We start from the raw sequence: 224,452 nt of genomic DNA on the forward strand, positions 1-224,452 counted from the left end.
TGCGCTGGCGAGCCGGGCACCAAGGTTGATTCGACAATTTCTGACTCGCTTTGGCAGCCGGCGACGTCTTCCCGGATCAAGGCGTTAATTACCCGCTCTGTCAGATAACGCTCAGGCTTGGCCGGAGACTGGGGGGTATCATGAGTCATCAGGCAATCTCCCATTCGGCTTCCAGATCGGCTGTCCACCGGGCAAGCGTGTCGCTGACTTCCGCCTCATCGCTGGCAAATAGCCGTAGCACACCTAAGTAATCCCTATTCGAATGGGTAAGCTGGACGTTTTCGCCTACCGTCTTGAGAGGAGCGAACTCCGCAAAACCGTCCCCGCACGGTTCTGTTCGTCCGGTCGCGGAGCGCAGGATCGTTCCGTCCCTGGGGGCACCCAGATATCGGATGCATGCGGCATAATGTGGGGCCGAAATGTCGGCAGGTTGACCCATGTGAATCTGGAGGATTGCCTTGAAGAGCTGCTGATCCATCATCTGGTTGAGTAGGAAGTCGCGGCCGTCCCCCACGGTGCGGTAATTCACTTCAATAAGTTGCGGGCCGCGCGCGGTAATTACGAATTCGGAATGGCATGAGCCAAATCCCACACCGAGGCGTCGGATTTGCTCAAGCATTTCCGGTAGATAGGGAGTATCCGGCTCATAGGGGATCCAGGTTGCCTCCAGTTCGACGAAATACGGCGGTTCTGACAGCGTGACTTCAAAGCCTCCCAGGGGAACGAGCGCCTGGCCGTCTCCGAGGGTTTCCAGCGTGTGGACGGGGCCGGACAGAAATTCTTCCAGTAACAGAGGCTGCCCTGGCTGCTCCTGCCAGAACTGAGCGCTGAATGTCTGTAGTTGTTCTGCGGATTCCAGGCGGCGGACATTCAGGCTACCGACACCCTCCCGGGGTTTCGCGATACAGGGGTAGGAAATCTCATCAGCGACATTCGCCAATGACTCGGGATCGCATACTGTCTGAAACCAACACGCATCTTTGTCCATGTCCTGAAGGAATTGGCGCATGGCGGCCTTGTTTTTGGTGCGGTAGCAGGTCCGCCAGTCTTTGCCGGGTAGCTTCAGATAGGCTGCGGTCAAAGCCGTCACGGTTTGCAGGTGATCACTGTTGGAAAAGATGCCAGCGGGGGCAGGAAGTCCCGACACTGTGTCGAGGATGGAGACCGGGTTAAATACATCGCATTGAATAATCTGCTCCGGGTAGGCGGACAGGCCGGGCTGACTGAAATAGTGATGATGGGCCGAGGCTTGATCGGTCAGCAGAATTACCTTCAACCCCATTGACTGGGCCGCAGGCAGGAAGCCCCGATTCAAGGCTTCGGTTGGAACATGGGCAAGGAACAGTAGCGTGTCTTTCATAATGAGAACTCTTGTCTGACGGCAAAAGGGATATTCCAGGGTGATCAGCGAGCGGAGCCAGAGCGACTCGAGGCGAGATGGGATTTAAGGTGTCGGAAAAGGAGGCTGCGGTCTTCTCCCAGGAGAAAGACTCGTGTTCCCCGCTCATGCCATTCGTTCAATTGGTCTGGAGTTCGGGGCAATGCGCAGAACTCCACCGGGAGACCGCGGCAGCTGCGCGCAAGCGCATCAATTGCCTCGGTGACTTTCGGATGAAGCGGCTCGCCGGGACAACCCAGGGACTGCGATAGATCCACAGCGCCGGGCAATACCCAATCCACGCCGGGAACGCTCATAATCGCGTCCCGGTTTTCCAGGCCCTCCAGATCCTCGATCATGAGCACAACGAGGACCTCCTGGTTGGCCTGGTGGAGGTAGTCTTTCAGTGGAAGTGTGCCGAAACCTGTGGTTCGCCCGCCTGTGATGCCGCGCTGTCCCATCGGCGCGTAACGGGCCATCTGGACTACGTCGCGAGCTTCTTGAGCCGTGCGAACCCGGGGAACAACAATGCCTTGGGCGCCGGAGTCCAGCGCCCGAGTAATCGACGCGTAGTCAACCCCGGGTACCCGAACCAGTGGCGTAATGGCAGCACACTCTGCGGCGCGGATCATGTGCTCTAGAGACTCAGGGTTGGTCGACATGTGCTCGGTATCTAATATGACAAAGTCATAGCCGGCATAGCCGATCATTTCGACCATCCATGGTGTAGGTACGGCGTTTAGCAGGCCGTAGGCAGCCCGGCCCTCGGAGATCGTTCGGCGCGCGTGATTGGGTGTAAGCAAAACCAAATTCCCTTTAATGCGAATCTAAATGAGAAATGTTCGCAAATAAGAGTAGTCGATTTTTGACTTGTTAATCAAGGCTTATGTGGTTGGAGGCTTTCTAATGGGTGTCATCAAACAGATATCCCTGGCCGCGTCGTGTTGCTATAGCGTCAGCGCCAACCAGCTTTCTGAGGCGGCGAATATAGGCCTCGATAACATTGTCACTCGGGCTGTCATTCAGGTTGTAGAGCTGCTCCATGAGCTGTTCCTTCGAAAACACATGGCCTGGGCGGCTCATCAGGCAACGAAGTAAACGGAACTCGGTGCCGGTCAGGCTGCGCTCGGTACCATCATGCATTTTCAGGGTTTGGCGATTTTCGTCCAGTTCGTAGGAGCCCGCTTTTACAGAGGACTGCACTCGTCCTTCACTTCGCCGCACAATGGCATTCAGCCTGGCGATCAGTTCTTCTGTTTGAAAGGGTTTGGCGAGGTAATCGTCGGCACCCGCTTTCAGGCCGTTTACCTTGTCTTGCCAGTCACCACGCGCAGTGAGGATCAGGACAGGGAAGTTGGTATTGTTTATCCGCCACTGTCGAAGCACGTTCAAGCCGTTTCCGTCTGGCAAGCCCAGGTCCAGAATGCCAATCCGGTAGTCTTCTTGCTGGCCCAGGGCAATCGCTTCTCTGGCTGTTCGCGTGGTGTCCACGCTGAAGCCCGCTTTTTCGAGCTGGCCGGATAGACCCTCAGCCAGCAAACGATCATCTTCGACCAGCAATAATCTCATCGCTTACTTCCTTCACAGTGCTGTTTGTATCCGCGTGAGTGCCGCCAATTAAGCTGAATCGAGTCTGAATCGTTAATTGTTTGTCATTTTCAGAAAGGATTCAGTTTGATAGGCGATGGTGCCTATCGTACCCGCTAAGCGCTCATCTACCGAGCAAGTAGCCATCTTTTTATAAGTCAAATGCCAGGAGACGTATTGATGAGCGCACCAAGAATCGTAATTGCCACATTGGCTATGTCCGTTGCAACGATCGCCATGGGAGCCGGGTCTCACCAGGGCGGCCATGGTCACGGCGTGTCAGGCGGTAAGCCGGGTGAAGCTTCTGAGGCCACCCGAACTATTAACATTAATATGCATGATAATTATTACGAGCCCGAGTCTATTGACGTTAAAGCCGGTGAAACGGTGCGTTTGGTGGTTTCGAACAAAGGCAGTCTGGTGCATGAGTTTAATATCGGTACGCCTGACATGCACGAGGCCAGGCAGGCGGAAATGACGATGTTGGTTCAACACGGGGTCATCCAGGGCGGCACACTGAATCGAGGCATGATGGAAATGGGTAATGGCCACTCCATGAAGCAGGACGATCCGAACAGCATGTTGCTGGAGCCTGGCGGGAGCAGGGAAGTCGTCTGGAAATTCACGGGTTCCGGCGACATTGAGTTCGCCTGTAATGTTCCAGGGCACTACCAGGCTGGCATGTACGGCGACGTAAACTTTAACTGATCGTCCTTTACAGCTTTATAGGGTGTGGAATGCCAGTCGCTGATTGGCATCCTGTGCGGTCACAACGATAACTGAGTAGTTGGGAGTAGAGATTCATGAAAACGGCCTTTCTGGCAGGTGCCTTAAGCCTGCTGCTGCCCGTCATCGGGTTGGCGGGAGAGTACAACCTGACGGTTGACCGAGTCGAAATTGATACCGGGGATTTTGTTAAAACAGGAATTGGCTATAACGGAAAATCCCCCGGCCCGGTGCTTCGCTTCAAGGAAGGCGAGAAGGTTTCAATCAATGTAACCAATAACCTGGAGGAGATGACCTCCATCCATTGGCATGGATTAATCCTCCCGTTTGAACAGGACGGTGTGCCGGGTATCAGCTTCCCGGGAATCAAGCCGGGGCAAACCTTCACCTATAACTTCCCCATCACTCAATCCGGTACCTACTGGTTCCACAGTCATTCGGGTTTCCAGGAGCCCGATGGCGCCTACGGTGCCATTGTTATCGAGCCTGAAGGGCGTGAACCCTTCCGGTACGACCGTGAGTACGTGGTCCAGCTAACAGATAAACACCCGCACTCGGGTGATCGCATCATGCGGAATCTGAAAATGATGCCGGACTATTACAACCGTGAGCAGCAAACAGTTGGCGAATTCTTTTCGGACGTTTCCGCTCAGGGCTTCATGAATACCGTTAAGGATCGCCTGGCTTGGGGCGGCATGCGCATGATGAAAGCCGACGTTGAGGACCTGCAGGGTTTTACCGGCCTCATTAATGGCAAGGGGCCAGACCAGAACTGGACGGGACTTTTTCAGCCGGGTGAACGGATTCGCCTGCGTTTTATTAACTCGTCAGCCATGACCTATTTTGATGTTCGGATACCCGGCCTGGATATGACCGTTGTGCAGGCAGACGGCAACAATGTCCAGCCCGTTAGTGTGGATGAGTTCCGTATCGGTGTGGCCGAAACCTACGATGTGATTGTGAGACCAAGAGACGAGAAGGCCTATACGATTTTTGCGGAGTCCATGGGGCGCTCCGGCTACGCGAGGGCAACGTTGGCGCCGAGGGACGGCATGGAGGCTCCTGTGCCTGAACTGAGCAAGCCTGCAAGGTTGACGATGGCAGACATGGGCGGAATGCACGGTATGGATCATAGCGGTATGGAAGGCATGGAAAGCATGGACCATTCCACAATGGGCGAAATGGACCATTCCGAGATGAAGGGCATGGACCATGCTGGCATGCAAGACATGGATCGTTCTGGAATGAAGGGCATGGATCACTCAGCCATGGGTCACGGCTCAGAAATGTCGGCAGGTGGCGCCAGCGATCCGTTCTACGCCGAGGGTAGTGGCCTGGTTCCAACAGCAGCCAATGGCGGAAAATTCCTGTCTTATGCCGATCTGAAAGCGCAAAAGCCTTTGTACGATGAACGCGAAGCCACTCGGGAAATCGAGCTGCGTCTGACGGGCAATATGGAGCGCTACACCTGGAGCATCAATGGGGTCAAATACGAGGATGCGGATCCTATTCGGCTGCAATACGGTGAGCGGGTTCGGTTCAAATTCGTCAATGAGACGATGATGACGCATCCCATGCATCTGCACGGCATGTGGTCGATGCTGGACGTTGGTGCGGGTCAGTTTAACCCCGTCAAGCACACCATCAGTGTTCAGCCAGGCACTACGGTATATATGGAAACCGAGGTGGATGAGCCTGGTCAATGGGCATTCCATTGCCATCTGTCTTACCACGCTGCAGCCGGTATGTTCCGTAAGGTTATCGTTGAGGGCGGCCCGGAGAGCGCCCAGGCTGCTGAAGCGGACACCGAAAAAGCAGGAGGTGAGGCATGAGTCGTGGTATCTCACTGATAGCGTTCGTTGTGTTGGGCCTGGGCCTTATGCCAGCCATGAGTTTTGCCCAAGAGCGGATGGACGACACCACCGCACGAAAAATGCCACTCAAGATTTGGGGGGTTCAGTTTGAAGAGTTTGAATACCGCTACAGCGATGATGACGAAGAATTGGGATCCTGGGACGGGGATATCTTCTACGGCACCGACGATCTGAAAGTCCGCTGGCTTACAAAAGGTGAATATGCCGTTGACGAGCAGGCCTATGAAAAGCTGGAGAATCAGTTGGTTGGCCAAATGCCTGTATCTGACTTTTTCGATGCCAAGGCCGGGGTACGGTTCGATACGCCGGAAGGTCCCGACCGCACATACGGGGTTGTCGGGATCACCGGACTTGCCCCGCAATGGTTTGAAATTGACGCGAATCTCTACGTCAGTGAGGAGGGGGACACCTCGGCAGAGCTGGATGCTGAGTACGAGCTCTTGCTGACCAATCGGTTGATTCTTGCGGCCGCGCTTGATGCGACGGTGGCCTTTAGTGAGGATCGCGAAATTGGCGTTGGCAAGGGTCTGGTGTCCACTGAAACAGGGCTAAGGTTAAGCTATGACCTGATCGACCGCTCGTTCTCTCCCTATATCGGAGTGGTTCATGAGCGTAAATATGGGGATTCAGAGGACTTTGTGCGAGCAGAGGGCGGCGATGCCGAAAGCTGGTTCGCGGTGCTTGGTGCCAGACTTTCCTTTTAATGAAGTGCATTCAAGATAATGCAGATACAACCAAACGGGAGTGAGAAATGCGCATCTTGTACAGTATTTTTGTCTTGGGTGTGGTGCTGGCGTTGAGCGGCTTCGCTTTCATTCACAGTGGCGTCTACAACGTGACTGCGATGGATGAGCACAGCTCTTTGGGTAAGTGGGCGCTTCACACGACGATGAAAAACTCGGTGGAAGCGCGGGGCTCAGAGGTCGATGTGCCGAGCAATCTGGCCAGCGAAGAGATGATCCGCCAGGGAGCCCGGGGATATGACCAGCTTTGCGTTGCCTGTCACCTGAAACCAGGCCTGGAAGATACGCTACTCAGACAGGGGCTTAATCCAACGCCACCGTCGCTGACGGAAGCGGGACCCTTCGGCCCGGGAGAGCAGTTCTGGATCATCAAAAACGGTATAAAGATGACGGGTATGCCCGCGTGGGGTGTCACTCATGATGATAAGGACCTCTGGGAAATCACGGCATTTATCCAGCGCTTACCCAGTCTCTCAGAGGCGGAATACACACGATTGGTTCAGCCTGAACCCGGTGTCCAGGCAAAGGCGGACGACGGCCATGATCATGACCACGGCAACATGGATGGCATGATGATGATGGGCGAGTCATCGCAGGGCGAATCCTCACACGGTGCGCCAGGCCACCACGCCATGTCTGGGCAGGATAGTGCCAGCCAGTCTGAGGCCTCGGGCCATCACAGTGAAAAAGAGCCAAAAGCGGCGAGTGAGCCCAAGGCCGATGATCATTACGCGGATGGCCACAGTCATTAAGAGGGGCCGCTACCCGAGGTCGCGGTGTATCCCGCGACCGTCTACCGCTCCAGTTTTGCTGTCAGTTCGTCCAGCTTATGCTGGACGTTATGGAGCTGCTTAACGATCTCGTCCCGCTCAGCGTGTGCCTTCTGGGCCTCTTGGGCATTCTGTTCCTCGCTCATCACCTCCAGAATCGCACCGATCATCATGTTCAGGAACACGAAGGCCGTCAGGAAGATGAACGTCAGATAGTACAGCCAACTGAGCGGGTAGGGCTCCATGGTGGCATACATGATGTCGGTCCAGTCCTCAAAGGTGGCAACCCGGAACAGTGTCAGCATGGCGATGGCAACATCGCCCCAGAGATCAGGGTCGACGCTGGCGAAGAAGATGGCGCCCATGGCCGCGTAGATGTAGAAGATGATGAACATCAGCAGGGCGATGTAGCCCATGCGCGGAATTGCCTTCAGCAGCGAATTGATCAGGAAACGCAGCTCCGGCACCACCGACACCAGGCGCAGCACCCGGAATACCCGCAGCAATCGGCCCAGCAGAACCGCGTCGGAATTGTCTAACGGGATCAGGCTGCCGATAACCACGATGGTGTCGAACAGGTTCCAGCCGTCCATTAGGAAACGGCGCTTGGTCGGACAGGCGGCAAAGCGGAACAGAATTTCGATCAGGAAGAACGCGGTGATGGCGTTGTCCATCCCGGTCAGCCCTTGTTCCACCAGCGGCGGCAGGTCGTAGGTCTTGGCCCCGATGGTCAGCGCCGACAGGATGATGATGGCAATGACAATGCCCTGAAATAGCTTGCTGGACTCAATCCGGCGCAGTTGCTCGGACGCTGAGGACGGGCTTAATTCGGATGACATGGCAGGCATCAACTCCAGATAATTCACGAAAGGGCGAAATTTTAAAGGGCGGCGGCGGGATTGGATAGCCTGAATTCCCGTCAGGTCCGGCGGAAATCAATTTCTCAAAGGCAATAAACCTCGCTTATTCAGCAGGATCAGGAATATTGATTCGCGGAATATGGAAACGCTTTCCATACTCAAAGCACAAACAAAAAAACCATAAGCGAGTTAATTCCCATGTCAGAGAGACCTGAGTTGCCCGGCTGGCGCTGGGGGCCGTTCACCTTTCGCCTGCCTTTTTATCACACGCGCCTGTGCTGGCCTGAATTCTTGCAGGGGCTGTTTGTCTCTGCCGCCACCGGTATGGCGCTGATCCCGGTCATGACTGCATTCTTCGGCCTGAGCTTTGAGGAAGCGGTGGCGCTGTCGATGATTCATGCCTCATTGATTGCATCAGCGGTGATTGTCTTTGGCGAACCCTACGCCGGCGGCTGGATAACACCTGCGTTACCGTTGATTCTTGCTTTCGTCATTGGCGGCTACGAAGACCCGGTCAGCCGGTTCCAGGCGATGACTGCGCTGAGCCTTGTGTTCGCAGGGCTGGTTTTGTTTCTGGGGATCACTGGATTGGGCCGGCGATTTGTGGTCTGGCTACCGGACACCCTCAAGGCAGGTATTATCCTTGGCGCCGCCATTGCGGCGCTCAAGCGGGTATTTGTCGACGATGCCGAGCGCTTTCTACTGGAACAGCCGATTGCCACCGGGCTCGCCTGCGCCATTTGCCTGATCTTCACCTTCTCGGTGCCGATGCAGAAACTGAAAGAACGCAACCGCTTCTTCTTCATGCTTGGGGCGCTGGGTTTGCTGCCCGGCTTTCTGGTGGCAGCGGTGGTTGGTCCGCTGGCAGGTGAAGTCAGCTTCGATATCCAGTGGGGAATCCTGGTGCCGCCTCTGGGCGACGCCCTGGCCAAGGTATCACCGCTAATGATTGGCTGGCCGTCTCAGGAGATGATTATCCAGAGTGTCCCGCTGGCGCTGATTGCTTACATTATCCTGTTTGGTGACCTGGTTACCGGCAATGAGGTATTGCGGGACGGCCTGCATGCGCGCAAGGACGAACACGTTGATATCAACCTGAACCGTTCGCATTTTTCGCTGGCAATCCGCAACGCCATTATGGCTATAGTGGCGCCGTTCTTTCCCACTCAGGGCGCAGTCTGGACCGGTGTGCACGTGATTGTGGTGCAGCGCTGGAAACAGGGGCCGAAGGCGATGGGTAGCTTGCACAGTGGGCTGGCTTCTTACTACCTGATGGGCTTGCCCTTTATTTTCTTCCTGCTGCCGCTGCTAACCGGGCTCAAGCCCTTGCTGGGCGTGGCTTTATCACTGACGCTGGTGTTAACCGGCTTTGCCTGCGCGTACATCGCCATGGCGATTCCACGAGACAATGCCTCACGGGGCACGGTGGTGCTGATTGGGGCGGCGCTGGCGTTCTTCGAGCCCTGGATCGGCCTGTTGATTGGCGTGCTGGCAACCATTGCGCTGGTAGGTTGGGATAGAAGCCCGGATCCGATTCCTCATGATGAGCGGGATGAGGAACCGGTGGCGGTTAGCCAGAATTAGCCGGCATGGCCCCGGATAATCTGCCACTCTTCCTCGCTCACTGGCATCACCGAGAGGCGGCTGCCCTTGCGTAGCAGGGGCAGCTCCTCCAGCCCGGGTAAGGTCTTGATTTCCTGTAGGGGGATCAGGCGCGGCAGTTTGCGCACCAGGGCCAGGTTCACGGCTTGCCAGCGGGGTTTCTCGAGTGTGCTCTTGGGGTCGTAATAGGGGGAATCCGGCTGAAACTGAGTGGGGTCGGGGTAGGCGCCGCGCACCACGGTGACAACGCCTGCAATGCCAATCTGAGCACAGCTGGAGTGGTACAGAAAGACGTCGTCACCCTCACTCATCTGGGCCAGGAAGTTCCTGGCCTGGTAGTTACGCACCCCGTCCCACGGGATCGACTGACCGGCAGACAGTACAAAATCTTCGATGCCGCATTCAGAGGGTTCCGATTTTACCAACCACTTCGCCATCTTGTATTCATCACCCATCAGGTCACGTGAGGTAGAACGCCAAAGTATATCGCGCTGAAATGGCAGGCGCTGCCACCGATCACGAACAGGTGCCAAATGGCATGCATGTAGGGGATGCGGTCGGCCAGATAAAACACCACGCCGACAGTGTAGGCCAGGCCACCGGCAATGGTGAGATTCAGTGCGGTTTCGCTCAGATTGGCGACCAGATCTGACGAGGCGAACGTGATCAGCCAGCCCATGGCGATATAGATCCCGACGCGAGCCAGTTTGAAGCGATTCTTGAAAATCACCTTGAGAACCACGCCGGTCAGCGCCAGTGACCAAATCACCGCAAACAGCGTCCAGCCGACGGTGCCCCGCATGTTCACCAGCAAAAACGGCGTGTAGGTGCCGGCAATCAGCAGGAAAATGGCGCAATGATCCAGGGTTTTGAAGGCGCTTTTCAGTTTCGGATGGCGGGCGCCGTGGTACAGCGCCGATGCCACGTAAAGGAGTATGAGGGAGGCGCCAAATATAGCGAAACTGACCAGTTTCCAGACGTCGCCGAGCTGGCTAGCGCCGACAATCAGGGCAACGGTGCCGATCACGCTCAGGATCGCGCCCAGGCCATGGGTGGCACTGTTCAGCCATTCTTCAACGCGCTGGTGCACGGTGGCTTCGGGGGCCTCGGTGGCAAAGTCTGTGGTGCGTTTTTTCGAGGATTCCTCGGAGGTCATGGTAAAAAATCCGTTGGTCGACATGGCGTTAAAATACTTGAGCGTACAGGTGTACGCAAACTTCCCAGGTGAACATTTTGTGATCATTGCAACGGAAATTGAATGGCACAACTAAAAAATCTGCATCCAGGCTGATCCGATAGTTTCAGGACTTTCGTAGATATAGACACTTCGAAGGCGCCGGCAGTTTCTCGGCCCGCTTCGAAATCACTGAAAGTGTTGAGCGTTAAGCATTGTTGGGCAGCAGGGTTCTCCTTGTTGCCCTTTTTATTGCTGATGCATTTCTGGTTACACTTGCCGGCTTGGCCCTACAACTTGGCCCTATAACCTGGTCCTATAAATAGTTCCTGTCCGGAGCGTTCATGGCTGCTGCGCTGGCGTTGTTTTTCAAGCTTATTCCCCTTTATGTGACGGTCGCACTCGGCTGGTTGGCGGGGCGCTACCTGGAGGCCAGCGGCAAACACATAGCCGGCATCATGCTGTACATCGTCACGCCATCGGTGGTGTTTTCCGGGGTGATGGCGGCACCGCTGTCCCCAGAAGTCATTTTCCTGCCGTTCCTGATCTTCACCATGTCCTGTGTGCTCGGTGTTTTGCAGTTGAAACTGGCGAAGCGGGTGATCACCGATGGCAGCGCCAGCCTCATACCTTTATGCGTTGGATCGGGCAACACCGGCTATTTCGGGGTGCCGGTGGCATTGCTGCTGTTTGGCGAGGAGGGCCTCGGGCTCTACATCGTGTGCATGCTAGGCACCACCCTGTTTGAAAACTCCGTGGGCTTTTACCTGGCGGCCCGTGGCCGGCATGACTTGAAATCGGCCTTATGGCGGGTGGTGAAGTTGCCGTCGGTGTACGCCTTCCTGGCGGCTGTGCTGCTGAACCTGTCCGGTATCCGTATCCCGGACCTGTTCCAGCCGCTGTTCGATAATCTACGGGGCGCCTACAGCATTCTGGGGATGATGATTATCGGCATGAGCATCACCAGTTTCCGGGGCCTGGCGGGCAATATCCGTTTCACCGGGCTGGCGTTCTTCGGCAAGTTTGTCGTCTGGCCCGCGGTGGCGGTGCTGTTCTGGTGGTTGGATGCCAACCTGCTGGGCATCTATCAGCCGGCAGTGCACCAGGCGATATTCCTGATTTCCGTTACCCCGATTGCGGCCAACACCGTGGTCATTGCCACCATGCTTGAAACCTCGCCCAGGCAGGCGGCGGGCACCGTGTTGCTCACCACCCTGTTCGCGCTCGCCTTTATCCCGGTGATGATTTCGCTGGCGTTTTAATGGCTGCCGGTGCCCGCGGGTGCCGGTTGAGGGCTGGCGCTGCGAGCGTTGGCGATGTCGCTGCGAGCGTGACGCACCACGCTGATGCCCGACGTCATCGCCAGGGTGCCCATGATGCCGGCCACCGCCAGGTCCGGCCATGCGGTGCCCGTGCCGAACACACCCAGGGCGGCGACCATCACCGCGACATTACCGATGGCGTCGTTGCGGCTGCACAGCCAGACCGAACGCATATCTGAATCACCGCTCCGAAACCGGAACAACATCAGAGCTACGGCCACGTTGGCGATCAGGGCAAGAAAACCGACTGCGCCCATGGTCAGGGGTTCCGGCGTCAGTCCGCTCTGGGCGACCCAAATGGCGCGCAGCCAAACCACCAAGCCGAACGCCGCCATGGTCAGGCCCTTGATCATGGCCGCCCGCCCGCGCCAGGCCAGCCCCATGGACAATACGCTTAGCGACAGCACGTAGTTGGCGCTGTCGCCAAAGAAGTCGATGGCGTCGGCCATCAGCGATACCGAGCCGGATTGGAAACTGGCCCAGCCCTCAACCAAAAACATGGCCAGGTTAATCCAGAGCGCAATCCACAGGGCCCGGCGGAAGCCGGGTGCGGGGGAGCTGGATTCGGGCGCAGGGCAGCTACACGCCATGGTGAAAACCTCCTGATGAAATTTTGATCCAGTTAAAACCCTGTAGTTGCTACAGAGTCAATGGAAATTGCTGAGGAACCCGTACTCAGCTATGGCCCTGACCGTGGGTGCCAGGCACATGGTTAGGTTTGTTGGAGGTTTCGAGGGCGTCAAACTCTGTCGAAAGGCCGTCAAGAATGCCGCATTCCTGGACTGTCCGGCCTTCCGTGCAGGCTTGTTGGAGCTTTTCCAGGGTTTGTTCCAGGCTGGCAAGCTCCCGCCGACGTTCGCGGACATGGTGGAGGTGTCGTGCCAGCAAGGCATCCACGCCACTGCAGTCCGCCTCTGGGTTTTCGGCCAGAAGGATCAATTCGCGAATTTCGTTCTGCGCCATATCCAGGTTTCGGCAGCGCTTGATGAACAGAAGACGATCGAGGTGGGCTTGGCGATAGGACCGGTAGCCGCTGGTGGTGCGGTCGGGTTCCGGAAGCAGGCCAATCTTTTCATAGTATCGAACGGTTTCAACTGGGATGTTGGCACGTTTGGAAATGTCGCCGATTTTCATAGCACGTCCGGTCGAGGTTTCGTGGTTTGAAAGCGTGATTCTCCTTTTTCAGGAGCGCTGCACGTTCACCATAGCTTTCCCGGGTGGACAGGACAATAACGGCATAGGGAAGTGCTTGCTCGGGCAACTCGCCGCCGCCCGAACCGGCCGCAATTGATACAGATCAAACCTGCTTCAGTCTGGGGTAAAACTTCAGCTCCAATTCAGTATTTTGGCGTCTAATGGTTAAAGACTACAACAGCGATACTGGAGGAGTTTCTGATGATATTCATTAAAAGGTTTTTGGCTTTTGGTCTCCTGGCGGTGGCTCCGGTTTGGGCCTTTGCCCATGGCAGTGAAGGGCCATCATCGGGGCACGGTCCCGGCATGATGATGAGCCCGCAGCAGATGGAGCAGATGCATCGGAACTGGACGAGAATGGACAACATGATGCGACAAGTCCCCGAGGTTGGCTCACAGGAAGAGCGAGCCCGTTTAATGGAGGAGCATCGGGAGGCTATGAGAGAGCAAATGGACTTGATGCATCAGGGCATGATGGGGCCTGGGGGGATGGGGCCCGGAATGATGGGCGGCGGCCGCGGCATGATGAACGATGACCAGAGACAGGGCATGATGAACAGCCAGCCTGGTGCCGGTAATCGTTCCAACAGTTCCGAGAGCCCGAACGTCGAGCAGCGTATGCGGGGGATGGAAGACCGCATGAACCAGATGCAACTCATGATGGAACAGATGCTCCGGCACGAGCGGCAAAGGTATGAGGAATAAACGTGCTTTATGCGCGTGGGCGTTAGTCGAACAGGGAGAGCTGGTCGGCCTCGGCTTCAGGTTTTTGGGGTGCCAGTGGTCGTTTCTGAACCGGGCCCTTGCGGCTGCCAGCGGATCATGATCGCGGGTGCGAAGGTCGCGCTTGAACCACACTACGGTGGTCATTGGCCATGACTCCAGCTGCGCCGGCAGCGGCTGGAGATCTGTCCTGCGATTGTCAGGACGGCGCAGGCTCGGCGGCAAGCGCCGTCAGGTCTTCAGTGATCTGCTCGGTTGTCAGACCGGGCCTGAGTAACAGGCGGGCATCGCCGTCACCATCGAACACATACACCGCCGCGCTGTGGGAGACCTGGTAGTTGCCCTCGGCATCCGGTTGGTCATAGCCGAAAGTGGTGCGGTAGCGCTTGGTGAATGCCCGCAGGGTGGCTTCCTCACCGGTCAGCCCTACCACGCCCTGGCCGAAGAAGTTGACGTAACTGGCGATGCGTTCCGGGGTGTCCCGGTTTGGGTCAACACTGACAAACAGGGTGGTGACTTCTCCCTGCAGATCGTCAGGCATTTGCTTTATCGCGGCGCGCAAACCACTCAGGGTGGCTGGGCAAACGTCCGGACAGGAGGTGAAACCAAAATAAACCAGGCGGATCTGGCCCGCCGAGTCGGTTTCGGTCACCGGGTTGCCGGAGGTGCCGGTCAGGGTGAACTCCAGCTCCGGCATCAGCCCGCTGATGTCCTTGCCGTGCCAATTCTCCTCGTCGCCCAGGCAGCCGGTCAGAATCAGCGAGAGCGACCACACCAGCACGAACAGGGCGGCAGGGCGGAGCCGGGCCAGGGGTAGACGCAGTGGCATCATGGGGCTGATCCTTCTGTTATCGGTTGGCGAGATTGGCGACTGGAGTGGCCTCCGTCCTCATGCATGGCCCGGCGCAGAATGATCAGGATACCGACGATGCTCATCATCGCTGGCGGAATCCAGGTCAGCAGTCCGCCCAGCAGTTGGTCGGTTTCCGGCGGCATGGGCCAGGCCCGGCCACAGACCTCGTACACGTCGTACACCATACCCCGGGAGAACACGATCCACGCCCCTAAAATCATCTGCGGTATCGCCACCAGCGCCAGCAACAGAATGCGTTTGCCATAGCCAAGCGCATTACTGAACGCCGGTGAACGCGAATCCAGAATCAGCCACCAGAACAGCAGGCCATCGAGCAGCATGCTCCAGTTCATCAGCCAGTACAGTTGCCGGCTGAGCATGGCGTCGAAATGGATCGGCGGCCAGAGCCAGAAAAAAATCAGGCCGACAAACAGAAACGCAGCAATGGCCGGTTGTTGCAGCAGCCGGTACAGCCAGCCCAGTGGTGCAAGCAGGCGGCGGCTGCCGGGACCGGCGAAGCCATACCAGTAGCGGGCAATGGGCAGGGGATTGGACAAGGCAATCAGGATGGGCCCCAGGTGGTGAAGAATGAGGTGCTGGCCCCGGTGCACGAAGAACATGTACTGGGAATAGTAATCGAACCGGGTCTGCATCACCGCGTAACAGAGCATCACTCCGAGCACGAAGGTGACAATGCGAATCGGGCCGGGACGATCCGCTGCCGGCATCCGGAGCAGGGCTATACCATACAGGCCCAGCACGGCCGCGAAGCTGAACACGGTCAGTGGCGAAAAATCGTAGGGCAGTAAATAGCCGGCGGCAGACATAGATCGCACTCTTAGTGAGCGAGTAGTGTGCAAGTTTCCCTGGCACGGGTTATCTTTTTTGTCAGAGCCCTCCGAGTCTTACCGTCATGGGGACGGATTTCAAGGTCGGTTCAGACAGTTCTTGACGGAGAGAGTGTATGGCCCGATTCAGCGATTCCATCGCGGCACCTTCGGTATTGATCTTTGACTGGCACGGCACGTTGGTAGACACCCACGATGCCATGTTCAGCGCCATGGAGGACATGCTGCCGCAACTGGAAGACCTGAACCTGGTGGAGCGGCTGCTGCCCGAGGCGAAATGCCGGACCCCGGACGATGCCCGGTTGGTTCGCTATATCCGCATCTTCCGCCGCCTGCACCCACGGATTCTGGCCGAACGCCGGGTCTCCCGAACCGATATTTTCAACGCTATCTTCGGCGAAGACCGCGACGCCAAGCTGATTGCCCACAAAGCCTACAACGAGGCCTATCGTCGTTATTTCGGCAAGGTGAAACCGTTCCAGCCGGGGGCATACGAGTACTTGTCGGCGCTCAGGGCCATGGGCATCAAACTGGCGGTTTCCACCAACCGGAATCGGGAGTTTCTCGACAAGGAACTGGTTACCGTGGACGAGGGCCGCTGGCAGCATCTGTTCGATGCCACCGTGTGCGCCGACGACGTCACCGAGTACAAGCCCGACCCGGAAGTGATTCTCAAGACCCTGGAAAAGCTGGGGCTGCCGGCAGACGGACGCGCCTGGTATGTTGGTGACAGCTACGTCGACATGCTGACCGCCAACCGTGCCGGAGTCGCCGGGGTGTTTTACAACGGCGCCTGTTGGGAGCCACAGCGCATCGACAGCTGGTTCTCCTTCCGCGATGCACCGTCAGCCATTCTCGACAGTTTCGAGGATCTGCTGGACTTGCTTGCCCTGCTGGAACGCAGTCATCCCGAGGCCTTCCGCCAGTCGCCGGCAGAGGTGCGACCAAGGCCATTTCCACCACCTGCGCGGCCGGAGCCCCGGGTGGAGGCCGACTGGCATCCGGCGGTGGTCAAACTCATCCGGCCGTCGGTGGTGCTGTTCGACTGGCATGCCACCCTGGTGGATACCCTGGATGCCATGTACCACGCCGTCGATGACATGCTGCCGGATTTCCACAAGCTGGACCTGATGGATCGTATGGTCTCCCCGGAGGACAGTAAAACTCCGGAAGACGCTCGGTTGGTGGCCTACGTGCGTGAGTTCGCGCGCCTGCATCCGAAGGTAAAGGCGGACCGGAAGATCTCCCGAACGGATATTTTCGAGGTGCTGTTTGGTGACGATCAGGAAGCCAAGCAGGTTGCCCACCAGGCGTTCAACTTTCACTACCGCACTCATTTCGGAACGGTGAAGGCGTTTGAGCCCAAGGTACGGGACGTGCTGGAAGGATTGCGTCGACTGCACAGGCAGGTCGGCGTCATTACCAATCGCGATCGGGAGTTTTTTGAGCACGAGCTGGCGGCCGTGGAGGAGACCGGGTGGACTCACCTGTTTGATGTCGATGTTTGTGGTGACGACACCCCGCTGCGCAAACCGCATCCTGACCAGCTGCTGCTGGCGGTGCAGAAGCTGGATTATCCGCCCGATCCCAGCGTCTGGTACGTGGGTGACAGCACCACCGATGTGATCGCGGCGAAACGGGCCGGCATGACCTCGGTGTTTTTCAACGGGGCCCAGTGGGATCAGCCTTGGCTTAACCGCATCTTTCCCGGTACTCATAAACACCCCGATAAGCCCGATGTGGTGGTGAATGACTTTTCGGAATTCTGGGCGCTGGTGCTGGCCTGCGAGATCGGACCTCCCTAAACCGGGCTCCTAAGAACGGCAGAGCCCTTATCCGGCGGCACTCTCGGGCCGAAAGTCAGACCAACCGAAGTGCAGATCTGCTAAGGTAGCGCACACCCCAACGACAACAACAAACGACCAGACCATGACCGACACCAAAGCATCGATTCTCGTGGTTGATGATGACGCCTCCATTCGGGAACTCCTGCACGAGCACCTGTCCCGGGTTGGCTACGACATCCACACCGCGGAAGACGGTGATCAGATGCGGGCGCATCTCAAAACCTACGTGATTGACCTGATCGTCCTGGACGTGATGATGCCCGGAGACGATGGTTTCACTTTGTGCCGGGAGGTTCGTGAACATTCCCAGGTGCCTATCATCATGCTCACTGCCAGTTCCGATGAGACCGACCGGGTGGTCGGGCTCGAGATCGGCGCCGATGATTACCTGGCCAAACCGTTTAGTGCCCGGGAACTGCAGGCCCGGATCAAGGCACTGTTGCGCCGGGCTCAGTTTGCCCGGGTCGATAATCCGAGATACGTGGTGTTCGACCGCTGGCGCCTGGACACCCTCACTCACGAGCTGATTGACGATCAGGGCGGCAAGGTGAGTGTTTCCGGTGCTGATTATGCCCTGCTGCAGCTGTTTCTCAGCCATCCGAACGAGATTCTGGACCGGGACACCATTTCCGGCGTTACCCGTGGCCGCGAATCCACGCCCCTGGACCGGGTGGTCGACGTTGCCGTCAGCCGGTTGCGGCAGAAGTTGGGCGACCAGGGCAAGGATCCGAAACTGATCAAGACGGTGCGTGGTGCCGGGTATCTGCTGGCGGCCACGGTAAGTCATGCCGCCGAGTGAGTCTGCAATCTGGCACACCCCGCGGCGCTGGATACCCTCTTCGCTGTTGGGGCGGGTGCTGCTGCTGACTCTGCTGGCCATGGGGGCAGCCCAGGTTATCTCCAGCATGGCCTGGGTGGGCGCCTTCAAGGCCCAGCGGGTTGAGGGGCTGGTGGTCACCACCCGGAATCTGGCGCAGTCTGCCGCAGCTACTGCTCAGTTCTTCAACTCCCTGCCTCTGGACTATCGCCACATCGTGCTGGACCAGTTGCGTAACATGGGCGGAACCCGGTTTTTCGTGTCGCTGAATGACAAGCGCATCGACATGGCGCCTCTGCCGGACACCGAACAGAAAGAGCTGGCCACCGAGGAAGTACGGTCGGTACTGCGCCGTCGTTTGGGCAACGACATCAACCTGCACGTGGATTTTGTGCACCCGGAAGACCTTCGCATCCTCAACACCGAGTTGCCGTTGGACGCCTTGCCGCCGTCTTGGGCACACTATTCACTGATGCTTGAGCCGCTGAATCCGCCGGTGCTTGTGATGCAGATCGAAGTGGCCGAGGACGATTGGCTGTATCTGGCATCGCCCCTGCCAGCGCCCTATGTATCGTTGGAAGACGAGGGTGTTCCGGGGCAACAGGTGTTTTTCCTGGTGGTGATGATCGGGTTGCTGTTTCCGGTGCTGGCCTGGCTGATCCGTCAACAAACGCGACCACTGCGGAAACTGGCGAAGGCCACTCGTGATCTGCCCCTGGATGATGACCAGCCGTCGCTAAAAGAGCAGGGCAGCGCTGAGATCGTCGCCGTCACTCGCAGCTTCAATACCATGCGCCGGCGCCTGCAAAATTATCTCAGTGACCGGGAGCAGTTGTTTCGCGCCATCTCCCACGATCTGAAAACACCGATTACCCGCCTGCGTCTGCGCATTGATCTGATTGATGATGAGCCTATGCGGGAGAGGCTGGAAGCGGACTTGTTGGAGCTGGAATTATTGGTGAAAGGTGCCTTGCAGTCCCTCAAGGACACTGACATTCACGAAAACGTGGAGCCGGTGGATATCCGGCGCATGTTGGAGCGGATGGCGGAGGCATACCGCGCCGATGGTGACGAGCGGTTGAAAGTCCAGGGCAGTTGCCAGCTGTATCGGGGCAAACCACTGGCCCTGAGTCGGTGCCTTGGAAACCTGGTGGATAATGCCATCAAGTACGGTGAGCGGGCCCTGGTCCAGCTTGAGGATTCGGCAGAGCAACTGGTTGTCCGGGTGGACGACCATGGTCCGGGTATTCCGGAAGCAGAGCTGCAGCGCATTTTCGAACCCTACTACCGGCTTGATCAGGCCAGTCGCCAGGGCCACGGTCTTGGCCTCGGAATCGCCCGCAATATTGCCCAGAATCACGGCGGTGATCTGACCATCAGCAATCGTATGGAAGGTGGTTTGCGCGTGGTTCTGGCCCTGCCGCGGCATTGACCCTCCGTCCCCAGAGCCCATGTAACAGCCTTGTTACATGGGTTTTTCAGTTTGATACGTTCTCTGTGATCTCCTTGTCATAGACTTCTGGTCTGACCATTGGCTTTTGAACCGGTGGTTGACTGGTTCGATTTCTCTGACAAAAACAACAAGGAGTCATTATGACCGCCTTCAAGCGTACCCTTTCCGCCCTTGCCGTATCTGCCTGCCTGATGCCTGCCGCTGCTACCCATGCCGGCGAGGTTGAGGTTCTGCACTGGTGGACCGCCGGTGGCGAAGCCCGTGCCGCCGCTGCCCTGAAAGAGATGATGGAAGAGCAGGGTCACACCTGGAAAGACTTTGCAGTTGCCGGTGGCGGCGGTGAAGCAGCCATGACCGTGCTGAAAACCCGTGCCGTATCCGGCAATCCTCCGGCTGCCGCCCAGATCAAAGGGCTTGATATCCGCGAGTGGGCCAAGCTCGGTTTCCTGACCAGCCTGGACGACGTGGCCGCCGCCGAGAACTGGGACCAGTTGGTGCCGCCGATGATCTCGGACGTGATGCAGTACGAAGGTGAGTACGTGGCGGTGCCGGTGAACGTACACCGGGTCAACTGGCTCTGGGTTAACCCGCAGGTGATGGAAAAAGTCGGCGTTGAAATTCCCAACACCCTGGACGAATTCTTTACCGTAGCCGACAAGCTCAAGGCCGCCGGTTACATTCCGCTGGCCCACGGTGGTCAGCCCTGGCAGGACGCCACCGTATTCGAAGCCGTCGCCCTGGCAGTGATGGACAGCGACACCTACCGCAAGGCCTTTGTTGAGCACGATATGGATGTGATCAACAGCGCGGTAATGGAAGAGGTGTTTGCCAAGTTTGCCAAGGTCATGAGCTACGTTGACGATAACGCCGCCGGCCGCGACTGGAACACCGCCACCGGCATGGTTATCCGTGGTGAAGCCGCCATGCAGATCATGGGTGACTGGGCCAAGGGCGAATTCACCGCCGCCGGCCTGACACCGGGTGAAGACTACCTGTGCGCCGCCGCACCGGGCACCGCCGGTGAGTTCACCTTCAACGTTGATTCCTTTGCTATGTTCAGCCTCAGTGAAGAGGAAGACGTTGCCGCCCAGAAAGACCTCGCCCGTACCATTCTCGAGCCGAAATTCCAGACCGTGTTTAACCAGAACAAGGGTTCTATCCCGGTTCGTACCGACATGGACATGTCCGAGTTTGATGCCTGTGCCCAGGCTTCAATGGAAACCTTCAAGAGCAGCGCCGACACCGGCGAGCTGGTGCCAAGCCTGGCCCATGGCCTGGCGACGACCAGTTATGTTCAAGGTCAGGTTTTTGATGTGGTCACCAACTTCGTGAACTCCAGCGATAAGGATCCGGTGAAAGCCACGGATCAGTTGGCCGCCGCCATCCAGGCCGCTAAGTAAAGTAGCCAAGAGTCACCCGCCCGGGTGGCTCTCCGATTCTTTCGGGAGAACTCTCATGGAACACACTCAGCGGCGCCCCGCCGGGGTAGTCAGTGCACCGTCACGACTGCTGGACGGCCTGCAGCGTTGGTTGCCGAAGCTGGTGATCGCCCCAACCTTCGTGTTGATCGGCATCGGTATCTACGGCTACATGCTGTGGACCGGCGTCTTGTCGTTCACCAGCTCCAGCTTCCTGCCCACCTATGACTTTGTCGGCTTCGATCAGTACGCCAAATTGATGGCTAACGACCGCTGGCTGACCGCCTCGAAAAACCTCGCCATATTTGGGGGGCTGTTCATCTTCGCCTGTCTGTTTATTGGCGTGGTGCTGGCTATTTTTCTGGACCAACGAATCCGTCAGGAAGGCGCGATCCGTACGATCTATCTGTACCCAATGGCGCTGTCGATGATCGTCACCGGTACCGTCTGGAAGTGGATTCTTAACCCGAGTCTGGGCCTTGAAAAACTGATGCACGATTGGGGCTGGACCTCGTTCAGCTTTGACTGGCTGGTGAATTCCGACCTGGCCATCTACACCATCGTGATGGCCGCGGTCTGGCAAGCCTCTGGCTTTGTCATGGCGCTGTTCCTGGCCGGCCTGCGCGGTGTCGATTCCTCCATTATCCGGGCCGCCCGGGTCGACGGTGCCAGCCTGCCGTTGATCTACTGGAAGATTATCCTGCCGTCACTGCGGCCGGTGTTCTTCAGCGCGGTCATGGTGCTGGCTCACATCGCCATCAAGAGCTTTGATCTGGTCATGGCCATGACGGCAGGTGGCCCCGGTTACTCCACCGACCTGCCAGCGGTGTTCATGTACGCCCACACCTTTACCCGCGGTCAGATGGGCCTGGGCTCTGCCAGTGCCATGCTGATGCTGGGTGCCATCCTGGCTTTGATCGTGCCTTACCTGTACTCGGAACTGAGGGAGAAGCGCCATGACTGATGTGACTCGTCCCGGCCTCCGCCCCAGCCGTATTGCCATCTACGGCCTACTGATCCTGGCGTGCCTGGTGTACCTGGTGCCGCTGTTCATCATGCTGGTGACCAGCTTCAAGACACCCATGGACATCCGCACCGGTAACCTGGTGGCGCTGCCCACTGAATGGACCACCATTGGCTGGACCAAAGCCTGGTCTCAAGCTTGCACCGGCGTTCAGTGCGACGGCATCAGCGGTTACTTCTGGAACTCGTTCAAGATGACCGTACCGGCGGTGATGATCTCCACGCTGCTGGGCGCCTTCAACGGTTACGTGCTGGCGAAGTGGAAGTTCCGTGGTTCGGACCTGCTGTTCGGCCTGCTGCTGTTTGGCTGCTTCGTGCCGTTTCAGGTGGTGCTGCTGCCCATGGCCGCGACCCTGGGCCAACTCGGGCTGGCGAACACCACGCCGGGTCTGGTGCTGGTGCACGTTATCTATGGGGTGGCGTTCACCACGCTGTTTTTCCGCAACTACTACGTGGCCATTCCTGATGCGCTGATTAAGGCGGCCCGTCTGGACGGCGCCGGCTTCTTCACCATCTTTTTCCGCATTCTGCTGCCCATGTCGACGCCCATTTTCATGGTGTCGCTGATCTGGCAGTTCACCCAGATCTGGAACGACTTCCTGTTCGGGGTGGTGTTCGCCAGTGGCGACAGCCAGCCCATCACCGTTGCGCTGAACAACCTGGTGAACACCAGCACCGGCGTCAAGGAATACAACGTGGATATGGCAGCGGCCATGATTGCGGCACTACCGACACTGGTGGTGTACATCGTGGCGGGTAAATACTTCATCCGGGGCCTGACCGCCGGCTCTGTTAAAGGCTGACCTGAGAGGAAAACAACAATGTCTCAACTGGAACTGCGTAAAATTCGCAAAACCTATCCCGGAGCCGCCGAGGAGACCCTCAAAGGTATCGATATCGATATTGCCTCGGGCGAATTCCTGATTTTGGTCGGTCCCTCCGGGTGCGGTAAATCCACCCTGATGAATACCATCGCCGGGCTGGAATCCATCTCCGAGGGCGAAATCGTGCTCGACGGCAAGGACGTTTCCGGCGTGGAACCCAAAGACCGGGACATCGCCATGGTGTTTCAGTCCTACGCCCTGTATCCGACCATGTCGGTGCGCGAGAACATCGCTTTTGGCCTGAAGATCCGCGGTATGCCGAAAGATCAGATCGAGCAGGAAGTGGAGCGGGTCGCCGATCTGCTGCAGATCTCGCACCTGCTGGACAAGAAGCCATCACGGCTATCCGGTGGCCAGCAGCAGCGGGTCGCCATGGGCCGCGCCCTGGCGCGTCGTCCGCGCATCTATCTGTTCGATGAGCCGCTGTCGAATCTGGACGCCAAGCTGCGCGTGGAAATGCGCACCGAGATCAAGAAGCTGCACCAACGCCTGCAGACCACCATCGTCTACGTCACCCACGATCAGATCGAGGCCATGACCCTGGCCGACCGCATCGCGGTGTTGAAGGACGGTGAGCTGCAGCAGCTGGGCACGCCCAAGCAGGTCTATGATTCGCCGCAGAATATGTTCGTGGCAGGTTTCATGGGGTCACCGGCGATGAGCTTCGTGCATGTGAATGTCGAGCAGGGCGAGCAAGGCCTGCAGGCCGAAGTGCAGGGTGGCGACGGCCACTCGCTGAAGCTGCCGCTGCCAGAGTATCTGGCCGATCGCGTTGGTAAAAAAGTGGTGCTTGGCATTCGTCCGGAGCACATCACTCAGCCCCAGGATCAGAAAAGCGATCAGGCCCTGGTCACCACCGGTGAGTTTACCATTGAGGTGACCGAGCCGACCGGCCCGGACGTGATTGCCCTGATTCGCCTGAACGACACCAACGTACACTGCCGGATCGATCCGGAGCACCCGGTGACCTGGGGCGAGACCGCGGAGCTGATGTTTGACATGAAAAAAGTGGTGTTCTTCGACCCGGACACCGAGCAACGCATCGCCAGCTGAGCCGGCTCAAAGCTGCTCAATCTGGTCCAGCAGTTTGTTGGCCCGATTGAGCAGTGCCTCTTTCTTTTCCGGTTTCTGCTTGTCCCAGTTGCGATACATCATACCCATGCGCGGGTTCTTGGCGAAGTCGTCCCGGTGACGGTCGATGAAGTGCCAGTACAGCGCGTTGAACGGGCAGGCATCCTCTTCCGTGCTCTTGTTGACGTTGTAGTGGCAATTGGCGCAGTGGTCCGACTGACGCTGTATGTATTTGCCACTGGCGGCGTAGGGTTTGGATCCCAGGTAGCCGCCATCGGCGTGCATCACCATGCCCAGCACATTGGGTAGCTCCACCCAGTCGTAGGCGTCGGCGTAGACCCCAAGATACCAGTCACAGATTTCTTCCGGCTTAATTCCGGCCAGCAGCGCAAAATTGCCGGTGACCATCAGGCGCTGGATGTGGTGGGCGTAGGCGTTGCGACGGGTGCTGTCGATGGCCTTGTGCATACAGCGCATCTTGGTGTCGCCGGTCCAGTAAAACCAGGGTAGGGAGCGGGTATTGCCCAGCCGGTTTTCCTCGGCGTAGCCCGGCATGTTCATCCAGTAGATACCGCGCACAAACTCCCGCCAGCCCAGAATCTGCCGTACGAAGCCTTCCACCGCATTGATCGGTGCCCGGCCGGCGTACCAGGCCTGGGTGGCGGCCTCGCACACGGCGAGCGGGTCCAGCAGGCCGCTGTTGATGTACGGCGACAGGATGGCGTGGAACAGCCAGTCCTCGTGATCGGACATGGCATCCTGGAAATCGCCGAAGCAGGGCAGGGCGTAGTCGATGAAGTGCGCCAGTGCCTGATTCGCGTCCTCGGCGGTGACGGCAAAATGGAAGTCGTCGGTGGTGCCAAAATGATCCGTGAAATGCTCGTTGACCAGATCGATCACTTCCTGGGTGGTGTCATCCGGTTCGACCCGGAAAGTGGCAGGGGCGGCGGGTTTGCCGGTCCATTTGCGCCGGTTGTCGGCGTCGTAATTCCACTCACCGCCTTCGGGCTTGCCATCCGGGTCCATCAGTAAGCCGGTCTTGCGGCGCATCTCCCGGTAGAAATACTCCATGCGCAGCTGCTTGCGGCCTTCGGCCCAGTCCTGGAAATCCTGTTTGGTGGCGATAAACCGGGTATCCGGCCGGATTTCCACGGGGAGGTCCAGTTCCTTGTGCCACTCGCTTATCTGCGCATGCAGGCGCCATTCACCGCATTCAGTGGTGATGATCCGTTCCGGCTTCAGGTCTTTGGCTTGGGCGGCAACTACCGCTTCCAGACTCCGGTGCTCATTGTCCGGATGGTAGCGCTGGTAGTGAACCTGCCAGCCATCCTCTTCCAACTGCTTGGCGAAGTGGCGCATGGCGCTGAACAGCAGCACCAGCTTTTTCTTGTGGTGGTTGGTGTAGCTGGCTTCGTCGTGGACTTCCGCCATCACAATTCGGTCGTGCTGCTTGTCGGCGTCGTCCAGCGCGCTGATGTCCGGTGTGAGCTGGTCGCCGAGTATAAGGATCAGGTTTGCCATGGCCGGGGTGCCGCTCCGTCAAAGTGGTATCGCCATGAGTGGCTGTGGTAGTACGAAGGGGCCCAAGAGTTGGTTCATCATGAAAGTAGGCGCTAGGCCTATAGCGGGCGTATCGGATTAATCGCCTACACCCGTGACAATTTGATAGGGCGTTCTGATTGTTGATAGGACGTTCTGATTGACGATGGCAGCACCCAGCGGGGTGCTGCCGGCGGGAGCGATATTAGCCGTTTGCGGTTACCCGGAACTCATTGGCCAAGTCCTGTAGCTGGCGAGCGAGTTTTGCCTGTTCCTGGGTTACTTGTGAAATTTCCTGTGACCCAGAAAGGGTTAAAATGGCCACTTCACTGACCGATTCCATGCCGCTTGCCAGCTCTTGAGTCACGGCAACCTGTTCTTCAGAGGCTGTCGCGATCTGGCCGGCCATATCGGCAATGCTGTTTACATCCGTCAGGATATCCGCAAAGGTCCGCTCCAGTTCGGCCGCCTGGTCACTGGTAGCACTGGCAAGTTCGTGACTTTCGGTGATAGAGCGGCTCGCGTTTTCGGTAATATCCCGAAAACCGTAAATGATCTCTTCAATCTGGGTGGTTGACTGGTGCGTCTGTTGAGCCAGAGTGCGAACTTCGTCAGCAACCACGGCGAATCCCCGTCCATGTTCGCCTGCCCTTGCCGCCTCAATGGCCGCATTCAGGGCCAGCAAGTTGGTTTGGTCAGCCACTTTTCGAATGACGTCAACCACATCGCTGATCGTTGAGCTGCGCTCTTCCAACTCCCCAATCACCGCATTAACCTTTTGCACCGACTCGGCCAGTGAACGAATGCTGTTCAAGTTACTGTTCAGGACCTGCTCGCCGGCACGGCTTTTATCCGTGGCATTTTTGGCAGCATCGGCTACCTGCAATGTGTTGCGGGATATTTCTTCGGAAGTGGTCGACATTTCTTCAGTGGCCGCCGCTGCCTGTTCAATCTGCTGCTGTTGCCTTTTGACCTGAGTCGAATTCTGCTCTGCGGTTGAGTTCGTCTCCTCAGTAGCCGTGGCGAGTTGGATGCTGGATTTGTCGATTTGCATCAGGGCAGCCCCGAACCGCTTCAGCAGGTCGTTGATCGCTGTACTGATGGTGCCAATTTCGTCCTGACTGGAGACTACTATTTCGCGGGACAGATCCTTGTGCTGAGCGGCATGCTGGACTCCATCAAGGAGGTGTTTAACCTGTGAATTGATGGTCCTGATGATCAGGGTCACGATAACAATAACCATCAGGATAGCCCCGCCCGCGATGCTGGAGGCAGTGGCCAGTTCGCTCTGCGCCTGGGTAGCGCCCTCTGATTCAAGGCGCATGATCCTAGCGAGTATTTCCTGTCTGGCCTGATTGAGGCCATCAATACGTTGGGTGGCGATTATGAACCAATCGGCAGCCTTCAACGAGTCCAGCCCCGAAGCTCCGCTGAACAATGTTTTGCGCCGCGATTCAAGTGATTGACTGGCAGGTGTGCGTGTCTGCGCCTCGAGCGTCTGGCGAAGGTCGGAACCCGCGGGGAGCATTGCCAATGCTCCGTTGAGGTAGGCATCTTGTTGGCCTCCGAGCCGGGCAATACGACGCAAGGTGGGCAGGTCGTAATTTCGGGTGCGAATGAATGAGGCTCCGACCGCGCGCTCCCGACCGGCCCGCTCCGCCATCTCGGCGAGGCCGTAATAGGCCGTGAGGTCTCGGGTAAGCTCCGGAGTAGTGGAGCGACCAATTAAAAGTGGAATACGATTGATCAGCCCCATAATCAAGTCGGTATATCGGCTGGCTGATTCCCCGGCTGCTATGCTCCGATTGTCGATTGAACGTCGCAGGGCATTAAGGCTTTCAAGGTTTTTGCGAACATACTCGATGGTGGCGCTGATTTTCTGGTCAAAGCTGGCTTCTGAGGTGAGTGCCTCAATGCCCGCCCGGTAGTCGGAGATCAGGGCGTCGGTTTCCTTTCGTTGCCGTGCCAGGTTGCTACTGGCTTGGCGGGCGGTATCTCCACCGGATTCGCTGGCAAAGAAGACTGCGGATCGGCCACGTTCCTGTTGCAGGGCTTCTGTTAAAGGGTCGCTTATTTCCGCGAGTCGAGCCAACGAATGCAACTTTTGCATGCTGACGAGCTTGCTATAACTTTGCGTGATGTTCGTAACAGCAAAATAGAGAATAACGAGCAGAGCCGGAACCGCAAGCGTGAGCAGCTTGCCACGCATGGAAAGGTTGCTAATCAGTTTCATGGTTTTGCCTTTTTGCCAAGTGCGGAGGGGGTGCAGCGCGTAGCTTATGAAACTTTTATAGACACGTCTATTTAGATGATAGTCTCATTCAAATTGGCCTGAGATGACTGGCTTATGGGTTGTCATCCGCCGCCGGATCAGCCCCCGGTCATGTTCATAAAGCGCAGGATCTGGACATCGCCTTTGCTGGAAAAGTGGTGACGCTCGGGTTTCAGATCCATGGCATTGATGATGGTTTCGCGTAGTGTCTCATCGCTTTCAGGGTGCTCGCGCAGGACCTGGCGCAGGTCTACCGAATGCTCGTTGCCCAGGCAAAGCAGCAGCCGGCCTTCCACAGTGACCCGAACGCGGTTGCAGGTGGAGCAGAAGTTGTGGGAATGGGGTGAAATGAAGCCGACCTTGGTGTCGCTGTCCGGCATCCGGAAGTAGCGCGCCGGGCCACCGGAATCCTCCGTAGTGGGCATCAGTTCGTGGTGCTGGCGGATGATGTCGCGTACTTCATCGCTGGTGCACAGGGCTTCACCGCGATCGTGCTCTGAGATTTCCCCGAGTGGCATTTCCTCAATGAAGGTAATGTCGATGTTCTTCCGGCGGGCAAACTCCACCAGTGCTGGTACTTCCTCATCGTTGCCGCCTTTCATCACCACGGTGTTCAGTTTGATGCCTTCAAACCGAGCTTCCCGGGCCGCGTCGATGCCGTCGAGCACCTGGTTCAGTTGGCCGGTGCGGGTAATGCGATGAAACTTGTCCGGGTCAAGGGAGTCGAGACTGATGTTCAGGCGCTTCAAGCCAGCTTTGCGCAGAGGCTCGGCCATGGTGGTGAGCTTGCTGCCGTTGGTGGTCATGGCGAAATCCCGCAGGCCCAGGGTGCCAATGTCTTTGACCAGTTCGAGGATGTCCTTGCGGACGAGGGGCTCGCCGCCGGTCAGCCTAATCTTCTCGGTGCCCAGATCCACAAACGTTCGCGCCACCTGCGCCAACTCTTCGAGTGACAGTATCTGCTGGCGGGGCAGAAAGGTCATTTCCTCCGCCATGCAGTAGACACAGCGGAAGTCACAGCGGTCGGTCACGGACAGGCGTACGTAGTCCACGGTGCGACCAAAACGGTCTGTCAGCTTGCTCCGGGCCATTGGCGTTATTTCCTGCCGGCTGGGTGAGAATCCAATTACACTAATATGAGTATCGCAGATTAAATCCCGAAATCCGATCCCCTATGTGAGTGCGATGACTTTCAAGGCGAGGCAGGGCAAACCCGGTAAATGGGATATTTGTCTGGGTGGGCATGTATGGTGCGGCCTGTCTGTGTTGGTGGACAAAACCGGTTATTGGCTTTCTCCGTATATACCTGTCCAAACCAATGCAAAGCAAACCTGGAGTACCGAATGCACATCACCCGTTACACTGACTACTCACTGCGAGTGCTGATCTATCTTGCGGTTCAGGGTGATCGCCTGGCTACCATCCAGGAAATTGCCGACAGCTATGAAATCTCCAAGAACCACCTGATGAAGGTGGTGCACCAGCTCAACAAGAAGGGCTACATCGAGACCGTTCGCGGAAAGAAAGGTGGTATGCGTCTGCTGATGGCGCCGACTGAAATCAGAGTGGGAGTGCTGGTCCGGGAAACCGAGCAGGACCTCAGCATCGTTGAGTGCTTCACTTCGAAAAACGCCTGTAAGATCGCGCCGGTGTGCGGTATGAAAGGGATGTTTGGTGAGGCGCTGGGGGCCTTTCTGACGGTATTGGATAGGTACACCCTGGCCGATGTGATTCAGGATCAGCATCGGCCCCAGTTGTTGCGACTGCTTCAGGTCGCCTGACCCACCTCTGATGCGGGCAACCGCGCCCGCAGCCGGTCCGGCAGTGAAAAGGCAGCGATGCGTTTCAGCACGGTGCCGTACTGCCGGGCAAAACTGCCCGTATTGTAGTGAATGCCATGCTTGTCGCACACCGCTTTTACCCGCTCGGAAATCTCCGGGTAACGGTGCGCTGGCAGGTCCGGAAACACATGATGCTCCACCTGAAAGCTCAGATGTCCGCTCAGCAGATGCACCCATCGGCTGCCGGTGAAGTTGGAGGAACCGGAGAGCTGGCGCAGGTACCAATGGCCTTTGCTCTCACTTTTTCCATCACCCCAGCACTCCTCTTCGGTGAAGGTCTCGGCATCCTGGGTGAAATGACCGCAGAAGATCACCGTGGACGACCACAGGTTGCGGATCAGGTTGGCGCCGATGTTGCCAGCCAGCACGATGGGCGCAACCGGGAAGGTCAGCAGCGGGAAAAACACATAATCCTTGAAGGCCTGGCGTCCGCCCTTTCTGAAAAATTCCTTCAAGAAGGGCAACTTCGATTTCAAGGAGATTTCGCGGCGATGAAGTCGCTCGGTTTCCAGTTCGTGCAGGCCCACCCCCCATTGAAAGAACGTGCTCAGCAGCACGTAGTTAATAAACTGCAGGCTGTGCCTGGGCCGCCACGGGTCGTCGTCGCTCAGGCGCAGCACGGCGTAGCCGTAGTCCCGGTCCTTGCCGATGATGTTGGTGTAGGTGTGGTGCTCATAATTATGGGTGCGGCGCCAGGATTCGCTGGAGCAGGCGGTGTCCCACTCGTAGGTCTGTGAGTGCAGGCTGGGATCATTCATCCAGTCGTACTGGCCATGCATCACGTTGTGGCCGATCTCCATGTTCTCAATGATCTTGGACAGACCCAGGGCCACGGTGGCCGCTACAAATACCGGTGGAATAAAGCCGAAGGGCATCAAGACCCGGCCGCCTACCTCCAGGGTGCGGTGCAGGCGCACCACGCGGTGGATGTAGCGGGCGTCGCGCTCGCCAAGGTCGGCCAGCACGTCGTTCCGAATGGCGTTGAGATCCTGTTCCAGCTCGGTGAGTTGGGCTTCGGTCATCTGTTTCATGGTGTGCTCCTTGCCGTGCCCTGAGGCACGGCCGTTCTGTTCGAAAACAAGATTAAATATTGAGAGACACCGGACCCTGAGGGACGGATATGCACAGTTGGATGGTGTCCTCTCCCGGGCCGGATGCTTGTCCGGTCAGGCGGTTGACGACAGTGCCGCTGGTTTTCCGGCAGCTGCACTGGTGGCAGATGCCCATACGACATCCGTGCTGAGGCGTCAGGCCCGCGGCTTCGGCGATCTCCAGCAGCGGGGCGTCACCGGTGGAGTCGACCTCCAGGTTACTGCGGGCAAACCGCACCTTGCCGCCCAGGTTCTGGCTGCTGAGATCCGTTTGTGGGGCAGAGAAATAGGTGCTGTGAATCTTGTCCCGGCTCACGCCCCGGGCATCGAGCAGCTCGCCCGCCAGTGCCATCAGGCCCTGGGGGCCGCACAGGAAAATTTCGCGGCTGCTGAGGTCGGTAATCGTGCTGAGATCCGCATCGGTCAGATAGCGCGGTTCGCTGGAGCCCTGGGTAGTGACGATCTTCACCGTGAGCAGGTCGTGGCGCGCTGCCAGGTCCATCAGGTGTTCACGGGCGATGGCATGACTATGGTCCTGGACGAAATAGAGAAGCGTCATCGGCGCCCGGAAACCCTGGGCAGCCATGGTTTTGAGCTGGCTCAGGATCGGGGTGATGCCACTGCCACCGGCAATGAACAGGATGGGTGGGACCGGTTCGGGAATCAGGAAGTCGCCAAACGCTTCGCTGATGCCCACCACGGCACCGGTATTTAGCTGGTCTTGCAGCCAATTGGTGACCCGGCCGCCAGGCAGCCGTTTGATCGTCAACGTAACCAGCCCTTGTTCGTGCCAGAGCGTGGTTGAGCTGGAGAGGCTGAAAGTGCGCTGGTGGCGAACACCGTCAATCTCGACACATATGTTCACATGTTGCCCGGCAGCAAAACCCTGCCAGCGCCGCGCTGGTTTTAGCACAAAGGTTTGGGTGTCCGCTGTGTCCCTGATAATCCGTTGGACTCGGGCCGGTGTGTACTCTTGTACCCACATGGGGTTAATGCGCTCGAGTAGCGGGTCAAAGAACGCGACCGCGTCATCCCGGTTAAAGAGCTGTCTGCCAAGCCATTGAAGTGGTGATGTGTGGTTCTGTCGTGCCAGCATGATCTGTTCTCCGCAATGCAGTCTGTACTCATGTGTACAGTTGTTCACTAATGTGTACGACTGTACACCTGAGCTGAGGGGCTCACAACGGGGAGGTCATTTCTGGCGCAAAATGACTTGCTTTGGGTACCTTAAATTTTTCGGGTGTGTACACTTGTCACCAACGCTTTAATCGCAATGGCTACGGGTAGACGATGGCGGAAAGACAACGCAGAAAGCCGGGTGAAACCCGTGAAAAACTGATGAGTGCGGCGCTCACCCTGGTGGGCAAGGGCCGGCATTTTGCCAGTCTCGGCATCCGGGAAGTTACCCGGCAGGCGGGGGTGGTGCCCACCTCGTTCTATCGCCACTTCCGCAACATGGACGATCTGGGGCTGCAATTGGTGGACGAGTTGGGGGTGGTGCTCCGGCGCATGATGCGTGAAGCCCGTGAGCATGTGTCCCAGGCGGATAAGTTGATTGAAGAGTCAGTGGACATATTTATCAGCCACGCCCAGGCCAACCGCAGTTTCTTTCTGTTTATGGCGCAAGGACTGGCGGGCGAGAGCAGGGCAGTTCAAGAGGGGATTCGCAGTGAAATGCGTTTCTTTGCCAGCGAGCTGGCCAATGATTTACGCCGGTTACGCCTGGTGGACCATCTGAGCGACAGTGATCTGGATCTGACCTGTGATCTGGTGGTGCGCAGTGTCGCCTTCAGCCTGACCGACTTGCTGGGGGTTTCAGCCGGTGACGATTATCAGATCGATCAGATCCGGAAGCGGACCATCCGCTTCCTTCAACTGATTTTTGTCGGTGCCGCCAACTGGAACAGCGTTAGCCGGTAACCTTCTTGCTGGCTGGGCGCCGCGTTTTTTTCGGTTTCGGCGGAATCACCAGGCTCTCCAGTTCATCCAGCGCTTCCCCAGTGTACACCGCCAGCTTCTGCATGCTTGGCAGGGTATCCCGGCAGCCGGTATAACCGAAGTTGAGAGAGCCGTCGTAGCTCAGGCAGGTGATGTTGAGTGCACCGCCGTGGGCAATCAGCGACACCGGGTACATGGCCTCAAGTTTTGCGCCTTCATAGTAGAGCGTGCGCTGGGGGCCTGGCACATTGGAAATAGTGACGTTGAACACCGGACGCATACGACCACCCAACCCGGACATCAACTGCAGTATATAAGGCGACATCAGCAGCATGGTGTATTGGGTCAGGGCACTTTTGGGCAGCTTCTGGAGATGCTCTTTGGCGCGGCGGGTGGAGGACTTGATTTCCTTTAGTCGGTTCAGCGGATCGGCTTCGTTGGTTGCCAAGGAGGCGATCATGAAGCTGATCTGGGTGCCGGTGCCTTCATCAGTCGCAGAGCGAATGTTAACGGGGATGCCCGCCGTCATGGCAGTTTCCGGCAGGTCGTCCTGCTCCAGCAAGAATCGGCGCAGTGCAGTGCCGCACAGGTACAGCACGATGTCATTCAGCGAGCCGCCGGTTTCCTGGGACAGGGTCTTGATGCGGTCCAGCTGGTAGTGCTGGGTGGCGAATCGCCGCTGCCCGGTAACCCGGTGGTTGATCTTCGAAACCGGTCCCATGAAGGGTGCCGCCAGTCCATCCTCAGGGTGGCGCACGGAGTGCAGCAGGCGGTTGCCCGCTTGCCACAGCCTTGGCGCCATATCGGCCTGCAGCTTTAGGGCGTCTTTGGCCTGGGAAATGGCTGCGGGGATACTGGCTTCCGCGTCGGTTTTGCTGCCGCGCCGACGTTCAGGCCGCACCGACCAAGGTGGTGGCATGTCGCGCTTGTCAGGATCCGTGGTCAGCACCCGCTGCAACAGGCGCACGCCGCTGATGCCATCAATCAGGGAATGATGCATCTTGGTGTAGAGCGCAAAGCGGTTGTTTTCCAGGCCCTCAATGACGTGGCATTCCCACAGCGGCCGGGCAAAATCCAGCGGGTTGGAATGCAGGCGGGACACCAGAATACCCAATTCACGCTCACCGCCGGGACGGGGCAGCGCCGAATGGCGCACGTGGTAATCCAGATCGATGTCTTTGTCGATCTTCCAGCCGGGAGCGAGCAGTCTTCCCAACAATCCGGATCCGGCCAGCTTGTAGCTCCAGGGCGGAGCAACCTCACCGGTTTCTTTCATGCGGGTGACCAGGTCCCGCAAAAAGGTTTCGGGAGCGCCTTCTGGCAGTGAAAAGATTTGCAGGTTTCCCACATGCATCGGGGTGTCCTCAGACTCCACCGCCAGCCAGGAGGCATCCAATGTTCCCAGGCGTTTCATTCCTTGTTGTACTCCACGAGTTAAAAAATTACTTGCTAGCTGCAAGTATACTGATAACGGACTAAGTTCACGATCTTCGCGCCGGTAAAGTTCCGTTTTTCGCGATATTTCTCGTTCGACTTCCGTTGAGTGTTCAGTGCAGCTTTAAGTGGCTATGCTCTCAAAAGAATCTTATTTGCCGGCCAGGAGCCCTCGCCATGCAGTTTCTCAATGGAATAACGCTGTTGCTGGTGTACCAGTTGGTTGGCGAGATTACCGTACGCTTGGCGGGCGTTCCCATACCGGGGCCGGTCCTGGGTATGGTGATGCTGTTTATCACCCTGTGGCTACGGGGCCGGACACCGGATTCTGTTGAGCAGGCGTCATCTGCATTACTGGCCCATTTGTCGCTGTTGTTTGTGCCGGCGGGCGTTGGCATGATGGCGCACTTTGATCGCATCGCGGACGAGTGGCTGCCTATCGCTCTCGCTCTCCTGTTGAGCACTGTGATTACCATGATTGCGACGGCATTGATCATGCAGTTGACCACGCGCTGGCTGGTCAGGTCGGGTGACTCGGCACCGGGAGGGCCGGAGCAATGACCGATCCCGGCCTGAAAGACATCTGGGTTTATCTGTCGGCGTCGCCCCTGCTGGGATTGACCATCACACTGGTGGCCTATGGTCTGGCTTACCGGCTTTATCTGCGCAGTAATTCCAACCCGCTGGCCAATCCGGTGGTCACCTCGGTGGCCATGCTGATCGCTCTGTTGCTGGTCACCAACACTTCCTACAACGACTATTTCGAAGGCGGTCAGTTTGTTCACTTCCTGCTGGGGCCGGCCACCGTGGCCCTGGCGGTGCCGCTGTACCAGCAGTTTTCCCGGCTGCGCCAGCTCTGGCTGCCGGTGACCATTTCCCTGATCTGCGGCGTGCTGATTGCGGCCGGCAGTTCCATCGGCCTGGCCTGGCTGCTGGGCGGTTCGCTGGAAATCCAGATGTCGCTGGCACCAAAATCGGCGACGGCACCGGTGGCCATGGGCATTTCGGAGAAGATTGGCGGACTGCCTTCCTTGACTGCAGTACTGACGGTCGCGACCGGTATCACCGGCGCCGTGCTGGGCACCAAACTGTTCGAGTGGTTCCGGGTGAAAGACGATGCCGCGAAGGGCATCGCCATGGGCGTAGCTGCCCACGGCATCGGCACCGCGCGGGCGTTTCAGGTCAGCAGCCAGATGGGCGCCTTTTCGGGGCTGGCGATGGCACTATCGGCATTCGCCACAGCACTGATTGTGCCCTGGCTGGTGGATTGGATGCAGATGTTGTTCTAACCGTTGATCGTGCCTCGCTGGTGGCTTCAATCGTCGTCTTCGTCGTCGAGTGCATGTCGGGGGCAATGGTACTCCTCCACCACGGTGCCCTCATCAACACTTTCCAGATGCACATCAAAGCCCCAGAGCCGGTGCACATGGCGCAACACTTCCTCGGTTTCATCCCCCAGTGGCACTCGGTCGACCGGTACATGACGCAGGGTCAGTGAGCGATCGCCGCGTACATCCACGTTCCAGACCTGGATGTTGGGTTCGCGGTAACTGAGGTTGTACTGGCGTGCCAGTTTTTCCCGGAGAATGCGGTATCCGGGCTCATCATGGATGGCGGTCACCCGGTACACGTCTTCCTGGTCGTCATTCTGGATAGAGAACAGCTTGAGGTCGCGCATTACCTTGGGCGACAGGAATTGTTGGATGAAACTCTCATCCTTGAAATTGGCCATGGCGAAATGCAGGGTTTCGACCCAGTCGGTACCGGCGATGTCGGGGAACCACTGCCGGTCTTCGTCGGTGGGGTGCTCGCAGATGCGCCGCAGATCCGTGTAGATCGAAAAGCCCAGGGTGTAGGGGTTCAGGCCCGAATACCAGGGGCTGTTGAAGGGCGGTTGGTACACCACGGCTGTGTGGCTCTGCAGGAACTCCAGCATGAAACCGTCGTTGACCAGGCCTTTCTCGTACATGGCGTGCAGCAGGGTGTAGTGCCAGAACGACGCCCAGCCTTCGTTCATCACCTGGGTCTGGCGTTGCGGGTAGAAGTACTGGCCCAGTTTGCGCACGATGCGCACAATCTCCCGCTGCCAGGTTTCCAGCAGGGGCGCGTTCTTCTCGATGAAGTAGAGAATGTTTTCCTGGGGCTCCTCGGGGAAGCGGGTCTTATTCTTGACGGTATCGTCGTCATCGTTGAGCCGAGGAATGGTGCGCCACAAATCGTTGATGCGCCGCTGCTGGTATTCCTCCCGTTCCTGTTGCCGGCGCTGCTCCTCGGAGGCGGAAATCGGGGCAGGGCGCTTATACCGGTCGACGCCGTAATTCATCAGCGCGTGGCAGGAGTCGAGAATCTGCTCCACCGCATCCACACCATGACGCTCCTCGCACTCGGCCACATAATTACGGGCAAACACCAGGTAATCGATGATCGCGCTGGCGTCGGTCCAGGTGCGGAACAGGTAATTGCCCTTGAAGAACGAGTTGTGGCCATAGCAGGCGTGGGCAACAACCAGGGCCTGCATGGGCAGGGTGTTCTCCTCCATCAGATAAGCAATGCAGGGATTGGAGTTGATGACGATCTCGTAGGCCAGCCCCATCTGGCCACGCTGATAGCCCTTGGAGGTGCTCAGGAACTGTTTCCCGAACGACCAGTGGTGATACCCCACCGGCATCCCCACCGAGCTGTAGGCGTCCATCATCTGCTCGGCGCTGATCACTTCGATCTGGTTGGGATAGGTGTCTAATCCAAACTCCGCCGCGCACTTGGCGATTTCTTCGTCGTACTTGCGGATCAGGTCGAAGGTCCATTCCGAACTGGTGGAAATGGGCTGCCGGTCCCCTGCCTGCCCGTTTTCCGGTGGGTTGGGACGGTCCATGGTGTCGGTCATGCGGCTTTCCTCTCAAACAGCTGGCGGAATACCGGATAGATCTCGCCCGGATCGGCGATCTGTTGCATGGCGAAACTATTAGGGAAGCGTTCCATGATTTTTTCGTACTCGTACCACAGCATCTGGTGATCCTGGGGCGTGATCTCGGTGTAGGCGTAATACTGCACCAATGGCAATATGCTCTCCGCCAGAATCTTGCTGCACACCGGTGAATCGTCATTCCAATTGTCGCCATCCGAGGCCTGGGCAGCATAGATGTTCCACTCCGACGGCGGGTACCGGGATTCAACGATTTTCTTCATCAGTTTCAGCGCGCTGGAGACAATCGTGCCGCCAGTTTCCCGGGAGTAGAAAAACTCCTCCTCGTCCACCTCTTTGGCGCTGGTGTGGTGCCGGATGAACACTACCTCGATCTTCTTGTAGTTCTTCTTCAGGAACAGGTACAGCAGGATGAAGAAGCGTTTGGCGATGTCCTTGTGCATCTGGGTCATCGAGCCCGACACGTCCATCAAACAGAACATCACGGCACTGGTGGCCGGCTGCGGCTGTTTCTGATGCTGGCGATAGCGCAAGTCAATTTCGTCGATGAAGGGAATGCGCCGGATGTTGGCTCTCAGGCGGGCGATCTCGTCCTCCAGGACCTGGATCTGGTCTTCATGGCTGAAGGCCGGGTCCAGATCCTCGGGCGCCGTTTTCAGCGCCTCGAGCTGCTCCTCCAGATCGCGGATCTTTTTCTTGCGGGCACCACCCAGCCCCAGCCGGCGGGCGTGAGCACCCCGGAGCGAGCGCACCACATCGAGCTTGGCCGGCACACCCACAGTGGTGAAGCCGGAGCGGACGTACTTGAAGGACTCGGTGTCTTTCAGTTTCTTACGGGCGAGGTTGGGCAGTTCGAGGTCGTCGAACAGAAAATCGAGAAACTCCTCCTGGGTGATCTGGAAGGCGAACTCATCCATGCCCTCGCCATCCGGGCTGGCTTTACCGTGGCCCTGACCCCCGCCACCGCCGCCGGGCGGCTTCGGGATGGTGTCGCCGGCGACAAACTCCTGGTTGCCCGGGTGCACCATCTCGCGTTTGCCACCCTGGCCATGATGGAAAATCGGCTCCTCGATATCTTGGCTCGGAATGCTGACGCTCTCTCCCCGCTCAATGTCGGTAATCGAGCGCCTTTGCACCGCATCGGCCACGGCTTTCTTGATGTGGTGGCGGTACCGGCGCAGGAACCGTTCCCGGTTCACCGCGCTTTTGTTCTTGCCGTTCAGTCGCCGGTCGACGACGTGGGTCATACCCATAGCGCTACTCCAGTTCAGCGGTTGGCCGCTGACTTAGTGAGACTTACGAACCCGCAGGTACCACTCTGCAAGCAGGCGTACCTGTTTCTCCGTGTAGCCTCGATCGACCATTCGCTCGACGAACTGCTTGTGCTTCTTCTGATCTTCCTGACTGGCTTTCGGGTTGAAGGAAATAACCGGCAGCAGGTCCTCGGTGTTCGAGAACATTTTCTTCTCGATCACACTGCGCAGCTTCTCGTAACTGAGCCAGGACGGGTTGCGGCCCTGGTTGTTGGCCCGCGCCCGCAGGACAAAGTTGACCACCTCGTTGCGGAAGTCTTTCGGGTTGCTGATGCCGGCCGGCTTTTCGATTTTCTCCAGTTCGTCGTTGATGGACGAGCGGTCGAGAATCTCTCCGGTTTCGGGATCCCGGTATTCCTGGTCCTGAATCCAGAAGTCGGCGTAGGTGACGTAGCGATCAAACAGGTTCTGGCCGTATTCGCTGTAGCTTTCCAGGTACGCGGTCTGGATTTCCTTGCCGATGAACTGGACGTAGTGCGGTGCCAGGAATTCCTTGATGAAACGAAGGTAACGCTCCTGAACCTCTGGGGTGTATTGCTCCTGTTCGATCTGTTTTTCAATCACATACAGCAGGTGCACGGGGTTGGCTGCCACTTCTGCGGTATCGAAGTTGAACACTTTCGACAGGATCTTGAACGCGAAGCGGGTGGACAGGCCGTCCATGCCTTCGTTCACGCCCGCGGCATCCCGATATTCCTGAATCGACTTGGCCTTGGGGTCGGTGTCCTTGATGTTCTGGCCGTCGTACACGCGCATTTTCGAGAAGATGCTGGAGTTTTCCGGTTCCTTGATCCGGGAAAGCACCGAGAACTGGGCCAGCATGTCGAGAGTGTCGGGGGCGCAGGGGGCACCGGACAGGGAGCTGTTTTTAAGCAGCTTCTTGTAGATCTCGATCTCTTCGGTAACCCGGACACAGTAAGGCACTTTCACGATGTAGACCCGGTCCAGAAACGCCTCGTTGTGCTTGTTGTTGCGGAAGGTCTGCCATTCCGATTCGTTGGAGTGGGCCAGGATCACGCCGTCAAAGGGCACCGAGCCCATGCCTTCGGTGGTGTTGTAGTTGCCTTCCTGGGTCGCGGTCAGCAACGGATGCAGCACTTTGATCGGTGCCTTGAACATCTCGACGAATTCCAGCAGGCCCTGGTTGGCCTTGCACAGGCCGCCGCTGAAGCTGTACGCATCGGCGTCGTCCTGGGAGAAATCCTCCAGCATCCGGATGTTGACCTTACCCACCAGGGCGGAGATGTCCTGGTTGTTGTCGTCGCCGGGCTCGGTCTTGGAGACCCCGATCTGGTCCAGTACCGAGGGGTATTTCTTCACCACCTTGAACTGGCTGATATCGCCGCCGTATTCATGCAGTCGCTTGACTGCCCAGGGCGAAATGATGGTTTGCAGATAGCGGGAGGGAATGCCGTATTCCTCTTCCAGGATCTGGCTGTCCTCCGCAGGATCAAATAGCCCGAGGGGCGATTCGTTCACCGGCGAGCCCTTGATGGCGTAGAAGGGCACCTTCTGCATCAGGGCCTTGAGTTTTTCCGCCAGGGACGACTTACCGCCGCCAACCGGGCCGAGCAGGTACAGGATCTGTTTCTTTTCTTCCAGGCCCTGAGCGGCATGGCGGAAGAAAGACACAATGTTTTCCACGGCTTCTTCCATGCCGTAGAACTCGGAGAATTCAGGGTATCGCTTGATAACCTTGTTGGAGAAGATGCGTGACAGGCGATGGTCACGGGAGGTGTCGACAAGTTCTGGCTCGCCAATGGCAATTAACATTCGCTCAGCGGCCGTGGCATAGGCCGTTGGGTCCTTTTTGCAGATCTCCAGGTATTCCTCCAGGGTGAATTCTTCTTCCTGGGTACTTTCATACCTGTTTTTAAAGTGCTGCATGATGGTCATAGATGGCCCCTCGCTTGCTCTCTTATAATCGACTCTCAGTTCACGCAATATCCCCGTTGCATCGGTTCCGCCTGTGAGGCGGTCTATATAGTTATGGGTGGAAGATATGGATACATACAAGCCGCCCGGCAAATACTGAGCTGCGGCCGCCTGCTTAATTTGAGCTTAGTTCACGCTCGAAAAATAGGACAGTGGGGAAGTGGTTAAGGTTCATTAAATTGTGTTACCGGGGGGGGTGGCTGGAGCGAAAGGGGTGTCTTTGTGTGACCGCTTGTTGAAACTCGCTTTGCTCAGACAAACAAGCGGTCACACAAAGACACCCCTTACACTCCGATCACGTGTTGGGCGTGGGTCGGGGTGTTGGGCCGGGGTGTAAGGGGGCGGAATAGAGGGTTATTTCTTGGTTAGGCGAAACACGCTTTCGGTGGCGCCGGCCAGGCCTTTGCGTTTGGTGAAGGGGTGGTCTTTGGCCAGGGTGTTGGTGACGATGTGTTCGATGGTGTAGTCCGCCGAGTAGAGTTCCTGCACTTCCTCGTCGCTGACGTTGAACGGCGGGCCTTTGATTTCGGTGTCGTAGTCGAGGGTGATCAGCAGGATCTTGGTGTCATCCGGGATGATCGCAGTGAGGTGTTCCACGTAGCTCCTGCGCATGTGAGGGGGCAGGGCGATCAGGGCAGCCCGGTCGTACACCAGGCGAATGTGTTTCAGGTCAGCCGGGACCAATTGGAAGAAGTCGCCGCACCAGAGTTCCAGATTGTCGTGCTTGAAGGTGGTGAAGGGTTCACCCGGGTGTACTTTGGCTTTCTCGCCGCCTTCTTCGAAGAAGTCCTTGCAGGCGACTTCGCTCAGCTCGACGCCGATCACCGGATGACCGCGGTCGTGCAGCCACCACATGTCGTGGGCTTTACCACACAGTGGGACAAAAACGGCGCTGGCGGCCTTGCCGGCCAGTTCTGGCCAGTGATCATAGAGGTACTGGTTAACGGTGCCCTCGTGAAAGCCGATTTCCTCTTTCGCCCAGCGTTCATGCCAGAACTCGTGATCCATGGTTTTCTACTCCCTCTGGTTTGGACGTTTGCTCCAGTCTACCCTAATCTTTGCCTGTCTTGATTCAGGAGAAAAGTATGAAAGCAGTATTCCTTGATGCCGATACACTGGGCAACGATATCGATCTCGCTCCGATAGAGCGTATCACCGGAGATCTGGTTAAACACGGTAAAACGGCGCCGAATGAGGTGGTTGGCCGTATACAGGGCTTCGATACGGTGATCGTCAACAAGGTAGTGCTCAGCCGGGAGCATTTCGAGGCCTGCCCCGAGCTAACCACCATTGCGGTGGTAGCCACCGGGACCAACAACATTGATAAGGAAGCTGCCCACGACCACGGCATTCGGGTACTGAACGTGACCAATTACGGCCGCTCCACGGTCGCCCAGCACACCCTGGCGTTGATTCTCGCGCTGGCCACCCGGTTGCTGGATTACGATCGGGATGTGCGGGCTGGTCGCTGGGGCAAGAGCGATATGTTCTGCCTGATGGATCATCCAATCATGGAACTCGAAGGTCGCACACTGGGCATTCTGGGCTATGGCGATCTTGGCAAAGGGGTGGTCGAACGGGCCAAGGCTTTCGGTATGAACATTCTGGTGGGGGCGAGGCCCGGTCAGCCTGCTTCGGAGGTGGACGGCTACCCGCGCCTGCCCCTGGATGAGCTTCTGCCACAGGTGGATGTGCTGTCACTGCACTGCCTGCTTACCGAAGACACCCGTAACCTGATCGGTGCTCGTGAGTTGAAAATGATGAAAAACGACGCCTTGCTGATCAACACCAGCCGCGGCGGACTGGTGGACGAACAGGCGCTGGCGGATGCCCTGAGATCGGGCGAGATCGGTGGTGCCGGATTTGATGTGTTGACGGAAGAGCCGCCCCGGAACGGCAACCCGTTGCTGGCGGACGATATCCCTAACCTGATCTTGACCCCTCATTCGGCCTGGGCAAGCCGTGAAGCGCGACAGAGGATTGTCGATATTACGGCGCGTAATTTGTCAGCCCCGGTATAACCGGGGCTTTTGCATTCCAGGGAGCGGGCTCAGTATTTCCAGCCGATGCTGGCGGAGGCACCAACCTGGTACATCTCCAGAGTGATTGTCTGATCGGCCGCCAGTGGGTTGGGGCCAGAGACTTCTTTCGTCGGCGAGAAGAACGCCATTCCGGAAAGCTCCAGATTCTCGCTGAAGTTGTGGGTGAGGCCACCGGTGAAGTGCCATTCCTGCAGTCCCGGAGCGAGGATGTTGAACAGTACGTCCTCATCGGAAATCGGGCTTTCGCCGTAGCTTACGCCTGCTCGCCAGGCGTTCTTCTGGTTCTGTTGCCACTGCCAGCCCAGCTTGACGATGGTCATGTCATCCCAGCCAAAACCAGCGCCCTGGTCGGCACCCAGCGGTGCTGTCATCAGGTTAGGCAACAGTGGGTTACCGACGCTGTTCACTTCGCTGTATTTAATATGCTGCACGTCCAGAAGGATCCAGTGATCCTGAATGCCGGACCAGGCGATGCCGGCGTTGAACATCTGCGGAATGTCGAAGTCACCCTGTTCGGCGAACAGGCCCTGGTATTGGTCGAATTCTTCCATTTCCAGGATGTTGCGCCAGCTTACGCCGCCTCTGAGGGTGTCGGTGATTTCGCCCTGCCAGCCAATCTGAAAGCCGTAGCCCCAGGCGTCATCGTCGCCGTTGTTCGATACGGCACTGGGATCAGACGAGAAGTCGCCGAAACCCTGCAGGCCTCTCGCCTCGAAGCGCTGGTAAGCAATGACCGGGGAAATGCCGAAGGCCTGGTTTTCGGAGAATTCCCAGGACCAGGTTGGCGCGATGAACAGCTGTTCCAGGTTCACGCCGGTGCGGCCGCCATAGAACGGGCCACCTTCTTCGCCGGGGTATTCGGTGTTCATACCACCGTTAGCAAACACCGAAACGCCAAACGCGGTGGTGTCGGACAGCTTGCGGTTAAAGCCGAGGTGCGGGATGACAAAGCCATCGCGGCTGCTCTGGTAGTTGCCCGGGGCCAGGGGAAACATGTCGTCTTCTTGCGGGTTGCCTTCTACCGAGTATTCCCGCCGGGGCGAGAACGCCTCAAGGCCACCGTCAACTCGGTTGCCGATGAAGGCCATGCCAGCCGGGTTAGTGGCTGCTGCAATGCTATCCTGAGACAGGGCGCTTCCGGCGCCGGCCATACCTTTATTGATGGTGCCGTATCCATGGCTGAAATAACCGTTGGTCGCCAGGGCGGAAGCTGGAACGAAAGCCGTGATTGCGACTACTGCTAGGCTAAAGCGCATAGATGAACACCTGATGGTTAATGTCAGTCAAATAGGTGGCGCTGTTTTACACAAGAATCCTTATAAGAGAAAGTGATTAAAGGTAATATTCTTATAATTCTGGAGCTCGAGCCTCGCAAATGCCCGGTAATCGGCCATACTCTGTTACGGCGGGTATCTGCCTGATAATCTGTACAAAACTTTTCATTGCAGGACATTGAGTGGCTTCTTTCCAATTTAGAGAACGGCTTCAGGCGGCAGAAGACTGGATTCTTGCTAACCCCAACCCACCGCGTAGCTGGCCCTGGACCTGGCTGTATAAGGCAGGCCGTTCGGTCTATGCGCTGGCCCGGGATGTCATCAGTGGCCAACTGACCCTGCATGCCATGAGTTTGGTGTACACCACGCTGCTCAGTATCGTGCCGCTGCTGGCGCTGAGTTTCTCGGTGTTGAAGGCACTGGGTGTTCACCAACGCATGGAGCCCTTCCTGTTCCAGTTTTTCCAGCCCATGGGGCCGCAGGGAATCGAATTGGCGGAGAAAATTCTGGGCTTTGTGGACAACATGAAAGTTGGAGTCCTTGGTTCCGTGGGTCTGGCGTTGCTGGTCTACACAGTGGTCTCGCTGCTGCAGAAGATCGAGCGTTCGTTCAACATGATCTGGCGGGTGCCCGACATGCGCTCGATGGCGCAGAGGTTCAGTAACTACCTCAGTGTCATCATGGTGGGGCCTTTGCTGATGGTGTCCGCCATCGGTGTCAGTGCCACCATTTTCTCCTCTACCTTTGTTCAGACTCTGATCGAGATTGAACCTTTCGGCTCACTGATCCTGGTCGTCAGCCGGTTTACCCCGTTCTTCCTGGTGGTCGGTGCCTTCACCTTTGTCTACATCTTCATGCCGAACACCCGCGTGAAGCTTCGCTACGCTTTTGTTGGCGGCCTGGTTGCAGGGGTATCATGGCAGGCGGCGGGTATGCTGTTCGCGTCATTTGTGGCCGGTTCTGCCAAGTACGCGGCCATCTACTCCAGCTTCGCCATCGGCATCATCCTGCTGATCTGGACTTACCTTAACTGGATGATCCTGTTGTTGGGCGCCAGTCTGGCGTTTTATCTGCAGAACCCAGGCTCGGTCGCCAAGCGTCGGCAGGTTCAATTGGCGCCGGAATTACAGGAGAAGGTGGCGTTGGCGTTGATGTGGATGGTGGCGAAGCCCTTCGCTGATGGCGAACCTGCGCCCCAGCAGGAAGTGTTGGAGCATCGCTTGAGTGTGCCTGGTGAAGTGACACGGGGCGTGAGTGACAAGCTGATTCGCGCTGGGTTGTTGTCATTAGCGGGGCGCCAGGGTGATCAGCTGGTTCCTGGCCGGTCGCTGGATGGCATTTCCATTGCCGACGTGCTCAGGGTGGTCCGTCGCGACGAGGATCGGGTGGTGGACAGGTTGCCGCTTGATCTTCCTTTTGACCTGCTGCATGGCGAGGAAGAGCGATTGACCACGCCCTTCTCCGATCTGCTGAAAACTGGCAAGACGATTCAGCAAACCATGACAGATGTGGAGCAGGATCCGGTGTCACAGTCGGGCGGGTGAGCGTCCCTCATCACGCAGCATCGCCAGCAGCGATTCCCGTACCAGTTTGATTTGCTGCGGGCTCAGTTGTACTACGTTGGGCAGGTCGTCCTCAGCCAGATTGCGCTGGTTGGCGTGGCGAAGTACCTCTCGGGTGCCGATGATGATGCCATCATTTAACGGCGTGTGGTCCTGTCTTGGGGCTGGCCGTTCAGCCGCCAGCAACAGCGCGCTGAACCGTGGCGGAAGGTTCCAGGCCTTGGCCAGTAGCTGGCTGGTGGACCACTGGTAGCGCGTCATGGCCTGCCGGATCAGCGCGGGGGGCGGGGCGGTGTTTTGTTGCGCACGGCAGATTCGCTGCAGCTCCCGGAACAGGGTGATGTAGGCGAGCGCCGGCAGAAGCCCCGCCATGAAGTGGGCACTGGTGTCGGCGTTATGGAACTTGGCGATCTGCTCGGAGGCGCGTGCACAGGAAAGGCCCCAGCGCCAGACTCGCTTGGCAAACAGTGCTTCAACACTGTTGCGCGCTGCCATCATGGGTCGCATCACAGCCGCAGACACCACATTTCGAATACCGTCGATACCGAGCAGGAAGACCGCCTGGTCGATCGACTCGATGATCTTGTCGCCGTGGCGGAAAAAGGGACTGTTGGCCACCTGCAGTAACTGATCGGTCAGGCCCGGATCCCTGAGGATGATCTCGGTCACATGCTGACGGGCGGTGGACTCATCGGCCAGGGCTCTTAGCAGCATCGGGAGGCTTAGCGGTTGCCGGGGCAGCTCATCTAACTGGTCTTCACTCAGGCGATGCTCCAGTTCACCCAGAATCTCCGAGGCATGCCAAGACTCTCCGATCAGTGCAGAGGGCTTGGCATCCAGCAGCCAGCAAAACAGATGCTCCTCCAACTTGCGGGTCAGTTCTAACCCGTTCTCAAGATTGTCGTCGTTGCTTTGCTCTTTGGCTGGGTTGATCAGTCGCGCTTCCGGTAACACCGGTGTTAGCGGTTGTGGCGATGAGAATAAACTCGAAATCCAGGAAAGAAAGCCTGGCATCCATTGCCTCCGAGCCAATCGGTCTTAAAAGTTACGTACCCTTTCACAGGCAGTATAGTCGGCGATCAGAGGGTTGCCACAGTAGATCGCCAGTATGAACCGGGCGCCGTCCTAAAAAGCGGTCTGGCCGAATACGAAAACCAGCTGGCAAAAGCCCGCAGCCATACCGAGAAAGGCGCCGACAAGGATCAGTTTGATTTCGTCTTCCTGGAAGCAGGGCCTGAGCAGGTCCTGGAACTCTTCTGAGGACAGGGCGATCATCCGCTCGACCATGATCGATTCGACCGCCCGGGCCCGGTCCTGCTCGAATACCGGGTTGTCGAAAGAGGTCTGGGAGATCTCAATGGCCTTTTCCCCAACCTGTTTCTTCAGGGTGGCGAAGCCGGTGGGTCCAAAGGCCACCTGGGTCAGCGCCTTGCCCATGCCGGCAGTTTCATCCACCAGTGGCTTGATGTGTTTTTTTACCATGTTGCGGGCGCGGTCACCCTTGGGGCCGTTCAGTATGGCGTTAATAATGTTACCGACGGTCAGGATTTCGTGGGTGACGATATGACAGAAGGATTCAGCTACCGCCGGCTGGCGTTTGAGGAAGAGTCCCTGTAGCCGGAATGGGCCCACTTTCTTTGGCTGCAGTGGGCGGAAAATGACGTTCAGGGCAATCCAGTTGGTGGCCCAGCCTACCAAAAGGCCGAAGAACGGCAGTACCCACCAGCTCTGGTAGAAGTACCAGACGGTCATTTGGATCAGGCCGAACAGGAAACCGAAGTAGAGGCCGGAGTTGATGATGAAGCGGAACTCGACTTCACCACATTCCAGGAAGATCCGGTTCAATAGCTTTTTGTCGCTGGCCAGTCGCTCAATGACCATGCCTTTGATGTCGAGCAGGTCTTCGATGTTCGCCGAGATATCCTCAACGAGATTGTCGACCAGTTGGGGTGTCGATTTCCGCACTCGGTCGTACACCATGTTGCGGGCCGAGGCCGGCAGGTTTTCCCAGAAGGTTGGGTATTCCCGCAACATCATCTCGTCCACATATTCTTCGATGCGGCTGTCTACCGAATGAACGATGTGGGTGGCGAGGACTTTCGGGTCAATCTGCTGAAAAATTTCGTTAACGGTGCCGATCTTGGAGATGGTGGCATCGACACTGATGGCGGCCATTTTTCGGGCTTTTGAGGGGATTATGCCTTGCCAGCCCAGTAGTGGCGGCTTGCCGATGAATTCCAGCGGGAAGAAGGTCATCTTGATGGCGAGCCAGTTGGTAGTCCAGCCAATTAGCGCCGCGATGATGGGAATGCTGAGGTATTGCCAGAATTCAGGGGTGGTGAACAAGCTTGTCATCCGCTACTCGCTGTTGTTCGTGGTTGTTGCCATTGAGCAAACAACCCTCTGCAGAGCTATTTCCAAAACCCGCTCAAGCACGTCCATGTGGCGCTTGAGCTCCGCCATCCATGGCTCCGCACAGTTTTGGAAATAGCTCTGCAGAGGGTCGTCCAGGCGTGAGTGCTACCCTCGCCAGTCAGCGATAATGTTGTTCGCAGTGAGTACTGTCAATGACTTGGCTGCCGAAAGGTGGCGGGCAGTGGGGTTGTGAAGAGTCGTCAGACTTTGCTTCCGACATCGCCCCACAACCACTGGCACAGGGCCATGGCCGCAACGGGGGCGGTTTCGGTGCGTAAAACCCGGGGGCCGAGAGCGACGGGCAGGAAACCGTCTTGCTCGGCGAGGGTGATTTCATCTGCTGACAGGCCGCCTTCCGGGCCGATCATCAGGGCAACTCGGCCGGGCTTGGTCATGGCGCTCAGGGATTGTTCGGTGCGGTGGTGCAAAACCAGCCGGGCGTCGCAGTCGCGGCTGTGTTCCAGCCACTGCTGAATCGTCATTACCGGCAGGATGTCGGGAACCCGGGCCCGGCCGCATTGCTCCGCCGCGCTGACGGCCACCGATTGCCAGTGGCGCAGGCGTTTGTCTTCCCGGTCGCCTTTGAGTTTTACCTCACAGCGTTCGGTGGTCAGGGGCACGATGCGGGTGACCCCCATTTCCACGGCTTTCTGCACCGCGTAATCCATGCGGTCGCCCTTGGAGAGGGTCTGGCCCAGTACGATTTCCAGGGGAGATTCGGTGGCGTTGGGTTCCGGGGTGCCCACCCGTACTTCCACCTGTTTTTTGCCAGCGGTTGTAATGGTGGCCGGGTAGTCTTGGCCGTCGCCGTTGAACAGGCGCAATTCCTGGCCTGGCTGCATGCGCAGCACCCGTCCGACGTGCTGGGCGGCGTTGTCGTCCAGCTCGGTTGTCCCGCCTTCACTGAGTGGCGAGTCGGTAAAGATTCTGGGGATGCGCATGCCTGTCTTTCCTGGTCAGTCCCTAACGGCGATATCGATGCCTTCGGTCGCGACCTGGGCCAGATGGCGAATCTGGTCTTCGGTGATGACGTAAGGCGGCATGAAGTAAACCACATTACCCAGGGGGCGAAGCAAGGCTTCGCGTGTCAGTGAATGCTGGTATACCCGCACGCCGCGTCGTTCCTGCCAGGGGAAAGGGGTTTTCGAGGCTTTGTCCTTGACCATTTCCACAGCCAGGGTCATGCCGTGCTGGCGGATGTCGCCCACGTTAGGGTGGTCGGCCAGGTGCGCCACCGACTCGGCCATGCAGGCGGAGAGTCGGCGGTTTTGTTCAATCACGTTGTCATCGCGGAAGATATCCAGGGTGGCCAGTGCCACGGCACAGCCGATCGGGTTGCCGGTGTAACTGTGCGAATGCAGGAAGGCTTTCAGGGTTTCGTAGTCGTCGTAGAAGGCGTTGTAGACGTCATCGGTGGTCAGTACCACGGACAGCGGCAGGTAGCCCGCGGTCAGGCCTTTCGACAGGCACATGAAATCCGGGGTGATGCCGGATTGCTCGCAGGCGAACAGGGTGCCGGTGCGGCCAAAGCCTACCGCGATTTCATCAGCAATTAGGTGCACACCGTAGCGGTCACAGGCTTCACGCAGTTTGGTGTGGTAGATCGGGTGGTGCATGCGCATGCCGCCGGCGCACTGGATCAGCGGCTCGACGACCACGGCGCAGATTTCGTTGTGTTTTTCGGCCAGCAGCTTGTCCATGGCTTCAAACTGGCGCAGGGCATAGGCTTCGTCGGTCTCGCCGGCTTCCTTGTTGAAGGCATCCGGTGAGGGTGCGGTCAGCACTTCCATCAGCAGCGGCTGGTAGGTGTCCTTGTACAGGGCTACGTCGCCCAGCGCCAAGGCGCCCAGGGTTTCGCCATGGTAGCTATTGCTCAGGTTGACGAAGTTTTTCTTGCCCGGTTTGCCCTGATTCTTCCAGTAATGAAAACTCATTTTCAGGGCTGCTTCAATGGCAGACGAGCCGTTGTCGGCGTAGAAGCACTTGTTCAGGCCTTCCGGGGTCACTTCAATGAGTCGCTCCGAAAGATTCACCACCGGCTCGTGGGTGAAGCCTGCCAGGATCACGTGCTCCAGTTGGCCGATCTGTTCCTGAATGGCAGCGTTGATTCGCGGGTTGGCGTGGCCGAACAGGTTGACCCACCAGGAGCTGACCGCGTCGATGTAGCGGTTGTTCTCAAAATCTTCCAGCCAGACGCCTTCGCCCCGTTTGATGGGGACCAACGGCAGGGTTTCATGGTCTTTCATCTGGGTGCAGGGGTGCCACACGGATTTGAGGCCGCGGGCGACGAGATCGGCGTTGCGCATGGTGTATCTCCGGTCAGACTGTCGGGTTCGGGTAGATCGGCTGTTAACCTTGGCGAATATTACAGTTAACGGCGCCGCCTGACCACCTTGCCAGAGGCCTCCGACCTGCCGGCCAATGCGGGCGTTCCGGTGGCACTGGACAATCCGGTAAATCTTAATAGGAGGTCGTGATGGAGATTGAGCTGACACACCCATACGAGTCGGGAGTGAATGACGTGCTGGGCACGTTTTTCAGCCGAGACCGGGTACTCGAGAAAAACACTCGGGAAGGGTCCCGCAACGTCAATGTCCGGGAGCTGGTTTTGGATGAGGCCTCGGCCAGGATTGTCATCGAACGGGAGGTCACCAGTTCCACCGACGTACCGGCGATACTGGCCAGTTTTCATCGGGAATGGAACCAGGTTAGCCAGGACGAGCACTGGTTCCGCAAGAACGAAGACGAGTGGCACTGCGAGTTCCGGGTGCGTATCGACGGTGTGCCGGCGAAGATCCGAGGCATGATGAGGCTGAAGGGTGACAGCAAGACCTGCACTAATCAGGTCAGCCTGAAGGTGCGAAGTGATCTGCCGCTGGTCGGTAAGAAAATTGCCAAATTCCTGGCCGAGGATTCCCGCATCAAGATTGAGGAAGAGTACCAGGCCACGCGCCGGCTGCTGCAACAGGATTGAACGGTGCCCATAAAAAAGCCCCACCAATGAGGCGGGGCTTTTCTGCGAGCGTTGAACGCTGGCGTCAGTGCGCCAGTACCCGCGACAGGAATGCCTGGGTGCGTTCGTTCTGGGGGGTGTCGAACACATCGTCCGGCTTGCCCTGTTCCACGATCTGGCCTTCGTGAATGTAGATCACGCGGTCGGCCACTTCCCGGGCAAAACCCATTTCGTGGGTAACCACCATCATGGTCATGCCCTCTTTGGCCAGTTCACGCATAACGTCCAGCACTTCACCGATCATTTCCGGGTCCAGTGCCGAGGTGGGCTCATCGAACAGCATCAGCCGCGGTTCCATGGCCAGGGCGCGGGCGATGGCCACGCGCTGTTGCTGGCCACCTGATAGCTGGCTCGGATACTTGTCGGCCTGGTTGCCAATGCCGACGCGGTTCAGCAGTCGCTCGGCGGTGGCGGCCGCCACAGTCTCGGAGGTGTCCTTGACCTTTTTCGGGGCCAGCATGATGTTCCTTTTCACCGTCAGGTGCGGGAACAGGTTGAACTGCTGGAACACCATGCCGACTTCCTTGCGGATTTCGGCCAGGGATTTCGGGTTGCCGCTCTTGGGTGCAAGCGGATGCCCGTCCACCGTCAGGTGACCGGATTCAAACTCTTCCAGCCCATTAACGCAGCGGATCAGGGTGGACTTACCCGAGCCGCTGGCCCCGATGATCACCACCACTTCACCTTTGGCAACGGTCAGGTCGATGTCTTTCAGGACATGCAGACTGCCGAAGTACTTGTTCATGCCCTTCATTTGTACGATATCAGTCATGATCAGCGTTCCTTCAGACAGAGGCCAGTCCACGCCGCTCAACAAGGCGCAGGATCAGGGATAGCGACAGGGTAATGGCGAGATACATGATCGCGACCACGAAATACACCTCAAACGCCGTGAAGGTATTGGCAATGTAGATCTGGCCCTGGCGTACTAGCTCGCCGACACCAATGACTGAGAACAGTGAGGTGTCCTTGATGCTGACGATGGCCTGGTTGCCCAGTGGCGGAATCATGCGGCGGAAGGCCTGGGGCCAAACGATAGACCAGAAGGTCTGGGTACGGGACAGGCCCAGTGACAGGCCGGCTTCGGTCTGGCCCTTATCGATGGACTGCACGCCACCGCGAACCACTTCCGAAATGTAGGCGCCGGAGTTCAGGGCAATTGCTGCGATACCGGCAGTCAGGGGGTCGATCGGGCCGCCGATCAGATCGGGCAGGCCGTAGAAGATGAACAGCACCTGCACCAGAATCGGCGTGCCACGGAAAATTTCGATGTAGGCCGTGGCCGGCCAGCGCAGGAACCATTTTTTGTTGATGCTCAGCAGGCCAAAAAAGATGCCCAGGGCAAAACCAATCAGCAGGCCGCCAAACGAGATCAACAGGGTGTAGGGTATACCCTCAAGAAGAAAAGGGATGGAGTCGATGGCAGCTTGCCAGTCGAACTGAAACTGAAATTCCACAGTGAGAATCTCCGCAGGGGGTGACAGTCAGGAACAGCCGGGGTGGGGGCACCCCGGCTCAGGGAATCGAACCGTGTAGGTCCGGTTGCCCTTACATGCCTTCCGGCATCGGGCCGAACCATTTTTCGTAAATGGTCTTGTAGGTGCCGTCTTCCTTCATGGAAGCCAGAGCGGCGTTCACTTCGTCCACCCACTCGCTACCGTCTTTGAGCGCGATACCGTATTGCTGGCCTTCGTACAGCTGGCCAACCGTTTTCACTTTGCCTTCACCCTTGGTGCGAGCAAAGTAACCGACGTTCGGCGCGTCGTAGAACACGACGTCAATGGCACGGGACATCAGCGCCATGTACATGTCGGAGCTGCCGGGATAGGGCGTTACGCCGTCGTCCTGCTCAATGTTTTTCATCAGGTAGTCATAGCTGGTGGAGCCGATCTTGGTACCGATCTTCTTGCCTTCCAGGTCTTCCAGGGCCTTGATGCCTTCTTCACCTTCGCGGACCAGGATGCGCAGACCGGAGTCGTAGTACGGGTCAGAGAAATCGACGATCTGCTCGCGCTCTTCGGTGATGGTGATGCCGGCGATGGCAATATCAACGTTGCCGGTTTGCAGTGCGGGGATGATGCCGTTGAAATCCATGGTGTTCAGATCGATTTCAAAGCCGGCACGCTTGCCCACCTCGCGGATAATTTCCATATCGAAACCGATCATCTCGCCGGTTTTCTGATCCATCATCTCGAACGGGACGAAGCTGGGGTCGGTCACTACGCGCAGGGTCTCTGCGCTGGCGGTCCCAGCGGCAACGGTGAGTGCCAGGCTAGCGCTAATCGTTTTCAGCCATTTAGTGCTCATGCTTTCTCCTTTCGCTTTTATTAGTGCTCCTTTCGCCTGGTGGGCGAGCCGGACGCCACGGCTGATGGCCGTGGTTGACGGGGAGCAATTTGGGAACTGCATCCTGTACACCTTAGCTTATCGCCAAAGGAATTTCAGGAAATCAAATGCTTGGAGGATAGGGGGTGAGTTGGCAATAGTCTGTAGATAGTTTGTAGGGTAGTAAGAAGCGGTCAGGGCAGGTACCCCGACCGCTAACTGGAATTCAGAAGGAGATTTTTTCCCGCTCGCTGACCCCGAGGTTTTTCCAGATGCTGAGGCTGGGCTCGGCCTGGTTCAGGGTGTAAAAATGCAGCCCCGGCGCGCCGGCCTTGAGCAGCTTCTCACACATGTCAGTGACCACTTCTTCGCCAAACTTGCGGATGCTGTCGCTGTCATCGCCGTAAGCTTCGAGCTGCTTGCGGATCCAGCGCGGGATTTCAGCACCGCACATGTCTGAGAACCGTACCAGGTTGGAGAAGTTGATGATGGGCATGATGCCCGGCACCACCGGAATGGTGACGTCCATCTTCTCCAGACGGTCGATAAAGTAGAAGTAACTGTCCGCATTGAAGAAATACTGCGTGATGGCGCTGTTGGCGCCGGCCTTCACCTTGCGGGCAAAGTTCTGCAGGTCATCTTCGGCACTGCGGGCCTGAGGATGAAACTCCGGGTAGGCGGCCACCTCCAGGTTGAAGGTGTCGCCGCTGTGCTCGCGGATAAACTCCACCAGTTCATTGGCGTAGCGCATCTCACCGGCCGCACCCATGCCCGAGGGCATGTCACCCCGGAGGGCAACAATGCGGTTGATGCCGTTTTCCTTGTACACATCCAGCAGCTCGCCGATTTCCTGGCGAGTGCCCCCAACGCAGGAAAGGTGGGGGGCGGTGGATATGCCCTGCCTGTGCAGGTTAAGCACGGTCTCAATGGTGCGGTCCCGGGTGGAACCGCCGGCACCGAAGGTGACCGAGAAGAAATCCGGGTCTACCTCGGCCAGCTTGTTACGCACAGTCTGGAGTTTTTCCTTGCCCTGGTCAGTCTTGGGCGGGAAGAACTCGAAACTGAAGCGACGCTTGAACTGTTTCTGACTTTCCATGCTGCCGTCCGATCAGTACTTGTAGCTTTCTGGCTTGTACGGGCCTTCGACCGGTACACCGATGTATTTGGCCTGCTCCGGGGTCATCTTGGTGATCACGCCACCAAAACCTTCGACCATGGCACGGGCCACTTCTTCGTCCAGGTGCTTGGGCAGAACCTGCACATACACGCCCTTTTCACGGGCATCTTCCGGCAAGTCAGCAAACTTGCGCTCGAACAGGTGCATCTGCGCCAGGACCTGGTTGGCGAAGGAGCCGTCCATGATCCGTGACGGATGGCCGGTGGCGTTACCCAGGTTCACCAGACGACCTTCAGACAGCAGAATCAGGTGATCGTTGGCGGCTTTATCGCGATACACCACGTGCACCTGCGGCTTCACTTCGTCCCATTCCCAGTTCTTGCGCATAAAGGCGGTATCGATCTCGTTATCGAAGTGACCGATGTTGCACACCACAGCGCCAGACTTCAGAGCCTTGAGCATGTGCGAATCGCACACGTTCATGTTGCCGGTGGTGGTGACCAGTAGGTCGGTGTTCTGCAGCAGATCGCGGTTAACGCCGGCTTCGGTGCCGGTGTTTACGCCGTTGATGTACGGCGAGACCAGCTCGAAGCCGTCCATGCAAGCCTGCATGGCACAGATCGGATCCGCTTCGGTGACCTTCACGATCATGCCTTCCTGACGCAGGGAAGCGGCGGAGCCCTTGCCCACGTCACCGTAGCCAATCACCAGCGCTTTCTTGCCGGCCATCAGGTGGTCGGTGCCGCGCTTGATGGCGTCGTTCAGGCTGTGACGACAACCGTACTTGTTGTCGTTCTTGGCCTTGGTAACGGCATCGTTCACGTTGATGGCCGGTACTTTCAGGGTGCCGTCGCGCAGCATTTCCTGCAGACGGTGCACACCGGTGGTGGTTTCTTCGGTAACGCCGTGGCAGTTGGCCAGGATTTCCGGGTACTTCTCGTGCAGCAGGGCCGTCAGGTCGCCGCCGTCATCCAGGATCATGTTCGGCTGCCAGCCATCCACGTCGGCACCAACAGTGCGCTCAAGGCACCAGTCGTATTCTTCATCGGTTTCGCCTTTCCAGGCAAAGACCGGAATACCCTGCGCGGCGATGGCTGCGGCGGCCTGGTCCTGGGTGGAGAAGATGTTGCAGGAGGACCAGCGGACATCCGCGCCCAGCTCAATCAGTGTTTCGATCAGCACGGCAGTCTGGATGGTCATGTGGATGCAGCCCATGATGTTGGCGCCTTTAAGCGGCTGCTCGGTCTTGTACTTCTCGCGCAGGGCGATCAGGGCCGGCATTTCGCCTTCGGCGATCTTGATTTCCTTGCGACCCCAGTCGGCCAGGGAAATATCACGGACTTTGTAATCGTCAAAATTCTTAAGCTGTTCTGCGGGAGTGCTCATGGTGTTCTCCTGTCAGTCATGTCTTAACTTGGGCGTATGCCGTCTGACATACGCCCGAAATTGGTTTAGATACCAGCGGCGTCTTTCAGTGCAGCCGCGCGGTCGGTTTTCTCCCACGGGAACGCGGTAAAGGTCTTGCCGCCCACGGTCATCTCGTACGGCTCGCGACCAAAGTGGCCATAGGCCGCGGTGGCGCGGTACATCGGGTGCAGCAGATCAAGCATGTTGGTGATCGCGTAAGGGCGAAGATCGAAGAGCTCGCGCACCAGCTGGATGATCTTGTCGTCGCTGATCTTGCCGGTGCCAAAGGTGTTCAGAGAGATAGAGGTAGGCTGCGCCACGCCGATGGCGTAGGACACCTGGATCTCACACTTGTCGGCCAGGCCGGCGGCCACAATGTTCTTGGCGACGTAGCGGCCAGCGTAGGCCGCGGAACGGTCAACTTTGGACGGATCCTTGCCCGAGAATGCGCCGCCACCGTGACGAGCCATGCCGCCGTAGGTGTCGACAATAATCTTGCGTCCAGTCAGGCCGCAGTCGCCTACCGGGCCACCAATCACGAACTTGCCGGTCGGGTTAATGTGGAACTGGGTATCCTTGTGCAGCAGTTCGGCGGGCAGGGTGTGCTTGACCACCAGCTCCATCACCGCTTCTTTCAGGTCCGCCTGGCTGACGTCTTCGTCGTGCTGGGTGGACAGAACCACGGCATCAATACCGGCTACCCGGCCATTTTCATAGCGGCAGGTAACCTGGCTCTTGGCGTCCGGGCGCAGCCACGGCAGCAGGCCGCTCTTACGGGCCTCGGCCTGGCGTTCCACCAGACGGTGGGCAAAGGTAATCGGTGCCGGCATCAGCACGCTGGTTTCGTTGCTGGCGTAGCCGAACATCAGGCCCTGGTCACCCGCGCCCTGATCTTCAGGCTTCTGGCGGTCAACGCCCTGGGCGATGTCCACGGACTGCTTGCCGATGATGTTGATGACGCCACAGGTGTCGCCGTCGTAGCCCACGTCGGAGGAGGTGTAACCAATGTCCTTGATGACGCCACGCACCAGGTCTTCCAGGTCGACCCACGCGCTGGTGCTGATTTCACCCCCCACGATGGCCACGCCCGTTTTGACCATGGTTTCGCAGGCGACGCGGGCGTGGGGATCTTCGGTCAGGATGGCATCCAGTACCGCATCGGAGATCTGGTCGGCCAGTTTGTCCGGATGGCCTTCGGAGACCGACTCGGAAGTGAAGATGCTGTAATCAGACATAAGGTTGCTCCTTTGTGAGCGATTCATAATCGTGCCGGTGTCTGTCGCGGGACCGATACCGGCGGTCGTGTTGTTGATTTTGCTTGGTGTACGTACTACTACGTACGCCAATATCAAAGTTTTTTGATATTCGCTGATGCGGGCTCGGATTACGGCTAATCCGTGGTCTTCCAGAATTCCCGGACCTGCACCTGAAATCCGTTCCGCAGGCCGATGAACAGTTGCTCGCCCGCTTTTAGTCCTGCCTCTGCAGCCCAGGCGGTCAGCTCTTCCGGCTCAAAACCGAGCCAGAGATCACCGCAGTTTTCCTTGGCCCAGTCCTGATCGTGGCTGCACAGTTCGCTGATCACGAAGCAGCCGCTGTTATTCATCAGTGCGGCCGCGTCCAGGAAGATGTCGGCCGGGCTGGGCACGTGGTGCAGCACCATGTTGGCAACCACCAGATCAAAGGCATCGCCCCGGGCCAGCAGGGTGTCGGTGACGCCCTCAATCAGGTCAACATTGTTCAGCCGCTGATCGATGCAGGTGCGGGTGGCCTTGGCCAGCATGTCCCGGCTGTTGTCCAGGGCGACGACATGACCGGACAGCTCCGACAGCACTTTCAGGAACGCACCTTCACCCGGGCCAATCTCCAGGGTGGTCTGCCACGGTTGCCGAACCGCACGCTTACGCAGCAGCTCCGTCACCGGATTGGCGTAAAGGTCGAAGGCCGCAATCAGTTCCTGCTGCTCGCGGAACTGGTCGGAATGTCGGGCAAAAAATACCTGGGACTGGTCAGCCCGCTGGGTCCGGATGGCATCAATCTTCGCCTGAAGGTGTGACGGCAAAGGCACCTTGTCGACGGTTTCAAAGATCTGGCGGATGGTCTGATCCGTCAGTTTGTCGCTATCCAGGTGCAAGGGGCGGCGGTAAAAGATGGCGTTGCCCTCGCGCTGGGGCTCTAGCAGGCCGGCCTTGTGCATCACCTTTAAATGGTGGCTCATGCCGGACTGGCGCATGTCGAACAGTTGGCTCAGCTCCAGTACGCCAAAGGTGTCCCGGCGCAGCACGCGCAGAATCTCCAGGCGCAAAGGATCCCCGCTTGCTTTGAAGATCGGGGCCAGGGCGTCCACAGAGGACTTTTCATTCGCGTGCGTGGTCAGGGATGTCATGGTTGGGAAGTGTAGGCGGCTTCGAGTGGTCATTCAATAGCCATATCAAAAAATTTTGATATAGATTTATCATTCTTGAAAATCAGCCCGTTTCGGGAATCCACAGCGGTAGTTTTCAACAATAGGGGTATGCCGATTTGCCCCGGCACACAGTAATCGGCGAAAATACGCGCCTCTTTTTTGAGCAGTTCGAATTCTTTCCCGAAAAACACTGGAGAAACGTCAATGCCGTCTCGTAAAGATCTCGCCAACGCCATTCGCGCGCTGAGCATGGATGCGGTTCAGAAAGCCAAGTCCGGCCACCCGGGTGCGCCCATGGGTATGGCGGATATCGCCGAGGTGCTGTGGAACGATTACCTGAGCCACAACCCGGCCAACCCTCAGTGGGCCAACCGAGACCGCTTCGTGCTGTCCAACGGTCACGGCTCCATGCTGCAGTACTCTCTGCTGCACCTGAGCGGTTATGACGTTTCCATCGAAGACCTGAAGAACTTCCGTCAACTGCACTCCAAGACCCCGGGTCACCCGGAGTACGGTTATACGCCAGGTGTTGAGACCACCACCGGTCCGCTGGGCCAGGGCATTGCCAACGCCGTTGGTTTTGCGATTGCTGAAAAGGCGATGGCCGCGCAGTTTAACCGTCAGGGCCACGACATCGTCGATCATTACACCTATGCGTTCCTGGGCGATGGCTGCCTGATGGAAGGCATCTCCCACGAAGTCTCCTCGCTGGCGGGCACCCTGGGGCTTGGCAAGTTGATCATGTTCTACGATGACAACGGCATCTCCATCGACGGTGAAGTGGACGGCTGGTTCACTGACAACACCCCGCAGCGTTTTGAGTCTTATGGCTGGCAGGTCATCCCGGCTGTTGATGGCCACGATTCCGATGCCATCCGCGCCGCCATCGAAGCTGGCCGCGCTAACACCGAGCAGCCGACACTGATCTGCTGCAAGACCGTGATCGGTTTCGGTTCTCCGAACAAGCAGGGTAAAGAAAGCTGCCACGGCGCTCCGCTGGGCGAAGACGAAATTGCCCTGACCCGCGAGCAATTGGGTTGGGAACACGGCGCTTTCGAAATCCCGTCTGAAATCGCAGCGGCCTGGGACGGACGCGAGAAGGGCGCAGCTGCCCAGTCCGAGTGGGAGCAGAAGTTTGCTGCTTACGAGCAGGCTGAGCCAGAGCTGGCGGCTGAATTCAAGCGCCGCATGGCCGGCGAACTGCCCGCTGATTTCTCAGAAAAAGCACAGGCGTACATCCAGGAGTGCCAAGACAAGGGCGAGACCATCGCCAGCCGCAAGGCCTCCCAGAACACCCTGAACGCCTACGGCCCGCTGCTGCCGGAACTGCTGGGCGGTTCCGCCGACCTGGCCGGTTCCAACCTGACCATCTGGAGTGGCGTTGAAGGTCTGACCAAAGAAGACGCCAGCGGCAACTACATCTATTACGGTGTACGTGAATTTGGCATGGCCGCCATCATGAACGGTATCGCCCTGCACGGTGGCTTTGTGCCCTACGGCGCCACTTTCCTGATCTTCATGGAATACTGCCGCAATGCCGTGCGCATGGCGGCCCTGATGAAGCAGCGTTCGATCTTTGTCTTCACCCACGATTCCATCGGTCTGGGCGAAGATGGCCCCACGCACCAGCCGGTTGAGCAGCTGGCCAGCCTGCGCACCACTCCGAACATGAGCACCTGGCGCCCGGCCGACACCGTTGAATCTGCGGTAGCCTGGAAAGCGGCACTCGAGCGCAACGATGGCCCGACCGCCATGGTGTTCTCGCGCCAGGGTCTGCCGGCCCAGGCACGTGATGCCCAGCAGCTGGCCGACGTGGCCAAGGGCGGTTACATCCTGTCTGACAGCGAAGGCACCCCCGAGCTGATCCTGATCGCCACCGGCTCTGAAGTAGGCCTGGCGCAGGACGCCGCCGCCAAGCTGCGGGAGCAGGGCAAGAACATCCGTGTGGTTTCCATGCCGTCTACCGATGTATTCGATGCCCAGAGCGCCGAGTACAAGCAGAAGGTTCTGCCGCTGGATGTCACCAACCGCGTTGCCATCGAAGCATCCATTGCCGACTACTGGTACAAGTACGTGGGTCTGGACGGACGCGTTGTGGGCATGACCACCTTCGGCGAATCTGCGCCGGCCGGTGAGCTGTTCAAAGAGTTTGGCTTCACCGTCGACAACGTGCTGGAAGTGGCCTCAGAACTGCTGGAAGCCTGATGACCAAGTCTGCGCCGTTTCGAATTGCCATCAACGGGTACGGCCGTATCGGTCAGTGCGTGTTGCGTGCGCTTTATGAAAACGGTTTTCGCGATCACCTGCGGGTGGTCGCGATCAACGAACTCTCGGACATCGACACCATCGCCCACCTGACCCGCTATGATTCCACCCATGGCCGGTTTCGGGGCGAGATCGAGGTGCAGGGCCAGGACCTGATCGTGAACGGCGATCCCATCCGGGTGCTCAGTCACGCGGAACCGGCCGAGCTGCCGTGGGATCTGCTCGATGTCGATCTGGTGCTTGAGTGCTCCGGTGCCTATTCCGACCGGGCCACGGCCGAGCGTCACCTGGATGCCGGCGCCAAGCGCCTGCTGTTTTCGCAGCCGGCGGAATCAGACGTCGATCGCACCGTGGTCTTCGGCATCAATGAAGACCAGATTGCCGCAACCGACCGGATTGTGGCTGCCGGCTCCTGCACCACCAACTGCCTGGTGCCTGTTATCCAGGTGCTGGATGCGGCCCTTGGTGTCGAACATGGCACCACCACAACCATCCATGCTGCGATGAACGACCAGCCAGTCATCGATGCTTACCATCACCAGGACCTGCGCCGAACCCGTAGCGCCCTGCACAACATTGTGCCAGTCGATACCGGACTTGCCCGGGGCATAGAACGATTGCTGCCGCACATGCACGGTCGGTTCAGTTCTGTAGCCATGCGAGTCCCTACCCTGAATGTATCCGCCATTGATATGGTGGTGAACGTTGCCCAGGACACCGACGTGACAGCCGTCAATCAGCTGCTGAAAAAGGCAGCTGCCGGCTCGCTGAAGGGCATTCTGGGGTACACCGACGAACTGCTGGCCAGCTCCGACTTTAACCACGATGCCCATTCTGGTGTGGTGGATGGCGGCCAGACCCGGGTCACGGGCGGAACCATGGTGAAAGTATTGTGCTGGTTCGATAACGAGTGGGGTTTTGCGAACCGGATGCTCGACGTCAGCAAGAGCTGGTTAACCCATCATTCTTAATCTGAAATTTTGTTGAAGGGACGAACACTATGGCTATTAAGAAAATGACCGACCTGAACCTTGCCGGCAAACGGGTTCTGATTCGCGAAGACCTGAACGTGCCGGTAAAGAACGGCCAGGTGGCGAGCGACGCCCGTATCCGAGCGTCACTGCCCACCATTAAGGCCGCCATGGAGACGGGTGCCAAGGTCATGCTGATGTCCCACCTGGGTCGTCCGGAAGAAGGCGTGTATGACGAAGCCTCCTCCATGAAACCAGTTGCTGCTCACCTATCCGGTGTTCTCGGTCAGGAGGTTCGCCTGATCAAGGATTACCTGAGCGGTGTTGAAGTCGCCGATGGCGAAGTGGTGCTGTTTGAGAACGTCCGCTTTAACAAGGGCGAAAAGAAAGACGACGAAGCACTGGCCAAGCAATACGCTGCACTGTGCGACGTGTACGTGATGGATGCCTTCGGCACCGCCCACCGTGCCCAGGCGTCTACTCACGGTGTTGCACGATTCGCACCGGAAGCCTGCGCCGGCCCGCTGCTGGCGGCCGAGCTCGAAGCCCTGGAGAAGGCTCTGGATAAACCGGCCAAGCCGGTTGTCGCCATTGTTGGCGGCTCCAAGGTGTCCACCAAGCTGGACGTGCTGAACGCCCTTGAGAAAGTGTGCGACCAGATCATTGTCGGTGGCGGTATCGCCAACACCTTCCTGGCTGCGGCCGGCCATCCAGTTGGCAAGTCCCTGTGCGAGCATGACCTGATCGACACCGCCAAAGACATCGCCGCCCGGGTCGACATCCCGCTGCCGGTTGATGTTGTGGTTGCCAGCGAGTTCGCCGAAACCGCGACCGCAACCACCAAGAACATCGAAGATGTCACTGAGGATGACATGATTCTCGACGTTGGCCCGGTCACTGCCGGTCGCTTCGCCAAGGTTCTGAAAGATGCCAAGACCATCCTCTGGAATGGCCCGGTTGGCGTCTTCGAATTCGATCAGTTCGGTAACGGCACCAAGGCCCTGGCCAATGCCATTGCCCACAGCGATGCCTTCTCACTGGCGGGCGGTGGCGACACCGTGGCGGCCGTTGACAAATACGGCATAGCTGACAAGATTTCCTACATTTCCACCGGCGGCGGTGCCTTTCTGGAGTTCGTGGAAGGCAAGACTCTGCCGGCAGTCGCTGTACTGGAAGAGCGCGGCGCCGAGTAATTATCGGTTAAACCGAAAGGCAAGAATCGCAAGGAGGGTGGGGTAAGTTTCTCGCGGAATCTCGAAGGCCAAGGATGGCCGAAGAGAAGCGCACATGGACGTGCTCGTAGCGGTTCCGCGAGAAACTTACCCCACCCTCCGCAGCAGACTCCCAAGTCTGCCAAGAATTCAACTGATTCATAAACGTCTAAACCAAGGAGACAACCCATGGCCCTGATTTCGATGCGGCAACTTCTGGACCACGCCGCCGAGCATGGTTACGGTGTGCCAGCCTTTAACGTCAACAACCTTGAGCAGATGCGCGCCATCATGGAAGCGGCTGACAAGACCGATTCCCCGGTCATAGTTCAGGCGTCTGCCGGTGCCCGCAAATACGCCGGTGCGCCGTTCCTGCGCCACCTGATCCTCGCGGCCATTGAAGAATTTCCCCATATCCCGGTGGTTATGCACCAGGATCACGGCACCAGCCCGTCAGTGTGCCAGCGCTCCATCCAGTTGGGCTTCAGCTCCGTAATGATGGACGGCTCCCTGGGTGAAGATGGCAAGACCCCGACCGACTATGAATACAACGTCGACGTTACCCGCCGCACCGTAGAAATGGCCCACGCTTGTGGCGTTTCTGTAGAAGGCGAGCTGGGTTGCCTGGGCTCACTGGAAACCGGTCAGGCCGGTGAAGAAGACGGCATCGGTGCCGAGGGCACCCTGGATCACAGCCAGATGCTGACCGATCCCGAAGAAGCCGCCGACTTCGTCAAGAAAACCCACGTTGATGCCCTGGCCATCGCCATCGGCACCAGCCACGGCGCCTACAAGTTCACCCGTCCGCCGACAGGTGACATCCTGGCCATCGACCAGATCAAGGCCATTCACGCCCGCATTCCGGACACCCACCTGGTCATGCACGGCTCAAGCTCCGTACCCCAGGAGTGGCTGAAGATCATCAACGAATACGGTGGTCAGATTCCGGAAACCTACGGTGTGCCGGTTGAGGAAATCGTGGAAGGTATCAAACATGGCGTTCGCAAGGTCAACATCGACACCGACCTGCGTCTGGCCAGCACTGGCGCGACTCGCCGCTTCCTGGCCGAAAACCCGGCCGAGTTTGATCCGCGCAAATTCCTGAAAGCCACCATGAAGGCGATGACGGACGTGTGCATCGATCGTTACGAAGCGTTTGGCACTGCCGGTAACGCCAGCAAGATCAAGGCGCTTAACCTGGAGCAGATGTTCGAGCGTTACGCAGCCGGTGAGCTAGACCCGAAGGTCAGATAAGCTCAAGAAACCGACGCTTGATAGGCCTCCGCATCGCGGAGGCCTTTTTCGTTGTGCCGCCAGGCCGCCAGGAAGATAACCAGGCCGATGACTGCAGTGGTTGCCCCGACGTAGCCTGTGGATGACCAGCCATACCCTGCGGTGATCGCGATCCCGGCCAGCCAGGGCCCCAGGGCATTGGCCACATTGAACGCCGCGTGGTGTGAAGCTGCAGCCAGAGTCTGCGCCCCGTGTGCAACATCCATCAGGTGTGTCTGCAGCGCAGGCCCCAAAGCGCCCATCATCGCCACCAGGAAGCAGGCAGCCATCAGCACGGGCAATGAACCGGTGGTGGAAGGAAATACCAGCAAAATACAGGCGCTCAGCAGCAGAATCATACCCACCGCACGGAACCCCATACGGTCGAACAGCCATCCCCCTAGCAGATTGCCAATGAAGCCGCCCAGGCCAAACACGGCGAGGCCAATCGGAATCCAGTATGGAGCGACCTCGGTGACCTCAAGCAGCGTCGGCGCAAGGTAGCTCAACACCGCGAACATGCCGGAAAAGCCGATGGCGCCGATGGCCAGTGCGAACCAGATTCCGGTCTTATTGAACGAACGGATCTCGCTAAATGAGCCCTGGCGTTTCTCGTCCGGATCCGGGGGGAGCACCGATATCACCATGGTGAGGGTGACCACCGCAATCAGCCCGACGAAAGCGTACACGTAGCGCCAGTCCAGCGATTGCCCCAACCACGCAGCTAAAGGGTTGCCCAGCAGCAGTGCCAGGGTCAGGCCCATCATCACCCTCGCCACTGCCTTGGCCCGCTGATGGACAGGAACTAGTGAGGCCGCCACCAGGGATGCAATACCAAAATAGGCCCCGTGGGGCAGGCCAGCGACAAACCGGGCGATCATCACCCCGGTGTAATCGTCGGCCATGGCGGTGGCCAGGTTGCCTACTGCGTAGAAGGCCATCAGCCAGATCAGCAGCTGTCGCCGGAAAAAGCGGGCACCGATGATCGCCAGCACTGGTGCACCGACCACCACGCCCAGTGCATAGGTGCTGATGAGATGGCCTACCTGGGGTTCTGTCACGCCCAGATCCTGGGACACGTTGGGCATCAGGCCCATGATGGCAAACTCGCCGGTGCCAATCGCAAAGCCGCCAAGGGCCAGGGCAAATTCGATCAGCAAAACCTGAAGCCGGGTCAACGATGCGCTAGTCAAAAGAACTCCCTGTCATAGGTAAATCGGGCGAAGCCGGTTATTGTCGCCCCAAAAGGGCGAACCTGCCATAAGGGCTACCACAGTGATGCCCCGATTGACCTACCGCAAGTAGCACAGAGCTCCTGCTTGTATTTCTGGAATCAGCGACAACTATAGGTATCAGGGGTTGAGAGATATCAGGAGTAGAGAGATAACTTATAATCGATTGTTGATCGTATTTGGGGAACAACATGGACTTCAAGGACTATTACGCCGCGCTCGGTGTGAGTGAGTCTGCCTCCCCCGAGGAGATTAAAAAGGCCTACCGGAAACTGGCCAGGAAATATCATCCGGATGTCAGCAAAGAGACAAAAGCCGACGAAAAATTCAAGGATGTGGGCGAAGCCTACGAAGTGCTGAAAGATCCGGAAAAACGGGCCGAGTACGATCAGCTGCGCAAGTACGGTGCCCGGGCTGACGGATCGTTTGAGCCACCTCCAGGCTGGCAGAGTGCCTCAGGGTTTGGTAGCGGTGGCTACACCGAGGCCGACGCCAGGGGCTTCAGTGACTTCTTTGAGGAAATCTTCGGGGGCGGTGGCCATGGTGATGCCTTTTCAGGTCGCGGCTTCGGTGGCGCAGGCGGCGGTTATCGTCAGCAAATGCGGGGCGAAGATGTGCACGCCCGGCTCGCGCTGTTTCTGGAAGAGGTCTTCCACGGGTGCGAGAAGAAGGTGTCGTTCACCGTACACGAGGCCGATCAGCAGGGACGTTTCAGGCCCCGCCAGAAGACCCTGAATGTGAAAATCCCCGCCGGAATGCGAGATGGTCAGCACCTGCGGCTGAAAGGTCAGGGCTCACCGGGCTTTGGCGGTGGCGAGGCCGGCGATCTGCTGCTGGAAATAGAGTTGGCCCCGCACCCAACCTTTACCGTAGAGGGCCGGGATATCCTGGTCACTGTCCCCGTTGCTCCATGGGAAGCGGCACTTGGGGCCAGTATCACGGTGCCAACCGTCGGCTCCAAGGTCAGTGTGAAAGTTCCCAAAAACTCATCCAGTGGTCGCAAGCTGAGGCTCAAGGGCAAGGGACTTCCGGGTAAGCATCCGGGTGATCAGATTGTGGTCCTGCAGATCGTGATGCCGGAGCAGCACAGCAAGGACGCTGAGCAGCTGTACCAGAAGCTGGCCGAAGCGGAAAGGCAGTTCAACCCACGCAGCAAAATGCACCTGTAACCAGGGAGAGGCGGCATGGCCAGGAAAGATTCAGTGCTTACCGTTGATGTGGCCGATTCAGGAGTGACCTTCTCGCTCCGGGAAATGTGTGAGCGGGGTGAGTGCCACGCCGAGATGGTCCTGAAGATGGTGAGCTACGGCATCATTGAGCCGATCGAGCCCGCAGCGTCTGACGCCGAACAGACCTGGGAATTCGATCTGGCCGCTCTGATGCGACTGCACAAAGCCATAAGACTACAGCGGGATCTGAAGCTGAACCTGCCCGGGCTGGCCATGTCGCTGGATCTCCTGGACGAAGTGGAGTCCATGCGGCGGGATATTGCCCGACTGCGACAGCAGCTGCGTCATCTCTCCCGGGATCAGGGCGGTGACTGAGTCCCAAATATGCGCTCAATGGTTCCGTCCTCTGTCATGTCGGTGAGCACTTCGTTGAACAAAGGCAGATACGCCGTAATCGGAGATGCCTTGGACAGACCAATGAAAAACGGAACAGATTCGAAGGGCCCCCGGTAAACCGTCAGTGCATTCCGGAGATCTGGTCGATTTTCCAGCGCTGATTCTCCGGCAACTCCATTCACCAGGAAGATATCGATACGGCCGAGGGACAGGCGCAGCATATTACTGAGAATTGATGGGGCCGAGTCGAGGGTCAGATTGTGCTCTACGACCGCCTGATTGAATGCCTCGCCATACGTGAAACCGTCTGTGACACCAATCTTGAGTCCCTGAAAGTCCTTGAACGAGCGAAATTCCCGATCAAAGCTGCGGTCGCTCCTAGCCCAGACGAGGTTGGCATCGCGATGGACTGGAGTCAGGAAGTGAAGATACGTGGCTCGGTCGTCGTTGTGGGTGAGCAGCATAACGCCGTCGTACTGTCCCTGCTTTGCCCAGAGCAGGCAGCGTTTCCAGGGCAGCAATCGGAGTTCAAAGGCCATCCCCAGCCGATGTTCGAGTTCTTCGAACAGTTCCACGGCGATACCTGATTCAGGTTGCCTGCCGATCTCGCCTATTGTGTAAGGAGGCCAGGGGTCCTCGCAGAAACGGTAGGTGGCTCGGGTTTGGTCGGCAGAGCCGGTCGCACTCAGAACCAGCGCCAGAAGCCCCGGCGCCAAAAAGTACTTTACGAACTTCCAAGTTGTTCGTGTCATCTTGTATGCCTTTGACTACATCCCAGGCCGTCAGTATAGCGTCAGATTTTCGTGGGAAGGCATCTGGACTTACTTTTTGGCCGGCAGCTTTTCGATCTCGGCGTAAATTTTCTCAGCCTCTTCCATCAGCGTGCCGTGGGTGCGCAAGTCGCCATTGCGTTGCGCGTGTAGGGCTTTTCCCAGTTTGTCTTCATAGGCTTTCTGGAGTTTCTTTTTCGGATCGCCTTTCAAAAATCCCAGCATGATGGGGTTCCTCTCAGTGCATGTTTGAAGGAGTACGGCCCGCCTGATCAAAAGTTCACTCGCGTGCACGAGCGTCGACGTGCTCACTGTTGTTACCTGCAACAAAAGCCTACATTAAAAAGCCTCCGTCTTGGTTCACGTTTTGCTACAACTAGCCGTTATGCATCGCATGGGACGCACAAGAAGAGAATGAGGGATGCTACAGCAACGGACGTCGACGGAGTCATTATGACCTCAGGTTTTTTCAAGCAGCTGGTCACAAGCCGGCTATTGAGACCGGTATTTTTGATCCTGATCATCGCAGGGTTGGTGCAGGTACTGGTCAGTCAGTGGTTGATTTCGAACCAGGTCGAGCGCCTGGTAGAGACTGCAGGTTCAGCGCTCGAGGCCAGCAGTAATCAGGTTAGCGACTCCTTCGGGGAAACCCGTGAAGACGTGCGCGGTCGTCTGCAGACCATGCGGGAGAAGAGCATTGATGAACTGGCCAGTGCCCTGACCCAACAGCAAACCGAGCAACAGCAGCGGGTTTCAGACAACGTTCGTACGGCGGTCATGGCTGAGGCCCAGGGCCTGGCCAATGTGTTGGCGGCGGTTGCCGCGCCGTTAATATGGGACCGTGACATTCCCCGCCTGACCGACCTGGTTGAGCTGGCAGACGCGCGGGAGTCGGTGTTGTTTGCCATTTACTACGATCAGTACGGCAAGCGTATGACCCGTTATGTGGATCGCACTGACGACCGCGTACGCACGCTTATGGAGCAGGGCGAAGGTCGTGGTGCGGCAAATAAGGTCCTGGATGCGGCAAGCCGTGACCCCAACGTGGTGATCATCACTGCCGACATCAAGCCGCAGGGCTCGGCCATCGGCCAACTGAAGCTGGGTTTGTCCCTTGAAGGGATCAACCAGGATCTGGCGCAGCTGGAACAGGAATTCAGCGCCACCATCAACGGCAGTATCGACGCCTCCCGCCAGACCCTGGAAGCCGAGACGGAACTGGTAAACCAGCGGTTGCAACAACAGTTGGCCGCCATGGGCGCTGATACCCAGGCGCGGATCCAGAGTACCGTAGAGTCCCTGAACGATGAGGCTTCCAGCCTGGCGGCTAACCTTTCGATTTTGTCCATCGGCTCTATTGTCGTGCTGATCATCCTGGTTGCTGCCGTGCTCGGTGGTGGGCTCTTGCCTCGGGTACTACGGCTGAGTGCGGCAATCTGGAGTATCGCCGATGGCGAGGCCGATCTGACCCGCCGGGTCACGCTCAAAGGTAAGGACGAGCTGACTGAAATGGCGCGCGGTATGAACCAGTTCATCGCCCGGATTCAGGAATTGGTGTCCGATGTGAAAGCCTCCGCTGAATCTGCGGCCGGCCAGGCTCGGGAGCAGGGGGAGATCAGCCAGGACGCGGTTGCTGCAGTGAATCATCAGCAGCGGGAAGTGGCAGAGGTGTCCGAAACCATGGCCGCCATGTCCCAGAGTATTTCGGAAGTGGCGGACAGCATCCAGGAAGTGGCCGGCTCAGTGCAGACCATTGGTGCAGAGAGCGAGGCGACCGCCAGCATATCCCGGGATGTGCGTGAGCGCCTGGATGCCGTGGTGCGACAGGTTGAAAAGGCCGTTGAAGCCGTGAACGCTCTGAACAATCAGAGCACGGAGATTACCTCGGTACTGTCGGTGATTGGCGCAATTGCCGAACAGACCAACCTGCTGGCGCTGAATGCCGCGATTGAAGCGGCACGGGCCGGGGAATCCGGCCGCGGATTTGCGGTGGTGGCGGACGAGGTGAGAACGCTGGCCAGCCGGACCCAGGAGTCCACTACGGAAATCGAGGGCATCATCGCGCGCCTGCAACGTGGCAGCAACGACGCAGTGTCGGTGATTGATCAGGTATCGGGACAGGTGGCCGATTCCTCAACCGAGTTCCGTAAGGCCGACGAGCACTTTGAAGAGATCAATCAGCTGCTGGGCAGCCTGCAGGAGCGGGCACTGACTATCTCCTCGGTTGCTGAGCAGGAAGGGCGTCACGCAGGCAAGGTCAGTGTCAGTGTCGACGACATTGCCCGGTCGTCCGAGACAACCGTGGAGGCCATCCACCGGTCCGACAACGCCAGTCAGAAGATTGGTGAGTTGCTGGCGGCGCTTCAGGCCAAGGCTTCCCAGTTCCGGGTTTAACTCGGGCAGGGTGAATAAGATCGGGCACCTTCGGGTGCCCGTTTCTGTTATTGGCTCAGTCGCAAATGGGCTTTGGCATATTCCGCTTCCAGGCGATTAACCAGGGTTTGCACACTGACCACATCGTGAATCTGGCTCACGCCCTGGCCGGCAGACCACACTGTTTTCCAGGCCTTGGCTTCGTCGCTCACCGGTTTCAGCTTTTCGCCATAATCGATCTCACCGGCCTGGTTCAGTTTATCCATCGGGTAACCGGCGGCTTCCAGGCTCTGGCGCATAAAGTTGGCGGGAATGCCCGAGACCACCGGGGTGTGGATGATGTCAGCGGACACCGCCTCAATGATCATGTTGCGGTACGCCTCCTCGGCCCGGGACTCGTCAGTATTGATGAATCGGGTGCCCAGGTACGCCAGATCGGCACCCATGGCTTGCGCCGCCAGCAGATCCTCACCGTGAGACAGGCCGCCGGCTAACAGAATGATGCCCTCGAACACCTCGCGAATTTCATGCACCAGCACAAACGGGTTGATGGTTCCGGCATGGCCACCGGCCCCGGCGGCCACCGCAATAATGCCGTCGACGCCGGCCTCGGCCGCCTTGCGGGCATGGTGTTGGTTGGTAACATCGTGGAACACCAGCCCACCGTAACTGTGGACCGCATCCACCACCTGGCTGGCGGCCCCCAGGGAAGTGATCACGATGGGCACCTGGTGCTTCACGCACAATTCCAGGTCTGCCTGCCAGCGTGGGTTGGTGCGATGCACAATCAGGTTGACGGCATACGGGGCTACCTGTGCCGACGGGTTTTGCTGGCGGAAACTGTCGAGCTCACTGTTCATCTGCTCCAGCCAGCTTTCGAAACCTTCACTGGTGCGCTGATTCAGGGCCGGGAAACTGCCGACCACGCCTTCTTTGCAGCAGGCCAGCGCCAGCTCGGGGCCAGAGATCAGAAACATGGGCGCCGCCACCAGCGGCAGAGAGAGCTGGTTGGCAAGGGATGCAGGTAAGGCCATGAGTTTTCCTTAATTTTTGTTGGAACTTTTTTAAGTTATAAAGGATCTTAGCTTGCCTCGGTGGCCGTGAAAACGGTAGCCAACGATCGATATTCTGGGAATTTCTTTCTCACAATACGTAACGAACAAGAAGGAGCCCGCAATGGGTGAAGCCAAACGTCGAAAGGAAACCGGCGCGCCAGCGCCCCATAAAACAAGCAATAAGCCCCTGTATATCGGGGTGGCCTTGCTGATCCTGGCGGCTGTTGTATTGGGAGTGTTCTTTCTCACTGCACAGCCGGAGCCTACGTCCAACGAGCTGCCGGTAGCCGGCGCTAACGCCGATCCGTTTCCGGCTGAGCTGGACCAATTCGGTGTCTCCGTGGGGCCGGACGACGCACCGGTGGTGGTGCGCGAGTTTGCCGATTACCAGTGCCCTGCCTGTGGCCGTTTCTCGGACGCCAGCCAGAAGCTGAAACAGCAGTACGTGGACTCGGGTAAGGTGCGGTTCGTGTTTTTTGACCTGCCCCTGCAGCAGCACCAGAACGCCATGCCGGCGGCGATGGCGGCCCGCTGTGCGGGCGATCAGAACGGTTACTGGGACATGCACGATCAGCTGTTCGATGCCCAGACCGAGTGGAGCAGCTCCGGCGATCCGGTGGCAACCTTCAGCCGATATGCCGGCGACCTGGGTCTGGACGAGCGTCGCTTCCGTCGGTGCATGACCACCGAACTACACCGTGAAGACGTTGAGCAGAGCCGTCGCGTGGCCATGCAGCTTCGGGTCAGCAGCACGCCGACAGTGCTCGTGGACAACATCCGCCTGACGCGTCCCGGTTGGGGCCAGCTGTCGGCCGTAGTTGAGCGCGAGCTGAACAGCGCGGCGCAATAAGTGGATGATAGAGGTCGTTAAAATGGGTGCTGCGGTCAGCCCGCACTTGATTGCAGGTCAGAGTTGGTTAAAATTTGCGCCCTCTCTGGTTTGCACCGTTGAGCAAATCACCCAACCCATGCTCCGGATTTACGATCCGGCCCGCAGGAGATATTGATGAGCAATGATGTTGTTGTCTGCGCCCTTTATAAGTTCGCAGTCCTGAACGATTACAAGTCCCTTCGCCAGCCGCTGCTGGATCAGATGCTTGAAAAAGACGTGCACGGCACCCTGTTGCTGGCACGGGAAGGTATTAACGGCACCATTGCCGGAAGCCGCGAAGGCGTTGATACCATCAAGGCCTGGCTGGCCAGCGACGAGCGTTTCGACGGCATCGATTACAAAGAATCCTTTGTCGACATTCAGCCGTTCAAGCGCACCAAGGTGAAGCTCAAGAAAGAGATTGTCACCATGGGCGTGGAGGGTATCGACCCGAAGCGCACCGTTGGCACCTATGTTGATCCCAAAGAGTGGAATAGCCTGATTTCCGATCCGGATGTGGTGCTGGTGGATACCCGAAACCAGTACGAAGTGGAAATTGGCACTTTCCAGAATGCCGTTAATCCGGCCACCGATACCTTCCGGGAGTTCCCGGAGTACGTGAAGCAAAATCTGGATCCCGCAAGGCACAAGAAGGTTGCCATGTTCTGCACCGGCGGCATTCGCTGTGAAAAATCCACTGCGTACCTGAAAGAGCAGGGCTTTGATGAGGTGTACCACCTGAAAGGTGGCATCCTGAAGTACCTGGAAGAGGTTCCGCAAGAGCAGAGCCTGTGGCAGGGCGAGTGTTTTGTGTTCGACGACCGGGTGACTGTAAATCATTCGCTTGAGCGTGGTGATTACGATCAGTGCCACGCTTGTCGCCGACCGATTACCGAAGAAGACAAGCAACGTCCGGAGTTCGAGCAGGGTGTCAGCTGTCACCAGTGCATCGACACACTGACGGAAGATCAGAAGGCCCGTTTCGCCGAGCGTGAGCGTCAGATGCGTCTGGCCGAACAGCGTGGTGAACCCCACGTGGGTGGCGAGGCGGCGCGCATCATCGCCGAGCGCAAGGCCCGGAAAAAGGCCGAGCGCCAGCAACACGCCCAGAAAAGTCTAGCCGGTGAATCTACCCTGAATACCTGAGGTATCCGATTCTGGGCAGCTCCGCCGGCTAATAGGGAGAGGTTATGGAGCTCAGAAAAGCAGTCGCGGTTGTCTTAATCGGGGCTGCGCCGCTGGCCCAGGCAAGTGGCGACGACAAAGTGGGGGCGGAGTTCGAGTTGGGCGTGCTGATGACGTCTGGCAACACCGAGGAAACCAACTTTAACAGCCGGTTCGCGATTACCCAGGAGTCCAGGCGCTGGCGAAATGGGGCGGAGCTGAGTGCCCGGCACACCGAGGCCGAGGACGAAACCACGGCCGAGCAATATAAAGCCGAAGGCGAGACCAACTACAAGTTCGACGAGCGCCAGTACTGGTTTCTGCGCGGCTCCTGGGAAGACGATCGTTTTTCCGGTTACGCCTTCGAGTCGTCGATCACCGCCGGTTACGGTAACCGGCTTTGGGAATCTGGCGAGCGCTCGTTCTGGAGTGTGTCTACTGGTATGGGTTACCGGTACAACCGGTTGGACCAGCCTGACGACGACGGCAATGAAAAGGAAGATTCCGTCATCGCCCGTTTCGCCACTCAGCTCGACTATGCGATTTCCGACAGGGCGCTGTTTCGACAGAAACTCAGCACGGAAGTAGGTCTGGAGGAAAACAACACCATCAGCGAGTCGGAGACCGCCTTGCAGGCGAACGTGGTTGGCAACCTGTCTATGAAAACCGCGTTCCGGGTGAAGCACGTTTCCGATCCGCCCGAGGGCAAGGAACGGACCGACACGGAAACGGCGATCACCCTGCTTTACACATTCTGAGCATGTTGGATCAGACGTTGTTGCGCAGCCCCAACTCATCCGGATAGGGGGTAAGGTAGTGCTGGGCGCTCAGGTAATCCACCGGTTCCCGGCGCTGGGCCATGCGCAGCAGTGTCATCGGCACTACCAATGGCACCTCGCCACGGCGATAGGCTTCCATCTGCTCCAGCATGACTTTCCGATCTTCATCGCCCATGGAGTCTCTCAGGTAGCCCATCAGATGCTGCATGGCGTTCATATGTGAGCCACGACTCACCTTCTTGTTCATGGCTTCCATGAACAGGTGTATGTACCGGTCGGCAATGTCTTCCAGTGGTTCGGATTTCAGGTCACCCAGCATCGGGCCAAGCTCACGGTAGATTTTTTCGGAGTGAGCCAGCAACTGGAACTTGTGACGGGTGTGAAAGTTAATCAGAGACTTTGCGGTCAGTTGGTCCCCGGAGACATTCTGCATCCAGTCGTCGTAGGCGAACACGCGTTCGATGAAGTTCTCGCGGATCATGTTGTCATTCAGGCGACCTTCTTCCTCCACCGGCATCAGCGGGTAGGCCTGCAGCAGCGCCTCGGCAAACATGCCCCGGCCATCCCGGCGGGTGACCTGGCCGTTCTCGTTATGGACCTTGATTCTTTCCATGCCACAGCTGGGGGATTTTGCCATCAGGATGTAGCCGCGCAGGTTGGCGAGCGTCGGTATGACCGCATCGATAAACCCGTCCATGGCCTCGGTGTGGTCCGCTTGCCCCCTGGTCTCAATGATGCGCATGCCTTCGGGATATTCCCGCAGGTGGATGGCAGGGCGAGGCACACCCAGTCCGGCTTCCAGCTCCGGACAGATCGAGCGAAATTCGAAGTGCTTGGACAGAACCTGGGTGCAGTAGCGGGAATGCTTGTGGCCGCCATCATGGCGGACTTCCTTGCCCAGCAGGCAGGTGCTGATACCAACGGGAATCTGGGACACGTATTCTCTCCGAGTAAAAAAAGCGTCTTTGTAATACGTGATTTGAGTCTAGACCGATCAGCCCCAGAGAGTGAACAGGCTTAACGATCCCAGTGTCGATTTTTCCTCTTGTCGGCCAGCGCCAGGGTACTGGCATAGATGGTGCGAACGTCAGTGGCAAACTGCTCCACCGAAAACTCTTCCGCAAACTCCAGTGCCTGTTTTGCCAGTTTCTCGCGCAAGCTATCGTCTTCGAGCAACTGTTTAACGGCCTGAACCCATTTGTCCTGCCTCTCCGGTGTCTTGAAGCCGTTATGGCCGTGCCGAACCACGTCCTCTATGCCACTGGACCGAACCGCCACGACCGGCAGCCCGGCTGCCATGGCTTCCAGGATTACCATGCCCTGGGTTTCTGATTTTGAAGCAAACAGGAAGGCGTCACCCAGTCGGTACCACGTTGCCATCTCATCGGGCGGCACAGCACCCACCAGGGTGAAGTGTTCCTGCAGGCCCAGATCGTCGATTTTCTGTTGCAGCCGGTCGCGCTGGTGGCCGTCGCCAATCATCAGGAACCGGAACGGCACATCGGTGCTTGCTCGCAGGGTATCGATGGCCTCAATCATGAAATCAATGTTTTTCTCGTTCGAGAGTCGGGACACGCTGACGAACACCTTCTCGTTGCTTAGTCCCAGTTTGTCCCGCAACTGCTGAATGTCTTCCTTCCGCACCTCTTGAAACCGCTGGTACTCAATGCCCGTGGGCTGAACATAGGTGGGGGTCTTCACGCCGATCATGCGCAGATATTCTTCCGTGGAGTAGGTCGGCACGATTACACCGTCGCACTTGTTGGCGAAGCGCTTGATCAGGGCATGGGAGATCAGGTTGCGGAACAGCATGCCGGGCAGGGGCACGAAATGGGCGTAATGCTCCAGCCGGGTGTGGTAGGTGTAAATGGCGGGCACTTTCAATGTGCGGGCCAGGAACAAACCCAGGGAGCCGAGCCAGAACGGATGGTGCAAATGAATAATGTCCGGCCGGAAGGCTTTCACGGTCTTGCGGATGCGAGCCAGGAAAATATTGGCCAGGCGAAACTCCCGTTTTTCGCCCATGGCCAGCAGCGAGGGCACGCGCACCACCTGGTCCTCGTTTTCCGGCTGGTCCTTGTACCGGGGGGCGACAATCAGAAGCTTGTCGCCCAGCTCAACCAGGCCCCGGCGCAGGCGCTCAATGGAGATGGGAACACCGCCAATGAACGGCAGGTAGTTGTTGGTAAACATCGCCACTCTCAATGACTTCTGGAGCCAGGGTGAGGGGTCGAGATCATAGTCGGGATAGTAGTCCTTGCCGATAAAGATGGCAGTGTAGAGCTTGATGGTAATGGCTACGAATACAGCCAGCAGAAGAATGAAATTCAGGTAGCCGGAGTAGATCAGCGAGTAGATGAAAAACCAGAAGCTTTCCAACTGCTTCAGGACGGGATGCTGGCCCACCTGCAGCCGTTCCAGGGAATGGCTGGCGTTGCCGTCCGCATCCACGTTTACCTTCACGAAGTGGTAAAAGCTGGTTTCGTTGTTCAGCACCAGGCCGCCGGCGCCGCCGGTGGTGATGAAGGTGGTGTCATCGCTTACGGCCTCGGAATAGAGCGACAAATTGGCCGAGAACACCAGATCAATGCCGTGGCGCTTGATCTCCCGCATCAGGGCGCTGCGAAATTCACGAGGCTGCAGGTAGTCACTGCGTTGATCGAAGGGCGCGTCCGCCTCCGGTTCCATCGGTGGGTGGCCAATGAACAGAATCCGGGCCTTGGAGCTGTCCTTGGCCAGCAGGTCATTGAGCCAGCGGATCTGCCATTGCCACGGGGTCTTGCCGGTGCTGTCCAGGAATATCAACCGGCTGTTGCCCGCCAGGATGCTGAAAAAGTGGGGACCGAAATGATCGTAGAACCGGAAACTGCCAAAGTCTTCGTACTCGTGCGCTCCGAAAGTCAGCAGGTAGGGGATATCCAGATGCCCCAGGCTGCCGTAGAGCGCGCGATACTTGTCCTCGCCACCGCCACTGACCGCGTTACCCGCAGACACCATGAAATCGATGCCGGAGGCATTCAGTTCGGGAACAATCCGCTCCTCAAAGATCCCGATGGAGTTGTTGATGTTGCCCAACACCGCGAAACTGATCGGTGACTCGGGATCGATGTTGCGTTGAATGCGCTCCACCTGTTCCGTGTGCAGGCCCTTAAAGTCCTTCATGAACAGATTGAGGTAGACCTTGTAGCCGACCAGGAAAATAACGATCAGCAAGCACAGGTAGAACAGAAGTTTTAGAGGGTTTCGGAGGATCATTCCAGTTTCCTGCGGTCTTTAATGAGTTCCCTCTGCAACACAATCAATCCGATGATCATGCCCAGGTAAATAGTCAGCAGGCGCCAGCTGACGGTCACCAGCACCAGGTGATTGCCCGACAGAATATCCCGAAAGAAGCTTCCAAATATACCTTCAGAAATGCCTGAAGCCCCGGGTGTGGGGGAAAAATACATGACAAATGTGGTTACGACCAGCAACCCCAAAGAGACCATGTAATCAACGGTATAACCCAAGCAGTACATCAGCAAAGCGGGGAAGCTGAACAGGCTGAGCAGGAACAGCGCGGTGAACAGGATCGACAGGCACACATACACCGGCTGCCCTTTCATGTAATCGCCAAAGCTGTCGGAGAACCGGAGCATCTCCCGGCGCGCCTTGAACTGCCAGCGCCGGTGCCGGGCGTCGCTGATCAGGTGGAAGCGGTGCAGTGCCACCAGGATCTGGGTCAGGGGCGCGATCAGCCAGTGAGTGCGGAACAGCAGCACCGCGAAGAAGGCGAGGTAAAGAAAGATAAAGATCGCCAGTGCAACTCCAATGGAGCCGGTGATCGTGTGGTCTTTCAGGGCCCGGAGCGTCAGCAGGAAGATGGGCGTGAGCGTGAATATGAACACCACAGCCAGCACCGTGCGAATGGTCGTAGCTGCAGTAGCCCGGCCCATGGGCACGCCATGCCGGTGCAGGTACCAGATCTGGGCAAAGCCGCCGCCGGTGGCCATGGGGGTCACGTTGGAGAAGAACAGGTTAATGAACACCAGCCGGAACATCACCTTGAGCGGCAGCCGATGCCCCAACGCCCGCAGGGTGAAGTACAGCCGCAGGCCGTCGGAGAGGAAGTAAACCAGCAGCAGGAGCCCGACCATCAGCAGGGTGGTGGGCGCAATCAGCCGTGGGTCAAAAGTCAGACTGCGTTCGGCGAATTGGTCGTACACCGCATACAGCCCGGCTGCGGTCATGGCAATAAAGATCACGCTGAAGACTGCGAGTCGTCGCCAGGACGTCTGTTTCGAGTAATCGCTTTCGGAAGGGTCGGTCATGGTTTGCCCGTCAGCGCCTGCTGGATCAGCGCCTGCTGATGTTCGGCAAACTCACGAATCAGGGCCTGGGCTGCGTGGCTATCCCGAGAGAGCACGGCGGCTGGCAGTTGGGTAAAGAACTGGCCGGTGTGTTTCAGACCCTGACGGTATCGGTCGGCACTTAAATAATACGCCCGGCTCACCGCCGGTTTGAAGTTGGACAGCGCCTCGGTGAGGTAGGGATTGCCGACCACCTCGCAACAGGCATCCATCACGCCAAAACTTGCCTCCACGACGGCGGTGATGTTGGCGGACGGCTGTTTGGCCAACTCCACCACGTGGGCCACGGCGGCCAGCATGGGCTCCCGATGTTTCTCCTGCCAGCGTTCGCACAACCTTGCCACCAGCATCATCAGCAGGTGCATGTAAACGTCGTACAGCTCCGAAGCGTGTTCCGCATCCAATTGCGTTGCTGCGGCGCCTTTACGGGGCGTGATGTCCACCAGGTGCCAGCGTTCCAAGGTATACAGGGCTTCCTTGACCGAGGCCCGGCTGACGTTCAGCTCACCGGCCAGCTTGGCCTCCTGGATGCGCTCGCCCGGTCGGATTTGCCCGGTCATGATCCGTTCGGCCATGAAATTGGCAATCTGCTCGGCCAGGGTGTTGGGCGCCTGAAAATCCATAAAGGCTCTCTAGCAAGGTGCGTTCAATAACGGGCATCGGTGAGCGTGAGTCTATCACAGCCTCCTGCAGCAAAAGCCACAAGCCTCTGATCCGGCACGCCTTTCGTGGGCATGATCAAAAATGGACTAAAAATTATTGACGACTGCTATATTGTAGGACAATAATGCAGAAAATAAGAGGCGGATGACCAGCCGCCACGAACGCAGTCGAAGGAGAGAGCCCAATGAATACCAGCCACCTGTCGATCAACCGAGAGGCCACGCGCCGAAGAATTTTGCTAACCCTGAAGAAGTACAGCTACCTGATCGCCATGCTACCGCTGGCGCTGCCGCCGCTGCTGCTGGCGGCCGGGCAGGCCGTCAGCCTGGAAAATCTGTTTGCCTGGGGCGTGCCGGTGGTGGTATTCGGGATCATTCCCGTGCTGGACCTGCTCTTGGGCAAAGACGCCCTGAACCCCGATGAAGAAGTAGACGTGCCGAAGATGAACAGCGAAGCCTTCTACCGGGTGATCACGCTCGGATGGGTGGCCGGCTATGCGGTTCTGTTGGTGTGGAGCATGCTGGAGCTGGCCTCTGGCCAATTCAGTACCATCGGCGGCATCGGCTGGGTGATTTCCATCGGCATTGTCGGTGGCCTCGGCATTAACGTCGCCCACGAGCTGATCCACAAGGACGGCAAGCTGGAAACCCGGGCTGGCGGCTTCCTGCTGTCACTGGTCTGCTACGCCGGCTTCAAGGTAGAGCACCTGCGCGGCCACCATGTGCATGTGTCCACGCCGGGAGATGCCTCTTCGTCCCGCTACAACCAGTCCCTGTACAGCTTCCTTCCCCAGGCCTATCTGCGCAATTTCGTGAACGCCTGGAAACTGGAAGCCCAGCGCCTGGAGCGCAAAGGCGAGAAAGCCTTCAGCTGGCGCAACGAGTTGATCTGGTGGTACAGCATCAGTGCCCTGGTATTCGTCGGCTTCACTGTCGCCTTCGGCTGGCTCGGCGCCGCCTTCTTCCTGGTCCAGAGCTTCATCGCCTTCACCTTGCTGGAAATCGTCAACTACCTGGAACACTACGGCCTGCACCGCCGCAAACTCGATAACGGTCGCTACGAGCGCACCGGGCCGGAGCATAGCTGGAACAGCAATTACTTCCTCACCAACGTGTTCCTGTTCCACCTCCAGCGCCACAGCGACCACCACGCCTACGCCAAACGCCGCTATCAGGTACTGCGCCACCACGACATCGCCCCGCAGTTGCCTGCTGGATATGCGGCCATGATCGTCCTGGCCACCATCCCGCCTTTGTGGAAGCGCGTCATGAATCCTCGTGTTGAGGCTTATTATCAGGGGGAGGAGCATCAGTTGGCTTCTTGATTCGTTTGATTCGTTTGATTCGTTTGATTCGGGGGCGGGGCGGCGACCGGGGGTATTTTTCTCCAGAAGAATCGCAAACTCGCTGCGCTCAGACAGCGATTTTCTTCCGAAAAACACCCCCGGCCCCCGCCCACGGACTGAGCCAACAGATGCTCAAAAAAACAGAGAAGAAATAAAAAAGTGTTTTCTTTAGGCCAACAATGGAGTTATGTCAGCGGGGGTGTGGGGGTAGTTTCTGCAGGGAAAACCGGGTGTCTGAGCGCAGCGAGTTCCGGTTTCCCGGAAGAAACTACCCCCATACCCCTGCCAGCCCCCCAAGTAAGCCCAACCCTCAGCCAGACCAACCCCAGATTTAGACCACCCTTGAAATCCCTTTGAAACGCACGCAGGTATATTGTTTGAATCCTGCGAATAACGAAGGGAAATAACATGCCCAAGCATTTCGAACAGGCCGCCGGCCTATACGAATATCCGGTACCGGAAACCGAAGGTTACGTCTTTAACCAGACCATGATGCGCATCAAAGACCCCGAGCGCTCCATGGATTTCTACACTCGAGTGATGGGTATGCGCCTGGTTCGCAAGCTGGATTTTCCGGAGATGAAATTCACGCTCTATTTTCTGGGTTATCTGGATGACCGCCAGGCCCATCAGGTGCCGACCGACGATGCGTATCGCACCACCTTTACCTTCGGCCGCGAAGCCATGCTTGAGCTGACCCATAACTGGGGTACCGAGGACGATAACGATTTTGCTTACCACAATGGCAACGATCAGCCCCAGGGCTTTGGCCACATTGGTATCGCGGTGCCAGACGTGTACTCCGCCTGTGAGCGGTTCGAACACCTCGGCGTAGAGTTTGTGAAGAAGCCGGACGACGGCAAAATGAAGGGGCTGGCCTTTATCAAAGACCCGGACGGCTACTGGATTGAAATCCTGCAGCCGAACATGATGCAGAAGCAAAACAAGAGCTGATACCCGTCAGTTTGCGGTATCGGCACTATCTCTGGTGTCGGTGCCGGCTTTCCCTCCGTAGCGGGAAGCCACAATCACCGCTGCCGTCAGAATAAACGCCCCGGCAATGCCGATGGGGCCGAGAATCTCGCCTAGAAACACCCACGCCAACAACGCCACGAATAACGGTTCCAACGTCACGATGATGCTGGACAGTGTTGCCGGGGTAGTTTGCATGCCTGAGAAGAAACTCACGTAGCCGATGCAGGTGGGTACCACGCCCACGTACACCACCATTAACCACTGATGAAACGCCAGGGTGTCCAGGCCTTCAAAGCTGCCGGACAGCCACACCACCGGGAACAGGATTGCAGCCGCCGTGAAAAAGCAGATAAAGGCGGTGGTGAACACCGGTGTGCCCGCCGAGCTGTAGCGGCTGGTCAGGGTAAAGCCGGTGTAGACCAGGGCGGCGAGCAGGGCGATCAGAATGCCGGCCAGGCGCAGGGTGCCGGCAGTGTCCATGTCGCTCAGCACCAACATGGCGGTGCCGAAGATGGCGGCGACCAGGGACAGCACAGTGAGCAGGCCAGGTTTTTCTCCCAGCAGCGGAGCGGCCAGCAAGGCAACGAACACCGGCGGCAGGCACAGGGCAATCAGGGTGGCGATGCCGGCGCCGGTTAGGTCAACGGCCAGTAAATAGCTGCCCTGGTAGAACGCCTGGAACAGGCCAAGTGCAGCCAGTGGGATCAGCGCTTTCTTGCCCAAATGGCGTAGGGAGCTGCCGGGTACTCGGGCGCCAGGATTAGCACGTTCCAGTTGCCGCTGTTCCCGGCGCATCAGCAGCCAGAAAAAAGGCAGGGCCACCACCAGGCGCAGAAAGCCCAGGGTGATGGCTTCCAGCTCGGTACCGGTGAACAGGAATTTCGCGACAATGCCCGTGGTCGCCCAGAGCAGGGCGGCCAGGGCGATCAGCAGGGCGCCTCGAATCATTCAATAATCAACACAATCAGTTCCTTAGGACCGTGGACACCGTAGGCAAGGGTTTGCTCAATGTCCGCCGTTTTCGATGGTCCGGAGACTAACAGGGCATTGGTGGGCATGCCAGCTTTCCAGTTCTGGGCCTGCATGGCCTCGTGGAACGTGGTGTACAGCTCGCTGGCAAAAAGTACCGCCACGTGAATGGGCGGCACCAGGCTCATCAGCCTGGGTTCGTCGGTGTTTGGCCACATGATCAGCGAGCCAGTTTCAGCAATGCCGCCCCGGGTGGAGGTGATGCTGGCGTCTACGTCGTTGAACAGTACCGACTTCCAGCTTTCAATGGCCTCATCGTAAATCAGCAGGTGGGGTAAATCTTCCCGCTCCAGAGTGGAGGAACGAAGTTTTACGCCAATTTCGTGTTCCTTGGGTATCAGAAGATTGCGGGCGCAACGGCTGCCGAGTATTTCCGCCAGGCGGTCTACCCAGCTGTCCTCGGTGCAGTGGTGAACTTCACCGTGCACCGATTCGATCATTCGCTCGAACAGGGCAATCCGTTCGGATGTCGACCAGTCTGGTCGCTTCAGTACGGAAAAATCACACTCAGGGGCGGTGAGCTCGCCACCGGCCCGGTTGCGCAGGCGCTGCAGTATGGCTTCGCGAGAACTCACTGGCCGCGCTCCTTTAACGTTTCGTGAAACGTTTTCGGTGCCAGCTTGGGTGAGGTCCGGAACTGGGTCCAGCCGCCCATCTGGCCGGGCTGCAGTTTGCGCAAGCGCGCCGCCATGTTGGTGCCAAACCGGTAGGCGCCCGGGCGCGCGTGCATCCAGCTCCAGCCTTTCCAGATCATCGCTTCCAGGGCATTTCGTTTGGCCCCATGGCCACGAACTTTAGCCGGGTGCAGCTTGTCGCCATCCACCGATTCCTGACGCAGACGCACCAGCAGATCCGGGATGGGAATCTTCACCGGACAGACCTCGCCGCAGGCGCCGCACAGGCTGGACGCACTGGGCAGATGCCGGCCTTCGTCCAGGCCAATCAGGTGCGGCATCAGAATCTTGCCGATCGGGCCCGGGTAGGTGGTGCCGTAGGTGTGGCCGCCAACGCGGGTATACACCGGGCAGTGGTTCATGCAGGCACCGCAGCGGATACAGCGCAGAGTGTCGAGCAGTTCGTCGTCCTGATAGATTGATGACCGGCCGTTATCCACCAACACCACGTGCACTTCGTCCGGGCCGTCCAATTCCTCTGCCTTGCGGGGCCCGGAAATCATGTTGAAGTAGGTGGTGATGTGCTGTCCGGTTGCAGAACGAGTCAGCAGGGCCAAAAGGGCAGTGACGTCTTCAAGATTCGGCACCACTTTTTCGATGCCCGTAACCGCAATGTGACACTTCGGCACGGTGGTGGTCATGCGGCCATTGCCTTCGTTTTCCACCAGACACAATGTGCCGGTTTCGGCCACAGCAAAGTTCACTCCGGACACACCCACATCCGCATTCATGAACTTCTCGCGAAGCTGCAGGCGGGCTTCGGCAGTCAGGTATTCGACATCGTTGGACAGATCGGTGCCGGTTTTGTCATGCAGAAGTTGGGAGATCTCGCCGGTGTTCTTGTGGATCGCCGGCATGATGATGTGCGAGGGTGTTTCCCCAGCCAGCTGCACAATGTACTCGCCCAGGTCGGATTCCAAAGCCTCGATACCGTGTTCCTCGAGGTACTTGTTTAGCTCCATCTCCTCGGACACCATGGACTTGCCCTTGATCACGGTCTTGGCATCGCGCGCCTTGCAGATGTCGCGCACGATGCGGCAGGCTTCGTCGCCGTCCACCGCCCAGTGCACCTTGATGCCGTTTTCGGTCAGCTTCTTCTCCAACTGCTCAAGCAGGTCGGGCAGGTTGGCAAGGGCGCGCAGGCGCACATTGGCACCGAGATCCCGCAGGCTTTCCAGATCCCAGCCTTCAAAGGCGCTTTTGCGCTTGGTCATCAGCCCGTCCATCGCCTTGCGGAAGTTATGGCGAATCTGCGGGTTGTGCAGCGCTTCATGGGCCCTTGGGTGGAATTCTTTTACATCAATGTGATGAGGTGAGTGTTGGGCGGTCTCGCTCATGACTGCTCTCCCTTGCCGCCGCCGGTACGGTTCCACAGGAAACTGAGAATGTGCTGGCCAGACATCGCCTTGCGGTTTTTCTCGGCGTAACCGTGAATGTTCATCAGGCAGCCGCAATCAGTGGTGACAAAATCCCTGGCGCCGGTGTCCACCAGGGCGTCTACCTTCTCGCTGACCATGGCACCGGAAATCTCCGGGTGCCGGATGGCAAAGGTGCCGCCAAAGCCGCAGCATTCTTCCGCCCGAACCTGCTCCACCAGATTGACGTTATCCAGCTGGCCCAGCAGTTTCGGGCCCACTTCGGCCACGCCCATCTCCCGCCGTGCAGAACAGGACGTGTGCATGGCGACGGTGGTGGGCTCGCCTTTATCCGTCAGTTTGATGTGGCAGACATTCAGCAGGAAATCGGTGAGCTCCCAGACCCGACCAGCCACTTCGGCGGCCAGAATCTCATCTTCGGTGTCTTTGAACAGACCCGGGTAGTGCTTGCGCATCATGCCACCGCAGGAACCTGAGGGCACCACGATGGGATAATCTTCGGGAAATAGCCCCAACTGGGCCTTGGCGACAGCGCGGGCTTCGTCGTGATAGCCCGAGGTAAAGGCCGGTTGCCCGCAACAGGTCTGATCCTGCGGGAAAATCACCTCAATGCCTTCGCGTTCGAGGAGCTGAATGCCCGCCATGCCCGCGTCCGGGTAGAACATGTCTACCAGGCAGGTGCCGAAGAAATAAACCTTGGAGGGTTTTGGGGGGTAAAGCTTAATGGGATCCGCCATCGTGCCGCCACTCTAACGCGCCATTGTTGTTATCCCTTCAATGATAGGTACACGGGGCCGGCGTTGCCAGACGACTTTAGGGGCACGGCGTTCTGTCATCTGTTCCCTGCCAAAGCACGGTGCAGTCGCCACTCAGGGGGTGTGGTAGTGCCTCGCTCAGAGACTTGCCCGAGTGACCGGTGGCGAGCAGGAAATGGCATTTCGCGAACGCAGCTTCAGGCGTCAGGTCTGAACCAGGAATGACTCCGATTCGGTCCAGTGCCGCGCCAGAGGCGTAGGCTTTTTGAGCCACGAGGCCGTGCTGGCACTGACTGACATTCAGCACGGCAATGCCCCGCCTGATTCCTTGAGCCAAAGCCCCGATCAGGGCCGGGTCTCCGTCAGGCGCATTACCTGCGCCGTAAGTATGGATGATCAGCCCCTTCAGTTCGGGCAACGCCAGGGCCGACTCCAGAAGGGCGGCCGGCATGCCGGGAAACAGCGCGAGAGCGACGACAGACCGTGGGTTGAACGTGGGCACCTGAAAATCAGGCCGGGACGGCGGAAGCAACAGGTCATGGCGTAGCTCCAGATCGATGCCTACGTGACCCAGCACGGGTGCATTGGGGGAATCGAAAGCATCCAGTTCGCTGGTTTTAAGCTTTCTTGCCCGCGTGCCCCGGAGTAGTTTGCCGCAGAAGTACAGGCAAACCTCCGAAATGCCCGGAACAGACGCCAAACACAGTGAGGCGATTACGTTGTCCAGAGCGTCGGTGCGCGAACGCTCTAGCGGGATCTGGGACCCAGTCAGAATCACGGGTTTGTCGCATCCCCTCAGCATGTAAGACAATGCCGCCGCGGTGTAGGACATGGTGTCTGTGCCGTGAAGCACGACAAAACCATCGTAGCGGTCCCAATGATCGACGAGAACTCGGGCCATCGTCGTCCAATTCGACGGCGTCAGATTGGCGCTGTCGATGAGTTGGTTCAGTTCGATCACGTCAAACGGCGGCAGCTCGGCGGTTCTTTCGGACAGGTGTCGGGCCAGCCGTGTGCCGAAATCGGCGGCTGGCACATAGGTGCCGTTCGAGGAGACCATGCCGATGGTCCCGCCGGTGTATACCACCAGTACCCGGCGACTCATCGCTCGTCTCCAGTCGGTGACAGCATGGCTCGAGGGCTGAGCAGGCGGTCCAATTCGTTAGCGTCCAACAGGCCCTCGTCCAGCACCAGTTCCCGTACGGTGGCGCCGGAGTTCAACGCCAGGGCTGCGATCCGAGTGGCGTTGGTGTAGCCGATCCTGGGTACGAGAGCGGTGATGATGCCGATGCTGTTATCCAGGTGCCGGGCGCATTGCTCGATGTTGGCGCGGATATCTCTGATGCAGCGTTCGTCGAGCATGGTACAGGCAGCACCTAACATCTTCATGGAGTTAAGCAAGTTGTAGACGATCAGCGGTTCCATGGCATTGAGCTGCAGCTGTCCGGCCTCCGCCGCAAGAGTGACCGCCAGGTCGCTGGCAATGACTTGATACGCGGTCTGATTGACGGCTTCAGGGATCACCGGATTGACCTTGCCAGGCATGATCGAGGAGCCGGGTTGCATGGGCGGCAGCAGGATTTCGCCCAGGCCCGTTCGGGGGCCGGAGGAGAGCAGGCGAAGATCGTTGCACATCTTGCCCAGTTTCACCGCAAAGCGCTTCAGAATGCCGGAAAACAGGACAAAGGCGCCCATGTCGGATGACGCTTCAACCAGGTTGCTTGCAGAGACAAGCGGTTTCCCGGAAACCTCCGCCAGATACCGGACCGACAGAGCTTGATAGCGAGGGTGGGTATTGATGCCGGTGCCGATAGCCGTACCACCAAGATTTACTTCGCAGAGCAGGTGGCTGGCTTCGTGCAGTCGATCAATATCCTCTCCAAGATTCACCGCGAAAGCCTCGAACTCCTGACCCAGCGTCATGGGGACCGCGTCCTGCAGTTGGGTGCGTCCCATTTTAACCACGTCCGCGAATTGCCGGCCTTTTTTCTCGAGCCCCTCCTTGAGCTGGATGATGGCCTGTTCCAGGGGCGCCGCCGCAAACTGGATGGCGAGGCATACCGCAGTTGGATAGGCGTCATTGGTGGACTGGGACCGATTGACGTCGTCGTTCGGATGAAGATGGTGATACTCGCCTTTACCGTGCCCGAGTTTTTCCAAGGCCAGATTGGCGATGACTTCGTTCGCGTTCATGTTGGTGGAGGTGCCGGCACCGCCCTGGATCAGGTCCACCACGAACTGGTCGTGCAGTTGTCCGGCGATGATGTCATCACACGCAGCGACAATGGCCTCGGCTTTGTGTGGGGCGAGTGTTCCGAGATCTCGGTTGGCCATCGCCGCCGCCTTTTTCACCATAACCAACGCCCGGACAAAATCCGGGAAGTGGCTGATGGGAACCCCGGTGATGGAGAAGTTGTCCAGGGCTCGCTGAGTCTGGACGCCGTACCAGGCCTCAGCGGGTACAGCGAGATCTCCGAGAAGGTCGTGTTCAACGCGAGTGTTCATGTCAGGACCGCTCGATTGCGGGTTGATCTTCCCCGCGGCTGCGGGCCCGGATACGTTCGATATCCTCAGGCTCAATTTCCCAGGCTCCGGCGTCGATGTTCATATCCTGAAAGCGCTTGGCGTCGAAAACCGGCTGCTCGATACCCTGGGCAATCTGATCGTCAAAATCCTTGAGGATGCGGAGACCTGGCTTGAATAGGGCAATCAGCGCAATTAGGTTGACGAGCGCCAGTAAGCCCATGGTGACGTCCGCAAACCCGAATACCGTGCCCAGGTCGGTGGTTGCGCCCCAGCAGACTAACCCGATGATGGCCACCCGGAAGGTGTTGAAGAAGTTCTGGTTCTCGGTGGAGAAGAAATTGATGCTGTTCTCGCCGAGGTAATAGTTGTAAAGGATGGTGCTGAACCCAAAGAGCATCAGGGCAACGCTCACAAAGCTGCGTCCCCAGTCCCCGACGTGATCCGCCAGTGCGGATTGCGTCAAGGCAACGCCGCCGATATCGCTGACAACGGTTGGGTCGTAGATGCCGCTCAACAGAATGATAAAGGCGGTCGACGAGCAGATGATCAAGGTGTCGATGAACACGGAGAACGCCTGGACCACGCCCTGATTCGCAGGATGGGGAACATAGGCGACCGCGGCCACGTTGGGGGCACTGCCCAGACCGGCTTCGTTGGAAAACAGTCCGCGTTTGACGCCCATCATAATGGCTGCACCAATGCCACCACCCACCAGGGGTTCGAGACCGAAGGCGCTGTTGACGATGAGCATAAAGGCATCGGGAATATGCTCAACATTCAGGATAAGAACGATTGCTGTGATCAGCAGATAGCTGCCTGCCATGATCGGGACCAGGAATTCCGCGACTCGTGCAATACGGCGAACACCGCCGAAGATGATCAAGCCAACAACCATCGCCAGTGCGATACCGGTGTAGAACACGGGAATGCCAAACGCATCGTCGACAGAGGTTGCAACCGCATAGGATTGCAGGGCGGTAAATCCGAAACCGAAGGTCAGCAGCAACAGGACCGAATACAGGCCGGCCATCCATTTCCAGTGGGCACCAAGACCGCGGGCAATGTAGTGGGCAGGACCGCCTCGATAGGTGCCGTCGGGTTCAGCCACTTTGTAGGTTTGAGCAAGAGAGCATTCGAGGAAACTGGTCGCCATGCCCATCAGACCAACTATCCACATCCAGAACACGGCACCGGGGCCGCCAAGAGTAATCGCAACTGCTACCCCTGCGATATTGCCACCACCGACGCGACCGGCTACGGAGAGCAAGAGCGCCTGGAAGGAGCTGAGATGGCCGTGTTTGTCTTTTTGGAACGCTTGGCTGGCACTCAGGATCCGAAACATGCGCCCAAAATAGCGGAACTGGACGAAACGGGAGGCGACGGTAAATCCGATGCCGACAGTGAGCAGCAGGGCAATCAGAATCTTGCCCCACAATAAATCGTTCAGAATCTCCAACATAAGCAACTCCGGTAATGATTGTTTTTGTGCGAAGTCCTTATTTAACCAACAGGGCACCCTTGCTAGAATTTGCCCATCGTTGCTGATGTGGCGCGAAGTGTTGCAGGTTGAGCGTCAGATCGCGCTATCGCAACTTGGCGCACCAGGCTTCCCGACAACACAATGGGCAAGACACCCAATGCATCAGGATCTGCATCAAAACCTAAGGCTGCTCTGCAGCTACTACAAATCCATTGCGGAGGTTTGCCGTCGCCTCGGTATCAATCGCCCGCAATTCAATCGATACCTGAGTGGCCAACACAAGCCATCCCCGAATACACTGCGCAGGATTTGCGAATTCTTTGGCGTGGACGAGCAGGACATTCTTCTCCCGCACGGCCAGTTTCAGCGCGTTGTGGACGTTCGGCCGAAACCCGGTGATCAACCGAACCAGGAAGACAGCTCCCTTCAGGAACATCTGGATTGGCTCGATCAAGGCGCCCGGGGAGACGTTGATATCTATTTGGGGTATTACTACGAGTATTACCAGTCAATGTCGGCGCCGGGAAAGGTGCTTCAGAATCTGGTGTGTCTGGAGCGAAGGGGCCAGCGCGTGGTTTTCCAACGGACGGAGAGAATGAGGGCAACCACCAATGAGCCGCCATGCCACAATCGGTATCAGGGCATCGCCTATTTACTGACGGACCGGCTGTTCCTGGTGGACTACGAAACGCTCAATCGCCATGAGATTACGCAGACCATTCTCTTTCCCAGTTTCCGTAATCGGGTTACCCGGCTGACGGGCTTGAAAATTGGGGTGTCGGACAACAGTGAGCGGATGCCTTGTTGCGCCAGAGTGCTATACGAGTACCTGGGGCAGAGTGTGGTTGTCCGGAAGGCTCTCGCGAATTGCGGCTTACATGATTTGGACAGCGGCCAGATCGACGCATCCATTCGCGACGCGGTGCGCAACGACATGGCGCCGGACGAGTATCTTTTTCGGGCGCGTCACTAAGTGTAGGAGCAGGGCAGCGGCAGATCGCCACTGCCCGGCAGGCTTACTCCACAGTCAGGCGTTCGGCGTTCTTCTCAACCGTGCGCTCGCCAATACCTTTCACGTTGGCCAGATCCAACGGCGTTTCGAAGGGGCCGTTAGCTTCGCGATAGGCCACAATAGCTTGCGCTTTGCTCTGGCCAACACCGGTTAATTCGGCCAGCGTAGCGACATCGGCGGTGTTGATGTTGATGGCGGCCGGTTCAGCGTGAGCAAAGCCGGTAACCAGGCTGAACAGCAGTACGAGGGTGGCAAAAAAGGGAGTGCGTTTCATGGAAGTGTGTTCCTGATGCTGAGTTGTCGTCTTTTTAGTGTTGTCGGGACACAAAACAGCCGGAACGAATGCACGGACAGGACCACACTCCTTGTGGTCCCGTTTTCCGTGGCTGACCCTTGCCTGTTCCTTCAGGCCATGCGCTCATCCTGAGCGCGTCATCCTTGCGATCTTCCCTGCAAGCCCTGATCCGTAGGGCAACTCCAAATCCCTGGAGCTATCGTCCTTGAGCCAACGATCCTTGCTGGCTTGTCATCCCTGACCCTTCCCATTGTAGCCATGCCGCGTTTTGGCAAAACCGGACAATCGCGTTGGCGCGTGTGAGATATCTCCTACGCAGGTGTAAGGAGGGGAGGGCTCTGAGAGTTGGGAGTGATCCTCAGTACGGTTGCACCAGTAAGGGGCAGGGCGCCAGATGGGTGTCCAATAAGAAGCATGCCATTTATGTCTAACTGAGCTAGTTTGAGCCGCGGAAAAAGTTTTAACAATCTGATTTTTAGGAATATTTAAGGGGTCCGGAAAGTGGGCCCGCACCAGTAAGGTGCGAAGGTGCACCACAGGTGCGGGTTTTGGTGCGTTCTGATGGGGCGTTATCACTATGACAAGTGCCTTATGAGCCACTAAGTCGCTGAACATAAGGGGATTATTTTGGTGCTGGAACAACTAATGCAGAGCAGGAGGTGTTTAAGACGAATTGCACAACCTCACCAAAAATGAAAAGGATGACGAAATGAGCATCAAAAAACACGTGAAACTGGGCCTCTCTGCACTGGCGCTTTCCATCTCTTTTAACTCCGTTGCCGCCGAAGACCCGATCAAGGTCGGCATCCTGCACTCCCTGTCCGGCACCATGGCGATCAGTGAATCCACCCTGAAAGACACCATGCTGATGCTGATCGAAAAACAGAACGAAGCCGGCGGTGTCCTGGGCCGTCAGCTTGAGCCGGTGGTGGTCGACCCCGCCTCCAACTGGCCGCTGTTCGCCGAAAAAGCCCGCGAGCTGCTGGCGAAAGAAGAAGTGGACGTGATCTTCGGCAACTGGACCTCGGTTTCCCGTAAATCCGTATTGCCGGTGGTGGAAGAACTGAACGGCCTGCTGTTCTACCCGGTTCAGTACGAAGGTGAAGAATCCTCCGAGAACGTGTTCTACACCGGTGCCGCGCCCAACCAGCAGGCGATTCCGGCCGTGGACTACCTGATGAACGACATCGGCGTTGAGCGCTGGGTTCTGGCAGGCACCGACTACGTATACCCGCGCACCACTAACAAGATCCTCGAGACCTACCTCAAGGACAAGGGCGTGGCCGCTGACGACATCATGATCAACTACACGCCGTTTGGTCACTCCAACTGGCAGGCCATTGTTTCCGACATCAAGACGTTCGGTAACGCCGGCAAGAAGACCGCTGTGGTCTCCACCATCAACGGCGACGCCAACGTACCGTTCTACCGCGAACTGGGTAACCAGGGCATCGACGCGGCCGACATCCCGGTAGTTGCCTTCTCCGTGGGTGAGCAGGAGCTGTCCGGTATCGACACCGGCCCATTGGTCGGCCACCTGGCGGCCTGGAACTACTTCATGAGCGTGGACAACGACGCCAACTACGACTTCATCGACGCCTGGGTTGAGTACACCGGCAACGAAGAGGCCGTCACCAACGACCCGATGGAAGCGCACTACATCGGCTTCAACATGTACATCGAAGCGGTCAAGAAAGCCGGTACTGCCGACGTGGACGCGGTGAAAGACGCCATCATCGGCGTAAGCGTGCCCAACCTCACCGGTGGCTACGCCACCATGATGCCGAACCACCACATCACCAAGCCGGTGCTGATTGGCGAAATCCAGGACAACGGCCAGTTCTCTGTGGTCTGGGAAACGCCGTCGACCGTGGCGGGCGATGCCTGGTCTGACTTCCTGCCGGGTTCCAAAGACCTCATCAGTGACTGGCGCAAGCCGCTGTTCTGCGGAAACTTTAACGTGGTTTCCGGAACCTGTGGCGGCAAGTCTGAGGTCGCTGCCGAGTAAGCTGTAAAACGGTTTTTACTGCTTGCGGGCGGGGCTTGATCCTCGCCCGCGTTTTACCACCGTTTATTCCCTCAACCCTCTATTCTCAGGAACAGGACGCAACCATGGGCATCTACCGACTGCTCAGCCATCTGCTGCTCGCCTGCTGTCTGCTCTGGCCCGGCCTTGCCCTGGCCCAGGTAGAAGACACCGAAGCACAACAATTACTCACCGCGCTGGCCGATTCTTCCTTCTCCGAAAAGAAAACGGTGATCAACCGCATCGCCGGCAGTGGCGACGACCGTGCCCGGTACTGGCTGGAATCTTTCGGCGCCAATAAACTCGGACGCATTGAAGACAGCGGCCAGTTCATCATCGTGTTGTCCAATCGTGGCCGTAACTGGACCGTGGAAGACGCACTGACCAAAGAAAACCTGGGCGAGATTTCCCGCCGGGACATCGACACCATTCGCGTCAACAACGCCCTGCGTAATGAACTCGAAGGCATCCTGTCGGTGATTGATCTCAAGAGTCCCAACGAGGACCAACGTTTATCGGCCGCCCGCGCCCTCAAAGGCAGCGTGAGTGGCACCCTGGCCGAGCGCCTGCCAACGCTGATTGACGAAGAGCAAAGCGCCGACGTACAAGCTGCGCTCACCGAAGCCCTGGCCATCTACCAGGTGGAAGAGCAGGGCGACATTACCGCCGTGGCGACACTCTCCGGCAGCCTCAACTCCGAAGCCCGAGCGGCCCTGCAACAGGCCATGCGCAGCGACGATCCTGCGCTTGCCGCAGCCGCGACCAAGGCCATGGAAAGCATCGAACAGAAACTGAAACTGAACCGCGCCGCCGAAACCCTGTATTTCGGCCTGTCCCTCGGTTCGGTGCTGGTGCTGGCGGCCATTGGCCTGGCCATCACCTTCGGCGTGATGGGCGTGATCAACATGGCCCACGGCGAGCTGATCATGCTCGGCGCCTACACTACCTGGGGTATGCAGCAACTGCTGCCGGGCCAGCCGGGCCTGGCGCTGATGCTGTCCATCCCCGCCGGCTTCCTGGTGTCGGCGCTGGCGGGCATTGCCATTGAACGCACCGTGATCCAGCACCTGAAAGGCCGCCCGCTGGAAACTCTCTTAGCCACCTTCGGTGTCAGCCTGATCCTGCAGCAACTGGTGCGCACGGTGATCTCTCCCCTGAACCGCACCGTGATCACCCCGGACTGGATGAGCGGCTCGGTGATGATCAACGAAGCCCTGTCGCTGACCCTGAACCGCCTGTATGTCATCGGTTTCGCCCTGGTGGTGTTCGCCGGCCTGATGCTGATCATGCGCAAGACCCGGCTCGGCCTGGACGTGCGCGCCGTCACCCAGAACCGGGCCATGGCCCGCTCCATGGGCATCAAGGCCACCAAGGTAGACATCCTCACCTTCGGCCTGGGCTCCGGCGTGGCTGGCCTGGCCGGTGTGGCCTTGTCCCAGATCACCAACGTCGGCCCCAACCTGGGCCAGAGCTACATCATCGATTCCTTCATGGTGGTGGTGTTCGGCGGCGTCGGAAACCTCTGGGGCACCCTGCTGGCGGGCCTGTCGCTGGGCACCATCAACCAGCTGCTGGAACCCTGGGCCGGTGCGGTGCTCGCCAAGATCCTGGTACTGGTACTGATCATCCTGTTCATTCAAAAACGCCCCCGGGGACTCTTTCCCCAAAAGGGCCGTGCGGCGGAGGGTTAAAGTATGTGGCTAACGCGACCTCTGCGTGAACGCTCCACGCAACTGTTCCTGGGCGTGCTGTTCGCTGCCCTGATTGTCGTCACCGCGCTGCACCTGCTGATGCCGCAGGACAGCGCCCTGTATGTGAGTTCCTACACCGTCACCCTGCTGGGTAAATACCTGTGCTATGCACTGCTGGCGGTGGCGGTGGACCTGGTCTGGGGTTACCTGGGTATCCTCAGCCTGGGCCACGGCGCCTTCTTCGCCCTCGGTGGCTACGCCATGGGCATGTACCTGATGCGTCAGATCGGTGATCGCGGCGTCTACGGCGACCCGCTCCTGCCGGACTTCATGGTGTTCCTGAACTGGCAGGAACTGCCCTGGTACTGGCTCGGCTTCGACATGGCCTGGTTCGCCTTCATCATGGTGCTGCTGGCACCGGGCCTGCTGGCCCTGGTGTTCGGCTTCCTGGCCTTCCGCTCACGGGTGACCGGGGTGTACCTCTCCATCATCACCCAGGCGCTCACCTTTGCGCTAATGCTGGCGTTTTTCCGCAACGAAATGGGCTTTGGCGGCAACAACGGCCTGACCGATTTTAAAGACTTGCTCGGCTTTGACCTGCGCACCGACGCCACCCGCCTCGGCCTGTTCCTGGCCACCGGCATCGCCCTGGCCATTGGCTATGTGGTGTGCCGGGGCATTGTCACCAGCAAGCTCGGCCGGGTGAGTGTGGCCTGTCGCGACGCCGAAGCCCGCACCCGCTTCCTGGGTTACCGGGTGGAGCGGGTACAGCTGTTCGTGTTCGTGGTGTCCGCCATGCTGGCGGGCGTCGCCGGCGCGCTCTATGTGCCGCAAGTCGGCATTATCAACCCGAGCGAATTCTCGCCGCTGTTCTCCATTGAAGTGGTGGTGTGGGTCGCCCTGGGTGGCCGGGCTACGCTCTACGGGGCCGTAATTGGCGCCATTCTGGTGAACTACGGCAAAACCGTGTTCACCGGCATCATGCCCGACGCCTGGCTATTCGCCCTCGGCGGCCTGTTCGTGCTGGTAACCGTGTTCCTGCCCAAGGGCATTGCCGGCCTGCTGTTTACCCGTAAGAAAACCAAGGATGAACCGACCACCCCGGCGCAGGAGGCAACCGCATGAGCATCTTGCAGGAACTGACCAACCGCGACCAGGTGTTCGAATTCCTGACCCCGGAAGTGTCACCGGTGGACGTACGCCACGGCCCCATCCTGTACCTGGAGGACGTGAGCGTGAGCTTCGATGGCTTCAAGGCCATCAACAACCTGAACCTCACTATCGACGACGGCGAACTGCGTTGCATCATCGGCCCCAACGGTGCGGGTAAAACCACCATGATGGACATCATCACCGGCAAAACCCGCCCGGACACTGGCTCGGTGTGGTTCGGCAGCCGCCACAACCTGCTCACCAAGAGCGAGCCGGACATCGCCTCCCTCGGTATCGGCCGAAAGTTCCAGAAACCCACGGTGTTTGAAGCCCTCACCGTGTTCGAAAACCTGGAACTGGCCATGGCCGCCGACAAGCGCGTGTTCCCCACGCTGACCGCGGTCATGAAACCTGAATACCGGGGCCGCATCGACGAAGTACTGGAAATGATCGGCCTCAAGGACCTGCGCAGCGCCCCCGCCGGCATCCTGTCCCACGGCCAGAAACAATGGCTGGAAATCGGCATGCTGCTGATGCAACGGCCACGGTTGCTGCTGGTGGATGAGCCAGTAGCAGGCATGACCGAACAGGAAATGGAACGCACCGCCGAGTTGCTCACCAGCCTGGCCGGCAAACAGTCGGTGGTAGTGGTGGAGCACGACATGGGCTTTGTGCGCTCCATCGCCCGCCAGGTCACCGTGCTGCACCAGGGCAGTGTGCTGGCGGAAGGCACCATGGACCAGGTCTCCAACGACCCGGAAGTGATCAAGGTCTATCTCGGGGAGGAAGCCTGATGTCCAGTGACAACCTGATGCTGAAAGTCGACAAGCTCAACCAGTACTACGGCGAAAGCCACACCCTCTGGGACCTGGAACTGGACGTACCCCAGGGCCAGTGCACCTGCGTGATGGGCCGCAACGGCGTAGGCAAGACCACGCTGATGAAATGCATCATGGGCGAGGAAAGCGTGAAAAGCGGTTCCCTGGAATTCGCCCAGGACGTGGAACTCACCCAAAAGAAAATCGAAGACCGCTCCCGCCTCGGCATCGGCTACGTACCCCAGGGCCGGCAGATCTTCCCGCTGCTGACCGTGGAAGAAAACCTGCGCACCGGCCTGGCCGTGCGCAAAGACGGCAGCAAGAAAATCCCCGAGCGTATTTACGAGCTGTTCCCGGTATTAAAGGAAATGAAGCACCGCCGCGGCGGCGACCTCTCCGGCGGCCAGCAACAGCAACTGGCCATTGGCCGGGCGCTGGTGATCGAACCGCGCCTGCTGATCCTGGACGAGCCGGGGGAGGGCATCCAGCCCAACATCGTCGCCCAGATTGGCGAAGTCATCCGCAAGCTGATCAAAGAAGACGGCCTGACCGTGCTGTTGGTGGAACAGAAACTGCCCTTCGCCCGCAAATACGCCGACCGCTTCGCCATCCTCGATCGCGGCCGCCGGGTGGCCGAAGGTGAAATCGCCGGGCTCACCGATGAACTCATCAAGAAGCACCTGACGGTATGACGGTCTTCCAGCGCATAGAGCCCAACGATGGCACCGCCCCTGATTCCGGCCACCGCTTCGACGCCGGCCGGCGCTGGGCCGCGTCTATCGAACTGGGCTTCCAGCTGCGCCCGGACGGCGACAACACCGCCACCCGCATGACAGGCATTAGCCACCAGGGGCCGTTGCGCGTGCAGCGGCCGTTCTACCCGGAAGGCCGCAACGGCTGCTGCCACGTGTACCTGCTGCACCCGCCGGGCGGGCTGGTCAGCGGCGATGCCCTGAGCATTGAGGCCCAGGTAGGCGAGGGCGCCCACACCCTGCTCACCACACCGGCCGCCGCCAAACTCTACAAAGCCGACAGCCACGGCGTGGCCTGGGCCCAGCACACAAAACTCACCGTCGCCAAGGGCGGCGTTCTCGAATACCTGCCCCAGGAAACCCTGGCCTTCGACGGTTCCCGGGGCGAACAGACCACCACCATCGAACTGCAAACCGGCGCCAAATGCCTGGGCTGGGAAATCCTCGCCCTCGGCCGCCCGGCCAGCGACCTGCCGTTCGTCACGGGGCATTTGGAACAGAAGTTCCGCCTACTCATGGACGGCAGCCCTCTATGGCTGGAACGCCAACCCATGGACCCGGCCCATCCAAGATTTAAAGGCCACTGGGGCCAGGGCGGCGCCACCGTGCAGACCACCTTGTGGGTAGTGGGCCTGGACGACGAAGCCGGCGCCATCGAAGCCCTAAGAGAAACCCTGCCCGAGAACCACCGCTGGGCCGTCACCCGCCGCCGCGGCGTTGTGCTGCTGCGCTACCTGGGGCAGGAACGCAACGAAGCCTGGGCCCTGTGCCAACAAGCCTGGGAACTGCTACGGCCACGACTCACCGGGCTGCCGGCCAGCGTGCCCAGAATCTGGCTGACCTGAACAAGACTCACATACAGAACAAGAGCCTAAGAGAGAAATAACTGATGGAACTGACCCCCAGAGACAAAGACAAGCTGCTGCTGTTCACCGCCGCGCTGTTGGCCGAACGCCGCAAGGCCAAGGGCCTGAAACTGAACTACCCGGAAGCCGTCGCCCTGATCAGCGCCGAAATCATGGAAGGCGCCAGAGAAGGCCGCAGCGTGGCTGAAATGATGACCGCTGGCACCAAAGTGCTCACTCGTGAAGACGTCATGGACGGCATCGCCGAAATGGTCGACGAAGTGCAGGTGGAAGCCACCTTTCCGGACGGCACCAAGCTGGTCACCGTCCACAACCCGATAGTGTAAGGAGCCCGCCATGATCCCCGGTGAATACCAGCTCAAAGGCGGCGACATCGAACTCTGCGCCGGCCTCGAGAGAATTCAGATTGAAGTCGCCAACACCGGCGACCGCCCGGTCCAGATCGGCTCTCACTATCACTTCGCCGAAGCCAACCCGGCCCTGACGTTTGATCGCAAAAAAGCCCGCGGCTACCGCCTCGACGTCGCCGCCGGCACCGCCATCCGCTTCGAACCCGGCCAAAGCCGAGAAGTGACATTGATTCCGTTCAGCGGTAGTCGTGAGATCTATGGTTTCAGAGCTGAAGTCATGGGCCCTCTGGACTCCACGAAATGATATCGGGGAGCGAGTGGGAACTACTTTCCGAAACTGTGCGGAGCCATGGATGGCGGAGCTCAAGCGCCACAGGGATGTGCTTGAGCGGGTTTCGGAAAGTAGTTCCCACTTGCTCTCGCACCAAGATTAAGGAAAGAGGCACAGCATGAAAATCACCAGACAAGCCTACGCCGACATGTACGGCCCCACCGTAGGCGACCGCGTAAGGCTCGGCGACACTGACCTATGGATCGAAGTGGAAAGCGACAGCACCCACTACGGCGACGAAGTAAAATTCGGCGGCGGCAAAGTCATCCGCGATGGCATGGGCCAAAGCCAACTGGCAGACGACACCGTGATGGACACCGTCATCACCAACGCCCTGATCCTCGACTGGTGGGGCATCGTGAAAGCCGACGTCGGCCTCCAGAACGGCCGCATCGCCGCCATCGGTAAAGCCGGCAACCCGGACACCCAGCCAGACGTCACCATCGTTATCGGCCCCGGCACCGAAATCATCGCCGGTGAAGGCAAAATCCTCACCGCCGGCGGCATCGACGCCCACATCCACTTCATCTGCCCCCAGCAGGTCGAAGAGGCTTTGATGAGTGGCATCACCACCATGCTCGGCGGCGGCACCGGCCCGGCCACCGGCAGCAACGCCACCACCTGCACCCCCGGTGCCTGGCACATGGGTAAAATGCTGCAGGCCGTAGACTCCCTGCCCATGAACATCGGCTTCCTCGGCAAAGGCAACGCCTCCCTGCCGGAAGCCCTCGAACTGCAAATCCAGGCTGGCGCCATTGGCCTGAAACTGCACGAAGACTGGGGCACCACGCCAGCGAGCATCGACAACTGCCTCACCGTGGCGGACAAATACGACGTACAGGTGGCCATCCACACCGACACCCTGAACGAATCCGGCTTCGTGGAAGACACCCTGGCCGCATTCAAAGAACGCTGCATCCACACCTACCACACCGAAGGCGCCGGCGGCGGCCACGCACCCGACATCATCACCGCCTGCTCCAAGGAATACGTACTGCCGTCGTCCACCAACCCGACCCGGCCCTACACCGTGAACACCATCGATGAACACCTCGACATGCTGATGGTGTGCCACCACCTGGACCCGAACATCCCGGAAGACGTCGCCTTCGCCGACTCCCGCATCCGCCGGGAGACCATCGCCGCAGAAGACATCCTCCACGACCTGGGCGTGATCTCCATGATCGCCTCCGATTCCCAGGCCATGGGCCGGGTGGGCGAAGTGGTGTGCCGCACCTGGCAGACCGCCCACAAGATGAAACAGCAACGCGGCCTGCTGCCGGAAGACGAAGCCCTGGGCGCCGACAACCTGCGCGCCAAGCGTTACATCGCCAAGTACACCATCAACCCCGCCATCACCCACGGCATCGGCCACGAAGTGGGCTCGGTGGAAGTGGGCAAACTGGCGGACCTGGTGCTGTGGAGCCCGGCCTTCTTCGGCGTGAAACCCGCCGTGATCCTGAAGGGCGGCATGATCGCCGCCGCGCCCATGGGCGACCCGAATGCCTCCATACCCACGCCTCAGCCGGTGCACTACCGCCCGATGTTCGGCGCCTTCGGCAAAGCCGCCAGTGCCACCCGCCTGAGCTTTGTCAGCCAGGCCGCCATCGATGCCGGTATCAAGGAAAAGTTGGGGCTGGATAGCCGCCTGTCCGCCTGTAAAGGCGTGCGCACCGTGCGCAAGGGCGATATGAAACTGAACGCCGAATGCCCGCACATCACCGTAGACCCGCAAACCTACGAAGTGCACGCCGACGGCGAACTGCTTACCTGCGAGCCGGCGACCGAACTGCCGCTGGCCCAGCGTTATCACCTTTTTTGAATAGACAGCTCATGGCTGCTTCAGGAGCCCACATGCTTGAACTTACCCAACGGGTCGGCCCGGTAGAAACCGCCGAAATCCACGACCACCTCACGCTGCCCTTCGAGCTGCGAATGCGCGGCCGCCTGCGGGCGAAAACCGACACCGGTTACGACGTCGGCCTGTTCCTCGATCGCGGCCAGGTATTGCGCGAAGGCGCCTTCCTGCAGGCCGAAACCGGTGAGATCGTTCGCATCCGCGCCGCCGATGAGCCTGTCGTCACCGCTCGCATCGAACCGGGCCTGGGCCTGGCGCGGTTGTGCTACCACTTGGGTAACCGCCATGTGTCTCTCGCAATAGGCAGCGACGATGCCGCCAACGACGGTACTCTCGATGGCAAGACCGGCTGGGTCCGTTTCCCACCCGATCATGTGTTGGAAGAATTGGCCGAGCGGCTCGGCGCCACCCTGGAACACCACCGCGCGCCGTTCGATCCGGAACCCGGTGCCTATGCCCAATCCGGGCAGGGCGAGCATTCCCATTCACACGGACACAGCCACTCGCATAGCCACGGCCATAACCATGACGACACTCACTCTCACTGACAGCAGCCAAACGGCCGTGGGCGACCTGGCCCTGCTGGGCCTGCTGCAGCTGGTCAGCCCTGCGCTGCCCATCGGCGCCTTTGCCTGGTCTCAGGGCTTGGAGAGCGCCTTCGAGCTGGGTTGGGTGACCAATGAGAACGAACTGGGCGACTGGCTGGAAGGCGTGCTGGAAGACGGCCTGACCCAATGCGAACTGCCGCTATTGGTACGCCTGCAGCAAGCCTGGGCCAACCACGATGGCAGCACCGTGGCCGAGTGGAACGACTGGCTGCACGCCACCCGGGAAACCGCCGAACTGGTGGACGAAGACCTGCGCCTGGGCGCGGCCCTGGTGCGCCTGCTCGGCAGCCTGGAACTGCTGCCGAAAGAAGGCCTTCTACCCAAAGACCCCGGCTACGTCACCCTGTTTGCCTGGGCCGCCCACGTGCGAACCGTACCCGCCCGGCAGACCCTGCTCGGCTTCGCCTGGGCCTGGCTGGAAAACCAGCTGGCGGTGGCGTGCAAAGCCATGCCCCTGGGCCACACCGCCGCACAGCGCCTGACCGAACGGCTGCGCCCGAAACTGGTGATGGCGGTGGACCACGCCCTACAGAAAGAAGACCACGAACTCGGCCCGGTATTGCCCGGCCTGGCGCTCGGCAGCGCCCTACACGAAACCCAGTATTCACGGCTTTTCAGAAGCTGAACAACAAAGAACAGAAACAGGAGAACACGCCATGAAACATTGTCTGAGAGTTGGAGTCGGCGGCCCGGTAGGCTCCGGTAAAACCGCCCTGTTGCGCCAGCTGTGCAAGGCCCTGAAAGACCACTACGACATCGCCGTGGTCACCAATGACATCTACACCCGGGAAGACGCCGACTTCCTGCTGAAACACGATGCCCTGCCAGCGGACCGCATTCTCGGCGTCGAAACCGGCGGCTGCCCGCACACCGCCATCCGCGAAGACGCCTCGATGAACCTGGCGGCCATCGACGATCTGCAAAGCCGCCACCCGAACCTGGAGCTGGTGCTGGTGGAATCCGGCGGCGACAACCTCTCCGCCACCTTCAGCCCGGAACTGTCCGACCTCACCCTCTACGTGATCGACGTGTCCGCCGGCGACAAGATTCCCCGAAAAGGCGGCCCCGGCATCACCAAATCCGACCTGCTGATCATCAACAAGATCGACATCGCCGAACAGGTACACGCCTCCCTGGATGTAATGGAGCGGGACAGCAAGAAAATGCGCGGCGAACGGCCTTTCGTGTTCACCAACCTGTACGACGGGGTAGGGCTGGAGGCGATTATCAGCTTCATTCTGGAGCGGGGGATGTTGCCAGAGCGCCGGCCTGAGAAGCTTGCTGAAACCGCTTAACGAAACCGAATATTGAGTTTTAAACGAACGACGGAGAGACAACCATGAAACTGACTAACCGACTGACTCTGACTGCTGGCCTGCTTCTGATCTCTGGCGCTGCCTTTGGTCACGCCGGCCACGAAGCCCTTGGCGATGGGGTGCATATCGAATATTTCCTGGCGGCTGGCGCGGTTGCCGCTGTTGGCATCTATGTACTGACGCGGCATAAACGAGATGGACAGGATTGAGCAAAGTTCTTAACCGATCCGCTCCTTGATGTTATTTAAAGCCGCTCCGAACACGAGCGGCTTTTTCGTATTGGCGTTACCAAATTTTACGTCCCACGGGTAGGAAGTCGCCTTACGATTAGGCTAGTGTGTAGTTATAAGAAACGGACTGACGCCGCTGTTAAGGATAACGGATGGATCACACACAGATACTAATCGCTTCCCAAAACGACGCCCCAAGCACCATCCGGTATCTGATTTCGCAGATCATACTGGCGGCGCTCACCAAACTTCCCCAGCTCAAACGCGAAGCTGAATACGCTGCTCTTAGCTCATCTTCCAGAACGATCCTGGCCGAAAAACCATTTGCCTTTATCATGAAAATCATAACTATATGAAAAGTGTTCCGAAGTATGGCAAGAAATATCCCGATATAGACTGGGGTTGTGATTACTTTCAAGTCGATGGGTTTTCATCGATTGAAAAGATAAAAATATGTCATGTGAAAGTAAATGATATAAAGAAGATATCAGAAGCTTTAGCTAGAAGAGTGCTTGATACTTCGTGGATGACGACATTAGATGCTGGAAGCCAAAGGGGCTTTGAGAAAACCGTAAAGGAAACCGCTTCCGCTTTAGTAGAAATTTTCGAGCAAACACAAGATCTTTCAACTATAGGAAGTGAATTCGGCGAAGTTATGGTTTCGATTGGATCAACAAAAGCGCTTGAAACAATATTTAATCATCAGGTTTTGCCCATAGCAGAGCTTTGGAAGCCAAAGCTAAAGCAAAACGAAGGTTTTGATTTTCATACGGTTTGCAAAAATGAGCTGATTAATTTCGGCGAGGCGAAATATTCAGGAAGTGTTAACCCTCATGGTGATGCAATAGATCAGTCAAAAGGATTCATTGATGACGAAAAGCATCTACGAGATTATTTTTATTTAAAAGATCTAGCTCCAAATTCTTCGGTCGAAAATCTAAATAATGATAACTTTGGGATTGTTGCTTCGTTCTCTATAAATTCTTCTAATCCCATCCATATTTTGGAGAATGCTGTCAAGACAGCCGAGCTAAAGCTTGGTTCCGATTGTATAAAGTCAGTATACCTGGTTGGGGTAAGTAAATGAGCATACTTGATATTTCGCATAGCGAAGATCCAGCCCAAGGTATAACAGAATTGTTAGGAATCCTTCATAAAGAGGGGCCTATAAATCCTGAAATTCTGGAGAAGATATCATATTACAAAAAGTTCCACGATAAAATATTCCGAGAGGAAGAAGAAAATATCATAGTGTCTCTGGGGCTTTTTTATAAGATGCCAGAGCCAAGCAATTTATATGCATTTTTGTTATCTGGAATAGGAAGGGAAAATAAAAGAGAGTATGGCGAATATTTAACACCTGTGCAGGCAAGTGTTAGAAGAGCTGTAGATGAGTATAGAGTAACATCTATATCGGCGCCTACAAGTGCCGGTAAATCCTATTCCATAAGAGATTTTATCGCAGAGGATGATGGTGATGCTGTAGTAATTGTACCTTCGAGAGCTTTGATTGCAGAGTACGTTAGCACTATGAGGCGTAAATTCAATGGCGACAAGAGAGTGATGATCTCATCTTTTGTAGATGATGTTTTTAAATCAAGGAATCCCCGAAGAATATTTATTCTCACTCCTGAGCGTGCTAGAGATATTTTTTCCCTTAGTTTAGATCTGAATATCAAGGTGTTTTTCTTTGATGAGGCACAAGTTTCAGAAGAAATTGAAAGAGGAGTAATATTCGATGTACTCGTTCGACGAGTTAAAAAACACTTCAAGCAAGCGAAGTTGATTTTTGCTCATCCATTTGTCGATAATCCAGATGCGCAACTAAAAAAACACGGGTTTTCTGAGAAGGAGGGATACGCGAAATCGTATACGCATGGGACTGTAGGTAAGATATTTATTTACGAGCATAAGAATAATAATTATTACCATTTTTCTCCCTTTCTGGAAAAGGGTCATCAAATTAGAAATTGCGTAGAGTTTGAACAAGATTTTTCTGAGTTTGCTTTTGATGGTTCTCACTCTGTATTGGTTTATGTGTCAAAGTCATCGATATACAATGGAAAATATATCCGGCCGTTCAGGAAGTTTATAGACAGATATGAGCGAATAGATTATGGAGAGTCGGAAAGGATAATAAGCACGATCGAACATTTGCTGGGTGCTGATAAAGATGAGCATAAATCTGATTTGGTAGAATTATTAAGAAAAGGGATTGTAATTCATCACGGTTCAGTGCCGTTAGAAGTCCGTTTTCTTGTCGAAGACTTGATAAGAAAAGGATATGCTAAAATCTGTTTTGCCACTAGTACGTTAGCGCAAGGCGTTAACATGCCCTTTGATATCGTTTGGCTTGATAACATGAGAATTCTTGGCGATAACGACCAAGGTAGATCTTTGTCATTTAAGAATCTCATTGGCAGAGCTGGTCGGCTTTCTAATGAACCAAAGTTCGATTATGGCTACGTTTTTACAAAAAATCCTAAACTTTTGTCGCAACGAGTTAAGGACAAATTTTTCCTGGATGAGATGTCGGTTATTGATAACACGGAAACTGTTCAAGACCCAGATAGCTCAGAGCTTCTTGAATCGATTAGAGATGGAAGTTATGACGATGAAAAACAGGCTCCTATCACTAAAATAGAGCGGTTAGGAAGATTAGAAATAATAGAATGCTGTGAGTCGATTCTAAATATTGTTTATTCTGGCAATTCAATAAAAAGTGCTCTCTATGGCTCGGATAATCACTCTAATAGGGAGTCGTTAAAAATATATTTCCGATTAGTATATGAGGCATCAATTGATAGGCCCTTATATGATGGTGAATTAGCTGTGTTCAGACAGGCCATATCAATTTTTATTCTTTTTATACAGGGTCGGTCTTTTAGAGAAATTGTTGGTATTCGCTACAGCTATATTTCGAGGAAGGATGAGGGCCGTCGTGGTTATGCTGCTTTTTCTCAGCCTGCTGCGAGGTTGCCAAAAAGCACTCTTGTCAAGTCATATTCAATTTTTGATGAAAAGACGCTTGCCAAAAACGTGAGCTATGATGCAATCGTTTTTGATACCTATGACTATTTGGATCAGGTTATTTCTTTTTCCTTGACAGAATCATTTATTGCGGCATTTAAGGTGTATAAAGATCACGTATCGGATAAAAGAGCAGATAAAATTATAGAGTTGCTTAAGTTTGGTACAAATGATGTGGTGCAGACCCTATTGATGCGGTATGGTTTTCCACCTGAAGAGGTCTCTGAACTTTCCAATTACATTGCATTTATTAACGAGGATATTATTTCTTTTAGTTCTGATATTGCTAATGCTCCAAAGTATTTGCAGGAGTTGGTTGAATGGTATTTGCCAGGTTAAAAAAATGATGAAAGGCGTCAGGTCGATTTAAAGTTGATCAGCTCAGCCTGAGAGAGTTGTTCAGTTAGAATGCCGGTTGGAGCCAATGGATAGGCTCACCAAAATAGGAAAACCCGGATAGATTTATTTTCTCGGTTCCTCCCTTGGCTAAGAGCTAATGTAAGTCACTACCAACCGTCGCCGTGCTTCAGTTAATATCGGCTGCCAGCACAGAAAGGATTCTGTGATTCAAAAGCAAGGAAAAGCTGATGCCAAGACAGGCCAAGGTGATTGTGTCCGGTTTTCCCCGCAATATTGTTCAACGCGGACATAACCGCCACTCGGTGTTCGTCGAACGCCCTGATTTTGAGTACTACCTGGCGAACCTCCAGGAATGGAAACAGGTTTATGAGTTGCAGGTGTTCAGTTACTGCCTGATGACGAATCATGTTCATCTGGTCGTTCAAGCAAACGACAACGTGACCGCAATTCCTCAATTGATAAAGCGTCTGGCTGGTCGGTAGACTCGTTTCGTAAATTCCCTAGAAAACCGCAGTGGGTCGTTGTGGTAAGGACGCTACAAGATTAGCCCAATAGATACAGGCGCCTATCTGTTGGCTTGTTGTCGCTATGTGCAACTCAATCCTGTTAAAGCAGGAACGGTGGATAACCCCGAGTCGTATGAGTGGCCAAGCTATTCTACGCGGGTAGGGGCGTCACATTGCCAATGGTTGGGTGAGCTCGACACCTTTCGCGCACTGGCAGGCAGTCACCAGATGAGGGTTAAAGTTTATCGGCAGTTTGTTGAGTAGGAAGGTGCTTCTCCGTCAGATGAATTGATTCGGGTGCCGATCGATAGCAATAGGCTGTCCGGTGGCAGCAAGTTCGTCGATGAAATTGAAAGCCGTATCGGTATCAGGGTTGAAACTCGTGAGCCGGGGGAGGCCAGCGTTCGAAAAATAGATCTGTCCTAATTTTCGATCGTCCCGGTTTTCTCTAGCATCAAGCGCGGATTTTTCACGCGCTCAGATTAGGCGAATTACCGCTATACCGGTTCACGTCTGCGTTGGAGGCCCTCACCTAAAGAGTATTTTTATGATTTTGAATCCGGCATGTTCTAATCTACTTCGGGACTACCTTTCGAAACGCCTGTCCCCTCTGACTTTTCGTTCCTCAAAAACTTGTCGAGATCACCTCGGGAAGATATGAATATGAGCATCGCCAAATTGGAGAAGGTCTCAACGGATTTGTTTGGGTCAACGTCTGCTGGGAATAGAAGTTTCGGAAGTTCGCTGATCAGTCGGATATCCGGGGCTTGCTTAAAGTTTCGGTAATCGTCAAACATTCCAGAAAACATCGGTGGTAGGTTCTCGTGAAGATGCACCATCCCCCCGATTTTGTCAGAACTGAGGTATTGGACATCCTTCACCCTTGAATTTAGGAGGCGACTGAAACACATTGGGCATGGTTCCAATGATGTGGTGACGCGGCAGGAAGGCAGGTCCTCATAGGTAACTCGCCGCTCAAGCTTGTTCATAACGACCATCTCGGCGTGTGCCTGGCTGTCAAAGCGAGGATCAAACATGCTATTGCCACCGATTGCGAGCGGGAAATTGTCGATATTGTAGGCGACGGCACCTACCCCATAGTTTCCCTTGGAAGCTGCGTCTGCGGCTATAATACAAACCAGAAGCGCCTCAGCTGCTTGCAGATCGACTACGCCGTCGGTCTGTTCATGAATCGGAGCGGGACGTATTGGCTCTTTTCCTCGCGGAAGGATTTCGTTCCTGGGGCTTACGCCAAAAACTTCGTAGAACTCTGCGCACAAACGTTCCTGCAGCTCAGGCCACCATCGACCGTCCATTTCGATAAGCAGCTTACTGGCGTGACTGGCGATGGCCTGCGAAGGAGAATGGAACCGTGGAGCGTTGGCGCGAGTGGTCAATTTTGAGAGAAGAATAATGAGATTGTTTGCATGCACCAACCCTGAGTCAAGAATGCTCCAGTCGATTGTCGAATCCTTAGGATCTGCTCGTTCCGGCTCAGCAATGAATCCGTATGCCCCAATGACCGCATCGAAGAATTCCTTGTCAGTCTTCGTCCCTGCTCCAAAGTTCTTGTACTTTGCGTAAGAACGGTATCTATAATTTTTGCTATCAACGTTGTGCCCGAGGTGTGCCGCAATATCTCGCTCGATAATTCGGTAGAGCGCGGAAATGAATTTGTGCTCATCACGACCGAATGAATATAGGCTGTTCACCACCTCCTCAAGTGCACGGCGAAGCACATAATGCCGAAGAGCCGAAGCAATGGCAGGTCCATAGAATTCGTTCCACAGTGAAACATCCGAGGCGTTCGCAAACTTGTTGGTGGCGAACCACTCGTTGAAGGAGATGATCCAGTATTCTTTTGCAAGCAGCTTTTCCTCTGCAGTGTATAAGCCCCAACTTTTTGGCAGATTTACCTCGTCGAAGTAATGGAGTTCGGGAATCGCATCATGAAGCCGCGTATAGAAAGTGGTGTATTGAGACCGTAGTTGGAGAAAGAGGGAGGCGCCACCGCTTTGTTCGGAGAATTTCTTGGAGCGCCACCAGCTATAGCGGGAGAACCCTAACGCTAAAATGCTAACGCCAAGTGCGATTGCAGCTATGACTACCTCCGAGCTCTCTGGCATGAAACTTTCCCTGGGTTCAGGATCTATACAGAAGGTGAAACAGATTTTTTTTGCGCTAACTTTTCACCACTACGAAAGCATTGGGAATGAATCCTACTTAATTGCTATGACACGAGGGCGCGGACCAATCCTTTCGCTTTAGGTGTGGCGCGAACTCCCGGGTAGCCAATACACACTCCACCTGCATTCTTTCACCGGAAAAGGTTTCTCCCCGCAGCACTACCTTGACAGTGGCCTCTCCTTTCAGGCTGTCCACGAAGTCCGCGAATTCAACGTAGTGATCGGCATCCCGGGTCGTTTGATCCGGAAACGGGGCAAATACGGTTTCATGTGCTGCATGACGGCCTGCCTCGATGGTGACTGGCAGGGCATCGGTCAGCTTTTTGACCACCAATTGCTGCGTCCTCTGTTCTACTTGGGTGTTGACGTATTCGACGCCCGTTAGCCGGACCACCCGACTGCCGACAAAGACCTCCGCCTGCTCCTTCAGCATGGTGTCGTGGTAACCCGGGCTGCCTTGATTGAAGTACACCATCTGGGCGCTGACCAGGAGATAGTTCTTGCCGCTCGGGTAGGTCTTCTCGAAGAACATAACCTGCCGTGGAGTTTGCATTGTGACCTCCGGCCCCTGCATAAGATTTATGCCCTGGGTCACGAGGGTACCTATGGAAATGACGAAAGCGGCGAGGGCGAGGATATCCGTTTTGCGCTCTATCTGGATGCCGAGAAACCGGATCATGGGGATTCATCTCCCGTGACTGTCGGCCCCAGAAAATGTAGGTCACGGCCCATTTGCTCCTTTATGAAGCGGGATAGCTCTGCTTTTTCAGCGTCTGTCAGCTCGCCGTCGTCGAACACGATCACTACGGGCGAATCGAGATCCCAGGTTGCCGAGGCCGACGGGGATGCCATTTTGATAGGCTCATCCGGAAATTCCGGCTCGTCCGGCGGCGGCATTTCTGTTGAGGGTATTTGACCGAGCAACGGGGGCTCCAGTTCATCAGGTGATGGCATCATTGTTTCTCTGGGATTAGCCACGAGATTTGTTGCCGTCCCAAGAACAGCAAGGGTCAAAGACGTAGCTTTTAAATGTTTCACAATCGCCTCCACTGACGGCAGAGAGAGCTTCAGATACTGCCAGTCGTGTATGTGTTTCGGTTAATATCGCCTAACTTTTTTTAAACTGCGGACTTGTTTCTCGTATTCATCTTTCCAGAGCTTCATCAAGTTGAAGCCCAACATGATTCCAAACTCGCTCTCTCCGTAGTAATTAATACCAACCTCAAAGGTGTTATCGAAGGTCAGTAGCGGGCCAACTCCTGCTGTGCTAATGCCTGGCCTGTCGGTCACGGTAATGGCAAGTGAAGTTCCGGAGAGGTTGGAAAGCCACGTATCCTTGAACCAGCGGTTGCTCTCATCCCAGTAATTAATCCCGATTACTTCTACATAGATCGTGGGTGCGAATCGATCACCGTCAGTCGCTTTATCGATCCACTCTGCACCAATCGAGGGGTGCATTAAAATTATCTGCTTCGGCGGTGGGCGGCGAAATCCTTGGGTGTAAGTGTCATCGTAGCGGTCGTGCCACCAATCTGTGAATGCGAGCTCCCAGGGCCAGAGCGGTTTTGACTCGAAAAGGTAGCGGTCCCACGCGTCGTCTTTCTTAGTGATTTGTTGCTGAAGGATTGATAGAAAATTCCGACTGTTTGTTCGAGCTTGGGCACGACTATTCCGCAGTGCTTTGGCCAATGGTTGAACGGCTTTTAACCCCTGATTGCATGATTCGGCGGATTCGCAGGCCTTCTGCACCTGATCGACTAGCGAAATAGCAGGAATTTCCGGTGTGCTGGCGCAGCCTGCCTGAGCCAAGTCTTGGGAATCCTGCCGGGCATTGATTCGGTTCAGCCGCAGCCCCGGGCCCCAGAACCAGCTATTGTCCTTATAGGCAGCCAAGTCACACACGTTACCTTTCTGCTCAAGCTTCCCGATATCGGCGGCAGCCAACTCGGCGCGCGCTTTCAAATTATTGCTTAGCAGCTGCAAACTGTTCTGGCCGGAAGATTCGAAAGTGCCGGCCAATTCTTCATAGCCTGCGGCCTGCAACTGCCAGAAGATCAATTGATCGGTCTCTGTGGTTGCCATGTCGATAGTCGTTTTGTCGAGCGTGCATACAAGAAAGGTTCGAACGTCTGCCGGTGTTGCATTCTCCGGCGAGCAGTTGCCATTGGCGATGGAGGCATATGCAAGTAAGAGTGCGGAGGCGAGTATGTGTTGTGCGGTCATCACGACAGATCCCCCAGTAGGCCGTGAATTTCCCTCTTGTAGTTTCTGGCAATTTCCAGTACCGCGGTTATGCTCTGGACAAACTCCTTCATGGTTGATGCCTCGTTAACCCGCAGCTTTTCGAGTGCCGTGGTCATGGATTTAAATTGGGCCAGCGGTGTCTGCGCATCGAACTGCTGTTTGGCGTTATTGAAGGCTTCTTTGTCTATCGCTGTGTATCCCTTAATGCTGTTAAAAAAGGGAATGTGGGCCCTTGGGTCTCGCAGGTAATGATTTATGGAGTGTATTTGGGTTGATGACAGACGCGAGAGTTCAACGGGGACGTAACAGTGTCCATCATCGGGGTGAAGCCATTGGGTTGGGGGGTGAAACGGCCGGAACTGACCTACCGGGTCGAACTTATGGTTGAGGTTGAGGAGAGTTTGGCAGATTGCCCCTGAATCCCCCCCAGGCTTGAAGTTGGAGTTGATGTAAAAACTTTCTTCATCGTCCGCCCGTGCAAGAGTGAAGCTGGCATTGGCGATCAGTGACACTGATTGGAATTTGAAATCGCCTTTCAACGTATCGATCGAGCCATGTTGCTGTTCAATGCCCTCATTGAACATTGCCTTCAGAGTTTTCTCAACAACGGAAGTGCCCAGTGAATGGCCTAGAACCGAAAACGTTGCGTCCCCATTCTGGTCGAGTTCTTGGTTGATGATGTCTAAACACTGTCGACCCACATAAGTTATCACTGCGTCAGTCACGCTCGGGATTGTATAGAAGAACAGCAAATCCATTACGTGGGTTCGTAAAAACTGCTTGCGGCTATCTTCTCCCTTTGTTGTCAATGCCTTCTCGTGTAGTTCGTTGAAGAAGTCGGCGCCTGACTTCATCAACGGTGTCCTGGGAGCAAGCATTGAAAACTGCCCAAGCATGTTCTCCCAATTATTCAGGATTCGAACGATTGCGTCGTCGTAGTGAATAGAATGAAACACAAGGTCGTCTGTGTTGCCCAGGACAGAATATTGCTTCCAACAGGCCTCGAAGCCGTCCTTGAGCGTTAGCCCGTCGTCCTGTTCTTCAGTGGTGACCCAGTCATTCGCGTGTTGACCCACACCGTGGACACAAAGGAGGTGGTGTTTAGCCATGCCGTTCAATCCTTGTGTTGTTATTAAGGAAATCGATTGGATGTAGCGCTCAAAGCCAATCATCCACAGTCACTTCCAGATACCCCTGAAAACCCGGCCGTGCATTCACTGCGGTTCCCACCGCTACCTTAATCTTTCGCTCGCCGTCTTCTTTATGCTCATCTGCCAGATGCGTCGGGTTCCCGATACCATGCCGCTGAGAAAATCCATAACGGATGCTCTCGGAACGAATAGCCAGGGTAATTTGCTCCTCATACATGAATCCCTCGAAATGCTCGTCGAACCAGAACGCTTTATTAATTTCGAAGAGGGGTACACGTACGCCGAGTGTGATTTGGAACATGAGCGCGCGATCCGAAGCCATTCGCGCTAATTTTGTTAAATAACCAGTGAACAAATAAGTGGGTTTCTTTTTTGCTATGAGCGAGTCAAAGCTTCGTAAGATGGCTGATTCTTGGGGATATCGACGCTCATTCATTATGTAATTGGGGCCCGCCCGAACGCTCATGGAGGTATCAAAGTGATAAGAGCCTCGCACTTCAGCACCGTCGTCGAACTTGTCCTGAACTCGTGGTGGAAGGTCCACGCGATCAACATACAGGACGGCCTTGATTCGAAGGGAGCCGAACAGAAAACGACGTAGATTCTGGTAACCAGACTCGGAATTCACGAGGCCGAAGTGTCCAGAGTGACTGCGGTGCGACACCGCGCGAGGCGAGGCTTTGGTATAGGCGTTGGCAATCATTACCAGCCCATCGCTTGCAGGCCCTGTCGCACGTTTAGAAAGGCTGAGAAATGCTTCGTAATCTTTGTAGTTGGAACCTATAAAGCAAAAGCAACGATCTGGATCGAAGCTACCGTCAAGCTCGTTGACTCCTACTGACTCATCGCTAATCTTCAGGTATTCCCGCATCCGATCGCGGTGAAAGTTAGATACCTGAAAACGGTCAAGAGGTCCCAGGTCTGGCACATTGATTCCCAGGAAATCGATGCCGTTGTGTGGAGTGCCGTATGTGAAAAGCTTGTCCACGTAGTGGGGGCTGGGCTTGCCTTCCTCCAATTCCAGGCCGGAATCATCCAGCCCTTTGGGGGCACCATGCCGGCAGATATTTTGTAAGTAGCAGCGGCTCACAAGGCCGCCCATGGAGTGGGCTACCAGGTGTACCTTGAAGTTCGCTTTGAGGTCCGGGTTGTCACCGCATGTTGCATCGCGGACTCTGAGAATAAAGCGCCTTAAGTCGAGAGCGAATTCTTCCATGCTGACTCGCTGGCCGTTTCCAAGGAGTTCCGAGGCCCGCTCGTAGTAACGGAATACCCAGACCGATTTGGCCGGAGCAATTATCGATCCGATCTTGGTGTCATCCTGTAGTGGGTCGTCGAGGTATCCCCCGTCTTTGAACGAATCAACATAGCCGTGATCTTTCATAAGTCTGATCAGAGGGGATTCGAAATAGAAAGGAATTGCATCGCCCTGATGGTTCTGGCGCAAAACACTGGAACCGATGTTGAAGCCCATATACGGATCGGCCGTGGTTTGGTCGATTTCCGACATCGTCGCCGCAAAACCACGGACATAAATAATTGGATAAAATGGCGCCTGCATATTGTCATCTCCGGTGGAAGGCTCCGTTATTCTAAGGCACCTTAAACCCGACACATTTCAGTAGGCCGGCCGAAAAGGCGGCCTGATGCAATATTTGCGGGGAGGCGGAGGGTCAGATGTGCGATCCATGCGTATGCCTTATTCCGAAGCGTGGTAAATGTGCATGCACTACGACTAAACGTATGGAGCACAACATCGCACCTTGTAGCGCATATCCGTGACTGCGCTACATTCGGAGGGGCAATTTATATACCGAAGTAGATAAAAAATAACTAATTTAAATGCTTACCTAATGACTTGATCATGATAAGCGCAATATTTCTTTGCTGTCTGAAAAATTGAATCGCCCGCTGTTAAATAAGTCGACATATTCCCAACCTCATAATAATGGAAATCTCTGTTGCATAATTTCTTATGCTGATGAAAGCTTTAGGGCGGATGTGTCTATTTTTTGGGGCTCAAAGTCACCTGGGAAAGTCAAAAGTAATCATGACGCGTGTAATAAATTTTGACTTCCAAGGAATAAACCTAGGCCATAGCGGAAGTGAAACTGCTTACGAGTGAGGGGCAGGGCTGGAGATGACAGGGCCGAGCATAATTTGCGAAAAAGTGGCGAAAATAGGTGCAGTTCGATTTTCTGAGGACGTTTGATATAGAAACTCTTTGTAGTTCGAACGAGTCACCGGTCAGGATCAAATTAGTCGGCTCTTTTGCGGAAATCCGGGACAGATTTATTTTCGCGGGCCGTCTCTAGATAATCACACCCGATCAATAATCCCACACAACGCATCCAACCCTTCCGTCAGCGCAGCCGGCCCCGGCTGAAGAATCAGCGGTGACTTGATCTCATACAGATGGTTGTTCACCACGGCTGGAATATCACTCCAACCCGGCCTTTCAGCCACTTGCTCTGGCCGGAACTTCCGACCGCACCAGGAGCCGATGATGATGTCCGGCTGGCGCTGGATGACGTCTTCGGGGTTCTCGATGATTCGTTCCTTGGCGCCGGGCTCGGCGGCCCGTTCCGGGAAGATATCCTCACCACCGGCAATACCGATCAGCTCGGACACCCAGCCTATGCCGGTAATCATCGGGTCGCCCCATTCCTCGAAGTAGACCCGCGGGCGGTTTGCTCTCGCTCTTTCCGCTCTGATCCGCTCAACTCGGTCGGACAGTTCCTGCGCGTAGGCGTCGGTTTTCTCGGAGAGGCCCAGCATACCGCCGAGGGTTCGGATCATGGACAGGATTCCGGCCACGGTGCGCTGGTTAAAGATGTGCACAGCCACGCCGCTGCGCACCAGTTCGGCGGCGATGTCGGCCTGCATGTCTGAGAATCCCACCACCAGGTCCGGCTTCAGCTCCAGAATTTTCCCGATCTTGGCGGAGGTGAAGGCAGAGACTTTGGGTTTTTCCTTCCTGGCTCGCTCGGGCCTAACGGTGAACCCGGAGATGCCGACGATACGGTCCTCGGCGTCGATGGCGTAGAGGGTCTCGGTGGTTTCTTCGGTAAGGCAGACAATGCGTTGGGGATAATTCATAGGGGTGCGGGCTCTAAATAATTGACGACACGGGACGCGAAGGATTTTACTAGGCTATGCGGCATCATTTCTTTCATGATGGGAGAACGCTATGGCAGGTGGATGGTCACGGGATGGAGCGGTTCAGGATCAAATTGACGCGAGCGTCGACGACGAAGTGCAACGCGCACGGAGCCAGCTGGGTAACGGTGAGAGCGCGGTCTATTGTGACGAGTGTGACCAGGCGATTCCCGAAGCTCGCCGCCAGGCAATTCCGGGCGTTCGGCTGTGTATTGCCTGCCAGTCCGCTCTTGAAAAGCAGGAAGGGGCATCACGTGGCATTAATCGACGTGGCAGCAAAGACAGCCAGCTGAGGTGAATGCATTTCCGCGCCAGCCATGTTTTATCGAATTAACGAACGCAGCGACAGGCTCTTATTATGCAGTTAGAGAAAGCAAAGAAGCGTATTGCAAAGCAGGTTAAGAAGGGCTTTCACGGCTATCCGTTAGTGTCGCTTGAGTATTTTGGTAAAGGGGGCGTGGGTAAAGCGCCGGATACAGCTACTGAAGTTGTTATTTCATTCACCGAGGAAGAGGGCGCAGATCCGCAGAAACAAGCGTTTGTGAGTAGCGGCGATGCCCGGGAAGATGAAACGATTCAATCCACCCTCCTGAAGATCATTGAGCGGGCGGATGCTAAAACGGTGACGGAGATCGACGGCGTTTCTCATCTCCCTTCTTGAACTTCGCTATTGCCTCGATCTTGACGCTATTTTCCGCCTGTATGTCGGAAAAGCCTAAAAGTAGGCTGGTTCGCCAACGCCGGCGAAACCAGCCAATTCACACTTAAGGTCATTGAGCGCTGAAGGGAACACAGGTCAATGGCTGGTAGACAGCTTTGGCAGCGTCACGTGGAAGAAGGATTTGATGTTGGCTTTCAGTGACGCCGCCATCTGCGCGATGTGCTCACTACGCTGTTGCTTTGCAAGCTGGGTGTAGTAATTCATGTCGATAGTGCCGTCTTCGTTCAGTTTCGGAGCTTGGTAACTCATGATGCTGTGTCCTCGTTTGATAAGTGAGTCATTTCGATAGGGAGCATACTAATGAGTATGAGGCTGTTGAAAAAGCGATCGTTTCTCAGCAGAATGATGAATTAATCTCATCAGTCGAGAAATGTTATGCGCCACCTGCCACCCCTCAATGCGCTTCGGGCATTTGAATCAGCCGCAAGGAACCTCAGCTTTGCCGCAGCTGGCAAGGAACTTTTCGTGACGGCATCTGCGGTCAGTCATCAAGTGAAGACACTTGAAGAATACTTGGGTCTTTCACTCTTTAGCCGAAGCAAGCGAAAGGTGGCGTTGACCCCGGCAGGCGAGCAATACCTCACATCTGTCAGGCACGCGTTCGACGAGATTGAGATGGCCACCCAGCGACTGACTGAGAACCAGGAATCCAACGTGGTCAAGATCAGCGTTGCCCCCAACTTCCTCACCCGCTGGCTGATGCCACGCATGGCGCGATTCCAGGCCTTGTACCCGGATATTGAACTGGAAATTAACGCGTCCATGGGGCTGCTGGATTTCGATCGCACCAGTACCGACATGGCGGTCTATTTCGGGAGTGGTGAATGGGACGACATCGAAGTGCATTTTCTGCGCAGAGTAATGCTGGTGCCGGTGTGTAGCCCGCAGCTATTGGAGGGTGAGTTACCGCTGGAAAAGCCTGAGGACTTGGCTAAACACACGTTGATCTATGTCAGCAAGCGGAAGTGGGAGTGGGAGAATTGGTTGCAACAGTCGGGCGTTGATTTTATATCCGCCCGGGGCAGCCTACAGATGTCCAGTGGGCAACTGGCCACGGCGGCGGCCCAGGAGGGCTTGGGAGTTGCGCTGGCTGATAGCACCCTGACGTCCCGTGAGATTAAATCGGGTCAGTTGGTGGTGCCATTCGACATCCAGCTCGATACGAATCGGGCCTTCTATCTGGTCTACCGCAAACAACGTCCGCTGACCGTCGGGATGAAAGCCTTCAAGGAGTGGCTGATGAGCGAGATGTAGGACAACCGAAAACTGGGGTTCAAAAACGTTCACGCCCGATCAATAATCCCACACAACGCATCCAAGCCATTCGTTAGCGCCGCCGGCGTAGAAGGTCTCAGTGATTTGGCTCGCCGGTTGATTTCCGGCCGTGTGCCCTGATTGTTTCAACCATTCGACAACAAAAGACCGATCAACCATGACCGACATCAAACACCTGGTGTGCCCCCATTGCCACAAAGCGAACCGCGTACCGGCCGATAAGCTGTCCGCCGGTGGCAACTGCGGTGCCTGCAAGCAACCGCTCTGGCCGGATCAGGTGCTGGAGCTGACAGGGCAGAACTTCGCGGCCCATACCGGGCGCAGCGATGTGCCGGTGCTGGTGGACTTCTGGGCCAGCTGGTGTGGCCCCTGCAAGGCGATGGCGCCTCAGTTTGAGCAGGCTTCAAAGCAATGGCGGGGCAAGGTGCGCTTTGCCAAGCTCAACACCGAACAGGCGCCCGGGCCATCCGGCCAGTTTGGTATCCGCAGCATACCCACCATGATCCTGTTCCAGAATGGTCGGGAAATAGCCCGCCAGAGCGGCGCCATGAATCAGGCCCAGATCAGCCAGTGGCTGCAGTCACAGGGCATTCGTTGAGGGCGCCGCTCGCCGGTTGGTCGGCGTTTTACCAGTCGTCGTTACCTTTGCCGCGGTTTTCTTTGCCCCGCTCGTTGCGTTTATCGCTGTTGTAGCGTCCGTATTCGCTGTTGCCACGGCCACGTTCGTCGCGATAGACCAGATCGCTGCGGCGATCATCGTATTTTCGGTTGGCTGCGTTCACTTTCTTCTGGAAGCGGGCGTAGGCTTTGTCGACTTTGCGCTCCAGCTTCCGGCGTTTTTCCAGGACTTTATCCCGGCGCTCTTCCCGTTCCGCTTCGCGTGCGAACTCGCTGCGCGCCTTGGCCAGTTCCCGCTCCAGTTCCCGCTCGTATCCGGCGATTTTCCGGTCGTATTCGGCGCTCAGTTGCTGCAGCTCCGACCGCCGCTCGTCGCCAATGTCCCTTGAAACCGGTGGGTAGTAGTAGTCTTCCCGTTCCCAATCGAACCCACGCCGCAGCGGGTCAATGCCGGTGTGCTCTCGTACTTTCTCGCGGGCCCGCTCAAGTTGGACGTCCACAACATCCTGCACAATCCGCTCAATCAGTTGGTCGGTACTGACGTTGTGTTGATTGGCTGTTGCTGTGATGGGCAGTAGCAGGGCGAGTCCGAAGAGTGTGGTTTGAACAATTGCTCGGTATCGAGTTGCCATCTTAGGGCCTTTTTTAGATTGCGTTGAATCAGAGTTTACGTTCACGGGGCGCGAACTTCATCGCTGAATACCTTACGATTGTGCAATCCGAATGTTCTTGCTGCTCAGAGGTAACCTTGGTGAATAGGCATCTTTTGAACGGATTTGCGGCACGGTTGCAGATCGCGTTGCTGGTTTTATTAGTTGCTTTGCCCGGTGTCTCGCAAGGCAGCACCAAGCTGACCTTTGCGTTCAGCGAAAAATCAGCGCCATACAGTGCGTTGCTTGACGAGAAAGCAGACGGGCTGTTCCCGGATTTGGTGCAACTGGCATTCAGTTTTATTCCCGACTACACCACGGCAAGTTTGGTGATGCCTTGGGCGAGGGCGCAATACAACGTCAGACGCGGCCTCAACGATGGCTTTCTGACCTACCCGTCGGAGAAGCGACAGGATTACGCAGTCTTTTCAGCGGATCCGCTCTTCACCCAGGATTTTGGCCATTTGGTTTACTCGGCCGACAACCCGAATAGAGACGTGATCGAATCTGCGACTAGCTTTGCTGACTTGTCCAGTCTGACGGTGATCGTCGAAAATGGGTCCAAGTGGGAAGAGAACAATATCCCCGGCTATCTGGAGCGTGTGCCGGGCCAGCACATGAATGCGATGATGCATCTTCTAATGCTGCGCAAGGTTGGTGATTTCTTGGTGCAGCCCGCGGAAGACGCTCGACTCATTGCGCGACAACTTGGCTACTCGCAGAAGCTGAAAATTCGCAAGGTCGATTTCATTCCAAACTCCCTGATCCCTTTTCACATAGGCGTCTCGCGAAAGCTTCCCTATGCCGGGGACGTGATCAAGCAGATTGATGCGGTCATGCAGAGTCCCGAATACCAGTCACAATCGAACGCCCTGATTGAAGGTTATCGATAACACAGCGTTTCTTCCTCCCTGCAGTCAGCACCACAGCTGGCTATAATGGCGCACTTTGAACCAGCACAGAGAATCCTATGCCAATCGAAAAGAACCAGGTGGTCTTGTTCCACTACAGCGTCCGTGATGAACAGGGCACCGAAGTTGAAAACTCCCGTGGCGGCGAGCCGAACGCCTACCTGCATGGCCATGGCGGCATTATCCAGGGCCTGGAGGAAGCTCTGGAAGGTCGCGAGGCCGGCGATACCTTCAGCGTCACCGTCGGCCCGGAAAAAGCCTATGGTCCGCGCAAGCCCGATGCCATTCAGCGCGTGCCGATCAAGCATTTGATGGGTGCCAAGCGTTGGAAGGCGGGCATGATCGCCCAGGTGAAAACCGAGCAGGGCCCGCGCCACGTGCTCGTGGCCAAGGTCGGCCACAAGTTCGCCGATGTCGACACCAACCACCCGATGGCCGGTAAAACCCTGACCTTCGATCTCGAAGTCATCGACGTCCGCGCCGCCGATGCGGAAGAGCTGGCGCATGGCCACGTGCATGGGCCGGGTGGGCATCATCATTGACGGATTAGAGCGAGCCTAGGGAGGGCGATCGTGCCGATTGTGGATCCGGACAGCTGGACGCTGTTACAGAGCATCGTGGTTTTCGGTATCTGTGCGTTGGTGATTGCTATCGCGGGGACACGCATCACACGCGTGGTCGACCAGCTAGCCGACCGGACCGGGCTGGGTGAGGCGACAGCGGGAGCCGTGCTTCTGGGGGCAGCGACCTCCCTGAGTGGTTCGGTGCTCTCAGTAACAGCGGCCTACCGGGGGCACCCTGAGTTGGCTGTCAGTAATGCCCTTGGGGGCATCGCGGTGCAGACTTTTTTCCTGGCCATTGCCGACGTCGTCTATCGTCGTGCGAACCTGGAACACGCGGCTGCCTCAGCCCCGAACATGATGCAGAACGGATTGCTGATCGCGCTCCTGGCGTTGATCCTTTTGGCTCCGAGCTTGCCGGAGGTGACCGTTTGGAGCATCCACCCGATTACCCCGATACTGCTTGGCTTCTATTTCTACGGCACCCGGCTCGTCCAGAGTGCTGGTAAGAAACCCATGTGGCGCCCCTCCATTACTGGTGAGACCCGGCAGGACGAGCCGGAGAGCACGAGCCAACTGCCATCATTGAGCCGTCTCTGGACAGAATTCGCGCTGCTCATGGCAACGCTTGGAGTGGCTGGCCTGGTACTGGAGCCCGCCGCCACCACAATCAGCTCGGAAGCCGGGTTGAGCCAGACAATCGTCGGTGTTCTTCTGACAGCGGTCAGTACGTCCATTCCGGAGCTGGTCACCTCAGTTGCCGCGGTAAGGCGGGGTGCGCTCACACTCGCGGTGGCTGGTATCATCGGCGGGAATGCCTTTGATACGCTTTTCATGGCCGCCTCGGACATCGCCTACCGGGATGGCTCGCTCTACCACACGATGACCGCCGACTCGGAACGTTGGGTCGCACTGACCCTGTTGATGGCTGCCATCCTGATCATGGGGCTGATACGTCGTGAACGCTATGGCGTCGGACGAATCGGTGCAGAGAGTCTGGCAATCATGGTGCTCTACGGGCTTGGTGTGGTGTTGATGTTCACTGGCTGAGTTGGGCGTTCAGCTGCAATTCTTTAAGGAGTAAAACTGCGATGAGCTGGGAAGGCAAAACTGCACCCGATTTCACACTGCAAGATCAGGAAAGCAAAGAGCATACTCTGTCGGATTATCAGGGACAGAAGGTGTTGCTCTACTTTTACCCGCGTGATGCCACGCCGGGCTGTACCACCGAAGCCCAGCAGTTTCGAGACCGTTTGGACGAACTCAAGAGTCACGGCGTGCAGGTGCTGGGTGTAAGCCGGGACACGGTCAAGTCACACGAAAAATTCGCCCTGAAAGAGTCGCTGAATTTCCCGATTCTGGCGGACCCGGAAGAAGTGGTGGTGAACCAGTACGAAGTGCTCAAGCAAAAGAATATGTACGGTAAACAGGTGATGTCTGTTAACCGGGAGTCTTTCCTGATTGATGAAAAGGGTGTGATTGTGCGCCATTACGGCAAGGTCAAGCCGGCGGAGCATGTGCAGGAAATTCTGGATGACCTGACGTAGCGTAAGCATGCACATCGGCGTCATCGCAGACACCCACAGCAAAATGCGCCCCGAAGCCCTCGAAGTATTGCAAGGCTCGGACCTGATCCTGCACGCCGGTGACGTCGGGAGGGATGAGGTTCTGGAGGCGCTGGAGGCGATCGCGCCGGTGATTGCGATTCGCGGCAATATCGACAAAACCGGCCGTGCCGGGAGTCTTCCCGATGTTCAGGAGCTGAACTTCCTCGGCCACGCCTTCTACATGCTCCACGACGTCAAAACCCTCGATACCGATCCCCAAGGCCGTTACCGGGTGGTGATCGCCGGCCATTCCCACAAACCCCGTAACGAGTGGATTAGAGATGTGCTTTACTTCAACCCTGGTGGCGCCGGGCCGCGGCGCTTTACGCTGCCGATCACAGTGGGGCGGCTGGAGGTGAGCGAAGAAGGTGTGGCGGGTGAGATTATTGAGTTGCCGGTTTGATCTGGCTGGCCAATGTCAGATCATTTAATAGGCGGTGGATGGAGTGCTTCGGGACGTTCGATTAGCGTGACGCATTCGGTAGCCATTGAAAGCAACCTGCTGCAAGATTGCGAACTCCTCTTCAAGGATTGAAGGAGCCAAGGAGCAAAGGAATGACTAAAAGCATCGTATTATTGGGCGACCTGGGCACAGATCACGCCGGTTTCCCGCCAACGCCGGTGATTGCCGGTTCCCCTGATGTATTGATTGACGGCAAACCCGTTGCCCGGGTTGGCGATCCTCTCGCGCCACACGCCAAGCCAAAGCATCCGACGCACCCTCGTACCATCGCTGCCGGCTCGTCCACCGTTCTGATCAACGGGATTCCCGCTGCCGTGACTGGCGGCGCGATTTCATGCGGCGGTGTCACCATCGGCAGTGGCAGCGTGGTCATCGGTGATACTCACTCGCCAGCCAGGTCCACCGGTAATTCTCCAAGTCCGGCAAAGCCAGCTACACGGGCGGAAGCCTCCTTTGCGCGTGCTTCTGCTAACCAAGTGTCGGAGCAAGTGTGGGCCGGGCAGCCCAGCGGGCTGGTCGGAAACGGCAGCAGCAGTGTCGTTGCAGCAAGCTCGGCTGTGGCAGGCATGTCCGGTGGGAATTCCAGTAAACAAACGCAGAACGCCAGTGTGGAGCCAGGTTTCCACGTAGTTCAACGCCCGATGAGCCGAAATGCCTTGTTGGCCTCGCTCTACGGCGACGCCTCGGCAAAGCCTGACAGCTTTGATCGATTGAACCCTGGCTTAGGCGACTCGGTGCTGCCAGGTGAGATGATTGTTTTGGGTGACCCTGAAGCAACGGAATGCAGCATTGAAGAAGCAGACCTGATGGCCGTGGCCGAGCAGGTGAATGCCCAAGTGCGGTCGCTCGATGAAGACGAGGCGCTGTTTCTTATCAAGCATTACGATCTGCTGGAAGTCATCACCTCGACAAGCTCAGCAGGGCTTGGCGCCGGAGCGGTAATGGTTTCCAAGCAGCTCGATCACATCAAAACGACGTTGATGGAGGTGGAGCGTCTCCACCAGGACAGCTACCGCAAGCATGGTCATCTGAATCATCAGGATTTCTTCGAAAAACGCCGGGCGCTTTTTAAGAAGCTGGATTTCGCATTGGGCAGTTTGGCGAAACGGGGGATGTCTCTTGATGATGATCCGAAACTGAAGCGGGGATTGGGATTGTCGTCAAAAAGTATTGTTAATCACTGGAAGAAGGCTGGAGTCGGTGAGATACCGGGGTACGGATCTCATTACGAAAGGCTTGCTGCTGGAACCAAGTATGTTAAAGGCGTCGGTTACCTCGCAATTGGGCTAGATATTGCCGCCTCAGGAGTAAAAATTCATGCGGTTTGTACCAAAGACAATGCGACGGAGTGCAGAAAAGTGAAATATGCAGAAGGTGGTCGCTTATCTGGTTCGGTAGCTGGTGGAGGTGCCGGTGCGTTCTTTACTCCGATGCTGTGCGGGCTCATAGGCGTTGGTAGCGGGGGATTGGGTGGAGTTGCCTGCGCAATAATAATGGCAGGTGCTGGAGGCTACGCCGGAGCATCAGGAGGAGGAGTCGCAGGTGAAGGCTTGGGTGAGCTCCTATATGAGGTAAGGAATGACGGATGAAACATTTCGGCTGATAGCCGCGTATACCGGTGTTGGTGCCATTGGTGGAGCGCTTTTGTCGTTGTTGGTGATCCTCACAGTCGCATTCTCAAGAGTCGCCCAGATTGAAGAGCTCATTTCTGCTGCCGGGACTTCGGCACAGAGGCACCAAAAGGTTTGGGGTAACGCCCCTTTTGGACGGCTCATGAGAAGCAGCTCCGTCTTCACCTTTCTGGTTTTCCGTGCAGCGCCTTTTGATCATCTGAAACGATCGGCAGCGCAGATTGGAGACGTATCCGCGAATCTGCCCCTTCGTCTGTGGCTGTGGGGGCTGGTGCCGCCCTTGAGCCTGTTTGGGTGTTGCTCCATTTTCGTACTGATTGGACTTTTTTTTAGCTAGGTGTCTTGTCCGCCACAGACTTCACCCCAGATCCGCTGCCGCGAAGTTTGGCCAATGCCGAAGTTGAAGCTATTGGTTTGGTCCTGCAATTACTTCGGCTGGCGCAGGTGTGTGGCCTGAGCGGTTGTTGTCGGTGGGCTGGAAGCAGCAACAGGCGGCCACCTTGGGGTTAAGCCTTGTTCTGTTGGCCCTTGTCCTCACTTTATTTTTTAAAAAAAACAATTGAGGTAGAGGAACGTATTGCTGCCCCTGGTACGCAATTGGATGGCATAAGGAATACTTGGGGCAATGGGCCAATAGGGCGCTGGATGAGGGTGGTTCATGTCTATTTTTTCTTCGTCTTCCGGAACCTTCCTCGTATTGGTGCTCGTATTGAGTCCAGAATGGGTGATGAGAATGAAACACTTCCGGTTGGTCTTAAACTCTGGGTGATGCTGCCAGTCTCTGTTTTCTTTACCTCCATAGCGCTGTCGATTTTTGCAGCTTGGTATCTTGAGGCCTTTAACTAGCGAGTTTCACTGTTAACCCAAAACTTCTCGAATGTCATGCCTAAAGCGGATTGTTCAACTTGGAACGTTGCTAGGAAAGGTCGATCAGGCAGTCGGTACCAGAGCTCTCTGGATACGCAGACCTCAAAAAGAACAGGGTCCAGTTGGTCACTCTCCAACTGGTAGTTGCATGAATAACGGCCACCGCCCCGATAGGTGGTAACTAGATACTTCACTGTTCTGGTTTCGCTATCAAGCATTGTCCAGATGCGCGGACCTGCGTATCCGATGGACGTGTGGTAGATCATCCATAACATTAGGGGGCATCCAACTACGGTGATGCATTTTTTTCCGAAACTGTGTGAGTGCCATAGTGGGTCTTTATTGATCTTTCCGGTGCGCAGAAGCCAGGCAATCCAGACCGACACTATGCTGGCCAGAGCTGCCGATACGTAAAAGGAGGCCCTTGCAATCTCAAGATGGGGAAGAAAGTTTTTGGGACCAAAAATCTGGGACAGAGCAAGGAGGAAAGGTAGCAGCAGAATGACGCACAGAATTTTCTGCTGTCGATTCATGCCAGATGCTGATGCGTCTGTGTTCATGAGTAATCCATTACGGTCGGGCAGCGAGATCCATTCGCTGCGGGGCTAAGCAACAAATGTTAATGGCCCAACTGCGACAGAACAATATCAAACGGAGCGAATCCATGTCCCTGGCTGAGAAGATCTGCCTTTCTGCGGCTTTTTTGTTTTTTATGACAGGGCTGATCACCGGTATCTGGAAGTACCGTCACATGGCCCGCAGCGAGGATGCGACCTCGCCAGTCTATGTGGATATCGCTCACCGCAGTTCCCTGATTTATAGCTTTGCGGCGTTGCTGCTGGCGGCGTTCAGCGCCCACAGCGTGTTCGCGGGTTGGGTGAATACTATCGCAGCGCTGGCTGCACTGGTGTTTTTCGCCTTCGCGATTGCCACCTACGTTATCCACGGCCTGCTGCAGGACACCGACAACCAGTTGCGCCGTCCCCATCGGCTGGGCAAACGGCTGCTGCCTGCCTGGGTGACCGGGTTGTTCATGACGTTGCTGATCGTTGGGGAAGTTGGCGGGGCACTCGTGCTGGGCACGGGTGCGATGCTCGGGATCTGGAGCAGTTAGGGCGGAGCAAGGCTTGGGCAGGCTTTCTGGTATCATGCGCGTTTAAACATCCTCACAGGAAAGCCTCATGTCTCAACTTCCGCCGTGCCCCCAATGCGGTTCCGAATACACCTACGAAGATGGCGAACAGATGGTGTGCCCCGAGTGCGCCCACGAGTGGAATAAAACTGAGACGGCTGCCGCAGAAGCCTCGAGCGTGATTCGCGATGCTAACGGCAACGAGCTGCAGGACGGCGACACAGTTACCGTAATCAAGGATCTGAAGGTCAAAGGGTCCAGTTCCGTGGTCAAGGTCGGCACCAAGGTAAAGAACATTCGCCTGGTAGACGGCGACCATGACATTGATTGCAAGATCGAAGGTATCGGCGCCATGAAGTTGAAGTCGGAGTTTGTGAAAAAGGTTTGACGAGTTGATGAAAACGGTCAGTCGGGCGAGTGTGGTTGCGTTTCTTTTGGCCGCAGCCAGCCCGAGCGTTGCCGAGATCTACAAGTGGGTGGATGACAGCGGCAAGGTTCATTTCAGCGACCGGAAAAATCACAACGTTAAGCAGGAAGTGGTCAAGGTAAAGCCAAGCGCCTCCGACTGGTCAGGCTTTGATTTCCGGGGCATGCGGCCCCGCCTTGCCATTATGATTCGCGCACGAGCAGGTCGGTGTTGATCTCGCTGATGGACTTGGCGCCGGTTAGCACCATGGCGACGCGCATTTCCTTTTCGATCAACTCCAACAGGTTGCTGACACCGGCTTGGCCGTCGGCCGCCAGTGCGTAGATGAAGGCGCGGCCGAGCATGGTGCAGTCGGCGCCCAGCGCCAGCATGCGCACTACATCCAGACCGGTGCGGATGCCGGAATCCACCAGGATTTTCAGATCGCCCTTGACCGCATCGGCAATGGCCGGCAGCGCGCGGGCGCTGGACGGTACGCCGTCGAGTTGTCGACCGCCGTGGTTGGATACCACGATGCCGTCGGCGCCGAAGCGCACGGCGTCGCGGGCATCTTCCGGATCCAGAATGCCCTTGATGATCATCGGGCCATCCCAGAACTCGCGAATCCACTCCAGATCCTTCCAGGAGATGGACCGATCAAAGTTGTCGCCCAGCCAGCCGATGTAGTCCTCCAGCCCGGTCGGGTTGCCACGATAGGTGGAAATGTTGCCCAGATCGTGCGGCCTGCCGCGCAAGCCTACGTCGTAGGACCAGCGCGGGTGTGTCATCGCCTGCAGGTAACGGCGCATGGCTGCGTTAGGGCCGCTCATGCCCGAGTGCGCGTCCCGGTAGCGGGCGCCCGGCACCGGCATGTCGACGGTAAATACCAGGGTGGTGACACCGGCGGCTTTGGCGCGCTCAAGCGCATTCTTCATAAAGCCGCGGTCCTTCAGCACATAGAGCTGGAACCACATGGGGCGGTTGATCGCCGGGGCAACCTCTTCAATCGGGCAGACGGAAACGGTGGACAGGGTAAAGGGAATGCCTTTGTCCGCCGCCGCGCGCGCCGCCTGAACCTCGCCCCGGCGGGCGCACATGCCGGCCAGGCCTATTGGAGAAAGGGCGACCGGCATGCTCAGGGTTTCGTCGAACAGCCGGGTTTCCAGGCTCAGATCTTCCATGTTTTTCAGCACCCGCTGGCGCAAACCGATGTCGGCCAGATCCGCGACGTTGCGCTTGAGCGTGTGCTCGGCGTAGGCGCCCCCATCGACGTAATGGTACAGGAAGGGCGGCAGACGGCGTTGGGCGGCAGCGCGGTAGTCGGTCGAGGCGGAAATGATCATCGCGGATTCCTCATGAGTTCTTGAACGTGCCACGGTCGGCAAGAGTAAATTGGTAATACCAATTAAAAGGTTTTAAGCGGATAGGTTAGAAAAGCATCAATACCATGTCAATCCAGCAACTGTATACTTTAGTGCAGAGCCTGACATTTTGGTTGATCAAAGGAAGGTCAGTGGTTAGTCTTTTTGTAAATTGGTAAGACCAAAAGGATCGGCAATGGAAATGGGGCGGATTCGCCAGCACCGACTCTCCGACAACATCGTCGAGCAGTTGGAAACCATGATTCTGGAAGGCACGCTGCAGCCGGGGCAGCGTCTGCCGGCCGAGCGTGCGTTGGCGGAGCGGTTTGGCGTCTCGCGGCCGTCGGTGCGCGAGGCGGTTCAAAAGATGGTGGCGAGGGGGCTGCTGATCAGCCGCCAGGGCGGCGGTAACTATGTCAGTGACTCGCTGGGCTCGAGCTTCAGTGATCCGTTGCTGAGCCTGATTGAGGGCCGCCCGGAAGCCCAGCGCGACCTGCTGGAGTTTCGTCATACACTGGAAGCCGACTGCGCCTATTACGCCGCCCGGCGCGCCACCGACCTCGACCGTCAGCAGCTTCAGGAAGCCTATGACGCGCTGCAGGCCTGCTATGCCCGGGAGGGCAAGGCAACCCGTGCCGAAGAAGGCGCCGCCGATGCACGCTTTCATCTGGCGATTGCCGAGGCCAGCCACAATCTGGTGCTGCTGCACACCATTCGCGGTCTTTTCGATTTGCTCAAGCGCAGTACGGTGACCAATATTGGTGGCATGTACTCGCTGCGCAGCGAGACCCGTCACTCGCTGGTCGCGCAGCATCAGGCCTTGTTCGACGCCATTATGGAGCGCCGCGCCGATGATGCCCGGCGCATCGCCGGCGAGCACATCAGCTATGTGCAGGGCATGCTGGAAGAGCGCGAGGAAGAAATCCGCCGGCTGGCCCGCGCCCAGCGGCGCGAACGGCCGGATAGTCGCTGAGCGCCGGCCAGCCAACGGCAGCGCTATTTGCTAGTATGGCCTCCCCCTTCACCCTGAGAGCGATTGATCACCGCACCATGAATGCTCCGTTTACATTGCGGCCGTACCAGCAGGAAGCGGTAGATGCCACGCTGACGCACTTTCGCAAATCCGATGAGTCTGCCGTGATTGTGCTGCCGACCGGTGCGGGGAAGAGTCTGGTTATTGCCGAGTTGGCCCGTCTCGCCAAGCGCAAGATCCTGGTGCTGACCCACGTCAAAGAGCTGGTGGAGCAGAATCACGCCAAGTACCAGAGCTATGGGTTAGAAGGCGGCGTCTATTCCGCCGGGTTGAAGCGCAAGAAAAACCGGCATCAGGTGACCTTCGCCAGTGTGCAGTCGGTGTCGGCCAATCTGGACCAGTTCCGGGACGAATACTCACTGATCATCATCGATGAGTGCCATCGGGTCAGTGGCGAGGAGACCAGCCAATATCAGAGGATCATCGAGTTGCTGCGGCAACAGAATGACTCCCTGAAGGTGCTGGGACTAACCGCCACACCCTATCGTTTGGCCATGGGCTGGATCTATCGCTTTCACTACCGGGGCTTTGTCCGAAGCGACGAAGATAAACCTTTTCAGCACTGCATTTTCGAATTGCCGCTGAGCTACATGATCAATCGGGGCTTTCTCACCAAGCCTGAGTTGGTGAATGCGGCGGTGGCGCAATACGATTTCTCCGCGCTGGCTCAGGACCGCTTTGGCGAATACGCCGAGAAGGACGTTAACCAGCTGCTGAGCAAACATCAGCGTGTGACCCGGGCCATTATTGAGCAGGTGATGGACCTGGCCGCTCAGCGCAAGGGCGTGATGATCTTTGCGGCAACGGTGGACCATGCGCGGGAGATCACCGGCTATCTGCCGGAGCACCACACGGCCCTGATTACCGGTGCGACCGATCTGAATGAACGGGCGTTACTGATTCAGCGCTTCAAACAACGGCAGTTGAAGTACCTGGTGAACGTATCCGTGCTGACCACCGGCTTTGATGCGCCCCACGTGGACTTCATCGCCATTCTTCGCCCCACCCAGTCGGTCAGCCTGTATCAGCAGATTGTGGGCCGCGGTCTTCGTCTGGATGAGGGTAAACAGGATTGCCTGGTGATCGATTACGCCGGCAACAGCGTGAACCTGCATCACCCGGAGGTGGGGGAGCGGAAACCGAATCCTGACAGTGAGCCGGTGCAGGTATTCTGCCCAGGCTGTGGTTTTGCCAATATCTTCTGGGGCAAAACCGACGGTGACGGTCGGGTGATTGAGCATTATGGGCGCCGTTGCCAGGGGTTGATAGAGGGCCTGCTGGAGCCTGCCGACGAGGGCGGCCCAGCGGCAGAAGGCCAGCGCCCTGAGCAGTGCGATTACCGTTTCCGATTCAAGGAGTGCCCCCACTGCGGTGGCGAGAACGATATCGCGGCCCGCAAGTGTCACCAGTGTCAGAAAGCCATTATCGACCCGGATGATCAGTTGAAAGATGCCCTCAAGCTCAAGGATGCCATGGTGATCCGCTGTGCCGGGATCACGTTGAGTGCAAGCGGCAGTAAACTGAGGCTCACCTACCACGGCGAAGATGGGGAAGAACTCAACGAGTCGTTCGATTTTAGCAAGCCGGCTCAGCGCCACGTCTTTAACAAACTGTTCGGGCGTCGATTAGCGAATAGCCAGGCCCCGAAAGAGTTCAGCAGGGCTGATGAGGTGCTTGAGATGCAGTCCCTGTTGCCGGCACCGGACTTTGTCATTGCCCGAAATCAAAAACGCTATTGGCAGGTTCAGGAACGGATCTTTGATTATCAGGGTAATTTTCGTAAGGCCTATTAAGTATTAGGCCTGGACGCCGTTACGAACGCTTGCGTGGCTGGCGGGGAGCGCTCAGCCACGCGCTATCAGGTGGGAGAAAGGCGCATCATCTGAACGCAGGCTGGTGCGGCTTGTTGTCAGCAACCCGTTTCATCCACGCCATGTCCAGCGGCACCAGTACGTTCAGGGCAAACAGCACCCAGCCGAGCGGCTGCAGGCTTGCTGCGAACCACACCATCAGAGCCAGGGACAGCAGGGCCCAGGTGACATCCACAGCAATCATCAGGTTGAAAAAGCGCTCCTGCCACCGCTGGTTGAGGGCTATGGCGGTCATATCCACGCACCAGAGCAGCATTACGATGCCAACCACCAGGTAGAAGGTTGCGCCGGGGCCTCCCGCCCACTGGGCGATCGGTTCGGCGGCCAGAATGAGAGCCAAGGCCAGGGGCGTGGAGAGGAAAACATCGCTCAGGACGATTTGCTTTACACTGAATTGGCGAACAAAGTTTTTCATGGGATCACCTCAATCGGGTTTCGCAATGTGTTTGACTACATTTCAAGCTTCCTCTCGGGTGGTGATCGTCTCAATTACCTGTGAGGTAATGGTGCAGCCTACCCTCGACTAGGATAATGGCTGAACACTCGGAATTTCACAGGAAACACAATGAGCGCCTTCGGTACGCTGTTCAGAGAAATGCGGCAGGGAAAACGCCTGAGCCAGATGGATTTTGCTCTGGAGTGCGAGGTATCGGCAAAACACATCAGCTTCCTGGAAACCGGCCGCAGCAAGCCCAGCAAAGGCATGGTTCTGCATTTAGCACAGATGCTGCAAACGGATCTGGCGGGGACCAACCGTCTGTTGTCGGCGGCGGGTTTCAGTCAGGTTTACTCCGACCAGGATCTGAGCGCGCCGGGCATGGCTATGATCAAGGACGCGGTTGAACACCTCTTGCAGGCACATCTGCCTTACCCGGCGGTGGTATTCGATCACGAATATTACTTGGTGATGGCCAACCAGGCCATGCAGGATATGATCCTAAGAATGGTGGAGCTGGGCGCTCAGGTTCCGGCCAGGCCAAACTTTCTGTTGTCGCTGCTGGATGACCACGGCATGAAACCCTTCGTGGGCGATTGGGAGAATATCGCCTGCCACATGCTGCAGCGGGTCTATCATGAGCATTTAGCAGGCCCCTTCAGGGACCAGCCTAATCGATTGCTGGAGCAGGCGTTGATGGTGCCTGGCGTTCCTCAAAACTGGAAAAGCCACGTTGTGGAACATCTGGACTACCCGGCGATTCCTTTCACCCTGAACTTGGGGGACCAACAACTCAGAATCTTTTCCACCATTGCAACCATCGGCACGCCCCTGGATGTCACCGCCCAGAGTTTGCGGATTGAGCATTTTTTTCCGATGGATGAGAGTAGCAAGGCCTATTGGCGAGCCTGAGGGCCAATACGAAACCACCTGCTTCGAGCCTCAATGTCTCAGGGCGACAGCAGGGCGACACTAGTTTTGATGCGTGCAGGGCGGCACACCGGCGCCAAGCTGGCTATGCTGTATGGGTGGCGTGTGAACAAGGAGGAACAAACATGCGTTATCTTGCGATTCTATTAGTTACGATGTTTTTTGCGGGCAATGCCCTCAGTGGCCAGTGCCCATCTCTGGTTAATGAAATTGACCAAAAACTGCAGTCAGCACAACTGGATGGTGATACAGCGAGCAAAATCAAAGAGCTCCGGGATCAGGGCGAATCACTGCATAATCAAGGTAAACATGCAGAGTCTGTGAAGGTGCTCAAAAGAGCGATCAACGAACTGAACGCTGCGTCGTAACCGGCCACCGCCTGGTGGCAATTGCTGCCACCAGGCGCGTGAACGTGACGAGAAAACCGGAGCGGAGATAGTCGCAAACTGAAATAGTCGCAAACTGAAATAGCCGATGTCCCAGGTCCTGAGAATAAGCCCCACATCAGGATCGCCGATGCCGCAGGGTGACTGTTTCGGTTCTACTTCAAACAATTTTATGCAATCTGAGATATTATGGGTGTTTGAGGTTGGTGAATAAGCCACCAAATTACGTGGAGTACACAATGAGCAAGAAACCCGAAAAAGCCACATTAACGTCTGCCACAATTGAAGAGCAGACTGCTGCTTTCCTTAAAGCCGGCGGTACCGTTGAACAGATAGGCAAAGGTGAGAGTGGGCAGCTTTCCTACTCTGCTTCAAAGCAGGCAAACCAGAAGAAGTAACACCTGTTGGCACATCCGGCGATACCCTGAAAACAGCGCAACGGAACAGCACCATTCCTATGGCATGACGCCAACCGTAGGGCGTTCTCGATGCGCTGTAGCTTCGCCGGTTGGCGCCATCATTGGATTCTCAGTCTTTGGGATATACCCCTTTTTCCAGCAACACCCTCCCCCCTGAAAAATAGATAGAAGTTGATGGTGGTCAGGACGCTTTTTTAGAACTCTCTCTAGAATAGTGCCTACAGACCTTACCCGAGTGTTGTCGTTCGCATGAGTGTAACCGCAATCAGCTTCGTGGGCATTCTCGCTCTATTTCTGCTTATCGGCATTTCGTCGATCCGGAAAAAGCACGAGGACGTTAACGACTATCTGACGGCAGGGTGTAATACGCCGGCCTGGATCATCGGGTTGTCGTCGGTGGCCACTAACAACTCCGGTTACATGTTCATCGGGTTGGTGGGGTATACTTGGGTAGCGGGCGTATCGGCCTTCTGGGTGGCATTTGGCTGGCTGGTGGGCGACTGGTTTGTATGGCGTGGTTTTCATCGGCGACTGCGGGAGTATTCGGAGAAGCATCCGGTGAATACCATTCCCGCGCTCACCTCCCAGAACCCTGCACTGGAATCGAGCCCTCTGCGTATTGTGTCGGCGGTGCTGACGCTGCTGTTCCTGTCGGTGTATGCAGCCGCCCAACTCAAGGCAGGTAGCAAGGCCCTGCATGTGATGTTCGAATGGCCGGTTTGGCTGGGTGCCGTGCTGGGCGCCGTGGTGGTGGTGCTGTACTCGTTTGCCGGTGGTTTACGGGCGTCTATCTGGACCGATGTGGCGCAGTCTTTTGTGATGCTGTTGGGCATGCTACTGCTGTGTATTGCGGCAATGATCAACGTCGGTTTTCCCTGGACCCTTGCCGATCGGCTCTACGACATCAATCCGGCCTTGCTGGACTGGACGCCGGACAATCTGGCCTTCGGTACACTGGCATTTGTTCTGGGTTGGGTCGCTGCCGGCCTTGGTGTGATCGGCCAGCCGCATATTCTGGTGCGGACGATCGCGCTGCGCCGCCCGGAAGACGTGCCGGCGGCCCGGAAGGTGTACTTTGGCTGGTACATTCCCTTTGCACTGATGACGGTGACCATTGGGCTGTATGCACGGGTACTGTTAGCAGGTGATCTGACCGATCCGGAACTGACGCTGCCCACCATGGCGCAGGCGTATCTCCCGGAGGTATTGGCTGGTATGGTGCTGGCCGCCATTTTTGCGGCGACCCTGTCCACCGCCGATTCCATGCTGCTGTCGTGTTCCGCCGCGATCAGTCAGGATCTGATTCCACGGTTCGGGCAATCCTATGTGCGAACCAAGTTTGGCACCCTGGGCATTACCCTTGTGGTGCTGGGGGTGGCGCTGAGCGCCCCTGCCAACGTGTTTGCCCTGGTTGTATTTGCCTGGTCTGCGCTTGGTGGCACGCTCGGGCCGGTGATATTGCTGCGGGTTTTGAAAGTGCGCCTGACCCGGCCTACCGCTGTGGTCATGATGCTGGCGGGCTTTGTCACGCTGATTACCTGGCAGGCCCTTGGCTATTCCGATTCCCTCTATGAGCTGTTGCCAGCGCTGATTGTGTCGTTCGGGGTCTATTTCTTGATGCGGCTTTTCTACCGGAAGGAGGCATAAATGCCATCGGCGAGTCCCGAGAAATCGAAGCTCAAGGCCTTGTACGCAGTCGATGCCTTGCGGCCCCTGGACCAGTTGGATCCTGCTGGCGGTTTGATTGACCCAGAGAATGTATCACTGTTGGTCCTGTTGGTTTGTGAGGTGCCTGAGGAAAGCCTGGCGTTGTTCCGCAAGCAACTGATGCTGCCTGATCAGCTTCGGCGACAGGTGGCCGCTCGCGAGGTGGAATTAAAGCACCACCTGGCGGAAATCATCCGCCGGCTGGAATCGATGGGTTATGAGGCTGATGGATGTGTCGAGCGTGGCAAGAAAACAGGGCTTGTCATTACAGAGGTGGCTGAGCGGGAAAACGTCGATCTGATCATCTTGCAGCGACGCCGCCAGAGAACCTGGCAGCGCGTGCTGGTTGGCAGCGTGGCCGACTATGTTACCCGCCACACTAAGCGGCCTCTGGTGATCATGCCGAGCAAATGAACTTGGGGTTAAACCCGATCCTGCAGTCCCGTCAGCATCTCGTCCACCACCGCAAACTGGGCACTGATGGCTTTGGTTGCCTGTTCAAAATAGGCGGTTGCCGCAAGCTTCGGTGCAGCGGCAGACAGGAACTCGGTTTCAATCACAGACAGCAGCATGCTAACCGTCTGGCCGGCTTCCTGTAGTGACCGTAAACCGCTCTGGTTGTGCCCCTTCAGATCGGTGTGAGCGATGGACGACAGTGCCTGGATTCGCTCACACAGAAAGCCCAGCCTGATTCGCTCCACGCCTGTGCTTTGTCCTGCCGCAGCAATACCTGTGCCCAGGGCCCGCGCCTGTCCCAGCCATTCGGTGGTATAGAGGAGTTCGCGCCACAGGGTGCTCACGCCATCACCTGGGTGTGTCACAAACAGCAGGTTGTATTGGGCCGCTATGTCTTCAATCAGTTGCAACATGTTGGCGATTAACTGGTTGTGCTGTTTTATGTTGTCGTTGACCGGAAGCGACAGCGCCGAACGTTCAAGCCGGGACCAGTGGTCTGTAAACGCCTCCCAGCGGTCATGGCAGGCCAAACTGGATGCATCAAGGTTGCTCAGGTCTGCCCGAATTGCCGCCTGAGTCTGATCGACTTTGAGTTTCAGGGAATGGTCGCCGCCGAGATAACCGGTGCTCAGGCCGCGGTGTTGTTGCAGGTGTTCGAGCAGCTGTCGCAGCCCTTTGAGCAGGAGTAATCCCTCTGCGCGCCGGGCCGGGTTGTGCCAGGGTTTCTTGATCGCCAGCAGGATGACGGTGAGTAGTAGGAGAGAGCCTGCAATGACTAGTTCCATCAGTGAGCACCTCGTGCAGTGGCAGGTTCTGTGAGCGCTGCTGTCAGGCTCTGGATATGCTGAACAATCCGGTCTGTTTCTTCGGTCGCCCGACCATTGGCGTCAATCCGCTGGTGCGTGGTGTCCACTTGGGTGGCGATTTCGCTGACGGCTAGATCCTGCTCGCGGGCGTTCTGGGCTACTGACGCGACCTGCTCGTTCATCTGCAGGGAGTGGGTCTGAATCTGTTCCAGGCACTCCTGAACCGCCTGGGTGTGCGCGACGCTGTCTTGAGCCTGCGCTAACAGCTTATCCATCTGGCCATGGGTGGCTTCGATGTTTTCCCTGACACTGGCAATGTTGCTGCCAATGTCGGCGGCGGATTTATGGCTGCTGTTGGCCAAATCGCGGACTTCACTGGCAACCACCGCAAAACCCCGCCCGCTGTCGCCGGCCCGTGCCGCCTCAATGGCCGCGTTCAGGGCAAGCAGGTTGGTCTGTTCTGCAATGTGGCTGATGGTAGTGGTCATTTTGGTTACCAACTGAAACTGTTCGAGAAGCTGAGTCATCAGTTGGGTGGTCTGTTCTGCGTCGGCCGCCATGCCGACGATGGTGTCGCTGGCAGTCGCCAGGCGACTGCCACCCTCCCTGACCAGATCTCGAACCTGTTCGCTGGCCTGTTCCGAAAATTGGGCATTACGCGCCACTTCGGCAATGCTCTGGCTCATCTCCTCGACTGCTGCAGAGGTGGCGGCGGATGCCTGTCGCTGCTCACCGGCGCTGGTGGCGATGTCTTGGCTGCTCTGGGACAGCTCGCCGGTGGCATGGGCAATTTCAGCCAGGCGATCGGTAAGCCGTTGCTCCCGGCGCTCGCTGTCGCGCAGCGTATCCGCAAAGGCTTGGGCGAGAGGGGCCAGTAGCGTGAGGCGTGTGTCGAGCAGGCGGTAATCCCGGTTTCGGGTCTGGTTTTGGCAGTCTTCAATCAGGGCCTGGGTTTCATGTTGAGAGAGCACCAGTAGGCTGGTGGTGAGGTAGCCTGCCAATGCCACCAGGACCAGCCCGACAGTGGGGTGCCCCAAAACAGTCAGCGCCACACCGGTGATCAGGGCTAAACTGGTGCTCACAATAGCGGTCCCGGGCTTGAGCCGACGAGCAAAAACGGCCGCAGGGTATAGCAATGGGTTCATTATCCTTCCTCATAAAATACAAGGGTACTCCGGGACATACAGCAAGATACGTACCGTAGCCGGGGCGGCCGTTCTGCGTGGATATGGAGCGGGTCATGCGCTCGCGTCTGCTCTGTTTTGGGGCGCTGTGTTTGTGGCTGGACAGGCCATTGGCCTCAAAAGGGGGCAGACTCGATTCGCGCTGGTTTTGGGGGCTGGAAAAGCGATCGGATAAAGTAGAACGTAGATGTCAGAATGGCACCGGAAACTTCATGCTGAGTGTGCAGGGGTGGACATACCTTTTTTATCTCCAGGACGATATTTATATGGTAGGCGCTTTTAGCTTGGTAACCCCGACGGAGATCGTGTTCGGGCGGGGCAACGTAGCCCAACTGAATGATCGAGCGACAACAATGGGTACACGAGTACTGATTGTTCACGGCAGCAATCCCGGCCGGCTCGCTGAGGTGCTTACATCGCTGACCACCGTCGAAATCGTGCAAACCCTGTCCGTTGAGAAAGAGCCCGACCTGAATGCGCTCACGGCTGCGGTCGATCAGGGTAAAAAGCTCGGTGTCGATCTGGTGATCGGCATCGGCGGCGGCTCGGTCATGGATTCAGCCAAGGTGCTGGCGGCCATGCTACCCAGTGAGACTGATTTGATGCGCCATTTGGAGGTTGTTGGAGAAGGGCTGCCCTTAACCGCCAAGCGCCTGCCGCTGATTTTGGTGCCGACAACTTCCGGTACCGGGGCCGAAGTAACCCGCAACGCGGTGATCGATATTCCCGACGCCCAGCGCAAGGTGAGCCTCCGGGATAACCAGTTGCTCCCGGACCTTGCCCTGATTGACCCCGCACTGACCGACAATTGCCCCCGGCACGTCAGTCTGCACTCGGGGCTGGACGCCATTACCCAGGTTATCGAGCCTTACCTCTCGTCCCGGGCCAATCTGTTCACCGACATGTTGTGCAAGGAAGCGATTCCCAAAGGCCTCGCGGCATTAAAGCAGCTGATGAACGGGGAATCCAAAGAGGCCCGCGACGCCCTGGCACAGGTCAGCCTGTTTGGTGGCCTGGCGCTCGCCAATTCCGGGCTCGGAGTTGTCCACGGCTTGGCAGGCCCGCTGGGCGGCTTGTGCGGTGCGCCCCACGGCGCCATCTGCGGCGCGCTGTTACCGGCGGGCATTGCGGCCAATCGTGACGCTGTGACGGAAGCGGAACACAAGGCCCGTATCGATCAGGTGATCGGTTGGATCGCCGAGGTTTTTGAGACCAACTCGGACCAGGCGTTACCGCGTTTCCATGAATGGATTATCCAAAGTGGCCTGCCCGGGCTTGAGTCGATTGGGGTCACCGAAGAGCACATCATTGCAGCCTCGAAAGCGGCGGCCAGTTCTTCCTCCATGAAGGCGAATCCCGTGGAGTTGCCAACGGCAACCATTGAACACATCATGCGCCAGTCGTTTTGATCAACCATCGTTTTGTCTGGAACAAAAGATGATTAAGCCTAGCTGCTACAGCTGTCGGAAAAGGTTTGAGCCTACGGAGCTCAGGCTCTCGTACTCCAAAAACTACTGTGAGCAGTGCGGTGTGGGGCTGTTTGGTGAGGAGTACTTCAGTTTCCCTCAAAAGCCTGCTCCAACTGCCCGGAAAAACCTGGCGGTACACGCTACAGTCCTTATTTTGGGGGTTGGTGGCTTGTGGTTGCTCGCTCACTGGTTCGGATTTGATTGGCCGCCATTTTAAGGTTTAGAGCTAAGCGTTTCGGCGCCTCCTGAAGTTCTTGCATACTCTGCCGATAACCAAAGAACAAGAATTCTGCAGAGGACACTAACAACAATGAATGCAACGAATTCAGAGCGTGGTTGGCAGCCGCCGCTGATCAGCCGCATCAGCAGTCTTTTGGTACTGGCTTTGTTCGCGTTGGCGGTAATACTGCCGGGGTTTGCCGTGGCCGGGCTTGTGGTGGCGGCGGTTGTTACTTTGGCGGGTTGGTGGTTTAGCCGCAGCCGAGCGGTTGGCGACGAAGCGCCGAGTAACTCCGCAGTGGTCCAGGGTAACGAGGTGCTGGACATATCGGAGGATCAGCCGGTCGGCTCGGGCCAGGCAGGGCGGATTGCCACGGAGCATAATGAACTGCTGGCCAGCATGCGAGGTGCCTTGTCGGACCTGCGCCATCATGCAGTGCAGGTGGCGGTGCAATCGGCACGTTTACGCAAACTCACCAGCGAAGCCCAGCAGAGCGCTACCAAACAGGAAGAAGTCTCCCAACTGATTGCCCAGTCTAGCGGTGAGGGTGCCACGGCACTGGAGGACATTACCCAGCGCACCGGATCGGTGTCGGAGCTGAATTCCCGCAATCTTGATGGGGTGCGCGAATCCAATCAGGCCTTGTCCCAGGTGGCGGAGCGTATTCGCCAGGTTAACGACCAGCTTCAGAACTTCCGCGAGACCGTCGCCGGGCTGAGTGAGAGTGCCGGTAAAATTGGTAAGATTTTGGAGTTGGTGCAGGGTTTCTCGGATCAGACTAACCTGCTGGCGCTGAATGCGGCCATTGAGGCAGCACGGGCCGGGGAGGCTGGTCGTGGCTTCGCGGTAGTGGCAGATGAAGTCCGGCAACTGGCTCAGAAAATTGCATCGGCGACCGGCGACGTGCATCAGATCATCAGCGACATGGACACCCGGGTCGGTCGCACCGAGAAGGACACAGAGCAGTTGCTTGAGCAAACCGATCAGGCTCGGGAAGAGGTGACCTCGACCGCCTCCCAGTTCGACGACATGCTGCAGTACATCGAGCAGGCCCACGCGGAGCTTCTATCCATCACCTCGTCGGTGGAGGAAGTCAGTATTACCAACCGGCAGGTGCACGAACACGGCAACGAGATCCATCAGCTTGGCCGCGAGTTGGCAAAGGAGATTGCCGAATCAGACACCTACTCCGAGCAACTGCGCAAAGCCACAGAGGCCTCCATGGAGTTGCTGGCCCGCTACCGGATCGGCCAGGGCGCCTTTGAGGAAATCCTGGAGGCACGCCAGACTTTGGCTGCTGAATTCGAGCAGCGGCTTACTGAGTTGGCCCGACAGGGCGTGGACATATTTGATCACCGATATGAACCGGTGCCGAATACCTCACCACAAAAATACCGGACCGGGTTTGTTGATCGTTTTAAGAAAGAGTTCCAGGATCTGACAGATCAGGGTAAGGAACGCTTTGCTGGCACGGTATACAGTCTGTTGGTGGACGTTAAAGGCTATATCCCTGTGCACCACAGGGCCACGTCGCAACCGGTCACCGGTGACCCGGAAAAAGACCTCCTCTACAGCCGTGATCAGCGGCTCTACAACAGCAACGAGACTGAAATACGAAGGTCCAGCCACACGGAGCGGTTTCTCTTGCAAACTTACATTCGGGATACCGGGGAGATTCTTAACGACCTGTCGATCCCTGTGTATGTGAACGGCAAGCACTGGGGTGCAGTGATCATGGGCTTTAATCCGGACCTGTTGCTGGCGGGTGAGAGCAGAAGTTGACGGACAAGTGCAGGTATTGCTCCTGGGCCACGCCTTGTGAGAGTGTGGCCCCTTTGTTTTTATACAGCCGGGGAGAGAAGAATGAATGCCAAGCTTAAGAAGTCTGTAGTCATTTCTGTAGTCGCTGGGTTTTCAATGCAGCTTGTCGCCTGTGGCACGATCCTTTACCCGGAGAGAAAGGGGCAGTCCGCTGGCCACCTGGACCCGGCCGTTGTTGTTTTGGATGGCATCGGCTTGCTGTTCTTCCTGGTGCCCGGGGTTATCGCTTTCGCGGTTGATTTCAGCAATGGCACCATCTATCTGCCAGGCGGGGTGGCATCGGTTGATTCTAAAGAAGTGAATGCCATACAGATCTCGGGTGAGGTAACCAACGAGAAGATCGAGCAGGCTATCTTCGAGCAAACAGGGGAGAAGGTCAGTCTGGACGACGAAGGCGTTCAATCGCGCGAAGGGACGACAACCCTGAGTGCGCTGAATAGGGAAGTCAGGTTTCTTTAACTTGCTTTGGTCATCTGTCGCGGCGCTTGGTTTGCAACCGCAACGGAACGCGAGTTTCGGCCTAGTCCGGCGTGGAAAGGTCTGAGAGATCTGGCTCGCTGAGCGCCTGGATCATTTCATCGGGGTAGGTGCCTCTGTAATGCTGTGCAAGCGTGCCATCCCGTTTCATGTTATCGAGGGTGTCTTGCCAGAGCTCAACCCTGGCATCCTCGGTATCCAGTGACATGGCAATGTACAGGTATCTGACAGAGGTGATGTAGGCCAGTTCGACATCGTCTGCCGAAAATGCCGAGTCGGCAAACAACGGCAGGCGGCCTATGTCACTGGTTATCCAGGCATCAACGCGACCGTGCATGAGCATATCCAGGCATTGCGCAGGCCGGGTGGGTTGTTCCAGGTTGGTGAATCCCAGAGCCAACAGCGATTCCCCGCCAGAGCCTCCCCGATACGCACAGATGCCCTTTAGCTTGCGGGCATCGTCTAGTGTCTCTATTGCAATGCCGTCTTCACGACGTACAAAAAAACCGCTGGTGATGCGCTTGATCGGACCGACCCATTTAAACTGGTCTTCCCGAAGTTCTGATCGGGCGGTTTCAAACAGTGCAACGTTGGACTCTTTTTGAGCCACTCTGTATCCCCGAGCCCAGGGCAGTATGATAATCTCCCCAGGCTCACCAGCCCGTCTCATCAATTCACGGACAAGCTCAGCAGTAGCACCGGTTACACGGCCGTTTTCATCAAGGTATTCACCGGGGGGCGAGTGCTCCGTTATTACCTTCATCGGTTCACCCCAGAGTTGGGAACTGGTCATTCCGATGAGAAGAAGCACTCCCGCCCGTACTATTTTTCCTGCACGATAATCCCAAGCCATTCCTAATTCCTATGTCCCGAAAACGAGCGAGCGATCAACAATAACCCGCACCTGAGCTGCTTGAAAATAGCGAGCCGGAAAAAACTTGTCTGCAAAAAAGAAGTAAAACCTTTACGGATTAATCCCTTGGACTTCGGCGATCGGGCGGTGTCGTTAATGCCTGATGTCGTCCAGCTTCAGCAGTTCTTGCAACATGCTATAGCTCAGCCCCCAGATGCAGTAATCCTGAAATCGGCAGCAGGGCATATTCAAGGTGCCTAGGGGCGTTCGCCAAGGCAGTCTGCTCTGGTTCTCTTCTGCGGCAAGGTGGGTCAGGGGAACCCACACCACTCGCTGGACTTCGTGGTTTAGCGAGACGCTCTGCGGGCCCAGCCACTCGTACACATAGGGCGTGACCACCATCGGGCGCCAGCGGCTGTGGTGGCGGGTAATCAGGTCAGACAGTCGAGCCTGGAAGCGGCCATGGTGAATCAGGTCGACGCCGGTTTCCTCGAGGGTTTCCCGTTCGGCAGCCGCCCGGGTTGTGGCATCCTCGGGCTGCAGTCGGCCTCCCGGGAACGCCATGTCCCCGGACCAGGGATCGCCTTCGCGGTGAGCCCGTTGGATAAACAGCAACTCCGTTTCACCGGCCCCAGCTTGTCGGTAGATCAACGCCACGGAGGCGCGGCTCAGGCGCCGCCGGAGCGGTAGCTTCTTGGGCCGCAAGGTGCTGGCCCAGTGTTCGGTTGCCACGGTGAGCTGTCCTTTGGGGGCTGGTGGTTACCAGACTATCCAATCACTTGGCAGGCGTCCAATGACTCTGCAACTGCCCGAGCAAGGGCGAGCCCACGCCCTGTTCACCGAGGAAGCTCAGCGCGATCGACAGGAACTGCTGGATCATGGCGGGGCCAACGCTACCGAGCGGGCTAGTGCTACCCTGAGGGCGCCGCGGCGGTTGCTATGTACTAAGATTTGGCTTCAATAAGTTACAAAGTCATCAAGGACATCGGTAGCTAGGTAAACTAAAGTTCATCAGTTGGGGCTTTTTCCTGCGGTGCGTTTGCAATCATTTAGATCTTTTGGTGAATCTGATGTATCGATTGCTTGTAATCATTATAGGCGGATTGCTCATTGCTGGTTGCGGCAGTTTAAAAACCAGTGACGTTCTGAGTCGTACCGGTGACGCGCTGAGCAAAATCGGGCAAAAAAGCCCTACCGATGATGGTGACCAGGAAATTAAACCGCTTTTTGATCAACCCTATATTGATCCGTTAACGGAGTATCTCCAGCGTTACGCAGAAGATCCGTCCCGCTCGGCTCAGCTCGGGCAGGTGAGACAGGAGCGTGAACGCCGCTGCGCTGCCGTCGCCCGGCGGTATGATATGGATGAGATTACCGAAGCCAGCTTGGTATTGTACCGTCGTGGCTATAGCTTTTCCTGTCCGCAGGATGTGGCCGCCTACGAAGTGCGGCTCGAAGCGATGCAGCAGGCGTCAATACCCGCACCGCCGCCAAATAGTGAATCCTTATCCCGTCAACTGAATAACTGCTACTTGCTCACTCAGATTCGCAACTTCAGTGGGGCCCTGGATACCTGTCGCGGTCCCGCCGAAGCTGGGGCGGTTGGTGCGCAGGTAAGGATGGCGCAGATCCAGAATGCCCTGGGGAATCACGAATCAGCCTATCGCTGGGCCCAGCAGGCAGCGCCTGAATCCGGTGAGGCAGCCAATCTGCTAGGTGAAATGTACGCCCAAGGGCTTGGTGTGGCTCAGGATAAGGCGGCGGCTGCGAAGTGGTTCAGAACCGCTGCCGGGCTAGGTCATGTCGGGGCGAAAAACACTCTCGACAATCTGGTTTCAGCCTCTGCGGGTGACAATGCCGATTAAGCCGCTGCAGTGGCCAGTCTTGTCCAGGTGGACACGGCCACCTCTGAGCTTCTGGAAAAGCAACAAAGCCATGCACACTATCATGGGGCTGCTACTCCTGCTGATTGTGCTTTTTGCGATTGGAATGTTCCTGTTGTCTCACCTGAACCTGGGCTACTCCCAGCAGGCGATGTATGAGTTACGCCGTGATCAGATCCGGGATGTGTTTTTCACGGGGCTGGCCCGTATTGATGCCCATCAAATTGCTCTGGAGCGCCAAGTGGCGACGCTCGCGACGATCGGCGAAACATTCTACCGGTTATCGCGGGAACAGCGGGGTTCGCCCAAAGCCCAGCGTCAGTTTCAGGACCAGCTCGAAAAAACACTGCGAAGCCGTCTTGAAAGCGAGGTCGGGGTCTCCGGTGCGGGTCTCTGGTATCAGCCGGGCATTGTAGCGCCAACCGGTGAACGCTACGCTCCCTACCTGGTTAAGGACGGGGTTGGTGGCGCCAGAATGCAATCGCAATCAACCGATTTTAGGCAAACCCGATGGTTTGAGCTGACCTTGGGAATGGACGACGCCCGCAATTCCTCGTCGGGCGTGTCTGTCTACTGGTCACCGGTTTACTTTGACATGGCAACGGAGCGCGCTGTTCTCACTCTTTCCCAGCCGATGGTCAGCACTGGGGGTGAGCTGATTGGCGTGGCGACCATCGACTGGGCTTCGGATCAGGTTGTTGACCTGGTCAGCCGTATGGAAGTCACTCAAAACAGCTTTGCTTTTCTCAATGACCGCAACAACCGAAACCTGTCCAGTCTCAATCAAAGCGAAGATCCGGTGCTGGAGCAGAAGCTTATCGATGCGATTCTGGCAGCAAACCTTTCCGGAAATGAGCCGGACGTGCGATCAGCATCCGGAGAGAGCCAAGCCTCTGAATCGCGCCTGCAGACTCGGAAGCTTGAAGTTGATGGTCGGCTCTATGAGCTGTATTACGCGACGACCCCAGCGGGGATGGTCTATGGTGCTGGCGTTCCAAAGGATGAGATCGACCGGGTGCTTGAGCCCATGCGCAATACTAATTACCGGATACTGCTGGTTACTGGCTCGATTTTTTTGATATTGAGCCTTTACCTGTTTTATCGGATCACGCAGCTCATGCGCGAATTGCAGGCCTCCTACACAGACGACCTGACGGGCTTGCCCAATCGTGTGCGTCTTTTGCGAGACCTAAAGGACCGCCAGCACGCCTGCCTAATCTTACTGAATCTGGATCGTTTCAAGGAAATCAACAGCCTGTTTGGAAATGACTGCGGCGATGCGGTCCTTTTGGCGATGCGCAAGCAGGTGCGCTCGTTTATCCGCACCCATTCTCACCCCTTTGGGCTCGCTCCAGGACTTTATCGTTTGTCAGGTGATGAATTTGCACTTCTTGGGCCCGCTGTTGCCGAGTCCCGGGTGCGTGCTTTTACCAGTGAATTGATCGAATTTCTCTGTGCGCAAGTGGTGACCTGGCAGCAGCAGGCGTTAACTCTGGATTCGAGTGCAGGTATTGCTTTTCAGAAGGAGAGTGCGGGGGACGCCGGACCCGACCGTTTGCTCAACCAGGCAACCATTGCTGTTTTGCAGGCCCGGAACCAGATGCGCCGGTACCTGTTTTACGATCAAAGCCAGGAAGTTGAAAAAGGCTATGAGAAAAATCTCTATTGGGCGCGGCGCTTGAAAAAGGCGATTGAGACTGACGCATTGCGTCCGCACTTCCAGCCGATTCATGACAACCGCCAGGGCACGCATACCAAGTACGAGTGTCTGGTGAGGATGGAGGATGCCGAGCATGGCGTAATCGCCGCCGGGCAGTTCATTGGTGTGGCCAATAAACTCCGGCTGAATCGGCAGATCACCCGGATCATGGTGGAAAAGTCTTTCGCCGTTTTTGCCACGCAGCCCCACGAGTTTTCCATCAATTTGTCCTATATGGACATTATTGACGCGGAAACTCTAGCTCTGATTCTTGAGCATCTTCAGGCGAGTAATGTCGGCGAGCGGGTCATCTTCGAGATTCTCGAATCCGATGGCATCGGAAATTACGTCGACGTCCTGAATTTTATTGAGAAAGTGAAATCCTTCGGGTGCCGGATCGCCATTGATGACTTTGGCACCGGGTATTCCAATTTTTCTCATCTGCTCAAGCTGAACGTGGATTTCATCAAGATAGACGGTAGCCTGATTCGTTACTTGGCGCAGGACCACACGGCGTTTCTTGTGACAAAGGGGATTGTGCAATTCGCCCGGAGCATGGGCATCAAAACAGTGGCAGAGTTCGTGCACAGTGAAGCGGTGCAGGAACGTGTATTGGAGCTGGGCATTGATTTCTCGCAGGGAGAGTATTTCGGTATGCCTGCACCGGAGTTGTTAAGTCAAAAGGGGCAAAGGGTGCTAGCCAAATAAACGAGGCGGATTTTCCCGCCCCGGCTTTCTGGCTATCTGAGTGGTGTTGTTTCCCGTGCTCGTCCAATTCGGATTATTCAGGCGAAGTCGTACTCGCCGCCTTTCTCAAGGGCCGTCTGGTAAGCAGGCCGGGCATGTACTCGCTCCACCCAGGCGGTGATGTTTGGTCGATTCTTACCAACGATCCCCCGCGCCACTGAGGCTTCCAGCGGAAAGCTCATCTGAATATCCGCCGCACTCAGGTTATCGCCGAGGAACCAGGTGTTCTTCGCCAGATGGGCTTCAACAAAATCCAGGTGGGTATTGATCATCGGGCCGATGAAGATCTCGTTGGTTTTGTCGGAAATGCCTTTGGCCACGGGCTTGATGAAGAACGGCATCGGGCTGGTTTTGACCTTTTCGAACACCAGGCGCATCACCAGCGGCGGCATCAGTGAGCCTTCGGCGTAGTGCAGCCAGTAGGTGTAATCCAGCCACGCTTGGCCGCCGGCCTCCGGCAGCATGGTGTCTTTGCCGTAGGTGTGGGCCAGGTATTCGATGATGGCGCCTGATTCCGCCACCACCAGATCGCCGTCGGTGATCACCGGGGACTTGCCCAGCGGGTGAACCTTCTTGAGGCTAGCCGGCGCCAGCATGGTCTTGGGATCACGCTCGTAACGCTTGATCTCGTAGGGCACGCCCAGCTCTTCCAGCATCCAGATGATGCGCTGTGAGCGGGAATTGTTCAGGTGGTGCACTGTAATCATGTAGAAACTCCGTTCGTTAGATTAAACCCGATCTGATCATGTCAAAGGTGTCCAGAATCCGTGCCACATACTGGTCTTTCGGGCGAAAACTGCTCTGGGTGCTCAGTGAGACATCCCGCTCAAGGTGGTCCAGCAGCTTGTGCAGGCGCCGGCGATGTAGGCCGATTGCCGCTTGAACTGGGTCGGAAATCACGCCAGACAACGCCGCAAACGCCGCAAGGGCCGCCATGACTGCCACCATCACGCTGACGGTGGTGGCCAGCGAGGGCTCCGGTGGAAATACGCTGTAGTACCAGCTACCGATCGTTTCGCCCAGGATAAAGTCCCGGGCGGCCATGGTCTTGGCCAGCATGGACGCAAGAACCACCCCGAGTCCAATGCCGCCCGGCGTAAATTTCTGGAACGCGAATGCACCCAGCACGGTGCAGGAAATGCTGTTGGTGATATCGGCAGACGCCGTTCGGGTAACCCGGTACTGGCTGAGTGCGTCGGCGACCAGTGGCTCGACGAGTTTGATAAAGCGCTGGTGATCGACCGGCTCCGAGCTATGGCGGGCGTAAACCTCCTCCAGAGCCTCAATCAGGTAGCTCTCCAGCAGGTTACCCTCAGGCAGGTTCTTCCCATGGCCGTTATTGAGCAGCTCGTCCTGAATCAGATTGGAGATGTGCTCCTGCACCCGGGTGGTAAAACCGGCGGGCACACGATCGGACAAACTATGCAGCCACCCCAGGCCGGCGCGATTGCGAACCAGAATTTTCACCAGGCAGGCCAGGGCGTATACCGGTGCCCATAGCAGATTGATCGGCGCTCGCAACATGTCCCAACCCAGCGCCATCCGGTTAGTGGCGATGGCGCCTGGGTAGTGAAAATGACGGTCGATAAACGACGGTACCCGCGCCCGGCAGTCGGCGAAATAGCGTTCGATGCCTGAGCGGATGGCCTGCTCTATCTCAGCTTCGGAGATGGAATGTTCGGTCGATGTGTCATCGGACATAGTGGCAGGGTGTCTACAGATAAATAAATGGTCCGTGCATGTCGCTGTATGGGCGCAAACCGGGACAGATGTATTCAGGGTGGTCACTGTATCAGGAATTTTCTGCGGTCAGGCAGCTCAGTGACAAGTCCTTCTCCAGCCGATAGGTGTCGAAATCCCGTGCCAGAAAAAGCTGGCCCTGGTAGTGCTGTCGGGCTTCGGCGGCCAGTTGATTGATGTTGGGTGTGCCATGGGGCCCGGACTGGTAACGGGAGCTGAAATGAGTCAGCACCAGATTGGGCAGCTGGGCCTGTTGGGCGAAGCGGGCCACCTGTTCGGCAGAGCTGTGCTGTGGCCATGGGCCAACCCGCTCGGATACTTCCTGGGTGTAGGTGGCCTCGTGAATCAGCAGGTGGCTGCCAATACTGGCGTCGGCCAACAGGGTAGGGTCGTCGTTGTCGCCGGCGACGATCACCCGGCGAGCCACCCGGGGAATCTGGGTGTAATCGTCACTCCTTAGCAGGCGGCCATCGGGCAATGTTACATCGTGGCCTTTCTGCAGCTCACCCCAACTGGGCCCGGGCCCAACATCATAATCCTGAAGCTTGTCCTGCAGCAGTTGTCGCTCCAGATTCCGCTCCGTAAACACATAGGCCCGGCATGGCACCCGATGGGACAGCGCTACGCTGGTTACCCCAGCGTGGTCATCCTGCCAGTAGAAATCCGGCGCTTCGGAATCGATGAAGTTCAGGGGGTAGCTCAGGCTGGAGTCGCTGTTGTCGAGCGTGGTGGTGATGAAGCGATGAGTCTGAACCGGTGCGATGATGTCCATCGGTTCGGTGCGGCCCAGCATGGAGGCACTGGAAAGTAGCCCCGGCAGGCCAAAGGTGTGGTCGCCGTGGATGTGCGTAATGAAGATCGCCCGCAGTTGCATTACCGAGTGGTGAGCGCGCAGCAGTTGGTGCTGGGTGCCTTCGCCACAGTCCACCAGGTACCAGGGTTTATGCCCGGAAGGCGACAGCGCCAGGGCGGTGACGTTGCGTGCTCGGGTTGGTGTGCCGGCGGAGGTGCCGAGAAAAGTAAACTCCATTGCTCCTTCCAGTTCCTGCTGTTGTTCGTCGTCAACCGTTGGTGATTGAACCTGCCCCGATTTTCCGTTAAATCTGGTGCTTAGTATACTTTGATTACCTTCACCTCTAGCCATAACTCAAACCCATAGTACAGGAGCCCGACAATGGCGGAAGCATCACTCAAGGAACAACTGGGCAGTGCGGTAAAAGACGCGATGCGCAGCAAGGACAAGATCCGGCTTACCACTCTGCGTATGGCTCAAGCTGCGATTAAACAGATCGAAATTGATGAGCGTCGGGAATTGAGTGACGACGACGTTCTGAAGGTGCTGGACAAGATGCTCAAGCAGCGCCGCGATGCCGCCAGCCAGTACGATGACGCTGGCCGCCCGGAGTTGGCGGACAAAGAGCGGGCAGAAATGGTGATCATCGAGGAATTCATGCCCGCTGCGCTGTCCGAGGACGACCTGGACAGCCTGATCCGTTCAGCCATCAGTGCTACTGACGCCCAGGGTATGCAGGACATGGGCAAAGTCATGAATGAGCTGCGCCCGCAGGTACTGGGGCGGGTTGAGATGGGCCATCTGAGCAAGAAAGTGCGAGCAGCGCTGGCGGGCTGATGAGTGCCCCGGGCTGCGGTGCCTTGAATTGTGTGTGCAGTGCACTCAGCTATCAAAGACAGTCATGACAAATAGCGAGTCAGGAGAGCCGTTATGCATGTGTTCATAGCAGGAGCCAACGGGCAAATCGGACAACACCTGTTGCAGGAAATGGCCAACAGCAATCATGAAGCACGTGCGCTGATCCGGCACCCGGACCAGGGGCCGGATTTGCAGCAGCTGGGCGCCACGGAAACCGTGGTGGGCGATCTTGAACACGACTGCAGCGAGGCCATGAGAGGCTGCGACGCGGTTATTTTTACTGCAGGCTCCGGCCCTCACACCGGGCCGGATAAAACCATTGATGTGGATCAGGACGGCGCTATCCGGCTGGTGGATACCGCCAGGGCCATGGGCATCAAACGGTTCATCATGGTGAGCAGTATGCGTGCGGAGGAGCCGGAAAAAGGGCCGGAAAAACTCAAGCACTACCTTTGGGCCAAGCACAACGCCGATGAACACCTGAAGAACAGCGGCCTGAATTACACCATTGTGCGGCCGGGCCGGCTCATCGATAACGACGGCTCCGGCAATGTTGCGCTAAGTGCCAGGCTGGAGGAGTTTGGTGAGATCCCGCGCCAGGATGTTGCCCGCGTGCTGCTGGCGGTGCTGGACTCAGACAACACCGCCGACACTGTGTTCGATGTGGTATCGGGCGATACGCCGGTGGCCGAGGCAGTGGCCAAACTGTAATAGCGCCCCCACGTTACCTGGCCCAGCTCCAACTTCGGGCAGGGCCAGGGGACAATCATTCGTTCGGTACTACCAACTGAGCCTTATACTTCCGAAGAGGGCATCGCCCAAGCGCGTATCCAGGGTACCTTCCTCGAAATCCCGATACCGGACACGGGTGTCGATACTCGCACCAATTCCCAGGGTCACCGCTGGCCAGCGTTCATCACCTGGACGGATTCGGTAGGTCAGCTCGGTTCGCCACTCGCGCAGGTAGAGCGTGCTTTTGGTTGCCTGCGCTTTATCCAGGGTGGCCCAGCGATCCCCCATGCGCTCCACTCGAAATTCCCACCGATTACCGGGGCCTTGCCATCGCAACCGTACCGGTAGATTCATCAGCCAGTGGCCCCTGGTGTTCTTGTGCTCCCAGCGAATTCGGGGAAGCCAGCGGAACGAGCCAAAACGATGATCGCCCCCGACGCCCAGGCTTAGGCGAGAGCCCTCGTTCAAGGCCCGGAATGCCGCCACGCGGCCATTCAGCACTTCTCTATGAAAGGCTTGGTCCTTGAACATATTGGAGGTGCCGGCGAGGCCAGCCCGTGCCTCTACACGGTAAGACCCATGATGCCAGTCACCTCCGAAGGTCGCCCGATGCAGGTGGCCATTGTGCGCAGGGTCACCGGTGCGGATGCGCAGGGCCTGGTAATCGTAATCAAGGCCAAACGAGCCGGCGGGGGCTCGGCGACGCCAGCCCAATCCCCGCTGAACGCGAGACACGTCGTCTGCCGCCGGCGTATCGCCTTGCCAGTCGTAGGATTGCCACTGGCGATAAAGCAGGTAGGCGTGATCTGAGGCGTAGCTGGCGCGAGGCAGGACCAGGGCGGCTGTCAGAAGAACCACCAGAGGAAGAAAGCACGGTGTCGGCGGACCTGTGAATTGCATGGTATTTGCCCTACGCTTGTAGCCATAATGTTGTCAGCCCAAGCGGTGTTCAGACGCCTATGTCCGATAAAGAGCTTCGCACTAAATCCGATAAACAGTCTATCGAACAGTTTATTCATCAGGTCCAGAAACTGCCCAAGGATGGCGGTGTTAAGGGGCGACTGATCTTCGCATTGGACGCCACTGCCAGCCGGGAGGCAACCTGGGATGAGGCCTGTCACCTGCAGAGCGAGCTGTTTCTTGCAGCTCAGGATTTGGGCGGCCTGGCCATTCAGCTGTGTTACTACCGCGGTTTTCGTGAGTTCAAGGCGACCGGGTTTGTCACTGAAACCGGCCAGCTGCTGGGCCTGATGAACGGCGTGTCCTGCCTGGGTGGCCGCACCCAGATCAGCCGAGTACTGGCTCACGCCGTGAACGAAACCCGCACCCAGCCTGTGAAAGCCGTGGTGTTTATCGGCGATTGCTGCGAGGAACCGGTGGACGAGCTCTGCCATACCGCCGGTGAACTGGGCATGCTGCGCACCCCAGTGTTCATGTTCCATGAGGGCGACGATGCCCATGCCCGGGTGGTGTTCCAGCAGGTGAGCAAGCTCTCTGGCGGCGCTTACGCCCCCTTTGATCGCAACAGCCCGCAGATGTTGAAGGATCTTATGGCCGCTGTGGCGGTCTATGCGTCCGGGGGAGCCAAGGCGTTAGAGGATTTTTCCAGCCGCAGTTCTCCAGAAGTGAAGCGCCTGACTAAGCAAATCAGATAAGGTAGATAGCAGACAATGGTGGGCCAATTAGCCCGGAGTTCCGAGTGCAGATAACGCTACTTTTTCTCGTGATGTCGTTGTTTGCGGCTTTGTGGTTGCGCAGCCTGCCGCGGAAACAACGTGGGCCGGCTGCCATCAGATTGTCGTTAATCGTGGGTGTCGCGATTGTCGTGCTGCTGGCTGTGACTGGCCGTTTGCATGCCCTTTTTGTCTTGGCGGCTTTTCTGTATCCGTTGTTGCGCCGGGTGCTTCCAGCACTATTGATGGGTCGCATGGCGGGAGCGGGCATGGGCGGCGCCAAGGCTAGGCCCGGCAACCAGTCCCATGTTTCCAGTGAAGTCCTCGAAATGAGTCTGGACCACGATTCCGGAACCATGGACGGCACCATCCTGAAGGGCCCCATGGCCGGTCGGGCTCTGTCGGACCTGGGCGAGACTGAGTTCCTTGAGCTGTTACGCTATTGCCGGACGCAGGATGAGGATTCGGCCAGGCTCTTGGAAACCTACCTTGATCGCCGGTTTGGGGACTCCTGGCGTGCGGATGATCAGGCTGATTCTGAAAGCGGAGAATCTGCTGAAGGCGGCAATGGTGGCAATGCCAGCGGCCCGCTGACCGAGAGTGAAGCACTGGATATCCTGGGCCTGGAACCTGGTGCCAGCCGGGAAGAGATCATCCAGGCGCACCGCCGGATGATGCAAAAAGTGCATCCGGATCACGGTGGCAGCAACTATCTGGCCGCGCGAATCAATGAAGCAAAAGAGTGTTTGCTGGGTTGATTACTTTAGGTTGCCCCCAGCTTCCACCCGGCTCAAAAACGCGCCGATGTTTTCGAACGCCTCTTCCGCTTCTGGCAACAGCGGGGTAAACAGGTGCCAGACATGCACCATGTCCGGCCAGGTTTTCAGTTCCACCGGCGAAGCAGCAGCCCGCGCTTTCTCAACATAGCGCTGGGCGTTTTCCAGCAGCAGTTCCGATTCGCTGGCGTGGATCAGCGTAGGCGGCAGCCCGTGTAGCCTTCCCCGCAGGGGCGATGCCATCGGGCTTGTGGGCAGTAACCGCATGCCCAGCACGGTTCCCCACCACAGCAGAGGCATGGGTATCCGGGCCATTTTTTTCACGGTCGGCCCCAGCATGACATCGGATTCCAGGTTGGCGCGGCTGCCCAGAGAGGTCAGCATCAGTTCGGTGGACGGTGACAGGGCAATCGCGGCGGTCGGTGCTTGCAGGCCCTGATCCCGTATCCAGGCGATCAGGCCCAGGGTGTGGCTGCCACCGGCAGAGTCGCCGGCAATCACCAGGAAATCGGCTGCAGTTGTTCCGTCCGGGCCGTTGTCCAGTAGCCAGCGATAGGCCCGCTGGCAATCGATGATGCCGTCCAGGTAGCGGTTTTCCGGCATCAGCCGGTAATCGATCGCGAATACGCAGGCCTGAGTGAGCCGCGACAACCGGTCGGTAATGGCGCGATGGCTTTTGGGGCTGCCAGCGATCCAGGAGCCACCGTGAATGTAGAGAATGCGGCGCTCGGGTTTTGCCCCGGGCGCGATAACCCACTCACCTCTGGGTGAACCACTGGCCGGTGATCGGATGTCCGAGGCCAGTTCCAGGTCATCGCTCATGCTGTCCATGTACGTCCGCAATGCTTTGACTCGGGCAAACCCATGCAGACCGTCAGCGGCTGCGTGCATGCCCTGAACTATTTCCAGAACCTTTTGGCGAGCGGCATCGTGTTGCTGGGGAGAAGGTGGCTCAGCTTGATCCCTTGTGCTTCGCTTCCGGCGAACGAAAAACACCACGGCAGTGATCAGCGCGACCATGAACAGGCCAAACCACATCATTGCGAACCAGGCCATTCCGAATATCATAGTCAGTCCTTAAGCGGCACCATCCCGAAAATGGGTTACTTTGCCATACTAATTCAGTTGCTCAGTATCTCAACAATGCAATATTCAGGACTGTCTGGATTTCGATGCGTGGCATCTGCAAAATACGCTTTTTTGTTAACAGTTTTGCCAGAATCGCTGAGTGGCGGGACCGATTTTATCAGTAGGGATTTAGGACATTGGATCATAGAGGATTGCTTGCCGCCTGGAGCGACGATAAGGGCTTCGGCTTCATAACCCCAGCCATAGGCGGCGAGCGCGTATTCGCCCACATCAGCGCCTATGCCGGGCGTGGCCGGCCATCGGCAAACCGGGAAGTGAAGTACTCGCTCACGGAAGATCCACAAGGCCGAATACGGGCTGGGCAGTTTAAGTACACAGGTATTGGGCAACTCGGTGCGAGAGTCGCGCCTGGATTCTGGTTGGCGCTAATAGTTGCGGTTGGAGTGATTGGCGGGTTGGGTAGTGCTCATGCGTTCGGTTACATGCCGATGATTGTGCCGGCGGCTTACGCGGCAATGAGTCTGCTCGCATTGATCATGTACGCGATCGACAAAGCGGCTGCGGTGAAAGGCAGACGGCGGGTGCCGGAGAGTCGTCTGCACTTGTTTGAATTGCTCTGTGGTTGGCCCGGGGCCTTGATCGGCCAGCAGCTTTTTCACCACAAAACCCGTAAGAGGTCGCTTCAGCTCGGCTTCTGGCTATGTGTCATTCTGAACGTTGGTGTGCTCGGCTGGCTACTGCTTTGCCCACAGGCGACGCTTGTTCGGGGAGTGCTCGGAATCGAGCCTCTGGAATTGGGTTGGTGGTGACTTCCCTGTTCACCAACCCGCCTATGAGCCCTAGTCTTTTGCAAACAGCTGACCCATGTCTTTGAAGGCTTTGAACTCAAGCGCATTGCCGCAGGGGTCGAACAGGAACATGGTCGCCTGTTCGCCCACCTGTCCCTGAAACCGCACATAGGGCTCGATCACGAACTCCGTGCCCCTGGCCTTCAATCGCTCGGCCAGTGCCTCCCACTTGTCCCAGTCCAGCACCACGCCAAAATGCGGCACCGGTACGTCGTGCCCGTCCACGGAATTGCTGTGGGCGTTCTCCTGGGACGCGGTTTTCGGGTGTTCGTGGATGACCAGCTGGTGGCCGTAGAAGTTGAAGTCTACCCAATGGTCGCTGGAGCGCCCTTCTTCAAGGCCAAACACCTCGCCGTAAAAGGTCCGGGCGGCCGCCAGGTCGTACACGGGAATTGCCAGATGGAACGGTGACAGGCTCATGGATAACTCCTTCAGACCTAGTTGTTTAGACCCAGTTACCTGGCGCTGGTAACGTATTTCAGCACTTCAACCACTTGCTCAGGTGTTTGCGCCCAGGCCATGGCCGCAGCGTCGACTTCCTTGAGCGGGTGGATGATGTCGTCGTTGTGCAGGGTGACATAGGGCGTGCCCATGGCCGCGCAGTAGCCTGCATCAAAGGCGGCATTCCATTGCTTGTACTTGTCGCCAAAACGAATGATGGCCAGGTCGCATTGCTCCAGCATGGTCTTGGTGCGAATGCTGTTCACCTTTGAGGACTGGTGGTCGCGCCAGAAGGGCACGTCTGGCTTGCCCAGGACATCACCGGCGGCATCGCTGGCCTCGTGATTGGTAACCGGGGCGGTGAATTCCACCGGCAGTCCAGCGGCTTCTGCGCCGGCCTGAATCTGCTCGCGCCAGTCGGTGTGGATTTCGCCGGAAAGATAAACGGTCCAGATCATGGAGGTTTCCTCAGTTGGTGTCGGAACGGGTCGGTCTACGACCATGGAAAAGCGGAGCCCTATCATACGTGAGCCGAAGACCGGATGCCCATTTCTGGCTTTAACCTCCACCTAACGCCTATCAGAAGGTGCTAGCGGCCGTGAGTAGGCTGTCGTTGCTCCTGATCGGCGACAAAAAGGGCAAGCTGATGGTGATGTTCTGAGCGGATGTGGGCTTCTGTTGGGATAAAACTGAGCTCGCGGTTGGCGTTCCGCGAGCTCAGCTCTGGTTGGGGTCCTGAGCTCTAACGCGCATCGATGCCAGCCTGAGTGCGGATTGACTGGTTGAAATCGGGCTGCGATGTCCGACTTTGGCCTTTAACCTGGACAGGCAGCTGAAACACATGGTGGGCTCTTGATCCGAAGGGATCGACGGCCGAATCGATGTATTCATAGCTTTCTGGAACCGCCCTGCCGGGCAGCGCGACCCGAAAATTCCGGGTAATAGCTTTGCGCGACGTATAGGGCGATTGCTCTACCCATAAATAAACACCTTTTGCACCGACAAGGTATTCACAGAATACGGCGCGGAAATCGGGCATCAACTTGATCGCAGTGGGCTCCTGGCCGTAGTGGATAAGGTACTTGTCGATGGTTTTCATTGGCATTGCCTCCTGTCAGTGTCCTAGACATGGTTACTTCATGGCGAGGCAAAGAAAACCGGTTTTTTTGGGGTTTATGCTCCATTTTTTTCGATGATCTCGGGCCCGTGCCTTTAGCGAGCCCGAGATCATCAGTCGCGAATGCTGTATCAATTGCTTTGCTTCAGCCCCATCTCCCAGAAGTCGATCTCAAGCCGGGTGGCGTCACTGAAGATACGGGTGAGTTGTTGGAACCGGGTGTCGGAGACATCGGCCAGCCGCTCATCCAACCAGTGAATCTCCGCCTGCATGGCGTCTTGGAATTCCTCGCTCTCGTACATGGCAATCCAGGCGTCATAGGGATTGCTGTCGCCCCGGACGGTGTTGGCGCGGCTGTTTAACCAGTTGGCAATTTCGCCATAGCCCACCATGCAAGGTGACAGTGCCACATGCAGATCCAGCAGATCCCCCCGGTTGCCGGTGTCGAGCACATACCGTGTGTAGGCGAGGGTGGCCCGAGCTTCTGGCAGGTTGGCCAGCTCTTCCTCAGAAATGCCCCATTCCTGGCAGTAGCTGATGTGCAGGTCCAGCTCTACGTCCACGATGGCCTGCAGTCCGTCTTTGGCCTGTTTCAGATCCGACAGAGTCGGGCTTTTGTAGGCGGCCAGGGCATAGGCCCGAGCGAACTGGATCAGGAAAAGGTAATCCTGTTTCAGATAATGCTGAAACGCCTCCGGGGCCAGCGCGGCATCACCAAGCTGCTGAACGAAGTCGTGTTCGATGTAGTCACGCCACTCGGCCTGGCAACTCTTTTTAAGATCTTCAAACTGGTACGGCATTGGGTCTCCAAAATATGGGACTGGGGCGTGTCAGTAGCACGAATTGGGTGATGAGTCCGGGTTGATGTCGCCGGCCACTTCTTCCGGATCGATGCCGTGGCTGATCAGAACTTCCCGCACAAAGTTAACCTGGGCCAGGATTCTTTCGGCATCGTCGCCGTACTCAAACCGGTTGATCTCTACCGGTTGCGGCATGAAGGTGAAGGCGGTTTTCAGTGCAGTGAGGGTGTCTTTGTCGGCCATTGGGGATACTCCTTGCCATGCTGTTTATGTGGCTGCATGGAAGGAGTATACCCAAGCCTGTGGTCTGGTTCAGGGCTTCAGTGAGCGACCTTGCTCTCAGCCGTTGCCCGTTTGCGTGGTGCCGCGGATTTGCGTGGGGTGGCGCGGCGCTTTTGTCTGACCGGGGTCGGGGGAGCTGGCTCGTTCCGCACGTAGGCCCCGGGTGCTGGCTCGATAACCGGTAGTGCGCCGTCCTCGACCGTCCGGGCTGGCACTTCGCCACCACCAAACTGTTCAGCCCAGGCGACCCAGTCCGGCCACCAGGAGCCTTCGCACTGTTTGGCGCCCCGCAACCAGACTTCTGGATCCGGATCATTGTCTTCGTTAAGGCGGTAGCCGTACTTTTTCCGCTCAGGCGGGTTGATGATGCCCGCAATGTGTCCGGAGCCGCCGAGCACAAACCGCACCGGGCCGCCCAGATTGAGTGAACCCTTGTAACAAGACGTCCAGGGGGCGATGTGGTCCTCAACGGCCGAGGCAAAGTAGGTTGGGATTTTCACCTTGCCCAGATCAACCGGGGTACCGGCCAATTCAATCGCACCGGGCTCCCGCATACGGTTGTGCAGGTACATGTTGCGCAGGTAGAAACTGTGCATGGCTGCCGGCATTCGGGTGGCATCTGCATTCCAGTACAACAGGTCAAACGGCGCACTATCACGGCCCATGAGGTAGTTGTTGACGAAGAATGACCAGATCAGGCTGTTGGCCCGCAGCATGTTGAAGGCGGTCGCCATCGAAGCGCCATCAAGATAGCCCTGCTTGTCCATGACCTTCTCGAGTTTGTTGATAGCGTCTTCATCAATGAACACTTCCAGGTCGCCCACGTCTGAGAAGTCCATCAGGCAGTTCAGGAAGGTGGCGCTCTTGACCCGGTCGTCGCCACGGGCGGCCATCCAGGCCAGGGTGCAGCCGAGCAGGGTGCCGCCGATGCAATAGCCGACCGCATTCAGCTCACGCTCGCCAGTGGTTTCTTCAATGGCGTTCATGGCGGCGATGGGACCTTCGAGCATGTAGTCTTCGAAGCTCTTGTGGGCCAGTTCCGGGCCGGGATTCACCCAGGACACCACAAACACCGTGTGGCCCTGTTCTACCCAGTAGCGGATGAAGGATTTTTTCTCGCCCAAATCGAGGATGTAGTACTTGTTGATCCACGGCGGAATCACCAGCAGCGGCCGGCGGTGCACGGTGTTGGTGGTTGGCTTGTATTGAATCAGCTGCATCAGCTCGTTCTGGAAAATCACATCGCCCGGCGTGTTGGCCAGGTTCTCTCCCACAGTGAAGGCGTCTGGGTCCGACATCCGGAACGGCATGGGGCCTGAGCCCTCATCCAGATCCCGCAGCAGGTTGGCCAGGCCTCGTAACAGGTTCCTGCCCCGGGTGCGGATGGTTGCCCGTAGCACCTCCGGGTTGCTCAGGATGAAGTTGGTTGGGGCCAGGGCGTCGGTCATCTGACCGGTAAAAAATCGCAGCTTGCGCCGGGTGTGGTCGTCGAGGCCTCGCACGTCATCAAGAGTATCCATAATCCAGCGAGTGGACAGCAGGTACGCCTGTTTGATGACGCTGTACGCCAAGACCTCATCCCAGGCCTGGTCGCGGAAACGTCCGTCGTCCGGATCCGGCTCCATCACGCTCAGCGGCTTGTTGCCAATTTGGCTGGCCAGCAGGCCGGACCAGAACTCGGTGGAGTCCTTGAGCAGCCGCATCTGGGCAAAGAGTAGCGTGTCGGGCTGGGTGGCCAGCCGGCCAGTGAGGGATAAAAAGGGTTTGGCCATGCTCTTGATGCTGGCCGGATTGGGCTTGCCGCCACGCAATCGCTGCAGGATCGAGCGTGTCAGCAGGCGACTGCCGTGCTTGCCGGCCCTGACCAGTGACCGGCGCACAACGTTGGGTTCGAATTCTGACGGCGATGGTGACTTGATCGGTTTATCTGCCATGGTTCCGCTCTTAACCTCGCTCTGTTACATGTACACGCCGCCGTTCACATTGATCTGCTGGCCGGTGATGTAGTCTCCTTCCGCTGCCAGGAAAACCACCGCGCGGGCGATTTCCTCGGGTTTGCCAAAGCGGCCCATGGGCACTCGCGAAATGATATGTTGGCGAATGTTCTCGGGCACCTGGGCCAGCATTTCGGTTTCAGTGAAGCCCGGAGCAATGGCGTTAACGGTGATGTTGTACTTGGCCATTTCCAGCGCCAGGGTCTTGGTGAACGCGATGATGCCGCCCTTGCTGGCAGCGTAGTTGGCCTGGCCGAAGTTGCCGGCCTGGCCGACGAAGGAAGTGATGTTGATGATGCGACCATACTCCTGGTCCATCATGATTTTTAGAACTTCAGAGCAGGTGGCGTAGACACTCCCCAGGTTGGTGTCCAGGACGTCGTTCCAATCCTCGTCGGTGAGTTTCTTCATGGACTTGTCTTTGGTGATGCCGGCGTTGTTCACCAGGATATCGATGCGCCCCCATTTCTCATGGACTTGGCGTATCAGGTTCCGTGCCTCAGGCATCTGGGAAAGGTCGGCTTGGAAGGCCAGAGCCTGCACGCCGGTCGCCTCAATTTCCTTGACGACTTCATCGGCGTCGGACTGACGTGAACGGTAGTTGATGGCGACGTCGGCGCCGCGCTGGGCTAGCTGAAGTGCAATGTGCCGACCAATGCCACGAGAGGCACCGGTGACGATGGCAACCTTGCCTTTGAGGTCTTGCATGAGGCGCTCCTTGCGATCTTCTTGTTGGCTGGCTTGAGGGTTTTTGAATATTCAAAATCCCTCATTTCAAGCTAGCAGAGCGCCCATAAAGCGACAAGAAAACAGCGCAAGGAGAATGCTATGGAGAGTGTTATGGAGAGCTCCAAAGCGAGTGCCAACGAGAGCACTCAGGCGCTGCGGATGAAGCCCTTTAACTTTGGCGCAATTTCCTCGCGCCAGCGGCTGCCATTGAATACCCCATAATGGCCGGCATCCGGCTGCAGGTGATGCAGACGCCGGGAGTCCGGCACGTTGACGCACAGATCATGGGCGGCCCGGGTTTGGCCGGGGCTGGAAATGTCGTCCTTCTCACCTTCGATGGTCATCAGCGCGGTATCATGGATGGCAGCCGGATTTACCAGACGACCTCGGTGTCTGAAGCAACCGCGGGCCAGGTGAAATTCCTGGAAGACACGCTGGATAGTGTCCAGGTAGTAGGTCGCCGGCAGATCCATTACCGCCAGGTATTCGTCGTAGAATTCGCGGTGGCGATCGACCTTTTCTGCTTGGTCGTCGCGAATCGATCGGTACAGGCCGCGGTAGGCATCCACGTGGCGATCGAAATTCATGTTCACAAACCCGGTCAGTTGCAGGAACCCCGGATAAACCTGACGCATGACGCCAGGGTAGGGTGCGGGTACCGGGTGTACCAGGTTGCGTTTAAACCAGGCCAGGTTGTGCTCGGTGGCCAGTTTGCAGGGGGCAGTGGGATCAATACGTCCGTCGATCGGGCCACTCATCAGGGCCAGCGAGCGGGGTGTCGACGGGTGGTTGTCCTCGGCCATGATGGCGGTGGCGGCGAGTACCGGTACGACTGGCTGGCAAACCGCCAGTACGTGAGTATCCGGCCCCAGGTGGTCAATGAAATCAATGACGTAGTCGATGTAATCGTCGAGGCCAAAATCGCCTGCGGACAACGGTACCTTACAGGCATCGCGCCAGTCGGTGATGTACACGTCGTGATCGGGCAGCATGGCTTCTACGGTGCCGCGCAGTAATGAGGCAAAGTGCCCGGACAGCGGTGCAACAATCAGTAGTTTCGGGTCATCGGGCCGGTCCACGTTACGCTCAAAATGCTTCAGCTGCGCGAACGATTTGCGTTTGACGATGGCCTCACTGACTTCAACCTGTTGACCATCGCAGATAGTGGATGGCAAATCGAACGCTGGCTTGGGGTAGCGGCGGGTAAGGTCGTTGAACACCTCGTAGGCCGAGGCAATACTCCGAGCGCCTGGCAGCCGGGAAAAGGGGCTGAGCCGGTGTTGCAGCAAGGTACTCTGGGTGGCGCTCATCATGCGCATCGGCATTAACGCTGCGCGGCTCATTTCGTGGGCAAAGTACATCATGGTCTTGTCCTGCTTGAGTTCTGGATTGCGGTATCTTCGAGCCGATCCCTTGCCTCATGCACCACCTGACGATCTATTCCGGGTGTTACCGGCAAACACCAGACTATCATACTTTGGTCGCTGTCCCTTTGGTAAGCTCTTGGCATCATCCAAGAGGTCTCTCCATGTTTCAAATTCACGTTGAACGCACGCTCGCCAAGGATGTCGATGCTGTCTTCGAGTCTATTTCCGACCATGCGCGCTACGAGCGGTTTCCCGGTGTTGATAGGTCAGTACTGGTGGAAGAGGGGGCTCAGGAGAAAAACGGCGTCGGCGCGCTGCGGGTTATCGGCGCGGGGCCGCTGGAGCTGACTGAGCGCATAACCCGGTTCGAACGGCCAACGCTGATGCACTACCGCATTGAGAAATCGAGCCCGTTTTCCGTTGAGCACACCCGGGGGGAGATCCAGTTGACACAGGAAGACGAGCGCACTCGTGTCACCTGGATTTCTGAAGGGCGGGTAAGAGTGCCTATAGTGGGTAAGATGTTCGATCGAATGGCCGCGCGCAGTTTTACCAGGGCATTCAACTCAGTGTTGAAGGCGGTAGAACGGCTTTGACGAGAGTAGCACAGGGCAATTTCACAGTTGTTTTAGTTTCGTTGTCTTGCGAGCGAATGCAGACCGATATAATGCCGCTAATGGTTTCAGTTCCTGTTTTGGAAACTTGACGAGATTCATGATCTGAACTTCCAAAAGGCGATAACATCTCGTTTCCTAAAAATGTGTTAAAGGATTAACTTCCAGTGACGATGTATCGAAAGTTTGCCGCAGTTGGCCTGAGTGCCGCTTTGTTTTCTGGCTGTGCTGGTCACCAGACTATCAGTTCGAATGACCTGAATGGCATCAAAAAAGTATATTTGATTACCGACTCTGCGCAGGTGAAGCTGGACTACCAGGGACCTTCCGTAAGCTGGGGAATGGTGATTGGTGGTGCTATTGGCGGGCTGATAGCGAGTCAGGACACTGTGAAGGAAACGGATGCCATTGGAGCTTTTCTGGAACAGGAAAATATCCAACTGGTGGCGCATGTACGTGCCAAGCTGATAGAGGATCTGCAGGACGGTACTACCCGACTGCAGCTCGTCGACAACTACGAAGACAGCGACGCTAGATTATTTCTCGACGTAGTCACCGTCACGTTCCATACCTCCAATCCGCTGACTACCAGTGTCGAGCCTTTAATCGTCGTAGAGGGATCTCTGGTGCCGAACGGGGGTAGGGCAATCTGGGAGGGTGAGAATAAGACCACGCTCTATAGCATCGACACAGATAAAGGGCGTAGCCTGCCCGAATGGTTTGTGGAGCCGGACGTGGCGCGCAAAGCCCTTCTGCAAACTGCCGATATTGCGGTAGAAGGGCTAATGGCCGACTACGCGAGCGCATTGGGAAATTAAGTTCTGCCAGTAAGGAGTAAAGGCTGGAGCAGTGAGGCGCCCAGCCTTCGGTTCCTTTGGAATTAATCCTCAATCACTTCGCGCTCGAAGCGGCCGAGCACCATCACAATGATGAGTGCCAGCAAGGTCACCATGCCCGCCAGGGCCAATGTGCCAATACCGCAGGCCACGCCGATGGCACCTGCGATCCAAATGGAAGCGCCCGTGGTGATGCCCTGAACATTGCCGCGGCTCTGGATAATGCAGCCAGCGCCAAGAAAGCCGATACCGCCAATGATGCCCTGTACGATGCGAGTGGGGTCGATACGGGCGGATGGGTCGCCTTCAGCTGTGGCAAGCAGGATGTGCATGCCCATGATGATGAACGTGGCAGCGCCCAACGACACCAGCATGTGAGAGCGCAGCCCCGCCGGTTTGCCCCGCAGTTCCCGCTCAAGTCCCAGCAACAGGGCTAAACCGGCCGCCGCCAGAAGCCGGATGGCCATTTCCATAAAAGGAATTTCGCTCTCAAACACTGGCTGCCTCCTGTTTCCTTGCGATGGTGTCCAGGTGCGCGCGTCGCCCGCCGTCCTGGGATCATGAACCAGTGGAGGAGAGTAGCACCTCAAAGACGCGAAGGCTCTGCCCGGTGCCCCCTTGATACCCGGTGCTCAAGAGGCAGCACTATGAAATTGCGCGCTATAATTAAGGGGTAACAACCCGGTCAGGTGGCAACCCCATGCGCGAGAATGACGCCCTCGACTATTGGCACGATCAGGGCCCCGACTATTTCCGTGAACTCTCTACTTTCGGTGCATTACCGGACGAAGCAGTATTGCGCATGCTCCAGAAGGGCCGCGTGATCAGCCTTGAGGCCGGCGAACGCTTGTATTTCAAGGGTGAGAGTAGCGAAGAGTTCTACATCGTTCTCAGTGGCAGGATGAATTCCTGGATGCCAAGGCGCGACGGCGGCTGGACGCTGGCCCGCTGCCACGAGCCTGGCGACGATATGGGCTTTGTGCCGATGATTGCGCTGGTCGATAGGCCGGCCACAACCGAGGCCGAAGTGGATTCGGTCGTCCTCGAAATCAGCTGCGGCCAGTTCCTGGATTTGCAGCAGCAAGATCCGGACGTTTTCGGCCTGATGCTGCTGAACCTGGTTCGGGGCATGGCAAGAACCGTCATTACTATGGTTTCGATAATGGCTGAGCGGGACTCCCAATTGCACAAGGTGTATGCCAAGGCGCCCAAGTCCATAAAAGGTGACGCAAGAGTATGATATGTGGACGTTTGTCATTGTGCGGAGCTTTTGTGTTAGGGTTCTCGGGCAAAGGCCTCTTTGCTCACTAATCGCAACCCGAATACAGTGTTGTTTCCGCTGGCAAGACTGTCGGAGAGGGCGTTTTGAAGTCCATTTCGAGCACAAAATTTGCTCTGTTCGGCGCAGCCCTCATTGCGATCAGTTATGGTCTCGCGCGCTTTGCTTTTGGCCTGTTTGTGCCCCCGATCCGGGCTGACTTAGCCTTGTCGCCCGATCTGATCGGTGTTATTGGTGCCCTGCCGCTGATCAGCTTTGTTTTGGCAACATTGGTTGCCCCTTTGGCAGCAGTGCGCCTGGGTGCCCGCAATACTGCGGTGCTGTCTGGCGTTTTTGGTGCCGTCGGGCTGGCTTTGATCAGTCAGGCTGCCGGTGCTTTATCGTTAGGGGTCGGCGTTTTTGCGTGTGGTATCTGTACCGGTCTGATGATGCCAGCACTTACTGCGGCCATGCAGGTACTGGTGGACCGATCTGTGCACGGGCGGGTCAGTTCAGTGATGAACGCGGGCACCAGTATTGGTGTTGCTCTTGCAGTGCCTGCGGTCCTGTTTATGGCAGGAATCTGGCGTTACGCGTATATGGCGTTTGCTATCCTGGCGGTCATCGGAATGGTTGCGGCCTGGTATGTGATTCCCTCGGTGTCTCGAGTTACACCATCGGATGCGTCGCCGCCCGCTCCCATTACCACCACGCAGTGGTGGCGGCTGTTCAGGCTCTCGCTATTTGCGTTCGCAATGGGCTTCGTTTCTGCCGCGTATTGGATTTTTGCTCCAGATCTGGTGGTTACCCTCGGTGAGTTGCCCTCGAGCACGACTGGGTGGTTATGGCTGGCGGTGGGTATAGCTGGACTTGGCGGCGCCGTGGTAGCCGACCTTGCAGATCGTAACAACCCGCCCATTACCCAAGCACTGATGTTGATGATGCTGGCTACCAGCCTCGCGTTGCTGGCCGCCAGTCCCGACCAACTGATCCTGTCCGCTTTTTCCGCGATGGTTTTTGGTTTGGCCTATATGAGTCTGACGGGGCTTTACCTGATGACCGGCATCCGGCTGTTGCCGGGCCGGTTGTCGATGGGACCTGTATTACCTTTCTTGGCCGTCTCCCTGGGTCAGGCCGCCGGTTCGCCCATTGTGGGCGTGTTGGTGAATAATCTCGGCTATAGTGACGCTTTCGCGATCTTCTGTGTTATCGGCATTTTGGTGGCGCTGCTGTCACCCCTGTATCCGCGCTACATTGAAGACGAGTCCAGAGAGACCGCGGAAGAAGAAACCGGTCTGCAAGCGGCGTACGACTATCAGCTTCAGGACGAAGAGGGCGAACCCTACAGCTACGACAAATCGGCCGACTGACTCCAAAAGGAAACACGATGACGAAGCCAACTGAAGCCAGGCAGAGGGCGATTCTTGAGCGATTGGACAAATTCAGCCGCTTCACCGACAGCAGCATTCGCATTCCCTTCACCAGATTCCAGATTGGGGCCGAAGCCGTGATCGGCCTGTTGCCGGTGGTGGGTGACATGGCTGGCCTGGTGTTGTCTGGTTACGTACTGGTGGAAGCGCAACGAGCGGGAGCCAGCAAGGACGTGAAGCTGCGGATGCTGCGTAACATGGGCATCGATTTTCTCGGCGGCCTGCTGCCCGTGGTGGGCGACGCCTTTGACGCCATCTACAAGGCCAACACTCGCAACACCCGATTGCTGCGAAACTATCTGGAAGAACAATTGGCGGTGGAGCCGCCTCCGCCGCCATTCCCCTGGATGACCCTGATCTGGCTCTCGGTTCTGTTTGCGATCGTTACCGGCGGGCTGTCGCTGGTCCTATAATCTCTTCCATCAGGTTATTCAACGACTTCAAATAGTTTGCCCAGCCCGGTTTCGGGCTTCAATTTGCCGCATAAACGCAAGGCCTCCCAGAAGCTGACCTGATTGGCGGTCAGCACCGGTTTGCCAGTGGCTTGCTCCAGCGCCGTCAGCCAAGCGGCGGAATGCAGCGCGGTGTCGGGAATGAGCAAGGCATCTGAATCCTCTCGGGTGTTCGCGACGGCGAAATCAATCACTTCTTCTTTGCCTAAGGTGCCCACTTCAGCGGCAGTAACGATGCCCCGGCTGGACAGGTGCACCACGTCGATGTCGAAGTGATTCAGAAACGAGCGAAACCGCTGTGCAACCTCTTCGGGGTAGGTCGCCGCGATGGCTACGGTTTTCGCGTCAATGGCTTTCACCGCCCGTGCAAACGCCATGGCGGTGGTCGAGGCTGGCACACCGAGGAGTTTCTCCAGGGTGTCGATTTGCTGGCGAATGCCGTCCAGGCCAAGCACGAAGCTGGCGCTGGTGGAGGTCCACAGCACAGACTCGATCCCGGAGTCGGTAAGGGCCTCCGCCCCCACCGTCAGTCGCCCGATACTGCCCATTTCACTGAGCGCCTCCACGGTGTGGGCATCTTCCAGAAACTCTGTGTGAACAAGATGAACCTCGGCGTGCGGCTCTATCATGGAGCCCATCCGTGGGTAGTCATCCTCGGCGGCGTGGCCGGGGTAGAGGAAACCGAGTCTGGCTGGCGGTGATGTGTGGGTCATGTTCAGCTATGCCCTCGTTTTTTCTCTGCTAAGTGACTGGACTGAGCCTAGCTCAGTCCAGTCACTCACGCCTGTGATCGTCTTAGCTATTTCTCAGTTTGACGGAGGTGACTCGGTTTCGCGAACTCTCAGGCCGACGTTCACGGTTACTCATACGAAGACCCGCAATGACCGTCAGTGCGCCCAGCCAGATAGCCATGGCGTAGCGTTCGTCAAACCAGACCACGCCGATGACCAGCCCAAACATAGCCGCGACGGCACCAAGCTGGCTATAGAACACAGGGTTGGAACGTTTTTGTAGCTCGAACGCGCAGTAGTAAGTCAAAGCGGTAAGCAGGCCTTGAGGAATAATGATGGTAAGAAACGGCGTCCCGTACGCTGTTGAGACCAAAGGCGTTCTGAGTGCCACAGCCAGCGCACCCAGCGTCATGGCAGAGGCGAGCAGAGTGCCGGCGGCCAGCGTCATGGGTTTGGTATCGGTTGGCCAGGCTACTGAACGATAGACATTACCGATGGAGAGTGAGACTGGAATGAGAAGACCAAGGGCGAACCAAAGGCCATTGGGATGGTGCATCTCTGTGTGTCGTTGGAGAACAATCCAGGCGCAGGCAGAGACTGCAATTGCCAAGCCGGTGAGTTTTGTCCAGTTGCGGGATTCCAGGCCCATCGTAGTGGCAATCAGGAACGTGAATATTGGCGGCAGGGCGTACATGATGCCGGTGAAGCCAGCACCCAGTTTGGTAACCAGGTAAAACGCGATGGCGTTGGGAATGGCAATGCCTGTTAAGCCGCTAATCAAGAAATACCGGGTCAGCCGCCGTTTGAATATAGCGGAAGGCCGCGCGGTGCACAGAAGCAGAACCAAGCCCGCTATGAGCGTCTGCCAGAACGCATAGGTGATGGCTGGTACCCCCTGAGCGGTAGCGGTTTTCGCCAGGGCCAGCATCAGTGCAATGAGGAAACCGTTGGCCAGCAACAAACCCCATACAATGGCCTTGGGTGACAGTGGTCGGTGCGCGATCAGGGCAGTCATGGTCAGCCTACTCCAGTGTGCGGGGATGAAAGATTTGATGCTCAGTCTGCCTGAGGTTATTCAATTGATAACTGGAGATATTCGAATAATACTTGTTCCACTTTGGAAACTATCCGGGAGCAACTATGGCCACTGACAAACTGGTTGCCATGAAGATTTTTCGACGTGTCGCGGAAGTGGGCAGTTTTACCCGAGCGGCAGACGATCTGGGTGTAACCGCTGCGACGGTCAGCAAGCACATCGCTTTCCTGGAACAAGACGTTGGTACTCGACTAATCAGCCGGACGACACGGCGCATGCATCTGACTGATGCGGGGCTGGCCTTTCTCAGGCGAACCCAGGCGATTCTGGACGATCTTGAGGAAGCGGAGTTGGAGGCCAGAGGATTTCAGGCCGAACCCAAGGGGACCATCCGGATCAATGTACCTATGTCCTTTGGCCTGACCCACATCACCGAGGCCATCGATAGTTTCCTGAACCGTTATCCCGAAATAGAAGTGGACCTGCAGCTCAGCGATCAAATGGTTGATCTTGTCGAGCAGGGTGTTGATATCGCGATTCGGGTTCGTAGTGCGCTCCCCGATTCGAGCATGCTCGCCAAGCCGCTGCGGCAGTCTCGAAATATGGTCTGCGCATCACCCGGATATCTTGCGAATGCCGCGGAGATAAATCGCCCTGCTGATCTTGTCCAGCATAATTGCCTGGCGTTTACTCATCATGATCGGCCCCGAGTCTGGGAGCTGGGTGAGGAACAAGTGACGGTTAATGGCAATTTCACAACTGATAGCAGCCTGGCCATTCGTCAGAGCCTGTTGCGAGGTCTGGGGGTGGGCTTTCTTCCCCGCTTTCTGGTGCAGACGGATATAGAAAACGGGGCGCTGGTTCCGTTGCTCGAGGAATTCCCTCCCCGGCCTTACACCGTGTTTGCCATCTTCCCTCCCGGGCGGAAACAGCCAACGAAAGTCCGACTTCTTCTGGAACATGTGGATCAGCATTTGGGTGAAAAGCCCTATTGGGAGTAGCGTCTTGATGGCAAGGCGTTAATCGGTTTCTGCCCAATTGTTTCGAAAATGGAAAATATAAAGTTCCATACTGACCGTTGATCGCTACACCACGCAGTACCAGAGGGGCAGGAACGTTGCTTATTCAGATGTTGCGGGTTACGCCGATCATATAAAAAAGGCTTTAGCCGCAAAATCGGAAGCAGAACAGATAAGTTGGGCGCATCACCAAGCCTACATTGCGCTCGGGACGCTGCTTGCTGCAGCGGCTTCTATGAGAATTGACAGTTGTCCCATGACAGGGATTGACGCCCGTGCCTATGACCAGATTCTGGGGCTCAAAGATCTTGGGCTGGAAACCAGCGCCATTGTCGCGCTGGGTCTCAGGAGCTCGAGAGACCATAGCTCGGATTTACCCAAGGTCCGCTTCGATTTTGACGACTTCGTGATTCGACGCTAGGAATTGTAAACCGTAACCCCTACAGCGGAAACCGGGGTTCAGTAATCGCTTCGACGAGCAGCAGCACTATATCAGGGGGGCAAGAGTTGTTGGGGAGGTTTGTCCTTTCAGGCCTTGATCAACGATCGACGGAACAATTCTGAAGCCCCCTACGTTGGCCTTTGTGAAGTTTTGTAAATAACAACAAGGACAACAAAAATGCCTGACACTAATCTCTCTCCAATTCGTTATATCCGATTAATACCCGTTCTTCTCGCCTTGGCTGTTGCCGGCTGTGGTGACCAGTCCTCAGATTCGGAAGACGATAAGTCTGAGCAAGCTGGCAGTTCCTCGGAACGAGCCTGTGAGAATCCAGGGAACGGATCGCCTCCCCAATGTAAAGTTAGTTCGCCCGTATCTTGTAACGACGAGACCCCCATTGAGGGTGGCACCAGCTATCCAGTGATGCTCACCTCGGCCAGTGGTGAAACCATTGCCTTTCAGGTGTTGGAGCCGAACGGTGCGATTGACTGTGCAGAAGGCCACCCGCTGGTTTTGCATGGGCATGGATTTGGAGGCTCCCGGACCACTGAAGGCTTTGATCAGTATCGTGACGCCGGCTTTGCCGTGATCTCCATTGATCAAAGGGGCTTTGGTGAGAGCACCGGTACGGTTCGGGTAATGGATCCGGAATTTGAGGGGCAGGACCTGATTCAGATTCTCGATTGGGCTGAGGCTAATCTGGATTACCTGCGTTACCGGGAGGAGCCAGATCTGCCGGAGGAACTGAATCCCAATCTGGTGGCGGGCGCGATCGGTGGCAGTTACGGGGGTGGCTATCAAATCTTGTTGCATGGCCAGGATCCGGGCCAACGGCTTGACGCTTTGGTACCGGACATTACCTGGTACGATCTGCGTTACAGCCTCAATCCCGGTAATGTTATCAAAACCGGCTGGGACCTGGTGCTGGTGGCAGGCGGTGAAGCCGGCTCGACGGGCAAGGGTAACGGTGGTTTGGACCCAATCATCCGGGAAATTCTTGCCCAGGGCGCGACATTGAATCGCTTCCCTGAGGCCGGCCTCGATTTCTTCTACTACCACAGCCCGGCGTATCGTTGTTCCGGCAAGCCGGTTACGGTGTCCGAGGATTCTGGTCTGCTGACCTACCAGATGAATCCGCCCGCATTCGATGTTCCACCCACGCCTTATGCGGAAGTGGATGTGCTGCTGACTCAGGGTATGAAAGACACCTTGTTCAACTTCAACGATGCCTGGCGCAACTTCGAGTGCCTGAAAGCCAGTGGCGGTGACGTACGACTACTCACTCACCAAACCGGCCATATCCTGCCCGTTGAGGCACCTGACGAGCTGCAACCGGGAGAGTATGTCGATCCCACAGCAGACTTGCTGGAATTGCCTGGTTTCCAGGGCGCGGCGGGGAAGTTTGCCTGCGGCGATATCTCGATATCAGACGCCACCCTGAACTGGCTGGAGCATCATTTACTAGGCAAAGACTTGGCTGGATATTTTGATGGCACAGATTCCAACATCTGTCTGTCGCTGGATGATGGTGAGTCAATCAGCGTTCCCGTGGATTCGTTTCCGGCACCGGAATTGAACGCAGGTGTCCTTTCGGGCGCTAACGTGGTCGAGCGGTCGGTAGCGACTGAAACACCTATCGCCTCCGGTTATGAGGCGTCTGCAACCGCAACCCAGCCCCCAGTAGCATTGGTTCTGGGGCAAGCTGGTGCAGACGGGGTCACCTTGGGAGGTATTCCAACGGCCAGGCTCACGGTGTCTGACTTGACCGGGCGCTCAACCTGTGACGTAGAGCTGGACCCCTACGCCGCCGGCTGTGATCCCATTGTATTTGTTGGTCTTGGCAAGCGTGCAGAGGGGGAGGGTCGCTGGCAGCTGATCGACGATCAGATCAAGCCGGTGCGCGGCCTCAAGGATCAGGCGGTCATTGAACTGGTCGGTGTGGCGGAGGCTCTGGCGCCCGGCGACGAACTCGCGCTGCTGGTTTACGGATTTCACCCTCAGTTTCCTGCGAGCTGGTCACGGGATGCCCTGGTGCCTTTTGTGAACCTGGCGGGCACGGTGCAACTGCCAATTTTGGAGGGATTGCTGGAAAACCCTCGTTAAAGAAGATTGGGTGGGGCGCTGTCTTAGCGAATTCTTCACCGCGCTGAGGCAGCGCGCCAGCGCTTTCGTGACCTGCATCCGCCTGCAGCTTTTGGCAATAATGTGTCGAGACTGTTTATTACTTTATTGTATTTGGTAAGAACTTTTTTCCTAAAATAAAGTCGTAGAAGGAAATCAGGAGGACTCGAAATGGCCGACTCAAAAAACCGCCCTCAATCTGAAGACCAGACACCCACGCGTGGTGATCGAAGATTTGCTGTGTCCGCAAACAGGGACAAGGCCAGTCACAGGCTTCGTTACGTTGAAGCCGGAGGCGCTGCAGTGGACACGGAGGAATGCACGTTTTGCCAGTCCGTTCCGGAGCTTTTCAAAGGCGAGGAAAATTGAACGCAGGGCAAGGATTTCTTTCTATCGAACTCTGAGCGGGAGGTACATCAACATGAAAAATGCACATCAGATGGTCGAAGCCGCCAAGGCCCATATCAAGGAAGTTTCGCTGGATCAGGCGAGCGACGCCATCAAACAGGCGGACTTTTTGATCGACGTACGCGAACCTGATGAATTTCGCGAAGGCCATATTGCCGGCGCAATCAATATTCCCCGTGGTCTATTGGAATTCAAGCTGAGCGCTGATCCCGCACTTGACGACCGTGGACTCAACCTGGTGATTTATTGCAAGAACAGCGGGCGCGCTGCGCTCTCGGCCCAGGCCATGAAAGAAATGGGCTATGCACATGTTCTGTCGATTTCCGGGGGGATAGATGCATGGCAGGCTGCGGACAAACCGGTCGTAAAACCCTCATTGCCAGAGTTCGATTAGTTATAGGTGTCCCGAGCGTTTTTTCGCTATTGATCGAGAGCGGCATACCTTTTCAGGCCTCGTTCGGCGCCACAGGGAACATAATTGATTGATCATGCGTTGCCCTTTGTTAGGCTCTTGTTGAAACAACAAGGACAACAAAAAATGTCGCACTTTAATTTTCGCCCAATGGTCGGGGCGGCAGCATGAGCGATTACAACATCAACGGTCTCGCTATACCGTTATTCCTCATCCTGATGCTGGTGGAATATGGCGTGTTGCGGCTGCAGGGTCGCAGTTTGCACCGCTTTAACGACAGTGTGAACAGCCTGTCCATGGGCTTGCTGTTGCTTATTTCCGATGCCTTGCTGAAGGCCTATACCTTCGCAGTGTTTATCTGGTTGTGGCAGAACCATCGGCTGATTGATTTTCAGGTGGAGAACCCCGTTACCTGGCTGGTGTTCTTCCTGGGCGTCGACTTCTGTTACTACTGGTTCCATCGCATTGCACATCAGGTCAACGTCCTGTGGGGTGCGCACGTTGGTCATCACCAGGGTGAGGAATACAACTTCACCACGGCATTGCGCCAGAGCGCGTTCCAGTATGCCTTTTCCTGGGTGTTCTACCTGCCGCTGGCGGTGCTGGGCTGTCCGCCGGTGGTTTTTGTGGTCCAGTTTGTGGTGCTGAAGATGTACCAGTTCTGGTTGCACACTCAGTCCATTAATCGCATTCCGCTGATGGAAGGGGTGATGTCGACGCCCTCTAGCCACCGTGTTCACCACGCCAAGAACCCGATCTACATTGATCGCAATTACGGTGGCACCCTGGTGATCTGGGATCGACTGTTTGGCACCTGGCAGCCGGAGTTGGAAAACGAGCCGTGCCACTATGGTACTACCCGCCCGCTGGATACCCTGAACCCGGTTCGCGCCAACCTTCAGCACTGGTCGATGCTGGCCCGGGATACCATTAATACCGCGCGCTGGCAGGATAAGGCGTCGCTCTGGTTTCGGCCCACCGGCTGGCGGCCGGCAGATTGCCTGGCCATGGACGCCACCGACCCGGGCATGCAGAAAACCGGTTGCAGCGACCGACCAAAGTACGATCCGCAAACCAGCTCTGGCAAAAAACTGTACGTTGGCTGCTCCATGATGCTGACGTTTGTTGTCTGCACGGTTTTTATCTTTCTCTCGCCGCAACTGCCTGGGTGGCAGGTAGCCACGGGCACGGTGTTGGTGATCGGCGGGCTGGTCATTGCCGGAGATCTGTTGGAAAACCGTACCCGCTTTCAGTGGCTCGAGTGGGTGCGAGTGCCACTTCTGGTTTGGTTCGCCGCAAGTCTCTGGAGCACAATGGTTCTGGGCTGAAAGCCGATTCATGCGTTGATCTGGGTCAAACCCCCAGAACTGGCGGGGGTGATAATTAGAGTGGCATATTGTAACGATGAAGAGGTGTCATTATGGACAAGGACTCCCCCTGCATTGTTGTGGCCTGTGATGGTTCGGAGCAGTCGCTGAGCGCCGCCAAGCTGGCCTCTGATTTGGCCGAAGCCATGGGCCACCCGCTCAAGTTGCTAACCGTATATCCGTATGCCAAATCCTCAGTGCTGGTGGTGGCTGGAGTAGAGCGTGGCAAGATTGACGAGGAGCGGGAAAAGCACGGCCAGGAAGTATTCGGTGCGGCCAGAGGGGTGCTGGGCGGACAGGTGGAAATCCGGGAGGAGATCCTGCTGAATGGTGACCCCGCTCACGAAATCCTGGAGTACATGCACAACCATCCGGGTGCGCATCTGGTGCTCGGGCGCCGTGGTTTTTCCGCAGTGCGCAGCCTGCTGCTGGGTAGTGTCAGTGAAAAAGTGGTCCGGCACGCCACAGGGCCGGTGACCGTGGTCGGGCAATAAGGCCTTCTTCACTCAAAGACGCTTGAGACCTTTACGGATTCAGAATCCGTATTTCTCGCCGCCACCGATTCATGAACACATCGCGACGCATGGGGTCCACGAATGCCAGCAGTGAGGCATCAATGGGAATTGGGTAGAGGCGCTCGCCAACCTGATCCCGCAGCCGCTGCGAGGTGTAAGGGCCGACCACATCCGGCAGCACACTGAACAATGGCGTTTCGCCGGCAAGAATCTGTTGGCCGTCGGCGCTCAGCAAGAAATTCATGAATGTACGGGCCGCCTCGGGGTTGGGTGCGTAACGATGGATAAACGCCATGCGCATCATCACCAGTGAGTAGTCCTGGGGAATCTGCACAATAAGCTCAGGATGGCTGCGGGCCCACTGGATAGCGTAGGAGCCGAGCAGGTTGTAGCCAACCCAGTAGCGTCCATCGGTAAGTCCTTCAAGCATCTTCTGGGTGGAATTTTCCAGTTGCACGTCGGCCGCGCCCAGAGCGGCAACAAGATCCCAGAACCGGGGTGAATAGCGGGCATCCTGTTGAAACAGGGTGTAGCCGATGCCGCTACCGGAGGGTGAATAAGTGGTGACCCGGCCACGCAGCATCTCTTGATGAGTATTCAAGATGGTGTGGAGGTCGGCATGAGTCTGGGGTGGCAGCATGTGCCGCGCCAGGTTGAGACGGTATACGGTCACGATGGGTTCGAAGGTAAAGCCAAATACTTCGTTGCGCCATTTCGCCCAGCTTGGCCACTCGCTGGCGGCGTCGCTGTTGAGCGGTTGGGCGAGGCCGTCATTTACCCGGGCCATCTGCCAGGGCATGGCCGAGCTGATGACCACATCGGGAGCTGGTGAGGCGCTTCGGGCTCGTTCATCCACCTCAAGGGTGGACCGGTCCTGAAATGACACCTCAATTTCCGGATGGGCCCGTTCAAATGCTGCGAGCAGTGGCGCCACCACGGGCAGATCCAGGGCGGCATCAACTTCGAGCGTGGTTTTATTCTGTGCCTTTGCCGCAGATGGCGGCAGGCTCACCGCTAAAAACAGTGTCACAACAAAAGCCGAAAAGTGCGGCCACAGCCAACGTGCCATGTCAGGTCTCCTCGGCCAGGGTTGGAAATAGGATGCGCACGCACAGGCCGTGGCCTGGCTCGCTGTGAATTTCAAGTGTCGCCTGATGCCGTTGCACGATGGAGTTGACGATGGCAAGGCCGAGCCCGGAGCCCTCGGTGTCCTGGCGCCCGCCGCGCTCGAAAGGCTGGTGCAGACGGTCCAGCAACTCGGGGTTTACCCCAGGGCCGTTGTCCTGGATCCGCAGTTCCACCGTGTTTTCCTGCTTGGTCAGGCCCAGGGTAATCTCGCTGCCAGCCGGGGTATAGCGCAGTGCGTTGTCGATAAGGTTGCCGATCAATTCGTGCAGAGACCAGGGTTCGCCCTGAATATAAATTGGGGCGTCGGGCAGGGCAGCCATGCCTAAATCGTGATGTTTTGCGATGTCGCGATCGGCCCACTCGGTGATCGTTTTGCGCAACAAGTCTGACAGATCGATCTGCGTCTTTGATCCGGCCTCGGCGTGGCGCAGGCGTGACAGGCTGAGCAGTTGCCCGGCAAGGCGGCTGGTGCGTTCACTGCTGTCATGAACGGTTTGCAGCGCTTGTCGCCAGTCCTCTGGCTGGTTGCTTTGCAGCGCCAGTTCGCTGGTGCTTTGCAAACCCGCAAGAGGTGTTTTTAGCTGGTGGCTGGCATCGGCGCTGAAGCGTAGTAGCGCATTGCGGCCTTCCCTCTGTCGTTCGAAAAGAGCGTTCAGGGTTTCCGCCATGTCGTACAGCTCGCCCGGCACTTCCGCGTTCAGGGGGCTGACGTCATCAGCTTTGCGCTGGCGGATGAGCTGTCGCAGACGCCGGACCGGACCCAATGCCGTTCGAATGGCCACCAGCATCAGCAGCCCGGTCAGCATAACCATGACAACAAACCGGATCAGAGCCTTGGTGAATAGGTCTTGGGTCAGGGATTCCCGGCCGGAAAGGGTGTGGCCGACCCAGATCTGCAAAGGCTCCACGGATTCCCAGCCAGCGGATTTCAATTGGCGGCCGTGAACCCTGATGGATGCGCCGGCATACTGAAGGAAACTCCAAACCGGCTCGGACTGACGTGACGACTGGTGATGCAGTGTCTCCAAAATCGCCGCATCCAGATTGCCCGTCACCGACTGGCCGTCGCTGTCCACAACCGTATAAAACACCCGCTCCTGCTGCTCGGTTGCGAGCATCTGAAAAGCTGCGGCGGGTATTTCCACCACTGGCTGGCCACCCTGCCACTGGACCGCTTCGCCAATGGTCAGGCTGGCCGCTTGTAGCAAACTATCATATGCACGATCTGCTGCCCGCTCCGCGCTGGTGTATGCCTCAATCAGCAGAAATGTGCCAAGAACGCCAAACGCTGCGAGCAGCCAGGCACCTAACCGCTGTTTCAGTGTGCCCTTGACAACGATCACTCCGGATCATCCTCCAGGCGATATCCCAGGCCGCGCAGAGTGCGGATGCGCAAGCCGCTGCCTTGCAAGCGTTTGCGCAGTCGGCTGACGTAGACCTCCAAGGCATTGGGGCCGGCCTCACCAAAGCCAAACAACCGGTTAATCAGGTGCTCACGCGGGGCAATACGCCCTGCGTACAGTAGCAAACCCTCAATCAATCCCAGCTCCCGGGGCGGTAGATCCAGGTGCTCACCGAACAAGGTGGCGTTGCCAGAGGCGGGATCAAAGCACAGGGGGCCAAAGCGGAGATGGTTGTCGATGCGCTGTTGGCTCCGGCGTAGCAAGGCTCGCACCCGAGCCTGGAGTTCCGGTAGGGAAAAGGGTTTGGTCAGGTAATCGTCGGCACCCAGGTCCAGTCCTTTAACCCGCTCCGCCACGCCGTCGCGGGCCGTCAGGATCATGATCGGTGTGGTATCGCGTCGCTCGCGAATTTCCGCCAGTAACGAAAGCCCACTGCCATCCGGCAGGCCCAGATCCAGCACCACCAAGTCGAACTGGCTGTGCGCCAGCGCCGCGCGCGTCTCTTTCAGGCTGGTGAAAACCTCAACGGTGTTGCCCAGCGGTGCCAGTCCCTGATGCAGGGAGTCGGCAATCAACGGGTCATCTTCGACGATCAGCAGACGCATGGGGGGCTTCTTTAAAATAATGGACAGCGATTATAGATGGCTGAAAGGTTAATGAAAGGTTGTGTCCATAGGATAGCTCTTGCCATCGATACGATGGCTTGCGGAGGCGCATCGCTGCGCTCCGCTCAAAACAAATACAACAGGAGTTCCACATGAAATTCAACACCGCATTCCTTCGTCGGTCTGCAGCTGCGGTTATCGGCGCTGCCTTAATGACCGGATCTGTCCACGCCTTTGCCAAGCCCACCGAATGCATCGCACCTGCCAAACCTGGCGGTGGCTATGACCTCACTTGCCGTCTAGCCGCCAACTCCCTGCAGGAGACCGGACTGATTGATCAGCCCATGATGGTAAGTTACATGCCCGGTGGTATCGGGGCCGTTGCTTACAACCACGTCAACGGCGTGCGCAAAGACGACCCCAACCTCATCGTTGCCGCCAGTACCGGCGCTGCAGTTAACCTGGCGCTGGGCAAATTTGGCCAGTACGACGCCGACGAAGTGCGCTGGTTGGGTGCTCTGGGTGTGGATTATGGCGCCATCGTGGTGAAAGCTGATGCCCCGTGGCAGAACCTGAAAGAGCTGGCCCAGGATCTGAAGACACAGCCTGGCAAGATCGTCTTTGGTGCCGGCGGTACCGTTGGCAGTCAGGACTGGATGAAGGCAGCGCTTACCGCCAAGGCAGCCGATGTTTCACCCCGGGATTTGCGCTATGTGGCCTTTGAAGGTGGCGGTGAATCTCTGGCGGCGCTTCTGGGCGAGCACATCCACGTGTTCACCGGCGATCTTTCCGAACTTCGCCCACACCTGGATTCCGGCAAGGTACGTGTGCTGGCAGCGTTGGCGGAAGAACGTGTAGGCGGCCCCTATGCTGATATCCCCACTGCGGCCGAGCAGGGCTATGACGTGCAGTGGCCAATCTGGCGCGGGTACTACATGGGCCCGGATGTGAGTGATGAAGCCTACAACACCTGGGTTGAGCGTCTGAAGGAACTGGCCGGCACGGAACAATTCGCCGAGATGCGTGACGCACGCGGCCTGTTTCCGATGGAGCGCTATGGCGACAACTTCGACACTTACGTGAAAGAGATGGTTGTCCAGTTCAAAGAACTTGCTAAAGAAGTTGGGCTGACACAATGAGAATTGCCGCCGACCGTATTCTGGGGCTTGCCTTGATCGGTTTGGCGGCATTCGCCGCCTTCAATGCCTCACAGTTTCATGTCAACTTCAGCTACGAGCCCGTTGGGCCGAAAGCATTCCCCATCCTGCTTTCGGCCATTCTGGCGACCTTGTCACTGGTGCTGGTGTTCCGGCCCGGCGAGAACGGTGACTGGCCCGACAAGCGCGTGACCCTGAAGTTGTTGGCCGTTCTGGGTGTGCTCCTGGTTTATGCCCTGCTGTTTGCCCGCCTGGGGTTTGTCGTCATGACCTTCCTGACCGTGCTGTCTCTGGCCCGCCTGTTTGAGGCCTCCTGGAAAAAAGCCGCGATTGCTGGATTGTTGATGACCCTGGGGAGCTATTACCTGTTTACCCTCGGCCTGGGTATCGCTTTGCCAGGCGGCCATTGGCTGCCCGACTTCAACTGAGGTGCCTGGTATGTTTGATTTTCTGATTCAAGGTTTTGATGTTGCCCTCAGCCCCATGAACCTGGGGTTGGCCTTTCTCGGGGCACTACTCGGCACGTTGTTTGGCGCCCTGCCAGGCATCGGGCCTATCAATGGCATTGCCATTCTGATGCCGCTGGCTTACACCCTTGGGCTGCCTGCGGAGTCCGCACTGATCCTGCTGGCGGGTGTTTACACCGGGGCAGAATATGGCGGACGTATGTCCAGCATCCTGCTGAATGTTCCGGGCGATGCCGGCGCGGTGATGACCACTCTGGATGGACATCCCCTGGCCAAGAAGGGACTGGCTGGACCCGCCCTGGGGCTGTCTGCGGTCAGCTCGTTCGTGGGCGCAACCATCGCTATCATCGGTCTGACGTTGTTCGCACCGTTGCTGGCGGAAGTGGCTGTGATGTTTGGTCCGGCCGAATTCTTCGCACTCATGGTGTTCGCCTTTGCGTCCATGTCGGTGATGATGGGTAACGATCCGATCAAAACCGGTATTGGTGCCGTGCTTGGTGTGCTGATTGCCATGGTAGGCGTCGACTCCGGTACGGGTGTAATGCGATATACCTTCGGCATGGCCGAGCTGTACGACGGTATCGATTTTGTGGTGATGATTATCGGCCTGTTCGCCATCAGCGAGATCCTGCTGATGCTGGAGCATGCCCACGGCAAGAACGCCAACCAGGAAATGCCTCCACTGGGCCGTGTCATGGTCAGCGCCAAAGAGCTGCTTTACTGCAAGTGGGCGATGCTGCGCAGTGGTGTGATTGGTTTCATTGTGGGTGTGTTGCCCGGCACCGGAGCCTCAGTGGCTGGCGCGGTAACCTATACCACCGAGAAGCGTCTGTCTGACAAGCACAACACTTTCGGTACCGGTGATATGCGCGGTCTGGCCGCTCCCGAGGCGGGCAATAACGCGTCCGCGGCTGGCTCTTTTGTGCCGATGCTGACGCTCGGCATTCCAGGCTCAGGAACCACCGCGGTTCTGCTGGGCGCGCTCATGCTCTACAACATCACGCCCGGCCCCATGCTGTTTACGGAACGCCCGGAAGTGGCTGGCGGTCTGATTGCATCCCTCTATATCGGCAACCTGGTGCTGTTGGCGCTCAACCTTCCTCTTGCGGGCCTGTTTGCCAAGACCCTGACAATGCCCCGCTGGGTACTGGTGCCGGGAATTGCAATCCTGGCTTTTGTTGGTGTCTACCAGCTGCATTCCGATTTGATGGCCATCTACCTGATGCTGATCGTTGGAGTGTTTGGCTATGCGTTGCGTAAACTTGGCTTCTCGCTGGCGCCGGTGATCCTCGGGTACGTGCTGGGTGGATTGATGGAAGATAATCTGCGCCGGGCGCTTTCCATCAGCGGCGGGGAAGTCGGGATTCTCTGGGATTCGGCGATCTCTATCTGCCTGTGGATTGCTGCCGCCATGCTGCTGGTATTGCCATGGCTGTTGTCCCGAGCGTTCTCGCGCAAGTCGCCGGTGACGGCGTGATGATCTGGGTGACTCAGCGTTGATTACTCTGATCAAAGAGCGTTGCATCGCGGGTGGCAAGCTGCTGCCCGCGCTTGCGATTGGCGCCGGAGGCGGCGGCCTTGCCTACGCCGTTCACACCCCTTTGCCCTGGTTGCTGGGTGCCTTGATTGCCACCACGGTGCTCAGCCTCGCTGGCGTCCGGCTGCAGGCGCCAACTTCATCGCGCAAAGCGGTGTTGGTGGTGATTGGTGTGATGCTGGGCGGTGCGTTCACACCGGATCTGGCGGCGAACCTCTCGCTCTGGGGGATCAGCCTGGCTATCATGTTTATCGCTACTGCGGTGATGATCGTGGTCTCGGTCTGGCTGAGCCGGCGAGTTGCCGGTAACTCGGTTGAAACCGCCATTTATTCAGGCGTTCCTGGTGGTATCTCCTCCGTTTCCCTGATGGCCGCCGACACCAGTGCTGATATGCGGATCGTTGGCCTGACTCACGGAGTTCGTATTCTGGTGGTGTTGTTGGTGATTCCACCGTTACTGCAGTGGGCTGAACACGTTAGCCTCCAGCAGCCCAGCATGACGTTGGCCCAGTGGCTGGCTTTCCCGGGGTTCGACGAGTCGTTGATGTTGGTGATTGCCGGTATTGCCGGTGCCTGGCTGGGCCAGTGCCTGCGCTTGCCGAATCCGCTGCTGTTTGGGCCGATTCTGTTGTCCGGCGCCTTGCACGTCAGTGGACTGAGCGAAGCGACGATTCCGCCCGTGATCATTGCTTTGGCCCAGGTTGTGATTGGTGTTTCAGTTGGCGTCAGGTTCGTGGGGGTGTCGCTGGCGTCGGTGGGATCCACTATCTTTATCGCTCTGGTTCAGGCCTTGGTGCTGCTGGTTATTGCTATAGGTGCCGCCTGGATTGCACACGTGACCACCGGGTTCTCACTGGCTGCGGTACTGTTGGCGTATATGCCGGGCGGCGCCCCCGAGCTCAGTCTGGTCGCGCTCTCCCTGGGCATTGAGCCGGCGTTCGTTACGTCACATCACCTGGCACGCATTACCATCTTGATTCTGTTGATGCCTGCGCTGGTGGCGTTTTTGAAACGTATTGGCAGTTGAATGAGTTGGGGAGCCCGCTGACCCCTCTCGGCGGGCTCCTTCACATCCCTGAATTGTCGCAGCTCAGTTACACTGACCCGCCTCGTAGAATCCTTCGCTGGTTTCCTTCACCCAGGTGTAAACCCCGGATACGGAACCGAGGAAGTCATCCCCGCCAGTCGAGTAATAGCCACCGGTATAGTAAGCGCGGCCTGCGTTGTCGTGGTTGAGGTTGGTGTCGTTCCAGTCCTGGCACACTGGTGGCTCACCGCCGCCTCCGTTACCGCCACCACCACCACCACCGCTGCAGGCAGTCGGTACGCTGGCGTACCAGAGTCCCGGATCCCCTTCGTACAGGGTGACACTGTTCCAGGTGTCATAGGACGCGCCGATGTCGACGTTGTCGCCATTGGCGAAGGTGCGGTAGTTGTAGGCTCCGCCGGCATAGGCGCGGCCCGCGGAGATGTGTGCGTTGGGCGAGGCCGTGGCTTGCTCACAGGTTTCGGTCGGGGCATTGGGGTCGTAAACCACTACCTCGCGGTCTTTCACGGTGGTATTGCTGTCACTATCCGTGGCTGAGTAGGTGCAGGTGTAGGATCCGACGGTGGAGGTATCCACCGCACTGCAATCGGCTGTGACAGTGACCGAGCCGTCTTCCGCGTCGTCGGCGGTGGCGCCCGGGTCGGTGAAGGTGGTGTTAATGGCCACCGTCATAGGATTGTCGCCAATCAATGTGATGACAGGGAATCCTTCAGGCTGGGAGCCGTCACGGCTATGACGATCAAAGAAATCCCAGATGATGTCTGGGTAGCTGGGGCCGACTTTCACAGACCATTTGCCGTTGTTGCCATTGGCCCCACCAACCCAGTAATGCCCGTGATTCGTGTCCTGGGTATTGGGGGTGGATAGAGGGCCATCGAGGTAAATGGTCTCCACTACAGAACGGGTGCCGACAGTACCGTCTTCGGTGTAGCGAATATGTTGGCAGCTGTAGTTGTTCTGGTAGTAAGGCGCACACGCGGTGGAAGACGCCTGAGCCGCAGTGGTGTGGTCGAAGGATGGAGTGCCGAAGACCTTGAGGTGGGCATCTCGGGTGTTATCCGCAGCAGTTTTCAGAACGGTGCAGTCATTCTCGTTTTGCAGCACCATCAGCGGAATGGGATAGCTGTCGTCCAGTTCGCTCTGCATATCCGAAATCACACGGGACACGCTGTGAAAGTTGGCGCTGCCCGGGCATTGGCCTGACAATGATACCGAGCCGGCATCTTCGCCGTAGGGCAAGCCAGCAGCGGGTGCGGCGGCGGCCCAGTATTCATTATGAGTCACGGCGGCAACGATGGTCATGGCGCCGCCGGAAGACAAGCCGGTGATGAAGCGGCGGTTGGGGTCGATGGCGTAGTTGGCCTCAACGGCAAGACCGATCTGGTGCAGGTCTTCCGTCTCGCCTGCACCTTCGTGGCGATGATGATCGAACCAGAATCCCCAGCAGTTCTCGTTTCGTAGACCGTCGTAACTGGTGATAAAAGGAGCCACAAGAATGAACCCATAGGTGTCGGCAGCGGCAGTCAGACCCCAGTCGTTGAGTACATCGTTGTTGGTCTGTTTGCAGCCATGCAGCGCCATCACCATGGGGGCAGGTGTGGTGATGTTATCTGGCACATACACTTTGTAATCCCGGGTGCGGGACTGGCTGTAGGGTTGTTGCGGCAGGGAATAAGAGTAGGTTTGGCCCGCAGAAGAGGGCGCGGCTGGCGCCATCAGCAGGGCTGACAGCATAAATGTCGACAGCGCGGTGCCAACGCGCAGTGATATGAATGAACCTGTGATCATCGAATGCTCCTTTTATTGGATTTATTGTTCGGCGGGTAATACCAAGGAAGTTTCGTGCCAGTCCGGTAACTGGTTGATCTTAATGGTTTTGGCCTATCGTGAGCGGGAAGGAGTGGCCGGGAATCCGGACGGGGTGTCTGGATTTCCTGACGAAAAGCATTACCAGAAATCCCCGGAAGCGTGCTAAAACTCGCGGCCTCGACAGCGGCCTGCGCATATCTTCGTGAGCCCTTTGTCTTTCTCAACCAATCGGGATGACGATATGTCAGACAAATTTTTCTACAAAGGCCGTCAGGATGCGCGTCAGCATCACACCACTTACGGCGGTTTTCAGACCAACGCAAGCCAGAGGAGCGGCACCCGGAAGTTCCCGTTGTCGCTGGTGGTTACCAATGAAGCCCGCAAACAGGAGATTGAAGCGCAGGTGGCCGAGGCTGGGCTGTACGCTGAGGTTGCTCTGGATACCTGCGAAGGCGCTACGGAATCTATCAGCGAGCTGACGGTGATTCTGAACAAGGGCAGTACAGTGACCGCGGAGAAACTGCCGTCCCGTAACGACCCGTGCACCTGCGGCAGCGGCCTTAAATTCAAGAAGTGCTGTGGCTGACGGCCATTGAGGTGATTTGATGATTATTTGCGGTGTTGAACTGAGCGGCAGCGATGCCGTGGTGTGTTTGCTGAACCTGGACTACGGACAGTTCAGTCTTCCCGAGTGCAAGGTGCGCAAGCTGACACTCAAGAAGAACCACACCCGAGCAGACCTGCAGGAATTCCAGGCCTCGTTCGCGAAGTTACTGTCTGACGATAGTGTGCAGAAAGTCGCGATCAAGGAGCGGATGCCGAAGGGAAAATTTGCGGGTGGCGCCATCAGTTTCAAACTGGAAGCGACTATTCAACTGATTGCAGAGGTGGACGTTGACGTGACGCTGTTGTCGCCAGCTCAGATCAAATCCACGCTGGCGGCAAATCCGCTGCCGATCACCTTTGCGGAGACCGGCTTGAAGGTGTTTCAGGAGACCGCATTCGTCGTTGCGTTTGTGGCGCATATGGCGAAGTAGCAGGTTGTAAGAACCTGGGAAAATGCTCAGAGCTCGGTTTAGGTTTTATCTGTTAGTATTCGGACAAGTTTAAATCGCCCATCTAATCGTGGAGTCTGTTGCCTGTGAAGCGTTCTTTCCTGTTTGCCACCGCCGCCACTGCGCTGTTGTCTGGCTGCCAAACCTCTACCTACATGTCGTCCGCGGCGACTGACGGCGATGGCGTAACCTGCAGTGAAATCTACCAGGCATTCAATGCCTACGATCGTGATCGCCAGTCCGCTGAGGCCCTGGCGCAGCTGAGCGCGCTTGTCAGTCCGAAAGCCGGTAGCTACGCCGAGATGGGTGTTAATTCTGCCTCGAAGTACTATGAGCAGATCGAAGCCAGCGCCAATATTGCACTGGCTATTCGAGGCTGTCAGCCGGTTGGATGAAGTGTCGCTCGAGCTCATTCCAGTCGCGCAAATTGGGGCTAGGATCGAGTGCCCCCTCATACAGTCAGCGCAAAGCTCAGCAGCCAGCGGTTGCCACGTTGGATTTTCTCGACGCGATGCTGGTAGAGGTCCGGGCGAAACAGGATGACTCGCCCTGCCAGATTCACTAGATTCCGTTCACAGACGAACTCCCCGCCCACTTTTGGTTTAACCAGAACACAGTTGAGTTTGTAAAGACGCCCCTCGGCAATCATATCCAGGTGGGGCCCCACCTTATGGCCTTCCGGGTAGCGCACCAGATAAATATTCAGTCGTTTAGACCGAAGGAGGATTCGGGTTTTTACATTCGCTGTCATAATGACAATAGTCTCACATTGAATTTTAAGGAACCAAACGCCGTATGCGATCTGTTGCCCTTCTTGATGGTGGTCTTGGCCAGGAAATTTACCGGCGCGCACGCGAGGTAAGCTCTCCTCTGTGGTCGGTCGCTGTCATGCTGGAACAGCCGGAGGTGGTGTCGAGTGTGCATGAAGACTTCATCCGGGCCGGGGCCAGAACTCTGTCGCTCAATACCTACGCGGCCACGCCGACCCGGTTGCTTGAGCAGGGCATGCTCGATCAGCTGGAAGCGATTCATCACCAGGCCTTCACTGTGCTGGAGAAGGCGATTGAGGCCGCCGGCGTTGACGTGGATATTGCTGGCTGTTTGGGGCCGTTGGTAGGAAGTTACCAAATCCAGCCAGATCGCTCTTTCGAGGATCTGAAGAAGGAATATGACACCCTCGCTCGTCTTCAGTCCCGTGCTGATGTTCTCCTTATCGAAACCATGACCAACACTCTTGAAGCCAGAGCTGCCTGTGCTGCCGCTCAAGCTTCAGGCAAGCCCTTTGGCGTGGCCTTTCGCCTGGAAAAGGATGGCAAGCTGAAATCTGGAGAAAGCCTCGAGGAGGCTGTAGCGGCTGTCGAGAGTTACGAGCCCACGGCGGTGATGCTGAACTGCTGTGATCCTGAGGTGCTTACTTCAGCAATGCCCCGGTTAGCTGGCTTATACCCCGTCGTTGGTGGTTACGCCAATGCCTTTAAAACCGTTGAGCCTATGGCGCGAGGTAGATCCGTTGACGTTTTGGAGGCACGGATTGATATCTCTCCGAGCGCCCATACTGAGCATGTCCGTCACTGGCTGGCGGATGGTGCCAGGGTGGTCGGTGGCTGTTGCGAAATCACGCCCACACACATTCGCCATCTCGCTGACTCTCTGGCCGACGAGTTCACCTTTATTCGGTTTTCTCAGCTGCCAGGGCAGGACTGACAGTCAGTCGGCCCGGTTCTGCTGCTTCCGCTTTGATCGCCGGGCCTCAATGTACTGCATAGCGTCGTTGTGAAGAGGCAGGTGTAGAGCGTCGAGCAGGTCGTAACGGTCGTAACCCAGATCGGACAGTATCTCGTCCCTTTCCGCCAGAAGTGACCGAGCCATGCGCCGGAACTTCTGGCGCCGCGAATAACTCTCCATCCAGACGGTAAACGGCTGTTGAGGGGCAAATTGATGATGCTTCTTGAATGCCAGCATGTTCGTCACCTGCTTGTTAGTGATGGACTCGTTAAGCGCACATGTTGTCTCGTACCTACCGTCCCACTCGTATTCTGTGACAATAGGATGGCGGTCATTATGGGTTCAATCAAACGAAAAGAATTTAAGTTTGCCTTCAGTTATGCTTAAGTGAAATTGCACTGTTAATCACGGGAGGCGAGACACGTGAACATGCCCCTGCTCGATAACGACGTACTCCGAACCTTTGTAGCGATCTCGGAATGCGGCACCTTTACCGAGGCCGCCAAGGTGGTTCACCGGACCCCTTCTGCACTGAGCATGCAGATCAAGCAGCTTGAACAGAACCTTGGGAAAAGCCTGTTTATCCGTGAGCCCCGGCAGGTCACCCTTACCACGGAAGGTGAGGTTCTGCTGGACTACAGTCGCCGATTGCTTCGCCTGAACCAGGAGGCGGTGCAACATTTCGTTGCTCCCTCACTTGAGGGCAAAGTGGGGATCGGTACCTCCGACGATGTGGGGACCCGAATTTTGCCGGAGGTTCTTGCTCAGTTCGCCCGGTCCTATCCGGCGGTTTTAGTGGATGTGGTGGTCGGCTCCAGCAAGCAGAACCTGGCCCGCCTGGATTCCGGGGATCTGGACATGGTTCTGGTTACCGTCGCGAATGAAGGTCGGAACATCCGTGGCGAGGTTGTTCACGATGAGCCATTGGTCTGGGCCGGTCGGGAAGGCAGTTCTGCATTTCTGCGGACGCCGCTGCCTATCGCGCTGGCCCACGAAGGCTGCGCCTGGCGTCAGATGACGCTCCGGGCTCTGGACCGCGTCGGGAAACCTTACCGCATTGCCTATACCTGTGAACATTGCTCAGGGCAGGAGGCCGCAATGGTGGCTGACCTGGCGGTGGCGCCGTTCCCCAAGAGCCTGGTTCGGCCTCCCTTGAAGCAGATAGTTAGCGATGACTTACCGGAAATTGGTTCCTACCAGCTGGCTCTGGTTCGTCGTGGCTCCAATCCTCTGAATGACGCCCTTGCCAGTCATGTAAAAGGCGCGTTTCAGAGCCTCAGGTAAGTCGGCCTAGTTTGTTGTGGCTAACGAATGGGTTGGGCGAAGAGTGCGCCCAGGCGTTGGTCGTCGTCGGATCGAAAATTTTCCAGACCAAAGCGAGCCGGGCAGGGCACCTGATCCGGTGAGAGGTAGGTTTTGAACAGGCGGTCCCAAAGGGTAAGGATCTGCCCGTAATTGCTGTCGGTTTCTGGTTGCCAGGCGGAATGGTGGATCTGGTGCACCCTTGGGGTGACAAATACTATGGCGAGCTGTCGTTCCAGGCCCTCAGGCAGACGGACGTTCGAATGCGACCAGAGCGCAAAACACCTGTGCAAGAGCACATACGTCAGCAGGTGGGCGGGTGTGAAGCCAAGCAGACCAATAAACCCGGACATCAGGATCAGTGTAAGGCCAACTTCGCCGGGGTGGTGCCGGAAAGTGGTGGTAACGTCCATATCCAGGTCGCTATGGTGAGTGCGATGCAGGCGCCACAACCAGCGCAGTTCGTGACTGAAGCGGTGAACCCAGTACAGACTGAGGTCCATGACGATAAATGCCAGAAGTGTGCCCCAAAGCAGTCCAAGGGAGCTGGCATTAAAGGCCCGCCATGGCCCGTCGAACGCGACCAGCGCCAAAGCCAGCGGTAAAAAGAAGCGTATTAGCTCGTTGGTGAAGGCGAGCCCGATGTTATTGCTCCAGCGGGCCAAGCGGGAATAATGCAGCGGATTCCTGGCGAGGATGGGCTCAAGCGCCAGCAGCAAAACGACTCCGACCAGTGTTACCAGCCCATAGATTCCCATGAGGCCCCTCGCCGAACAGGCTCAATGACCCGCGGACTACGATACAGCCAAAGCTCGCACCCCGCAGCACTGATCTACTTGCGAAACTTCCTTGCAAGAAACAGCATGACACCGGCGGTGGCGAACAGGCCGAGAATGCCGGGTTCAGGTACGGATGCAGGCGGCTGAAACTCTCCACCAACACCACCTGCCATTGCTGCGGCAGAGATTAGAGATAAAAGTACGAAGGCAATTGTTGTCTTCACGGAAAGAACTCCTTTTCGTGGGTTCTCGGATACCTAAGCAACATTCGCACCTTATTCATAAGGCTTATAAAATCAGCATATTAAGATTATTGGAAAGCCATGGTGTAAAAAAAACTGACTATTTGGCAGGACGTTTTTTCTTGGCGCGTATTGGAAGCGGGGGAGCCCATGCAGGCGAGCTCCCTCATACATCGGGCATGGGCCTTACTTCCTGAAAAAGGTCAGGAACGCACCGGCTGCAGCGGCGGCGGCACCGCCGATCAGGAACCACATGGTTTCGTCTGTATATTGGCCTGTGAAGGTTTCGGTAATTTGACCGCCCACCGACTGGGTAGACTGATAGCCGAAGAAGAGCAGAGCAATACCTACCACGAGCAATACCACACCTACGAGTTTCGAGCTTCCCATTTCGTGTTCCTTTTCAGGTGCTTGTTGGATGTATCTTCTGGAAACCCTCGGAGCTTGGCATCTCAACGATTGTCCGGCAAGAACATTGTCTGTGAGTTCTTTCGATCAATTTGCCACCAGATTTTGGTAGTGCCCGGTATCAGGGGCTCCAAGCCACCTATCCTTCATGTGCTAACAAAGTTATCCACAGATGTTGTGGGTAATTTGGCGCGCCGAAGGGGAGTTAAGGGCAAAGGCGAGAAAGGCCTACGAAGCTTGTTTGGCCTGATAAAACTGACGGATGGCAGTCAGTAATCGGTCCACATCCTGGCGGTTAACATCACGATGGGTGACAAAGCGAAGCGGATTGCCGGCGGTGATCAGGATGCCTTGTTCAGCCAGGTGATCGCGCAAGTCCGTCGCCTGGCCAACCCGGCAGCGGGCATAGACGATGTTGGTTTGTGTGCTAGCGAGATCAACTTCCAGCTGGCGAATTTCGGCAAGACCGGCGGTCAGCGCCTGGGCGTTGTCGTGGTCCTCTTGCAGCCGTCGCGGCCCCTGGCCGAGTGCGATCTTGCCGGCTGCGGCAAGGATGCCGGCCTGGCGCATGCCGCCACCCACCATCTTGCGCAGCCGTCTGGCGCGTTTAATGAAGTCCTCTGAACCCAACAGCAGTGAGCCCACTGGAGCGCCGAGACCTTTCGATAAACAAACACTGACCGAGTGATAGTGCCGGGTGATCTCCGTGATGTCGCAATGGCAAGCGACCGCTGCGTTGAATACCCGGGCACCGTCCAGGTGCAGTTGCAGCCCATGCTCATCACAGAAGGCACGCGCCTGGCGTTGGTAGTCCAGGGAAAGCACCTTGCCGCCGATGGTATTTTCCAGTGACAGCAGGCGGGTCATGGCGAAATGGAAATCGTCGGCCTTTATCGCGGCGCGGGCCTTGTCCAGATTGATGCTGCCGTCCGGCTCATTCTCGATGGGCTGGGGTTGAACGCTCCCCAGCACGGCAGCGCCGCCGCCCTCGTAGCGATAGTTGTGGGCGGCCTGACCGCACAGGTACTCATCGCCCCGGCCACAGTGGCTCATGATTGCCAGCAGGTTGGCCTGGGTACCGCTGGCGGTGAATAGAGCCGCCTCAAAGCCGAGCCGGTCGGCGGCGTAAGCCTCGAGGCTGTTGACGGTGGGATCATCTCCGTAGACATCGTCGCCTACCTCCGCGCGCGCCATTGCCTCGCGCATCTCCGGGGTCGGTTTGGTAACGGTATCACTACGGAAATCGATCAAGGTGGCAGCTCCTAGCCTCTAAATTAAATCGTGGCCAGTTAGGCCGCTTAGTTAGATAGTGGCCAGATAGCCCCTCCAGCCTCCGAGCGATGTTATCTCCTTCGCGCCTTCCAGGCCAATTGGTTCGCAGATAAAGCCGCTGACCCAGCGGCCGTCAGCCAACTCGACTTTGCCAATGCCCAGAGGAGCGGGGATGCCGGCGACGAAGCTACCGAACTGGTCGGCGGGCAGGCGCCAGATTTCCACCGGGAGCGGGCTGCCCGCCTCGGTGTCGCGGATCAGACCTGGGCGGAATGGCGGGCCACCGTCAAGCAAGTACATGCGATAGGCGGGTGAGGTTTCGGTTGTTTGAACCAGGGTGCCTTTGCGCTCAGTCAGCTGATGATTCAGGGGCAGCCCCGAAAGGTGCGCGCCACAAACCAGCACGTCGATCGTGCCTTCTGTTGCTTCAAATTCCGGGCTATCGAGCAGATCGGTCAGGGCGCCCACCTGATCGACCGCTTGCGGATGCAGGCGCGCTGCCAGAGACAGCAGGGCTTCGTCCTGGAATGCATCGGCAAACAGGGTGCAACCGAGGGGCAGGCCGTTGGCGAGGTACCCGCCCGGCACGGCGACTGCACTGTAATCCAGAAGATTCATGAAGTTGGTGTAGATGCCCAGGCGACTGTTCCGGCTGATGGGTTCGGCCTCCAGTTCGGCAAGGGTGTAAATGCCGGGAGTGGTGGGCGTTACCATCACATCAATCTGGTCCATCATCGTGTCAGCGGACCGCTTGAGAGCCTGCAGCCGGTACTGGGCTGCAAACGCATCGGCAGCACTGGGTGCGGAGCCCTGGCTGATGATGTCGTACGTGACTGGCAGTAGCGCCTCCGGCTGTTTGTCGATCAGCGGCTGGGTGGCGAGGTAGCGCTCAGTCACCCAGGGGCCTTCATAAAGCAGCCGGGCGGCCTCCAGGAAGGGGGCAAAGTCGACCTCGATGCGTTCGCCACCGAGGGCTTCCAGAGCCACAAGACTGCGTTCGAACAGTTTCTTAACGTCGTCGTTATCGAAAACGAGTTGATGATCGGCAGGCACCCCGAATCGGAAGTTTTCCGGTAATGGCGTGCGTCCAGTGGGTGGCGTTTTCTGCCAGGAGTCTTCGGCATCGGGCGCTGAGGCGACCGCCAGGACATCACGGGCCTGATCGGCCGAGCGGGCAAAGATAGACACGCAATCCAGGCTCTGGCACGCAGGCACCACACCACGAACGCTAATACGGCCGAGTGTGGGTTTGAGACCGATCAGGTTGTTAAACGCTGCCGGCACCCGCCCGGAACCTGCGGTATCGGTGCCCAGCGAGAAACTTGCAAGGCCTAGAGCGACCGCGACCGCTGAGCCTGCGGACGATCCGCCAGAAACATAGTCAGGGTTGATGCTGTTGCGACAGGCGCCCCATGGCTCCGGCGATCGGGTGCCCACCAGACCGGTGGCAAACTGGTCCAGGTTGGTTTTTCCCAGTGGTATGGCTCCGGCCTCAACAAGAGCTTCAACGACGGCGGCGTGGCTCTCAGGCTGATAGCGGAAGGCTTCACAGGCGGCAGTGGTGGGCATGCCAGCGACGTCGATGTTGTCTTTCACTGCGAACGGGATACCGTAAAGCGGCAGGTCCTCTGGTTCGCACTGCTGCAGGCGCTCCAGATACGGCGCCAACTCGGCCTCCGTGGCGCGATGAATCCAGATGTTGTGGTGATCGAACTCGCTGGCGCGTTGCAGCAGGTGCGCCACCACGCTGGCGGGCGTTTGTTCGCCGCTCAGGTAGGCGTTGCGCAGTGAGGTTAGGTCGAGATTGATGGTCGTGGTTTTCACATTGGCCTCACGCTGACAGTTGTCGGGATGTTTCTGAAACGGATGATTCGATGCTCTGGTAAAGCTGTGGGTCGGATTGGCCGATGGGCAAGTCGTAGGAGATAGTCGCGCCATAGGCTTCCGGGTTCTGGGGGTCGTTGCGGATTTTGTCGAAGACCAACAGCCGGGTACCGAGATAAAAACCTTCATGGAGATCGTGGGTGACCATAAAGATTGTCGTGCCCGATTCGCGCCAGAGCTTAAGAATCAGGTCGTGCATGTCACCGCGAATGCCGGGATCCAGTGCGCCGAAGGGTTCATCGAGCAACAGAATGCGCGGCTTCATGATGAACGACTGGGCGATGGCCAGCCGCTGCTGCATGCCGCCCGATAACTCATGGGGCCATTTGTTGAGAGCGTGGCCCAACCCGACGGCCTCCAGCATGGCATCGACCTGGGCGAGGGCATCTTTTCGAGCCTTGCCAAAGAGCTTGCCGAGCAGGGGTTTTTGCTCAAGTTCCAGTCCCAGCAACACGTTCTCGCGCACGGTCAGGTGAGGGAACACGGAATAGCGCTGGAACACGATGCCGCGATTTCGATCAGGCTGGCCCGGGAACTGCTCGCCCTGCAGGCTGAGCTCACCGCGCGAGGCTGTCTCCTGCCCCAGCAGCATTTTCAGAAAGGTGGACTTGCCGCAGCCAGAGGCACCGACAAGCGTACAAAATTCCCCTTCTTTTACTTCGAGATTCAGGTTTTCCAACACAACCTGATCGCCGTATTCCTTCCACAGTTTTTTAACCGAAATAAAGCTCATTAGTGGCCTCCTGCGTTGTACCAGGGGAACAGCCGGCGGTTGGTAAAACGCAGGCATTGGTCGATGACTATGGCGAGGATGGTAATCCAGATGACGTAAGGCAGGATCACGTCCATGGCGAGATAACGCCGCACCAGGAAGATCCGGTAACCCAGCCCCTCGGTTGAGGCAATGGCTTCTGCAGCGATCAGGAACAGCCAGGCGGGGCCCAGGCTCAGGCGAACGGCGTCGATCAATCGAGGCAGCACTTGGGGCAGAGCCATGCGAGTGATCACCTGCCAGGAGTTGGCACCCAGTGTCTGGATCTTGATCAGTTGCTCACCGGGCAGTTCACGCACTCGCTGGGCAACATCGCGCATCATGATGGGAGCAGTGCCGATTACGATCAGCATCACTTTGGAGAGTTCGCCCAGACCAAACACGATAAACAGGATGGGCAGTATCGCCAGTGGAGGCACCATGGAAAGGGCAGACACTAACGGCGCAAGGTTAGCGCGTACCAGTGGCAAAACCCCGTTCAGGATGCCGACAAACAGCGCCAGTAATGCGGCGACACCAACGCCAATGCCCAATCGTGCCAGGCTGGCGGTGGTGTCCTGCCACATCAGGAAGTCGCCGCTGCGTCGATCCTCCTGAAACGCCATGCGGTCGACAGCGGCGGTCATCTGTTCAAGGCCGGGAAGCAGTTTGTCGTTGGGATTGTCTGCAAGACGTTCTTGGGAGGCGATGCTGTAGATGAGGGCTATCAGCAGGAAAGGGAGCAAGCCTAGCAGGGTGGCGGAAACCCTTCCGGGATGTCGGTTGATCTGTCGCATAAGGCGTTTCCTCTGGTCGCACAACACGGCATGGACATCGCAGACAAGGCAGTCGCTTGCGATTCAGTCTCCCGGGCTTTTATCCCGCCGTGTAACCTCCCAGAGGTCGGTAACTCTCGGACCAGCCACCCGGGCCGATGGTTGATGTCAGCCCGGGCCGGAACCCTAGTCACCCATTGTGTCCGTTGTGTCTGTCGCATGGTATGCGGTGTTGCTGTGAACGGATGATGGTTGTAGTAACCGTCTGCTGAATTCGTTGCAGGGGGCGTGCCACCTTTAAAAAACCACCAGTGTCGCCCTTTTATGGGTGGTAGCGCCGGGAAGGGAAGCACCAAATTAGGGCGCGCGCTTTTCATGTGCACCGTTATTGGCCTCTTTGACTAAGGAGTGATGCTGCGGCATTCAGAATCTGCGCATGGCTCATGGTGTCCCTGCCGGCACCACCGGCAATGTGCCCCCAGTGCGACTCCAGTACCTGCAGCTCAGCACCTGGCATTCGTGCGGCGTCAAAAGTGGCATCCTCCGCGGTGAAGTACAGATCGGTGGCGGAGGGCATCACTCTTGTGGGCATGGTGATCGCGGACAGGGCAGCAGCGTAATCGCCATTAAAGACAGGATTGTCTGAGATATTCCCGCCTTGCCAGGTGGCCAGGACTGAAAGAAGGTCATTGGCGTCCTGGCCCAGGTGATCCTGCTCCCAGAATGCCAGCAACTCCTCGATTGAGCGGAAGCCCAGCTCGCGCCAGAGGTTTTCACGAAAGAACGCCTGCGAGTAAGCCCAGCCGGCGTATACCCGGGCAAAGGCTTTGAGCCCACGTGCCGGTAGGGTCTGATAGCGGCCATCCTGAAAAGCGGGATCGCAGGTCAATGCCGCCTTAACGCCCTCCAGAAACATCCGGTTGTGGGGGTAGCAGCGTGCGGTGCAGCAAGTGGCCAGGACGGCGCCAACCCGCTCCGGGAACAGGCTGCCCCACTGCAGGGCCTGCATGCCTCCCATAGACCAGCCCATCACCAGAGCCAGACGGGCTTCGCCGAACACCTCGTCCACCAATCGTTTTTGCAAGAGCACGTTGTCGTAAAGACTGATCGCCGGGAAATCTGCCCCGGCCTGGGGGCCGTGGGTGTTGGACGGGGAAGAAGATTCCCCCGCGCCCAATAGCGCTGGGATGACGATGCAATACCGATCCGGGTCCAGCAGGTTGGCATTGGCGCTCTTTTTGCCCACCCACGGATGATTCCCCACCGCTGCACCACCGTAGTACGTGGGCAGCAGAATCAGGTTGTCTTTTGGTGCATTCAGCTGGCCAATCTGGTGGTAGTGAAGGCGGGCATTTACCAGTACATCGCCGTTGGCCAGTGGTAGGTCGCCGGCCTGAAAATCACGTTTAACCCATTGTTCTATAGCCATTTAAATCCCTGGTCCGGTGTCTTTTTCTGATTAATCAAGGCGTCCGAAAATGCTTTTACATACATGCTGGCATGTAAGTTGAATGATTAAAACAAAGGAAGAAACGTGCCAGAACTCAGACTGACTGCCCGGGCTACGGGCCAAGAGGAGAACGAGAATGACTGAATTAACCAACACCCAGGCTTTGAAACAGCGACTTGCGGACGCTGGCGTGAAATACGCCATTGCCAGCTACGTGGATATCCACGGGGTAACCAAAGGCAAGTTTGTGCCTGTGGCTCACCTGGGACAAATGATGGAAGGATCCGAGCTTTATACCGGCGCCGCCCTGGATGGCGTTCCCCAGGACATCTCGGACAACGAAGTAGCGGCCATGCCCGATGCCGGTGGCCTTGCGGTATGCCCCTGGAATCGACAGCTGGCCTGGTTCCCTGGCAACCTCTATCTCGACGGCAAGCCGTTCGAGGCTTGTTCACGCAACATTTTCCGCCGTCAGCTCAGCGCCGCAGCCGACATGGGCTACCGCTTTAATCTCGGCATAGAAACCGAATTCTTCCTGTTCCGGGACACCGAAGACGGCGGCTTTCAGCCATTGAGTGATCGCGACACGTTAGGCAAACCCTGCTACGACCCGCGCGCGCTGATGGATAACCTGCATATCGTGGACGAGTTGGTTGATGCCATGAACGAGCTGGGCTGGGACGTGTATTCCTTCGACCACGAGGACGCCAACGGCCAGTTCGAGACCGACTTCAAATACGCCGATGGCCTGACCATGGCGGATCGTCTGGTGTTTTTCCGCATGATGGCCAATGAGATTGCCCGCAAGCACGGTGCGTTCGCCAGCTTCATGCCCAAACCCTTTGCCGACCGCACCGGCAGCGGCGCCCACTACAATATGTCACTGGCGGACATCAAAACCGGGGAGAACCTGTTCGAACCCAAGGGTGACGATGAGCACGGCTGTGGTATCAGCAAGATTGCCTACCACTTCATTGCCGGTGTGTTGAAACACGGTGCCGCCATCAGTGCGGTGATTGCGCCGACGGTCAACAGCTACAAGCGCCTGGTGCGCCAGGGCAGCATGTCGGGCTCAACCTGGGCGCCGGTGTTTATGTGCTACGGCTCCAACAACCGCACCAACATGATCCGGATTCCGGGCATGGGCGGTCGCATTGAGTGCAGGGCGGCGGATATTGCCTGCAACCCATACCTGGGCAGCGCCCTGATTCTCGCCGCTGGGCTTGAAGGTATCCGCGAAGGCCTGGATGCCGGCGCGCCACACCATGAGAATATGTACAACTACAGCGACGCTGAAATCGCTGAGCAGGGTATCGAGTATCTGCCGCGAAACCTGGGTGAAGCTGTGGACGCGTTTGAAGCGGATCCTCTCGCGAAAGAAGTGTTCGGTGAGGCGATGTTCAACAGCTTTATCGAGACCAAGCGGGAAGAGTGGGAGAGCTACCAGAACCACGTCTCGGCCTGGGAAGTGGACCGCTATCTGAAGATGTTCTGAACTTCCGGCACAGATTATTGTGCAAACAGGAACCGGCCCCAGGGCCGGTTTTTTGCGTGTTAGGCTTTAAGGCCCAGCAGTGCCCAGAACTGCCGTTGGAAAAAGGGCGCTTCCTGCTTCAGTGAGAACAGCTTGGGCGCGAACAGCCAGGTCTGGGTGATGCCCATCAGGTAGGTGTAGCTCAGCAGTCCCAGTTCCTTGGCGCTTTCCTCCGTGGTGATCAGGCCCTCGGCTTTGGACCGTTCAACCAGGTTCTGAAACAGGGTGATGATGGATTGGGTCAGTTGTCGTTCCCGCTTCAGGGTGCGGCTCATGGCATCAGTGAGTTCGGTTTTGTTCAGCAGAATCTCGAATGACTGCCGATAACGGCGGTTGGTGGCGAGTAGTCCTAACCAGCGTTCGATGAAATGGTCCATGGCGTCCAGTGGCGTATCCGCCATGGCCTCGCATTCGCTGACCAGTCGTTCCAGCGGGTCCTGGGAGTAAGCAAGTACCGCCTCGTAAAGATCATCCTTGTTCTGAAAGTGCCAGTAGATCGGGCCTCGGCTGCAGCCGGCTTCGTCGGCGATGCGGCTTAGTGTGGTCAATGAGTAGCCGTCCCGGCTGAACAGTTTCAGGGCGGCCTCGAGCACGGTTTGGCGGGTTTTTTCTGCTTCTTCTTTGGTGCGGCGCATGAACCTGATAACTCTCGGAAAACGAAAAAGGGCACGAGTATCGTGCCCTTGGCGTAGGAAGTAGGCAAGCAGTGGTTTACAGCTCGCCGTTGGCGCCCATCTCCATGTAATCATCATTGAAGCGCAGCTTCACATTACCCGTATCACCCATGATGGAGCCGTCCGGGAACTCAATCCCGACGAAGTCTGGGCTCATGGCCCCCTGGCCCAGCAGACCCTTGTCGAAGGAGAACTGGCGGACGCTGTCCATGGCCGCATGCGCTTCTTTGCTGTTGATGAAATCTACAGACATCTGTGGTTCCCAGAACATCTTCATGCCGGCGAGTTGGGCTTCGTAACCGGCCTGATCCGTGCCAGACAGTTCTCCCAGGAAGGCACGGGCTTCGGCACCTTCTTCGGTGTCCGCTTTCAGGATGCTCATGGTTTCGTACCAGGCGCCTACCAATGCTTTGCCGAGTTTCGGGTTGTCGGCCAGTGTGTCGGTGTTGACCAGCGTCAGGTCCTTGATGTGTCCTGGAATCTGGCTGGAATCGAACAGCTTGGTAGCCTCGGGGTAGGCTTCAACCTCTGACAGCAGTGGGTTCCAGGTGGCTACATGACGTACATCGTCGGTCTGGAATGCCGATACCAGGTCGGCATCGGAAATGTTCACGACACTGATGTCCCGCTCTTCCAGGCCGACCTCATTCAATGCTCGGACCAGCAGGTAATGGGATACCGACAGCTCCACCAGGTGCACAGTTTCACCTTCCAGGTCCGCGATGGCCTTGGCATCCTTGGATACCAGTCCGTCGTTGGCGTTGGAGTAATCACCCACGATCAGTGCCGTGGTGTCGACGCCGGAGGCGGCCGGAATGGACAGGCCATCCATGCTGGTGGCGACCACGCCATCGAACTGGCCGGCGGTGAACTGGTTAATGGATTCGATGTAGTCGTTGACCTGGACGATATCCACGTCGATGTCGTACTTGTCCGCCCACTTCTTCATGATGCCGCTGTCTTCGGCGTACTGCCAGGGTACCCAGCCGGCGTAGATGGTCCAGGCGATGCTGAAGGAATCCCGTTCCTGGGCCAGGGCGCCCAGAGACAGGGAGGCCGTCACCAGACCGGCCGCCAGACGCTTGCTGAAATTGCCTTTTTTCATGGAGTCTCTCCTCGGGCGTGGCCCGCTATTAGAAGGTTGATGTTCTTTGTTTCGCTTTTCCATTGTTGGCATCCGTCAGAGCTCTCCAATACGAGCTCGCTAGTCCGTGCTCTCTAGTCCGTGTTCTCTTCAATAATGACCACCGGTGCGCCGGGGGCGACGGCCTGGCCGGCCTCGCGACGAATTTCGACGATCCGTCCGCTGACTGGGCTCAGAAGTTCAATCTCCATCTTCATGGACTCAATCACGGCCACGGGCCGCTGGGCCTCAATGGTGTCGCCTACCTGCACCAGACATTCCCAGAGGTTGCCGGCGACGTGGCTTTCCACCGCGTGCTGGCCTTCAGGCAAGTTGGCGATGTCGTCTTCGCCGGTGTCCTCGATCGGTGCTTCAGAGCTGAAGTTGATCTGGCCTGATTCGATCCAGCGCTGCAGTTCTTCATCGAACGCCTGCTGGCGTTTGCCGGTGAAGTCCTGGATCTCATGATTGTTGTCGGCCAGAAACTGTTCATAGTCCTTCAGGTTGAAACGGGTGTGCTCGACCTTGATTGGATAGTCACCGTTGGGGAAATCGCGCCGGATCCGTTGCAGTTCCTCGGCGCTGACCTCGTAGAAGCGCACTTGGTCAAAGAACCGCAGCAACCAGGGTTTGCCGTCCTCGAAGAATTCGGTGGTGCGATAGCGGTTCCACATCTGCAGCGTGCGGCCCACAAACTGGTAGCCACCAGGGCCTTCCATGCCGTAGATGCACAGGTAGGCGCCGCCGATACCCACGGAGTTTTCCGCAGTCCAGGTGCGGGCCGGGTTGTACTTGGTCGTCACCAGACGGTGACGTGGATCCAGCGGGGTCGCCACCGGCGCACCTAGGTAGACGTCACCCAGGCCCATGACCAGATAGCTGGCCTCAAACAGGGTCTTCTTGACCTCATCGATGCTGTCGAGCCCGTTAATGCGGCGAATGAACTCCAGGTTGCTCGGACACCAGGGTGCGTCCTTGCGGACCGACTGCATGTATTTCTGGATGGCGGTATGACAGGCCTCGTCATCCCAGGACAAGGGAAGGTGAACAATCCGGGCCGGAACGTCCCATTCGGGCTGCTTCTCCAGTTCCTTCTCAGCACCGATCAACAGATCAAGCAGACTGCGCTGACTCAGGGCCCGGCTGTCGTAGTGCACCTGCAGTGACCGGATGCCGGGGGTAAGTTCCAGAATAGCTTCGTGATCACGTTCCCGCAGCCAGAGCATCAGCGCGTGAGCGCGGAAGCGCAGGCGAATATCCAGCTCCATCGGGCCGTATTCCACCAGCACGTAATTGTCGCCGGCAGCCCGGTAGACCACGCCGGTCTCGTGTTCGTCGGTGCTCAGGGAGGCAAGAATGGGCGTTTGAGGTTTAATGGGCGTGACCGTTGTCGCCGCCGCCGTTAACAGCGACACCGACTCGTCCAGCGCTTCGCGGAGGGCCACGGCCTGATCCTGGCTCACCGGTACAAACTGCACCTTGTCGCCGGCTTTGAGCTGGCCCAGCTTCCACAGGTCGGCGCTGATGACGGTCACTGGGCACACAAAGCCACCCAGACTGGGGCCGTCCGGGCCGAGAATCACCGGCATGTCGCCGGTGAAATCTACGGTGCCGACGGCGTAGGCGTTGTCATGAATGTTCGATGGGTGCATACCGGCTTCGCCGCCGTCGCTGCGGGCCCATTCCGGTTTCGGGCCGATCAGGCGAACGCCGGTGCGGCTGGAGTTGTAATGAATCTCCCAGTCGCTGGCGAAAAAGGTCTCGATGTCTTGCTCGGTGAAATAGTCCGGAGCGCCGTGGGGGCCATAAGTCACGTGCAGCTTCCAGGTTTTGCCAATGGTCGGCTTCAGATCTGCTGGCATGACTGCCGCCTGTGCCGGCTTAGCATCCGGTAACGAGAGCACATCACCGGCTCTGAGGGCACGGCCGCAGTGACCACCGAACTGGCCGAGGGTAAAGGTGCTGCAGGACGTCAGGTATTCGGGGCAGTCCAGACCACCCCGGAACAGCACGTAGGCACGGGCACCGCCTTCGGTGGTGGCGCCCAGTTGCAGCATGGCGCCGGCGGGAATGTCGAGCACCTGCCAGAAGGGTACGGGTTCGCCATCCAGGCTGGCGCTGAGTTCGGCGCCGGTCAGGACAATCTGAGTCGCCCGGTTAAATACCAGGGTCGGTCCTTTCAGAGTGATTTCAAGACCCGGTGCCCCTTCGTCGTTCCTGAGCAGGCGGTTGCCCAAACGGAAGGAATAACTGTCGAACGGGCCGGACGGGGGCACGCCGATTTCCCAGTAGCCGATCCGGCCAGGGTAATCCTGGATGGTGGTTAGGGTACCGCCACTGATCACGTCGACCGTGGCGGGCTGGTAGTCGAACTCGTTGAGGGTGCGGGTGAATAGCCGGCCCTCGATAAAACGGTCGTCCTCCAGCACCTGACGCACATACTTGAGGTTGGTCTCAATGCCATAGAGCTGGCTGTAATCCAGCGCGCTCATCAGCCGTTGGCGCGCGGCCTCGCGATCAGGTTCGTGCACGATGACCTTGGCCAGCATCGGGTCGAACAGCGGCGACACTTCGGTGCCGGGCTGGATCCAGTGGTCGATGCGCAACCGTGGGTCTTCTGGCCAGACAACGTTGATCAGTAGCCCGGCACTGGGCTGGAAGTCCTTGTTCGGGTCTTCGGCGTAGATCCGGGCCTGAATGGCATGCCCGGAAGCCGTCAGCCCACTGGCCAGAGCCGGAAGGTCGGGCAGGGTGCCGGCACCCAGTTCCACCATCCAGCGGACAATATCAACACCGTACACCTGCTCGGTAACACCGTGCTCCACCTGCAGGCGGGTATTGACCTCCAGGAAGTAAAACTCAGTGGTGTCGGGGTCGTAGATGAACTCCACGGTACCGGCACTGCGGTAGGCAATACTCTCGCCCAACTGGCGGGCCGTGTCGTGCATGCGCGTGCGCACGTCGTCGGTCAGACCCGGTGCCGGCGCTTCTTCGATGACCTTCTGGTTGCGGCGCTGAGCGGAGCAGTCCCGTTCACCCAGGGCGGCGACCTGTCCTTGCCCATCGCCGAACAGCTGCACTTCAATATGGCGGGCGTGCTCGACAAACTTCTCCAGGAACACACCGCTGTTGCTGAAGTTGTTCTGGCTCAGACGCTGGACCGATTCAAAGCTCTTGCTCAGATCCTCGGCGCTGTGGCAGCGGGACATGCCGATGCCGCCACCACCGGCGGTGCTTTTCAGCATCACCGGGTAGCCAATGCTATCAGCCGCTTCCAGGGCGTCGTTCAGATCAGTCAGTAGTTCTGTGCCCGGCAGCAGCGGCACTCCCGCCTCTTCGGCCAGGGCACGGGCCGTGTGCTTCAGGCCAAACTCTTCCATCTGCTCCGGCGTTGGTCCGAGAAAGACCACGTTTTCGGCGTCACAGCGGCGTGCGAAGTCAGCGTTTTCGCTGAGGAAACCGTAGCCGGGGTGAATGGCGCCAGCGCCACTTTTGCGAACGATGTCAAACAGCTTGTCCTGGTCCAGGTAGGTTGCTGCAGCAGGGCCGTCACCCAGGGAATACGCCTCGTCGGCCTGGCGCACGTGCAGGGAATCGGCATCGGCTTCGGCGTATACCACCACCGAGGTGATGCCCATGGCTCGCAGGGTGCGAATGACCCGGCACGCAATGGCGCCGCGGTTGGCAATCAGGACCTTGTCGAATTTTCCCTTCAGCTCCATACCAGCACCTCAATCGGTGTCGGGTTGTAAGCGTTGCAGGGGTTATTGAGCTGGGGGCAGTTGGAGATCATCACGAGCACGTCCATGGCGGCTTTCAGCTCCACGTATTTGCCGGCGTCGGAAATGCCGTCGGCGAAGGTCAGGCCGCCGTCTGCGGTGACCGGAACGTTCATGAAGAAGTTGATGTTATGGGTGATGTCCCGCTTGCTCATGCCCAGCTCTTCGTGCTCGGTCACCGCCACCAGCCAGCTGTCCCGGCACGCGTGCATGCACTTCTTTTCCAGGGCGTAGCGGGTGGTGTTGCTCTCAGCCGCGCAGGCGCCGCCGAGGGTATCGTGACGCCCGCAAGTGTCGGCCGTGATCTCCAGCATCAGATTGTTTTCTGACGACATCAGTTTGGAACCGGCGGTCAGGTAAACGTTGCCCTGTTCGCGAATGGTATCGACGGCACTGTAGCGCTCGGTTGGATTGTGGGCGTTGTAGAACAGGGTGTCGGCGGCCTGGTTGCCTTCCAGGTCGAGGATGCGAACGGTCTCGCCAGCCTTTACGACTTTCAGGAAGTATTCGCCGGCCGGTACGGTTTCACGGAAGGCCGCTGTTTCGGGGTGCAGTGTGCTTTCTTTAATCATCGTGAGCCTCCTCCTTATCAGGCCTGCATCAGGTGGTACAGGGCGGTATTGGCGAAGGCGCGGGTGGCCTCCGGCGATGACGTCTTGCAAGGATCTGCGTCGTTAACCGGCGCGGCCTTGAAGAGCTGATACCGCAGAGGGTGGCTCGGATACTCCGAGGCCGGATGCATCGGGTGCGGGCAGGTGTGCAGGACCACAATGGTGTCCATCTCGAATCGCAGATCGACAGTGGCGCCGGCGTGGGAATGGCCATTGGCGAAGGCCATATTGCCGTCGTCGTCGGTTTTGGCCTTGCTGAACCAGTTCAGATTGGCGGTCAGGTCTTTCTTGCCCAGACCGTACTTGGCCAGTTCGTTCAGGAAGCTGGAGAAGCCATCGCGGTGATAGTGGTTGTGGGCGTCCTGATAGGTCTTCCGGCCCCAGCGTTGTTGCACCAGGTCGGCGTTGCAGGTGCCGCTGACCGTGTCGTGCCAACCCAGATCGTCGCGGATAATGGAGGCAAACACCCGGCCCATATCGGAGAGCAGCACGTGGCCTTTGGTCAGCAGAAAAGTGTGCTGGTTTTTCAGGGTGTCCGGCATGTTGTAACGCTCGAGGGGGTTCTCGGGGTTGTACATCAACATGCCAACGTTGGCCCCGCCGGTTTCATCGATCAGGCGCAGCACGTGGCCGCGGCGCATGACAAAGGACCAGTGGGACCCGCCGGGAATCAGATCGTCGTAGAGGGGGGCTGCGGTTTGCAACATAACCTTTTCCACCTTTTCCAGTTGGCTGGGAGTGTTTAAAAAACACGAGAGACGTCAGTAACTGATCGATCCTCCCGGGCTTTTGTCCCGCCGTGTAGCCTTGGAAAAGGCCGTCAACTCTCGGACCAGTCACCCGCATTTCCTTATTCTGGAAACACCGGCCGGAACCCTAGTTGACCATTTGTCAGATTGTGGCGCTTTGATTGTGGTTTCAGATACCAACGTCTCGCTGCGTACCAGACACTCAACAACATCCATGCCAATTGACTTAATGCTTTGATTTTATAGTAATATTGTATTTTTTACCCGGAGTTAGACGGTTTTTGGAGGGAGGTGGTGCTCCAATTCGGTGCGATAAGCGTGCCCGAATGCATCGTTTTGGTGAGTGACTGGTTGGGCGGCTCGCCCGACCAGATTGGAATGGAAAGTTCAGTGTTTAGCCCAGTTGCCTGTCGCGAATAATTTCGGACAACGACACCGCGCCATCCCGGACATCATGGAACGCACTGGATGCCTGTTCCACCTGGCCGGCACCCGACTCGGCGTGCTGTTGCACCTGATCCATCTGGTTAGTCATCTGGCCGGTGAGGTCGAAAACCGGGGATAGCATCATAATTCGATTAACGGGTCTGTGGTTTTCTGTCCGTCCCCAGTCCATTTCGCGCCACGGAATACGGCCGGGTTGGCAGGGTGCGGCAGAGTCTTTAACATCCAGAGCTCATTTTCCTGATACGGACGCGCTCATGAAGTTTCCTGTGGTTACTGTCACGCTGGTCACAGCGGCACTGATTTACGTGGTCTGGGACCAGTCACAGGAAAAGCCGGGGCCGGTTGACCCAAGCCGGTTTACCAATCTGGCGGCCAATCCAGCAGAGCGTGGCACGGTGGTGGACTGGGCTGTCGATCAGGTTCCGCAGCTGTGCGAAGACGCCTTCGACGCTGCCGTTGGCTCCGACGCCCACACCGACTGCGTGAAACGCAGTGAGAAGCGAGAGCCCGCCTGCCGCCGAGCCATGGCGGACAGGTTCCCCGGTATGGTCACCTCTGAGCCGGTGTTTCGAGACCTCGCCATCTCGGCGATGAATTGCCTCGTACCGCAGTCTGCTAGACTTCAATGACCGTCTTACTCACTCCATTCAGCCGATTCCAGGCCAGCCCCAATGTCTGAAGATCCCCTGAAAGCATTATCCGATATGGCCAGCGACGCCCATGCGCGCATCCAGGCGGTCCACGAACACATCAATCCGGTGGTAGAAGTGCGCCGCGGCATGCGTGATGCCGGCATACCGGCCGATGTCATGACCATTGACTGCCTGCGCACCCGCCGGCGGATCACCCTGATTCTCCATGACGAGCAGCCGGGTGCCTTGCTGTACCAGTTCGTGACCATTGAGGATGAGGTGGGAGACAGTTTCCAAAGTATGGCCCTGGCCGATGTAACGGTTCAGACACTGGTTGACTGGATTCAGGACTACTTCGACTGACAGCGGCTCGGCCGTAAAGGATGCAATGCCATGGCGACAGTGGACGTTTCCATTCTGTGGGGTTTGGCGTTAGCTACGATCGTTGTGGCATTGGCTACTCTGTTACCGATGCTGCGCCACCCGCACTGGGTCTTTCGGGGCCTGGATTTTCCACGCCTGCAATTGGCTGTGGTTGCGTTGGTGCTTCTCCTGCTCCAGCTTGCCTTGCTGGATATGAACCACCCCTTTAGTTGGTTTTTAGTTACCGCAACAGGGCTCAGTCTGGGGGTTCAGTTGTGGTGGATTCTGCCCTATACCGTGCTCTGGCCCCGAGAGGTGAAAGCGGCCCGCCATGGCGATCCGGAGCGCACGCTCACAATTTTGACCTCCAACGTGCTGACACCAAATCGCAATGTCGGCGCACTGATCAGCCTTGTGGAGAAGCACCAGCCGGATGTCCTGGTAACCCTGGAGTCGGATCGGTGGTGGGGGGATCAGCTGGCGGTGCTGAAATCTCGAATGCCTTATGTCATCGAGTGCCCGCTGGATAACCTCTACGGCATGCACGTGTTCTCACGTCTGCCGCTGGTCGAGGCGGAATGCCGCTTCCTGATCGAAGACGATGTGCCATCCATGCACGCTCTGGTGGAGCTGCGTTCCGGCGAGCGGGTCCGGATTCATTTCCTGCATCCGGCACCGCCAAGTCCCACCGAAAATCCGGAATCGGCAGAGCGGGACGCGGAACTGGTGATTGTCGGTCGCAGTGTTGCCGACACTGACGAGCCGGTCATTGTCACCGGTGATCTCAACGACGTCGCCTGGTCGCCAACCACACGCCTGTTTCGCAAGGTCAGTGGTCTGCTGGATCCGCGCGTGGGGCGCGGACTCCATAGCACCTTTCATGCGGACTATCCGCTGCTGCGCTGGCCCCTGGATCATCTGTTCCACAGCGAGCACTTCACCCTGGTGTCGATCCAGCGCCTGCCGTCCATCGGGTCTGATCATTTCCCATTACTCACCAGCCTGCGCTATGCGCCAGTGCGGGGCCAGGACCAGGAGCCGCTGCAAGGCAACCAGGAGGATGACCAATGGGCGAAGGAGCTGGCCCGGGAGCAAGGTGCCAGCAAACATGACGTGCCGGAACCCGGGCAAGGAACCGAAGAGACCAATCGCGAATAAGGAGCACCGGATATGGACTGGCTATCGCAGCATCACGACAGCCTGACTGCACTCACCTCCATTGGAACCCTGCTGATCTGGCTGGTCTATGCTCAGCTTCTGTACAAGGGATACAGGCGTCAGCGCCGGCCCAGGCTGATCATTAATCGCGGAAAACGGAAGGACATCAACGCGCTCTGCATCATCAGCAACATGAGCGCGGAGCCTGTGTTCATTGAATACATCGTCGCCGAGCTGGAAACCTCTCTTGGCAGTATTGTCATGGATGTCACGGATTTCGAGCGGGGCTATGATGACCGAGGCGAAGGCGATGAACAGGGCGAGCCAGACAAGATACCTGAGCGGGTGCGCGACAATACCCGGCAGGGCCCCTTGCAGCCGGGTGATTTCCTGCACATCGGGACATTTCAGAATATTGTTCGGCGGATGGCGAGGCAAGCCAAGATCGAAATGCAGGGTTTTCGTCCCGCCGGTGACCTTGAATTCGAGCGGCTGACCGTTCAACTGATCGGGATCTATGGCCCGGAAGATCTGCCCATCGGGGCAGAGCGCAGCTTCACTCTGCACGCCAACGGCGAGCAGTGCGACCTGGCACCACAGACCTGGGACACCAGACACAAGAACTCCCGCAGACAAAGGCACAGGCTGCGCGCGAAGCTGGAGCAACTCAACCGGTCGCCGTTCACGGTATCCCCAACGTTACAGGAATCTAATTGAGCACAGCCGAAATGGCAATTTTAGCCCCCAGCTTGTGTGCTACGCTTATTTTTCAGCGCCAGCGGAATGACAGGCACTGAAGTGACTGTCGTGCTGTTAGGTGTGTACGATGATCGCAAGAACCAATGGTTAAGGAGGCCTCACAATGGAAGCGAAATCCAGTCAGGACGAATACAACCAGGTTAAGAAAGATCTGCAGCAGCTGCGTGAAGATTTGGCGACTCTCACCAAGACAGTATCCGACAGCCAGAAGAGCAACATCAGCAGTCTCCGGGACGAGATCCGGCGGGAAAGTCGAGAGGCGTTTGATCAGGTCCGGCAAAAAGGCAACGACGCCTTCAATCGGGCCCGGGATGCCGGAGATAAAGCGGTACACGACGTTGAGCACAAGATTGAAGAACGTCCGTTCCTGAGCGTTGTCCTCATGTTTCTGGCCGGGGTTCTGGTTGGCAAGTTGCTTGATCGCTAACCATGCTTGACTCCGCCCAAGCCAAATTGCAGGGCGCCGTACGCAAGGCGATTGCCGCGCTGACAGCATTCCTGCTGTCGATGGTATTGCTGACGGCCCTGCTCATCACCGGGTTTTACCTGTTGATTCAGGCCGCCATCCTGGCGCTGTCGCCAGTCATTGGCGAAGCGGCCGCTATGGCCTCGGTCGGAGTCTTGTGCATGTTGTTGCTGGGGGTGTTCTTCTGGCGTATGACCAGCACCCCCGGTGCCTCCGGGAAAAAGGAAGGCACGGGCTCGCGCGGCGAATCCTCAGTTGAGGCCTTGCGGGGGTTGATCCGCAATAACCCTCTGGAGGCGGCACTGACGGCCTTTGCCGTTGGTGTTGCCCAGCAAGGCGACCCACGGCTCCGGTCCCTTTTAATGAAGGGCGGCATGGAGCTGATGAAAGAAGCGGAAGCCGATGCACACTCTCAGCCCGACCCAGAATCCCAGCCCGAGTCAGCAACCGAAGATGCGGCGGCCACTGCACCCGGCAAGGCCGATCAGGAATCTGGTTCTACCCTCCGATAAATAGCCTCCAGCAAGCTGTAAGTGCCGAAGGCCACTAGCCCACGTACCGCCAGGCCGAATCGGCAGATCGGATAGGCCCAAGCCTGCACCAGCGATGGCATTTCCGGTCGCTTTAGTCATAGAGCTCCTCTGGGCCGAGTTATTTACCCAGCAATTCGCCAATTGCGCGTAGATTGACAACGTGATCACACAGGGACTTGGTGATCATCAGAATCGGGGTGGCCACAATCAGACCAATGGGGCCCCAAAGCCAGCCCCAGAACAGCAAGCCGATAAAGATGGCGACCGCGTTAAGACTGGAAATGTAACTGGTCAGCCAGGGGGTAAGCAGGTTGCCCTGAATGCTGGTAATCAGCAGTGACGTGCCTGCGATAATGATGGCGTTATCTAACGCACCAAACTGGATGAATCCGGCCACACCGGTGCCAATGAATACCAGGAACGGTCCTAAGTAGGGTACCCCGCTGGCGATACCGGCCACCACACCCCACAGGGCAGCCTGTTCGACGCCCAGGCCAAGGAACGCCAGCCAGGTCAGAACCCCAACAAACAGAGCACCGATCACCATCACGAACAGGAATCGGCGGATCTGGTGGTGCAGGTCATCCATGATTCTGGCCGCCTTGCGCATACGGCCAAATGAGGGACCCGATATCCGCACCACCTTGCGCCGGTACAGTGACCCCACAGCGAGCAGAAAATACACTAGCAGCAGCACCGAGAAGAATTGTGAGATAAGTATCAGGGCAGCAGGGGAGCCCTTGATGATGTAGGCCTGGATATCGGTGGGCTTTTCCACGATCCGCACCGGCGTGATGCCGGGCTGTGCAGATGCGGCACCCTGTTGGTTCTCGGCGGCGGTTTCCTCTATCTCCTTGGCTGCGGTTTGCGCCTTCTCCATGATGCTTTCTTCGGTGTCCCGGTTCCGAGCCTCTTTTCGCTGGAACTCCTTAATGGCCATCGGGATTTTATCCAGCATGGCCATGGTTTCCTGCTTCAGAGGAGCGCCTGCGGCAGCTCCAATGGCTATGAGTATGGTCATGACGAGGGCTGCACCCAGGGGCCGGGGAATCCGGATGCGGTCGAGCACCGACACCAGCGGATCCAGGGCGTAACTGATCAGTACGGCAACGACCAGTGGCAGCAGCACCGGTTGGGCCCAGTCGATGAAATAGAGCGTGGCAATGCCAGCGAGAACGATCAGTGCCATGCTGCGAACACTGATCGCGTCAATTAATGCGACCTGTGCCGGGCTATCTTCGTTTTTCTCCAACTCGTCTCGGGTCTTAACCCTGTTGTTTCTTCGAGTCATTATTGAGCCCTTTCGCTGCATGCGGTGTTGATGAGTTTAGCGTGCTTTGAAAAGAGTGAGCATGTTAGTGATGGCTTCGGCAGGCCTCAAGATCGCTCTCTCGGTAATTGCCAAAAATGTACAATGATTAATTGGCGGGCGGTGTTCTTTCGCATCCGCGCTTGTGTGCGGCGAAGGTCGCTTGAAGCTGTCTTTATTGGCGGAGATACGTGATAGGCTCAGTCGCACATACATTCCTATCCAATGTCGTGGAGTAACAAGAAGATCATGAGCAGCGATCCGTTAGAACAAGTTCTCGAAATGAATGGTGAAGAACGCTACGACTACTTCTTGAATGAAGTGCTTGAAGAACGTGAGATCTGGATTCTGGTCAATGGTGACAACCACTTCCTGAAGCTGGAGTCAGAAGACGAGGGCGTGGCGTATTTGCCGGTTTGGCCCAGCGCGGTATTTGCCGCAGCGTATGGCAACGATTCCGATGACCTGTCGCCCAAAAGCATTTCCCTTCCTGACTTCTTCAAGAAGTGGGTGCCCGGCCTGACCAAAGATGGCTTGGAAATCGGGGTTTTTCCGGGTGCTGATGACACCCTTTGGATCACCGAGGCTGAAGAGCTGAAGCGTGACCTTCAGGACGAGTTGTCGAACTTCTAAAGCCGCCTACACTGGGAGCAGTCCCTATTCAGGAGTAATGGCAGCATGCTGGTTTTCTCCAATCCCGTGGGCTCCGGCTCACTCTGGTTCGATAATCTGGCCACGGCCGAGGGTACGCCCGTCGGCTACGATCCCCAGGCCAGGGCCTTCCTGCCGGTACGGCCATTCTGTGCGAACCGGGAGGTCATCGGCTGCAACTGGATTGCGCCGGAAGAGGGCGCCTTTTGTCGCTCCTGTGCCATGACAGCGCTGGCGCCGGATCCGAGTATCCCCAACGCCATGCATAACTGGGCCGAAACCGAAGCCGCCAAACGCTGGGTGCTCGACAACCTGGGCCGCTGGCATTGGTTTCGCCCGGAAGATCCGGGAACCCGCCCGGTTTTCCACATGCTGGCCGAAGGCCTGACACCAGTCGCCATGGGCCATGCCAATGGCGTGGTTACCATCGGCGTAGCCGAGGCGGACCCGGTGGTGCGAACCAGCCGAAGAGAGGCTCTGCAGGAACCCTACCGGACTATGGTTGGCCACATGCGCCATGAGATCGCGCACATGCTCTGGTGGCGGCTCAGTCTTCGGGAGGATTTTCTCGAGGCCTTTCGCGAGGAGTTTGGCGACGAACGCGCGGACTATACCGCGGCACTCCAGCGTCACTATTACGATGGACCACCGCCAGACTGGCGGACGTCTTATCTTACGTCGTATGCCTCTGCTCATCCGCATGAAGACTGGGCTGAAACCGCTGCGCATCTGCTTCACCTCACGGACATTACCGACAGTGCTGTTGCCTCCGGCCTGTCATCCGAGGAAATGCCCGCGTCCCAGTGGGACCCGTATTCGGAACCAGACACTGCGCGCTTGATCAACGTGGCTGCGTCTCTGGCCATTCGCGTTAATCACATCAATCGCTCCATGGGTTTGTCGGACCTGTATCCCTTCGTTCTGTCGCAAGCGGCCCAACGAAAACTGGCGTTTGTGCACAACTGGTTACGACGAGGCGCCCAGGGACGCTGATATGTGGACAAGAACTTGCCCACAAAATCTGTGGATAACTTTGTTGGCAACGCAAGGACAGGTGCTTTGAAGCGCCTGGTACCAGGCGTTCCCGAAATGTGACCGTTAATTGACCGGTGTTGGCAAAGCTGCCGGCCACTCTGGTTTTGCGTTAGAACTCAAGACATATTTTGCCAAAGTGACGCCCGGATTCTTCGTGCCGGAAAGCGTCGGCGATATCCTCAAGCCCAAAGGAGCGATCGAGAATCGGGTGCATGTCATTGGCCTCGATCGCCCGGATCATTTCCTGTTGATGGGCGCGACTGCCCACGATCAGTCCCTGCAGGCGAGCCTGCTTGGCCATCAGCTTGGCGGTGGGCACCTCGCCCTCGCGGCCAGTCAGTACACCGATCAGTGAGATATGCCCGCCAATGCGCACAGCGTCGATGGATTCTGGCAGCGTGCCCGGGCCACCGACTTCAATGACATGATCAACACCCTCACCGTTGGTGAGTTCCTGCACCTTCGCACCCCAGGCCGGAGTGGTCTTGTAGTTGATGGTGTGGTCTGCACCCAGCTCCCGCAGTCGCGCCAACTTGTCGTCCGACGAAGAGGTCGAGATCACCGTGGCGCCCATCATCTTGGCGAACTGCAGGGCAAAAATGGAAACGCCACCGGTGCCCAGAGTCAGCACGGTATCACCGGCTTTCAGGCCACCGTTCACCACCAGTGCGCGCCAGGCGGTCAGGCCGGCGGTGGTCAGAGTCGCTGCTTCGGCGTGGCTGTAGCCTTTGGGCGCGAGGGTGAACCAGTTGGCGGGACGAATGACCAGCTCGCGGGCATAGCCATCTTCACCATCCCCGGGTGTAGTGGAGAAGTTATCGATGGGGGCAGGGCCGTCCAGCCACTGCGGGAAAAAGGTTGATACAACGTTATCGCCGGTTTTGAATTCGGTGACGCCTTCGCCCACGGCCTCAACGGTACCTGCGCCATCGGCCATGGGAATGCGGCCATCTTCGGTAGGGATGGCACCGACAACAACGGCGTAATCGTGGAAGTTCAGTGAGCTGGCACGGACGCGAACGCGAATCTCGCCCGGTCCGGGTTGGCCAGGTTCCGGAGCATCGGTCAATTGCAGTTGGTCCAGTCCGCCCGGTTTGCTCAGGGTTACGCGTTTCATTTCAGGGTACTCCCGTTTTGTCGGTTTGAAGTCAGTGAATCAGTCGCTTATTCCAAGACTACAGATGGAGTGGGTAACTGGATCATTCAACCCTGCTCCTCCAGATTCTGGCGCTTGAGAAAGGCCTGCAGGATCAGGGGATGAATTACCAGGGTGTACAGGCACAGCACCAGCGCCAGGCACAGCATGTATTCGCGGTAAATGTAGTCCTCGGGCAGCATCAGTAGTAGGGCGACGGAGACGGCGCCACGCAGGCCGCCCAGCACCAAAACGTGCTGCCAGGCCATGGGGACCGTGTTCTTGCTCAGTTTTAGCAGCAGGCTGCCACCGTAGATGACCAGCATTCGGGCCAGCAGCAGCATGGCAATGCTTCCGGGGATTAGCCAGGTGAAGGGGAACTCGTGCCGGCCCACGGTAACGCCGAGGGCAAAAAATAGGATGCCGCCGGCCAGCTGACTGATGTAATCCCAGAAGCCGACGAAAAACTCCGGGTGTCCCGCTATGGGTGTCGCTGGTTTGGTTTCGTCAGAAGCGGCGGGCCGGCGTTGGAACACGAACATCCAGGCGGCAAACATCACCGTGATCACACCTGAGACGTGCAGCAGTTCTTCGGCTATCAGAAAGCCCCCGTACACCAGCGCCAGGGTTATCGAGATGCCGGAAAACTGATTTTGCACTGACCAATACCGGATCAGACGTCCGGCACACCAGCCCAGGGCCGAGCCGAGCAACACGGCAACCACAACCATCCAGCCAAAGGTTAGGGCTGTGTCGGTGAGGCTGAAGGTCTCCATGCCGATCACCAGCGATGCCATGGTAAAGAACAGCAGAATGGCAGTGCCGTCGTTGAACAGGGATTCGCCCTCGATCAGTGCGGCAAGCTTATGAGGCACGTGGAAGCGTTGGAAAATGGCGGATACTGCTGAGGGATCGGTGGCGGCGACTGCCGCAGCAAACAGCAGGGCATCGGCCAGGGGCAGCACGGTCACGGCGTACAGTGGCAAACCGATCAGAAAGAGGGTGCAGAGCACGCCCACGGTGGCGAACAGCAGGATTGGTCGGCCTTCCGCTTTCAAGTGCTGGGGTGACAGCTCACGGGCGCTGGAAAAAATCAGCGCGGGCAACAGCAGCAGGATCACCAGATCCGGAGATAGCTCCAGTATCGGCAACGAGGGGACCGATTTCAGGGTCAGGCCATAGAGCAGGCCAGCAATCAGTATCCACGATTCTGCCGGCAGGCGGGATGACCGCGCAAACACCCGAAGCGCCGCCAGCACCAGCAGCAACACCGCAAACCCGCCGAGTGTTTCGGGGAAGCTGGCGTGGGTTTCCATCAGCTCTGCCCTCCCTGTCCTGGGTTTATTATTCCGCGATGACCCGCTTGAACCACTCCACGCCGAATCGAACCCCAAATCCCTGGATGTCCGAGGGGATGTGCGCCAGCCCGCCCTTGTGCGTGCCGGTGGACGCCATGTCGACGTGGAGCCAGCCCACGTCTTTATCCACAAAGCGTCCGAGGAACCGCGCGGCATATATGTGATCGCCTGCGCCAGCGGTCCGGCATTGCAGGGTGTCGGCGACCTCGGATTTCAGATCGTCGTCATAATCATCCTCGTAGGGAAATGGCCACACCCGTTCCCCGCAATGTTCACCGGCCTGAATGATGGGCTCCACCCAGTGCCGCCGATTGGTGAGGGCGCCGGCCATGCGGTTGCCAAGGCTTGAGACCACAGCCCCGGTAAGGGTGGCGTAGTCGAGGATGGCGCGCGGTGGTTTCCGGCAGGCCAGGGCCAGGGTATCGGCCAATACCATGCGGCCCTCGGCATCGGTATTGATCAATTCAATAGTGGTGCCATTGAGGGCGGTCACCACGTCGTTGCATTTCACGGCCCTTGAGCCGATGTGGTTCTCGGCCAGCGCCAGCCAGCAGTCCACCGGTGCCGGGAAGTTAAGCCGGGTGAGGGCCAGCAAGGTTCCCAACGCGACCGCGCTGCCCTGCATGTCGCCGTGCATGCCCAGCATACTGCCGCCAGTCTTGAGGTTGCTGCCGCCGGTGTCGAAACAGATCCCCTTGCCAACCAGGGCCAGTGGCCGCTCCTCGGCGCCGGTCAGGCGATATCTTAGTTGCAGTATGCCCGCATCCCGGTTCGGGCTGGCTTGAACCACCGACAAAAAAGCGCCTGCCTCCATGCGCTCCAACTGGTCGCAATCGTAGAATTCGGCCTCCCAGCCTTCCTGTTGTGCCAGTGCCTGGGCGTACTCCCGGTAAATCCTGGGGGTCAGGTAATTGCCCGGCAACTGAGTCAGCCAGCGTGCAAGGTTGTTGCCCTCGGCGGTTGCCTTGGCGTAGCGAAAGTCGGCGGCTTCAAACTCACCAAAGAAGTTCATGACGGCCAGTGGAGGCTTGTCCTCGGGCTTGTCCGAGAGTTTTGGCAGCGGGAACAGAGCTGCGTAGGCGGCCGAAACCAGGGCTTCAGCCAGGATGCAGGCGGTCTCGGGCTGATCAAGCATTGAGATCACGTTGACTTTGCGACAGCGCTCTGCCATCAACGGCGCGAGCAGGGCTCGGGCTTGGCTCAGGGCCTTGAAGCCCCGAACATCCTCTGACACAAAGCCGATGCTGGTGCGGGTGCCTCGGGGGCCAGAAATCAGTATCGGATTGGCGGATGTCGGGAAATCGGCCAGGCGCAGTTTCAGGTAATCCGCCCAAGGCGCCTTGTCCATAACTTGCCGGTGCTGGTCAGGGATCAGCAGTATCAATCCCACGCCGGTATCGAAATCCCAGGAGGCAGGAATACGGTGGTCCACATCCAGTTTCAGGTCCGGTAACTTGGGGAGTTCAGGCTTCATGGCGGGGTGCTCCAAACGGTTTCGAGTGCAGCCTCGTTTAAGGATAGTTGTATTCCCCGGGAATACCTCAGCGCCCAAAAAGATCCCTTGAGCGGGCTGTGAATTGCGCTAGTCTTGGAAGATCTTCTTTATCCCGGAGCATCCCGTCATGGCGATCACTGAGTCTTCTGATTGCGATCTCATTTTCTATACCAACCCCATGTCTCGTGGGCGCATTGTGCGCTGGATGCTGGAAGAGATCGGCGCCGACTATCGCCAGGTCCTGCTCGCCTATGAAACCGACATGAAGGCCGATGACTATCTCGCCATCAATCCCATGGGTAAGGTGCCGGCCCTGGTTCACCGTGGCCAGGTGGTAACCGAATCTGCCGCCATTTGTGCCTATCTCGCCGATGCCTTCCCGGAGGCAGGCCTGGCGCCTGACCTGACTGACCGGGCGGCCTATTACCGGTGGCTGTTCTTTGCCGCGGGCCCGCTGGAGGCGGCGGTAATGGACCGGGTGCTCAAGGCCGAAGTCACCAGCGATCTGGAGAAAATGGTCGGCTACGGCACTTACGACCGCACTATTGATACCCTGGTGCAGGCGGTTTCAGACAACGCTTACATCGCCGGTTCCCGATTCACGGCGGCGGACGTCTACGTCGGCTCTCACATCATGTGGGGGATGGAGTTCGAGTCGATACCAAAACGACCGGAGTTCGAGGCGTACGTGGAAAGGCTGGCAAGTCGGCCCGCTCTGGCGGCGGCAAAGACACTGGACGACAATCTTATCCCCCAGTGAATGACGGCGGTCATTAACTGTCCAAGAACCGCCGGCGCCCTGTTCTCGTGGGCTGGGGCGCTCTGTCCTTGCTCTGCTAACACAGTTATCCACAGTTTTTGTGGGTAATCATGGCGCTGTTGAAAAGGCCTCCTTGTGTTATTGACACCATATGTTGGCCGCTTCGGCCACGTTATGGTGACATAGGTCACCAGTTGTGGCGTGGGATTGTCATCGCATATTAGCCTGGTCCCCGTGCAGACTCTCGGTTTTAAACAAAAGCGAACCTTAGATACTGGCGTGATCCGGGGCTTTTTCGAAGAGTCATTCGGCACATATTAGGCTCTCAGTTTCGCCAAAAATGCGGCGAGAACATCACAAAGACGCTGAGCAGTTCCAATCTCCCCAGCAACATGGCCACCATCAAAACCCATTTGGCTGGGTCCGGCAAGGTTTGAAAATTACCGGCCGGACCAATAGTGTCACCCAGTCCTGGCCCAACGTTCGCCAGTGCGGTGGCTGCACCACTGAGACTTGTTGTCAGGTCGAGCCCCAATAACGCCAGGATGGATGCAACGACTGCCAGCGTCGCCAAAAATATGAAAGAGAAGGCGACGCTGGAGGCCACGATTTCATCGCTAATGATCCGTCCGTTGTAGTGTCTTGCGATCACCGCATTCGGATGGAGCAGCCTCAATACCTGCTCCCGCAGTAGCAACATGGATAACTGAAAGCGAAAGATCTTCATGCCGCCACTGGTTGAGCCTGAACACCCTCCCACAAATGTTAGAAAGAAGAAAAGCACCACCACAAAGGGGCCCCAAAGTGAGTAGTCCTGCGACGCATAGCCCGTGGTTGTGACAACCGATGTCACGTTAAACAGCGCGTGAACAAATGCATCGACTGGAAACGTGCCCTCTTTTACGATGCGGTATAGCGAAATCAGGCAGGCAATCAGAAGAAGAAACTTCAGGAAGAAATGAACCTGCTGGTCACGCAGCAGAGGCTGTGAGTGGCCATAAAGCATCCTCACAAACAGAAAGAAAGGGACACCTCCGAGCATCATAAACAGACTCGATGCAAAAAGAATGGAGAGTTCGTCAAACTGCCCCATTGAGCTGTCTGATGTGGAGTACCCTCCTGTAGAAACCGTGGTCAAGGCATGATTTACCGCATTAAACAGGTCCATCCCTAGTAACCAATAAGTAAAGATGCAGCTAAACGTCAGTGCCAGGTAGCTGAATACGAGGCCGCGGGCCAGACGATTGGTGCGCGGTACCGCCTTCTCCGTCCACTCGGACGATTCAGTGGCAAACAGCCGCATACCACCAATTCTAAGGAATGGCAGGATCGCCACGGCCATGCCAATGATTCCAATACCTCCCATCCATTGCATGATGGACCGCCACAGCAATATGTCCCCCGGGAGCTTATCGAGACCACTCATAACCGTGGAACCGGTCGTTGTTACCCCGGAGATACTCTCGAAAAAAGCGTCCGTCACGCTAAGCGTGAGATCGCTCAACAGCAACGGCAGGCTTGAGAATAATGGAATGACAATCCAGGCCGAGACAGTGAGAATGAACATCTGCCGCTGTTTCAGGGCATGCCGACGCTTGCCCCCGGCGCTGAAAAAACACACCACACCAACGCCAAAACATATACATGCCGATTTAACGAAAGCGAGCCAATCGGGCGTATCACCGAACATCAGCAGGTTCACCGGCAAGGTCATCAAAAAACTCAGGAGAATCAGCAAGAAGCCAAGTATTTGGATGACAGGAAAAACATTAAACAGAGCCATCATCAGGATCGCCCAGACCGTTCAAGTATGATTTTCGCCAACACACAGCCGATGACGGCTCCCGTTAATTGCGCATAAGTTGAAAACCCCGCGTAAAGCAGTTCCGCTCTCGTATGAGTCTCGACATAATCACCCGGAAGTGCCGCGAGAGTGGCAATGCCTGCAAAGAGGAATCCCCACTTTGCACTGTATACCCATGCAAAAAAGACGACTGGTGCCAGATAGGGGAATATGGAAGTCACTGGCTGAGAAGCCTGTCTATTCGCCACAGCCAAAAAGCCGAGCCAAGCCAGCGCAATCACTAAATGGCCCAAAAAGCCAGGTTTTAATCGATAGAATCCCATCGCCGACAAGCCCTGCTCTCGACCAAATTTGCCTCAGACCGCGTAAGGAGATCACATTCGGGGTGGAATTAGGACGGTGCAAAGCCAATTTTTACGGTATTTTTACGGCACGGAGGACACGGCCATCAAAGGTGTATGAGAAGATTTCTTCCATTAGCCAGTAACCGATATCGGAACCGCACCCATGATTGAGCAACAACAGTTCATTGTCATTGGCCTTGGCGTGTTTGGGGCAACGATCGCACGCGAGTTAACTCGCCTCGGCCACGAAGTGCTGGGTATTGATTCGGACGAACAGCGGGTTGATCGATTGGCAGACGAAATTACTCACGCAGTAATTGCCGATGTCACCGATGAGAGCACGCTCATTGAATTGAATGCTGGCAGCTATGATGCGGCCATTGTGGCAATCGGCAGAAACGTCGAAGCCACCATGTTGGCGACCCTGCAGCTCCGGGAACTTGGCGTAAAGAAAGTCTGGGCCAAGGCGCTGACAAATCAGCACCATCGTATTTTAGAAAGGCTTGGAGCAACCCGCATCATTGCACCGGAATTCGAGATGGGTGTCCGGATTTCTCAGGAACTGAACTATCCGATGGTGCATGATTACCTGGGGCTGGATGATGACTATTTCATCGTGGATTTTCACACCACAGAAGACCTCGTTGGCAAGACCATCGGAGAGGTCATCAACGGCGAGCCGGTTGAAGCGTTGGTGGTGAAGCGTATGAAGGAGGCGCACCCCCATCCGGACCATTCCTGGAAGATCCGAAAAGGCGACAGGATAGTCCTCGGTGGCCAGCTCGAAGACCTGAGGGACCTGGTTAACCATCTATGAGAATCCATTTTCTGGATCTGGTTTCCTATGGTGCCAGGGGCGAACCTTCTTCAAAAGGAAGCATGAACCCACCCCGACTCCTACTTGAGTCGTTTCTGGTTCTCATCGCTCTTGGCGCGTGTCTGCTCAAATTGCCCTTTGCGACCGTTGAGCCTGTGACCTGGATGGAGGCGGCCTTTACCGCGACCTCGGCAGTCACCGTGACGGGTCTGGTGGTGGTAGATACAGGGAGCCAGTACACCCTGTTCGGACAGTTGGTGATACTGGCACTGATCCAGCTGGGCGGGCTGGGATTGATGACATTCGCCGTACTCACCGCCCTCGCCTTGGGTTTCAAGATGAGTCTCCAGCAGCAGATGGTCGCGCAGGAGGCCTTCAATGAAATCTCACTACAGACAGCCAGACGAGCCAGCGGGTCGATAGCCGTATTTGCATTGACGGCGGAAGCTATCGGCTTTTTGCTGCTCGGCGTGTTTTTTGTCCCGGAGCTGGGGTGGTCCGACGGTCTTTACCAGGCCCTGTTCTACACAATCTCAGCGTTCAACAATGCCGGTTTTGCTCTGTCGCCAGATAGCCTTTCTGCCTACGTTGACCATCCAGGCATCAGTCTGTCCGTGACGGCCCTGTTTATCACTGGCGGGCTGGGCTATATCGTCGTCATGGAGCTCTTTGACAAGCGCTGCTGGTCGCGGCTGTCGGTTTACGTCAAAGTCATTCTGTTGGCTACCCTGCTGCTAAACCTTTTCGCCACCGGCGCCATTCTGCTACTTGAATTTGGCAATCCAGCCACTCTTGGGGCACTGAACAGCTTCTGGGACAAGCTCTTGGCCGCCTGGTTTCAAGGTGTGACACCCAGAACAGCTGGCTTTAATACCCTTGATATTGGCTCTTTAACCGCCGGCAGCAGTGTGCTGATGTTGCTTCTGATGTTCATCGGTGGTGCCCCGAACTCCACCGCCAGTGGCATTAAAATCTCCTCATTCGTTATCATGATCGCTGCAACCCGCTCGTTTTTACGGGGCAATCTGAACATCAGTTTTTTCAACCGCTCCCTGGGTCGCGAAACGGTGCTCAAAGCCCTCGCCACGGCAACCATTGGGATGGCAGTCGTGTTTTTGGGTGTTCTGTCACTGAGTATTCTGGTTGAGGATGAATTTCTGGATATCGCCTTCGAGGTGGTTTCTGCGTTCGGCACCGTCGGTCTCTCGCGGGGTACGACGGGCGAACTGGGCACGGCAGGCCAATTGATCATCATGGCAGTCATGTTGATCGGCCGCCTTGGCCCACTTACTTTGGGCTATACCCTGACAGTGCGCAGGAAATCCCGCGTTCGCTATGCGAAAACTGAGTTCCCGGTGGGTTGATCAGGAGCAGAACCTGCCTGTCTCAATCCACAGCGATCCCCTCAATGGCATGCCAAGCCTCGGTCGATGTTTCGCTGAGTTGGTTGTTTTCCTCGTCGATGAATAATGCAGCGATATTGTGCCGATCAGCGACTGCCTGCCCTTCCGTCGCTCCGAGGCACAGTAAAGCTGTGGACCAGGCATCTGCCCAGGCAGGGTCTTGATCAATGACCGTGACAGATACCGTCGAATGGCTGACGGGCCAACCTGTCCGCGCGTCCAACACATGGCTGTAGCGCTGGCCCTGATCGTCGAAGTAATGGCGGTAGGTGCCCGACGTCATAACCGATAGCGGAGCATCACTGCGAATCGTTATCACCTTATGGATAGACCGCTTTTCGGGTGTTGGTCGCTCAATGGCAACCCGCCAGGGTTCTCCGCCTGGCTTGTGGCCTCGGGTTTTCAGTTCACCGCCCAGTTCCACCAGATAGTGTTCGATGCCCGCGGACTCCAGCACCTCAGCCATCTTTTTTACGGTATATCCCTGCGCGATCGACGACAGATCAACCTGCAGATCGGGAACGGATTTAGCAAGGGTGTTGTTCGACCTTGCGACTACGTGGTTGCTGCCAACGATCTGTAGCTGATTACGCAGCTCAGTCTCCGAAGGAACGGAAACCTGCTGACCACTGAACCCCCAGAGATCAAAGACAGGCTTTATCGTCAGGTCATAGCACCCATGACTGGCCTTGGTCACCTCTCGTGCCTTTTCAATCAGGTTTACGATTTCAGGTCCGACTTCCAGGACCTCGGAGGCACCGGCGTGGTTAAAACGCTCAATCACACTGTCCGACCGGTAGTTGGACATCAGTGCATCGACTCGCGCCAGCTCTGCGCCTACGTCTTGTCGGATTGTCTCGGCGTCTGCGCTGCCCGGATTCCAGAAGGTCACATGCCAGGTCGTCCCTTGTGCGGGACCGCTCAATTTGGTCAGACCGGGCGGCTGGTTACAGCCTCCCAGTGCCAGAGTCAGAAAGCTGAATAGCAGCACCCTCCTAAGGCGCCAACTCGAAAGCATGCAACCGGGATTTAGAGACAGCAAAAACATCGAACACCTCTGAATAGCGACCCTGTGTTGCGCAGAGTCTACCTTTCCGGACGTTTTTGGTGGGGAGAGAACCTTATTTTTTAACGCTTTTTTTACGCCCCGCCGCTGTTATGGTCATCGAATTTTTACGCCACACCGCAGCACCATGGAAGCACACCCACTGAGGGAGACTTAGCGTGTCTACTTTCCTGTTAATTGTTTCTGTTGCGGTCGGCGACTACCTGGTAGCCGCCCTGCTCTGGCCCGAGAGGTTCTGACCATGGCACTGATTGGCATTGGCATCATTCTGGGGCTGTTTGGCCTGTGTTTCCTGTTCATTGATCTGGAGGAACGGCTGTGAACGAGGTCATCGTTATCTATGCGGTCACGCTCTTGCTGGCGTGGCCACTGGGCAAGTACATCGCGGGCGTATTTAACGGATCCAGGGGGGCGGCGGGTGCTGTCTTTCTGCCGGTTGAGAACGGCCTGTATCGACTGTTTGGCGTTAATCCTGCCCGGCCGATGAGTTGGCAGGGTTACGGGAAATCCCTGCTGAAACTTCACCTTATGCTGGGGCTGATCGTCTTCGGCCTGCTGATGGCCCAGGGCTTTCTTTTTCTGAACCCGGACAACATCGACGGCATGAGCTGGGACCTGGCGTTGCATACGGCGGTCTCGTTCCTGACCAACACCAATCAGCAGCATTACTCGGGGCAGGCGCAGCTGAGTTACCTGGCCCACACCTTTGGCATCGTGACGCTTCAGGTGTTCACACCGGCGGCGGGCATGGCGGCACTAGTGGCTATCGTGCGAACCCTGCTGGGCCGGTCTGACGAAAAGAAGCAGCCGGCCGGAGATGGCGCGGTGTCTGTCGGTAATTTCTACGAAGACATCACCCGGGCCATTGTTCGGGTCATGCTGCCGGTCGCCGCTGTGGTTGCGCTGATCATTGCCTCCCAGGGGGTCCCAAACAGCTATGAAGGCGCCCGCACAGCCATTCCCCTGGACCAGACCGCCGGGATGGAAGAGCAGAACATCCCGATCGGGCCGGTGGCACCGATGGTGGCCATCAAGCAGGTCGGTACCAACGGCGGTGGTTGGTATGGCCCCAATTCCAGTGTTCCCCTGGAAAACCCGACCCCTGTGAGCAACTTTGTTCAGACAGTTTCCATTGTCCTGATTCCTGCCGCCCTGGTCTTTGCCCTTGGCTTCATGAGCGGTCGGCGACGGCTTGCCATGGTGGTGATGGGCGTGATGGTTGCGATGTCTGTTTCTCTCACCTCTGTTGCCATCTGGTCTGAGAATCAGCCAAACGCCGCCTTCTCTGGACTGGCCGCCGAAGGTCCGAACCTTGAAGGTAAGGAAGTCCGGTTTGGTGCGACCGCAACCGCACTTTGGGGGAGCTGGACCACCCAGACCTCAAACGGCTCTGTGAATGGCATGCACGACAGCTTCAACCCGATCGGCGGCATGATCCCGATGATCGACATGTTCATCAATGTGACCTTCGGAGGTATTGGCGTTGGGCTGATCGGCTACCTGCTGTTCCTGCTGTTGGCTGCGTTTCTGGGCTCCCTGATGATCGGTCGTGCCCCGGAAATTGCCGGCAAGGCCCTGGAAACCCGGGAAATGAAGCTGGTCTGTATCGCCCTGTTGATCCAGCCTCTGCTGATTCTGGGATTCAGCGCCGTCACGGTTGCCTTCCCGGCGCTGACCGGTAACTCCAATCCCGGCTTCCACGGCATCAGTCAGGTCATTTACGAGTACACCTCAGCGTTTGCCAATAACGGCTCCGGCTTTGAAGGGCTCGGTGACAACACCGTTTGGTGGAACGTGACCTGTGCTATCAACCTGGCCCTCGGTCGCTTCATTCCCATTCTGGCACCACTGGCGATTGCCGCATCACTGGCGGCCAAACGCTCCGCTCCGGAAGGTCGCGGTAGCCTGGCCATCGACACGCCCACCTTTGGGCTGATGACCCTGGCGGTGATTGTGATGTTTACCCTGCTGAGCTTTATGCCGGTGCTAATTCTTGGCCCGATTGCAGAAGCCCTGGCTCTGATGTCCTGAGTGGAGAACGATGATGTCCAAGCAAACCCCTAAAATGACTGACTCACTTGATCTGGGCACAGTTGTCGGCCAGTCCATCAAGCGGCTGAACCCAAAAGATCTGGCCCGTAATCCGGTCATGATGGTGGTCGGTATCGGAACGGTAATCACGTTCCTGCTGGGCCTGAGTAATCTGGCCCAGGGTGCGCCCGCCGGCCTGGATTTCGCGATCAGCGGAATCCTGTTATTCACCGTACTTTTCGCCAACGGTGCCGAATCCGTAGCGGAAGCTCGCGGCAAGGCCCAAGCCGGTGCTCTCAGAGCCACCCGGAAAGACCTGAAAGCCCGCAAGCTCGATGGCGATCAGCAAAAGGAAGTGGCGGCGACGGACTTGCGCCGTGGCGACCGCGTGCTGGTCAAACCTAATGAGCTGATCCCTGCCGACGGCGAAATCGTCACCGGTGCTGCAACCATCAACGAATCCGCAGTGACCGGGGAATCGGCTCCCGTGCTCAGGGAGGCGCGCACTGATAACAGCGGTGTCAGCGCGGGCACCAAAGTGTTATCCGATGAGATCGTGATCGAAGTCACCGTTGATCCGGGCAATTCACTGCTGGACCGTATGATTGCCCTGGTCGAAGGTGCCAAGCGTCAGAAGACACCCAGTGAACTGGCCTTGTCGGTCTTGCTGGCCGCCATGACTCTGGTATTTCTGATTGTTGTTGTGACTCTCGTGCCCTTCGGCGGGTTTGTGGGTGCAACCCCGTCCTATTCGGTGCTGGTTGCACTGTTGGTCTGCCTGATTCCCACAACCATCGGCGGCCTGCTTCCAGCCATCGGCATTGCCGGAATGGACCGGGCCATGCGTGCAAACGTCATTGCCAAATCCGGCAAAGCCGTGGAAGTGGCCGGCTCTATCGACACATTGCTGCTGGATAAGACCGGCACCATCACGCTGGGTGATCGCAAGGCAACAGCCTTTGAGCCTGTTCGGGGCGTGGCACCGGGGACTCTGAGGGATGCCGCGCTGCTGACTTCGCTGGCTGATCCGACCCCCGAGGGCAAATCCGTGGTAGCTCTGGCCCGCGATAAGGGCTCGGACGCCGAAGCGTCTGAGGGAACCGAGTTCATCGAGTTCTCTGCCAACACACGTATGTCTGGAGTGGACCTGCCGGATGGCCGGATTCTTCGCAAAGGCGCGACCGATGCGATTCGCAAATTTGTCACGGAAAACGGCGGCAACTACCCGCAGGAAACAGACAACCTGGTCGACAGGGTTGCCAAAAACGGCGCTACTCCGCTGGTGGTTGCTGAGGGCAACCGCGTACTCGGGGTGATTGCCCTGTCGGATGTCATCAAATCCGGCATCAAGGAGCGCTTTGCCAAATTGCGGGACATGGGCGTGAAAACAGTGATGATCACCGGCGACAACCCGGTGACTGCAGCGGCAATCGCAGCAGAGGCGGGTGTTGATGATTTTGTGGCCGAGGCAACACCGGAGCAGAAACTCGACATCATCCGCAAGGAGCAGGCCGAGGGCCGCATGGTGGCCATGATGGGGGATGGCACCAACGATGCACCGGCCCTGGCCCAGGCTGATCTTGGCCTGGCGATGAATTCCGGAACCCAGGCGGCAAAGGAAGCCGGCAACATGGTGGATCTGGATTCCGACCCCGGGAAGCTGCTCGCCGTCGTTGAAATTGGCAAGCAACTGCTGATCACAAGGGGCTCGCTGACCACTTTCTCGCTGGCTAACGACGTCGCCAAGTACTTCGCCATACTGCCAGCCCTGTTTGTGACCAGTCTGCCGGCACTGGACGCTCTGAACGTGCTGGATCTTGAGAGCCCTATGAGTGCGGTACTCGCAGCCACCATATTCAACGCACTGATCATACCGGCGCTGATTCCGTTCGCTCTGAAAGGTGTTCAATTCAAGCCAGCGAGCGCAACCCAGCTGTTGCGACGCAACCTTCTGATCTTCGGATTGGGTGGCCTTTTGCTGCCGTTCGCGGCTATCAAGGCGCTGGATCTGATGCTCACCGTGGTTATCTGAGGAGACCGACATAATGACTGAATCAAATAACGCGGCCGTAACCCGGTCCGCCTCCTGGCTCTCAGCGCTTCGCACAGCGATTGTTCTCATTATCCTTTGCGGCGGGCTATATCCGCTGCTCATAACAACCGCCGGAAAAGTGATGTTTCCCCATCAGGCACTGGGAAGCATGATCATCATTGACGACACGATTGTTGGATCGGAATTGGTTGGACAACGGTTCACAGCCCCGGAATACTTCCACGGGCGGCCGTCCGCAGCGGAGTATGACCCCTTCTCGGTCGGAGGCTCCAACTACGCAGCCAGCAATCCTGACCTGAAAGCACGCGTTGCAGACGATTCCGCAGAGATCGCGCAAAGAGAGAACGTAGCCCCGACGTCTATCCCTGCGGACTTGCTCGCAGCATCGGGCTCTGGAATTGATCCTCATATATCCCCGGAATCGGCGATT

At 57.3% G+C, this 224,452-nt stretch carries 226 protein-coding genes and 2 riboswitches (2 of these 228 only partly in view); of the genes, 118 read left to right on the forward strand and 108 right to left on the reverse strand.

Going from position 1 to position 224,452, the window contains the following annotated elements; genetic code table 11:
- The 4 genes from FCS96_RS03705 to FCS96_RS03720 form a co-directional block, all read right to left on the reverse strand.
- Positions 1-149, reverse strand: partial view of an IucA/IucC family protein gene (locus FCS96_RS03705; RefSeq protein ID WP_138438869.1) — the start only. Its footprint begins 1,648 nt before the window's first position; the window shows 149 of its 1,797 coding nt (coding positions 1-149); its start codon is at positions 147-149; the stop codon falls past the left edge of the window.
- Positions 149-1,360 (reverse strand): ATP-grasp domain-containing protein, encoded by a 1,212-nt coding sequence (locus tag FCS96_RS03710; RefSeq protein ID WP_138438870.1) that lies wholly within the window; start codon positions 1,358-1,360, stop codon positions 149-151. The genes FCS96_RS03705 and FCS96_RS03710 overlap by 1 nt, the downstream gene beginning before the upstream one ends.
- A gap of 44 nt (positions 1,361-1,404) precedes the next feature.
- Positions 1,405-2,181 (reverse strand): HpcH/HpaI aldolase family protein, encoded by a 777-nt coding sequence (locus FCS96_RS03715; RefSeq protein WP_171040659.1) that lies wholly within the window; start codon positions 2,179-2,181, stop codon positions 1,405-1,407.
- 100 nt (positions 2,182-2,281) lie between these two features.
- A complete protein-coding gene (locus FCS96_RS03720) occupies positions 2,282-2,947 on the reverse strand; it encodes a response regulator transcription factor (RefSeq protein WP_138438871.1) in 666 nt (221 codons plus the stop codon).
- A 198-nt stretch (positions 2,948-3,145) separates the two neighbouring features.
- Here FCS96_RS03720 and FCS96_RS03725 point away from each other — a divergent pair, with 198 nt between their 5' ends.
- The 4 genes from FCS96_RS03725 to FCS96_RS03740 all read left to right on the forward strand — a co-directional run bounded on the left by FCS96_RS03725 (position 3,146) and on the right by FCS96_RS03740 (position 7,060).
- Positions 3,146-3,673, forward strand: a complete 528-nt coding sequence (locus FCS96_RS03725; protein WP_138438872.1) for a cupredoxin domain-containing protein — start codon at positions 3,146-3,148, stop codon at positions 3,671-3,673.
- Between the two features lie 95 nt (positions 3,674-3,768).
- Complete coding sequence (locus tag FCS96_RS03730) at positions 3,769-5,523, forward strand: copper resistance system multicopper oxidase (RefSeq protein WP_138438873.1); 1,755 nt, start codon at positions 3,769-3,771, stop codon at positions 5,521-5,523.
- Positions 5,520-6,269, forward strand: a complete 750-nt coding sequence (locus FCS96_RS03735) for a copper resistance protein B (protein ID WP_138438874.1) — start codon at positions 5,520-5,522, stop codon at positions 6,267-6,269. The genes FCS96_RS03730 and FCS96_RS03735 overlap by 4 nt, the downstream gene beginning before the upstream one ends.
- 47 nt (positions 6,270-6,316) lie before the next feature.
- The gene (locus FCS96_RS03740) at positions 6,317-7,060 is read left to right on the forward strand and encodes a c-type cytochrome (RefSeq protein ID WP_138438875.1); all 744 of its coding nucleotides are present in this window, start codon (positions 6,317-6,319) and stop codon (positions 7,058-7,060) included.
- A 41-nt stretch (positions 7,061-7,101) separates the two neighbouring features.
- Here FCS96_RS03740 and FCS96_RS03745 read toward each other — a convergent pair whose 3' ends face one another.
- On the reverse strand, positions 7,102-7,917 hold the full coding sequence (locus tag FCS96_RS03745; protein ID WP_138438876.1) for an ion transporter: 816 nt from the start codon (positions 7,915-7,917) through the stop codon (positions 7,102-7,104).
- A 219-nt stretch (positions 7,918-8,136) separates the two neighbouring features.
- On the opposite strand from FCS96_RS03745, the gene FCS96_RS03750 reads away from it, so the two are divergent.
- Positions 8,137-9,522 (forward strand): hypothetical protein, encoded by a 1,386-nt coding sequence (locus tag FCS96_RS03750; RefSeq protein ID WP_138438877.1) that lies wholly within the window; start codon positions 8,137-8,139, stop codon positions 9,520-9,522.
- Here FCS96_RS03750 and FCS96_RS03755 read toward each other — a convergent pair.
- Together FCS96_RS03755 and trhA are read right to left on the reverse strand one after the other, a co-directional pair.
- Positions 9,519-9,977, reverse strand: a complete 459-nt coding sequence (locus FCS96_RS03755; RefSeq protein WP_138439636.1) for an EVE domain-containing protein — start codon at positions 9,975-9,977, stop codon at positions 9,519-9,521. The two genes, FCS96_RS03750 and FCS96_RS03755, sit on opposite strands and share 4 nt — an antisense overlap.
- Before the next feature lie 17 nt (positions 9,978-9,994).
- The gene (gene trhA / locus FCS96_RS03760) at positions 9,995-10,696 is read right to left on the reverse strand and encodes a PAQR family membrane homeostasis protein TrhA (RefSeq protein WP_228264011.1); all 702 of its coding nucleotides are present in this window, start codon (positions 10,694-10,696) and stop codon (positions 9,995-9,997) included.
- A 362-nt stretch (positions 10,697-11,058) separates the two neighbouring features.
- On the opposite strand from trhA, the gene FCS96_RS03765 reads away from it, so the two are divergent.
- Positions 11,059-11,976 carry an AEC family transporter gene (locus FCS96_RS03765; RefSeq protein WP_138438878.1) on the forward strand — a complete coding sequence of 306 codons (918 nt, stop codon included), beginning with the start codon at positions 11,059-11,061 and terminating at the stop codon, positions 11,974-11,976.
- Here FCS96_RS03765 and FCS96_RS03770 read toward each other — a convergent pair.
- Positions 11,973-12,626, reverse strand: a complete 654-nt coding sequence (locus FCS96_RS03770) for a cation transporter (RefSeq protein ID WP_138438879.1) — start codon at positions 12,624-12,626, stop codon at positions 11,973-11,975. The genes FCS96_RS03765 and FCS96_RS03770 overlap by 4 nt on opposite strands.
- Before the next feature lie 85 nt (positions 12,627-12,711).
- Positions 12,712-13,170 carry a Cd(II)/Pb(II)-responsive transcriptional regulator gene (cadR, locus tag FCS96_RS03775; protein ID WP_138438880.1) on the reverse strand — a complete coding sequence of 153 codons (459 nt, stop codon included), beginning with the start codon at positions 13,168-13,170 and terminating at the stop codon, positions 12,712-12,714.
- Positions 13,171-13,431: 261 nt separating this feature from the next.
- On the opposite strand from cadR, the gene FCS96_RS03780 reads away from it, so the two are divergent.
- Entirely contained in the window at positions 13,432-13,935 is a 504-nt protein-coding gene (locus FCS96_RS03780) for a DUF4175 domain-containing protein (RefSeq protein ID WP_138438881.1), read from the forward strand.
- Positions 13,936-14,152: 217 nt separating this feature from the next.
- On the opposite strand, the gene FCS96_RS03785 is transcribed toward FCS96_RS03780, so the two are convergent.
- Both FCS96_RS03785 and FCS96_RS03790 read right to left on the reverse strand, forming a co-directional pair.
- A complete protein-coding gene (locus FCS96_RS03785; protein ID WP_407658055.1) occupies positions 14,153-14,785 on the reverse strand; it encodes an SCO family protein in 633 nt (210 codons plus the stop codon).
- A complete protein-coding gene (locus FCS96_RS03790) occupies positions 14,782-15,633 on the reverse strand; it encodes a cytochrome c oxidase assembly protein (RefSeq protein WP_138438882.1) in 852 nt (283 codons plus the stop codon). Before FCS96_RS03790 ends, FCS96_RS03785 begins: the two co-directional genes overlap by 4 nt.
- Before the next feature lie 137 nt (positions 15,634-15,770).
- On the opposite strand from FCS96_RS03790, the gene FCS96_RS03795 reads away from it, so the two are divergent.
- The 7 genes from FCS96_RS03795 (at position 15,771) to FCS96_RS03825 (ending at position 24,149) form a co-directional block, all read left to right on the forward strand.
- Positions 15,771-17,459, forward strand: a complete 1,689-nt coding sequence (locus tag FCS96_RS03795; protein WP_138438883.1) for an HAD family hydrolase — start codon at positions 15,771-15,773, stop codon at positions 17,457-17,459.
- Positions 17,460-17,583: 124 nt separating this feature from the next.
- Positions 17,584-18,300 (forward strand): response regulator, encoded by a 717-nt coding sequence (locus tag FCS96_RS03800; protein ID WP_138438884.1) that lies wholly within the window; start codon positions 17,584-17,586, stop codon positions 18,298-18,300.
- On the forward strand, positions 18,287-19,750 hold the full coding sequence (locus FCS96_RS03805) for an ATP-binding protein (RefSeq protein ID WP_138438885.1): 1,464 nt from the start codon (positions 18,287-18,289) through the stop codon (positions 19,748-19,750). The genes FCS96_RS03800 and FCS96_RS03805 overlap by 14 nt, the downstream gene beginning before the upstream one ends.
- Before the next feature lie 161 nt (positions 19,751-19,911).
- Positions 19,912-21,171 (forward strand): ABC transporter substrate-binding protein, encoded by a 1,260-nt coding sequence (locus FCS96_RS03810; protein WP_138438886.1) that lies wholly within the window; start codon positions 19,912-19,914, stop codon positions 21,169-21,171.
- A 55-nt stretch (positions 21,172-21,226) separates the two neighbouring features.
- Positions 21,227-22,153, forward strand: a complete 927-nt coding sequence (locus FCS96_RS03815; RefSeq protein WP_138438887.1) for a carbohydrate ABC transporter permease — start codon at positions 21,227-21,229, stop codon at positions 22,151-22,153.
- Positions 22,146-23,015 carry a carbohydrate ABC transporter permease gene (locus FCS96_RS03820; RefSeq protein ID WP_138438888.1) on the forward strand — a complete coding sequence of 290 codons (870 nt, stop codon included), beginning with the start codon at positions 22,146-22,148 and terminating at the stop codon, positions 23,013-23,015. Before FCS96_RS03815 ends, FCS96_RS03820 begins: the two co-directional genes overlap by 8 nt.
- 18 nt (positions 23,016-23,033) lie before the next feature.
- Positions 23,034-24,149: an ABC transporter ATP-binding protein gene (locus FCS96_RS03825; RefSeq protein ID WP_138438889.1), complete on the forward strand. Its 1,116-nt coding sequence runs from the start codon at positions 23,034-23,036 to the stop codon at positions 24,147-24,149.
- A gap of 6 nt (positions 24,150-24,155) precedes the next feature.
- Here the strand turns inward: FCS96_RS03825 and FCS96_RS03830 are convergent, their stop codons facing one another.
- From FCS96_RS03830 to moaA, 3 genes are all read right to left on the reverse strand, one after another.
- Positions 24,156-25,688 (reverse strand): cryptochrome/photolyase family protein, encoded by a 1,533-nt coding sequence (locus tag FCS96_RS03830; RefSeq protein WP_138438890.1) that lies wholly within the window; start codon positions 25,686-25,688, stop codon positions 24,156-24,158.
- Between the two features lie 223 nt (positions 25,689-25,911).
- Positions 25,912-27,939 (reverse strand): methyl-accepting chemotaxis protein, encoded by a 2,028-nt coding sequence (locus tag FCS96_RS03835; RefSeq protein WP_138438891.1) that lies wholly within the window; start codon positions 27,937-27,939, stop codon positions 25,912-25,914.
- A 137-nt stretch (positions 27,940-28,076) separates the two neighbouring features.
- The gene (gene moaA / locus FCS96_RS03840) at positions 28,077-29,069 is read right to left on the reverse strand and encodes a GTP 3',8-cyclase MoaA (protein ID WP_138438892.1); all 993 of its coding nucleotides are present in this window, start codon (positions 29,067-29,069) and stop codon (positions 28,077-28,079) included.
- 252 nt (positions 29,070-29,321) lie between these two features.
- On the opposite strand from moaA, the gene FCS96_RS03845 reads away from it, so the two are divergent.
- Positions 29,322-29,759, forward strand: a complete 438-nt coding sequence (locus FCS96_RS03845) for an RrF2 family transcriptional regulator (protein ID WP_138438893.1) — start codon at positions 29,322-29,324, stop codon at positions 29,757-29,759.
- Here FCS96_RS03845 and FCS96_RS03850 read toward each other — a convergent pair.
- Together FCS96_RS03850 and FCS96_RS03855 are read right to left on the reverse strand one after the other, a co-directional pair.
- A complete protein-coding gene (locus FCS96_RS03850) occupies positions 29,747-30,850 on the reverse strand; it encodes a fatty acid desaturase family protein (RefSeq protein ID WP_138438894.1) in 1,104 nt (367 codons plus the stop codon). The two genes, FCS96_RS03845 and FCS96_RS03850, sit on opposite strands and share 13 nt — an antisense overlap.
- A gap of 52 nt (positions 30,851-30,902) precedes the next feature.
- Positions 30,903-32,006 (reverse strand): ferredoxin reductase, encoded by a 1,104-nt coding sequence (locus tag FCS96_RS03855; protein ID WP_138438895.1) that lies wholly within the window; start codon positions 32,004-32,006, stop codon positions 30,903-30,905.
- A 194-nt stretch (positions 32,007-32,200) separates the two neighbouring features.
- On the opposite strand from FCS96_RS03855, the gene FCS96_RS03860 reads away from it, so the two are divergent.
- Positions 32,201-32,830 carry a TetR family transcriptional regulator gene (locus tag FCS96_RS03860; protein WP_138438896.1) on the forward strand — a complete coding sequence of 210 codons (630 nt, stop codon included), beginning with the start codon at positions 32,201-32,203 and terminating at the stop codon, positions 32,828-32,830.
- Here FCS96_RS03860 and FCS96_RS03865 read toward each other — a convergent pair.
- Positions 32,820-34,262 carry a WS/DGAT/MGAT family O-acyltransferase gene (locus FCS96_RS03865; RefSeq protein ID WP_138438897.1) on the reverse strand — a complete coding sequence of 481 codons (1,443 nt, stop codon included), beginning with the start codon at positions 34,260-34,262 and terminating at the stop codon, positions 32,820-32,822. The two genes, FCS96_RS03860 and FCS96_RS03865, sit on opposite strands and share 11 nt — an antisense overlap.
- Before the next feature lie 197 nt (positions 34,263-34,459).
- Here FCS96_RS03865 and FCS96_RS03870 point away from each other — a divergent pair, with 197 nt between their 5' ends.
- On the forward strand, positions 34,460-34,843 hold the full coding sequence (locus FCS96_RS03870) for a CidA/LrgA family protein (RefSeq protein ID WP_138438898.1): 384 nt from the start codon (positions 34,460-34,462) through the stop codon (positions 34,841-34,843).
- Positions 34,840-35,571 carry an LrgB family protein gene (locus tag FCS96_RS03875; RefSeq protein ID WP_138438899.1) on the forward strand — a complete coding sequence of 244 codons (732 nt, stop codon included), beginning with the start codon at positions 34,840-34,842 and terminating at the stop codon, positions 35,569-35,571. The genes FCS96_RS03870 and FCS96_RS03875 overlap by 4 nt, the downstream gene beginning before the upstream one ends.
- Before the next feature lie 26 nt (positions 35,572-35,597).
- On the opposite strand, the gene FCS96_RS03880 is transcribed toward FCS96_RS03875, so the two are convergent.
- The 4 genes from FCS96_RS03880 to tmpT form a co-directional block, all read right to left on the reverse strand.
- Positions 35,598-37,166 carry a SpoVR family protein gene (locus tag FCS96_RS03880; RefSeq protein WP_138438900.1) on the reverse strand — a complete coding sequence of 523 codons (1,569 nt, stop codon included), beginning with the start codon at positions 37,164-37,166 and terminating at the stop codon, positions 35,598-35,600.
- Positions 37,163-38,458 carry a YeaH/YhbH family protein gene (locus tag FCS96_RS03885; protein ID WP_138438901.1) on the reverse strand — a complete coding sequence of 432 codons (1,296 nt, stop codon included), beginning with the start codon at positions 38,456-38,458 and terminating at the stop codon, positions 37,163-37,165. Before FCS96_RS03885 ends, FCS96_RS03880 begins: the two co-directional genes overlap by 4 nt.
- Positions 38,459-38,491: 33 nt before the next feature.
- Entirely contained in the window at positions 38,492-40,414 is a 1,923-nt protein-coding gene (locus FCS96_RS03890; RefSeq protein ID WP_138438902.1) for a PrkA family serine protein kinase, read from the reverse strand.
- Between the two features lie 393 nt (positions 40,415-40,807).
- Positions 40,808-41,461 carry a thiopurine S-methyltransferase gene (tmpT, locus tag FCS96_RS03895; protein WP_138438903.1) on the reverse strand — a complete coding sequence of 218 codons (654 nt, stop codon included), beginning with the start codon at positions 41,459-41,461 and terminating at the stop codon, positions 40,808-40,810.
- A gap of 77 nt (positions 41,462-41,538) precedes the next feature.
- Between tmpT and FCS96_RS03900 the strand changes: the two genes are divergently transcribed.
- On the forward strand, positions 41,539-42,474 hold the full coding sequence (locus FCS96_RS03900; protein WP_138438904.1) for a D-2-hydroxyacid dehydrogenase: 936 nt from the start codon (positions 41,539-41,541) through the stop codon (positions 42,472-42,474).
- A 29-nt stretch (positions 42,475-42,503) separates the two neighbouring features.
- Here FCS96_RS03900 and FCS96_RS03905 read toward each other — a convergent pair whose 3' ends face one another.
- Complete coding sequence (locus tag FCS96_RS03905; RefSeq protein WP_138438905.1) at positions 42,504-43,751, reverse strand: OmpP1/FadL family transporter; 1,248 nt, start codon at positions 43,749-43,751, stop codon at positions 42,504-42,506.
- Positions 43,752-43,951: 200 nt separating this feature from the next.
- Here FCS96_RS03905 and FCS96_RS03910 point away from each other — a divergent pair, with 200 nt between their 5' ends.
- Entirely contained in the window at positions 43,952-45,313 is a 1,362-nt protein-coding gene (locus FCS96_RS03910; RefSeq protein ID WP_138438906.1) for a YihY/virulence factor BrkB family protein, read from the forward strand.
- On the opposite strand, the gene FCS96_RS03915 is transcribed toward FCS96_RS03910, so the two are convergent.
- The 4 genes from FCS96_RS03915 to FCS96_RS03930 all read right to left on the reverse strand — a co-directional run bounded on the left by FCS96_RS03915 (position 45,296) and on the right by FCS96_RS03930 (position 50,052).
- A complete protein-coding gene (locus tag FCS96_RS03915; RefSeq protein WP_138438907.1) occupies positions 45,296-46,345 on the reverse strand; it encodes an HDOD domain-containing protein in 1,050 nt (349 codons plus the stop codon). The genes FCS96_RS03910 and FCS96_RS03915 overlap by 18 nt on opposite strands.
- Before the next feature lie 111 nt (positions 46,346-46,456).
- On the reverse strand, positions 46,457-47,686 hold the full coding sequence (locus FCS96_RS03920) for a DUF445 domain-containing protein (RefSeq protein WP_138438908.1): 1,230 nt from the start codon (positions 47,684-47,686) through the stop codon (positions 46,457-46,459).
- A gap of 260 nt (positions 47,687-47,946) precedes the next feature.
- Complete coding sequence (locus FCS96_RS03925) at positions 47,947-48,687, reverse strand: 16S rRNA (uracil(1498)-N(3))-methyltransferase (protein ID WP_138438909.1); 741 nt, start codon at positions 48,685-48,687, stop codon at positions 47,947-47,949.
- A gap of 15 nt (positions 48,688-48,702) precedes the next feature.
- A complete protein-coding gene (locus FCS96_RS03930) occupies positions 48,703-50,052 on the reverse strand; it encodes an adenosylmethionine--8-amino-7-oxononanoate transaminase (RefSeq protein ID WP_138438910.1) in 1,350 nt (449 codons plus the stop codon).
- A 170-nt stretch (positions 50,053-50,222) separates the two neighbouring features.
- Between FCS96_RS03930 and FCS96_RS03935 the strand changes: the two genes are divergently transcribed.
- Positions 50,223-50,720: a DUF2505 domain-containing protein gene (locus FCS96_RS03935; protein ID WP_138438911.1), complete on the forward strand. Its 498-nt coding sequence runs from the start codon at positions 50,223-50,225 to the stop codon at positions 50,718-50,720.
- Positions 50,721-50,784: 64 nt separating this feature from the next.
- Here the strand turns inward: FCS96_RS03935 and FCS96_RS03940 are convergent, their stop codons facing one another.
- The 7 genes from FCS96_RS03940 to FCS96_RS03970 form a co-directional block, all read right to left on the reverse strand.
- A complete protein-coding gene (locus FCS96_RS03940; protein ID WP_138438912.1) occupies positions 50,785-51,531 on the reverse strand; it encodes an amino acid ABC transporter ATP-binding protein in 747 nt (248 codons plus the stop codon).
- Between the two features lie 13 nt (positions 51,532-51,544).
- Positions 51,545-52,216: an amino acid ABC transporter permease gene (locus FCS96_RS03945; RefSeq protein WP_138438913.1), complete on the reverse strand. Its 672-nt coding sequence runs from the start codon at positions 52,214-52,216 to the stop codon at positions 51,545-51,547.
- 91 nt (positions 52,217-52,307) lie between these two features.
- Positions 52,308-53,066 (reverse strand): transporter substrate-binding domain-containing protein, encoded by a 759-nt coding sequence (locus FCS96_RS03950; RefSeq protein ID WP_138438914.1) that lies wholly within the window; start codon positions 53,064-53,066, stop codon positions 52,308-52,310.
- A 244-nt stretch (positions 53,067-53,310) separates the two neighbouring features.
- Positions 53,311-54,180, reverse strand: a complete 870-nt coding sequence (gene metF, locus FCS96_RS03955; protein WP_138438915.1) for a methylenetetrahydrofolate reductase [NAD(P)H] — start codon at positions 54,178-54,180, stop codon at positions 53,311-53,313.
- A 12-nt stretch (positions 54,181-54,192) separates the two neighbouring features.
- Positions 54,193-55,587 (reverse strand): adenosylhomocysteinase, encoded by a 1,395-nt coding sequence (ahcY, locus tag FCS96_RS03960; RefSeq protein ID WP_138438916.1) that lies wholly within the window; start codon positions 55,585-55,587, stop codon positions 54,193-54,195.
- 65 nt (positions 55,588-55,652) lie between these two features.
- Positions 55,653-56,843, reverse strand: a complete 1,191-nt coding sequence (metK, locus tag FCS96_RS03965) for a methionine adenosyltransferase (protein WP_138438917.1) — start codon at positions 56,841-56,843, stop codon at positions 55,653-55,655.
- Between the two features lie 155 nt (positions 56,844-56,998).
- Positions 56,999-57,994 carry an ArsR/SmtB family transcription factor gene (locus FCS96_RS03970; protein WP_138439639.1) on the reverse strand — a complete coding sequence of 332 codons (996 nt, stop codon included), beginning with the start codon at positions 57,992-57,994 and terminating at the stop codon, positions 56,999-57,001.
- Positions 57,995-58,219: 225 nt separating this feature from the next.
- Between FCS96_RS03970 and tkt the strand changes: the two genes are divergently transcribed.
- The 4 genes from tkt (at position 58,220) to fba (ending at position 63,716) form a co-directional block, all read left to right on the forward strand.
- Positions 58,220-60,220, forward strand: coding sequence for a transketolase (gene tkt, locus FCS96_RS03975; RefSeq protein WP_138438918.1), 2,001 nt, complete (start codon positions 58,220-58,222; stop codon positions 60,218-60,220).
- A complete protein-coding gene (locus FCS96_RS03980; RefSeq protein WP_138438919.1) occupies positions 60,220-61,251 on the forward strand; it encodes a type I glyceraldehyde-3-phosphate dehydrogenase in 1,032 nt (343 codons plus the stop codon). Before tkt ends, FCS96_RS03980 begins: the two co-directional genes overlap by 1 nt.
- A 29-nt stretch (positions 61,252-61,280) precedes the next feature.
- Positions 61,281-62,444: a phosphoglycerate kinase gene (locus FCS96_RS03985; RefSeq protein WP_138438920.1), complete on the forward strand. Its 1,164-nt coding sequence runs from the start codon at positions 61,281-61,283 to the stop codon at positions 62,442-62,444.
- Positions 62,445-62,651: 207 nt separating this feature from the next.
- On the forward strand, positions 62,652-63,716 hold the full coding sequence (gene fba, locus FCS96_RS03990) for a class II fructose-bisphosphate aldolase (RefSeq protein ID WP_138438921.1): 1,065 nt from the start codon (positions 62,652-62,654) through the stop codon (positions 63,714-63,716).
- 2 nt (positions 63,717-63,718) lie between these two features.
- On the opposite strand, the gene FCS96_RS03995 is transcribed toward fba, so the two are convergent.
- On the reverse strand, positions 63,719-64,927 hold the full coding sequence (locus FCS96_RS03995; protein ID WP_138438922.1) for an MFS transporter: 1,209 nt from the start codon (positions 64,925-64,927) through the stop codon (positions 63,719-63,721).
- 230 nt (positions 64,928-65,157) lie between these two features.
- Between FCS96_RS03995 and FCS96_RS04000 the strand changes: the two genes are divergently transcribed.
- On the forward strand, positions 65,158-66,135 hold the full coding sequence (locus FCS96_RS04000) for a DnaJ C-terminal domain-containing protein (protein WP_138438923.1): 978 nt from the start codon (positions 65,158-65,160) through the stop codon (positions 66,133-66,135).
- 15 nt (positions 66,136-66,150) lie between these two features.
- Positions 66,151-66,510, forward strand: a complete 360-nt coding sequence (locus tag FCS96_RS04005) for a chaperone modulator CbpM (RefSeq protein WP_138438924.1) — start codon at positions 66,151-66,153, stop codon at positions 66,508-66,510.
- Here the strand turns inward: FCS96_RS04005 and FCS96_RS04010 are convergent.
- Together FCS96_RS04010 and FCS96_RS04015 are read right to left on the reverse strand one after the other, a co-directional pair.
- Positions 66,495-67,283 (reverse strand): substrate-binding periplasmic protein, encoded by a 789-nt coding sequence (locus tag FCS96_RS04010; protein ID WP_138438925.1) that lies wholly within the window; start codon positions 67,281-67,283, stop codon positions 66,495-66,497. The genes FCS96_RS04005 and FCS96_RS04010 overlap by 16 nt on opposite strands.
- A 69-nt stretch (positions 67,284-67,352) precedes the next feature.
- Positions 67,353-67,526 carry a DUF6435 family protein gene (locus tag FCS96_RS04015; protein ID WP_138438926.1) on the reverse strand — a complete coding sequence of 58 codons (174 nt, stop codon included), beginning with the start codon at positions 67,524-67,526 and terminating at the stop codon, positions 67,353-67,355.
- Positions 67,527-67,754: 228 nt separating this feature from the next.
- Between FCS96_RS04015 and FCS96_RS04020 the strand changes: the two genes are divergently transcribed.
- Entirely contained in the window at positions 67,755-69,695 is a 1,941-nt protein-coding gene (locus FCS96_RS04020; RefSeq protein ID WP_138438927.1) for a methyl-accepting chemotaxis protein, read from the forward strand.
- A 47-nt stretch (positions 69,696-69,742) separates the two neighbouring features.
- Here the strand turns inward: FCS96_RS04020 and FCS96_RS04025 are convergent, their stop codons facing one another.
- Entirely contained in the window at positions 69,743-70,708 is a 966-nt protein-coding gene (locus FCS96_RS04025) for an NAD(P)H-dependent flavin oxidoreductase (protein ID WP_138438928.1), read from the reverse strand.
- A 142-nt stretch (positions 70,709-70,850) separates the two neighbouring features.
- Between FCS96_RS04025 and FCS96_RS04030 the strand changes: the two genes are divergently transcribed.
- The 3 genes from FCS96_RS04030 (at position 70,851) to FCS96_RS04040 (ending at position 73,522) form a co-directional block, all read left to right on the forward strand.
- Complete coding sequence (locus FCS96_RS04030) at positions 70,851-71,579, forward strand: DsbA family protein (RefSeq protein WP_138438929.1); 729 nt, start codon at positions 70,851-70,853, stop codon at positions 71,577-71,579.
- Between the two features lie 156 nt (positions 71,580-71,735).
- Positions 71,736-72,746, forward strand: coding sequence for an oxygen-dependent tRNA uridine(34) hydroxylase TrhO (gene trhO / locus FCS96_RS04035; protein ID WP_138438930.1), 1,011 nt, complete (start codon positions 71,736-71,738; stop codon positions 72,744-72,746).
- A 44-nt stretch (positions 72,747-72,790) separates the two neighbouring features.
- Positions 72,791-73,522 (forward strand): DUF481 domain-containing protein, encoded by a 732-nt coding sequence (locus FCS96_RS04040; RefSeq protein WP_138438931.1) that lies wholly within the window; start codon positions 72,791-72,793, stop codon positions 73,520-73,522.
- Positions 73,523-73,532: 10 nt separating this feature from the next.
- On the opposite strand, the gene FCS96_RS04045 is transcribed toward FCS96_RS04040, so the two are convergent.
- The 4 genes from FCS96_RS04045 to FCS96_RS04060 form a co-directional block, all read right to left on the reverse strand.
- Positions 73,533-74,480 carry a YbgA family protein gene (locus FCS96_RS04045; RefSeq protein ID WP_138438932.1) on the reverse strand — a complete coding sequence of 316 codons (948 nt, stop codon included), beginning with the start codon at positions 74,478-74,480 and terminating at the stop codon, positions 73,533-73,535.
- Positions 74,481-74,560: 80 nt separating this feature from the next.
- Positions 74,561-76,798, reverse strand: coding sequence for a glycosyltransferase (locus FCS96_RS04050; protein WP_138438933.1), 2,238 nt, complete (start codon positions 76,796-76,798; stop codon positions 74,561-74,563).
- Entirely contained in the window at positions 76,795-77,853 is a 1,059-nt protein-coding gene (locus tag FCS96_RS04055) for a lysylphosphatidylglycerol synthase transmembrane domain-containing protein (protein WP_138438934.1), read from the reverse strand. The genes FCS96_RS04050 and FCS96_RS04055 overlap by 4 nt, the downstream gene beginning before the upstream one ends.
- Complete coding sequence (locus tag FCS96_RS04060; RefSeq protein WP_138438935.1) at positions 77,850-78,515, reverse strand: GntR family transcriptional regulator; 666 nt, start codon at positions 78,513-78,515, stop codon at positions 77,850-77,852. The genes FCS96_RS04055 and FCS96_RS04060 overlap by 4 nt, the downstream gene beginning before the upstream one ends.
- Positions 78,516-78,739: 224 nt before the next feature.
- Between FCS96_RS04060 and FCS96_RS04065 the strand changes: the two genes are divergently transcribed.
- On the forward strand, positions 78,740-79,879 hold the full coding sequence (locus FCS96_RS04065) for an alkane 1-monooxygenase (RefSeq protein WP_138438936.1): 1,140 nt from the start codon (positions 78,740-78,742) through the stop codon (positions 79,877-79,879).
- Between the two features lie 429 nt (positions 79,880-80,308).
- Positions 80,309-80,854 carry a lactoylglutathione lyase gene (gene gloA / locus FCS96_RS04070; protein WP_138438937.1) on the forward strand — a complete coding sequence of 182 codons (546 nt, stop codon included), beginning with the start codon at positions 80,309-80,311 and terminating at the stop codon, positions 80,852-80,854.
- A gap of 6 nt (positions 80,855-80,860) precedes the next feature.
- On the opposite strand, the gene FCS96_RS04075 is transcribed toward gloA, so the two are convergent.
- The 7 genes from FCS96_RS04075 to FCS96_RS04105 all read right to left on the reverse strand — a co-directional run bounded on the left by FCS96_RS04075 (position 80,861) and on the right by FCS96_RS04105 (position 88,694).
- Positions 80,861-81,823: a DMT family transporter gene (locus tag FCS96_RS04075; RefSeq protein ID WP_138438938.1), complete on the reverse strand. Its 963-nt coding sequence runs from the start codon at positions 81,821-81,823 to the stop codon at positions 80,861-80,863.
- Positions 81,820-82,479, reverse strand: coding sequence for a LutC/YkgG family protein (locus tag FCS96_RS04080; RefSeq protein WP_138438939.1), 660 nt, complete (start codon positions 82,477-82,479; stop codon positions 81,820-81,822). The genes FCS96_RS04075 and FCS96_RS04080 overlap by 4 nt, the downstream gene beginning before the upstream one ends.
- Positions 82,476-83,915 (reverse strand): LutB/LldF family L-lactate oxidation iron-sulfur protein, encoded by a 1,440-nt coding sequence (locus tag FCS96_RS04085; RefSeq protein WP_138438940.1) that lies wholly within the window; start codon positions 83,913-83,915, stop codon positions 82,476-82,478. Before FCS96_RS04085 ends, FCS96_RS04080 begins: the two co-directional genes overlap by 4 nt.
- On the reverse strand, positions 83,912-84,691 hold the full coding sequence (locus tag FCS96_RS04090; protein WP_138438941.1) for a (Fe-S)-binding protein: 780 nt from the start codon (positions 84,689-84,691) through the stop codon (positions 83,912-83,914). Before FCS96_RS04090 ends, FCS96_RS04085 begins: the two co-directional genes overlap by 4 nt.
- A 76-nt stretch (positions 84,692-84,767) precedes the next feature.
- Positions 84,768-85,814, reverse strand: a complete 1,047-nt coding sequence (locus FCS96_RS04095) for an asparaginase (RefSeq protein ID WP_138438942.1) — start codon at positions 85,812-85,814, stop codon at positions 84,768-84,770.
- Positions 85,811-87,214, reverse strand: a complete 1,404-nt coding sequence (locus tag FCS96_RS04100) for an aspartate ammonia-lyase (RefSeq protein WP_138438943.1) — start codon at positions 87,212-87,214, stop codon at positions 85,811-85,813. The genes FCS96_RS04095 and FCS96_RS04100 overlap by 4 nt, the downstream gene beginning before the upstream one ends.
- 1 nt (position 87,215) lies before the next feature.
- Positions 87,216-88,694: an alanine/glycine:cation symporter family protein gene (locus tag FCS96_RS04105; protein ID WP_138438944.1), complete on the reverse strand. Its 1,479-nt coding sequence runs from the start codon at positions 88,692-88,694 to the stop codon at positions 87,216-87,218.
- A 178-nt stretch (positions 88,695-88,872) separates the two neighbouring features.
- Here FCS96_RS04105 and FCS96_RS04110 point away from each other — a divergent pair, with 178 nt between their 5' ends.
- Positions 88,873-89,688 (forward strand): helix-turn-helix domain-containing protein, encoded by an 816-nt coding sequence (locus FCS96_RS04110; RefSeq protein ID WP_138438945.1) that lies wholly within the window; start codon positions 88,873-88,875, stop codon positions 89,686-89,688.
- A 43-nt stretch (positions 89,689-89,731) separates the two neighbouring features.
- On the opposite strand, the gene FCS96_RS04115 is transcribed toward FCS96_RS04110, so the two are convergent.
- Entirely contained in the window at positions 89,732-90,001 is a 270-nt protein-coding gene (locus FCS96_RS04115) for a ComEA family DNA-binding protein (protein ID WP_138438946.1), read from the reverse strand.
- A 730-nt stretch (positions 90,002-90,731) separates the two neighbouring features.
- Here FCS96_RS04115 and urtA point away from each other — a divergent pair.
- From urtA to FCS96_RS20135, 17 genes are all read left to right on the forward strand, one after another.
- Positions 90,732-92,030 carry an urea ABC transporter substrate-binding protein gene (gene urtA / locus FCS96_RS04120; RefSeq protein WP_138438947.1) on the forward strand — a complete coding sequence of 433 codons (1,299 nt, stop codon included), beginning with the start codon at positions 90,732-90,734 and terminating at the stop codon, positions 92,028-92,030.
- A 104-nt stretch (positions 92,031-92,134) separates the two neighbouring features.
- Positions 92,135-93,739, forward strand: coding sequence for an urea ABC transporter permease subunit UrtB (urtB, locus tag FCS96_RS04125; protein WP_138438948.1), 1,605 nt, complete (start codon positions 92,135-92,137; stop codon positions 93,737-93,739).
- A gap of 3 nt (positions 93,740-93,742) precedes the next feature.
- A complete protein-coding gene (urtC, locus tag FCS96_RS04130; protein ID WP_138438949.1) occupies positions 93,743-94,864 on the forward strand; it encodes an urea ABC transporter permease subunit UrtC in 1,122 nt (373 codons plus the stop codon).
- Positions 94,861-95,685: an urea ABC transporter ATP-binding protein UrtD gene (gene urtD, locus FCS96_RS04135; RefSeq protein WP_138438950.1), complete on the forward strand. Its 825-nt coding sequence runs from the start codon at positions 94,861-94,863 to the stop codon at positions 95,683-95,685. The genes urtC and urtD overlap by 4 nt, the downstream gene beginning before the upstream one ends.
- 17 nt (positions 95,686-95,702) lie before the next feature.
- Positions 95,703-96,401, forward strand: coding sequence for an urea ABC transporter ATP-binding subunit UrtE (gene urtE, locus FCS96_RS04140; RefSeq protein WP_138439640.1), 699 nt, complete (start codon positions 95,703-95,705; stop codon positions 96,399-96,401).
- Entirely contained in the window at positions 96,398-97,306 is a 909-nt protein-coding gene (locus FCS96_RS04145; protein WP_138438951.1) for an urease accessory protein UreD, read from the forward strand. The genes urtE and FCS96_RS04145 overlap by 4 nt, the downstream gene beginning before the upstream one ends.
- Before the next feature lie 44 nt (positions 97,307-97,350).
- On the forward strand, positions 97,351-97,653 hold the full coding sequence (ureA, locus tag FCS96_RS04150; protein ID WP_138438952.1) for an urease subunit gamma: 303 nt from the start codon (positions 97,351-97,353) through the stop codon (positions 97,651-97,653).
- 10 nt (positions 97,654-97,663) lie between these two features.
- A complete protein-coding gene (locus tag FCS96_RS04155) occupies positions 97,664-97,981 on the forward strand; it encodes an urease subunit beta (protein WP_138438953.1) in 318 nt (105 codons plus the stop codon).
- A gap of 145 nt (positions 97,982-98,126) precedes the next feature.
- Positions 98,127-99,830 carry an urease subunit alpha gene (ureC, locus tag FCS96_RS04160; RefSeq protein ID WP_138438954.1) on the forward strand — a complete coding sequence of 568 codons (1,704 nt, stop codon included), beginning with the start codon at positions 98,127-98,129 and terminating at the stop codon, positions 99,828-99,830.
- Positions 99,831-99,862: 32 nt separating this feature from the next.
- Complete coding sequence (gene ureE / locus FCS96_RS04165) at positions 99,863-100,414, forward strand: urease accessory protein UreE (protein WP_138438955.1); 552 nt, start codon at positions 99,863-99,865, stop codon at positions 100,412-100,414.
- Entirely contained in the window at positions 100,392-101,099 is a 708-nt protein-coding gene (locus FCS96_RS04170) for an urease accessory protein UreF (RefSeq protein ID WP_138438956.1), read from the forward strand. The genes ureE and FCS96_RS04170 overlap by 23 nt, the downstream gene beginning before the upstream one ends.
- A gap of 31 nt (positions 101,100-101,130) precedes the next feature.
- Positions 101,131-101,769 carry an urease accessory protein UreG gene (ureG, locus tag FCS96_RS04175; RefSeq protein ID WP_138438957.1) on the forward strand — a complete coding sequence of 213 codons (639 nt, stop codon included), beginning with the start codon at positions 101,131-101,133 and terminating at the stop codon, positions 101,767-101,769.
- Between the two features lie 44 nt (positions 101,770-101,813).
- A complete protein-coding gene (locus tag FCS96_RS04180; protein ID WP_138438958.1) occupies positions 101,814-101,999 on the forward strand; it encodes a hypothetical protein in 186 nt (61 codons plus the stop codon).
- A gap of 173 nt (positions 102,000-102,172) precedes the next feature.
- Positions 102,173-102,376, forward strand: a complete 204-nt coding sequence (locus tag FCS96_RS04185) for a hypothetical protein (protein WP_138438959.1) — start codon at positions 102,173-102,175, stop codon at positions 102,374-102,376.
- On the forward strand, positions 102,373-103,107 hold the full coding sequence (locus tag FCS96_RS04190; protein WP_138438960.1) for a hypothetical protein: 735 nt from the start codon (positions 102,373-102,375) through the stop codon (positions 103,105-103,107). Before FCS96_RS04185 ends, FCS96_RS04190 begins: the two co-directional genes overlap by 4 nt.
- Positions 103,104-105,389: a DEAD/DEAH box helicase gene (locus FCS96_RS04195; RefSeq protein WP_138438961.1), complete on the forward strand. Its 2,286-nt coding sequence runs from the start codon at positions 103,104-103,106 to the stop codon at positions 105,387-105,389. Before FCS96_RS04190 ends, FCS96_RS04195 begins: the two co-directional genes overlap by 4 nt.
- Positions 105,390-105,637: 248 nt before the next feature.
- Positions 105,638-105,892: a transposase gene (locus FCS96_RS20135; protein WP_212747036.1), complete on the forward strand. Its 255-nt coding sequence runs from the start codon at positions 105,638-105,640 to the stop codon at positions 105,890-105,892.
- Positions 105,893-106,485: 593 nt separating this feature from the next.
- On the opposite strand, the gene FCS96_RS04205 is transcribed toward FCS96_RS20135, so the two are convergent.
- From FCS96_RS04205 to FCS96_RS04235, 7 genes are all read right to left on the reverse strand, one after another.
- The gene (locus FCS96_RS04205) at positions 106,486-108,042 is read right to left on the reverse strand and encodes a nucleoside deaminase (RefSeq protein WP_138438962.1); all 1,557 of its coding nucleotides are present in this window, start codon (positions 108,040-108,042) and stop codon (positions 106,486-106,488) included.
- Positions 108,043-108,139: 97 nt separating this feature from the next.
- Positions 108,140-108,781, reverse strand: a complete 642-nt coding sequence (locus FCS96_RS04210) for a hypothetical protein (RefSeq protein WP_138438963.1) — start codon at positions 108,779-108,781, stop codon at positions 108,140-108,142.
- Positions 108,778-109,140 carry a hypothetical protein gene (locus tag FCS96_RS04215; RefSeq protein WP_138438964.1) on the reverse strand — a complete coding sequence of 121 codons (363 nt, stop codon included), beginning with the start codon at positions 109,138-109,140 and terminating at the stop codon, positions 108,778-108,780. Before FCS96_RS04215 ends, FCS96_RS04210 begins: the two co-directional genes overlap by 4 nt.
- Positions 109,141-109,200: 60 nt before the next feature.
- Positions 109,201-110,325, reverse strand: a complete 1,125-nt coding sequence (locus FCS96_RS04220) for a hypothetical protein (protein ID WP_138438965.1) — start codon at positions 110,323-110,325, stop codon at positions 109,201-109,203.
- On the reverse strand, positions 110,325-111,455 hold the full coding sequence (locus FCS96_RS04225) for a hypothetical protein (RefSeq protein WP_138438966.1): 1,131 nt from the start codon (positions 111,453-111,455) through the stop codon (positions 110,325-110,327). Before FCS96_RS04225 ends, FCS96_RS04220 begins: the two co-directional genes overlap by 1 nt.
- A gap of 49 nt (positions 111,456-111,504) precedes the next feature.
- Positions 111,505-113,058 (reverse strand): hypothetical protein, encoded by a 1,554-nt coding sequence (locus FCS96_RS04230; RefSeq protein WP_138438967.1) that lies wholly within the window; start codon positions 113,056-113,058, stop codon positions 111,505-111,507.
- Positions 113,059-113,816: 758 nt separating this feature from the next.
- Positions 113,817-114,596 carry a cobalamin-binding protein gene (locus tag FCS96_RS04235; RefSeq protein WP_138438968.1) on the reverse strand — a complete coding sequence of 260 codons (780 nt, stop codon included), beginning with the start codon at positions 114,594-114,596 and terminating at the stop codon, positions 113,817-113,819.
- A 91-nt stretch (positions 114,597-114,687) separates the two neighbouring features.
- Here FCS96_RS04235 and FCS96_RS04240 point away from each other — a divergent pair, with 91 nt between their 5' ends.
- Together FCS96_RS04240 and FCS96_RS04245 are read left to right on the forward strand one after the other, a co-directional pair.
- A complete protein-coding gene (locus FCS96_RS04240) occupies positions 114,688-114,954 on the forward strand; it encodes a DksA/TraR family C4-type zinc finger protein (protein WP_138438969.1) in 267 nt (88 codons plus the stop codon).
- A 60-nt stretch (positions 114,955-115,014) separates the two neighbouring features.
- Positions 115,015-115,317 (forward strand): hypothetical protein, encoded by a 303-nt coding sequence (locus FCS96_RS04245; protein WP_138438970.1) that lies wholly within the window; start codon positions 115,015-115,017, stop codon positions 115,315-115,317.
- Between the two features lie 135 nt (positions 115,318-115,452).
- Here the strand turns inward: FCS96_RS04245 and FCS96_RS20025 are convergent, their stop codons facing one another.
- Positions 115,453-115,626 carry an RSP_7527 family protein gene (locus FCS96_RS20025; protein ID WP_171040661.1) on the reverse strand — a complete coding sequence of 58 codons (174 nt, stop codon included), beginning with the start codon at positions 115,624-115,626 and terminating at the stop codon, positions 115,453-115,455.
- A 126-nt stretch (positions 115,627-115,752) separates the two neighbouring features.
- On the opposite strand from FCS96_RS20025, the gene gcvA reads away from it, so the two are divergent.
- A complete protein-coding gene (gene gcvA, locus FCS96_RS04250) occupies positions 115,753-116,631 on the forward strand; it encodes a transcriptional regulator GcvA (RefSeq protein ID WP_138438971.1) in 879 nt (292 codons plus the stop codon).
- 178 nt (positions 116,632-116,809) lie between these two features.
- Positions 116,810-117,250, forward strand: a complete 441-nt coding sequence (gene trxC, locus FCS96_RS04255; protein ID WP_138438972.1) for a thioredoxin TrxC — start codon at positions 116,810-116,812, stop codon at positions 117,248-117,250.
- A gap of 28 nt (positions 117,251-117,278) precedes the next feature.
- On the opposite strand, the gene FCS96_RS04260 is transcribed toward trxC, so the two are convergent.
- Positions 117,279-117,902, reverse strand: a complete 624-nt coding sequence (locus FCS96_RS04260; protein WP_138438973.1) for a hypothetical protein — start codon at positions 117,900-117,902, stop codon at positions 117,279-117,281.
- A 119-nt stretch (positions 117,903-118,021) separates the two neighbouring features.
- On the opposite strand from FCS96_RS04260, the gene FCS96_RS04265 reads away from it, so the two are divergent.
- The 7 genes from FCS96_RS04265 (at position 118,022) to FCS96_RS04295 (ending at position 123,429) form a co-directional block, all read left to right on the forward strand.
- A complete protein-coding gene (locus FCS96_RS04265) occupies positions 118,022-118,813 on the forward strand; it encodes a type 2 periplasmic-binding domain-containing protein (protein ID WP_138438974.1) in 792 nt (263 codons plus the stop codon).
- A gap of 77 nt (positions 118,814-118,890) precedes the next feature.
- Positions 118,891-119,373 (forward strand): FKBP-type peptidyl-prolyl cis-trans isomerase, encoded by a 483-nt coding sequence (locus FCS96_RS04270; protein WP_138438975.1) that lies wholly within the window; start codon positions 118,891-118,893, stop codon positions 119,371-119,373.
- Between the two features lie 30 nt (positions 119,374-119,403).
- Positions 119,404-120,441: a sodium:calcium antiporter gene (locus FCS96_RS04275; RefSeq protein WP_138438976.1), complete on the forward strand. Its 1,038-nt coding sequence runs from the start codon at positions 119,404-119,406 to the stop codon at positions 120,439-120,441.
- A 41-nt stretch (positions 120,442-120,482) separates the two neighbouring features.
- Positions 120,483-120,938: a thioredoxin-dependent thiol peroxidase gene (gene bcp, locus FCS96_RS04280; RefSeq protein ID WP_138438977.1), complete on the forward strand. Its 456-nt coding sequence runs from the start codon at positions 120,483-120,485 to the stop codon at positions 120,936-120,938.
- A 7-nt stretch (positions 120,939-120,945) separates the two neighbouring features.
- Entirely contained in the window at positions 120,946-121,401 is a 456-nt protein-coding gene (locus FCS96_RS04285; protein ID WP_138438978.1) for a metallophosphoesterase family protein, read from the forward strand.
- A 152-nt stretch (positions 121,402-121,553) separates the two neighbouring features.
- On the forward strand, positions 121,554-123,050 hold the full coding sequence (locus FCS96_RS04290) for a type VI secretion system PAAR protein (protein ID WP_138438979.1): 1,497 nt from the start codon (positions 121,554-121,556) through the stop codon (positions 123,048-123,050).
- Positions 123,040-123,429, forward strand: a complete 390-nt coding sequence (locus FCS96_RS04295; protein ID WP_138438980.1) for a hypothetical protein — start codon at positions 123,040-123,042, stop codon at positions 123,427-123,429. Before FCS96_RS04290 ends, FCS96_RS04295 begins: the two co-directional genes overlap by 11 nt.
- Before the next feature lie 505 nt (positions 123,430-123,934).
- Here FCS96_RS04295 and FCS96_RS04300 read toward each other — a convergent pair.
- Positions 123,935-124,519: a hypothetical protein gene (locus FCS96_RS04300; RefSeq protein ID WP_138438981.1), complete on the reverse strand. Its 585-nt coding sequence runs from the start codon at positions 124,517-124,519 to the stop codon at positions 123,935-123,937.
- 104 nt (positions 124,520-124,623) lie between these two features.
- On the opposite strand from FCS96_RS04300, the gene FCS96_RS04305 reads away from it, so the two are divergent.
- The 3 genes from FCS96_RS04305 to FCS96_RS04315 all read left to right on the forward strand — a co-directional run bounded on the left by FCS96_RS04305 (position 124,624) and on the right by FCS96_RS04315 (position 125,732).
- On the forward strand, positions 124,624-125,073 hold the full coding sequence (locus FCS96_RS04305) for a hypothetical protein (protein ID WP_138438982.1): 450 nt from the start codon (positions 124,624-124,626) through the stop codon (positions 125,071-125,073).
- A gap of 67 nt (positions 125,074-125,140) precedes the next feature.
- Entirely contained in the window at positions 125,141-125,479 is a 339-nt protein-coding gene (locus FCS96_RS04310; RefSeq protein WP_138438983.1) for a zinc ribbon domain-containing protein YjdM, read from the forward strand.
- A gap of 7 nt (positions 125,480-125,486) precedes the next feature.
- Positions 125,487-125,732: a DUF4124 domain-containing protein gene (locus FCS96_RS04315; protein WP_138438984.1), complete on the forward strand. Its 246-nt coding sequence runs from the start codon at positions 125,487-125,489 to the stop codon at positions 125,730-125,732.
- Here FCS96_RS04315 and lldD read toward each other — a convergent pair.
- Positions 125,701-126,840, reverse strand: a complete 1,140-nt coding sequence (gene lldD / locus FCS96_RS04320; protein WP_138438985.1) for an FMN-dependent L-lactate dehydrogenase LldD — start codon at positions 126,838-126,840, stop codon at positions 125,701-125,703. The genes FCS96_RS04315 and lldD overlap by 32 nt on opposite strands.
- Before the next feature lie 214 nt (positions 126,841-127,054).
- Here lldD and FCS96_RS04325 point away from each other — a divergent pair, with 214 nt between their 5' ends.
- Positions 127,055-127,831: an FCD domain-containing protein gene (locus FCS96_RS04325; RefSeq protein ID WP_138439641.1), complete on the forward strand. Its 777-nt coding sequence runs from the start codon at positions 127,055-127,057 to the stop codon at positions 127,829-127,831.
- Positions 127,832-127,908: 77 nt separating this feature from the next.
- The gene (locus tag FCS96_RS04330; RefSeq protein WP_138439642.1) at positions 127,909-129,684 is read left to right on the forward strand and encodes a DEAD/DEAH box helicase; all 1,776 of its coding nucleotides are present in this window, start codon (positions 127,909-127,911) and stop codon (positions 129,682-129,684) included.
- Positions 129,685-129,769: 85 nt separating this feature from the next.
- On the opposite strand, the gene FCS96_RS04335 is transcribed toward FCS96_RS04330, so the two are convergent.
- Complete coding sequence (locus tag FCS96_RS04335) at positions 129,770-130,177, reverse strand: hypothetical protein (RefSeq protein ID WP_138438986.1); 408 nt, start codon at positions 130,175-130,177, stop codon at positions 129,770-129,772.
- A gap of 150 nt (positions 130,178-130,327) precedes the next feature.
- Between FCS96_RS04335 and FCS96_RS04340 the strand changes: the two genes are divergently transcribed.
- The 5 genes from FCS96_RS04340 (at position 130,328) to FCS96_RS04355 (ending at position 134,054) form a co-directional block, all read left to right on the forward strand.
- Positions 130,328-131,110 (forward strand): helix-turn-helix domain-containing protein, encoded by a 783-nt coding sequence (locus tag FCS96_RS04340; RefSeq protein WP_138438987.1) that lies wholly within the window; start codon positions 130,328-130,330, stop codon positions 131,108-131,110.
- Positions 131,111-131,253: 143 nt separating this feature from the next.
- Complete coding sequence (locus FCS96_RS04345; protein ID WP_138438988.1) at positions 131,254-131,496, forward strand: hypothetical protein; 243 nt, start codon at positions 131,254-131,256, stop codon at positions 131,494-131,496.
- A 257-nt stretch (positions 131,497-131,753) separates the two neighbouring features.
- Positions 131,754-131,912, forward strand: a complete 159-nt coding sequence (locus FCS96_RS20030) for a hypothetical protein (RefSeq protein ID WP_171040662.1) — start codon at positions 131,754-131,756, stop codon at positions 131,910-131,912.
- Between the two features lie 270 nt (positions 131,913-132,182).
- Positions 132,183-133,580, forward strand: a complete 1,398-nt coding sequence (locus tag FCS96_RS04350; RefSeq protein ID WP_138438989.1) for a sodium/proline symporter — start codon at positions 132,183-132,185, stop codon at positions 133,578-133,580.
- Positions 133,581-134,054 (forward strand): universal stress protein, encoded by a 474-nt coding sequence (locus FCS96_RS04355; RefSeq protein WP_138438990.1) that lies wholly within the window; start codon positions 133,581-133,583, stop codon positions 134,052-134,054. It abuts the gene before it with no gap.
- 8 nt (positions 134,055-134,062) lie between these two features.
- Here FCS96_RS04355 and FCS96_RS04360 read toward each other — a convergent pair whose 3' ends face one another.
- Both FCS96_RS04360 and FCS96_RS04365 read right to left on the reverse strand, forming a co-directional pair.
- Positions 134,063-134,881 carry a nitrate- and nitrite sensing domain-containing protein gene (locus FCS96_RS04360; protein WP_138438991.1) on the reverse strand — a complete coding sequence of 273 codons (819 nt, stop codon included), beginning with the start codon at positions 134,879-134,881 and terminating at the stop codon, positions 134,063-134,065.
- Positions 134,881-135,984 carry a methyl-accepting chemotaxis protein gene (locus FCS96_RS04365; RefSeq protein ID WP_171040663.1) on the reverse strand — a complete coding sequence of 368 codons (1,104 nt, stop codon included), beginning with the start codon at positions 135,982-135,984 and terminating at the stop codon, positions 134,881-134,883. The genes FCS96_RS04360 and FCS96_RS04365 overlap by 1 nt, the downstream gene beginning before the upstream one ends.
- A gap of 368 nt (positions 135,985-136,352) precedes the next feature.
- Between FCS96_RS04365 and FCS96_RS04370 the strand changes: the two genes are divergently transcribed.
- The 3 genes from FCS96_RS04370 to FCS96_RS04385 all read left to right on the forward strand — a co-directional run bounded on the left by FCS96_RS04370 (position 136,353) and on the right by FCS96_RS04385 (position 140,055).
- Complete coding sequence (locus FCS96_RS04370) at positions 136,353-137,495, forward strand: iron-containing alcohol dehydrogenase (RefSeq protein WP_138438993.1); 1,143 nt, start codon at positions 136,353-136,355, stop codon at positions 137,493-137,495.
- A 370-nt stretch (positions 137,496-137,865) separates the two neighbouring features.
- A complete protein-coding gene (locus FCS96_RS04380) occupies positions 137,866-139,557 on the forward strand; it encodes a methyl-accepting chemotaxis protein (protein WP_138438995.1) in 1,692 nt (563 codons plus the stop codon).
- Between the two features lie 81 nt (positions 139,558-139,638).
- The gene (locus FCS96_RS04385) at positions 139,639-140,055 is read left to right on the forward strand and encodes a hypothetical protein (RefSeq protein ID WP_138438996.1); all 417 of its coding nucleotides are present in this window, start codon (positions 139,639-139,641) and stop codon (positions 140,053-140,055) included.
- A 61-nt stretch (positions 140,056-140,116) separates the two neighbouring features.
- On the opposite strand, the gene FCS96_RS04390 is transcribed toward FCS96_RS04385, so the two are convergent.
- Together FCS96_RS04390 and FCS96_RS04395 are read right to left on the reverse strand one after the other, a co-directional pair.
- On the reverse strand, positions 140,117-140,926 hold the full coding sequence (locus FCS96_RS04390; RefSeq protein WP_138438997.1) for a substrate-binding periplasmic protein: 810 nt from the start codon (positions 140,924-140,926) through the stop codon (positions 140,117-140,119).
- A gap of 153 nt (positions 140,927-141,079) precedes the next feature.
- The gene (locus FCS96_RS04395) at positions 141,080-141,658 is read right to left on the reverse strand and encodes an NUDIX hydrolase (RefSeq protein WP_138438998.1); all 579 of its coding nucleotides are present in this window, start codon (positions 141,656-141,658) and stop codon (positions 141,080-141,082) included.
- 326 nt (positions 141,659-141,984) lie between these two features.
- Between FCS96_RS04395 and FCS96_RS04400 the strand changes: the two genes are divergently transcribed.
- Entirely contained in the window at positions 141,985-142,791 is an 807-nt protein-coding gene (locus tag FCS96_RS04400; RefSeq protein WP_138438999.1) for a tetratricopeptide repeat protein, read from the forward strand.
- 124 nt (positions 142,792-142,915) lie between these two features.
- Complete coding sequence (locus FCS96_RS04405) at positions 142,916-145,216, forward strand: bifunctional diguanylate cyclase/phosphodiesterase (protein WP_228264012.1); 2,301 nt, start codon at positions 142,916-142,918, stop codon at positions 145,214-145,216.
- Positions 145,217-145,293: 77 nt separating this feature from the next.
- Here FCS96_RS04405 and FCS96_RS04410 read toward each other — a convergent pair whose 3' ends face one another.
- The 3 genes from FCS96_RS04410 to FCS96_RS04420 form a co-directional block, all read right to left on the reverse strand.
- Positions 145,294-145,962: a glutathione S-transferase family protein gene (locus FCS96_RS04410; protein ID WP_138439000.1), complete on the reverse strand. Its 669-nt coding sequence runs from the start codon at positions 145,960-145,962 to the stop codon at positions 145,294-145,296.
- Between the two features lie 16 nt (positions 145,963-145,978).
- Positions 145,979-146,956 carry a DUF6635 family protein gene (locus FCS96_RS04415; RefSeq protein ID WP_138439001.1) on the reverse strand — a complete coding sequence of 326 codons (978 nt, stop codon included), beginning with the start codon at positions 146,954-146,956 and terminating at the stop codon, positions 145,979-145,981.
- 91 nt (positions 146,957-147,047) lie between these two features.
- Positions 147,048-148,025 carry a ribonuclease Z gene (locus FCS96_RS04420; RefSeq protein ID WP_138439002.1) on the reverse strand — a complete coding sequence of 326 codons (978 nt, stop codon included), beginning with the start codon at positions 148,023-148,025 and terminating at the stop codon, positions 147,048-147,050.
- 144 nt (positions 148,026-148,169) lie between these two features.
- Here FCS96_RS04420 and FCS96_RS04425 point away from each other — a divergent pair, with 144 nt between their 5' ends.
- The gene (locus tag FCS96_RS04425; RefSeq protein ID WP_138439003.1) at positions 148,170-148,625 is read left to right on the forward strand and encodes a GatB/YqeY domain-containing protein; all 456 of its coding nucleotides are present in this window, start codon (positions 148,170-148,172) and stop codon (positions 148,623-148,625) included.
- A gap of 93 nt (positions 148,626-148,718) precedes the next feature.
- Positions 148,719-149,357 carry an SDR family oxidoreductase gene (locus FCS96_RS04430; RefSeq protein WP_138439004.1) on the forward strand — a complete coding sequence of 213 codons (639 nt, stop codon included), beginning with the start codon at positions 148,719-148,721 and terminating at the stop codon, positions 149,355-149,357.
- Between the two features lie 69 nt (positions 149,358-149,426).
- On the opposite strand, the gene FCS96_RS04435 is transcribed toward FCS96_RS04430, so the two are convergent.
- On the reverse strand, positions 149,427-150,278 hold the full coding sequence (locus FCS96_RS04435; RefSeq protein ID WP_138439005.1) for a hypothetical protein: 852 nt from the start codon (positions 150,276-150,278) through the stop codon (positions 149,427-149,429).
- Between the two features lie 59 nt (positions 150,279-150,337).
- Here FCS96_RS04435 and FCS96_RS04440 point away from each other — a divergent pair, with 59 nt between their 5' ends.
- Together FCS96_RS04440 and FCS96_RS04445 are read left to right on the forward strand one after the other, a co-directional pair.
- The gene (locus tag FCS96_RS04440) at positions 150,338-151,033 is read left to right on the forward strand and encodes a VWA domain-containing protein (protein WP_138439006.1); all 696 of its coding nucleotides are present in this window, start codon (positions 150,338-150,340) and stop codon (positions 151,031-151,033) included.
- Between the two features lie 44 nt (positions 151,034-151,077).
- A complete protein-coding gene (locus FCS96_RS04445; RefSeq protein WP_138439007.1) occupies positions 151,078-151,809 on the forward strand; it encodes a DnaJ domain-containing protein in 732 nt (243 codons plus the stop codon).
- Here FCS96_RS04445 and FCS96_RS04450 read toward each other — a convergent pair whose 3' ends face one another.
- The gene (locus FCS96_RS04450) at positions 151,810-152,883 is read right to left on the reverse strand and encodes an alpha/beta hydrolase (protein ID WP_228264013.1); all 1,074 of its coding nucleotides are present in this window, start codon (positions 152,881-152,883) and stop codon (positions 151,810-151,812) included.
- A 209-nt stretch (positions 152,884-153,092) separates the two neighbouring features.
- Here FCS96_RS04450 and FCS96_RS04455 point away from each other — a divergent pair, with 209 nt between their 5' ends.
- Positions 153,093-153,725 carry a DUF1294 domain-containing protein gene (locus FCS96_RS04455; RefSeq protein WP_138439009.1) on the forward strand — a complete coding sequence of 211 codons (633 nt, stop codon included), beginning with the start codon at positions 153,093-153,095 and terminating at the stop codon, positions 153,723-153,725.
- A 30-nt stretch (positions 153,726-153,755) separates the two neighbouring features.
- Here FCS96_RS04455 and FCS96_RS04460 read toward each other — a convergent pair whose 3' ends face one another.
- From FCS96_RS04460 to FCS96_RS04495, 8 genes are all read right to left on the reverse strand, one after another.
- Positions 153,756-154,184 (reverse strand): VOC family protein, encoded by a 429-nt coding sequence (locus tag FCS96_RS04460; protein WP_041339497.1) that lies wholly within the window; start codon positions 154,182-154,184, stop codon positions 153,756-153,758.
- A gap of 35 nt (positions 154,185-154,219) precedes the next feature.
- Positions 154,220-154,663: a YtoQ family protein gene (locus tag FCS96_RS04465; RefSeq protein ID WP_138439010.1), complete on the reverse strand. Its 444-nt coding sequence runs from the start codon at positions 154,661-154,663 to the stop codon at positions 154,220-154,222.
- Between the two features lie 284 nt (positions 154,664-154,947).
- Positions 154,948-155,304: a DUF7352 domain-containing protein gene (locus FCS96_RS04470; protein WP_138439011.1), complete on the reverse strand. Its 357-nt coding sequence runs from the start codon at positions 155,302-155,304 to the stop codon at positions 154,948-154,950.
- 149 nt (positions 155,305-155,453) lie between these two features.
- The gene (gene tenA / locus FCS96_RS04475) at positions 155,454-156,122 is read right to left on the reverse strand and encodes a thiaminase II (RefSeq protein ID WP_138439012.1); all 669 of its coding nucleotides are present in this window, start codon (positions 156,120-156,122) and stop codon (positions 155,454-155,456) included.
- Between the two features lie 30 nt (positions 156,123-156,152).
- A complete protein-coding gene (locus tag FCS96_RS04480; RefSeq protein WP_138439013.1) occupies positions 156,153-156,365 on the reverse strand; it encodes a penicillin-binding protein in 213 nt (70 codons plus the stop codon).
- Positions 156,366-156,442: 77 nt separating this feature from the next.
- Positions 156,443-158,338, reverse strand: coding sequence for a PHA/PHB synthase family protein (locus FCS96_RS04485; RefSeq protein WP_138439014.1), 1,896 nt, complete (start codon positions 158,336-158,338; stop codon positions 156,443-156,445).
- Positions 158,339-158,362: 24 nt separating this feature from the next.
- The gene (fabG, locus tag FCS96_RS04490) at positions 158,363-159,106 is read right to left on the reverse strand and encodes a 3-oxoacyl-[acyl-carrier-protein] reductase (protein WP_138439015.1); all 744 of its coding nucleotides are present in this window, start codon (positions 159,104-159,106) and stop codon (positions 158,363-158,365) included.
- A 167-nt stretch (positions 159,107-159,273) separates the two neighbouring features.
- On the reverse strand, positions 159,274-160,491 hold the full coding sequence (locus tag FCS96_RS04495; protein ID WP_138439016.1) for a polyhydroxyalkanoate depolymerase: 1,218 nt from the start codon (positions 160,489-160,491) through the stop codon (positions 159,274-159,276).
- 164 nt (positions 160,492-160,655) lie between these two features.
- Between FCS96_RS04495 and FCS96_RS04500 the strand changes: the two genes are divergently transcribed.
- Positions 160,656-161,090 carry an SRPBCC family protein gene (locus FCS96_RS04500; protein WP_138439017.1) on the forward strand — a complete coding sequence of 145 codons (435 nt, stop codon included), beginning with the start codon at positions 160,656-160,658 and terminating at the stop codon, positions 161,088-161,090.
- 185 nt (positions 161,091-161,275) lie between these two features.
- On the forward strand, positions 161,276-161,926 hold the full coding sequence (locus FCS96_RS04505) for a hypothetical protein (RefSeq protein WP_138439018.1): 651 nt from the start codon (positions 161,276-161,278) through the stop codon (positions 161,924-161,926).
- Positions 161,927-161,988: 62 nt separating this feature from the next.
- Here FCS96_RS04505 and FCS96_RS04510 read toward each other — a convergent pair whose 3' ends face one another.
- Complete coding sequence (locus tag FCS96_RS04510) at positions 161,989-162,441, reverse strand: MgtC/SapB family protein (protein ID WP_138439019.1); 453 nt, start codon at positions 162,439-162,441, stop codon at positions 161,989-161,991.
- Between the two features lie 203 nt (positions 162,442-162,644).
- Here FCS96_RS04510 and FCS96_RS04515 point away from each other — a divergent pair, with 203 nt between their 5' ends.
- The 3 genes from FCS96_RS04515 to FCS96_RS04525 all read left to right on the forward strand — a co-directional run bounded on the left by FCS96_RS04515 (position 162,645) and on the right by FCS96_RS04525 (position 165,045).
- Positions 162,645-163,184: a Crp/Fnr family transcriptional regulator gene (locus tag FCS96_RS04515; RefSeq protein ID WP_138439020.1), complete on the forward strand. Its 540-nt coding sequence runs from the start codon at positions 162,645-162,647 to the stop codon at positions 163,182-163,184.
- 125 nt (positions 163,185-163,309) lie between these two features.
- Positions 163,310-164,572 carry an MFS transporter gene (locus tag FCS96_RS04520; protein WP_138439021.1) on the forward strand — a complete coding sequence of 421 codons (1,263 nt, stop codon included), beginning with the start codon at positions 163,310-163,312 and terminating at the stop codon, positions 164,570-164,572.
- Positions 164,573-164,589: 17 nt separating this feature from the next.
- Entirely contained in the window at positions 164,590-165,045 is a 456-nt protein-coding gene (locus tag FCS96_RS04525) for a DUF4112 domain-containing protein (protein ID WP_138439022.1), read from the forward strand.
- A gap of 14 nt (positions 165,046-165,059) precedes the next feature.
- On the opposite strand, the gene FCS96_RS04530 is transcribed toward FCS96_RS04525, so the two are convergent.
- Both FCS96_RS04530 and FCS96_RS04535 read right to left on the reverse strand, forming a co-directional pair.
- Positions 165,060-165,797: a maleate cis-trans isomerase family protein gene (locus FCS96_RS04530; RefSeq protein ID WP_138439023.1), complete on the reverse strand. Its 738-nt coding sequence runs from the start codon at positions 165,795-165,797 to the stop codon at positions 165,060-165,062.
- An 82-nt stretch (positions 165,798-165,879) separates the two neighbouring features.
- The gene (locus FCS96_RS04535; RefSeq protein ID WP_138439024.1) at positions 165,880-166,830 is read right to left on the reverse strand and encodes a DMT family transporter; all 951 of its coding nucleotides are present in this window, start codon (positions 166,828-166,830) and stop codon (positions 165,880-165,882) included.
- Positions 166,831-166,955: 125 nt separating this feature from the next.
- On the opposite strand from FCS96_RS04535, the gene FCS96_RS04540 reads away from it, so the two are divergent.
- The 6 genes from FCS96_RS04540 (at position 166,956) to FCS96_RS04570 (ending at position 173,114) form a co-directional block, all read left to right on the forward strand.
- A complete protein-coding gene (locus FCS96_RS04540) occupies positions 166,956-167,852 on the forward strand; it encodes a LysR family transcriptional regulator (RefSeq protein WP_138439025.1) in 897 nt (298 codons plus the stop codon).
- Positions 167,853-168,003: 151 nt separating this feature from the next.
- Positions 168,004-168,291: a nitroreductase family protein gene (locus tag FCS96_RS04545; RefSeq protein WP_228264040.1), complete on the forward strand. Its 288-nt coding sequence runs from the start codon at positions 168,004-168,006 to the stop codon at positions 168,289-168,291.
- A gap of 198 nt (positions 168,292-168,489) precedes the next feature.
- Entirely contained in the window at positions 168,490-170,415 is a 1,926-nt protein-coding gene (locus tag FCS96_RS04550; protein ID WP_138439027.1) for an alpha/beta fold hydrolase, read from the forward strand.
- 439 nt (positions 170,416-170,854) lie between these two features.
- The gene (locus FCS96_RS04560) at positions 170,855-171,235 is read left to right on the forward strand and encodes a rhodanese-like domain-containing protein (protein ID WP_138439029.1); all 381 of its coding nucleotides are present in this window, start codon (positions 170,855-170,857) and stop codon (positions 171,233-171,235) included.
- Positions 171,236-171,420: 185 nt separating this feature from the next.
- Positions 171,421-172,581, forward strand: coding sequence for a sterol desaturase family protein (locus FCS96_RS04565; RefSeq protein WP_138439030.1), 1,161 nt, complete (start codon positions 171,421-171,423; stop codon positions 172,579-172,581).
- Positions 172,582-172,673: 92 nt separating this feature from the next.
- Positions 172,674-173,114, forward strand: coding sequence for a universal stress protein (locus FCS96_RS04570; RefSeq protein ID WP_138439031.1), 441 nt, complete (start codon positions 172,674-172,676; stop codon positions 173,112-173,114).
- 31 nt (positions 173,115-173,145) lie between these two features.
- Here FCS96_RS04570 and FCS96_RS04575 read toward each other — a convergent pair whose 3' ends face one another.
- Genes FCS96_RS04575 through FCS96_RS04585 form a run of 3 tightly spaced genes read right to left on the reverse strand, consistent with a single transcriptional unit; the run spans position 173,146 to position 176,271 of the window.
- Positions 173,146-174,204, reverse strand: a complete 1,059-nt coding sequence (locus FCS96_RS04575) for an ABC transporter substrate-binding protein (protein WP_138439032.1) — start codon at positions 174,202-174,204, stop codon at positions 173,146-173,148.
- A gap of 1 nt (position 174,205) precedes the next feature.
- Positions 174,206-175,606 carry a sensor histidine kinase gene (locus tag FCS96_RS04580; protein ID WP_138439033.1) on the reverse strand — a complete coding sequence of 467 codons (1,401 nt, stop codon included), beginning with the start codon at positions 175,604-175,606 and terminating at the stop codon, positions 174,206-174,208.
- The gene (locus FCS96_RS04585; protein WP_138439034.1) at positions 175,603-176,271 is read right to left on the reverse strand and encodes a response regulator; all 669 of its coding nucleotides are present in this window, start codon (positions 176,269-176,271) and stop codon (positions 175,603-175,605) included. Before FCS96_RS04585 ends, FCS96_RS04580 begins: the two co-directional genes overlap by 4 nt.
- Before the next feature lie 152 nt (positions 176,272-176,423).
- Between FCS96_RS04585 and FCS96_RS04590 the strand changes: the two genes are divergently transcribed.
- The 4 genes from FCS96_RS04590 to FCS96_RS04605 are packed head-to-tail and all read left to right on the forward strand — an operon-like array spanning position 176,424 to position 180,459.
- Positions 176,424-177,410, forward strand: coding sequence for a Bug family tripartite tricarboxylate transporter substrate binding protein (locus FCS96_RS04590; RefSeq protein WP_138439035.1), 987 nt, complete (start codon positions 176,424-176,426; stop codon positions 177,408-177,410).
- Positions 177,407-177,856: a tripartite tricarboxylate transporter TctB family protein gene (locus tag FCS96_RS04595; RefSeq protein WP_138439036.1), complete on the forward strand. Its 450-nt coding sequence runs from the start codon at positions 177,407-177,409 to the stop codon at positions 177,854-177,856. The genes FCS96_RS04590 and FCS96_RS04595 overlap by 4 nt, the downstream gene beginning before the upstream one ends.
- 10 nt (positions 177,857-177,866) lie before the next feature.
- Positions 177,867-179,372, forward strand: coding sequence for a tripartite tricarboxylate transporter permease (locus FCS96_RS04600; RefSeq protein WP_138439037.1), 1,506 nt, complete (start codon positions 177,867-177,869; stop codon positions 179,370-179,372).
- Positions 179,373-179,391: 19 nt separating this feature from the next.
- Positions 179,392-180,459, forward strand: coding sequence for an AbrB family transcriptional regulator (locus FCS96_RS04605; RefSeq protein ID WP_138439038.1), 1,068 nt, complete (start codon positions 179,392-179,394; stop codon positions 180,457-180,459).
- A gap of 63 nt (positions 180,460-180,522) precedes the next feature.
- On the opposite strand, the gene FCS96_RS04610 is transcribed toward FCS96_RS04605, so the two are convergent.
- Entirely contained in the window at positions 180,523-182,268 is a 1,746-nt protein-coding gene (locus tag FCS96_RS04610) for an extracellular catalytic domain type 1 short-chain-length polyhydroxyalkanoate depolymerase (protein ID WP_138439039.1), read from the reverse strand.
- Between the two features lie 262 nt (positions 182,269-182,530).
- On the opposite strand from FCS96_RS04610, the gene FCS96_RS04615 reads away from it, so the two are divergent.
- The 3 genes from FCS96_RS04615 to FCS96_RS04625 all read left to right on the forward strand — a co-directional run bounded on the left by FCS96_RS04615 (position 182,531) and on the right by FCS96_RS04625 (position 183,739).
- Positions 182,531-182,875: a PBPRA1643 family SWIM/SEC-C metal-binding motif protein gene (locus tag FCS96_RS04615; protein ID WP_138439040.1), complete on the forward strand. Its 345-nt coding sequence runs from the start codon at positions 182,531-182,533 to the stop codon at positions 182,873-182,875.
- A 19-nt stretch (positions 182,876-182,894) separates the two neighbouring features.
- Positions 182,895-183,326, forward strand: a complete 432-nt coding sequence (locus tag FCS96_RS04620; protein ID WP_138439041.1) for a DUF3010 family protein — start codon at positions 182,895-182,897, stop codon at positions 183,324-183,326.
- Positions 183,327-183,430: 104 nt separating this feature from the next.
- Entirely contained in the window at positions 183,431-183,739 is a 309-nt protein-coding gene (locus tag FCS96_RS04625) for a lipoprotein (protein WP_171040666.1), read from the forward strand.
- Between the two features lie 56 nt (positions 183,740-183,795).
- Here the strand turns inward: FCS96_RS04625 and FCS96_RS04630 are convergent, their stop codons facing one another.
- Positions 183,796-184,095, reverse strand: a complete 300-nt coding sequence (locus FCS96_RS04630) for a 2OG-Fe(II) oxygenase (protein WP_138439042.1) — start codon at positions 184,093-184,095, stop codon at positions 183,796-183,798.
- A gap of 44 nt (positions 184,096-184,139) precedes the next feature.
- Here FCS96_RS04630 and FCS96_RS04635 point away from each other — a divergent pair, with 44 nt between their 5' ends.
- Entirely contained in the window at positions 184,140-185,048 is a 909-nt protein-coding gene (locus FCS96_RS04635; protein WP_138439043.1) for a homocysteine S-methyltransferase family protein, read from the forward strand.
- 3 nt (positions 185,049-185,051) lie between these two features.
- Here the strand turns inward: FCS96_RS04635 and FCS96_RS04640 are convergent, their stop codons facing one another.
- A complete protein-coding gene (locus FCS96_RS04640; protein WP_138439044.1) occupies positions 185,052-185,306 on the reverse strand; it encodes a hypothetical protein in 255 nt (84 codons plus the stop codon).
- A 192-nt stretch (positions 185,307-185,498) separates the two neighbouring features.
- Here FCS96_RS04640 and FCS96_RS04645 point away from each other — a divergent pair, with 192 nt between their 5' ends.
- A complete protein-coding gene (locus tag FCS96_RS04645; protein ID WP_171040689.1) occupies positions 185,499-186,353 on the forward strand; it encodes a LysR substrate-binding domain-containing protein in 855 nt (284 codons plus the stop codon).
- Positions 186,354-186,373: 20 nt separating this feature from the next.
- Here the strand turns inward: FCS96_RS04645 and FCS96_RS04650 are convergent, their stop codons facing one another.
- The 8 genes from FCS96_RS04650 to FCS96_RS04685 form a co-directional block, all read right to left on the reverse strand.
- Positions 186,374-187,129: a sterol desaturase family protein gene (locus FCS96_RS04650; RefSeq protein ID WP_138439046.1), complete on the reverse strand. Its 756-nt coding sequence runs from the start codon at positions 187,127-187,129 to the stop codon at positions 186,374-186,376.
- A 74-nt stretch (positions 187,130-187,203) separates the two neighbouring features.
- Positions 187,204-187,374 carry a PEP-CTERM sorting domain-containing protein gene (locus FCS96_RS04655; protein ID WP_138439047.1) on the reverse strand — a complete coding sequence of 57 codons (171 nt, stop codon included), beginning with the start codon at positions 187,372-187,374 and terminating at the stop codon, positions 187,204-187,206.
- Between the two features lie 204 nt (positions 187,375-187,578).
- The gene (locus FCS96_RS04660; protein ID WP_138439048.1) at positions 187,579-187,782 is read right to left on the reverse strand and encodes a DUF3185 family protein; all 204 of its coding nucleotides are present in this window, start codon (positions 187,780-187,782) and stop codon (positions 187,579-187,581) included.
- A gap of 246 nt (positions 187,783-188,028) precedes the next feature.
- The gene (gene ltaE, locus FCS96_RS04665) at positions 188,029-189,051 is read right to left on the reverse strand and encodes a low-specificity L-threonine aldolase (RefSeq protein WP_138439049.1); all 1,023 of its coding nucleotides are present in this window, start codon (positions 189,049-189,051) and stop codon (positions 188,029-188,031) included.
- A 51-nt stretch (positions 189,052-189,102) separates the two neighbouring features.
- Complete coding sequence (gene atzF / locus FCS96_RS04670) at positions 189,103-190,896, reverse strand: allophanate hydrolase (protein ID WP_228264014.1); 1,794 nt, start codon at positions 190,894-190,896, stop codon at positions 189,103-189,105.
- A gap of 7 nt (positions 190,897-190,903) precedes the next feature.
- Positions 190,904-191,689, reverse strand: a complete 786-nt coding sequence (locus tag FCS96_RS04675) for an ABC transporter ATP-binding protein (RefSeq protein WP_138439051.1) — start codon at positions 191,687-191,689, stop codon at positions 190,904-190,906.
- Complete coding sequence (locus tag FCS96_RS04680; protein ID WP_138439052.1) at positions 191,689-192,504, reverse strand: ABC transporter permease; 816 nt, start codon at positions 192,502-192,504, stop codon at positions 191,689-191,691. The genes FCS96_RS04675 and FCS96_RS04680 overlap by 1 nt, the downstream gene beginning before the upstream one ends.
- A gap of 66 nt (positions 192,505-192,570) precedes the next feature.
- Positions 192,571-192,684: riboswitch (guanidine-I (ykkC/yxkD leader) on the reverse strand.
- 184 nt (positions 192,685-192,868) lie between these two features.
- Positions 192,869-193,912, reverse strand: a complete 1,044-nt coding sequence (locus FCS96_RS04685) for an alpha/beta fold hydrolase (RefSeq protein WP_138439053.1) — start codon at positions 193,910-193,912, stop codon at positions 192,869-192,871.
- Positions 193,913-194,069: 157 nt separating this feature from the next.
- Between FCS96_RS04685 and glnT the strand changes: the two genes are divergently transcribed.
- Positions 194,070-195,428, forward strand: coding sequence for a type III glutamate--ammonia ligase (glnT, locus tag FCS96_RS04690; protein WP_138439054.1), 1,359 nt, complete (start codon positions 194,070-194,072; stop codon positions 195,426-195,428).
- 59 nt (positions 195,429-195,487) lie between these two features.
- On the opposite strand, the gene FCS96_RS04695 is transcribed toward glnT, so the two are convergent.
- The 6 genes from FCS96_RS04695 to FCS96_RS20035 all read right to left on the reverse strand — a co-directional run bounded on the left by FCS96_RS04695 (position 195,488) and on the right by FCS96_RS20035 (position 202,974).
- Positions 195,488-196,102, reverse strand: a complete 615-nt coding sequence (locus tag FCS96_RS04695; protein ID WP_138439055.1) for a TetR family transcriptional regulator — start codon at positions 196,100-196,102, stop codon at positions 195,488-195,490.
- Positions 196,103-196,178: 76 nt separating this feature from the next.
- The gene (locus FCS96_RS04700; protein WP_138439056.1) at positions 196,179-197,246 is read right to left on the reverse strand and encodes a putative urea ABC transporter substrate-binding protein; all 1,068 of its coding nucleotides are present in this window, start codon (positions 197,244-197,246) and stop codon (positions 196,179-196,181) included.
- Between the two features lie 113 nt (positions 197,247-197,359).
- Positions 197,360-200,986: an urea carboxylase gene (uca, locus tag FCS96_RS04705; protein ID WP_138439057.1), complete on the reverse strand. Its 3,627-nt coding sequence runs from the start codon at positions 200,984-200,986 to the stop codon at positions 197,360-197,362.
- The gene (locus tag FCS96_RS04710) at positions 200,977-201,615 is read right to left on the reverse strand and encodes an urea amidolyase associated protein UAAP2 (RefSeq protein ID WP_138439058.1); all 639 of its coding nucleotides are present in this window, start codon (positions 201,613-201,615) and stop codon (positions 200,977-200,979) included. The genes uca and FCS96_RS04710 overlap by 10 nt, the downstream gene beginning before the upstream one ends.
- Before the next feature lie 17 nt (positions 201,616-201,632).
- A complete protein-coding gene (locus tag FCS96_RS04715) occupies positions 201,633-202,361 on the reverse strand; it encodes an urea amidolyase associated protein UAAP1 (RefSeq protein WP_138439059.1) in 729 nt (242 codons plus the stop codon).
- A gap of 69 nt (positions 202,362-202,430) precedes the next feature.
- Positions 202,431-202,545, reverse strand: a riboswitch (guanidine-I (ykkC/yxkD leader).
- Between the two features lie 252 nt (positions 202,546-202,797).
- Positions 202,798-202,974 (reverse strand): hypothetical protein, encoded by a 177-nt coding sequence (locus FCS96_RS20035; RefSeq protein WP_171040667.1) that lies wholly within the window; start codon positions 202,972-202,974, stop codon positions 202,798-202,800.
- A 130-nt stretch (positions 202,975-203,104) separates the two neighbouring features.
- Here FCS96_RS20035 and FCS96_RS04720 point away from each other — a divergent pair, with 130 nt between their 5' ends.
- The 6 genes from FCS96_RS04720 (at position 203,105) to FCS96_RS04745 (ending at position 206,740) form a co-directional block, all read left to right on the forward strand.
- Complete coding sequence (locus FCS96_RS04720) at positions 203,105-203,479, forward strand: hypothetical protein (protein ID WP_138439060.1); 375 nt, start codon at positions 203,105-203,107, stop codon at positions 203,477-203,479.
- 42 nt (positions 203,480-203,521) lie between these two features.
- Positions 203,522-203,845, forward strand: coding sequence for a hypothetical protein (locus FCS96_RS04725; protein WP_138439061.1), 324 nt, complete (start codon positions 203,522-203,524; stop codon positions 203,843-203,845).
- Positions 203,846-203,875: 30 nt separating this feature from the next.
- On the forward strand, positions 203,876-205,003 hold the full coding sequence (locus FCS96_RS04730; RefSeq protein ID WP_171040668.1) for an endonuclease/exonuclease/phosphatase family protein: 1,128 nt from the start codon (positions 203,876-203,878) through the stop codon (positions 205,001-205,003).
- A gap of 12 nt (positions 205,004-205,015) precedes the next feature.
- Complete coding sequence (locus FCS96_RS04735) at positions 205,016-205,720, forward strand: hypothetical protein (RefSeq protein ID WP_138439062.1); 705 nt, start codon at positions 205,016-205,018, stop codon at positions 205,718-205,720.
- A 145-nt stretch (positions 205,721-205,865) separates the two neighbouring features.
- On the forward strand, positions 205,866-206,189 hold the full coding sequence (locus FCS96_RS04740; protein WP_138439063.1) for a DUF883 family protein: 324 nt from the start codon (positions 205,866-205,868) through the stop codon (positions 206,187-206,189).
- 2 nt (positions 206,190-206,191) lie between these two features.
- Complete coding sequence (locus FCS96_RS04745; protein WP_212747037.1) at positions 206,192-206,740, forward strand: hypothetical protein; 549 nt, start codon at positions 206,192-206,194, stop codon at positions 206,738-206,740.
- A gap of 139 nt (positions 206,741-206,879) precedes the next feature.
- Here the strand turns inward: FCS96_RS04745 and FCS96_RS04750 are convergent, their stop codons facing one another.
- Positions 206,880-208,052: an AI-2E family transporter gene (locus FCS96_RS04750; RefSeq protein ID WP_138439064.1), complete on the reverse strand. Its 1,173-nt coding sequence runs from the start codon at positions 208,050-208,052 to the stop codon at positions 206,880-206,882.
- Positions 208,053-208,319: 267 nt separating this feature from the next.
- Here FCS96_RS04750 and FCS96_RS04755 point away from each other — a divergent pair, with 267 nt between their 5' ends.
- Positions 208,320-208,703: a DUF2750 domain-containing protein gene (locus FCS96_RS04755; protein WP_138439065.1), complete on the forward strand. Its 384-nt coding sequence runs from the start codon at positions 208,320-208,322 to the stop codon at positions 208,701-208,703.
- A 45-nt stretch (positions 208,704-208,748) separates the two neighbouring features.
- Positions 208,749-209,714 (forward strand): zinc-binding metallopeptidase family protein, encoded by a 966-nt coding sequence (locus tag FCS96_RS04760; protein ID WP_138439066.1) that lies wholly within the window; start codon positions 208,749-208,751, stop codon positions 209,712-209,714.
- A 151-nt stretch (positions 209,715-209,865) separates the two neighbouring features.
- Here the strand turns inward: FCS96_RS04760 and FCS96_RS04765 are convergent, their stop codons facing one another.
- From FCS96_RS04765 to FCS96_RS04775, 3 genes are all read right to left on the reverse strand, one after another.
- Positions 209,866-210,873 (reverse strand): zinc-dependent alcohol dehydrogenase family protein, encoded by a 1,008-nt coding sequence (locus FCS96_RS04765; protein ID WP_138439067.1) that lies wholly within the window; start codon positions 210,871-210,873, stop codon positions 209,866-209,868.
- A gap of 86 nt (positions 210,874-210,959) precedes the next feature.
- Complete coding sequence (locus FCS96_RS04770) at positions 210,960-212,207, reverse strand: cation:proton antiporter (RefSeq protein ID WP_138439068.1); 1,248 nt, start codon at positions 212,205-212,207, stop codon at positions 210,960-210,962.
- Between the two features lie 28 nt (positions 212,208-212,235).
- Complete coding sequence (locus tag FCS96_RS04775; RefSeq protein ID WP_138439069.1) at positions 212,236-213,723, reverse strand: M17 family metallopeptidase; 1,488 nt, start codon at positions 213,721-213,723, stop codon at positions 212,236-212,238.
- A 148-nt stretch (positions 213,724-213,871) separates the two neighbouring features.
- On the opposite strand from FCS96_RS04775, the gene FCS96_RS04780 reads away from it, so the two are divergent.
- Positions 213,872-214,504, forward strand: coding sequence for a glutathione S-transferase family protein (locus FCS96_RS04780; RefSeq protein WP_138439070.1), 633 nt, complete (start codon positions 213,872-213,874; stop codon positions 214,502-214,504).
- Positions 214,505-214,829: 325 nt separating this feature from the next.
- Here the strand turns inward: FCS96_RS04780 and FCS96_RS04785 are convergent, their stop codons facing one another.
- A complete protein-coding gene (locus FCS96_RS04785) occupies positions 214,830-216,287 on the reverse strand; it encodes a TrkH family potassium uptake protein (protein ID WP_323053723.1) in 1,458 nt (485 codons plus the stop codon).
- 2 nt (positions 216,288-216,289) lie between these two features.
- Positions 216,290-216,640 (reverse strand): hypothetical protein, encoded by a 351-nt coding sequence (locus FCS96_RS04790; protein ID WP_138439071.1) that lies wholly within the window; start codon positions 216,638-216,640, stop codon positions 216,290-216,292.
- A gap of 175 nt (positions 216,641-216,815) precedes the next feature.
- Between FCS96_RS04790 and FCS96_RS04795 the strand changes: the two genes are divergently transcribed.
- Both FCS96_RS04795 and FCS96_RS04800 read left to right on the forward strand, forming a co-directional pair.
- Positions 216,816-217,469, forward strand: a complete 654-nt coding sequence (locus FCS96_RS04795; protein WP_138439072.1) for a potassium channel family protein — start codon at positions 216,816-216,818, stop codon at positions 217,467-217,469.
- On the forward strand, positions 217,466-218,833 hold the full coding sequence (locus FCS96_RS04800) for a TrkH family potassium uptake protein (RefSeq protein WP_171040669.1): 1,368 nt from the start codon (positions 217,466-217,468) through the stop codon (positions 218,831-218,833). The genes FCS96_RS04795 and FCS96_RS04800 overlap by 4 nt, the downstream gene beginning before the upstream one ends.
- Before the next feature lie 22 nt (positions 218,834-218,855).
- Here FCS96_RS04800 and FCS96_RS04805 read toward each other — a convergent pair whose 3' ends face one another.
- A complete protein-coding gene (locus FCS96_RS04805) occupies positions 218,856-219,920 on the reverse strand; it encodes an FAD:protein FMN transferase (protein WP_323053721.1) in 1,065 nt (354 codons plus the stop codon).
- A 176-nt stretch (positions 219,921-220,096) separates the two neighbouring features.
- On the opposite strand from FCS96_RS04805, the gene kdpF reads away from it, so the two are divergent.
- The 4 genes from kdpF to kdpC form a co-directional block, all read left to right on the forward strand.
- Complete coding sequence (gene kdpF, locus FCS96_RS20340; protein WP_138439648.1) at positions 220,097-220,177, forward strand: K(+)-transporting ATPase subunit F; 81 nt, start codon at positions 220,097-220,099, stop codon at positions 220,175-220,177.
- 79 nt (positions 220,178-220,256) lie between these two features.
- Complete coding sequence (kdpA, locus tag FCS96_RS04815; RefSeq protein WP_138439074.1) at positions 220,257-221,969, forward strand: potassium-transporting ATPase subunit KdpA; 1,713 nt, start codon at positions 220,257-220,259, stop codon at positions 221,967-221,969.
- Positions 221,970-221,979: 10 nt separating this feature from the next.
- A complete protein-coding gene (gene kdpB / locus FCS96_RS04820) occupies positions 221,980-224,001 on the forward strand; it encodes a potassium-transporting ATPase subunit KdpB (protein WP_407658058.1) in 2,022 nt (673 codons plus the stop codon).
- A 13-nt stretch (positions 224,002-224,014) separates the two neighbouring features.
- Positions 224,015-224,452, forward strand: partial view of a potassium-transporting ATPase subunit KdpC gene (gene kdpC, locus FCS96_RS04825; RefSeq protein WP_138439076.1) — the 5' portion only. 165 nt of this gene lie beyond the right edge of the window; 438 of the gene's 603 nt are visible here — the first part of the coding sequence; its start codon is at positions 224,015-224,017; its stop codon lies off the right edge, out of view.

It is taken from the genome of Marinobacter alexandrii (assembly GCF_005871205.1).
Classification (GTDB): Bacteria; Pseudomonadota; Gammaproteobacteria; order Pseudomonadales; family Oleiphilaceae; genus Marinobacter; species Marinobacter alexandrii.

Bases quoted from the DNA above. Each gene is read 5' to 3' on its own strand.
- FCS96_RS03710 (WP_138438870.1), bottom strand. From the start codon at position 1,360: ATGAAAGACACGCTACTGTTCCTTGCCCATGTTCCAACCGAAGCCTTG.
- FCS96_RS03720 (WP_138438871.1), bottom strand. From the start codon at position 2,947: ATGAGATTATTGCTGGTCGAAGATGATCGTTTGCTGGCTGAGGGTCTA.
- FCS96_RS03725 (WP_138438872.1), top strand. From the start codon at position 3,146: ATGAGCGCACCAAGAATCGTAATTGCCACATTGGCTATGTCCGTTGCA.
- FCS96_RS03730 (WP_138438873.1), top strand. From the start codon at position 3,769: ATGAAAACGGCCTTTCTGGCAGGTGCCTTAAGCCTGCTGCTGCCCGTC.
- FCS96_RS03735 (WP_138438874.1), top strand. From the start codon at position 5,520: ATGAGTCGTGGTATCTCACTGATAGCGTTCGTTGTGTTGGGCCTGGGC.
- FCS96_RS03740 (WP_138438875.1), top strand. From the start codon at position 6,317: ATGCGCATCTTGTACAGTATTTTTGTCTTGGGTGTGGTGCTGGCGTTG.
- FCS96_RS03745 (WP_138438876.1), bottom strand. From the start codon at position 7,917: ATGTCATCCGAATTAAGCCCGTCCTCAGCGTCCGAGCAACTGCGCCGG.
- FCS96_RS03750 (WP_138438877.1), top strand. From the start codon at position 8,137: ATGTCAGAGAGACCTGAGTTGCCCGGCTGGCGCTGGGGGCCGTTCACC.
- FCS96_RS03755 (WP_138439636.1), bottom strand. From the start codon at position 9,977: ATGGCGAAGTGGTTGGTAAAATCGGAACCCTCTGAATGCGGCATCGAA.
- trhA (WP_228264011.1), bottom strand. From the start codon at position 10,696: ATGACCTCCGAGGAATCCTCGAAAAAACGCACCACAGACTTTGCCACC.
- FCS96_RS03765 (WP_138438878.1), top strand. From the start codon at position 11,059: ATGGCTGCTGCGCTGGCGTTGTTTTTCAAGCTTATTCCCCTTTATGTG.
- FCS96_RS03770 (WP_138438879.1), bottom strand. From the start codon at position 12,626: ATGGCGTGTAGCTGCCCTGCGCCCGAATCCAGCTCCCCCGCACCCGGC.
- cadR (WP_138438880.1), bottom strand. From the start codon at position 13,170: ATGAAAATCGGCGACATTTCCAAACGTGCCAACATCCCAGTTGAAACC.
- FCS96_RS03780 (WP_138438881.1), top strand. From the start codon at position 13,432: ATGATATTCATTAAAAGGTTTTTGGCTTTTGGTCTCCTGGCGGTGGCT.
- FCS96_RS03785 (WP_407658055.1), bottom strand. From the start codon at position 14,785: ATGATGCCACTGCGTCTACCCCTGGCCCGGCTCCGCCCTGCCGCCCTG.
- FCS96_RS03790 (WP_138438882.1), bottom strand. From the start codon at position 15,633: ATGTCTGCCGCCGGCTATTTACTGCCCTACGATTTTTCGCCACTGACC.
- FCS96_RS03795 (WP_138438883.1), top strand. From the start codon at position 15,771: ATGGCCCGATTCAGCGATTCCATCGCGGCACCTTCGGTATTGATCTTT.
- FCS96_RS03800 (WP_138438884.1), top strand. From the start codon at position 17,584: ATGACCGACACCAAAGCATCGATTCTCGTGGTTGATGATGACGCCTCC.
- FCS96_RS03805 (WP_138438885.1), top strand. From the start codon at position 18,287: ATGCCGCCGAGTGAGTCTGCAATCTGGCACACCCCGCGGCGCTGGATA.
- FCS96_RS03810 (WP_138438886.1), top strand. From the start codon at position 19,912: ATGACCGCCTTCAAGCGTACCCTTTCCGCCCTTGCCGTATCTGCCTGC.
- FCS96_RS03815 (WP_138438887.1), top strand. From the start codon at position 21,227: ATGGAACACACTCAGCGGCGCCCCGCCGGGGTAGTCAGTGCACCGTCA.
- FCS96_RS03820 (WP_138438888.1), top strand. From the start codon at position 22,146: ATGACTGATGTGACTCGTCCCGGCCTCCGCCCCAGCCGTATTGCCATC.
- FCS96_RS03825 (WP_138438889.1), top strand. From the start codon at position 23,034: ATGTCTCAACTGGAACTGCGTAAAATTCGCAAAACCTATCCCGGAGCC.
- FCS96_RS03830 (WP_138438890.1), bottom strand. From the start codon at position 25,688: ATGGCAAACCTGATCCTTATACTCGGCGACCAGCTCACACCGGACATC.
- FCS96_RS03835 (WP_138438891.1), bottom strand. From the start codon at position 27,939: ATGAAACTGATTAGCAACCTTTCCATGCGTGGCAAGCTGCTCACGCTT.
- moaA (WP_138438892.1), bottom strand. From the start codon at position 29,069: ATGGCCCGGAGCAAGCTGACAGACCGTTTTGGTCGCACCGTGGACTAC.
- FCS96_RS03845 (WP_138438893.1), top strand. From the start codon at position 29,322: ATGCACATCACCCGTTACACTGACTACTCACTGCGAGTGCTGATCTAT.
- FCS96_RS03850 (WP_138438894.1), bottom strand. From the start codon at position 30,850: ATGAAACAGATGACCGAAGCCCAACTCACCGAGCTGGAACAGGATCTC.
- FCS96_RS03855 (WP_138438895.1), bottom strand. From the start codon at position 32,006: ATGCTGGCACGACAGAACCACACATCACCACTTCAATGGCTTGGCAGA.
- FCS96_RS03860 (WP_138438896.1), top strand. From the start codon at position 32,201: ATGGCGGAAAGACAACGCAGAAAGCCGGGTGAAACCCGTGAAAAACTG.
- FCS96_RS03865 (WP_138438897.1), bottom strand. From the start codon at position 34,262: ATGAAACGCCTGGGAACATTGGATGCCTCCTGGCTGGCGGTGGAGTCT.
- FCS96_RS03870 (WP_138438898.1), top strand. From the start codon at position 34,460: ATGCAGTTTCTCAATGGAATAACGCTGTTGCTGGTGTACCAGTTGGTT.
- FCS96_RS03875 (WP_138438899.1), top strand. From the start codon at position 34,840: ATGACCGATCCCGGCCTGAAAGACATCTGGGTTTATCTGTCGGCGTCG.
- FCS96_RS03880 (WP_138438900.1), bottom strand. From the start codon at position 37,166: ATGACCGACACCATGGACCGTCCCAACCCACCGGAAAACGGGCAGGCA.
- FCS96_RS03885 (WP_138438901.1), bottom strand. From the start codon at position 38,458: ATGGGTATGACCCACGTCGTCGACCGGCGACTGAACGGCAAGAACAAA.
- FCS96_RS03890 (WP_138438902.1), bottom strand. From the start codon at position 40,414: ATGACCATCATGCAGCACTTTAAAAACAGGTATGAAAGTACCCAGGAA.
- tmpT (WP_138438903.1), bottom strand. From the start codon at position 41,461: ATGGATCACGAGTTCTGGCATGAACGCTGGGCGAAAGAGGAAATCGGC.
- FCS96_RS03900 (WP_138438904.1), top strand. From the start codon at position 41,539: ATGAAAGCAGTATTCCTTGATGCCGATACACTGGGCAACGATATCGAT.
- FCS96_RS03905 (WP_138438905.1), bottom strand. From the start codon at position 43,751: ATGCGCTTTAGCCTAGCAGTAGTCGCAATCACGGCTTTCGTTCCAGCT.
- FCS96_RS03915 (WP_138438907.1), bottom strand. From the start codon at position 46,345: ATGCCAGGCTTTCTTTCCTGGATTTCGAGTTTATTCTCATCGCCACAA.
- FCS96_RS03920 (WP_138438908.1), bottom strand. From the start codon at position 47,686: ATGACAAGCTTGTTCACCACCCCTGAATTCTGGCAATACCTCAGCATT.
- FCS96_RS03925 (WP_138438909.1), bottom strand. From the start codon at position 48,687: ATGCGCATCCCCAGAATCTTTACCGACTCGCCACTCAGTGAAGGCGGG.
- FCS96_RS03930 (WP_138438910.1), bottom strand. From the start codon at position 50,052: ATGCGCAACGCCGATCTCGTCGCCCGCGGCCTCAAATCCGTGTGGCAC.
- FCS96_RS03935 (WP_138438911.1), top strand. From the start codon at position 50,223: ATGGAGATTGAGCTGACACACCCATACGAGTCGGGAGTGAATGACGTG.
- FCS96_RS03940 (WP_138438912.1), bottom strand. From the start codon at position 51,531: ATGACTGATATCGTACAAATGAAGGGCATGAACAAGTACTTCGGCAGT.
- FCS96_RS03950 (WP_138438914.1), bottom strand. From the start codon at position 53,066: ATGAGCACTAAATGGCTGAAAACGATTAGCGCTAGCCTGGCACTCACC.
- metF (WP_138438915.1), bottom strand. From the start codon at position 54,180: ATGGAAAGTCAGAAACAGTTCAAGCGTCGCTTCAGTTTCGAGTTCTTC.
- ahcY (WP_138438916.1), bottom strand. From the start codon at position 55,587: ATGAGCACTCCCGCAGAACAGCTTAAGAATTTTGACGATTACAAAGTC.
- metK (WP_138438917.1), bottom strand. From the start codon at position 56,843: ATGTCTGATTACAGCATCTTCACTTCCGAGTCGGTCTCCGAAGGCCAT.
- FCS96_RS03970 (WP_138439639.1), bottom strand. From the start codon at position 57,994: ATGACATCCCTGACCACGCACGCGAATGAAAAGTCCTCTGTGGACGCC.
- tkt (WP_138438918.1), top strand. From the start codon at position 58,220: ATGCCGTCTCGTAAAGATCTCGCCAACGCCATTCGCGCGCTGAGCATG.
- FCS96_RS03980 (WP_138438919.1), top strand. From the start codon at position 60,220: ATGACCAAGTCTGCGCCGTTTCGAATTGCCATCAACGGGTACGGCCGT.
- FCS96_RS03985 (WP_138438920.1), top strand. From the start codon at position 61,281: ATGGCTATTAAGAAAATGACCGACCTGAACCTTGCCGGCAAACGGGTT.
- fba (WP_138438921.1), top strand. From the start codon at position 62,652: ATGGCCCTGATTTCGATGCGGCAACTTCTGGACCACGCCGCCGAGCAT.
- FCS96_RS04000 (WP_138438923.1), top strand. From the start codon at position 65,158: ATGGACTTCAAGGACTATTACGCCGCGCTCGGTGTGAGTGAGTCTGCC.
- FCS96_RS04005 (WP_138438924.1), top strand. From the start codon at position 66,151: ATGGCCAGGAAAGATTCAGTGCTTACCGTTGATGTGGCCGATTCAGGA.
- FCS96_RS04010 (WP_138438925.1), bottom strand. From the start codon at position 67,283: ATGACACGAACAACTTGGAAGTTCGTAAAGTACTTTTTGGCGCCGGGG.
- FCS96_RS04015 (WP_138438926.1), bottom strand. From the start codon at position 67,526: ATGCTGGGATTTTTGAAAGGCGATCCGAAAAAGAAACTCCAGAAAGCC.
- FCS96_RS04020 (WP_138438927.1), top strand. From the start codon at position 67,755: ATGACCTCAGGTTTTTTCAAGCAGCTGGTCACAAGCCGGCTATTGAGA.
- FCS96_RS04025 (WP_138438928.1), bottom strand. From the start codon at position 70,708: ATGGCCTTACCTGCATCCCTTGCCAACCAGCTCTCTCTGCCGCTGGTG.
- FCS96_RS04030 (WP_138438929.1), top strand. From the start codon at position 70,851: ATGGGTGAAGCCAAACGTCGAAAGGAAACCGGCGCGCCAGCGCCCCAT.
- trhO (WP_138438930.1), top strand. From the start codon at position 71,736: ATGAGCAATGATGTTGTTGTCTGCGCCCTTTATAAGTTCGCAGTCCTG.
- FCS96_RS04040 (WP_138438931.1), top strand. From the start codon at position 72,791: ATGGAGCTCAGAAAAGCAGTCGCGGTTGTCTTAATCGGGGCTGCGCCG.
- FCS96_RS04050 (WP_138438933.1), bottom strand. From the start codon at position 76,798: ATGATCCTCCGAAACCCTCTAAAACTTCTGTTCTACCTGTGCTTGCTG.
- FCS96_RS04055 (WP_138438934.1), bottom strand. From the start codon at position 77,853: ATGACCGACCCTTCCGAAAGCGATTACTCGAAACAGACGTCCTGGCGA.
- FCS96_RS04060 (WP_138438935.1), bottom strand. From the start codon at position 78,515: ATGGATTTTCAGGCGCCCAACACCCTGGCCGAGCAGATTGCCAATTTC.
- FCS96_RS04065 (WP_138438936.1), top strand. From the start codon at position 78,740: ATGAATACCAGCCACCTGTCGATCAACCGAGAGGCCACGCGCCGAAGA.
- gloA (WP_138438937.1), top strand. From the start codon at position 80,309: ATGCCCAAGCATTTCGAACAGGCCGCCGGCCTATACGAATATCCGGTA.
- FCS96_RS04075 (WP_138438938.1), bottom strand. From the start codon at position 81,823: ATGATTCGAGGCGCCCTGCTGATCGCCCTGGCCGCCCTGCTCTGGGCG.
- FCS96_RS04085 (WP_138438940.1), bottom strand. From the start codon at position 83,915: ATGAGCGAGACCGCCCAACACTCACCTCATCACATTGATGTAAAAGAA.
- FCS96_RS04090 (WP_138438941.1), bottom strand. From the start codon at position 84,691: ATGGCGGATCCCATTAAGCTTTACCCCCCAAAACCCTCCAAGGTTTAT.
- FCS96_RS04095 (WP_138438942.1), bottom strand. From the start codon at position 85,814: ATGAGTCGCCGGGTACTGGTGGTATACACCGGCGGGACCATCGGCATG.
- FCS96_RS04100 (WP_138438943.1), bottom strand. From the start codon at position 87,214: ATGAACACTCGCGTTGAACACGACCTTCTCGGAGATCTCGCTGTACCC.
- FCS96_RS04105 (WP_138438944.1), bottom strand. From the start codon at position 88,694: ATGTTGGAGATTCTGAACGATTTATTGTGGGGCAAGATTCTGATTGCC.
- FCS96_RS04110 (WP_138438945.1), top strand. From the start codon at position 88,873: ATGCATCAGGATCTGCATCAAAACCTAAGGCTGCTCTGCAGCTACTAC.
- FCS96_RS04115 (WP_138438946.1), bottom strand. From the start codon at position 90,001: ATGAAACGCACTCCCTTTTTTGCCACCCTCGTACTGCTGTTCAGCCTG.
- urtA (WP_138438947.1), top strand. From the start codon at position 90,732: ATGAGCATCAAAAAACACGTGAAACTGGGCCTCTCTGCACTGGCGCTT.
- urtB (WP_138438948.1), top strand. From the start codon at position 92,135: ATGGGCATCTACCGACTGCTCAGCCATCTGCTGCTCGCCTGCTGTCTG.
- urtC (WP_138438949.1), top strand. From the start codon at position 93,743: ATGTGGCTAACGCGACCTCTGCGTGAACGCTCCACGCAACTGTTCCTG.
- urtD (WP_138438950.1), top strand. From the start codon at position 94,861: ATGAGCATCTTGCAGGAACTGACCAACCGCGACCAGGTGTTCGAATTC.
- urtE (WP_138439640.1), top strand. From the start codon at position 95,703: ATGCTGAAAGTCGACAAGCTCAACCAGTACTACGGCGAAAGCCACACC.
- FCS96_RS04145 (WP_138438951.1), top strand. From the start codon at position 96,398: ATGACGGTCTTCCAGCGCATAGAGCCCAACGATGGCACCGCCCCTGAT.
- ureA (WP_138438952.1), top strand. From the start codon at position 97,351: ATGGAACTGACCCCCAGAGACAAAGACAAGCTGCTGCTGTTCACCGCC.
- FCS96_RS04155 (WP_138438953.1), top strand. From the start codon at position 97,664: ATGATCCCCGGTGAATACCAGCTCAAAGGCGGCGACATCGAACTCTGC.
- ureC (WP_138438954.1), top strand. From the start codon at position 98,127: ATGAAAATCACCAGACAAGCCTACGCCGACATGTACGGCCCCACCGTA.
- ureE (WP_138438955.1), top strand. From the start codon at position 99,863: ATGCTTGAACTTACCCAACGGGTCGGCCCGGTAGAAACCGCCGAAATC.
- FCS96_RS04170 (WP_138438956.1), top strand. From the start codon at position 100,392: ATGACGACACTCACTCTCACTGACAGCAGCCAAACGGCCGTGGGCGAC.
- ureG (WP_138438957.1), top strand. From the start codon at position 101,131: ATGAAACATTGTCTGAGAGTTGGAGTCGGCGGCCCGGTAGGCTCCGGT.
- FCS96_RS04180 (WP_138438958.1), top strand. From the start codon at position 101,814: ATGAAACTGACTAACCGACTGACTCTGACTGCTGGCCTGCTTCTGATC.
- FCS96_RS04185 (WP_138438959.1), top strand. From the start codon at position 102,173: ATGGATCACACACAGATACTAATCGCTTCCCAAAACGACGCCCCAAGC.
- FCS96_RS04190 (WP_138438960.1), top strand. From the start codon at position 102,373: ATGAAAAGTGTTCCGAAGTATGGCAAGAAATATCCCGATATAGACTGG.
- FCS96_RS04195 (WP_138438961.1), top strand. From the start codon at position 103,104: ATGAGCATACTTGATATTTCGCATAGCGAAGATCCAGCCCAAGGTATA.
- FCS96_RS20135 (WP_212747036.1), top strand. From the start codon at position 105,638: ATGCCAAGACAGGCCAAGGTGATTGTGTCCGGTTTTCCCCGCAATATT.
- FCS96_RS04205 (WP_138438962.1), bottom strand. From the start codon at position 108,042: ATGCCAGAGAGCTCGGAGGTAGTCATAGCTGCAATCGCACTTGGCGTT.
- FCS96_RS04210 (WP_138438963.1), bottom strand. From the start codon at position 108,781: ATGATCCGGTTTCTCGGCATCCAGATAGAGCGCAAAACGGATATCCTC.
- FCS96_RS04220 (WP_138438965.1), bottom strand. From the start codon at position 110,325: ATGACCGCACAACACATACTCGCCTCCGCACTCTTACTTGCATATGCC.
- FCS96_RS04225 (WP_138438966.1), bottom strand. From the start codon at position 111,455: ATGGCTAAACACCACCTCCTTTGTGTCCACGGTGTGGGTCAACACGCG.
- FCS96_RS04230 (WP_138438967.1), bottom strand. From the start codon at position 113,058: ATGCAGGCGCCATTTTATCCAATTATTTATGTCCGTGGTTTTGCGGCG.
- FCS96_RS04235 (WP_138438968.1), bottom strand. From the start codon at position 114,596: ATGAATTATCCCCAACGCATTGTCTGCCTTACCGAAGAAACCACCGAG.
- FCS96_RS04240 (WP_138438969.1), top strand. From the start codon at position 114,688: ATGGCAGGTGGATGGTCACGGGATGGAGCGGTTCAGGATCAAATTGAC.
- FCS96_RS04245 (WP_138438970.1), top strand. From the start codon at position 115,015: ATGCAGTTAGAGAAAGCAAAGAAGCGTATTGCAAAGCAGGTTAAGAAG.
- FCS96_RS20025 (WP_171040661.1), bottom strand. From the start codon at position 115,626: ATGAGTTACCAAGCTCCGAAACTGAACGAAGACGGCACTATCGACATG.
- gcvA (WP_138438971.1), top strand. From the start codon at position 115,753: ATGCGCCACCTGCCACCCCTCAATGCGCTTCGGGCATTTGAATCAGCC.
- trxC (WP_138438972.1), top strand. From the start codon at position 116,810: ATGACCGACATCAAACACCTGGTGTGCCCCCATTGCCACAAAGCGAAC.
- FCS96_RS04260 (WP_138438973.1), bottom strand. From the start codon at position 117,902: ATGGCAACTCGATACCGAGCAATTGTTCAAACCACACTCTTCGGACTC.
- FCS96_RS04270 (WP_138438975.1), top strand. From the start codon at position 118,891: ATGCCAATCGAAAAGAACCAGGTGGTCTTGTTCCACTACAGCGTCCGT.
- bcp (WP_138438977.1), top strand. From the start codon at position 120,483: ATGAGCTGGGAAGGCAAAACTGCACCCGATTTCACACTGCAAGATCAG.
- FCS96_RS04285 (WP_138438978.1), top strand. From the start codon at position 120,946: ATGCACATCGGCGTCATCGCAGACACCCACAGCAAAATGCGCCCCGAA.
- FCS96_RS04290 (WP_138438979.1), top strand. From the start codon at position 121,554: ATGACTAAAAGCATCGTATTATTGGGCGACCTGGGCACAGATCACGCC.
- FCS96_RS04295 (WP_138438980.1), top strand. From the start codon at position 123,040: ATGACGGATGAAACATTTCGGCTGATAGCCGCGTATACCGGTGTTGGT.
- FCS96_RS04300 (WP_138438981.1), bottom strand. From the start codon at position 124,519: ATGAACACAGACGCATCAGCATCTGGCATGAATCGACAGCAGAAAATT.
- FCS96_RS04305 (WP_138438982.1), top strand. From the start codon at position 124,624: ATGTCCCTGGCTGAGAAGATCTGCCTTTCTGCGGCTTTTTTGTTTTTT.
- FCS96_RS04310 (WP_138438983.1), top strand. From the start codon at position 125,141: ATGTCTCAACTTCCGCCGTGCCCCCAATGCGGTTCCGAATACACCTAC.
- FCS96_RS04315 (WP_138438984.1), top strand. From the start codon at position 125,487: ATGAAAACGGTCAGTCGGGCGAGTGTGGTTGCGTTTCTTTTGGCCGCA.
- lldD (WP_138438985.1), bottom strand. From the start codon at position 126,840: ATGATCATTTCCGCCTCGACCGACTACCGCGCTGCCGCCCAACGCCGT.
- FCS96_RS04325 (WP_138439641.1), top strand. From the start codon at position 127,055: ATGGAAATGGGGCGGATTCGCCAGCACCGACTCTCCGACAACATCGTC.
- FCS96_RS04330 (WP_138439642.1), top strand. From the start codon at position 127,909: ATGAATGCTCCGTTTACATTGCGGCCGTACCAGCAGGAAGCGGTAGAT.
- FCS96_RS04335 (WP_138438986.1), bottom strand. From the start codon at position 130,177: ATGAAAAACTTTGTTCGCCAATTCAGTGTAAAGCAAATCGTCCTGAGC.
- FCS96_RS04340 (WP_138438987.1), top strand. From the start codon at position 130,328: ATGAGCGCCTTCGGTACGCTGTTCAGAGAAATGCGGCAGGGAAAACGC.
- FCS96_RS04345 (WP_138438988.1), top strand. From the start codon at position 131,254: ATGCGTTATCTTGCGATTCTATTAGTTACGATGTTTTTTGCGGGCAAT.
- FCS96_RS20030 (WP_171040662.1), top strand. From the start codon at position 131,754: ATGAGCAAGAAACCCGAAAAAGCCACATTAACGTCTGCCACAATTGAA.
- FCS96_RS04350 (WP_138438989.1), top strand. From the start codon at position 132,183: ATGAGTGTAACCGCAATCAGCTTCGTGGGCATTCTCGCTCTATTTCTG.
- FCS96_RS04355 (WP_138438990.1), top strand. From the start codon at position 133,581: ATGCCATCGGCGAGTCCCGAGAAATCGAAGCTCAAGGCCTTGTACGCA.
- FCS96_RS04360 (WP_138438991.1), bottom strand. From the start codon at position 134,881: ATGGAACTAGTCATTGCAGGCTCTCTCCTACTACTCACCGTCATCCTG.
- FCS96_RS04370 (WP_138438993.1), top strand. From the start codon at position 136,353: ATGGTAGGCGCTTTTAGCTTGGTAACCCCGACGGAGATCGTGTTCGGG.
- FCS96_RS04380 (WP_138438995.1), top strand. From the start codon at position 137,866: ATGAATGCAACGAATTCAGAGCGTGGTTGGCAGCCGCCGCTGATCAGC.
- FCS96_RS04385 (WP_138438996.1), top strand. From the start codon at position 139,639: ATGAATGCCAAGCTTAAGAAGTCTGTAGTCATTTCTGTAGTCGCTGGG.
- FCS96_RS04390 (WP_138438997.1), bottom strand. From the start codon at position 140,926: ATGGCTTGGGATTATCGTGCAGGAAAAATAGTACGGGCGGGAGTGCTT.
- FCS96_RS04405 (WP_228264012.1), top strand. From the start codon at position 142,916: ATGTTCCTGTTGTCTCACCTGAACCTGGGCTACTCCCAGCAGGCGATG.
- FCS96_RS04410 (WP_138439000.1), bottom strand. From the start codon at position 145,962: ATGATTACAGTGCACCACCTGAACAATTCCCGCTCACAGCGCATCATC.
- FCS96_RS04415 (WP_138439001.1), bottom strand. From the start codon at position 146,956: ATGTCCGATGACACATCGACCGAACATTCCATCTCCGAAGCTGAGATA.
- FCS96_RS04420 (WP_138439002.1), bottom strand. From the start codon at position 148,025: ATGGAGTTTACTTTTCTCGGCACCTCCGCCGGCACACCAACCCGAGCA.
- FCS96_RS04425 (WP_138439003.1), top strand. From the start codon at position 148,170: ATGGCGGAAGCATCACTCAAGGAACAACTGGGCAGTGCGGTAAAAGAC.
- FCS96_RS04430 (WP_138439004.1), top strand. From the start codon at position 148,719: ATGCATGTGTTCATAGCAGGAGCCAACGGGCAAATCGGACAACACCTG.
- FCS96_RS04435 (WP_138439005.1), bottom strand. From the start codon at position 150,278: ATGCAATTCACAGGTCCGCCGACACCGTGCTTTCTTCCTCTGGTGGTT.
- FCS96_RS04440 (WP_138439006.1), top strand. From the start codon at position 150,338: ATGTCCGATAAAGAGCTTCGCACTAAATCCGATAAACAGTCTATCGAA.
- FCS96_RS04450 (WP_228264013.1), bottom strand. From the start codon at position 152,883: ATGGCCTGGTTCGCAATGATGTGGTTTGGCCTGTTCATGGTCGCGCTG.
- FCS96_RS04460 (WP_041339497.1), bottom strand. From the start codon at position 154,184: ATGAGCCTGTCACCGTTCCATCTGGCAATTCCCGTGTACGACCTGGCG.
- FCS96_RS04465 (WP_138439010.1), bottom strand. From the start codon at position 154,663: ATGATCTGGACCGTTTATCTTTCCGGCGAAATCCACACCGACTGGCGC.
- FCS96_RS04470 (WP_138439011.1), bottom strand. From the start codon at position 155,304: ATGAAAACCATCGACAAGTACCTTATCCACTACGGCCAGGAGCCCACT.
- tenA (WP_138439012.1), bottom strand. From the start codon at position 156,122: ATGCCGTACCAGTTTGAAGATCTTAAAAAGAGTTGCCAGGCCGAGTGG.
- FCS96_RS04480 (WP_138439013.1), bottom strand. From the start codon at position 156,365: ATGGCCGACAAAGACACCCTCACTGCACTGAAAACCGCCTTCACCTTC.
- FCS96_RS04485 (WP_138439014.1), bottom strand. From the start codon at position 158,338: ATGGCAGATAAACCGATCAAGTCACCATCGCCGTCAGAATTCGAACCC.
- fabG (WP_138439015.1), bottom strand. From the start codon at position 159,106: ATGCAAGACCTCAAAGGCAAGGTTGCCATCGTCACCGGTGCCTCTCGT.
- FCS96_RS04495 (WP_138439016.1), bottom strand. From the start codon at position 160,491: ATGATGTACTTTGCCCACGAAATGAGCCGCGCAGCGTTAATGCCGATG.
- FCS96_RS04500 (WP_138439017.1), top strand. From the start codon at position 160,656: ATGTTTCAAATTCACGTTGAACGCACGCTCGCCAAGGATGTCGATGCT.
- FCS96_RS04515 (WP_138439020.1), top strand. From the start codon at position 162,645: ATGCGCGAGAATGACGCCCTCGACTATTGGCACGATCAGGGCCCCGAC.
- FCS96_RS04525 (WP_138439022.1), top strand. From the start codon at position 164,590: ATGACGAAGCCAACTGAAGCCAGGCAGAGGGCGATTCTTGAGCGATTG.
- FCS96_RS04530 (WP_138439023.1), bottom strand. From the start codon at position 165,797: ATGACCCACACATCACCGCCAGCCAGACTCGGTTTCCTCTACCCCGGC.
- FCS96_RS04535 (WP_138439024.1), bottom strand. From the start codon at position 166,830: ATGACTGCCCTGATCGCGCACCGACCACTGTCACCCAAGGCCATTGTA.
- FCS96_RS04540 (WP_138439025.1), top strand. From the start codon at position 166,956: ATGGCCACTGACAAACTGGTTGCCATGAAGATTTTTCGACGTGTCGCG.
- FCS96_RS04550 (WP_138439027.1), top strand. From the start codon at position 168,490: ATGCCTGACACTAATCTCTCTCCAATTCGTTATATCCGATTAATACCC.
- FCS96_RS04560 (WP_138439029.1), top strand. From the start codon at position 170,855: ATGAAAAATGCACATCAGATGGTCGAAGCCGCCAAGGCCCATATCAAG.
- FCS96_RS04565 (WP_138439030.1), top strand. From the start codon at position 171,421: ATGAGCGATTACAACATCAACGGTCTCGCTATACCGTTATTCCTCATC.
- FCS96_RS04570 (WP_138439031.1), top strand. From the start codon at position 172,674: ATGGACAAGGACTCCCCCTGCATTGTTGTGGCCTGTGATGGTTCGGAG.
- FCS96_RS04575 (WP_138439032.1), bottom strand. From the start codon at position 174,204: ATGGCACGTTGGCTGTGGCCGCACTTTTCGGCTTTTGTTGTGACACTG.
- FCS96_RS04585 (WP_138439034.1), bottom strand. From the start codon at position 176,271: ATGCGTCTGCTGATCGTCGAAGATGACCCGTTGATTGCCGACTCCCTG.
- FCS96_RS04590 (WP_138439035.1), top strand. From the start codon at position 176,424: ATGAAATTCAACACCGCATTCCTTCGTCGGTCTGCAGCTGCGGTTATC.
- FCS96_RS04595 (WP_138439036.1), top strand. From the start codon at position 177,407: ATGAGAATTGCCGCCGACCGTATTCTGGGGCTTGCCTTGATCGGTTTG.
- FCS96_RS04600 (WP_138439037.1), top strand. From the start codon at position 177,867: ATGTTTGATTTTCTGATTCAAGGTTTTGATGTTGCCCTCAGCCCCATG.
- FCS96_RS04610 (WP_138439039.1), bottom strand. From the start codon at position 182,268: ATGATCACAGGTTCATTCATATCACTGCGCGTTGGCACCGCGCTGTCG.
- FCS96_RS04615 (WP_138439040.1), top strand. From the start codon at position 182,531: ATGTCAGACAAATTTTTCTACAAAGGCCGTCAGGATGCGCGTCAGCAT.
- FCS96_RS04620 (WP_138439041.1), top strand. From the start codon at position 182,895: ATGATTATTTGCGGTGTTGAACTGAGCGGCAGCGATGCCGTGGTGTGT.
- FCS96_RS04630 (WP_138439042.1), bottom strand. From the start codon at position 184,095: ATGACAGCGAATGTAAAAACCCGAATCCTCCTTCGGTCTAAACGACTG.
- FCS96_RS04635 (WP_138439043.1), top strand. From the start codon at position 184,140: ATGCGATCTGTTGCCCTTCTTGATGGTGGTCTTGGCCAGGAAATTTAC.
- FCS96_RS04640 (WP_138439044.1), bottom strand. From the start codon at position 185,306: ATGCTGGCATTCAAGAAGCATCATCAATTTGCCCCTCAACAGCCGTTT.
- FCS96_RS04645 (WP_171040689.1), top strand. From the start codon at position 185,499: ATGCCCCTGCTCGATAACGACGTACTCCGAACCTTTGTAGCGATCTCG.
- FCS96_RS04650 (WP_138439046.1), bottom strand. From the start codon at position 187,129: ATGGGAATCTATGGGCTGGTAACACTGGTCGGAGTCGTTTTGCTGCTG.
- FCS96_RS04660 (WP_138439048.1), bottom strand. From the start codon at position 187,782: ATGGGAAGCTCGAAACTCGTAGGTGTGGTATTGCTCGTGGTAGGTATT.
- FCS96_RS04675 (WP_138439051.1), bottom strand. From the start codon at position 191,689: ATGAGCTTTATTTCGGTTAAAAAACTGTGGAAGGAATACGGCGATCAG.
- FCS96_RS04680 (WP_138439052.1), bottom strand. From the start codon at position 192,504: ATGCGACAGATCAACCGACATCCCGGAAGGGTTTCCGCCACCCTGCTA.
- FCS96_RS04685 (WP_138439053.1), bottom strand. From the start codon at position 193,912: ATGGCTATAGAACAATGGGTTAAACGTGATTTTCAGGCCGGCGACCTA.
- glnT (WP_138439054.1), top strand. From the start codon at position 194,070: ATGACTGAATTAACCAACACCCAGGCTTTGAAACAGCGACTTGCGGAC.
- FCS96_RS04695 (WP_138439055.1), bottom strand. From the start codon at position 196,102: ATGCGCCGCACCAAAGAAGAAGCAGAAAAAACCCGCCAAACCGTGCTC.
- FCS96_RS04700 (WP_138439056.1), bottom strand. From the start codon at position 197,246: ATGAAAAAAGGCAATTTCAGCAAGCGTCTGGCGGCCGGTCTGGTGACG.
- uca (WP_138439057.1), bottom strand. From the start codon at position 200,986: ATGGAGCTGAAGGGAAAATTCGACAAGGTCCTGATTGCCAACCGCGGC.
- FCS96_RS04710 (WP_138439058.1), bottom strand. From the start codon at position 201,615: ATGATTAAAGAAAGCACACTGCACCCCGAAACAGCGGCCTTCCGTGAA.
- FCS96_RS04715 (WP_138439059.1), bottom strand. From the start codon at position 202,361: ATGTTGCAAACCGCAGCCCCCCTCTACGACGATCTGATTCCCGGCGGG.
- FCS96_RS20035 (WP_171040667.1), bottom strand. From the start codon at position 202,974: ATGATGCTATCCCCGGTTTTCGACCTCACCGGCCAGATGACTAACCAG.
- FCS96_RS04720 (WP_138439060.1), top strand. From the start codon at position 203,105: ATGAAGTTTCCTGTGGTTACTGTCACGCTGGTCACAGCGGCACTGATT.
- FCS96_RS04725 (WP_138439061.1), top strand. From the start codon at position 203,522: ATGTCTGAAGATCCCCTGAAAGCATTATCCGATATGGCCAGCGACGCC.
- FCS96_RS04730 (WP_171040668.1), top strand. From the start codon at position 203,876: ATGGCGACAGTGGACGTTTCCATTCTGTGGGGTTTGGCGTTAGCTACG.
- FCS96_RS04735 (WP_138439062.1), top strand. From the start codon at position 205,016: ATGGACTGGCTATCGCAGCATCACGACAGCCTGACTGCACTCACCTCC.
- FCS96_RS04740 (WP_138439063.1), top strand. From the start codon at position 205,866: ATGGAAGCGAAATCCAGTCAGGACGAATACAACCAGGTTAAGAAAGAT.
- FCS96_RS04745 (WP_212747037.1), top strand. From the start codon at position 206,192: ATGCTTGACTCCGCCCAAGCCAAATTGCAGGGCGCCGTACGCAAGGCG.
- FCS96_RS04750 (WP_138439064.1), bottom strand. From the start codon at position 208,052: ATGACTCGAAGAAACAACAGGGTTAAGACCCGAGACGAGTTGGAGAAA.
- FCS96_RS04755 (WP_138439065.1), top strand. From the start codon at position 208,320: ATGAGCAGCGATCCGTTAGAACAAGTTCTCGAAATGAATGGTGAAGAA.
- FCS96_RS04760 (WP_138439066.1), top strand. From the start codon at position 208,749: ATGCTGGTTTTCTCCAATCCCGTGGGCTCCGGCTCACTCTGGTTCGAT.
- FCS96_RS04765 (WP_138439067.1), bottom strand. From the start codon at position 210,873: ATGAAACGCGTAACCCTGAGCAAACCGGGCGGACTGGACCAACTGCAA.
- FCS96_RS04770 (WP_138439068.1), bottom strand. From the start codon at position 212,207: ATGGAAACCCACGCCAGCTTCCCCGAAACACTCGGCGGGTTTGCGGTG.
- FCS96_RS04775 (WP_138439069.1), bottom strand. From the start codon at position 213,723: ATGAAGCCTGAACTCCCCAAGTTACCGGACCTGAAACTGGATGTGGAC.
- FCS96_RS04780 (WP_138439070.1), top strand. From the start codon at position 213,872: ATGGCGATCACTGAGTCTTCTGATTGCGATCTCATTTTCTATACCAAC.
- FCS96_RS04785 (WP_323053723.1), bottom strand. From the start codon at position 216,287: ATGGCTCTGTTTAATGTTTTTCCTGTCATCCAAATACTTGGCTTCTTG.
- FCS96_RS04795 (WP_138439072.1), top strand. From the start codon at position 216,816: ATGATTGAGCAACAACAGTTCATTGTCATTGGCCTTGGCGTGTTTGGG.
- FCS96_RS04800 (WP_171040669.1), top strand. From the start codon at position 217,466: ATGAGAATCCATTTTCTGGATCTGGTTTCCTATGGTGCCAGGGGCGAA.
- FCS96_RS04805 (WP_323053721.1), bottom strand. From the start codon at position 219,920: ATGTTTTTGCTGTCTCTAAATCCCGGTTGCATGCTTTCGAGTTGGCGC.
- kdpB (WP_407658058.1), top strand. From the start codon at position 221,980: ATGATGTCCAAGCAAACCCCTAAAATGACTGACTCACTTGATCTGGGC.